Origin of the sequence: Streptomyces sp. NBC_00322, from assembly GCF_036147535.1 — a bacterium.
Lineage (GTDB): Bacteria > Actinomycetota > Actinomycetes > Streptomycetales > Streptomycetaceae > Streptomyces.
In genome coordinates this window covers 3,743,092-3,969,712 of record NZ_CP108019.1, presented here as the reverse complement: position 1 = coordinate 3,969,712, position 226,621 = coordinate 3,743,092, and the positions used below count along the sequence as shown (strand labels likewise).

219 protein-coding genes, 4 tRNA genes and 6 pseudogenes (2 of these 229 running past the window's edge) are annotated in these 226,621 nt (G+C 69.2%); 152 read left to right on the top strand and 77 right to left on the bottom strand.

What is annotated here, in order from left to right; all coding sequences use genetic code 11:
- From OG905_RS17910 to OG905_RS17895, 4 genes are all read right to left on the bottom strand, one after another.
- Nucleotides 1–67 carry the 5' end (the start) of a chitinase gene (locus OG905_RS17910; protein ID WP_328682423.1) on the bottom strand. Its footprint begins 830 nt before the window's first position, so 67 of the gene's 897 nt are visible here — the first part of the coding sequence; it begins with the start codon at nt 65–67; the stop codon falls past the left edge of the window.
- A 134-nt stretch (nt 68–201) separates the two neighbouring features.
- A complete protein-coding gene (locus OG905_RS17905) occupies nt 202–960 on the bottom strand; it encodes a DUF4253 domain-containing protein (protein ID WP_328671812.1) in 759 nt (252 codons plus the stop codon).
- A gap of 36 nt (nt 961–996) precedes the next feature.
- On the bottom strand, nt 997–1,233 hold the full coding sequence (locus OG905_RS17900) for a DUF397 domain-containing protein (RefSeq protein ID WP_328671811.1): 237 nt from the start codon (nt 1,231–1,233) through the stop codon (nt 997–999).
- Nucleotides 1,233–2,054 carry a helix-turn-helix domain-containing protein gene (locus tag OG905_RS17895; protein WP_328671809.1) on the bottom strand — a complete coding sequence of 274 codons (822 nt, stop codon included), beginning with the start codon at nt 2,052–2,054 and terminating at the stop codon, nt 1,233–1,235. Before OG905_RS17895 ends, OG905_RS17900 begins: the two co-directional genes overlap by 1 nt.
- 113 nt (nt 2,055–2,167) lie before the next feature.
- Here OG905_RS17895 and OG905_RS17890 point away from each other — a divergent pair, with 113 nt between their 5' ends.
- Nucleotides 2,168–2,575, top strand: a complete 408-nt coding sequence (locus OG905_RS17890) for an ATP-binding protein (RefSeq protein WP_328671807.1) — start codon at nt 2,168–2,170, stop codon at nt 2,573–2,575.
- 95 nt (nt 2,576–2,670) lie between these two features.
- Nucleotides 2,671–2,940: a DUF1876 domain-containing protein gene (locus OG905_RS17885; protein WP_328671805.1), complete on the top strand. Its 270-nt coding sequence runs from the start codon at nt 2,671–2,673 to the stop codon at nt 2,938–2,940.
- A gap of 75 nt (nt 2,941–3,015) precedes the next feature.
- On the opposite strand, the gene OG905_RS17880 is transcribed toward OG905_RS17885, so the two are convergent.
- Nucleotides 3,016–3,699 (bottom strand): DUF4232 domain-containing protein, encoded by a 684-nt coding sequence (locus tag OG905_RS17880; RefSeq protein ID WP_328671803.1) that lies wholly within the window; start codon nt 3,697–3,699, stop codon nt 3,016–3,018.
- Nucleotides 3,700–3,987: 288 nt separating this feature from the next.
- Here OG905_RS17880 and OG905_RS17875 point away from each other — a divergent pair, with 288 nt between their 5' ends.
- Entirely contained in the window at nt 3,988–5,238 is a 1,251-nt protein-coding gene (locus OG905_RS17875) for a helix-turn-helix domain-containing protein (protein WP_328671801.1), read from the top strand.
- A gap of 37 nt (nt 5,239–5,275) precedes the next feature.
- On the opposite strand, the gene argS is transcribed toward OG905_RS17875, so the two are convergent.
- Nucleotides 5,276–7,045, bottom strand: a complete 1,770-nt coding sequence (gene argS, locus OG905_RS17870) for an arginine--tRNA ligase (RefSeq protein WP_328671799.1) — start codon at nt 7,043–7,045, stop codon at nt 5,276–5,278.
- 198 nt (nt 7,046–7,243) lie between these two features.
- Between argS and lysS the strand changes: the two genes are divergently transcribed.
- Nucleotides 7,244–8,977, top strand: a complete 1,734-nt coding sequence (lysS, locus tag OG905_RS17865; RefSeq protein ID WP_328671796.1) for a lysine--tRNA ligase — start codon at nt 7,244–7,246, stop codon at nt 8,975–8,977.
- Nucleotides 8,978–9,299: 322 nt separating this feature from the next.
- Here lysS and OG905_RS17860 read toward each other — a convergent pair whose 3' ends face one another.
- The 3 genes from OG905_RS17860 to OG905_RS17850 all read right to left on the bottom strand — a co-directional run bounded on the left by OG905_RS17860 (nt 9,300) and on the right by OG905_RS17850 (nt 12,486).
- A complete protein-coding gene (locus OG905_RS17860; RefSeq protein ID WP_328671794.1) occupies nt 9,300–10,625 on the bottom strand; it encodes a DUF2637 domain-containing protein in 1,326 nt (441 codons plus the stop codon).
- Nucleotides 10,626–10,766: 141 nt separating this feature from the next.
- The gene (locus tag OG905_RS17855; RefSeq protein WP_328671793.1) at nt 10,767–11,495 is read right to left on the bottom strand and encodes a DUF3558 family protein; all 729 of its coding nucleotides are present in this window, start codon (nt 11,493–11,495) and stop codon (nt 10,767–10,769) included.
- A 142-nt stretch (nt 11,496–11,637) separates the two neighbouring features.
- On the bottom strand, nt 11,638–12,486 hold the full coding sequence (locus OG905_RS17850) for a DUF3558 domain-containing protein (protein ID WP_328671790.1): 849 nt from the start codon (nt 12,484–12,486) through the stop codon (nt 11,638–11,640).
- 172 nt (nt 12,487–12,658) lie between these two features.
- Here OG905_RS17850 and OG905_RS17845 point away from each other — a divergent pair, with 172 nt between their 5' ends.
- Complete coding sequence (locus OG905_RS17845; RefSeq protein ID WP_328671788.1) at nt 12,659–13,852, top strand: RtcB family protein; 1,194 nt, start codon at nt 12,659–12,661, stop codon at nt 13,850–13,852.
- Nucleotides 13,853–14,083: 231 nt separating this feature from the next.
- Here OG905_RS17845 and OG905_RS17840 read toward each other — a convergent pair whose 3' ends face one another.
- The 3 genes from OG905_RS17840 to OG905_RS17830 all read right to left on the bottom strand — a co-directional run bounded on the left by OG905_RS17840 (nt 14,084) and on the right by OG905_RS17830 (nt 15,352).
- A complete protein-coding gene (locus tag OG905_RS17840) occupies nt 14,084–14,743 on the bottom strand; it encodes a DUF6193 family natural product biosynthesis protein (protein ID WP_328671786.1) in 660 nt (219 codons plus the stop codon).
- A 27-nt stretch (nt 14,744–14,770) separates the two neighbouring features.
- Nucleotides 14,771–14,941 carry a hypothetical protein gene (locus OG905_RS17835; protein WP_328671784.1) on the bottom strand — a complete coding sequence of 57 codons (171 nt, stop codon included), beginning with the start codon at nt 14,939–14,941 and terminating at the stop codon, nt 14,771–14,773.
- A gap of 183 nt (nt 14,942–15,124) precedes the next feature.
- Nucleotides 15,125–15,352: a hypothetical protein gene (locus OG905_RS17830; RefSeq protein ID WP_328682853.1), complete on the bottom strand. Its 228-nt coding sequence runs from the start codon at nt 15,350–15,352 to the stop codon at nt 15,125–15,127.
- On the opposite strand from OG905_RS17830, the pseudogene OG905_RS17825 reads away from it, so the two are divergent.
- Nucleotides 15,279–15,439 (top strand): annotated as a pseudogene (locus OG905_RS17825) (L-serine ammonia-lyase, iron-sulfur-dependent, subunit alpha); the annotation flags it as partial. The gene OG905_RS17830 and the pseudogene OG905_RS17825 overlap by 74 nt on opposite strands.
- 99 nt (nt 15,440–15,538) lie before the next feature.
- Here OG905_RS17825 and OG905_RS17820 read toward each other — a convergent pair.
- Together OG905_RS17820 and OG905_RS17815 are read right to left on the bottom strand one after the other, a co-directional pair.
- Nucleotides 15,539–16,234: a hypothetical protein gene (locus OG905_RS17820; protein WP_328671781.1), complete on the bottom strand. Its 696-nt coding sequence runs from the start codon at nt 16,232–16,234 to the stop codon at nt 15,539–15,541.
- Between the two features lie 15 nt (nt 16,235–16,249).
- Complete coding sequence (locus OG905_RS17815) at nt 16,250–24,403, bottom strand: ricin-type beta-trefoil lectin domain protein (RefSeq protein WP_328671778.1); 8,154 nt, start codon at nt 24,401–24,403, stop codon at nt 16,250–16,252.
- A 372-nt stretch (nt 24,404–24,775) separates the two neighbouring features.
- On the opposite strand from OG905_RS17815, the gene OG905_RS17810 reads away from it, so the two are divergent.
- From OG905_RS17810 to OG905_RS17795, 4 genes and pseudogenes are all read left to right on the top strand, one after another.
- Nucleotides 24,776–29,200 carry a ricin-type beta-trefoil lectin domain protein gene (locus tag OG905_RS17810; protein ID WP_328671777.1) on the top strand — a complete coding sequence of 1,475 codons (4,425 nt, stop codon included), beginning with the start codon at nt 24,776–24,778 and terminating at the stop codon, nt 29,198–29,200.
- A gap of 230 nt (nt 29,201–29,430) precedes the next feature.
- Nucleotides 29,431–29,691: pseudogene (locus OG905_RS17805) on the top strand (RtcB family protein); the annotation flags it as partial.
- Nucleotides 29,692–29,758: 67 nt separating this feature from the next.
- Nucleotides 29,759–30,415 carry an IS3 family transposase gene (locus OG905_RS17800; protein ID WP_328671775.1) on the top strand — a complete coding sequence of 219 codons (657 nt, stop codon included), beginning with the start codon at nt 29,759–29,761 and terminating at the stop codon, nt 30,413–30,415.
- A gap of 58 nt (nt 30,416–30,473) precedes the next feature.
- Nucleotides 30,474–33,344 carry an ATP-binding protein gene (locus OG905_RS17795; protein ID WP_328671773.1) on the top strand — a complete coding sequence of 957 codons (2,871 nt, stop codon included), beginning with the start codon at nt 30,474–30,476 and terminating at the stop codon, nt 33,342–33,344.
- A 22-nt stretch (nt 33,345–33,366) separates the two neighbouring features.
- Here OG905_RS17795 and OG905_RS17790 read toward each other — a convergent pair whose 3' ends face one another.
- Nucleotides 33,367–34,650 carry a hypothetical protein gene (locus tag OG905_RS17790; RefSeq protein WP_328671772.1) on the bottom strand — a complete coding sequence of 428 codons (1,284 nt, stop codon included), beginning with the start codon at nt 34,648–34,650 and terminating at the stop codon, nt 33,367–33,369.
- A 185-nt stretch (nt 34,651–34,835) separates the two neighbouring features.
- On the opposite strand from OG905_RS17790, the pseudogene OG905_RS17785 reads away from it, so the two are divergent.
- The 4 genes and pseudogenes from OG905_RS17785 to OG905_RS17770 form a co-directional block, all read left to right on the top strand.
- Nucleotides 34,836–35,041, top strand: a pseudogene (locus OG905_RS17785) (hypothetical protein); the annotation flags it as partial.
- Nucleotides 35,042–35,168: 127 nt separating this feature from the next.
- Entirely contained in the window at nt 35,169–35,780 is a 612-nt protein-coding gene (locus tag OG905_RS17780) for a MepB family protein (RefSeq protein WP_328671770.1), read from the top strand.
- A gap of 117 nt (nt 35,781–35,897) precedes the next feature.
- Complete coding sequence (locus OG905_RS17775; protein ID WP_328671768.1) at nt 35,898–36,473, top strand: DUF421 domain-containing protein; 576 nt, start codon at nt 35,898–35,900, stop codon at nt 36,471–36,473.
- 147 nt (nt 36,474–36,620) lie between these two features.
- Nucleotides 36,621–38,234, top strand: a complete 1,614-nt coding sequence (locus tag OG905_RS17770; protein WP_328671766.1) for an MFS transporter — start codon at nt 36,621–36,623, stop codon at nt 38,232–38,234.
- A gap of 117 nt (nt 38,235–38,351) precedes the next feature.
- Here OG905_RS17770 and OG905_RS17765 read toward each other — a convergent pair whose 3' ends face one another.
- Both OG905_RS17765 and OG905_RS17760 read right to left on the bottom strand, forming a co-directional pair.
- A complete protein-coding gene (locus tag OG905_RS17765) occupies nt 38,352–38,621 on the bottom strand; it encodes an amphi-Trp domain-containing protein (RefSeq protein ID WP_328671763.1) in 270 nt (89 codons plus the stop codon).
- A gap of 69 nt (nt 38,622–38,690) precedes the next feature.
- A complete protein-coding gene (locus tag OG905_RS17760; RefSeq protein ID WP_328671761.1) occupies nt 38,691–39,206 on the bottom strand; it encodes a GNAT family N-acetyltransferase in 516 nt (171 codons plus the stop codon).
- A gap of 102 nt (nt 39,207–39,308) precedes the next feature.
- Here OG905_RS17760 and OG905_RS17755 point away from each other — a divergent pair, with 102 nt between their 5' ends.
- From OG905_RS17755 to OG905_RS17745, 3 genes are all read left to right on the top strand, one after another.
- On the top strand, nt 39,309–39,773 hold the full coding sequence (locus OG905_RS17755; RefSeq protein WP_328671759.1) for a helix-turn-helix transcriptional regulator: 465 nt from the start codon (nt 39,309–39,311) through the stop codon (nt 39,771–39,773).
- Nucleotides 39,770–40,180: a VOC family protein gene (locus tag OG905_RS17750; RefSeq protein ID WP_328671757.1), complete on the top strand. Its 411-nt coding sequence runs from the start codon at nt 39,770–39,772 to the stop codon at nt 40,178–40,180. The genes OG905_RS17755 and OG905_RS17750 overlap by 4 nt, the downstream gene beginning before the upstream one ends.
- Before the next feature lie 208 nt (nt 40,181–40,388).
- Nucleotides 40,389–40,622 carry a hypothetical protein gene (locus OG905_RS17745; RefSeq protein ID WP_328671754.1) on the top strand — a complete coding sequence of 78 codons (234 nt, stop codon included), beginning with the start codon at nt 40,389–40,391 and terminating at the stop codon, nt 40,620–40,622.
- A gap of 373 nt (nt 40,623–40,995) precedes the next feature.
- Here the strand turns inward: OG905_RS17745 and OG905_RS17740 are convergent, their stop codons facing one another.
- Nucleotides 40,996–41,493 carry a YbaK/EbsC family protein gene (locus tag OG905_RS17740; protein ID WP_328671753.1) on the bottom strand — a complete coding sequence of 166 codons (498 nt, stop codon included), beginning with the start codon at nt 41,491–41,493 and terminating at the stop codon, nt 40,996–40,998.
- Nucleotides 41,463–42,389 (bottom strand): DMT family transporter, encoded by a 927-nt coding sequence (locus tag OG905_RS17735; RefSeq protein ID WP_328682421.1) that lies wholly within the window; start codon nt 42,387–42,389, stop codon nt 41,463–41,465. Before OG905_RS17735 ends, OG905_RS17740 begins: the two co-directional genes overlap by 31 nt.
- An 80-nt stretch (nt 42,390–42,469) precedes the next feature.
- Between OG905_RS17735 and OG905_RS17730 the strand changes: the two genes are divergently transcribed.
- Nucleotides 42,470–43,414 carry a LysR family transcriptional regulator gene (locus OG905_RS17730; protein WP_328671752.1) on the top strand — a complete coding sequence of 315 codons (945 nt, stop codon included), beginning with the start codon at nt 42,470–42,472 and terminating at the stop codon, nt 43,412–43,414.
- A gap of 167 nt (nt 43,415–43,581) precedes the next feature.
- On the opposite strand, the gene OG905_RS17725 is transcribed toward OG905_RS17730, so the two are convergent.
- The 3 genes from OG905_RS17725 to OG905_RS17715 form a co-directional block, all read right to left on the bottom strand.
- Nucleotides 43,582–44,346 (bottom strand): SDR family oxidoreductase, encoded by a 765-nt coding sequence (locus tag OG905_RS17725; RefSeq protein WP_328671751.1) that lies wholly within the window; start codon nt 44,344–44,346, stop codon nt 43,582–43,584.
- Nucleotides 44,347–44,418: 72 nt separating this feature from the next.
- A complete protein-coding gene (locus OG905_RS17720) occupies nt 44,419–44,754 on the bottom strand; it encodes a YnfA family protein (RefSeq protein ID WP_266479462.1) in 336 nt (111 codons plus the stop codon).
- Nucleotides 44,755–44,849: 95 nt separating this feature from the next.
- Entirely contained in the window at nt 44,850–46,325 is a 1,476-nt protein-coding gene (locus tag OG905_RS17715) for an FAD-dependent monooxygenase (RefSeq protein ID WP_328671748.1), read from the bottom strand.
- A 103-nt stretch (nt 46,326–46,428) separates the two neighbouring features.
- On the opposite strand from OG905_RS17715, the gene OG905_RS17710 reads away from it, so the two are divergent.
- Both OG905_RS17710 and OG905_RS17705 read left to right on the top strand, forming a co-directional pair.
- A complete protein-coding gene (locus tag OG905_RS17710) occupies nt 46,429–47,004 on the top strand; it encodes a TetR/AcrR family transcriptional regulator (protein ID WP_328671746.1) in 576 nt (191 codons plus the stop codon).
- Nucleotides 47,005–47,062: 58 nt separating this feature from the next.
- Nucleotides 47,063–47,545: a MarR family winged helix-turn-helix transcriptional regulator gene (locus OG905_RS17705; RefSeq protein WP_328671744.1), complete on the top strand. Its 483-nt coding sequence runs from the start codon at nt 47,063–47,065 to the stop codon at nt 47,543–47,545.
- Between the two features lie 274 nt (nt 47,546–47,819).
- Here the strand turns inward: OG905_RS17705 and OG905_RS17700 are convergent, their stop codons facing one another.
- The 3 genes from OG905_RS17700 to OG905_RS17690 all read right to left on the bottom strand — a co-directional run bounded on the left by OG905_RS17700 (nt 47,820) and on the right by OG905_RS17690 (nt 50,094).
- Complete coding sequence (locus tag OG905_RS17700) at nt 47,820–48,554, bottom strand: Mut7-C RNAse domain-containing protein (RefSeq protein ID WP_328671743.1); 735 nt, start codon at nt 48,552–48,554, stop codon at nt 47,820–47,822.
- 12 nt (nt 48,555–48,566) lie between these two features.
- The gene (locus tag OG905_RS17695; RefSeq protein ID WP_328671741.1) at nt 48,567–49,430 is read right to left on the bottom strand and encodes an NmrA family NAD(P)-binding protein; all 864 of its coding nucleotides are present in this window, start codon (nt 49,428–49,430) and stop codon (nt 48,567–48,569) included.
- 127 nt (nt 49,431–49,557) lie between these two features.
- Nucleotides 49,558–50,094, bottom strand: a complete 537-nt coding sequence (locus tag OG905_RS17690; RefSeq protein ID WP_328671738.1) for a GNAT family N-acetyltransferase — start codon at nt 50,092–50,094, stop codon at nt 49,558–49,560.
- Nucleotides 50,095–50,139: 45 nt separating this feature from the next.
- Between OG905_RS17690 and OG905_RS17685 the strand changes: the two genes are divergently transcribed.
- The gene (locus OG905_RS17685; protein WP_328671737.1) at nt 50,140–50,760 is read left to right on the top strand and encodes a hypothetical protein; all 621 of its coding nucleotides are present in this window, start codon (nt 50,140–50,142) and stop codon (nt 50,758–50,760) included.
- Between the two features lie 6 nt (nt 50,761–50,766).
- Here the strand turns inward: OG905_RS17685 and OG905_RS17680 are convergent, their stop codons facing one another.
- Complete coding sequence (locus OG905_RS17680; protein ID WP_328671735.1) at nt 50,767–51,642, bottom strand: helix-turn-helix domain-containing protein; 876 nt, start codon at nt 51,640–51,642, stop codon at nt 50,767–50,769.
- Nucleotides 51,643–51,705: 63 nt separating this feature from the next.
- On the opposite strand from OG905_RS17680, the gene OG905_RS17675 reads away from it, so the two are divergent.
- On the top strand, nt 51,706–52,272 hold the full coding sequence (locus tag OG905_RS17675; RefSeq protein ID WP_328671732.1) for a TIGR03086 family metal-binding protein: 567 nt from the start codon (nt 51,706–51,708) through the stop codon (nt 52,270–52,272).
- A gap of 77 nt (nt 52,273–52,349) precedes the next feature.
- Here the strand turns inward: OG905_RS17675 and OG905_RS17670 are convergent, their stop codons facing one another.
- Both OG905_RS17670 and OG905_RS17665 read right to left on the bottom strand, forming a co-directional pair.
- Nucleotides 52,350–52,637, bottom strand: coding sequence for a hypothetical protein (locus OG905_RS17670; protein ID WP_328671730.1), 288 nt, complete (start codon nt 52,635–52,637; stop codon nt 52,350–52,352).
- Nucleotides 52,638–52,816: 179 nt separating this feature from the next.
- Nucleotides 52,817–53,398 carry a hypothetical protein gene (locus tag OG905_RS17665; protein WP_328682418.1) on the bottom strand — a complete coding sequence of 194 codons (582 nt, stop codon included), beginning with the start codon at nt 53,396–53,398 and terminating at the stop codon, nt 52,817–52,819.
- Between the two features lie 273 nt (nt 53,399–53,671).
- Here OG905_RS17665 and hemL point away from each other — a divergent pair, with 273 nt between their 5' ends.
- The 8 genes from hemL (at nt 53,672) to OG905_RS17625 (ending at nt 61,803) form a co-directional block, all read left to right on the top strand.
- A complete protein-coding gene (gene hemL / locus OG905_RS17660) occupies nt 53,672–54,988 on the top strand; it encodes a glutamate-1-semialdehyde 2,1-aminomutase (protein WP_328671729.1) in 1,317 nt (438 codons plus the stop codon).
- Nucleotides 54,985–55,668, top strand: a complete 684-nt coding sequence (locus tag OG905_RS17655; RefSeq protein ID WP_328671728.1) for a histidine phosphatase family protein — start codon at nt 54,985–54,987, stop codon at nt 55,666–55,668. The genes hemL and OG905_RS17655 overlap by 4 nt, the downstream gene beginning before the upstream one ends.
- Before the next feature lie 135 nt (nt 55,669–55,803).
- Complete coding sequence (locus tag OG905_RS17650; protein WP_328682416.1) at nt 55,804–57,033, top strand: hypothetical protein; 1,230 nt, start codon at nt 55,804–55,806, stop codon at nt 57,031–57,033.
- 68 nt (nt 57,034–57,101) lie between these two features.
- Complete coding sequence (locus tag OG905_RS17645; protein WP_328671727.1) at nt 57,102–57,707, top strand: TlpA disulfide reductase family protein; 606 nt, start codon at nt 57,102–57,104, stop codon at nt 57,705–57,707.
- 31 nt (nt 57,708–57,738) lie between these two features.
- Nucleotides 57,739–58,476 carry a cytochrome c biogenesis CcdA family protein gene (locus OG905_RS17640; RefSeq protein WP_266479438.1) on the top strand — a complete coding sequence of 246 codons (738 nt, stop codon included), beginning with the start codon at nt 57,739–57,741 and terminating at the stop codon, nt 58,474–58,476.
- A 5-nt stretch (nt 58,477–58,481) separates the two neighbouring features.
- Nucleotides 58,482–60,170: a cytochrome c biogenesis protein ResB gene (gene resB, locus OG905_RS17635; protein ID WP_328671726.1), complete on the top strand. Its 1,689-nt coding sequence runs from the start codon at nt 58,482–58,484 to the stop codon at nt 60,168–60,170.
- A complete protein-coding gene (gene ccsB / locus OG905_RS17630) occupies nt 60,167–61,249 on the top strand; it encodes a c-type cytochrome biogenesis protein CcsB (protein ID WP_328671725.1) in 1,083 nt (360 codons plus the stop codon). The genes resB and ccsB overlap by 4 nt, the downstream gene beginning before the upstream one ends.
- A 44-nt stretch (nt 61,250–61,293) precedes the next feature.
- A complete protein-coding gene (locus tag OG905_RS17625; protein WP_328671724.1) occupies nt 61,294–61,803 on the top strand; it encodes an SRPBCC domain-containing protein in 510 nt (169 codons plus the stop codon).
- Here the strand turns inward: OG905_RS17625 and OG905_RS17620 are convergent.
- Together OG905_RS17620 and OG905_RS17615 are read right to left on the bottom strand one after the other, a co-directional pair.
- Entirely contained in the window at nt 61,790–62,719 is a 930-nt protein-coding gene (locus OG905_RS17620) for an isopenicillin N synthase family dioxygenase (RefSeq protein ID WP_328671723.1), read from the bottom strand. The genes OG905_RS17625 and OG905_RS17620 overlap by 14 nt on opposite strands.
- Nucleotides 62,712–63,161 (bottom strand): nucleoside deaminase, encoded by a 450-nt coding sequence (locus OG905_RS17615; RefSeq protein ID WP_328682414.1) that lies wholly within the window; start codon nt 63,159–63,161, stop codon nt 62,712–62,714. Before OG905_RS17615 ends, OG905_RS17620 begins: the two co-directional genes overlap by 8 nt.
- Before the next feature lie 271 nt (nt 63,162–63,432).
- On the opposite strand from OG905_RS17615, the gene OG905_RS17610 reads away from it, so the two are divergent.
- The gene (locus OG905_RS17610; RefSeq protein ID WP_328671722.1) at nt 63,433–64,377 is read left to right on the top strand and encodes a DMT family transporter; all 945 of its coding nucleotides are present in this window, start codon (nt 63,433–63,435) and stop codon (nt 64,375–64,377) included.
- Here the strand turns inward: OG905_RS17610 and OG905_RS17605 are convergent.
- Together OG905_RS17605 and OG905_RS17600 are read right to left on the bottom strand one after the other, a co-directional pair.
- Complete coding sequence (locus OG905_RS17605; RefSeq protein WP_328671721.1) at nt 64,307–65,227, bottom strand: LysR family transcriptional regulator; 921 nt, start codon at nt 65,225–65,227, stop codon at nt 64,307–64,309. The two genes, OG905_RS17610 and OG905_RS17605, sit on opposite strands and share 71 nt — an antisense overlap.
- Nucleotide 65,228: 1 nt before the next feature.
- Nucleotides 65,229–65,624: a PLD nuclease N-terminal domain-containing protein gene (locus OG905_RS17600; RefSeq protein ID WP_328671720.1), complete on the bottom strand. Its 396-nt coding sequence runs from the start codon at nt 65,622–65,624 to the stop codon at nt 65,229–65,231.
- Nucleotides 65,625–65,791: 167 nt separating this feature from the next.
- Between OG905_RS17600 and OG905_RS17595 the strand changes: the two genes are divergently transcribed.
- The 8 genes from OG905_RS17595 to OG905_RS17560 all read left to right on the top strand — a co-directional run bounded on the left by OG905_RS17595 (nt 65,792) and on the right by OG905_RS17560 (nt 73,183).
- Nucleotides 65,792–67,243 carry a menaquinone biosynthesis decarboxylase gene (locus tag OG905_RS17595; RefSeq protein WP_328671719.1) on the top strand — a complete coding sequence of 484 codons (1,452 nt, stop codon included), beginning with the start codon at nt 65,792–65,794 and terminating at the stop codon, nt 67,241–67,243.
- Nucleotides 67,240–68,142 carry a menaquinone biosynthesis prenyltransferase MqnP gene (gene mqnP, locus OG905_RS17590; RefSeq protein ID WP_328671718.1) on the top strand — a complete coding sequence of 301 codons (903 nt, stop codon included), beginning with the start codon at nt 67,240–67,242 and terminating at the stop codon, nt 68,140–68,142. Before OG905_RS17595 ends, mqnP begins: the two co-directional genes overlap by 4 nt.
- 21 nt (nt 68,143–68,163) lie before the next feature.
- On the top strand, nt 68,164–68,829 hold the full coding sequence (locus OG905_RS17585; RefSeq protein WP_328671717.1) for a UbiX family flavin prenyltransferase: 666 nt from the start codon (nt 68,164–68,166) through the stop codon (nt 68,827–68,829).
- A 114-nt stretch (nt 68,830–68,943) separates the two neighbouring features.
- Nucleotides 68,944–69,393, top strand: coding sequence for an Lrp/AsnC family transcriptional regulator (locus OG905_RS17580; protein ID WP_142214307.1), 450 nt, complete (start codon nt 68,944–68,946; stop codon nt 69,391–69,393).
- Between the two features lie 56 nt (nt 69,394–69,449).
- Nucleotides 69,450–70,613 carry an aminofutalosine synthase MqnE gene (gene mqnE / locus OG905_RS17575; protein WP_328671716.1) on the top strand — a complete coding sequence of 388 codons (1,164 nt, stop codon included), beginning with the start codon at nt 69,450–69,452 and terminating at the stop codon, nt 70,611–70,613.
- 149 nt (nt 70,614–70,762) lie between these two features.
- Complete coding sequence (locus tag OG905_RS17570) at nt 70,763–72,292, top strand: DUF2079 domain-containing protein (protein WP_328671715.1); 1,530 nt, start codon at nt 70,763–70,765, stop codon at nt 72,290–72,292.
- 9 nt (nt 72,293–72,301) lie between these two features.
- The gene (locus OG905_RS17565) at nt 72,302–72,826 is read left to right on the top strand and encodes a GNAT family N-acetyltransferase (protein WP_328671714.1); all 525 of its coding nucleotides are present in this window, start codon (nt 72,302–72,304) and stop codon (nt 72,824–72,826) included.
- A 63-nt stretch (nt 72,827–72,889) separates the two neighbouring features.
- The gene (locus OG905_RS17560) at nt 72,890–73,183 is read left to right on the top strand and encodes a DUF4229 domain-containing protein (RefSeq protein ID WP_328671713.1); all 294 of its coding nucleotides are present in this window, start codon (nt 72,890–72,892) and stop codon (nt 73,181–73,183) included.
- A gap of 20 nt (nt 73,184–73,203) precedes the next feature.
- Here the strand turns inward: OG905_RS17560 and OG905_RS17555 are convergent, their stop codons facing one another.
- Nucleotides 73,204–74,328, bottom strand: coding sequence for a tetratricopeptide repeat-containing glycosyltransferase (locus OG905_RS17555; protein ID WP_328671712.1), 1,125 nt, complete (start codon nt 74,326–74,328; stop codon nt 73,204–73,206).
- A 251-nt stretch (nt 74,329–74,579) separates the two neighbouring features.
- On the opposite strand from OG905_RS17555, the gene OG905_RS17550 reads away from it, so the two are divergent.
- The 4 genes from OG905_RS17550 (at nt 74,580) to OG905_RS17535 (ending at nt 81,990) form a co-directional block, all read left to right on the top strand.
- On the top strand, nt 74,580–75,365 hold the full coding sequence (locus tag OG905_RS17550) for a hypothetical protein (protein WP_328671711.1): 786 nt from the start codon (nt 74,580–74,582) through the stop codon (nt 75,363–75,365).
- A 206-nt stretch (nt 75,366–75,571) separates the two neighbouring features.
- Nucleotides 75,572–76,222 (top strand): TetR/AcrR family transcriptional regulator, encoded by a 651-nt coding sequence (locus tag OG905_RS17545; RefSeq protein ID WP_328671710.1) that lies wholly within the window; start codon nt 75,572–75,574, stop codon nt 76,220–76,222.
- Between the two features lie 456 nt (nt 76,223–76,678).
- Nucleotides 76,679–80,620: a Pls/PosA family non-ribosomal peptide synthetase gene (locus tag OG905_RS17540; RefSeq protein ID WP_443043953.1), complete on the top strand. Its 3,942-nt coding sequence runs from the start codon at nt 76,679–76,681 to the stop codon at nt 80,618–80,620.
- Nucleotides 80,621–80,682: 62 nt separating this feature from the next.
- A complete protein-coding gene (locus OG905_RS17535) occupies nt 80,683–81,990 on the top strand; it encodes a M1 family metallopeptidase (protein WP_328671709.1) in 1,308 nt (435 codons plus the stop codon).
- A 241-nt stretch (nt 81,991–82,231) separates the two neighbouring features.
- Here the strand turns inward: OG905_RS17535 and OG905_RS17530 are convergent, their stop codons facing one another.
- From OG905_RS17530 to OG905_RS17515, 4 genes are all read right to left on the bottom strand, one after another.
- A complete protein-coding gene (locus OG905_RS17530; RefSeq protein WP_328671708.1) occupies nt 82,232–82,633 on the bottom strand; it encodes a J-domain-containing protein in 402 nt (133 codons plus the stop codon).
- A 56-nt stretch (nt 82,634–82,689) separates the two neighbouring features.
- Entirely contained in the window at nt 82,690–85,551 is a 2,862-nt protein-coding gene (locus OG905_RS17525; protein ID WP_328671707.1) for a poly(A) polymerase, read from the bottom strand.
- The gene (locus tag OG905_RS17520) at nt 85,551–87,245 is read right to left on the bottom strand and encodes an RNA ligase family protein (protein WP_328671706.1); all 1,695 of its coding nucleotides are present in this window, start codon (nt 87,243–87,245) and stop codon (nt 85,551–85,553) included. The genes OG905_RS17525 and OG905_RS17520 overlap by 1 nt, the downstream gene beginning before the upstream one ends.
- A gap of 148 nt (nt 87,246–87,393) precedes the next feature.
- Nucleotides 87,394–87,597 carry a cold-shock protein gene (locus tag OG905_RS17515; RefSeq protein WP_003967102.1) on the bottom strand — a complete coding sequence of 68 codons (204 nt, stop codon included), beginning with the start codon at nt 87,595–87,597 and terminating at the stop codon, nt 87,394–87,396.
- Between the two features lie 282 nt (nt 87,598–87,879).
- Here OG905_RS17515 and OG905_RS17510 point away from each other — a divergent pair, with 282 nt between their 5' ends.
- Entirely contained in the window at nt 87,880–88,755 is an 876-nt protein-coding gene (locus OG905_RS17510) for a menaquinone biosynthetic enzyme MqnA/MqnD family protein (protein ID WP_328671694.1), read from the top strand.
- Nucleotides 88,756–88,784: 29 nt separating this feature from the next.
- Here OG905_RS17510 and OG905_RS17505 read toward each other — a convergent pair whose 3' ends face one another.
- On the bottom strand, nt 88,785–89,849 hold the full coding sequence (locus tag OG905_RS17505) for an alpha/beta hydrolase (protein ID WP_328671693.1): 1,065 nt from the start codon (nt 89,847–89,849) through the stop codon (nt 88,785–88,787).
- A gap of 211 nt (nt 89,850–90,060) precedes the next feature.
- On the opposite strand from OG905_RS17505, the gene OG905_RS17500 reads away from it, so the two are divergent.
- The 7 genes and pseudogenes from OG905_RS17500 (at nt 90,061) to OG905_RS17475 (ending at nt 97,696) form a co-directional block, all read left to right on the top strand.
- On the top strand, nt 90,061–91,644 hold the full coding sequence (locus OG905_RS17500; protein WP_328671692.1) for a serine/threonine-protein kinase: 1,584 nt from the start codon (nt 90,061–90,063) through the stop codon (nt 91,642–91,644).
- 109 nt (nt 91,645–91,753) lie between these two features.
- Nucleotides 91,754–92,953: a cyclic dehypoxanthinyl futalosine synthase gene (gene mqnC, locus OG905_RS17495; RefSeq protein ID WP_328671691.1), complete on the top strand. Its 1,200-nt coding sequence runs from the start codon at nt 91,754–91,756 to the stop codon at nt 92,951–92,953.
- A gap of 7 nt (nt 92,954–92,960) precedes the next feature.
- Complete coding sequence (locus OG905_RS17490; protein ID WP_443043952.1) at nt 92,961–93,485, top strand: hypothetical protein; 525 nt, start codon at nt 92,961–92,963, stop codon at nt 93,483–93,485.
- A 55-nt stretch (nt 93,486–93,540) separates the two neighbouring features.
- Nucleotides 93,541–94,236 carry a demethylmenaquinone methyltransferase gene (locus tag OG905_RS17485; RefSeq protein WP_328671689.1) on the top strand — a complete coding sequence of 232 codons (696 nt, stop codon included), beginning with the start codon at nt 93,541–93,543 and terminating at the stop codon, nt 94,234–94,236.
- Between the two features lie 10 nt (nt 94,237–94,246).
- Nucleotides 94,247–95,158, top strand: coding sequence for a glutaminase (locus OG905_RS17480; RefSeq protein WP_328671688.1), 912 nt, complete (start codon nt 94,247–94,249; stop codon nt 95,156–95,158).
- Between the two features lie 141 nt (nt 95,159–95,299).
- Nucleotides 95,300–95,368, top strand: a pseudogene (locus OG905_RS39150) (zinc-ribbon domain-containing protein); the annotation flags it as partial.
- 108 nt (nt 95,369–95,476) lie between these two features.
- Entirely contained in the window at nt 95,477–97,696 is a 2,220-nt protein-coding gene (locus tag OG905_RS17475) for a hypothetical protein (RefSeq protein WP_328671687.1), read from the top strand.
- Here OG905_RS17475 and OG905_RS17470 read toward each other — a convergent pair.
- Nucleotides 97,683–98,201, bottom strand: a complete 519-nt coding sequence (locus OG905_RS17470; RefSeq protein ID WP_328671686.1) for a GNAT family N-acetyltransferase — start codon at nt 98,199–98,201, stop codon at nt 97,683–97,685. The genes OG905_RS17475 and OG905_RS17470 overlap by 14 nt on opposite strands.
- A gap of 98 nt (nt 98,202–98,299) precedes the next feature.
- Here OG905_RS17470 and OG905_RS17465 point away from each other — a divergent pair, with 98 nt between their 5' ends.
- Entirely contained in the window at nt 98,300–99,586 is a 1,287-nt protein-coding gene (locus tag OG905_RS17465) for a geranylgeranyl reductase family protein (RefSeq protein ID WP_328671685.1), read from the top strand.
- Nucleotides 99,587–99,683: 97 nt separating this feature from the next.
- Here the strand turns inward: OG905_RS17465 and OG905_RS17460 are convergent, their stop codons facing one another.
- Nucleotides 99,684–100,478, bottom strand: coding sequence for a C40 family peptidase (locus OG905_RS17460; RefSeq protein WP_328671684.1), 795 nt, complete (start codon nt 100,476–100,478; stop codon nt 99,684–99,686).
- 692 nt (nt 100,479–101,170) lie between these two features.
- Here OG905_RS17460 and OG905_RS17455 point away from each other — a divergent pair.
- From OG905_RS17455 to nuoN, 14 genes are read left to right on the top strand one after another with little or no spacing between them, the layout of a single operon-like run.
- Entirely contained in the window at nt 101,171–101,530 is a 360-nt protein-coding gene (locus OG905_RS17455) for an NADH-quinone oxidoreductase subunit A (protein WP_003992243.1), read from the top strand.
- Nucleotides 101,531–101,549: 19 nt separating this feature from the next.
- On the top strand, nt 101,550–102,104 hold the full coding sequence (locus OG905_RS17450; protein WP_108151339.1) for a NuoB/complex I 20 kDa subunit family protein: 555 nt from the start codon (nt 101,550–101,552) through the stop codon (nt 102,102–102,104).
- Entirely contained in the window at nt 102,101–102,817 is a 717-nt protein-coding gene (locus OG905_RS17445) for an NADH-quinone oxidoreductase subunit C (protein WP_328671659.1), read from the top strand. The genes OG905_RS17450 and OG905_RS17445 overlap by 4 nt, the downstream gene beginning before the upstream one ends.
- Nucleotides 102,814–104,136: an NADH-quinone oxidoreductase subunit D gene (locus OG905_RS17440; RefSeq protein ID WP_328671658.1), complete on the top strand. Its 1,323-nt coding sequence runs from the start codon at nt 102,814–102,816 to the stop codon at nt 104,134–104,136. Before OG905_RS17445 ends, OG905_RS17440 begins: the two co-directional genes overlap by 4 nt.
- Nucleotides 104,133–104,873: an NADH-quinone oxidoreductase subunit NuoE gene (gene nuoE / locus OG905_RS17435; RefSeq protein ID WP_328671657.1), complete on the top strand. Its 741-nt coding sequence runs from the start codon at nt 104,133–104,135 to the stop codon at nt 104,871–104,873. Before OG905_RS17440 ends, nuoE begins: the two co-directional genes overlap by 4 nt.
- Nucleotides 104,873–106,249, top strand: coding sequence for an NADH-quinone oxidoreductase subunit NuoF (gene nuoF, locus OG905_RS17430; RefSeq protein WP_328671656.1), 1,377 nt, complete (start codon nt 104,873–104,875; stop codon nt 106,247–106,249). The genes nuoE and nuoF overlap by 1 nt, the downstream gene beginning before the upstream one ends.
- Nucleotides 106,246–108,750, top strand: coding sequence for an NADH-quinone oxidoreductase subunit G (locus tag OG905_RS17425; RefSeq protein ID WP_328671654.1), 2,505 nt, complete (start codon nt 106,246–106,248; stop codon nt 108,748–108,750). The genes nuoF and OG905_RS17425 overlap by 4 nt, the downstream gene beginning before the upstream one ends.
- Before the next feature lie 32 nt (nt 108,751–108,782).
- Nucleotides 108,783–110,150 (top strand): NADH-quinone oxidoreductase subunit NuoH, encoded by a 1,368-nt coding sequence (gene nuoH / locus OG905_RS17420; protein ID WP_328682410.1) that lies wholly within the window; start codon nt 108,783–108,785, stop codon nt 110,148–110,150.
- Nucleotides 110,143–110,739: an NADH-quinone oxidoreductase subunit NuoI gene (nuoI, locus tag OG905_RS17415; protein ID WP_328671652.1), complete on the top strand. Its 597-nt coding sequence runs from the start codon at nt 110,143–110,145 to the stop codon at nt 110,737–110,739. The genes nuoH and nuoI overlap by 8 nt, the downstream gene beginning before the upstream one ends.
- The gene (locus tag OG905_RS17410) at nt 110,736–111,572 is read left to right on the top strand and encodes an NADH-quinone oxidoreductase subunit J (protein ID WP_328671651.1); all 837 of its coding nucleotides are present in this window, start codon (nt 110,736–110,738) and stop codon (nt 111,570–111,572) included. Before nuoI ends, OG905_RS17410 begins: the two co-directional genes overlap by 4 nt.
- Nucleotides 111,569–111,868, top strand: a complete 300-nt coding sequence (gene nuoK / locus OG905_RS17405; protein WP_069927518.1) for an NADH-quinone oxidoreductase subunit NuoK — start codon at nt 111,569–111,571, stop codon at nt 111,866–111,868. Before OG905_RS17410 ends, nuoK (OG905_RS17405) begins: the two co-directional genes overlap by 4 nt.
- Nucleotides 111,869–111,882: 14 nt before the next feature.
- Complete coding sequence (nuoL, locus tag OG905_RS17400; protein ID WP_328671646.1) at nt 111,883–113,778, top strand: NADH-quinone oxidoreductase subunit L; 1,896 nt, start codon at nt 111,883–111,885, stop codon at nt 113,776–113,778.
- Between the two features lies 1 nt (nt 113,779).
- On the top strand, nt 113,780–115,366 hold the full coding sequence (locus OG905_RS17395; RefSeq protein ID WP_328671644.1) for an NADH-quinone oxidoreductase subunit M: 1,587 nt from the start codon (nt 113,780–113,782) through the stop codon (nt 115,364–115,366).
- Entirely contained in the window at nt 115,363–117,012 is a 1,650-nt protein-coding gene (gene nuoN / locus OG905_RS17390; RefSeq protein WP_328671642.1) for an NADH-quinone oxidoreductase subunit NuoN, read from the top strand. The genes OG905_RS17395 and nuoN overlap by 4 nt, the downstream gene beginning before the upstream one ends.
- A gap of 69 nt (nt 117,013–117,081) precedes the next feature.
- On the opposite strand, the pseudogene OG905_RS17385 reads toward nuoN, so the two are convergent.
- A pseudogene (locus OG905_RS17385) lies at nt 117,082–117,298 on the bottom strand (Atu4866 domain-containing protein).
- 176 nt (nt 117,299–117,474) lie between these two features.
- On the opposite strand from OG905_RS17385, the gene OG905_RS17380 reads away from it, so the two are divergent.
- Nucleotides 117,475–118,317, top strand: coding sequence for a helix-turn-helix transcriptional regulator (locus OG905_RS17380; RefSeq protein WP_328671639.1), 843 nt, complete (start codon nt 117,475–117,477; stop codon nt 118,315–118,317).
- A 94-nt stretch (nt 118,318–118,411) separates the two neighbouring features.
- On the opposite strand, the gene OG905_RS17375 is transcribed toward OG905_RS17380, so the two are convergent.
- Nucleotides 118,412–119,806, bottom strand: coding sequence for an amidohydrolase family protein (locus OG905_RS17375; RefSeq protein WP_328671637.1), 1,395 nt, complete (start codon nt 119,804–119,806; stop codon nt 118,412–118,414).
- 175 nt (nt 119,807–119,981) lie between these two features.
- Entirely contained in the window at nt 119,982–120,395 is a 414-nt protein-coding gene (locus OG905_RS17370) for an ATP-binding protein (protein WP_328671635.1), read from the bottom strand.
- A 125-nt stretch (nt 120,396–120,520) separates the two neighbouring features.
- Between OG905_RS17370 and OG905_RS17365 the strand changes: the two genes are divergently transcribed.
- The gene (locus OG905_RS17365) at nt 120,521–121,396 is read left to right on the top strand and encodes a helix-turn-helix domain-containing protein (RefSeq protein WP_328671633.1); all 876 of its coding nucleotides are present in this window, start codon (nt 120,521–120,523) and stop codon (nt 121,394–121,396) included.
- The gene (locus OG905_RS17360; protein WP_328671632.1) at nt 121,393–121,602 is read left to right on the top strand and encodes a DUF397 domain-containing protein; all 210 of its coding nucleotides are present in this window, start codon (nt 121,393–121,395) and stop codon (nt 121,600–121,602) included. Before OG905_RS17365 ends, OG905_RS17360 begins: the two co-directional genes overlap by 4 nt.
- Nucleotides 121,603–121,640: 38 nt before the next feature.
- Here OG905_RS17360 and OG905_RS17355 read toward each other — a convergent pair whose 3' ends face one another.
- The 11 genes from OG905_RS17355 to OG905_RS17305 all read right to left on the bottom strand — a co-directional run bounded on the left by OG905_RS17355 (nt 121,641) and on the right by OG905_RS17305 (nt 134,468).
- The gene (locus tag OG905_RS17355) at nt 121,641–122,375 is read right to left on the bottom strand and encodes a DUF6461 domain-containing protein (protein WP_328671630.1); all 735 of its coding nucleotides are present in this window, start codon (nt 122,373–122,375) and stop codon (nt 121,641–121,643) included.
- A 145-nt stretch (nt 122,376–122,520) separates the two neighbouring features.
- Complete coding sequence (locus tag OG905_RS17350; protein ID WP_328671628.1) at nt 122,521–123,129, bottom strand: Uma2 family endonuclease; 609 nt, start codon at nt 123,127–123,129, stop codon at nt 122,521–122,523.
- 168 nt (nt 123,130–123,297) lie between these two features.
- Nucleotides 123,298–125,991 (bottom strand): fumarate reductase/succinate dehydrogenase flavoprotein subunit, encoded by a 2,694-nt coding sequence (locus tag OG905_RS17345; protein WP_328671626.1) that lies wholly within the window; start codon nt 125,989–125,991, stop codon nt 123,298–123,300.
- A gap of 11 nt (nt 125,992–126,002) precedes the next feature.
- Nucleotides 126,003–126,776 (bottom strand): ABC transporter ATP-binding protein, encoded by a 774-nt coding sequence (locus OG905_RS17340; RefSeq protein ID WP_328671624.1) that lies wholly within the window; start codon nt 126,774–126,776, stop codon nt 126,003–126,005.
- A 227-nt stretch (nt 126,777–127,003) separates the two neighbouring features.
- Nucleotides 127,004–127,912 (bottom strand): ABC transporter permease, encoded by a 909-nt coding sequence (locus OG905_RS17335; protein ID WP_328671622.1) that lies wholly within the window; start codon nt 127,910–127,912, stop codon nt 127,004–127,006.
- A complete protein-coding gene (locus tag OG905_RS17330; RefSeq protein ID WP_328671620.1) occupies nt 127,909–129,255 on the bottom strand; it encodes an ABC transporter substrate-binding protein in 1,347 nt (448 codons plus the stop codon). The genes OG905_RS17335 and OG905_RS17330 overlap by 4 nt, the downstream gene beginning before the upstream one ends.
- A 31-nt stretch (nt 129,256–129,286) precedes the next feature.
- On the bottom strand, nt 129,287–129,514 hold the full coding sequence (locus tag OG905_RS17325) for a 4Fe-4S dicluster domain-containing protein (protein WP_266479325.1): 228 nt from the start codon (nt 129,512–129,514) through the stop codon (nt 129,287–129,289).
- Nucleotides 129,515–129,546: 32 nt separating this feature from the next.
- Nucleotides 129,547–130,317 carry a GntR family transcriptional regulator gene (locus OG905_RS17320; protein WP_328671616.1) on the bottom strand — a complete coding sequence of 257 codons (771 nt, stop codon included), beginning with the start codon at nt 130,315–130,317 and terminating at the stop codon, nt 129,547–129,549.
- Nucleotides 130,318–130,446: 129 nt separating this feature from the next.
- Nucleotides 130,447–131,154 carry a GOLPH3/VPS74 family protein gene (locus OG905_RS17315; protein WP_328671614.1) on the bottom strand — a complete coding sequence of 236 codons (708 nt, stop codon included), beginning with the start codon at nt 131,152–131,154 and terminating at the stop codon, nt 130,447–130,449.
- Nucleotides 131,154–132,383: a fumarylacetoacetase gene (gene fahA / locus OG905_RS17310; RefSeq protein WP_328671612.1), complete on the bottom strand. Its 1,230-nt coding sequence runs from the start codon at nt 132,381–132,383 to the stop codon at nt 131,154–131,156. Before fahA ends, OG905_RS17315 begins: the two co-directional genes overlap by 1 nt.
- Nucleotides 132,384–132,467: 84 nt before the next feature.
- Nucleotides 132,468–134,468, bottom strand: coding sequence for a CocE/NonD family hydrolase (locus OG905_RS17305; protein ID WP_328671610.1), 2,001 nt, complete (start codon nt 134,466–134,468; stop codon nt 132,468–132,470).
- A 175-nt stretch (nt 134,469–134,643) separates the two neighbouring features.
- On the opposite strand from OG905_RS17305, the gene OG905_RS17300 reads away from it, so the two are divergent.
- From OG905_RS17300 to OG905_RS17280, 5 genes are all read left to right on the top strand, one after another.
- Nucleotides 134,644–135,654 carry a polyprenyl synthetase family protein gene (locus OG905_RS17300; RefSeq protein ID WP_328671608.1) on the top strand — a complete coding sequence of 337 codons (1,011 nt, stop codon included), beginning with the start codon at nt 134,644–134,646 and terminating at the stop codon, nt 135,652–135,654.
- A 175-nt stretch (nt 135,655–135,829) separates the two neighbouring features.
- A complete protein-coding gene (locus OG905_RS17295) occupies nt 135,830–136,834 on the top strand; it encodes a CHRD domain-containing protein (RefSeq protein WP_328671606.1) in 1,005 nt (334 codons plus the stop codon).
- Nucleotides 136,835–137,007: 173 nt separating this feature from the next.
- The gene (locus tag OG905_RS17290) at nt 137,008–138,273 is read left to right on the top strand and encodes a LolA family protein (protein WP_328671604.1); all 1,266 of its coding nucleotides are present in this window, start codon (nt 137,008–137,010) and stop codon (nt 138,271–138,273) included.
- Nucleotides 138,274–138,377: 104 nt separating this feature from the next.
- On the top strand, nt 138,378–139,310 hold the full coding sequence (locus tag OG905_RS17285) for an ABC transporter ATP-binding protein (protein ID WP_328671602.1): 933 nt from the start codon (nt 138,378–138,380) through the stop codon (nt 139,308–139,310).
- On the top strand, nt 139,297–140,184 hold the full coding sequence (locus OG905_RS17280) for an ABC transporter permease (protein ID WP_328671600.1): 888 nt from the start codon (nt 139,297–139,299) through the stop codon (nt 140,182–140,184). Before OG905_RS17285 ends, OG905_RS17280 begins: the two co-directional genes overlap by 14 nt.
- Before the next feature lie 18 nt (nt 140,185–140,202).
- Here OG905_RS17280 and OG905_RS17275 read toward each other — a convergent pair whose 3' ends face one another.
- Nucleotides 140,203–140,751, bottom strand: a complete 549-nt coding sequence (locus tag OG905_RS17275; RefSeq protein ID WP_328671599.1) for a flavodoxin family protein — start codon at nt 140,749–140,751, stop codon at nt 140,203–140,205.
- A gap of 113 nt (nt 140,752–140,864) precedes the next feature.
- Nucleotides 140,865–142,187, bottom strand: a complete 1,323-nt coding sequence (locus tag OG905_RS17270; protein WP_328671598.1) for a M28 family metallopeptidase — start codon at nt 142,185–142,187, stop codon at nt 140,865–140,867.
- Between the two features lie 286 nt (nt 142,188–142,473).
- Here OG905_RS17270 and OG905_RS17265 point away from each other — a divergent pair, with 286 nt between their 5' ends.
- Nucleotides 142,474–142,680: a hypothetical protein gene (locus tag OG905_RS17265; RefSeq protein ID WP_328671597.1), complete on the top strand. Its 207-nt coding sequence runs from the start codon at nt 142,474–142,476 to the stop codon at nt 142,678–142,680.
- Nucleotides 142,681–142,710: 30 nt separating this feature from the next.
- On the opposite strand, the gene OG905_RS17260 is transcribed toward OG905_RS17265, so the two are convergent.
- Nucleotides 142,711–143,160, bottom strand: coding sequence for a VOC family protein (locus OG905_RS17260; protein ID WP_328671596.1), 450 nt, complete (start codon nt 143,158–143,160; stop codon nt 142,711–142,713).
- Here OG905_RS17260 and OG905_RS17255 point away from each other — a divergent pair.
- Together OG905_RS17255 and OG905_RS17250 are read left to right on the top strand one after the other, a co-directional pair.
- Nucleotides 143,159–143,764: pseudogene (locus tag OG905_RS17255) on the top strand (CGNR zinc finger domain-containing protein); the annotation flags it as partial. The gene OG905_RS17260 and the pseudogene OG905_RS17255 overlap by 2 nt on opposite strands.
- Nucleotides 143,765–143,782: 18 nt before the next feature.
- Nucleotides 143,783–144,178, top strand: a complete 396-nt coding sequence (locus tag OG905_RS17250) for an SRPBCC family protein (protein WP_328682408.1) — start codon at nt 143,783–143,785, stop codon at nt 144,176–144,178.
- Between the two features lie 3 nt (nt 144,179–144,181).
- Here the strand turns inward: OG905_RS17250 and rarD are convergent, their stop codons facing one another.
- Nucleotides 144,182–145,171, bottom strand: coding sequence for an EamA family transporter RarD (gene rarD / locus OG905_RS17245; RefSeq protein ID WP_328671595.1), 990 nt, complete (start codon nt 145,169–145,171; stop codon nt 144,182–144,184).
- A gap of 102 nt (nt 145,172–145,273) precedes the next feature.
- Nucleotides 145,274–146,134: an SDR family oxidoreductase gene (locus OG905_RS17240; protein WP_328671593.1), complete on the bottom strand. Its 861-nt coding sequence runs from the start codon at nt 146,132–146,134 to the stop codon at nt 145,274–145,276.
- A gap of 93 nt (nt 146,135–146,227) precedes the next feature.
- On the opposite strand from OG905_RS17240, the gene OG905_RS17235 reads away from it, so the two are divergent.
- On the top strand, nt 146,228–146,602 hold the full coding sequence (locus tag OG905_RS17235; RefSeq protein ID WP_328671591.1) for a winged helix-turn-helix transcriptional regulator: 375 nt from the start codon (nt 146,228–146,230) through the stop codon (nt 146,600–146,602).
- 34 nt (nt 146,603–146,636) lie between these two features.
- On the opposite strand, the gene OG905_RS17230 is transcribed toward OG905_RS17235, so the two are convergent.
- From OG905_RS17230 to OG905_RS17210, 5 genes are all read right to left on the bottom strand, one after another.
- Nucleotides 146,637–147,686, bottom strand: a complete 1,050-nt coding sequence (locus OG905_RS17230; RefSeq protein ID WP_328671589.1) for a 2-oxoacid:ferredoxin oxidoreductase subunit beta — start codon at nt 147,684–147,686, stop codon at nt 146,637–146,639.
- Nucleotides 147,679–149,628: a 2-oxoacid:acceptor oxidoreductase subunit alpha gene (locus tag OG905_RS17225; protein ID WP_328671587.1), complete on the bottom strand. Its 1,950-nt coding sequence runs from the start codon at nt 149,626–149,628 to the stop codon at nt 147,679–147,681. The genes OG905_RS17230 and OG905_RS17225 overlap by 8 nt, the downstream gene beginning before the upstream one ends.
- 249 nt (nt 149,629–149,877) lie before the next feature.
- Nucleotides 149,878–150,537, bottom strand: a complete 660-nt coding sequence (locus tag OG905_RS17220; RefSeq protein ID WP_323136067.1) for a response regulator transcription factor — start codon at nt 150,535–150,537, stop codon at nt 149,878–149,880.
- A gap of 129 nt (nt 150,538–150,666) precedes the next feature.
- Complete coding sequence (locus OG905_RS17215; RefSeq protein WP_328682405.1) at nt 150,667–152,004, bottom strand: sensor histidine kinase; 1,338 nt, start codon at nt 152,002–152,004, stop codon at nt 150,667–150,669.
- Nucleotides 152,005–152,757: 753 nt separating this feature from the next.
- On the bottom strand, nt 152,758–153,933 hold the full coding sequence (locus OG905_RS17210; protein ID WP_328671584.1) for a sensor histidine kinase: 1,176 nt from the start codon (nt 153,931–153,933) through the stop codon (nt 152,758–152,760).
- Between the two features lie 194 nt (nt 153,934–154,127).
- On the opposite strand from OG905_RS17210, the gene OG905_RS17205 reads away from it, so the two are divergent.
- The 12 genes from OG905_RS17205 to OG905_RS17150 all read left to right on the top strand — a co-directional run bounded on the left by OG905_RS17205 (nt 154,128) and on the right by OG905_RS17150 (nt 165,449).
- Nucleotides 154,128–154,526, top strand: a complete 399-nt coding sequence (locus OG905_RS17205; RefSeq protein ID WP_328671582.1) for an NADH-quinone oxidoreductase subunit A — start codon at nt 154,128–154,130, stop codon at nt 154,524–154,526.
- Nucleotides 154,517–155,122: an NADH-quinone oxidoreductase subunit B gene (locus OG905_RS17200; RefSeq protein ID WP_328671580.1), complete on the top strand. Its 606-nt coding sequence runs from the start codon at nt 154,517–154,519 to the stop codon at nt 155,120–155,122. The genes OG905_RS17205 and OG905_RS17200 overlap by 10 nt, the downstream gene beginning before the upstream one ends.
- On the top strand, nt 155,119–156,381 hold the full coding sequence (locus OG905_RS17195) for an NADH-quinone oxidoreductase subunit C (RefSeq protein ID WP_328671578.1): 1,263 nt from the start codon (nt 155,119–155,121) through the stop codon (nt 156,379–156,381). Before OG905_RS17200 ends, OG905_RS17195 begins: the two co-directional genes overlap by 4 nt.
- Entirely contained in the window at nt 156,378–157,346 is a 969-nt protein-coding gene (locus OG905_RS17190) for a complex I subunit 1/NuoH family protein (protein WP_328671576.1), read from the top strand. Before OG905_RS17195 ends, OG905_RS17190 begins: the two co-directional genes overlap by 4 nt.
- On the top strand, nt 157,346–157,906 hold the full coding sequence (locus OG905_RS17185; protein WP_266479257.1) for a NuoI/complex I 23 kDa subunit family protein: 561 nt from the start codon (nt 157,346–157,348) through the stop codon (nt 157,904–157,906). The genes OG905_RS17190 and OG905_RS17185 overlap by 1 nt, the downstream gene beginning before the upstream one ends.
- Nucleotides 157,903–158,508 (top strand): NADH-quinone oxidoreductase subunit J family protein, encoded by a 606-nt coding sequence (locus OG905_RS17180; protein ID WP_328671573.1) that lies wholly within the window; start codon nt 157,903–157,905, stop codon nt 158,506–158,508. The genes OG905_RS17185 and OG905_RS17180 overlap by 4 nt, the downstream gene beginning before the upstream one ends.
- On the top strand, nt 158,508–158,885 hold the full coding sequence (gene nuoK, locus OG905_RS17175; RefSeq protein WP_324985404.1) for an NADH-quinone oxidoreductase subunit NuoK: 378 nt from the start codon (nt 158,508–158,510) through the stop codon (nt 158,883–158,885). Before OG905_RS17180 ends, nuoK (OG905_RS17175) begins: the two co-directional genes overlap by 1 nt.
- On the top strand, nt 158,882–160,894 hold the full coding sequence (locus OG905_RS17170) for an NADH-quinone oxidoreductase subunit 5 family protein (protein WP_328671571.1): 2,013 nt from the start codon (nt 158,882–158,884) through the stop codon (nt 160,892–160,894). The genes nuoK (OG905_RS17175) and OG905_RS17170 overlap by 4 nt, the downstream gene beginning before the upstream one ends.
- Before the next feature lie 27 nt (nt 160,895–160,921).
- Nucleotides 160,922–162,499, top strand: a complete 1,578-nt coding sequence (locus OG905_RS17165) for a complex I subunit 4 family protein (protein WP_328682403.1) — start codon at nt 160,922–160,924, stop codon at nt 162,497–162,499.
- Nucleotides 162,496–164,049 (top strand): NADH-quinone oxidoreductase subunit N, encoded by a 1,554-nt coding sequence (locus OG905_RS17160; protein WP_328671570.1) that lies wholly within the window; start codon nt 162,496–162,498, stop codon nt 164,047–164,049. The genes OG905_RS17165 and OG905_RS17160 overlap by 4 nt, the downstream gene beginning before the upstream one ends.
- Before the next feature lie 147 nt (nt 164,050–164,196).
- A complete protein-coding gene (gene htpX / locus OG905_RS17155; protein ID WP_328671569.1) occupies nt 164,197–165,060 on the top strand; it encodes a zinc metalloprotease HtpX in 864 nt (287 codons plus the stop codon).
- Nucleotides 165,057–165,449 (top strand): YccF domain-containing protein, encoded by a 393-nt coding sequence (locus tag OG905_RS17150; protein ID WP_328671568.1) that lies wholly within the window; start codon nt 165,057–165,059, stop codon nt 165,447–165,449. The genes htpX and OG905_RS17150 overlap by 4 nt, the downstream gene beginning before the upstream one ends.
- Nucleotides 165,450–165,461: 12 nt before the next feature.
- Here the strand turns inward: OG905_RS17150 and OG905_RS17145 are convergent, their stop codons facing one another.
- Nucleotides 165,462–166,730, bottom strand: a complete 1,269-nt coding sequence (locus tag OG905_RS17145) for an APC family permease (RefSeq protein WP_328671567.1) — start codon at nt 166,728–166,730, stop codon at nt 165,462–165,464.
- A 91-nt stretch (nt 166,731–166,821) separates the two neighbouring features.
- Between OG905_RS17145 and OG905_RS17140 the strand changes: the two genes are divergently transcribed.
- A complete protein-coding gene (locus OG905_RS17140) occupies nt 166,822–167,091 on the top strand; it encodes a GlsB/YeaQ/YmgE family stress response membrane protein (RefSeq protein WP_324985422.1) in 270 nt (89 codons plus the stop codon).
- Nucleotides 167,092–167,127: 36 nt separating this feature from the next.
- On the opposite strand, the gene OG905_RS17135 is transcribed toward OG905_RS17140, so the two are convergent.
- The 3 genes from OG905_RS17135 to OG905_RS17125 all read right to left on the bottom strand — a co-directional run bounded on the left by OG905_RS17135 (nt 167,128) and on the right by OG905_RS17125 (nt 168,986).
- Complete coding sequence (locus OG905_RS17135; RefSeq protein ID WP_328671566.1) at nt 167,128–167,757, bottom strand: alpha-ketoglutarate-dependent dioxygenase AlkB family protein; 630 nt, start codon at nt 167,755–167,757, stop codon at nt 167,128–167,130.
- A gap of 32 nt (nt 167,758–167,789) precedes the next feature.
- The gene (locus OG905_RS17130; RefSeq protein WP_328671565.1) at nt 167,790–168,314 is read right to left on the bottom strand and encodes a methylated-DNA--[protein]-cysteine S-methyltransferase; all 525 of its coding nucleotides are present in this window, start codon (nt 168,312–168,314) and stop codon (nt 167,790–167,792) included.
- A gap of 183 nt (nt 168,315–168,497) precedes the next feature.
- Nucleotides 168,498–168,986, bottom strand: coding sequence for a YajQ family cyclic di-GMP-binding protein (locus OG905_RS17125; protein WP_324985431.1), 489 nt, complete (start codon nt 168,984–168,986; stop codon nt 168,498–168,500).
- Between the two features lie 194 nt (nt 168,987–169,180).
- Between OG905_RS17125 and OG905_RS17120 the strand changes: the two genes are divergently transcribed.
- A tRNA-Tyr gene (locus tag OG905_RS17120) sits at nt 169,181–169,262 on the top strand.
- A gap of 174 nt (nt 169,263–169,436) precedes the next feature.
- On the opposite strand, the gene OG905_RS17115 is transcribed toward OG905_RS17120, so the two are convergent.
- From OG905_RS17115 to OG905_RS17105, 3 genes are all read right to left on the bottom strand, one after another.
- Entirely contained in the window at nt 169,437–169,853 is a 417-nt protein-coding gene (locus tag OG905_RS17115) for a GyrI-like domain-containing protein (protein WP_328671564.1), read from the bottom strand.
- A 51-nt stretch (nt 169,854–169,904) separates the two neighbouring features.
- Nucleotides 169,905–170,561 carry an NAD(P)H-binding protein gene (locus tag OG905_RS17110; protein ID WP_328671563.1) on the bottom strand — a complete coding sequence of 219 codons (657 nt, stop codon included), beginning with the start codon at nt 170,559–170,561 and terminating at the stop codon, nt 169,905–169,907.
- A gap of 83 nt (nt 170,562–170,644) precedes the next feature.
- On the bottom strand, nt 170,645–171,877 hold the full coding sequence (locus tag OG905_RS17105) for an amidohydrolase family protein (protein WP_328671562.1): 1,233 nt from the start codon (nt 171,875–171,877) through the stop codon (nt 170,645–170,647).
- Nucleotides 171,878–172,117: 240 nt separating this feature from the next.
- On the opposite strand from OG905_RS17105, the gene OG905_RS17100 reads away from it, so the two are divergent.
- The 10 genes from OG905_RS17100 (at nt 172,118) to OG905_RS17055 (ending at nt 178,431) form a co-directional block, all read left to right on the top strand.
- Nucleotides 172,118–172,190: transfer RNA gene (locus OG905_RS17100), tRNA-Thr, on the top strand.
- Nucleotides 172,191–172,236: 46 nt separating this feature from the next.
- Nucleotides 172,237–172,309, top strand: a tRNA-Met gene (locus OG905_RS17095).
- Between the two features lie 89 nt (nt 172,310–172,398).
- Nucleotides 172,399–172,563 (top strand): 50S ribosomal protein L33, encoded by a 165-nt coding sequence (rpmG, locus tag OG905_RS17090; protein ID WP_003956487.1) that lies wholly within the window; start codon nt 172,399–172,401, stop codon nt 172,561–172,563.
- Between the two features lie 85 nt (nt 172,564–172,648).
- Entirely contained in the window at nt 172,649–173,101 is a 453-nt protein-coding gene (locus OG905_RS17085) for a MaoC family dehydratase N-terminal domain-containing protein (protein ID WP_328671534.1), read from the top strand.
- Nucleotides 173,101–173,529 carry a MaoC family dehydratase gene (locus OG905_RS17080; protein WP_324990307.1) on the top strand — a complete coding sequence of 143 codons (429 nt, stop codon included), beginning with the start codon at nt 173,101–173,103 and terminating at the stop codon, nt 173,527–173,529. The genes OG905_RS17085 and OG905_RS17080 overlap by 1 nt, the downstream gene beginning before the upstream one ends.
- Nucleotides 173,530–173,671: 142 nt before the next feature.
- Complete coding sequence (locus tag OG905_RS17075) at nt 173,672–174,232, top strand: TetR/AcrR family transcriptional regulator (protein WP_328671528.1); 561 nt, start codon at nt 173,672–173,674, stop codon at nt 174,230–174,232.
- Nucleotides 174,233–174,309: 77 nt separating this feature from the next.
- Nucleotides 174,310–175,752 (top strand): MFS transporter, encoded by a 1,443-nt coding sequence (locus tag OG905_RS17070; RefSeq protein WP_328671526.1) that lies wholly within the window; start codon nt 174,310–174,312, stop codon nt 175,750–175,752.
- Between the two features lie 107 nt (nt 175,753–175,859).
- Nucleotides 175,860–176,915, top strand: coding sequence for a UDP-N-acetylmuramate dehydrogenase (locus OG905_RS17065; RefSeq protein ID WP_328671524.1), 1,056 nt, complete (start codon nt 175,860–175,862; stop codon nt 176,913–176,915).
- Between the two features lie 185 nt (nt 176,916–177,100).
- Nucleotides 177,101–177,580 carry a SigE family RNA polymerase sigma factor gene (locus OG905_RS17060; protein WP_328671522.1) on the top strand — a complete coding sequence of 160 codons (480 nt, stop codon included), beginning with the start codon at nt 177,101–177,103 and terminating at the stop codon, nt 177,578–177,580.
- Entirely contained in the window at nt 177,577–178,431 is an 855-nt protein-coding gene (locus OG905_RS17055) for a hypothetical protein (protein ID WP_328671520.1), read from the top strand. Before OG905_RS17060 ends, OG905_RS17055 begins: the two co-directional genes overlap by 4 nt.
- A gap of 30 nt (nt 178,432–178,461) precedes the next feature.
- Here OG905_RS17055 and OG905_RS17050 read toward each other — a convergent pair whose 3' ends face one another.
- Entirely contained in the window at nt 178,462–179,094 is a 633-nt protein-coding gene (locus OG905_RS17050; RefSeq protein ID WP_328671518.1) for an NAD(P)-dependent oxidoreductase, read from the bottom strand.
- 87 nt (nt 179,095–179,181) lie between these two features.
- On the opposite strand from OG905_RS17050, the gene OG905_RS17045 reads away from it, so the two are divergent.
- The gene (locus OG905_RS17045; RefSeq protein WP_328671516.1) at nt 179,182–179,778 is read left to right on the top strand and encodes a TetR/AcrR family transcriptional regulator; all 597 of its coding nucleotides are present in this window, start codon (nt 179,182–179,184) and stop codon (nt 179,776–179,778) included.
- On the opposite strand, the gene OG905_RS17040 is transcribed toward OG905_RS17045, so the two are convergent.
- Nucleotides 179,768–180,790 carry an adenosine deaminase gene (locus OG905_RS17040; protein ID WP_328671514.1) on the bottom strand — a complete coding sequence of 341 codons (1,023 nt, stop codon included), beginning with the start codon at nt 180,788–180,790 and terminating at the stop codon, nt 179,768–179,770. The two genes, OG905_RS17045 and OG905_RS17040, sit on opposite strands and share 11 nt — an antisense overlap.
- Before the next feature lie 123 nt (nt 180,791–180,913).
- Nucleotides 180,914–182,140: a pyridoxal phosphate-dependent aminotransferase gene (locus OG905_RS17035; RefSeq protein ID WP_328671512.1), complete on the bottom strand. Its 1,227-nt coding sequence runs from the start codon at nt 182,138–182,140 to the stop codon at nt 180,914–180,916.
- A 169-nt stretch (nt 182,141–182,309) separates the two neighbouring features.
- On the opposite strand from OG905_RS17035, the gene OG905_RS17030 reads away from it, so the two are divergent.
- From OG905_RS17030 to tuf, 14 genes are all read left to right on the top strand, one after another.
- Nucleotides 182,310–182,382 (top strand) — tRNA-Trp (locus OG905_RS17030).
- Between the two features lie 109 nt (nt 182,383–182,491).
- A complete protein-coding gene (gene secE, locus OG905_RS17025) occupies nt 182,492–182,779 on the top strand; it encodes a preprotein translocase subunit SecE (protein ID WP_328671510.1) in 288 nt (95 codons plus the stop codon).
- A gap of 74 nt (nt 182,780–182,853) precedes the next feature.
- Complete coding sequence (gene nusG / locus OG905_RS17020) at nt 182,854–183,768, top strand: transcription termination/antitermination protein NusG (protein ID WP_328671508.1); 915 nt, start codon at nt 182,854–182,856, stop codon at nt 183,766–183,768.
- 162 nt (nt 183,769–183,930) lie between these two features.
- Entirely contained in the window at nt 183,931–184,365 is a 435-nt protein-coding gene (gene rplK / locus OG905_RS17015) for a 50S ribosomal protein L11 (protein ID WP_142214219.1), read from the top strand.
- Nucleotides 184,366–184,445: 80 nt separating this feature from the next.
- Nucleotides 184,446–185,168 carry a 50S ribosomal protein L1 gene (rplA, locus tag OG905_RS17010; RefSeq protein ID WP_328671505.1) on the top strand — a complete coding sequence of 241 codons (723 nt, stop codon included), beginning with the start codon at nt 184,446–184,448 and terminating at the stop codon, nt 185,166–185,168.
- Nucleotides 185,169–185,328: 160 nt separating this feature from the next.
- Nucleotides 185,329–186,198, top strand: a complete 870-nt coding sequence (locus OG905_RS17005; protein ID WP_328671503.1) for a DUF1396 domain-containing protein — start codon at nt 185,329–185,331, stop codon at nt 186,196–186,198.
- Nucleotides 186,199–186,458: 260 nt separating this feature from the next.
- Complete coding sequence (gene rplJ / locus OG905_RS17000) at nt 186,459–186,989, top strand: 50S ribosomal protein L10 (RefSeq protein WP_142214216.1); 531 nt, start codon at nt 186,459–186,461, stop codon at nt 186,987–186,989.
- Nucleotides 186,990–187,102: 113 nt separating this feature from the next.
- Complete coding sequence (gene rplL / locus OG905_RS16995; protein WP_266479185.1) at nt 187,103–187,486, top strand: 50S ribosomal protein L7/L12; 384 nt, start codon at nt 187,103–187,105, stop codon at nt 187,484–187,486.
- Nucleotides 187,487–188,080: 594 nt separating this feature from the next.
- Entirely contained in the window at nt 188,081–191,566 is a 3,486-nt protein-coding gene (rpoB, locus tag OG905_RS16990; protein WP_328671498.1) for a DNA-directed RNA polymerase subunit beta, read from the top strand.
- A gap of 97 nt (nt 191,567–191,663) precedes the next feature.
- Nucleotides 191,664–195,575 carry a DNA-directed RNA polymerase subunit beta' gene (locus OG905_RS16985; RefSeq protein WP_328671495.1) on the top strand — a complete coding sequence of 1,304 codons (3,912 nt, stop codon included), beginning with the start codon at nt 191,664–191,666 and terminating at the stop codon, nt 195,573–195,575.
- 348 nt (nt 195,576–195,923) lie between these two features.
- Nucleotides 195,924–196,295 carry a 30S ribosomal protein S12 gene (rpsL, locus tag OG905_RS16980; protein ID WP_003948652.1) on the top strand — a complete coding sequence of 124 codons (372 nt, stop codon included), beginning with the start codon at nt 195,924–195,926 and terminating at the stop codon, nt 196,293–196,295.
- A 2-nt stretch (nt 196,296–196,297) separates the two neighbouring features.
- Nucleotides 196,298–196,768, top strand: a complete 471-nt coding sequence (gene rpsG / locus OG905_RS16975; protein ID WP_266479179.1) for a 30S ribosomal protein S7 — start codon at nt 196,298–196,300, stop codon at nt 196,766–196,768.
- A 38-nt stretch (nt 196,769–196,806) separates the two neighbouring features.
- Nucleotides 196,807–198,933, top strand: a complete 2,127-nt coding sequence (fusA, locus tag OG905_RS16970; RefSeq protein WP_328671400.1) for an elongation factor G — start codon at nt 196,807–196,809, stop codon at nt 198,931–198,933.
- A gap of 162 nt (nt 198,934–199,095) precedes the next feature.
- Nucleotides 199,096–200,289, top strand: a complete 1,194-nt coding sequence (gene tuf / locus OG905_RS16965) for an elongation factor Tu (RefSeq protein ID WP_266479175.1) — start codon at nt 199,096–199,098, stop codon at nt 200,287–200,289.
- A 101-nt stretch (nt 200,290–200,390) separates the two neighbouring features.
- Here tuf and OG905_RS16960 read toward each other — a convergent pair whose 3' ends face one another.
- Nucleotides 200,391–202,487, bottom strand: coding sequence for a PIG-L family deacetylase (locus OG905_RS16960; RefSeq protein WP_328671397.1), 2,097 nt, complete (start codon nt 202,485–202,487; stop codon nt 200,391–200,393).
- A 561-nt stretch (nt 202,488–203,048) separates the two neighbouring features.
- Here OG905_RS16960 and rpsJ point away from each other — a divergent pair.
- The 31 genes from rpsJ (at nt 203,049) to truA (ending at nt 220,127) form a co-directional block, all read left to right on the top strand.
- On the top strand, nt 203,049–203,357 hold the full coding sequence (gene rpsJ / locus OG905_RS16955) for a 30S ribosomal protein S10 (RefSeq protein ID WP_003948644.1): 309 nt from the start codon (nt 203,049–203,051) through the stop codon (nt 203,355–203,357).
- A gap of 14 nt (nt 203,358–203,371) precedes the next feature.
- Nucleotides 203,372–204,016, top strand: a complete 645-nt coding sequence (rplC, locus tag OG905_RS16950; protein WP_328671341.1) for a 50S ribosomal protein L3 — start codon at nt 203,372–203,374, stop codon at nt 204,014–204,016.
- A 5-nt stretch (nt 204,017–204,021) separates the two neighbouring features.
- A complete protein-coding gene (gene rplD, locus OG905_RS16945; protein WP_328671340.1) occupies nt 204,022–204,672 on the top strand; it encodes a 50S ribosomal protein L4 in 651 nt (216 codons plus the stop codon).
- Nucleotides 204,672–204,995: a 50S ribosomal protein L23 gene (rplW, locus tag OG905_RS16940; RefSeq protein WP_266479168.1), complete on the top strand. Its 324-nt coding sequence runs from the start codon at nt 204,672–204,674 to the stop codon at nt 204,993–204,995. Before rplD ends, rplW begins: the two co-directional genes overlap by 1 nt.
- Before the next feature lie 39 nt (nt 204,996–205,034).
- Complete coding sequence (gene rplB, locus OG905_RS16935) at nt 205,035–205,871, top strand: 50S ribosomal protein L2 (RefSeq protein ID WP_328671339.1); 837 nt, start codon at nt 205,035–205,037, stop codon at nt 205,869–205,871.
- 12 nt (nt 205,872–205,883) lie between these two features.
- Nucleotides 205,884–206,165 carry a 30S ribosomal protein S19 gene (gene rpsS / locus OG905_RS16930; protein ID WP_127356386.1) on the top strand — a complete coding sequence of 94 codons (282 nt, stop codon included), beginning with the start codon at nt 205,884–205,886 and terminating at the stop codon, nt 206,163–206,165.
- A gap of 40 nt (nt 206,166–206,205) precedes the next feature.
- Nucleotides 206,206–206,553: a 50S ribosomal protein L22 gene (rplV, locus tag OG905_RS16925; RefSeq protein ID WP_328682401.1), complete on the top strand. Its 348-nt coding sequence runs from the start codon at nt 206,206–206,208 to the stop codon at nt 206,551–206,553.
- Entirely contained in the window at nt 206,553–207,398 is an 846-nt protein-coding gene (gene rpsC, locus OG905_RS16920; protein ID WP_328671338.1) for a 30S ribosomal protein S3, read from the top strand. The genes rplV and rpsC overlap by 1 nt, the downstream gene beginning before the upstream one ends.
- Nucleotides 207,399–207,403: 5 nt before the next feature.
- The gene (gene rplP, locus OG905_RS16915) at nt 207,404–207,823 is read left to right on the top strand and encodes a 50S ribosomal protein L16 (RefSeq protein WP_014047785.1); all 420 of its coding nucleotides are present in this window, start codon (nt 207,404–207,406) and stop codon (nt 207,821–207,823) included.
- Nucleotides 207,823–208,047, top strand: a complete 225-nt coding sequence (gene rpmC, locus OG905_RS16910; RefSeq protein WP_142214203.1) for a 50S ribosomal protein L29 — start codon at nt 207,823–207,825, stop codon at nt 208,045–208,047. Before rplP ends, rpmC begins: the two co-directional genes overlap by 1 nt.
- The gene (gene rpsQ, locus OG905_RS16905; RefSeq protein WP_266479166.1) at nt 208,047–208,331 is read left to right on the top strand and encodes a 30S ribosomal protein S17; all 285 of its coding nucleotides are present in this window, start codon (nt 208,047–208,049) and stop codon (nt 208,329–208,331) included. Before rpmC ends, rpsQ begins: the two co-directional genes overlap by 1 nt.
- 100 nt (nt 208,332–208,431) lie before the next feature.
- The gene (gene rplN / locus OG905_RS16900) at nt 208,432–208,800 is read left to right on the top strand and encodes a 50S ribosomal protein L14 (protein WP_003956455.1); all 369 of its coding nucleotides are present in this window, start codon (nt 208,432–208,434) and stop codon (nt 208,798–208,800) included.
- Nucleotides 208,801–208,802: 2 nt separating this feature from the next.
- Nucleotides 208,803–209,126, top strand: coding sequence for a 50S ribosomal protein L24 (rplX, locus tag OG905_RS16895; RefSeq protein ID WP_142214201.1), 324 nt, complete (start codon nt 208,803–208,805; stop codon nt 209,124–209,126).
- Nucleotides 209,126–209,683 (top strand): 50S ribosomal protein L5, encoded by a 558-nt coding sequence (gene rplE / locus OG905_RS16890; RefSeq protein ID WP_142214200.1) that lies wholly within the window; start codon nt 209,126–209,128, stop codon nt 209,681–209,683. Before rplX ends, rplE begins: the two co-directional genes overlap by 1 nt.
- A 5-nt stretch (nt 209,684–209,688) precedes the next feature.
- Nucleotides 209,689–209,874: a type Z 30S ribosomal protein S14 gene (locus tag OG905_RS16885; protein ID WP_003956452.1), complete on the top strand. Its 186-nt coding sequence runs from the start codon at nt 209,689–209,691 to the stop codon at nt 209,872–209,874.
- Between the two features lie 210 nt (nt 209,875–210,084).
- The gene (gene rpsH, locus OG905_RS16880; protein ID WP_005313538.1) at nt 210,085–210,483 is read left to right on the top strand and encodes a 30S ribosomal protein S8; all 399 of its coding nucleotides are present in this window, start codon (nt 210,085–210,087) and stop codon (nt 210,481–210,483) included.
- Between the two features lie 21 nt (nt 210,484–210,504).
- Nucleotides 210,505–211,044 (top strand): 50S ribosomal protein L6, encoded by a 540-nt coding sequence (gene rplF / locus OG905_RS16875; protein ID WP_328671278.1) that lies wholly within the window; start codon nt 210,505–210,507, stop codon nt 211,042–211,044.
- Nucleotides 211,045–211,047: 3 nt separating this feature from the next.
- Nucleotides 211,048–211,431, top strand: a complete 384-nt coding sequence (rplR, locus tag OG905_RS16870) for a 50S ribosomal protein L18 (RefSeq protein WP_328671276.1) — start codon at nt 211,048–211,050, stop codon at nt 211,429–211,431.
- A 46-nt stretch (nt 211,432–211,477) separates the two neighbouring features.
- Nucleotides 211,478–212,083 (top strand): 30S ribosomal protein S5, encoded by a 606-nt coding sequence (gene rpsE / locus OG905_RS16865; protein WP_328671274.1) that lies wholly within the window; start codon nt 211,478–211,480, stop codon nt 212,081–212,083.
- Nucleotides 212,083–212,265: a 50S ribosomal protein L30 gene (rpmD, locus tag OG905_RS16860; RefSeq protein WP_005313525.1), complete on the top strand. Its 183-nt coding sequence runs from the start codon at nt 212,083–212,085 to the stop codon at nt 212,263–212,265. The genes rpsE and rpmD overlap by 1 nt, the downstream gene beginning before the upstream one ends.
- A gap of 1 nt (nt 212,266) precedes the next feature.
- Entirely contained in the window at nt 212,267–212,722 is a 456-nt protein-coding gene (gene rplO / locus OG905_RS16855) for a 50S ribosomal protein L15 (RefSeq protein WP_328671266.1), read from the top strand.
- 249 nt (nt 212,723–212,971) lie between these two features.
- Nucleotides 212,972–214,291, top strand: a complete 1,320-nt coding sequence (secY, locus tag OG905_RS16850) for a preprotein translocase subunit SecY (RefSeq protein WP_328671264.1) — start codon at nt 212,972–212,974, stop codon at nt 214,289–214,291.
- The gene (locus OG905_RS16845; RefSeq protein WP_328671261.1) at nt 214,291–214,950 is read left to right on the top strand and encodes an adenylate kinase; all 660 of its coding nucleotides are present in this window, start codon (nt 214,291–214,293) and stop codon (nt 214,948–214,950) included. Before secY ends, OG905_RS16845 begins: the two co-directional genes overlap by 1 nt.
- A gap of 98 nt (nt 214,951–215,048) precedes the next feature.
- Nucleotides 215,049–215,885 (top strand): type I methionyl aminopeptidase, encoded by an 837-nt coding sequence (map, locus tag OG905_RS16840; RefSeq protein ID WP_328671260.1) that lies wholly within the window; start codon nt 215,049–215,051, stop codon nt 215,883–215,885.
- A 141-nt stretch (nt 215,886–216,026) separates the two neighbouring features.
- Nucleotides 216,027–216,248 carry a translation initiation factor IF-1 gene (gene infA / locus OG905_RS16835; RefSeq protein WP_003956442.1) on the top strand — a complete coding sequence of 74 codons (222 nt, stop codon included), beginning with the start codon at nt 216,027–216,029 and terminating at the stop codon, nt 216,246–216,248.
- A gap of 61 nt (nt 216,249–216,309) precedes the next feature.
- On the top strand, nt 216,310–216,423 hold the full coding sequence (rpmJ, locus tag OG905_RS16830) for a 50S ribosomal protein L36 (RefSeq protein ID WP_003956441.1): 114 nt from the start codon (nt 216,310–216,312) through the stop codon (nt 216,421–216,423).
- 191 nt (nt 216,424–216,614) lie between these two features.
- Nucleotides 216,615–216,995: a 30S ribosomal protein S13 gene (rpsM, locus tag OG905_RS16825; protein ID WP_142214193.1), complete on the top strand. Its 381-nt coding sequence runs from the start codon at nt 216,615–216,617 to the stop codon at nt 216,993–216,995.
- 65 nt (nt 216,996–217,060) lie between these two features.
- Nucleotides 217,061–217,465, top strand: a complete 405-nt coding sequence (gene rpsK, locus OG905_RS16820) for a 30S ribosomal protein S11 (RefSeq protein ID WP_003956432.1) — start codon at nt 217,061–217,063, stop codon at nt 217,463–217,465.
- Nucleotides 217,466–217,572: 107 nt separating this feature from the next.
- A complete protein-coding gene (locus tag OG905_RS16815) occupies nt 217,573–218,595 on the top strand; it encodes a DNA-directed RNA polymerase subunit alpha (protein ID WP_003956430.1) in 1,023 nt (340 codons plus the stop codon).
- Nucleotides 218,596–218,691: 96 nt separating this feature from the next.
- A complete protein-coding gene (gene rplQ / locus OG905_RS16810) occupies nt 218,692–219,180 on the top strand; it encodes a 50S ribosomal protein L17 (protein ID WP_328670975.1) in 489 nt (162 codons plus the stop codon).
- A gap of 77 nt (nt 219,181–219,257) precedes the next feature.
- Nucleotides 219,258–220,127, top strand: a complete 870-nt coding sequence (gene truA, locus OG905_RS16805) for a tRNA pseudouridine(38-40) synthase TruA (RefSeq protein WP_328670974.1) — start codon at nt 219,258–219,260, stop codon at nt 220,125–220,127.
- On the opposite strand, the gene OG905_RS16800 is transcribed toward truA, so the two are convergent.
- Nucleotides 220,098–221,081: a hypothetical protein gene (locus OG905_RS16800; RefSeq protein ID WP_328670971.1), complete on the bottom strand. Its 984-nt coding sequence runs from the start codon at nt 221,079–221,081 to the stop codon at nt 220,098–220,100. The two genes, truA and OG905_RS16800, sit on opposite strands and share 30 nt — an antisense overlap.
- A gap of 55 nt (nt 221,082–221,136) precedes the next feature.
- Between OG905_RS16800 and OG905_RS16795 the strand changes: the two genes are divergently transcribed.
- The 4 genes from OG905_RS16795 (at nt 221,137) to glmM (ending at nt 225,868) form a co-directional block, all read left to right on the top strand.
- Entirely contained in the window at nt 221,137–222,759 is a 1,623-nt protein-coding gene (locus tag OG905_RS16795) for an ABC-F family ATP-binding cassette domain-containing protein (RefSeq protein WP_328670969.1), read from the top strand.
- Nucleotides 222,760–223,363: 604 nt separating this feature from the next.
- On the top strand, nt 223,364–223,807 hold the full coding sequence (rplM, locus tag OG905_RS16790) for a 50S ribosomal protein L13 (protein WP_100108616.1): 444 nt from the start codon (nt 223,364–223,366) through the stop codon (nt 223,805–223,807).
- 42 nt (nt 223,808–223,849) lie between these two features.
- The gene (gene rpsI, locus OG905_RS16785; protein WP_328670964.1) at nt 223,850–224,368 is read left to right on the top strand and encodes a 30S ribosomal protein S9; all 519 of its coding nucleotides are present in this window, start codon (nt 223,850–223,852) and stop codon (nt 224,366–224,368) included.
- A 141-nt stretch (nt 224,369–224,509) separates the two neighbouring features.
- A complete protein-coding gene (glmM, locus tag OG905_RS16780) occupies nt 224,510–225,868 on the top strand; it encodes a phosphoglucosamine mutase (protein ID WP_328670962.1) in 1,359 nt (452 codons plus the stop codon).
- A 34-nt stretch (nt 225,869–225,902) separates the two neighbouring features.
- On the opposite strand, the gene OG905_RS16775 is transcribed toward glmM, so the two are convergent.
- Nucleotides 225,903–226,621, bottom strand: partial view of a DUF389 domain-containing protein gene (locus OG905_RS16775; protein WP_328670959.1) — the 3' portion only. It continues 232 nt past the right edge of the window; only the last 719 of its 951 coding nucleotides appear in the window; its start codon lies beyond the right edge, outside the window; it ends in the stop codon at nt 225,903–225,905.

The following is a 226,621-nucleotide window of genomic DNA, read 5'->3' as shown; positions in this document are numbered from 1 at the left end:
AGACCGCCGCCAGGCCGCTTCCTACGAGGATGGCGATCAGCAACGCCATGATGCGGTGTCGTCTCAGCACGCGATCACTCCTTAGCACGCAACGGCCGTGCCGTGGTGGGGGGTTGTGCGCCACACTCAAGCGTGCTTGACGTGATCGAGTCAAGGTATAGACCAATGTGAATCAGGGTCAGCCGAAAACCGCTCCTGGGGTCAGTCCCACCAGAACGTCCAGTGCTGCTTCCCCAGCAGGCCCTCCCCCGCGTACTCGCGGATCGTGTCGTACCCCTGCCGGACGTTGTCCGGGCAGAACGCGTGGTGCTCGGCGGCGACGGCGAGCGCATCCGTCATCGTGCTGGGCGGCGCTGCGACGGACACGTCCAGGCGGTCGAAGTGGAGTGCGACGACGCGTAGTCCGAAGCGGTCCTCCCAGGAACGCAGGATGGTGGACAGCGGGCCTGTGTCGTAGTGGTTGCCCGCGGCGGTCCAGCCCAGCGCGCTGGGGATGTCCGCACTGCGGCGTACGGGAATCAGCCCGGCCCGGGCGCCGGGCAGCCGGCCGGCCTTCATCAGCTCGCCCGCGACCCGGGCGGCCGTGACGTCGGCGTCGGCCAACCGCTCGCCGGCGGGGGCGAGGCCCGGCCACTCGGATGTGAACGGGGCGATGGTGTCCGCGTCGTCCTCGGCCTCGTTCTCCGCCATGTCGTAGTCCCACAGGGACGTCAGGACCTCTTCGACGTCGTAGTCGTCCGGGTGCGACACACGGTCGAGATCGAGGTCCCGGTCCCAGGTGAGGGAGCGGTCCTCGTCGTTCACGAGCAGCACCGGGTGCATGCCGGACGCCTCCCGGGCGGGGAGCAGGCGCGCCCAAGTGTTCAGCTGTGCGGGCTCGTTCGCGTACCAGAGGGACGGCTGGACACGCATGGCACCGGGCGGCAGATCCAGGCCCAGTGCGTTCGGGTTGATCACCATGCAGGCGACTTTATGCGTCGCCACTGACAATTTGGCTCAGAGCAGGGTGGTGGTGAAGGCGGCCCAGGTGGCGGGGGTGAGGGTGAGCATGGGGCCGTCGGGGTTCTTGGAGTCCCGGATGTGGACGGCGGCGGGGTGGGTGGCGACCTCGACGCACTCGCCGCCTTCGTCGCCGCTGTACGTGGACTTGCGCCAGGCGTAGGCGACTTCGAGGCAGGCGCCGCCTTGCTCGCTGCTGTAGCTGGACTTGAACCACTCAAGTGCGGTGCTCATTACTCTCCTAGCAGCCGGTCCAACAGGCCCTTCGTTTCCTCGGGGTTGAGAGCCTGCGTTCGCAGCATCGCATATTTGCGTGCCAGGATGCTCACCTCGTCCGGGTCGGAGATGAGTTGGCTGCCTCGCTGCGTCTCGGCGTAGGCAAGATGCTGGTGGTCCGGTGTTTCCAGCAGGATGAAGGGGCCAGAGAGCCCGGCGTGGGTCTGACGGCCGAGCGGCATGACCTGGAGGGCGATGCCTGGCAGGTCGGCGCAGGCCCGGAGGTGGCGTAACGCCGCCCTGCGTACCCCGTCTCCGCCGAGACGGTCTCGCAGGATTGCTTCGGAGATGATGAAGCTCGCGGTCGGCGGCAGTGTGCGGTGCAAGATCTCCTGGCGTTGGATGCGGGCTGCTACGCGTCGCTCGATCTCGTCCTCGCTCAGGACGGGGACGTCGGTTCGGAACACCGCGCGCGCGTAAGCCTCCGTCTGGAGCAGGCCTTGCAGTACCTGGTTCTCGAACCAGGACAGCGCGATCGCCTCGCGCTCCAGGTCCATGAACTCCTCCGCCCACGCCGGGATCAGATCGATCTCCGGCATGTTGTCCACCGCAGTCTCCAGTGCCCCCTTCGTATCCAGGATCCTGTCCAGCGCCCTCGCCAGGTCAGGCTTCAGCGGGCGGCGGCCCTGCTCCAACGACGCGATCGTCTCCTCGTGCAGGCAGACCCGCTCGGCCAGTTCGCGCTGTGTGAGCCCTGCGAAGACCCGGAACCGGCCCACCAGCGCGCCCACGAGCTTCATCGCCGACGCGTTCTTCCGCTGCCGCTTTCTGGGGTGCATACACGTCCAACTCCCCACCCATGTCCGTACGTCACGCACTTCGGGCCCGTACGAAATTCCCGTACGGGCTCGCGTACTGCACCACCGTAGTCACAGTCAGTGACGCTCGTCTCATGGACGACGTGATTCAACAGCCCTGTCTGCGGGAGCAGTTCTACCGGCGCGAGCGGCGATCCGTTCCCGCGGCCAGGGAGTTCGTACGCACGGCCGTGACCGACTGGGGGCTCGGCGCGCGTATGGACGACGTACTGCTCTGTGTGAGCGAGCTGGCCACCAACGCCCTCGTGCACGGTGTGCCGCCCGGGCGCGGGTACCGGCTGAAGCTGTGGCTCTACGGGGACGGGGACGGAGCATTGCGCATCGAGGTGCACGACAGCGGCGGCGGGCTGCCGGCGGTACGGGAGCCGGACGAGGAGTCGGGGCGAGGGCTTTTACTCGTGGCCGCGCTCGCCGACAAGTGGGGGGTCGGCGAGCGCGATCCCGGGAAGATCGTGTGGTGCGAGTTCGCCGTCAGCGCTTGAGCGTAATAAGTCGGGTACGCGCCATTCGGTCAGTGATGTGGTGATCACGGGCCCGGCGGCGCACTCTGGAGAGGTACCGCTGGAGGTGATCCGCCATGCAGACACTCGTCGGATGGCACGTTGAGATGGAATTCCAGGAAGAAGGCGACCGGACCAGGGCGGCCGCCATGGTGAGACTGAGCGACGGCACGGAAATCCGCGGCCACGGTAATGCCCAGCGTCACCACTCCGACCCGGAACAGCTCCGGGTCGGCGAGGAGATCTCGGGCGCGCGGGCGCTCATGGACATCGCCTCGCAACTGCTGCAGAAGGCTCATGTGGAGATCGACGAAGCCTCGGGCAGAATGTCGCACCCCCTGAGGTGACCGGAATGCGGTGACAGCCCCCGCCGGGGAACCGGTGGGGGCTGTCGCGTGGCGTGCCTCAATACGCGGTGCGGGTCAGTACGTGAGCGCGTCGGACATGCTGCTCTGCCAGTAACTGACGGCCACGGTGTCGTCCGCGTACGTGTTCGCGGGGAGGGTGAGCACGTGGGGGTTGCCGATGGAGCCGGAGCCGTCGCGCGGGGCGAAGAAGACTCCGAGGGTCTTTGCCGTACGCCCGTTCTCGCCGCTGCCGTCGGCGGAGGACAGGAGAATCGACGCGTACCCGGACTGCCTGGGGGAGAGTGTGACGACCGCCTGCGGCCGGCTCTCGTCCATGATCCGGGTGACGGCCTGGCCCTCGTCGACGCGGAGCAACGGAGCGTGGTAGGCGTTGCACGCCTTGGAGCCGGTGTTGGTGACGGTGAGCAGCAGATGGTTGATGGGGCGGCTCACCTTGGTGACGGTGACCTTGGTGTTCGCGTCGGTGCAGGCGGTGGTGACGGGGCCGGTGTCAGTGCCGGTGCCACCGCCGGTCCTTCCCTTGCCCGCGGAGGTGGGCTTGGTGCCCGTCGTGGGCTGCTTGGCCGTGTCCGCGGCGGGCGTCTTGGCGTCGGTCGTGGGCCCGGTCTTGTCGGCCGCGGGGGCGCTCGTGGTCGGGGCCGACGCGCTGGGCTTCTTTGCGTCGTCGTCGGCGGACTGGCACGCGGTCAGTGAGAGGGCGGCCAGCAGAGCGGTGGCGGCTACGGCGGTGTTGCGCATGGTGTTCGGTTCTCCCCGTGGTCGGTCTGTGGGTCAGTGGCGGCAGATGAGGGCCGTGACGATCGCGATCGCCGCGATCAGTACGAGTGCCGCCACGGCATCAATGAGGCTGTCGCGGCTATGGCTTCGCATTGATCACAGGCTGGGCCGCGGCGGATTCCGGCCGCAACAGGCCCTGAACCATTGGGGATGCTGGAATGCTTCCCCGTACTCTGACCTGGGCGGATTTCACGTCCCTGGAACGGCGTTCCGGGACAGTCGGCAGGGCTCACGAGGGGGAACACAGCAGTGGCGACGCCAGAGGCCGAGGAGTTCGCGGCCCTGCTCAGGGAACTCAAGGACCGCTCCGGACGCAGCTACGGCGTGCTGGCGGGCAAGCTCCACGTCAGTACGTCCACGCTGCACCGGTATTGCAACGGCGACGCCGTCCCGACCGACTACGCCCCCGTGGAGCGGCTCGCGCGGCTGTGCGCGGCGACGCCGGACGAGCTGGTGGACTTGCACCGGCGCTGGATTCTGGCGGACGGCGCGCGGAAGCGGGCACGGGCAGAGGTTCCACAGGCCCTGGAGGCCGAAGTTCCGGTCGATGCCACGGAGCCCGAGGTCGCCGACGAGGCCGACGTCGCGCCGCGCGGCCGCGACCGCAACCGGATGCGAATCGCCCTTGCCGCGGGGGCCGTTGTCGCCCTCGCCGTGCCCGCAGCTTTCGTCGCCGTTCACGCCGCCGACGGGGACGAGGGCGGGAAGAGGTCGGGCGCCGTCTCCGGAGCCCGTGCCCCGTCACGCACCACCGCACCACGCACCGCACCCCCCAGCGCCTCGCCGAGCGGGAGCCCTTCCCCGAGCACGTCGCCGAGCGGGAGCCCGTCGGCCTCGTCTGCTCCGAGCCGCCGGGCCACGCCCGCGGCGACGGGTGGCGTACCGCTCCGGGTGGGCGTCAGCTCGTACAACTGGGAAGAGCCCTGCGGGCAGTACTACTTGCTGGACCAGGCCCCCGACGCGGTCCCGCCGCCGCCCGCGCCGCAGGACAACCGGAGCTGGGCACGTGCGCTGGGCGGGGTGGACGGCGGCCACATGTTGCTTCAGCTGACCGCGACGGGCAAGACGGCGGACTCGGTGGTGCTGAACGCCGTGCATGTACGGGTCGTTGCGCGCAGCGCACCCCTCGACTGGAAGGCGTACTCGATGTCCTACGGCTGCGGTGGGGGCATCACCCCGCAGACCTTCGACATCGACCTGGATGCCGGGCATCCGCCGGTGAAGCCCGTGGCGGGGCAGGACGGCGACACCGTCGTGCCCGCCAAGGACTTCCCGTACAAGGTCGCGTCCGACGATCCGCAGGTGCTCAATCTGGACGTCCACACCGAGGGACACGACGTCAGCTGGTACCTGGAGCTCGACTGGAGCAGCGGGGACCGGCGCGGGACGGTGCGTGTCGACGACGGCGGGAAGCCGTTCCGCACGAGCGCGATGAACGGACGGACCGAGTACGCGTACTGGCCGGACAAGAGCGCGTGGGTCGAGCAGCCCGCGCCCTGAGGGTCTCTGTCGTACGAGACCCTCAGGGGACTGAGGGTCAGAGACGCTCGGGGGTGCGGATGCCGAGGAGCGCCATGCCCTGGTGAAGCGTGCGGGCTGTCATGTCGCAGAGCAACAGGCGGTTCTCGGCGACCTCGCGCGCAGGCGCGGGCTTGATGACCGGGCACTTGTCGTAGAACGTCGTGAACAGCGACGCCAGCTGGTACAGGTACGCCGCCAGCTTGTGCGGCTCGTACGAGCCCGCCACCTCCGTCAGCGTCTCGCCGAACTGGTCCAGATGCAGACCCAACGCCCGCTCCGCCGCGGCCAGTTCGAGCTCCGGGTGCGCGGCTGGCCTGACCTCGCCCGCCTTCCGGAGGATCGACTGGATACGGGCGTACGCGTACTGGAGGTACACGGACGTGTCGCCGTTCAGCGACACCATCTGGTCCAGGTCGAACTTGTAGTCCCGCGCCGCCGACGTGGACAGGTCGGCGTACTTGATCGCGCCGATGCCCACCTGCGTGCCGCGCTCCGCGATCTCCTCCTCGGTGAGCTGCTTCTGGACATCCTTCTCGCGCACGACCGTTGTCGCCCGCTCGATCGCCTCGTCCAGCAGGTCCACCAGCCGCACCGTCTCGCCCTCACGGGTCTTGAACGGCTTGCCGTCCTTGCCGAGCACCGTGCCGAACGCCAGCTGGACGGCCTTGACCTCGTCGTTCAGCCAGCCCGCCCGGCGGGCGGTCTCGAAGACCATCTTGAAGTGCAGGGACTGCCGGGCGTCCACGACGTAGATGAGCGTGTTCGCCTTGAGGTTCTGCACCCGGTCGCGGATGGCGGACAGATCGGTGGCCGCGTAGCCGTAACCGCCGTTGCTCTTCCGGACGATGAGCGGGGTCGGGTTGCCGTCCGGTCCCTTCACATCGTCGAAGAACACGCACAGCGCACCCTCGGAGCGGACCGCCACGCCCGACTCCTCCAGGAGGCGGCAGGTCTCGTCGAGCATGTCGTTGTAGCCGGACTCGCCGATGATGTCGGCGTCGTGGATCTCCATGTCGAGCTTGTTGAAGACCGAGTAGAAGTAGATCTTCGACTCGTCGACGAACCGCTGCCAGTGGGCACGCGTCTCGGGGTCCCCGGCCTGCAGGTCCACCACCCGGTTACGGGCGCGGTCCTTGAACGCCTCGTCGGAGTCGAAGAGCGCGCGCGAAGCCTTGTAGATGCGGTTCAGGGAGGACATGGCCTCCTCGCCGGTGACCTCCTCGGCGCTCTCGTGGTCCAGCTCGTGCGGGTGCTCGATCAGGTACTGGATGAGCATGCCGTACTGGGTGCCCCAGTCGCCGATGTGGTGGCGCCTGATCACCTTCTCGCCCGCGAACTCCAGGATCTGGACCATCGCGTCGCCGATCACCGCGGAGCGCAGGTGGCCGACGTGCATCTCCTTGGCCACGTTCGGCTGGGCGTAGTCGATGACCGTGGTGCCCGGGTTCTGCGCGTACGGGACACCGAGCCGGTCGTCGGCGGCGCGCGCCGCGAGGGTCTTCACGATCGCCTCGTCGGTGAGCGTGATGTTGAGGAAGCCGGGGCCCGAGACCTCGATCTCCTTCAGCAGGTCACCGTGGGGCAGGCCCTCGACGACCTTGGCCGCCAGCTCGCGCGGGTTGCCCTTCAGCTTCTTGGCGAGCGCCAGGATGCCGTTGGCCTGGAAGTCGGCCCGGTCGCTACGTCGCAGCAGGGGATCGGCGGAACCGGCCTCCGGCAGAGCTGCCGAGAGGGCGTCCGCGAGGCGCTGCTGCACGGTCGAAGCGAGGGAAGGGACCGAGGCCATGAGCTTCCGTTCTTGTCGAGTCTCGTCGGGAGGGTTATTTCGGTTGTCAAGTGTCCCATGGGGCAGCAACCTCTTTCTCCTCGGATTTATCCCCGGAATCAGCACGGTGATGAGCAACCTCAGAGGGAGCCGTTCCGTCTGGGACAATGGCGTACGACGCCTGTCGAGAACCCAAGAGAACCCCAAGCATTCAAGGACGTGCCGATCGTGGCTCAGAGCAGCACCGAGACCGACTGGGTCTCCCGTTTCGCGGACGAGGTCATCGCCGAGTCGGAGCGACGTGCGCCTGGCAAACCGGTCGTCGTCGCGTCCGGCCTCTCGCCCTCAGGCCCGATCCACCTGGGCAATCTGCGCGAGGTGATGACCCCGCACCTGGTCGCCGACGAGGTCCGGCGGCGTGGGTACGAGGTCCGGCACCTGATCTCCTGGGACGACTACGACCGGTACCGCAAGGTTCCGGCCGGGGTGCCCGGTGTGGACGACTCGTGGGGCGAGCACATCGGCAAGCCGCTGACCTCGGTGCCCGCGCCGGAAGGCTCTCCGTACGCGAACTGGGCCGAGCACTTCAAGGCCGCGATGACCGCGTCCCTGGCCGAGCTGGGCGTCGAGTACGACGGCATCAGCCAGACCGAGCAGTACACGTCCGGTGTGTACCGCGAGCAGGTCCTGCACGCGATGAAGAACCGGGCGAAGATCGACGCGATCCTCGACCAGTACCGCACGAAGAAGGCGCCCGCGAAGAAGTCGCAGAAGCCCCTCGACGAGGCGGAGCTGGAGGCGGCGGAGGGATCCGGCGCGGCCGCGGAGGACGACGGCAGCAGTGGCGCCGCGGGCTACTTCCCGTACAAGCCCTACTGCGGGCAGTGCCAGAAGGACCTCACGACCGTCACCTCGTACAACGACGAGACCACCGAGCTGACCTACGTCTGCACGGCGTGCGGCTTCGGCGAGACGGTGCGGCTGAGCGAGTTCAACCGCGGCAAGCTGGTCTGGAAGGTCGACTGGCCCATGCGCTGGGCGTACGAAGGCGTGATCTTCGAGCCGAGCGGTGTCGACCACTCCTCGCCCGGGTCGTCGTTCGTCGTCGGCGGGCAGATCGTGCGCGACATCTTCGACGGAGTGCAGCCGATCGGTCCCATGTACGCGTTCGTGGGGATCTCCGGGATGGCGAAGATGTCGTCCTCGCGCGGAGGCGTGCCGACGCCTGCGGACGCGCTGAAGATCATGGAGCCGCAGCTGCTGCGCTGGCTGTACGCGCGCCGCAAGCCGAACCAGTCCTTCAAGATCGCCTTCGACCAGGAGATCCAGCGGCTCTACGACGAGTGGGACAAGCTGGAGAGCAAGGTCGCGGACGGGACCGCGCTGGCGGCGGACGCCGCGGCGTACTCGCGCGCCGCTCGCACGGCGGCGGGAGAGCTGCCGCGGACGCCGCGGCCGCTGCCTTACCGCACGCTCGCGTCGGTCGTCGACATCACGGCCGGGCACGACGAGCAGACGATCCGCATCCTGAGCGACCTCGACCCGTCGAACCCGCTGTCCTCACTGGACGAGGCCCGGCCCCGGCTGGACCGCGCAGAGAACTGGATCACGTCGCAGGTCCCGGCGGAGGCGCGCACGGTCGTGCGCTCCGAGCCCGATACGGAGCTGCTGTCGTCGCTCGACGAGCAGGGCCGCGAGTCGCTGCGGCTGCTCATGGAAGGCCTGGACACGCACTGGTCCCTGGACGGCCTGACGACGCTCGTCTACGGCGTACCGAAGGTGATGGCGGGCCTGGAGCCGGACGCGAAGCCGACGCCGGAGCTGAAGGTGGCGCAGCGGACGTTCTTCGCGCTGCTGTACCACCTGCTGGTGGGCAAGGACACGGGGCCGAGGCTGCCGACGCTGTTGCTGGCGGTGGGGGCGGAGCGGGTGCGGAAGCTGCTGGGGGCGTAGGGGGACGTAGGGGGCGCCTGCGGCGGGCCTGTTCCCCACCCCGCCCCTTCCCGGAACCGGGGCTCGCCCCTGGACCCCTTGCGGGGGCTCCGCCCCCGGACCCCCGCGCCTCAGACGCCGGCGGGGCTGAATTTCGTGCCCGGGACCGCGCCTCAAGCGCCGGCGGGGCTGGATGTGCGGCTCGGCCGCACATTTCAGCCCGTCCGGCGTTTGAGGACACGCCCGAAGGGCGTATGGGGGTCTGGGGGCGGAGCCCCCGGTTAACGGGGTCTGGGGCCGAGCCCCGGTTCCGGGAAGGGGCGGGGTGGGGGAAACTCCCCGCTCAAGCGATGTGCTCCGCCTCAAGCTCCGCCTGGAACCGGTTCTTGAACTCCGGCATCAGCCGCCGCAGCAGCGCCGCGCTCCGCGGGTGCCGCACCCCGTGGCCGTCCGTCAGGTGTATGTCCAGCTGCTCCGCACTCGGGAACGCGCCGTGCTGGTTCACGTACGCCTGGAAGACCGGATAGGCCAGCTCCCTGAACTCCTCCGTGTCGGCGGGCGGCTCCGGGAACTCCTCCTGGACGGGCTCCGGCGCGGGGGCCTCGACGCGCTGGCCGGGGACCATGCCGCCGAGGGGGCGGGTGCGGCCCGGGCCCGCGGGGACGCGGACGGCGGTGGGCTCCAGGCCCTCCACGTACGTCGGGTCGAAGGCCTTCTCGTACGCCTCCTGGTACGCCTCCTGCGGGACCTGCGGCGCGGCGAACCACGGGCTCTCGTGGTTGGCGGGGCCCTGCTCGTACGGCTGCTCCTGCTGCTCCTGCTCGTACGGCTGCTCGTACGGCTGCTCGTACTGCTCGGGCCCGTACTGTTCAGGCTCGTACTGCTCGCGCTCGGGCTCCTGTGCCCACTCCTGGCCCCGCGGCAGCTCCGGCTGCGGTTGCTGCTGTTGCGACTGCCGCGGCGCCGGCGGAATCAGCGCGGGCTCAACGCCCGCCGCGGCCAGCCCCGCCGGAGCCGTCTCGGCAAGCGGCACGCCGTACTTCGCCAGGCGCAGCGGCATGAGCGACTCGACAGGCGCCTTGCGTTTCCAGCTCCGCCCGAAGCGGGCCTGCAGGCGCGCCTGGTAGATCAGCCGGTCCTGCTCCAGCTTGATGACCTGCTCGTAACTGCGCAGCTCCCACAGCTTCATCCGGCGCCACAGCATGAACGTGGGGATCGGGGACAGCAGCCAGCGGGTGAGGCGGACGCCCTCCATGTGCTTGTCGGCCGTGATGTCCGCGATCCGGCCCACCGCGTGCCGGGCTGCCTCGACCGAGACGACGAACAGCACCGGGATGACCGCGTGCATGCCGACGCCGAGCGGATCCGGCCACGAGGCCGCGCCGTTGAAGGCGATCGTCGCGACGGTCAGCAGCCAGGCCGTCTGGCGCAGCAGCGGGAAGGGGATGCGCAGCCAGGTCAGCAGCAGGTCGAGGGCGAGCAGAACACAGATGCCCGCGTCGATTCCGATGGGGAAGACGAGGGAGAAGCGGCCGAAGCCCTTGCTCTCGGCGAGCTCGCGCACGGCGGCGTACGAGCCCGCGAATCCGATCGCGGCGATGATGACCGCGCCCGTGACGACGAGCCCGATGAGTATGCGGTGCGTGCGTGTCAGCTGCATCGCGGCCACCCGCGATCCCCTCCCGTATTCGATTCCAGCGGGCACAGCCTGGCACATGCTTACGGAGCCCGCCCCTCCGGGCGACCCTCGTCGGGTGCTACCGGGGGTACGTCGGGGTGGCCGGATCCGTCAACAGGCTCTGGCCGGAACCTACTTGTTGGCGGTGCCCACCGAGGCCACGGCCTCCTTGGCCGCCGCCACAGCGCCTTCCGTCAGGTCGGAGGCGGACGGGGACTTGGCGCCCGCGTAGCCCGTGCCGTTGTAGGTGAGCGTGATCACGACGTTGTCGACACGGGTCACGATCGTGGCGTAGGTGAAGTCCTCGCCGGTCTTGGTCAGTTCGTAGCCAATGGCCGTGGCCGCCTCGCCGACGCCGCTCGCGGGCGAGGTCCGGACCTTCTTCGCGCCCTCGGTCGCCTGTGTGTTCGCGACTTCCTTGGCGTAGTTGTCCTCGGCGCGCTTCTTGCCGCTGACGCCGAGCGACTGCTCGGACTCGTAGCGGAGGAAGGAGACGTCGAGCCAGCGGTACTGGGAGCCCTTGACGCCGTTGTCGTCCAGGCCGTTCCAGGAGCAGCTGCCGCGGCTGGTGGTGTCCGAGGACTTTCCGGCCGTGCCCGCCTTGGTCTTCGTCTTCGGGACCAGCTTCGCGATCGTCTTCGCGGAGATCGACTTGCACGGCTCGGGGAGCTTGGCGTACTTCGCCGGGTCGACGGCCGCGGGCTTCTGCCCGCCCTGCGAGGTGGCGGAGGAGGACGAGTCCGAGCCCGAGTCCTTCTTGCTGTCGGAGTCCGAGAACGACGAGCAACCGGCGACGACGAGCATCACCGGGACGGCGGCACAGGCGAGAATGCGGGTGAGTCGCGGGGCTGAACGGTGCATGGTTCCTTCAGTCGATGTCGGTCGATGTCGGTCGACAGTCTGCGGTCGGTCCGGTCGGCCAGGCCACGGTACGCGGACCCGGCCCTTCCGTGGGACTGTCTCCCGATACGTACGCCACATCGCAACCCGTCCGCACAGCGGGTCAGCCGCTGAACTCCTCGGCGAGCTTGCGGGCCAGACTCCGGGCCTTGTCCTGCAGTTCCTTGCTGTCCGGGACCTCTGTCGTACGGGCGGCCTGCTCGCCGTAGACGATGGTCACGATCACGTTCGATGTGCGGAAGACCACGCTGACGGTGCGGCGCTGGGCGGTGGATCCGGCCCCGGCTCCGGTGAGGACGTCATCGAGGAAGGCGGCGTCGCCGAGGTCGTCGAGGACACGGGGCTGCAGGCCGTCGGCGGTGCCGGTGGGGGTGCCGCTGGGGGTTCCGCCCGGGGTTCCCGAGGGCGTGCCGGCCGGAGTGCCCGTCGCGGGCTTCGAGGTCGAGGGGGTGGGGGGCGGGGACACCAGGCTCTGCTTGCCGTCGGCGTCGGTGGCGGCGCTGTTCGCGGGGATCGGCAGGTTGGCCGCGTCCTGCTTCGTGGCGAAGACCTCTTGCGCCCGGTCGTCGTCGCTCACCGCCCCGTCGTACGAGACGACCCGTTCGAAGTCGACGCTGAGGTGGTGGGAGGCGTCCGGGGAGTCGGCCTTCCAGCTGCAGCCGACCCGGCGGTCCGTGTCGTAGGTGACGGCGGACGTGCCGCGGAAGATCTTCTGCCGCTGCTCCTCGGGCAGCTCGGCGGCGCCGGGCAGCAGGTCCTTGAGCGTGGAGCCCGGGACGGAGCCGCAGGGCTCACGCAGGGTGCGGTATCTGCCGGGCTGCGCGACGGAGGACGTGGTTTTCCCGGCCTTGGAGTCGATGGCGGAGCCGTCGGTGCCGCTGTCGGCGGTGCAGCCGGCGAGGAGCGCCACGAGGAGCACCGCGAGGCCGGGTACGTACGCCTTTCGTTGCACGGTCCCAGGCTCCCTTCGAGAGGAAAAACGGTTGCCGCGCGAGAGCGGCCGATGAACACAATGTCTATCGCACGCACGGCCGTGGATGCCGGTCCGTTGAGTCATATGCGGGCTTGGGCTCCGGCTTTTGCGCTTTAGACTTTTCATGGTGTTTCGGGGGAATTGAGGAAGTATGTCGTACGTAGAGGTGCCGGGTGCGAAGGTCCCCATCCGGATGTGGGCGGACCCTTCGACGGTCGAGAGCGGCGCGATGCAGCAGCTCCGGAACGTCGCGACGCTGCCCTGGATCAAGGGCCTCGCGGTGATGCCGGACGTCCACTACGGCAAGGGCGCGACGGTCGGCTCGGTGATCGCGATGCACGGAGCGGTCTGCCCGGCGGCGGTGGGTGTCGACATCGGCTGCGGTATGTCGGCCGTGAAGACCTCGCTGACCGCGAACGACCTGCCCGGAGATCTTTCCCGGCTGCGCTCCAAGATCGAGCAGGCGATCCCGGTCGGCCGGGGGATGCACGACGACCCGGTCGACCCGGGACAGCTGCACGGCTTCCCAGCGGCGGGGTGGGACAACTTCTGGGCGCGGTTCGACGGGGTGGCCGACGCGGTCAAGTTCCGTCAGGAGCGTGCGACGAAGCAGATGGGAACGCTCGGTTCCGGAAACCACTTCGTCGAGTTCTGCCTGGACGAGTCCGGCGCGGTCTGGCTGATGCTGCACTCCGGATCCCGGAACATCGGCAAGGAGCTCGCGGACTTCCACATCGGCGAGGCCCAGAAGCTGCCGCACAACCAGGGCCTGATCGACCGCGACCTGGCGGTGTTCATCGCGGACACCCCGCAGATGGCCGCGTACCGGAACGACCTCTTCTGGGCGCAGGAGTACGCGAAGTACAACCGCGCGATCATGATGTCGCTCTTCCAGGACGTGGTCCGCAAGGAGTTCAAGAAGGCGAAGGTGACCTTCGAGCCGGTGATCTCCTGCCATCACAACTACGTGGCGGAGGAGCGGTACGAGGGTATGGACCTGCTGGTCACGCGTAAGGGCGCGATCCGGGCGGGCAGCGGCGACTTCGGGATCATCCCGGGCTCGATGGGCACGGGCTCGTACATCGTGAGGGGTCTCGGAAACCCGGCGTCCTTCAACTCGGCTTCGCACGGGGCGGGTCGGAAGATGAGCCGGAACGCGGCGAAGCGGCGCTTTTCGACGAAGGACCTGGAGGAGCAGACGCGGGGTGTGGAGTGTCGTAAGGACTCCGGCGTCGTGGATGAGATTCCGGGTGCGTACAAGCCGATCGAGAAGGTGATGGAGCAGCAGCGGGACCTGGTGCAGGTGGTCGCGAAGCTCAAGCAGGTCATCTGCGTCAAGGGCTGAGGCGCAGCACTCCACCTGCGGTGCGCACCGCCTGGCGTACCGTCAGAAAGGCTGCCCGCGGTGAGCAGCAGCCCGGCGAGAACCAGGATGAAGGAGTCCAGGACTCACTGGGCGTCTTCACCGAAGTCGGCAGCCCAGTCATCGAGTGCTGACGACCCCGCTCTGCTGAGCATGCCGAAGGGGCGGTGACCAGTTTCCCGGTCACCGCCCCTTCGTGTTGTCTGGGCCCCGCTACGCCGGGTGGTCGGCCAGCCAGCGGAGGTAGGCGTCGACCATCTGGTCGGCGTCCCCCTCGGCCAGCACCGGGCCCGTGTACTGGAGTACGAAACCCTCGCTGCCGCGGCACAGGAACGGGACGTCGTAGCTCGTGAAGCGCGAGCTGCGCAGCATCCGGAACATGCCGTGGCTGAAGATCGGGAACATCGCGGCCAGTTCGGGGCGGGCGTACGCCGCCTCGACGACCTCGCTCCAGTTCTCGGAGGCCTCCTGGCGCACCAGGCGCCAGGCGACCTCGACCTCGTTGCCCTCCTCGTAGGCCAGCAGCAACTCGTCCACTGCGACGAACGGCCACCGCGCGGCCAGTTCCCGAGGACCGAGCCCCGCCAGCCAGCCCTCCGCCGCCAGAGCGGCCCCGGCCAGGTCGGGGGTCCTCGCCCTGGCGTAGGTGGTGCCCGCCCTGGTGAAGGTGAGCCCGAAGCCGCGTTCCCGGACCGCAACACCGACCGCAACCTTGCGGTCGCCCCGCACGGCAACCGCCCTCACCGGACCCGCGGACGAGTCCTGGTCGGCGAACTCGGGGCCCGCCCCGGCGCCGGCCGCGCCGAGCGCAGCACCGAGGCTTGCACCGCCTGCCAGTTCCGGGTACATCACCGGGTCGTAGCTGTACGTCACGACGATCTCCTCCCGTCCGGCACTGGTCTACTGTCCCGCACTGGAGCGCAGGGCCCCCCAGTCGGGCTCGGGCATGTCGGCCTTGGCGATCGGCTTCCCATTGAAGAACCAGGAGATCTCGGACCATTTCAGATAGCCCACGTGGGAGTGGTGGCCGACCCGCGGCATCTCCCACTGAGTTCCGGGCCTCGTTCCCATCCCTGCGCGACGCCCCGGATGTATGCCTCAGCGAAGATCTCTGCCGACGCCTCGAACCCCACCTGGCCGCCGTGCAGCACTCCGGGGAGGTCGACGGCGATGTTGATCCGGTCGTCGTTCAGGGCGGAGTTGACCTCTTCGGCCCACTGGGGCCCGTGTTTCCTTGGACGTTGTGGCTGAGCGTCATCCCGCCACGCCCTCGTCTTCCATCGAGGGATGGAAGGCACCCGCCGCATCGCAGTCCATGGCCGTGCAGTCATGGCGGACGGCACATGTGACGATGCCGGCTGCCTCACCCAGTGCGAGCACAAAGGCGGGAGCGAGGATGGGCGTCCCGGTCAGGGCCGTCACGGCGGCGAGGATGGCGACGTGCGGCGACGGCAGCCACCAGGTCTCCCTGGACAAGGTCATCAAGACCATGAAGGAGACCGGCGCGGACATGCCAGGTACAAGGAGACCGCCGGCGGCGGCCTCGCGTTGAACGTCACCGAGTACTGACGACCCCGCTCTGCTGAGGATGCGAAGGGGCGGTTACCGGAGATCCGGTCACCGCCCCTCCGGCATGCTCAGCTCTACGAGGCCTCGCCGCGGGTGCCGTCAGCGCAGCCGGCGGGCGGCGAGTGCCCGGGCTGCGTCGTGCGCCTCGGCCGGGAGGTCCACCAGGTAGTGGATGACCACGCAGTCCTTGCACTTCTTGTACGGGCCGAGGGTGACCCGGTCCCGCCACGAGTCCCGCATCCGCCCGATGGTGACGAGCGCGGAGTCCACGACCACGGGGTCATACCTCTCGGCCGGGACGCCGAGGGCGGCCATCAGGTCGCCCAGCGGCAGGATCCCGTCGGCCACGGCGGGGATCCGCTCCGCCACCGCCTCCCAGGCCTCGCTGTCGGTCGAGGCGAACAGGGTGCGCAGCCGTGCGCGCCGTACGCCCGGCCGCTCCTCGGCGGTGTCCAGCTCACCCGGCTGGAGCGTGGTCTGCCGGCCGTCGGACCAGACGAACCGGTACTGGTCCGCTCCGGGGATCCAGGCGACCTCGCCCCCGGCGAACGGCGCATGGCCCTCCGGCACTGTCCCGGCGGTGCCCCACCGGGTCAGTACCGACGCCCAGTCCGGCCCGGTGGCCGAGCGCACCAGGCACTGCTGGTGCGCGGCCCCGGTCCAGCCGCCGGCGTCGATGCGCCGACTGGCCTCGTCGTCCCCCAGACAGTAGGCGGGCAGCTGGCAGTCCTGAGCTTCCAGCCCGATGATCCGGTCGCCGCAGAAGCAGCAGCGCGGAAGCTCATCCGGGTGCATCGCTCGCACTCCTCCTCAGCCCCTGGGACGGCCGACGAAGTATCCGAGGCTGTTCACGAAGGACACCCCCGGATTCTCGATCACCCCGCCGCCGTCGTAGTAGAGCAGGTTACCGCTCCAGTCGATCACGGATTCGAGGTACTTGGCGTGGTTGATGTCGCCCTCCACCTCACGCGCGTCCGCCGCCCACGAGGGGTGTACGTGCGAGACGATCACCTCGTTCCGCTTCAGCCGGAACACGGTGGCGGTCGGGGATGTGCCCAGGATCGCGGACAGCTTGCCCGTCTTCATGTTCTGGACGACGCCGATCTCCATGTAGAGCGCCTGCGAGGCGTCGGCGAGCGACTGGACGGGCACACCGCTGCCTATTCCGATCCGGCCCTTGGGTCCCTTTCGGTCCAGGGCCGTCGCGATCCGGCGCGCGGAGCCGCTGAGTTGCTTGGTGTCGGTGATCTCCCGCGAGGCGGGATCCGCCCGCACCGAGCGCGTCTGCGTGGTTCCGGTGGACGGTGCGTCCGGGGCCGCCGAGGAGGCCGAGGAGGATTCCGCCGCGTCCTGGCTGGAGGACTTCTTCGGAGCCGCCGCGTTGCCGCCGGCCGCGTCCTTCGAGGCCTCCTTCGCCGCACCCGCCTCGGTGGCCGCGCCCTTGGGGCCTGCGGGCCCGGCCTCGGCCGAGGCCTTTCCGCCGGCTGCCCCCTTCGTCCCTGCCGATGAGTCCTCGCGGGCCGTTTCCGACAGTCCTTCGCCGCCGGGGCCCGGGCCGCAGTCGCCCAGCATCGCGCCGCAGGTGGCGGCGAAGGCCATGCCTGCGCCCTCGATGCAGGCCGGGCCGAGTAGTCCGCCGGACTCAGCGGTGCAGGCCGTGGCCGCGACCACGACCACCACGACGACGAGCACCACCACGATGACCGGTGCGACCTTCTCGATGAAGTCGCCGGCGCAGTCCCAGAATCCGTCGCAGTCGTCATCGTCGCCGCCGCCCCCGGAGGAGGTGGTGGTGGTCGTCGTGACGGTGGTGGTCGTGGTGGTCGTGGTGTCCTGCGGACCGCAGTCGATCACGCACTTGTTCATGGTCGGGTCGTTGTACCAGTCGTCCAGGCCGCTGGGGTCGCTGGAGCTGGCCGGGTTGTCGGCCGCGTACGTGTACCCGCCCATCTGGTTGGGATCGCCGGCCTGGAAGACCGGGTCCGCGCTGAGGAACCGTCCCGTCACGGCGTCGTAGTCGCGCGCGCCCAGCAGGTTCAACCCGGCTGCGGCGTCGAGCGGTTGCCCAACAAACCCGCGGTTCTCGTCCGGTGACACCCACGATCCAGGCTTGGGTCCGCGCGCGTTGCCGTACGGGTCGAAGTACCGCCGCGTGGCGATCAGGCTGACCGCGTCGACCGAGGTCGTGGTGGTGCCGTGCATGGCCGGGAGCTGGTAGCTGACGGCGCCCGCGCTGGTGCGCGTGACGACGGTGCCGTCGGGTCCCTGGTAGTGGCGCAGACCCGTCCAGGTCTTCGCGGCCACGTTCAGCGTGATCTGCTCGGCGCCGCCGAACACGTACAGCACCCGGGTCTTGTCCGTGCCGCCCACCGCTGCGGTGCGCAGGAGCAGCCCGCCGTCGGCGTCGTACAGGTACTTGCTGGTGCCGCTGGTGGTGCCATTCCCGGTGGTGACGGTGGCCGTGCGGCCCTCGCTGTCGTACGTGAGGGTCTGGGTTTGGCCCGCCGGGACTGCGCCCGTCTCGGCCGTGTCCCACGCTTGGCCGGCGCTGCCGCAGGCGGCCAGCGTCAGCTGGGTGCCCTTGGTGGCGCTGGCGCCCGGGTCGGTCAGGCACATGGCGCTGTTTGCAGCGTTGACCAGTGCGCCGGTGGTGGTGGCCTTCCACTTCTGGGTGGCGTCGGCACTGCACGTGTCGATCACCACGAGGGCGCCGGCCGTGGTGCCGTTGGAGACGGTGTCCAGGCACATGCCGAGCACCTTGACGGTGCCGTCCGTGCCGATGGTCCACTTCTGCGCGGTGCTGGTGCCCGTGCAGGTGTTGACCTGGACCTTGGTGCCCGGAGCGGTGGCGCCGCCGGTGTCATCCACGCACAGCTTGCCGCCGCCGGCCAGGGTGAAGCCGGTGGACAGCGGGCCGGTGGTGCTCACCTTGCGGGTGATGGTGTTGCCGCTGTTCTTGTTGGCGTACGCCGGGTCGGTGTACGTGTTCGTCCAGGTCGCCGAGCCGTCGCCTGGGTGGCTGCTGACCGTGCTGCCCGCCTGGTTGGGCTGGGCGGCCGCGACCGTGCCGTTGCTGCCCGTATAGGCGATGGACTGGGTGGTGTTCGCGAGCGCGTTGCCACCCGCGTCGTGGTTCACCATGCCGGTGCGATCACCGAGCAAGTCGTAGGTGTACGTCTGCCAGTACGCAGCCGGGCCGCCGACCGTGGTGGTCTTGATCTGCCCGGTGCTGGTGGTCTGCACCCGGCCGCTGGTGCAGCCGCCGACCGCGCCCACCGGCGCCGCCGAGGGCGAGGTGATGCCTGCGGTGTCCGTCCAGGCCTGGGTGAGGCGCTGGAAGGAGTCGTAGGTGAAGCACTGGGTGTCGTGGGTGGTGTTGTTCTGCAGGTCGTCGATCGCGGTGACTTCGCCGACCTGGTTGTAGCGGTAGTTGACCACGTCCAGCGCGGTGGCCGATGTTTGCACCATGCTGCTGGTCTGCGTCAGCCGCCCGGTGGTCACGTCGTACTGGCCGAAGGTGGCCGTCTGCTTGCCGCTGGGGCCGTAGTTCGCCTGCTGGACCCGTCCGAAGACGTCGTGGACGGTGGCGGACAGGTAGGCCGGGGTGTTGGCCGCGTTGATGTAGCCGCCGAAGGTGTCCAGCGTGCCCTGCTGGGTGTAGCCGTAGTCCACGTCCTCGGCCGGCAGATTGCCGTCGGCCTGGTAGTGAGTGGTGGACAGCAGGCCGACGGTGGGCGTGTGGTCCGCGGTCATCGTGTACGTGACGGTGCCGCTGGCGGGCGCAGTGCTCTGGCCCGCTGCAGCGAAGCCGTCCGTGGCGGGGATGGTCAGGGTGCTGCCGTTGGCCTGGTAGGCCGTGTTGTAGCCGCTGACGGCCTTGGTGTAGGTCTTGCCCGTCGCGCCGCCGACATAGCGGGTGGACGAGGTGGGGTATCCCTTGGCGAGGGTGTCGTACAGCCAGCTCGCCTGGAGTTTGGCCGGGTCCGGGGTGGTCTGCCAGGGGCCGGTGTACTCGCCGGTGCGGCGGTTGTTCCAGTCGTAGGTGAAGGAGAGCACCTGGCCGCGGGGGTCCGTGGTCTGGAGCAGGTTCCCCGCGACGTCGTACTTGTCGAAGCTCGTGCTACCGGAGTTGGGGTCGGACTGGGTGAGCTTCTGGCCAAGCAGGTTGTATGTGTATGACCAGGTGTTGCCCGCGTTGTCCTTGACCGTGGCGACCTGGCCGGCCGGGTCGAAGGTGTAGTCGGTGGTGGCGTCGGCCGCCGGCACCGCGCCCGCGGTGCCCTGCTTCCAGAGCACGGTGGAGCCGTCGCCGGCGACCACGACCGCGGTGGAGTCGGCCTGCACCCGGAAGGTGGAGCCGGTGGTGGCGGCCAGTCCGCTGGTCCACTTCACGGCGCCGGCCGTGGTGAGCACGGAGAGGTTGCCGTCGGTGCCGAACCTGGCGAACGCGGCCGGGTTTCCGGCGGTGCCGCTGGACCAGATGGTCTTGCCAGTGGCCAGCGCGCTCAACACCAGGTTGCCGTCCGCCTGCATGGTCAGGCGCACGCTGTTGGAGGCGAGCGAGGTGCCGGAGGGAATCACGTCCCCGCCGTGCAGGATCACGGTGGCGTCGGTGTTCTTGGCCACTGTGCGCACGGTCTGGCCGAGCGCGTTGCTGTAGCTGGTGGTCCGGCGCCCGCCGGCCGGGGGTGTGCTGTCGGTCTGGTCGGCTCCCGGGTAGGCGGTGGAGGCGTGCCACTGCTCGACGGCTTGGTGCCACAGGGTGGTGGTGAGGGCCCGGCCCTGGCCGTCGTAGGCCGTGGTGGTCTCGGCGGGGATCTGGTTCTCGTTGGCCGCAAAGAGCGTGCCGGTGGGCGCGGTGGCCGGGTCGTAGTAAGGGGAGTACGTCGTGACCGGCCAGCCGTGCGAGTCGTAGAAGGTGTCGGAGACGATCCGACCGGTGTCACTGTCGCCCTGCGGGGTGCTCTGCGTCTGGCGCGGCTGGAGCATGCCGTCGTAGATGGCGACGCCGACCGAGTATGTGCCGTCCTCGCGCAGGGTTTTGGTCGTCACCGAGGTCGGCGCGCCGGGCTGGGTGACGGTGTCGCCGGGGGCCGCGACGGCGCCCGGGTTGACGGAGTAGCTGAAGGTGCGGTCGGCACTCTGGCCGGCTCCCTTGTCACGGCCGGGCAGCCACACCGCGGTGCGGCGGCCGAGCGCGTCGTACGTGATCTCGGTCTTGCGGCCGTTCGCGTCGACGTGCTGCGTCTCCAGCCCGCGCAGCGGGGAGTGCGTGGAGGTGACCGTCCAGCTCTTGCTGTTGGTGGTCTTGACCGTGGTGGGGTTGGTGTTGTTGCCGCCGGAGTTCCACACCGGGGTGAAGTCGGTGTGGGTGTTCTGGCCGGTGGCGTCCAGGGCGTCGGTGACCCGGCCGATGCCGTCGTACTTCATCGCGGCCGAGGTCTGCCAGTTCTCGGTGGTGCCGGTGAAACCGGTGGCGATCTGCACGCCGGTGGCCGCCGCGTCGGCCGAGAGCTGGCCGAAGGTGCCGAGGCCGGTGAGCGTGCCGTCGCCCTTGTAGTAGATCTTCTTGTCGGACAGCAGGGTCGAGGCGCTCACGGCCGTGCCGCAGGGCCCGTGGACCTGGGTGATCCGGTCCGGGAACGAGATCATCGCCGGGTTGGTGGCCGGGGCGCTCGCGTACTGGGTGGTGCTGCACCTCTCCTGGCTCGCGTCACTCACGTCACCGTGCGCGTCGACCGTGGAGACCCGGCCCTGGGCGTCGTACGTCGTGTCGGTGCGGGTGTGCCGCCAGGTGCCGTCGGCGAGCTTCGCGTAGCCGTGGCTCTGGGTGCTCTGCATCCGCTGGGCGACCAGCGGGGGCAGGGTGTTCAGGGCCGGCTTGGTCTCGCCCGGGTGGTCGGTCTGCTCCCAGCCGCTCCATGCGGTCTGGGGCACCGTCGCGGTGTCGGTCGAGGTAATGGGGCCGCTGACGCTCGTGGACGTGATCGTGCCGCCCGCGGCCGTGTAGACGTCCTTCTGGAGCTCGGTGCCCGACAACTGGTCGGCGTCGGTGACGCTCTGTACCACCGAGCCGCCGACCTTGGCGTCCACGGTGACCGAGCGGCGGCTGCCGTCGGCCTTGTAGTCGCCGTCCATACCCTGGAGGTACGTGGACACCGTCTGCGTGACCGGCTCGGGGGCGCGGCCGGTCTGGACCGTCACGGTGCGGAAGCCGCGGAACTGGCCCCAGGTGCGGTACTGGTCGTCGCTGAAGGGCGAGTCGTCGCGGTGCCAGGCGGCGCCCGCGTAGCTGTACGTGGCCACGCGCGCGGCGGAGCCGGCCGGGGCCGCCTGTCCGTCGGGCCGGTAGGTGGAGGCGATCGTCAGGTCGGAGGTGGTGACCTGACGGACCGTGATCTTGTTGAACCAGTCCTCGATGGGCTTCGAGGCCCCCGGCACGTTCCAGTACACCGGGTAGCAGGAGTTGGTGTTGGAATCGGCCGTGGCGAAGGCCAGGGTCTTGCCCGCGCACGGGTCGAGGTTGTAGTCGACGGCGATGGACTCGCCGGTCTCCGTCTGGATCGTCGACATACGGGGGTGGTAGAGCGGCGGGGCCGACGGCATCACGTCGTTGACGCGGTTGTCGATCTCCGTGCCGGTGAACGCCACCTTGTTCAAGGTGATGTCACTGTTGCCGTTCCCGTACGTGTCCTTGCCCGTGTGCTGGATGGTCTGCAGCCACATCACGGCCTGGAGGAAGCCGGAGTGTTCGGGGTCGACGGAAGTGCCGGTGACCGGGTCGACGGAGCCGCCCGCGTCGGAGAAGACATGGCCGAGCTGGTAGGAGTCGACCGCCACCAGCTTGTCGTTGTCCGCGTCCTTGACGTGCACCTTGGTGGTGATGGAGTCCAGGCGCGTGGTGGACCAGAAGGTCGGGCCCGCGATGACGCAGACGTCCTTGGGGACCGTGGTGGACCCGTCCGGGATGGTGGTGCTGTCCGTGGAGTCGCAGTGCAGGTCCCACGGGGTGTCCGGCCAGTGCGGGGAGGTCTCGTCCTTCAGGTTGCCGGCCGAGCAGTCCGTGAAGGTGGCGTCGGTCTGGCAGCGCTGCTTGGTGGTGAAGACCACCTGCGCCGAGGGGGTGCGCTTGGCCAGCGCGTCGGCGAGCGTGTAGCCGTACGAGATCGACGCGAGGGCGCCGCCGCGGGTGTACGAGGTGAGCGTGCCGAAGTCGCCGTCGGGCGCCTGGCCGCCGCCGAGGCTGTAGTAGTTCGATTCGGTGGAGTAGTCGTACCTCTGGACCAAGCCGTTGGGTGAGACGACGAAGTCCAGGTTCCAGCGCCAGCCCTCGGGCTTGGCGCAGCGCGAGGCCTTGCCCTTGGCCGAGTCGTAGCAGGGGTCGCCGGACTGGGGGTGGAAGACTGGCACGCCCCAGGCGGAGTCGGTGCTGTCGTCGGTGGGGGTGCCGGACTGCGGGACGGCGGTGGTGCCGACGCCCGCGGGCGCGTGGTCCGAGCCGAAGTAGGCGGCCGAGCCGTCCGTGGTCAACACGCGGAAGTACGTGCCGTCCTGGAGGCCGTTGGCCGCGCCGGAGAGCTCCTGGACGGTCGTGCCGTCGTCGCCGCGCAGCTTCCACTGGCGCAGCAGGCCGGGCACGCCCGGGTCCTTGGTGTCGGGCACCAGGACGCCGGAGTGCGGTCCGAAGGAGATCTGGGCGTTTGCGCCGGTCCAGCAGTTGTCGCCGGAGCCCTTGAGAATCTTGTCGCCATTGGCGTCGCGGAGGGTGTTGCAGCCGCGGTATGTGCGCTCGACGAAACCGGGGTCGTAGTTCCAGCCGTCGCCGATCCAGGAGGACTGGGAATTGCGGGCCGAGGTCTCACCGTCCACGGCCTGGGAGTCGTACGACAGGCCCACCGAGGGCGCGTTGCCGCCGAGGCCGGCCGGGACGTCGATCGGGTACGAGTACGTGAACGAGCCGGTGCCGCTGGCCTGCCAACTGCCCGAGGGGTTCAGGGAGGTGGCCGCGTAGTCGCCCTGGGAGCCGCCGCTGCCGGAGGTCACGGCGAGGGTGGTGCCCTCGGCCGCCGATTGCGTGGACATCGCCGACATGGTGGTCCTGGCCTGCTTGCCGCCCGTGCCGGGGGCGGGGGCGGGGGCGTCGAGGGAGACGGTGGCGGTCAGCTGGTCCGCGGTGGCCCGGTTGGTGAAGGGGATCGCGGTGCGGGTCCGGCACCGGGCCAGCTGCGGCGTCGTCAGTGCGCAGTCGGGCATGCGGACGAGCTGGAGGCGGGAGCCGTAGCCGCCGCCGTACGCCTTGGCGAGGGAGCCGTAGTCGATGACCACCTGCACCTGGCCGGAGTTGGTGGCCGGGCCGGCCGGCACGACGGAGATCAGCATGCCGTTGGCGCCGGCCCGCAGGGCCTGGGCGTGGGAGCTGACCTTGACGCGGACCCCGCCGGGGGCGGCGTCGGGGGTGGCGGACGCGCCGTCGGCGCCCTTGGCGGAGCCCTTGCCGTCGGCCGGCTTGGCCGGGGTCACCGGAGCCACCCAGACGGGAAGCGGGCCCGCCTTTACGGGCGCGTGGGCGCCCTTGGAGCGCTGAGTACCGCCGGCCAGGTTCACCGTGGCGGACCCGGCCTTCGGCCAGGCGGCCCGCTGGGGCTCGTAGCGCTTCAGCGGCCGGTAGCCGGACGGGTGGCCCTGCTTCGGGCCGGGCGACAGCGTGTGGCCGCCGACTCCGGCGACCTCGGACACCTTCTTCGGCTTCCAGACCTCGCCGTGGAAGCGGTAGTGGCCGGCCTGGCCGCCCCGGCCCTCCCAGTCGTCGCCCTTGCCGAGGCCGGGCAGGCGCAGGTCGAGACCCTGGGTGAAGGCCAGGGGCAGGAGCAGCGCCAGGCCCGCCAGAAGGGCCACACCCAGGAGGCTCTTGCCGCGCCAGATCCGGAATCTCTTGCTCGCGAACCAGCGATGTCGAGCTGCCACGTGCCATCCCCCCGCCCACCGGTGGCCGGGCCACCGCAGTTCTCCGTCACACAACTGCGTGACCGGCGGAGGCTATTGATGTTCTTGAGGTTTGATCAATACGGTGACTCGTCAGCCAGTTCGAACGGAATTAGCCATCGCGAAGGGCTAGTTGCCCCTTTTATGCGGGATAAAGAACCAGCCATTCAGACAAACCGTGAGGCCTGCTTTGCCGCGCCGCCGCAACGCCGCTGCCGGTGCATGGGGGAATCGATGATTCCAACTCACATGATCTTGCGAGGACCTTGACGCATGCTTTGCCATTCTGACCCGAGTCCAAGAGGGCTGAGACGCCTGACGCTGTCTCAAAAACTCGTGATAGCAATTTCGGCCATGATACTGGCCGCGCCCGCTTTGCCCGCAAACGCCCAGGATCAAGAACCGGCCACCGGCGGGGCCCTGTTCACCGCCCAGCAGGAGGCGGTCGCCGAGGGCAAGACGGTCCAAGTGGACACCCTCACCACGCAGACCACGACGGTGGCGGCCAACCCGGACGGCACCTTCACCAGCACCACCAGCCTGATGCCCGTGCGCGTGCAGAAGGACGGCGAGTGGGTCGCGGTCGACGCCACCCTCGGCCGCAACGGGGACGGCACCTGGTCTCCCAAGGCCAGCCCGCATGCGGTCGCCCTCTCGGGCGGCGGCAGCGGCCCTGTGGTCAGGCTGACCCACGAGGACGGCAGCGAGTTCGCGCTGACCATGCCCTTCCCGTTGCCCGCCCCGCAGGTCTCCGGCGACACCGCCCTCTACCCCGCGGTCCTGCCCGGCGTGGACCTCTCGGTCTCCGTCACCGACCAGGGCGGCTTCAGCGACATCCTGATCGTGCACGACGCGGCCGCGGCCGCCGACCCGCGCGTCAGGGAGCTGAAGCTCACCGCCGCCACCGACGGCCTGACCCTCCACGCGACGCCCTCCGGCGGCATGGAGGCCAAGACCGCCGACGGCACCCTCGATTACGTCTCCGCGCGCCCGGTGATGTGGGACTCCGCCACCCCGGACGCCGCCGCCACCGCCCCTGCCACGAACACCAGGACCACCGCGGCCTCCCGCCTCGCGCCCGCCACCGGTTCCGTGGCCCTGGCCGCCCCCGCCGTCGCCGTACCCGTGGCGTCCCTGGCGGACACCCCCGCCGACGAGGCCACCGCCTCCTCGGTCGACGGTCCGGGCCCCGGCGCCATCGTCGACCAGGTCCCGATGACCACCACCCAGGACGCGGTCACCCTGCGCCCGGACACCTCCGTGCTCACGGACCCCGACACCGTCTACCCGGTCTACATCGACCCGTACACGAACCCGGTATCGAGCAAGTCCGGCCACTTCACCGAGGTGTACTCCAGCTCCGCCTGTTCGGACAGCCCGCAGTACGACAAGCCGCAGTCCAACGGCGAGGGCGTGGGCTACCAGCGCTGGGGCGGGGCCTGCGGCACCGGCCTGGAGCGCTCGTACTACGCCATCAACAGCAGCGGCCTCAACCCCGCGATGGTGGTCTCCAAGGCGATCATCACGGTGGCCTCCACCTACGCCGCCAGCTGGGACTGTTCCAAGGACCAGCCGATCACCCTGCACAGCACGGGGCCGATCAATTCCGGCACCGACTGGAACAGCAAGCCGGCCACATACGACAGCACCTACGCGGCTGTGAAGACCACGATCCCCAGCGCCGCGAACTCCGGCAGCAGCTGCAGCAACCACACCGCTAGCTTCACGGTGACCGGCCAGGCGCAAAAGATCGCCGACTCGGGCACCGACTGGTGGACCGTCGGGCTCTTCGGTGACGAGTCCATATCCAGCGGCAACGACAACTACCTGCGCATGTCCACGGTCCTCACCCTGACCACGACCTTCGACATCCCGCCGAACACCCCGGGCAGCCTGCACACCACCCCGGCCGCGACCGGCGCCTCGGGCGCCTGCGTCACCAGCGGGGTCGGCTGGATCGGCGCCACGTCGTACAGTGCCGCGGGCAGCAACCTCCAGCTGCACGCGACGGTCACCACCAACGTCTCCGGGGAACTGGCCAGCGCCGTCTACGACTTCTGGGACCGCACGGTCCTCAGCGGCGGCAACCCCACCACCGTCGCCACCCCGTCGAGCCCGTACGTCGCCTCCGGCACGGACGCCGACGTCCCAGTGGGCGTCACCCTCAAGGACGGCCACGAGTACGGCTGGGACGTCTACGCCAAGGACAACGCCGCCGCGCACCTGACCTCGCCGGTCTCGCCGCACTGCTGGTTCCGTACGGACTTCAGCCCGCCGGAGACCCCGGACATCGCCGCCAACCCGTCCTTCCCGCAGGTCGGCGGCGGCGCGGGCGACCCGCTCGTGTACGCGGGCCCCGGCCACACCACCGAGTTCGACGTCTCCGCGGGCGACCGCGCCCCCGCCGCCACCTGCACCCCGGGCCCCTGCCTGATGAGCGGTGTCGACCACTTCGTGTGGCGGCTCGACGCCCAGCCCACGGCCCAGGCCGGCACCTCGGTCCCCGTCGGCGGTACCAACGGCTCCGGCGACGCCACCGCGAAGCTGACCGTCCCGGTGACGGCCTGGGGTGTCCACACCCTGTACGTCGCCGCCGTGGACAAGGCCGGCAACCTCTCGCAGTCCCCGGTCGGCTACACGTACACCGTGCCGTGGAACCCGGCCACCAAGATCACCCCCGGTGACATAAGCGGCGACGGAGTCCCCGACCTCCTGGCCACCACCCGCACCGGCGACCTGGTCCTCCTCCCCGGCAACACCGACGCCGCGCAGCCGGTGGCCCCGGCGCAGACCGCCCCGCAGACCGAGCCCACCGCCCCGGCCGCCGGCCCGGCGACGGTCTCGACCGCGGCGCAGTCCCCGGACGGGACGGGCTGGAACAACTACCTCATCGCCCACCGCGGCAACCTGCACGGCTCCGACGTGGACGACCTGTTCGCATACAACAAGCAGACCCACCAGCTCTACATCGTCAAGAACGACCTCGACCCGGCCGCCGACGACGCCTTCCCGCGCCAGCCGTACTCCACGTACGCGGGCTTCATGGGCAAGCGCTTCGACGTTGTACCGAAGGACGCCTGCGAGCCCGTCGAGCGGGTCGCGGACGACGCCCGCTGCCGCACCGCCGGGTACAACAGCACCTCCTGGAACCTCGAGCAGCTCGTGACGCCCGGCAACCCGTACGGCAACACCACCAACTATCCGGCGGTGATCACCGTCGAGGGCAAGAAACTGTGGATCTACCAGACCGACGGCGGCGGCCACTTCAAGCACCCGCTGCTGCTCGGCGACGGCGACTGGTCCGGCTTCACCCTCCTCGGCCCGGGTACCGTCGGCGGCACCCTCACCACGGGTGACGACGGCAAGGGCAGCGTCACCGGCGGCTCGCCCGTCCTGTGGGCCCGGGACGACAGCAGCGGCTCGGTGCTCAGCTTCCCGATCACCGTCGACCCCGACACCCTGGTGCCGGCGCTGCTGCACGCCCCGGTGGACACGGCCCTCACCTCCGCCGTGGCGGCGGCCGGCGGCGGCAAGCTCTGCCTCGACGTCTATCAGGCGCACACCGCCAACGGCACCAAGGTCCAGACGTGGGCCTGCAACGGCACCCGCGCCCAGACCTGGACGCTGATGTCCGACGGCTCGCTCCGCGCGCTGGGCAGCTGCCTCGACGTCAACGGCGGCGGCACCGCCAACGGCACCCTGGTGCAGCTGTGGTCCTGCAACGGCGGCGGGTCCCAGAAGTGGACCCTCGGTGCCTCGGGCAGCCTGGTGAACCCCCAGTCCGGCAAGTGCCTGGACGACCCGAACGGCAGCAACACCCCGGGCGCCCAGCCGCAGATCTACACCTGCAACGGCACCGCCGCCCAGAACTGGACTACAGGGGCGGCCGCCGGCTGGCAGACCAACTCGCCCACCGCGCTGTCCCCGGTCCTCTGGTCGGGCCAGTACCCCTCGGTGATGTCCCCGGGCGACCTCAACAGCCCGGCGGGCGGACCCGACGGCCACCCCGAGCTGTACGCGGTCGACAGTGCCGGCCAGCTCATCGAGTACGCGGGCGCCGCCCCCACGGGCACCATGGCCGCGTTCACCGCCCCCGCCTCCCTGGGCGCGGTCGGCAACACCGCCACCCACGAGTGGCGCCTCGACGAGGGCGCCGGCTCCACCGTGGCCGACGACCCCGGGGCCCTCGACGCCGCGCTCACAGGCGCGTACGCCTGGAACACGGACGCCGGCCGCGGGAAGGTGCTGAACCTGTCCGGAACCACCGGGTACGCGGCCACGACCGGACCGGCCGTGGACACCTCGGGCAGCTTCACCGTCTCGGCCTGGGTCAAACTCGGCTCGGCGACCGGCAACTCGACATTCGTCTCCCAGTCGGACGGCGCGGGCAACGCCAACGGCTTCCAGCTCTACTACTCATCCGGGGCCAAGGTCTGGGCCTTCGGCCGACACCACGACGACACCGCCAGCCCGGCCTTCTCCGCGGCGTACGGCGCCCCGGCCGTGGTCGGCAAGTGGACCCACCTCGTCGGCGTATACGACGCGGCCGCGGACCAGCTGCTGTTGTACGTCGACGGCAAGCTCTCGGCGACCAAGGCGTACGCGGGTACGACGTGGAACGCCGACGGCGGGGTGCAGATCGGCCGCCGGCTGTACCAGAGCGCGTACGGCGAGTACGCCAATGGCTCGGTGAGCGATGTGCGCGTCTTCCCGACCGCCCTGCCCGCGGCGAACGCGGCGGCGACGGGCTCGCTGCCAGGGATCACACAGCTGGACTGACCGCCGGAGGGGCGGGCCGCCGAGCACACCCCGCCCCTCCGACGCGTACACGGGTGCCGGCGGGACGGCCAAGGATCGCAACCTCCACGGCGCCGTCCCGCGGGTCCCCTCCACGATGGCGGCTGTCCCTCCCCGACGCTCAGGGGGCGAAAGGTCAAAGCACCCTCGCGGCAGGGATCACGTACCTCTTCGGCCGCGCGGAGTGCGGGGGCTGTGGCAGCGTCTTCAACGTCGCGACCCTGGGTAACCCGGCGTCGTTCAACTCGGCTTCGCACGGGGCGGGTCGGAAGATGAGCCGGAATGCGGCGAAGCGGCGGTTCTCGACGAAGGATCTGGAGGAGCAGACGCGGGGTGTGGAGTGCCGTAAGGACTCTGGCGTGGTGGATGAGATTCCGGGTGCGTACAAGCCGATCGAGAAGGTGATGGAGCAGCAGCGGGACCTGGTGCAGGTGGTCGCGAAGGTCAAGCAGGTCATCTGTGTGAAGGGCTGAGGAACAGCACACCACCTGATCGACAAGCCCCGGACTGATAGCAGTCCGGGGCCTTCCGCTCGTTGGGGTGTCTGTAAGCCGCCACCTGACCACGCAGGACATCAAGGCCGCCCCGGCTCCGGAGCTGGTCGGGCGGGACTTCACCGCCGCACGGCCCGGCACGAAGCTGGTCGGGGACATCACGTATCTGGCGACGGTCGAGCGCTGGTGGTTCCTGGCCACGGTGATCGACCTGGCGACCCGCGAAGTCATCGGGTACGCGATGGCCGAGCACCACCGCGCCGAGCTGGTCACCGACGCCCTGCGCATGGCCGCCGGCCGGGGCGCGCTCCAGGCCGGCTGCATCATGCACACCGACCGCGGCAGCGAGTATACGAGCGGTGAATTCCGTGCTCTGGTAAGGGAGTTGGATCTGAGGCAGAGCATGGGAAGAACTGGCATACGCTACGATAACGCCGCAGCGGAGAGCTTCTTCGGACTGCTGAAAGCGGAGATCGGCACCACCCTCTGGGAGAGCCGCGACGCGGCCCGCGCCGACGTCTTCCGCTTCATCGAGGTCGAGTACAACCGCACCACGCTCCGCAGACACCCCGAGTTCGGGTACCTCACCCCCCTCGAAACCCGGACCAGGCTGCACACGACTTCACCCCCCCGCAGCGTAAGAACACGCTGTCCAAGGTCAGGGGGGAACTTCACGGTCTGTGATCGGGTGGGCCCCTGCTGAGGGCGCGTGAGTGTCGAGACCATGGCCTGGTCGAGACGGAAAGTGAGTCGACGCCAGCATGACAGCCGAAGTGAGAGGGGAACCCGTCGGCGGATTTCCCGGCCGGGCGCGAGAAGTCGCGATCCTGCGCGCGGTGCTGGCGGGCGAAGGCGGCACCGGGTGCGTCGCGGTCACCGGTGAACCGGGGATCGGCAAGAGCCGGCTGCTGATGGAGCTGGGGAAGCTCGCGAACACAGCAGGATGGACGGTCCGCAGCGCACGCGCGGCGGAGTTCGAGTCCCACATCCCGTTCGGTGTGTTCGTCAACGCGCTCGACGACCAGCTCGCCGAGCTGGGCCCGGAGCGTCTCGCCGCCCTCGGGCAACAGCAGCTTGCACTTCTCGCGTCCGTGTTCCCGGCGATTCCCGCCGCCGGCCCCGCCGACCTGGTCGACGCGGAGCGGTACCGGCTGCACCGGGCGGTTCGGGCGTTGCTGGAGCTGGTCGCCGAGCCGTCCGGGCTGGTGCTCGTCTTCGACGATCTGCACTGGGCGGACGAGGGTTCGGTCGAGCTGCTCGACCACCTTTTGCGCCACCCGCCCCAGGCGCGGCTGGTCTTGGCATTGGCGGGCAGGCCCCGGCAGACGTCGCTGCGGCTGTGGCACGCGCTGTCCCGCGCCGCGACCGACGGAGGGGCCGAGCTGCTGGAACTCGCGCCGCTGAGCCAAGCCGATGCCGGCCACCTCATGCCGGAAGGTCTGGGCCGTTCGCGGCGGGAAGAGCTTTACCAGGCCAGTGGCGGAAACCCGTTCTACCTGGAAGCCCTGGTGCGGGCCAGTGAGCGGGGTATCGCCGTCGGTGATACGGCGCTCCACCCCGACGGGGCGATCCCCGTGGCGGTCCACGCGGTGCTCGCCGCCGAGTTGGCCGCGCTGACCCCGCAAGAGCGCGTCGTCGCGCACGCCGCCGCGGTCGTGGGTGACGACTTCGAGGCTGATTCGCTCGCCGAAACGGCGGCAATGGACGCCGGGTCCGTGCTCGCCGCGCTCGATCGGCTCGCCGAGCGTGACCTGGTGCGGCTGGACGGCGCGACCGGCCGGTTCCGGTACCGGCATCCGCTGGTGCGCAGCGTCGCCTACCAGGACGCCGGTCCGGGCTGGCGGCTTCAGGCACACGGCCGGGCCGCGTCGGCACTCCGGAGCCGGGGCGCGCCGCCGGCCGAGTTCGCCCGGCACGTGGAGCGATCCGCCGTCCGCGGTGACCTCGAGGCGGTCGCGGCGCTCACCGAGGCGGCCGAGGCGACGATGCACACCACGCCGGCGACCGCCGGGCACTTCCTGCGGGCGGCCATCCGGTTGCTCCCCGACTCGGAGTCGGCCACGCCGCAGCGCCTCATCCTGCTCGGCCGGCTGGCGCACGCACTCGGTGCCACGGGCGACCTGCGGCAGGCCAGGGAAACCATGCACGAGGTGCTGCGGCTCCTGCCTGCCGAACTCACCCAGATCCGGGCACAGACAGCGCGGGCCTGTGCGACGGTGGAGCAGATCCTCGGGCGCTACACCGAGGCCAGGGCGATGCTGCACAGCGAGTGGAAACGCGTCGAAGGTGTTGACGCCCACTCGGCGGCCTTCCTGCTCGTCGCGCTCGTTGCCGGTGAAAGTGTCGAGCGCGAGCACGGACAGGACCGCGTGGCCGAGGCGATCGCCGCCGCGCGGGAAGTCGGGGATCCGATGCTGCTGGCGACGGCGTTGTCGGCCGCAACGCTCATCGACCGGCGGGCGGACCGGCTGGACGAGGCGGCCGCACTCCTGGACGCGCTGCCCGACAGCGACCTGGTCCGCGACATCGATGCGGCGTTCTGGCTGAGCTGGTCGGAAGTCTCCGCCGACCGGCTCATGGCTGCGAGCCGGCACATGAGCCGTGGCCTGCAACTGGCTCGCGCGAGCAGGCAGTCCCACAAGATCGCGCTGCTGACCGCGATCCGCGGCATGGTGCATGCCTACCTCGGCGAGCTGGCGGCGGCGACGACCTGCTTCGACGACAGCCTGGAGTCGGCGGAACTGACCGGCAGCGAGGAGCTGCGCGTCATGGCGTTGACTTTCGGGTGCTGGATCACCACCTGGCGCGGCGACCTGGCCGAGGCCATCCGCCTGGGTAAGGAGGCCATCATCGTCGACGACCAGGCGACGGCCATGAGTTCCTGGCGCAGTGGCCAGGCCGAGGCAATGCTGGCGCAGGCGATGTTGCACTCGGGTGATCCGCACGCTTGCATCGAGCTGCTGCTCACCAGTGGCGGTGGGACCGAGCTGCCCGCGGTGGGCCTGCGCACCAGGCCATTGGTGTACCTGATGCTCACGGAGGCGGAGGTCGCAGCCGGCCGGGTTGCCGCGGCCGTGGCATGGGCCGACCGAGCGGAGGACGCGGCCGGCCAGCTCGAGCTTCCGCTGCGCACCGCCATGGCACAGCAGGCCCGCGCGATCGCCACGCTGCCAACGGATCCGGCGGCAGCCGCACCGCTCGCTGTCGCCGCTGCCGGCACGTTCGGCCGGATCGGAGCGGCCGTGGAGGCCGGGCGGGCGCACTTGCTCGCCGCGACGGCGTTCGGCGGCAGCGGGGCGATCGACCAGGCCCGTGCGCACCTCGTGTCCGCCCGTGCGTTGTTCACCCGGTGTGACGCACAACTGTTCCTGCCTCAGGTCGCGCGCGAGGAGCGGCGCCTGAACGCGCGCGGCCCCCGGCCCGAAAGCGGCGCCGAGCGGTTCGACTTGACCGCCCGTGAGGTCGAGATCGTCAACCTGGTCTCGGACGGCCTGACCAACCGGGACATCGGCCTCCGGCTGCATCTGAGTCCCAAGACCGTCGAAGTCCACCTGGGCCGGGCCTACGCGAAGGTCGGCGTCTCCGGTCGTGCTGCTCTGGCCGGCGTGTGGGCCGCCGTGGCGCGTGATTGAGGACGCCACGGCAGCCAACAACTCAGTTGCCGAGGCCGCGTACGTACAGGTTGAACTTCCGGCTGGTGCCGTCACCGCCCAGGTTCGTCGCGCTGGTTGTGAAAGCGACGTGGTGGCCGTCGGCCGAAATCGAGGGGCTGTAGCTGTACCCATCGCTCTGCGAGCCGTCATTGGCGACGCTGACCCTGGTCGTGGTGGCGGTCACCCGGTCTCGCACGTACACGTCCCAGCTTGAGTTGGTGTCGCCGGTGACCAGCTTGTCCTCGCCGGACACGAACGCGATGTAGCGGCCGTCGGCGGAGAGCGTCGTCCGCTCCTGGCCGGGGGTTTTGCTGTCGCTCAGGCCATTGGGGCCAAGGTTCACCTGCGTCGTCGTCCGGGTAACCCGGTCGTACAGGAAGATGTCGGTGTCGATCGGACCGCCGGTGTCGCCCGCCACCAGATTCGACGCCGTGGATTCGAACGCGACGAAGCGGCCGTCGGCCGAGATGGTCGCCGTGCGACTGGCGGAATTGCCTTCGTTGCCGTCGGGACCGACGCTGATCCGGTCGGTGTACCCGGTCAGCCGATCGTGCACGAACACGTCGTCCGCGTGGTTGTTGTCGGGGAACAGGGACAGTGTCTTCGCCCCGGAGGAGAAAGCGACGTAGCGCCCGTCTGCCGAAATCGACGGCAGTTGGCTGATGTCGTCGCCCTGGCGACCGTTCGAATCGACGCTGACCCTGGTGGTCTCACCGGTCTGCCGGTCCCGCACGAAGACGTCGTGGATGTCGTTGGTGTCGCCGAACACCAGGTTCGACGCGGGAGAGTCGAACGCGACGAACCGGCCGTCGGCGGAGATCGACGGATGGAAACCCTCACTGTCGCTCTGCTCGCCGTGGCTTCCGACGCTGACCCTGGTCGTCTCACCGGACTGCAGGTCGTGCACGAAAATGTCGCGGTAGCGGTTGGTGTCACCGGCTACCAGGTTCGTCGCGAAGGACTCGAACGCGACGTAGCGGCCGTCGGCGGAGATCGACGGATTCCGGCTCACGTTGTTGGCCTGGTTGCCCGCGGAGTCGACGCTGACCCTGGTGATGACGCCGGTCTGCCGGTCGCGCACGAACACGTCGTCCGCTCGGTTGGTATCGCCGGGCACCAGGTCCCTTGCCAGCGAAGCGAAAGCCACGTAGCGGCCGTCGGCGGAGATCGACGGCCCGCTGGCGGAGTTGCTGATCGGTGCCGTGCCTGCCGGTTTCGGTTCGGCATCCGTGGCATGCGCGACGCCGCCCGATAGCAGCGCCGCGACGATTCCCGACGCGAGCACTGCGCGCCCTGCGTTGCGGATTACGGAGAGACGTCTCATGGGTGTCCTTCTGTTCGGTTCGCCGCCACGGCAGCCAGTTGCCTTGATCAGCGTTCCGTGTCGGACCGGCCGAAGCATGAGGGAACCCCCTACACCTCCGGCGTCGCGTTCTGCGCGGCGCGCGGCCGCCGCGAACTCGCCTGGAGGAGCCGGTCAGTTGTAGTCACCACAACTACGTGGCGGAGGAGCGGTACGAGGGCATGGACCTGCTGGTCACGGGTAACGGCGCGATCCGGGCGGGCAGCGGTGCCTTCGGGGTGCGTAAAGGCCGATCGAGAAGGTGATGGAGCAGCAGCGGGATCTGGTCGAGGTGGTCGCGAAGCTGAAGCAGGTCGTGTGCGTGAAGGGTTGAGGAACAGCACACCAAGTGATCGACAGAGCCCCGGATTGGGTCCGGGGCTCTCTGCTGTCCGCCCCCGGGGCTTTGGCAGGCTAGCCTCGTTAATTTGTTCGATGGCCAGCGGCGACAGGATGTGGGAATGGCGTTGGAACGTGATGTCCCTTCGGAGATTTGCGCCCGTGACCCTGGGGCTTGGCCGTGCGGGGTCGGGATCCCGAGTGATCTGTTGGCGGCGAGGGAGCTGGCGTATGACCCGAGCGGGTTCACGTGCTCGCGGCCGGTGCCTGAAGAGGAGAGCGCTGAGTACGGGGCGTGCGAGTTCACCCTGGACGGCTTCTCGGTCAGGTTCCGTGTGGCCAAGACAACCCCGACGAAGGTCGGTCAGTTCGTCACGGTGTGGAAGAGGTCGGCGAGCGGGCCGATCCAGCCGTTCGACGCCGAGGATGCCGTTGATCTGTTCGTCATCAGCACTCGCGATGGTCGACGGTTCGGGCAGTTCGTGTTCCCGCGAGACGTCCTCTGCGAACGGGGCATCGTGTCAAAGAACGGTTCCTCCGGGAAACGGGCATTCCGTGTCTATCCGCCATGGGTGACGACCAGCAACCGCCAGGCCCGCAAATCACAGATATGGCAGCTGAACCACTTCCTGCAGCTGCCTGAGGACGAGCCCATCGACAGGGCCCGGGCCCGCGCCCTCTTTCACCCCGGTGCCGTCTCTGACACAGACGGGGGTCGTCGTCTGCCTCATTGAGCCGCGGGCGACAGTCGAGCCGTCCGCCTGATGGCCGGTCAAGAGGGTTGGGGCAAGCCGCCGATGAGCAAGTGGGCGGACCGAAGAGACGCGGGAGACGCGATGTGGCATGACCTGATGAGCGTGGGCATCTCGTACGGCGAGAAGGCGGTGCGCACCGTGCTGGTCTATCTGGTGGTCCTGGTGCTGCTCCGGTGGGGCGGGAGACGGGAGCTGGCTCAGCTCAACACCTTTGACCTGGTGGTCATGCTGTTGCTGGCCAACGTGGTGCAGAACGCCATCATCGGACCCGACAATTCCGTGGCCGGAGCCGCCTTCGCCGCTGCCGTGCTGCTCGCGGTGAACGCACTCGTGGTCCGGGCTGCCTCGCTGTCCAGCCGGCTCGGCCGCCTGCTCGAGGGATCGCCTGTCATTCTCGCGCGCGACGGGCAGTGGCTGCCCTCCGAGGTAAAGCGCAGCGGACTGAACCGCGCGGACTTGGATGTCGCGGTCAAACGGCAGGGCGGCGACGATGTCTCCGAGACCACCTCGGTCAGCCTGGAGCCGAGCGGTTCGCTGCTGGTCAGCCTGCGCGAGGGCGACCAGGCGGCCGACAAGAACGACGTCGCCGCTCTGCAAGCCGAGATCGCCGCGTTGCGGCAGCAGCTCACACACCCCGGGCCCGGATCCGGTTCCGGCGCGGGGCCACGCTGACCTGCCCCCTCTTCCGCCCCGCCTCTGGAGGTCCGCGGACAGGACCGGGCCCGGCGGCGGGGAATCGGCGCGAAAGTGTCCGCCAACCGGTTGACCTCCGAGGCGGGCCGAGGATCCGCTGCCGGGCGCGCTGGGACGATGCGCCCCATGACATCCAAAGCGGGCACGGGGAGTTCGACGAAGGCAGGACTCGTCCTGCTGACTCTCGCGGCCGGGCAGTTCCTGATGGCGCTCGACAGCTCCGTCATGAACGTCTCGATCGCGACGGTGGCTGACGACGTCGGCACAACGGTGACCGGGATCCAGGGTGCGATCACGGCCTACACCCTCGTGATGGCGATGTTCATGATCCCTGGCGGCAAGGTCGGCGTGATCATCGGCCGTAAGCGCGCGTTCATGATCGGCTGCTGCATCTACGGCTGCGGATCCCTGACGACGGCGCTCGCCCCGAACCTGCCGGTTCTCCTGCTCGGCTGGTCGTTCCTCGAAGGCGTCGGGGCGGCGCTCATCCTGCCCGCGATCGTGGCGCTCGTCGCCGGCAACTTCGGCGCGGAACGCCGCCCCGCCGCCTATGGACTCGTCGCGGCCGCAGGAGCTGTGGCGATCGCGGTCGGGCCGATCATCGGGGGTGTCGCAACGACGTACTTCTCCTGGCGCTGGGTCTTCGCCGGTGAGGTTGTCATCGTGCTCGGCATCCTGGTGCTCGCCCGCCGTATCGCCGACGCGCCAACCGGCCAACGCCACCCCCTCGATCTCGTCGGCGCCGCGCTCTCCGCGCTCGGGCTCGGGATCTTCGTCTACGGCGTACTCCGCTCGGACGAATGGGGCTGGTTCCGGCCGAAGCCCGACGCGCCCTCCTGGCTGGGGATCTCGCTGGTCGTGTGGTTGATGCTTGCAGGTCTGCTGCTGATCTGGCTCTTCCTGCGCTGGGAGGCCCGCCTGGTGGAGCAGCGCAGGGAACCCCTCGTGGACCCGGCGCTCCTGCGGAACAGACAGCTCACCGGCGGCCTGACCATGTTCTTCTTCCAGTACCTCGTGCAGATGGGCGTTTTCTTCGTCGTACCGCTCTACCTCTCGGTCGCGCTCGGCCTGTCCGCGCTCCAGACCGGGGCACGCATCCTGCCGCTCTCGCTGACACTGCTCGCCGCCGCGATCCTGATCCCGCGTCTCCTTCCGAACGTCTCACCGCGACGCGTGGTCCGGCTCGGGGTCCTTGCGTTGCTCGCGGGTGCTGTGGTCCTGATGGCCGCGCTCGACGCAGACGCCGGTGCGGAAATCGTCACCATCCCCCTCCTGTTGATCGGGCTCGGTATGGGCGCGCTGGCGTCCCAGCTCGGGTCGGTCACGGTGTCCGCAGTTCCCGACAAGCAGAGCGCGGAGGTCGGCGGTATCCAGAACGCCGTCACCAACCTCGGCGCCTCGATCGGTACGGCACTCGCCGGGTCGATCCTGATCGCCGCGCTGACGGCTTCGTTCCTGACCAGCGTCGAGCAGAACGAGGCGATCCCGGCCGACGTCAAGAGCCGGGCGACCGTCGAACTTCAAAGCGGCGTGCCCTTCCTGTCGGACGCCCAGCTCAAGGACGCCCTCGACGAGGCGGGCACGAGCAAGGAAGTGACGCAGGCTGCGCTCGACGCGAACGAGGCAGCCAGGCTCGACGGCCTGCGCGCCGCACTCGCCATCCTCGCTCTCGCCGCCCTCCTCGCCATGTTCTTCACCCAGCGGATCCCGACCACCCAGCCCCGTTCCACGGAACCGTAGAGCCAGGGCGCGATCCGGGCGGGCAGCGGCGACTTGGGGATCATGCGGGCTCGACGACGACCTGACCGCGCTGCTCGCCCCGCACCGTCACACACATGCCGACGCGCGGCGGCGCGTCTACTCTGCGCCTGCCGCCGCCTGCGATGGCGCTGCCCGGGTCTGTGCGGTCGGCCACTTGAACTCGATCTCCAGCTCGATCTCCCCGTTACCGACCTCGACCTCTATCTCACTGCGAAGGTCGTCGGGGATCCGCAGGCTCAGCCTCCCGGGGCCGAGTTCCAGATCGGCATCACCACCGTGCCTCAGTGCGGCCGCGAGCGCCGTGAGCTGATCAGCCGCCTCAAGGCGTGACAGCGAGCGCTTCTGCTCAAACTTGAGGTCCTTCATGGATGTCTCCGATCCGGCAGAAACAGCAGATATCGCCAATTCTGACGCCATGCGACGAATCGGACATCCTCAAGGCCGGGTGGAAGCCTCGATCCGGTAGAGGAGACTGCGCTGTCCACTCCCGTCGAGCCGTGCGCCCGCTCCTACGCCACCGATCTTCTCCACAGCACGCTGGGAACGCACGTTGCCGGGCGCGACGAGGAAGATGACGCTGCTGACGTACCGGAATGCATGGTTCAGCATGAGCTGTTTCAGCTCACGGTTGTAGACGCCGCCCCAGTGTGACCGGGCCAGGAACGACCAGCCGATTTCGACCTCGTCGCGCTCCTCGTCGTAGCCGTGGTAGCGCGAGGACCCGATGAGACGGCCGTCTTCGTTGTCGATGACGGCCAACGCCCCTCCGGATTCCAGGGCGTCGCGAAAGAAGCCGCTGAACGCCGATTCCTGGTATCGCTCCGGGTCGGGATGCTGCTCCCAGACGAGCGGGTCCGCCGCGACGGCAAAGAGGTCTGCGTAGTCTTCCGCGCGGAGCGGCCTGAGTTCGACCAATTCGCCCTTGAGGCACGGCTGAACGTCAAACGGCATGGAGGAACTCCGTGGACTCGGTCGCGCGGGCATAACCCCCGCCAAGTCTCATCCGTGCAGGTCAGCAGGGCTGCTGTCAGAGTGGAACGGTAGCCTCGTCTCATGGATCAGCAACACCTTGCCAACCTTGCGCGCCTGCGCCGAGCGCGGGATCTGGTCGACCGGGAGTACGCGCGTCCGCTCGACGTACCGACCATGGCTCGCCACGCGCTGATGTCGCCGGGGCACTTCTCCCGGGCGTTTCGGGCGGCTTACGGCGAGACGCCGTACAGCTACCTGATGACCAGGCGCATCGAGCGGGCGATGGCGCTGCTGCGCGGGGGCATGAGTGTGACCGAGGCGTGTATGGCGGTGGGCTGCACCTCCCTCGGCTCGTTCAGCTCGCGCTTCACCGAGCTCGTGGGGGTGACGCCGAGCGCGTACCGGGCCCGTGAGCACCGCGCCGTAACGGCGATGCCCGCGTGCGTGGCCAAGATGCGCACCCGGCCGACCAGGGAGCAACCGAGCGGGATCGCAGAAGCGGCCCGCGCAGCCGGGGCCGGAGGGGACCTAGCCTTGGCACCATGACCATTTCACTCCAGTACTGCCATGTCACCGTCAACGACCCGGACGAGTCGCTCGCCTTCTACCGCGACGCGCTCGGCCTTGAGGTGCGGAATGACGTCGCCTCGGGCGGGTTCCACTGGATCACCCTCGGCAGCGCGTCCCAGCCGGACCTGGAGATCGTGCTCTCCGAGCCGCACGCCGGCCGATCCCAGGCCGATGGCGACGCTCTGCAGGAGCTGCTGACCAAGGGAGTCCTGCCGATGATCGTGTTCCGCGCCGAGGATCTCGACGCGACCTTCGAGAAGGTGCGGGCCTCCGGTGCCGAGGTGCTGCAGGAGCCCATCGACCAGCCTTGGGGCCCGCGCGACTGCGCGTTCCGGGACCCCTCGGGCAACATGGTGCGCATCTCGCAGGCGCCCAAGGCGTAGGCACCGCGAGCTATCGGCTTCCGCACTGCCGGCGCCGGGGTAGGGCGACCCCGGGATCAACTGCCATCGCCCACGCGCGAGCCGCTCGGCCGCCCTCAGCGGCGCGCGCCGGAACTCCATGTCTGACCCAGGGGCAACGTAGCGGCGTCCCCACACCCGCTGGTCCGCTCGACATGTGCGCGTCGCGTCCCTGCCACACGCTGTAAGCATGACCAGCGATGCTCAAGAGGAGTTCCACCCCGCCCCCGTCGTCGTGCTCGGCGTGGTGCCGAGCGACCCGTCGTACCGCCTGGTGGAGATCAACGGGGAGGTGGCCGGGCCCGCCTACACCATGCTGGATGTGATCAGGCTGGCGCACAGGGCGGGGCTGACCCATCTCGACGTCGACGATCCCGCGGTCGTGCGATGGGTCGGCGGAGGCAAGTACAAGTGGGTCCCCTGAGCGGGCGGGTTTCCGGCGTATAGGGGTTCATGACACGGATAGCGCCCGCTTCCGCGACAAACAACCCCGGACCGCGCCAAAGGTCCCGGACTCCTGCATCTGGCGGGTGAGCCGGGCGGGGAGTCGTACGCGGAGGCACTGTGCGAGCTGTTTGATCCGGCCCCGGCTGCGGTCCGGACGAGCGCGGCGGTGGCGGATCGCCCGAGAGCGCCCCGCCCACGGTCCGGGTTGCCCGAGATCAGGGGCGGGAGGCAGGTGCCGTGACGTTGTCGGCCGGGCGGCGCGTCAGCGACCGGTCAACGCAGGCCGGCGGAGCTCGGCGGAGGGACAGCCGCCGTCGGGATGGGGCCGGATCAGCGGGCCGTGGGGTGCGTCAGTTCGAGCCCGGACTGGTGATGCGCTCGACGCGCGGCTCGGCGAGCCTTGCGTAGTCCGCGCCGGAGATGGACAGCGAGCGATCAAGGCGGGCGGCGTTGAAGTAAAGGCGCGGCTGCGCAATGACGTCCGGGTCTGCGACGAGTTCAAGTTCAGGGTCGAAACTGAAGGGCAGGACGGTGCCGGGGACGGCATGGGCCAGTCGCTCGGCAGTGGCTGCGTCGCAGAATCCGGCGTAGCGGGCGGCGAAGAGCGTGCGGATGGCGTTGAGGTCCACACGCCGGTCCCCGGGGACGACCGCCAGCACATAGCGAGTGACTCGCCGGTCGATCTTGACGATCAGGATGAGGCATTTGGCTGCTTCCGACACTGGGTGTCCGCGCAGTGCGCTGACGGTCTCGGTCGTGCCTTCCGGTTCATGGTCAATGAGTTTGTACGCGGTTGTGGTGTTGTCGAGCAGGCTGATCAGACGCTCGTAGGTGCTGTTGTCCGGCATGGGGTCTCCTCGTTGCTGGTGGTGCGGTGGGCGCGTTCGATGTTCTGCCCCCAGTACGTTCCGGTGACCATGAGCGCCGCCCCGAGGCCGGCGAGGGTGGTGAACTCTTCACCGGCGAGGCCGATGCCGACCGCGACGGCCCAGACCGGTTCAGTGCCCAGCAGCAGACTGGCCCGGCTGGCGGAGCTGTTCTGCACCGCCCACGTCTGGGCGAGGAAGGCGAACACGCTGCAGAACAGGGCGAGATAGACGAGCCGGCCCCAGACCACGGCATCGACCTGAGTGAGCGCCGACATGCCGCTCGCGGCCGGCATGACGAACAGCGCCGAGCCGACAACCGTCTGGACGGCCGTGAGCTGCAACGGCCGCACGACGCGGCCCTTCGTGAGTCGCCCCACGAGCGCGACGTGCGCTGCGCGCACCACTGCGGCGGCGAGCATCAGCAGGTCGCCGATCCGGGGAGTGTGGAAGCCGCTGCCGGACATGAGCAGTGCGACGGCCAGCAGGCACACGCCCGTGGCGGCGAAGAAGCGCGGGGGCAGCCGCCCGTTGCCTGCCGTGCGGTCCAGCAGTGGGGTCAGCACGATGGTGAGGCTGATGATCAGGCCGGCGTTGGCCGCGCTGGTGTGCGCGACGCCATAGGTCTCAAGAACCAGGACAGCAGCCTGTGTGATCCCCAGCAATGCCCCGACACGAACCTCATCTCGCGTGTAGCGCCCCTTCCGGCTGCGGGCGGCGACGAGGGCGAGGCAGGCGATCGCGGAGATCGCGTACCGCGCGAACAGCACCATCAGGACCGGCAGGGCATAGGTGGCCGTCTTCGCGGCCAGGTAGCTGGAGCCCCAGACGATGGCGACAAGGAGAAGCACTGCGTCAGTGCGGCGGGCGTGGAACACCCCCCTACGCTGCAATGCTTCCACCCTGAAGCCAAGGACGAGGTTCTTCAGCAATCCTGAAGCATCACTACATTGAGAGGATGAATGAACGGCAGTTGCAGATCTTGCGGGAACTCGGCGAGCTGGGAAGCGTCACCGCGACCGCCGAGGCGCTGTTGATGACTCCCTCGGCAGTCTCCCAACAGCTACGGCTGCTGCAGCGCTCGATCCCGGTCCCACTCACCGAACGTGACGGACGGCGGTTGGTGCTCACCGATGCCGGACAAGCCCTGGCCGGTGCGGCGATCGAGGTGGAGACCGCACTGGCCAGGGCACGGCACGCCATCGAGGAATTCGTCGACCAGCCGGACGCAGATGTGTCGGTAGCGGCTTTCCACAGCGCGGCCGCCGCATTCTTCCCACTGCTGCTTGGCCAGGACGGCCCTGGACGCCCGCAGCTCTCGCTCGCCGACGAGGACGTAGCGCAAGACCATTTCCCGCGACTGACCCGGGACTACGACCTCGTACTCGCCCACCGTCTCGACCACGCGCCACCGTGGCCGGCTACGGTCACCGCCGGCACGCTGTTGCGTGAACCGCTCGACATCGCCCTGCCGGCCGACCACCCCCTGGCCGCCGAACGACGCCTCACGCCGCGAGACGTCGCGGATCAACCCTGGATCACCGTTCACGACGGCTTTCCTCTGATGGCCACCATCGACGCCATCTCGACTGCCGCGAACCGGCGGCTCAACATCGTCCATCGCATCAACGAATTCGCGGTGGTCGCCGAAGTCGTGGCCGCCGGAGGCGGCCTGGCCCTGATGCCCCGCTGGACTACACGTCCGCACCCCGCACTGATCCTCAGACCTCTCAGCGGCGTGCACACCCGACGCCACATCGATGTGCTCCACCGCCCCGAACGTGCCGCACGGCGAGCCGTACGGCTGGTGCTCACCGAACTGCACCGTGCAGCCGAAACGATCCAGAGCCGAGACGTCAGCGCGGGTTCCGACGTGAATGAGACACCCGCTGACGAAGCCTGAACCGGCGCGGTGTGCGCCATGCCTGCAGCCCGGAGAGCGCTGACACTGTGTCGATGGACCGGGACATCAGTTCCGCGGACACGGTGGTGGGAATTATCGCGCTCTGCTGAGCATCGTCGAGGGTCCGGAGCCCACCTATCCAGGCCTCGGAGACAGTACGGATGGGCCTACAGCTCGCGGTGGACCTTGGAGTTGGAGGCCTGGGCGCGGGGGCGGACCACCAGGAGGTCGATGTTGACGTGCGAGGGGCGGGTGACCGCCCAGGTGATGGTGTCCGCCACGTCGTCGGCGGTGAGCGGCTGGGCCACGCCCGCGTAGACCTTGGCTGCCCTCTCCTCGTCGCCGCGGAAGCGTGTCGTGGCGAACTCCTCGGTCTTGACCATGCCGGGCGCGATCTCGATCACCCGGACCGGGGTGCCGACGATCTCCAGGCGGAGGGTCTCGGCGAGGATGTGAGCGCCGTGCTTGGCGGCGACATAGCCGCCGCCGCCCTCGTAGGTCGCGAGGCCCGCGGTGGAGGAGAGGATCACTACGGTGCCGTCGCCGCCGGAGGTGAGGGCCGGGAGCAGCGCCTGGGTGGTGTTGAGGGCGCCGATGACGTTGACCTCGAACATCTGGCGCCAGTCGGCGGGGTCCCCGGTGGCGACGGGGTCCGCGCCGAGTGCGCCGCCCGCGTTGTTGACGAGGACGTCGCAGCGGTCAAGAGATGAGGCGAACTCGTCGACGGCCGGGCGGTCGGTGACATCGAGGGCGTACGCGGTGGCACGGTGGCCCGCGGCGGCGAGCTCGGCGGCGAGCCCTTCGATACGGTCCTTGCGGCGGGCGGTGAGGACGACGTGGTACCCGGCGGCGGCGAGCCCGCGTGCGGTGGCGGCGCCGATGCCGCTGCTGGCTCCGGTGATGACGGCGACGGGGGTCCCAGCGGCGGTCATGTCCTACTCCTCGCGCATGTGATCGATACGGGCCCAGGATAGGCGGCGGGTCTCGCGGGCGACGGCCCGGCGTCAGCGGCTCCGTGGCGCGTACATGATCAATGCCATGCCCGCCAGGCAGACCAGCGCCCCGATCACGTCCCAGCGGTCCGGGCGGTAGCCGTCGGCGACCATGCCCCAGGCGAGGGAACCCGCGACGAAGACTCCGCCGTACGCGGCGAGGATCCGCCCGAACTCGCCCTCCGGCTGGAGCGTCGCGACAAAGCCGTACGCACCGAGGGCGATGACGCCCGCGCCGATCCAGATCCAGCCCCGGTGCTCCCTGAGTCCCTGCCAGACGAGCCAGGCTCCGCCGATCTCGAAGACGGCGGCGACGAGGAAGAGGGCTGCGGAACGGACGACGAGCATGGGGGCAGCCTGCCACGCGAGGCGCCCGCCACCGGGGACCAGTACGTCTTCTGACGGGCGGACAGGTCGCCTGTGCCACGCATCCGGCCGCCGATTCAGCGGCCCTGTGCCCAGGCGATGTAGCCGTCGGGGCGGATCAGCAGTTCACCGCGGCGGTCCGATGCCCAGGTCGCCCGTATGACGCTGCCGGGGGCGGCCGGTGCCGCGGGGGTCTCGCCCTCCGGGGCCACCGACACGAACCGGCCCTCTCGCAGCAGTTCGTAGAGCCTGCCCTGCGTGAGCTCCAGGTCGGGCGCGCGCCTGCCCGTGAGGCGGTGGGCGCCGCGCGGCGCGGCGTAGGAGATGCCGATGCCGGAGATCATGCCCATCGCCCGGGCGGACGCGGGCCGCAGTGCGTTCAGGAAGCGGGACGCGAGGGAGCGGGTGGCGCGCTGGAGCGGGGTGTGGGCCATCGCGAGCCGGACGATCGTGCCGCTGCTGCGCAGCACCCTCGCCCCGACGGGGTGCCGCTCCGACTCGTAGCTGTCGAGCAGGGCTTCCGGGTCGGGGGCCTGGCCCCTGACGACGGAGGCGAGCTTCCAGGAGAGGTTCGCCGCGTCCTGCAGGCCGGTGTTCATGCCCTGGCCGCCCGCGGGGGAGTGGACGTGCGCCGCGTCGCCCGCCAGGAAGACGCGGCCGCTCCGGTAGGAGGGGGCCTGGCGCTCGTCGCTGTGGAAGCGGGAGATCCAGCGAGCGTCATGCATGCCGTGGTCGGTGCCGAGGGCTTGGCGGGCGATCTCGCGGACCTCGTCGAGCTCGACGGGCTCGCTGTCGGGGACCTGACGCTTGCGGTTCCAGCCCATGACGCGGTACCAGCCGTCGCCGAAGGGGGCGATGAACGCGAAGGCGTCGCCCGTGCCGTTGACGGTGAGGAGGCCCTCGGGCTCCTCCGTGAGCCGGACGTCCGCGAGGACGATCGAGCGGATCACCGAGACACCGGGGAACGGCAGGTCGAGAGCCTTGCGCACGGCGCTGCGCACCCCGTCCGTGCCGACCAGATAGCGGGCCCGCAGCGTGCTCCGGGTCCCGTCGGCGTCCCGGACCTCAGCGGTGACCTCGCCGGAGTCGCGGGAGTCGCCGGAGTTGGGGGACTGGCTCAGGCCGAGCAGTTCCGTGCCGTATCGGAAGGTCACGCCCGCGGCGAGCGCCCGGCGCTCCAGCAGACGCTCCACCTCGTACTGCGGGGTGATGAGCAGGAACGGGAAGCGGGAGTGGAGCCGGGAGAGGTCGAGGGAGAGCCGGCTGAAGAGCCGCAGGCCGGTGATGGACGTGCCTGTCTTCACCAGCTCGTCGGCCAGGCCCCGGGCGTCCAGCAGCTCCAGCGTGCGGGCGTGCACGCCGAAGGCGCGCGTCATGTTGCTGGTCTCGTGCGGGCGGCGCTCGATGATGGTGACCCGGACGCCCGCGGCGGCGAGGTCGCCCGCGAGCAGCATGCCGGTGGGGCCCGCGCCCACGACGAGGACGTCGGTGCCGTCCCCGCGGGTCGTGCCGGTCGTGCGGGTGGTCGCTTCGGTTCCGGGCTTGCCGGTCATGGCTGCCTCCTCAGGATGCCAACGCTTGTTGGTCAACGCTTGTTGGCAAATGTAGAGCGGCCCGGTCTGGCATGTCAACACCTGTTGGCCTACAGTTGTTGGCATGACGACGGAAGCCCCCGGCGGTCCCCGCCGCTCCGATGCCACCAGGGCCGCGATCCTCGAAGCCGCGCGCGAGCGCTTCGCGGCCGACGGGTACGAGCGCGCCACCATCCGCGCCATCGCCCGCGACGCGGGCATCGACCCGTCGATGGTCATGCGCTACTACGGCAACAAGGAGGGGCTGTTCGCCGCGGCCTCCGAATTCGACCTGCGCCTGCCCGCGCTGGGAGCCGTGCCCGGCAAGCACATGGGCGCGGTCCTCGTGTCCCACTTCCTCGACCGGTGGGAGCAGGACGAGGTGCTGACCGCGCTGCTGCGGGCCAGCGTCACCAATGCGGCCGCCGCCGAGCGCGCGCAGGAGATCTTCAAGGGGCAGCTCGGGCCGGTCGCCACCGCGGTCTGCCCCGATCCGGCCGAGGCTCCCCGCCGCGCCGCGCTCGTCGCTTCGCAGATCCTCGGGATGGCGCTCGTGCGCTATGTGCTGCGCTTCCCGCCGGCCGTCGACATGTCCCGGGAGGAGGTGATCGCCTGGCTGGCGCCGACGGTTCAGCGGTATCTGACGGCGGAGGCGCTGTAGGGGTGCCGTGGCCGGTGCCGTCGCGGGGGAGTGTGCGTTTGGTTCGTACAATCTCTGCATGACGCAGAAGAGTGCGGCCGGTAGGGGCAGGCTGATGGACGAGCTGTCCACCGCCTCGCGGCGCTACATGGCCGCGTACGCCCTGTTCAACCAGGCCCTCGCCGACCATCTGCGGCTGCATCCCACCGACTTGCAGTGCCTCAACCTGCTGGCGCTCGAGCCCGGCCCGGTGACCACCGGACGTGTCGCCGAGCTGACCGGGCTGACCACCGGGTCCGCGACGCGGCTCGTCGACCGGCTGGAGCGGGCCGGATATGTCCGGCGTGAGCGCGACATCGAGGACCGGCGGCGGGTGCTGGTGACGCTGGTGCCCGAGCGCATGGCGGAGTTCGGCGAGGTGTGGCAGAAGCTGAACGGCTCGTGGTTCGCCATGTTCGATGCGTACAGCGATGAGGAGATCGCGCTCCTCACCGCGCATATGAGGCGGACGGTGGAGCTCAGTGCGGCGCAGGTGGAGCGGTTGCGGGGCGGCGAGCTCTGACGCGGGGGCGCGGGCCCGCCGGGTGCGGTGCGGGTGCGGGTGCGGGGCGCCTGCGGCGGGCTTTCCCCTACCCGCCCTCCCCCTACGGCCTGGCGGCCGTGGGAGGTACCCCCATCCCGCGTCTGGGGGCAAGCCCCCAGACCCCCGCGCCGGCTTCGCGGCGCGAACCGGTGGCTCCGCCCCCGATCCCCCATACGCCCTGCGGGCGTGTCCTCAAACGCCAGACGGGCTGGATATGCGGCCGCCCCCCGCCTGAGCGCCGGACGGGCCGAAATTACGCCGCGGCGTCGCCGAATTCCCTCAGTGCCTCTTCGACGATCGCCTCCAGGCGGGCATGGTGCGCGCCCCGCCAGTACACGCGCTCGCAGGCCGTGCACTGCGCGAACACGTCGTACGTCCGCTGCGTGCCCTGCTGCAACTGGTCCTGGACCGAGTCCTTGTCGGCATCCGTCAGCCGCCCGTTGCACGCCGTGCAGCGGGTCCAGGGTGCGAGCCTCGGCGCGAACCGCTCCAGTACGTCCCGCAGTTGGTCGTCCGGGCGGTCGCTGTAGATGTACGCCCCCGCCCAGATCTCCCGCCGCCTCAGCAGTCCGCGGTCCCGGGAGAGCAGGACCCGCTGCTCCTTCGCCGAGAGGGCGGCCAGTGCCGGGTCGCCGATGTCCTCGTTCTCGTACGCGGCGTCGAGGCCGAGGAGCCGCAGCCGTCGCGCCAGCGTGCCGAGGTGGACGTCGAGGAGGAAGCGCAGCGGGGCTCCGGGGACCTCCTGGGGCCGTTCGACGCCGAGCACCTCGACGGTCTCGCCGGTGCGCGGGATGTGGGAGACGGGCACCTCGCGGCCGTCCACGAGTACCCGGCCCGCCTCGGTGAGCGGGACGCCGAGCGACTCGATGACATGGCCGAGGGTCGCCGATCCGTCGGTGACCAAGGCCGTACGTCCCTGGCGGCGCTCCGAAGGGACGAAGAGGCGCAGCTCAGGGGCGACGCTGAGATGGATTTGCGGTCCGTTCACGCCGCCAGCATGTCACCGGGCGGCCCGCGTCAGCCAGGCCGTTTTGAAGGCGTCGGCGTTCTCCGCCGCCCACTCGGCGAAGCTGCGGGCCGGGTGGCCGGTCAGTTCCTCGACGGCGTGGGTCAGCGGCGTGGGCGAGCCGTCGGTCGAGGCCCAGTAGTCGAGCAGTCCGTCGGCGAAGGCGCCGGGCATGTATCCGGCCATGGCCGCCTTCCACGCCTCGCGGGTCACGGTGGCGTAGGGGAAGGGGCTGCCGACCGCGCGTTCCAGGATGCCGAGTTGCTCGGTGAAGGTGAGGGATTCCGGGCCGGTCAGGTGGTACGTCCTGCCGCGCGGCTCCGGCCGGGTGAGCAGCGCGAACGCCGCCTCGGCGACGTCGCGTTCGTGGATGGGGTCGCCGTAACTGCCGGGGTACGGCAGGTCGATCGAGCCCGCGGACTCCAGCGCCAAGCGCCACTGGAACGCGTTGGCCGCGAAGGCGCCCGGCTGAAGCACGCTTGCCTCGACGGGCGAGGCGGCGAGCGCCTGCTCGACGGCGAGATGCGACGCGGCGATCGGGTTGTCGGCGGCGCCGGGATCGAGGACGGAGCTGGAGGAGAGAAGCACGATGTGTTCGACACCCGCCGCCGCGGCCTCGTCGAGGAACGCGCCGGTCTGCGACGGCTCGGCGTACAGAAAGACAGAGGTCACGGAGTCGAGGGCGGCCGGGAAGGTCGCGGGGTCGTCGAGCGCGCAGTGCACGGCTTCGACGCCCGTCGGGAGGCTGAGCTCGTCGGGGGCGGCGGAGGCGGCGCGGACGTCGGCTCCGGCCTCGTGGAGGAGCGCGATGAGGGCGGAGCCGACTTTGCCGCGGCTTCCGGTGACGAGGACGGTCATGGGTGGGGTTCCTTAAGGGAGTTGCGCATTGCTCGGCGTTGCGCAGTATCTGCGTGACACAGATAAATATCCGCGAAAGTGGCCCTCTCGTCAAGCAGACCCGCACCAGCTGCGCGTCAGCCGCGCATCAGCTGGTGAGCGGAGTCCCCCACAGGTCCAGTCGCCAGTCGTTGGACACCGCCACATGGCCCGGCGGGTACTCGAAGTCGCACTCGCCCAGCAGCTCGAAGCCCACTTTCCTGCACACAGCGTTCGACGGGCCGTTGTCAGGGGGCGGGAACGCGTGCAGATAGCGGTGCTTGTGCTCGGAGCCTGCCGCCTCGACCACCGCGCGCGTGCCCGATGTCGCGATCCCGCGCCCCTGGAAGCCGAGCAGGACGCCCCACCCCGTCTCGTACACCTCCTCGCCCTGCCAGGTCCTCTCCCAGAAGCCGACCGAGCCCACCGACTCCCCGGTCTCCTCCAGGACGATGCGGTACATCCGGCCCCTGCCCGTACGGTCCGAGCTCAGCTCCACATAGCGCGCGTGCCGTTTGACCAGCTGCTCTTCCGTCTCCGGGCCTCCCAGGTGTTCCATCAACTCGGGTGCGTTCGCAGCCCGGAGAAGGTCGAAGTCGTCCTCGGACCATGGCTCGATCCGTACCGCCGATGCTTTGATCTCCATGTCACGCACTGTAAGACGGGGGTCTGACAACCGGGGGTCCTGAGGATGAGCTTCACCGGTGTGTGGGCGATCGGCGCTGTCCCCGATGCCGAAGTCGCCGCCTTGCCCGGGCGTTTCGCGCACCTGGAGGGGGAGTGGAGCACGCCCCCGGGCTACGCCGAGGATCTGGCGTGGTGGCTCGGCGGCGGTGACCGCGAACCGTACTTCACGCCCGGGCCCACGCCCGCAGCCCTCCGCTTCGCCGCCTTCGCGCGCAGTGGCGGGCCCAGCGCGCCGGCCGTCGCCGCGATGAAGGAGGCGGGCATGGACCTGTTGCGGGACGCGGAAGGGGAGGCCGCCTTCGCAGCCGCGGCCCGCAAGGGCGATCCGGTCGTCGCCCTCTGTTACGGCCTGGGGGTCAAGGCCGCGGCCCGGCTCCCCGGCTGGTTCGGCGACTTCCTGCTGACCGCCGCCGAGGTACGGGCCGTCCTGCCGCACGCCGAGTCCGTGCTCGCCGTCACCGGGCCCCGCCGTACCGAGATCATCGGCCGTGTCGACGCCTGGATGTCGGCCATGAGCGACGAGCCCGGCTTCGACGCGCGCACGCTGCTGGACGGGCCGCTTCGGGTGCTGCGGTACGCGGCCGTCCATGGCACGGGCGCGGTCGGCGTCACCGAGAGTTACTGACGGGATCTAGGGGGTTTGCCGCGCGTACGCGGTCGGCGGTACGCCCACCGTGGCCGTGAAGTCCCGTACGAGATGGGCCTGATCGCTGTAGCCGAGCTCGGCGGCCAGCGCCGCCCAGTCCAGCGCGTCGGCGTCCGTGCCCCCGCCGCCACCTTCGGTGGCGGCGTCCTCCGCTGCCTCGGCCCGCTCCAGCGCCTCATGGATGCGGTAGCGCAGGATGACCCACTTGGGGCCGACCCCGACGTACGCCGCGAAGAGCCGCTGCAGCGAACGCGCCGACACCCCTTCCGCCTCCGCCAGCTCGGCGACCCGCCGAATCGTACGGTCCCTGCGCACGAGATCGACCAGCTCCATCGCGCGCAGCGCCTGCGGGTCCGCCGCGGGCTCCAGCCCCAGCAGGAAGGCGTCGAGCGCGGCGACCCGCTCGTCCTCCGCCTCCGGCCCGAGGATCGCGCCCGCCGTGTCCGGGCCCGTGCCCATCGCGGCCGGGCCCGCGCCCGCGAGAACGTCCGCGACCGGCAGGCGCTGCCCCGTCCAGTCGGACACGGGCCGCCCGGGGGCGAACGGCCGGAAGCCGCCGGGGCGGAACTGCACCCCGCACACCCGCCCCCGCCCCTCCAGCTTCTGCGTGAACAGCCCCAGGCCGATGCCCGCGACCTCGCCCCACGGCGGCTTGTCGCCGTACCGCTGGAAGACCACGTTCACGGACGGATGCGGCACGACATGGGAGGCGTACGGCTCCGGCAGGTCCCAGTCGATGAGCCAGTAGTGCTCAAGATACGGACGCAGCTCGGGCGCGGGCTCGCGGCGGCGGAAGTCGACCCGTGCGAAGAGCTCGCGGGCTTCGACGATTCCCCTGGTGTCGCGGCGCGGACCTGCCATGACGCGGATCCTATGTCGCGTTTGTTCAATACGCAGGGGCTCTGCCGCGCCTACCGTCGAGGCATGACGAAACCCATCAGTGAGCTGCTCGACGCGGCGGCGAAGTGTGCCGTGCCGGTGGTGCGCGGCATCACCGACGACCGGCTGTCCGACCCGACGCCCTGTACCGAGTACGACGTACGCGATCTGACCGATCACCTCATCCAGGTTCTGATCAACTTCCAGAAGCTGGCCGCGAAGCAGGACTCCGACTTCGGCGCCGAACCGCACTACATGGAGGGCGACTGGCGGTCCCGGTTCGCCGACGAGGCCGGCGCACTCGTCGCGGCGTGGGCGGCACCCGGCGCCGAGGAGGGCACCACCGGGAGCATGGGCTTCCCGGCCAGGACCGTCGCCAACATGGCGCTGGGCGATCTGACCCTGCACGCCTGGGACCTGGCCCGCGCCACCGGACAGGACTTCACGCCGGACCCGGCGGTCGTCGAGGAGATTGGGCCCGCGCTCGCCGAGATGGCGCCGATGGCCCGCAAGGGCGGCGTGTTCGGCGAGCCCGTCGAGGTGGGGGAGGACGCGTCCGCCTTCGAGCGGGTGCTGGGGCAGACGGGCCGCGATCCGCACTGGCGGCGGTAGGCGACCTGGTCAACCCGTTCAGCCCGTCGTACCCGGCTGACCCGTCCAGCCCGTCGTCCCCGGCTGACCCGTCCTGCCTAGCGGGCCGGGCGGCCGTCGTGCTTGCCCGGCTGCCTGCCCTGACGGCGGGCCTGGCGCTCCAGGCGGCCCCGGTTCTCCCGCTGGTAGCGCCGCTCCATACGGGCCTGACGGTCCCGCCGCTCGCGGTACTCGCGGTACTCCGTGTCGCTCCCGCCGGGGCGGGCGCCGCCACGGCGGTAGCGGACATGGCCGAAGACCAGCACGGCCGCGGCCAGCCACAGCACGGGCTCCATGAATCCGAAGCCGATCAGGGCAACGACGACGAGCAGTAAGAGAGGGTTCACGGTGGACCTCCGTGCGCGGGCTGGCGTTCACGCTGCCAGGGGCTCGGGGGGCTCGGGCCGCGCGGTCCAACCTAGACCCGGCCGCGAGCCCGGAGAAGACACGCGACAGAACCCGCGACAACACACGAACGCACGCGCCGCGATGTCACACGGCGGTCCGATCGGCCGGACAAGACCCGCTAGGGCCACACCAGGCAGTACGGCTGGTGCCCCGCCTCATGCAGACGTACCGAGAAGTCCTGCCACTCGTGCAGCAGTTGGTACACGTTGAACGCGTCCCGCGGACCGCCCCGGTCCGGGACCGTCGACCATATGAAGGCCGCCGCGCCCACCGACTCCTCGCCGATGCCGCGCAGGGGGTCGACCACCGTCATCGGAAGCTTGACCACCGCATAGTCGGGGTGGAGCACCACCAGCTCCAGCGGCGGCACCTTGTTCAGCGGCATGCCCTGGATGCCCGTCAGCACCATCGCGGCTATGGTCTCCGGCTTGATCTTGGCGAACATTCCGCCCATGCCGAGCTCGTCGCCGCCCAGTTCCTCGGGGCGCATCGAGATCGGCACGCGTGCCGCCGTGGCGCCGTCGGGTGCGCCGAAGTACTTGTAGGTCACCCCCACTCGGCCGCTCCTGCTTTCCATGGGTTCGCCCGCGCTTTCCATGGGTTCGCCCGCGCCCGATTCGCCTCGCCGGTGCTTTCCCCGCCGGGCAGGCTCAGGACCCAGACCGTCGGTCCCCTCGCCCAGTCCGCCACCGCGATGCATATCTCCACCCGACCACTCGCAGCCCCCGCCGCGCAACCCGATCATCGTGACAGTGACCTCCCCCACGAACGTGCTGTGAAACACCAGTCCGCAAGAACGTCGAAGGCTCTGACACCATGGATTCCGTGAGCTTTCCCTGTGTCGCCCCAGTTTCGCAGACGCGAGCGTGGTGACGCCCTTTCGTAATACGAGGAGACCGCGCTCCCTGCTCACCGGTGGCCGAGATCCTCCGTCCCGGCCCCCCGAACACCCGCATAGCAGATCAGGACCAAAGTGGCGTATTCATACGAAGCCCCCGTTTCGCAGACGCTTTTCGACCGCGCGTCCCTCGTGACGCCCGGCGGCGTGAACTCTCCTGTCCGAGCCTTCCGAGCCGTGGGCGGTACGCCCCGGTTCATGGTGTCCGGTACGGGTCCGTACCTCACCGATGCCGACGGGCGCGAGTATGTCGACCTCGTCTGCTCGTGGGGACCGATGATCCTCGGGCACTCCCACCCGGCCGTCATCGAGGCCGTGCAGTCCGCCGTGGCCCGCGGAACCTCCTTCGGCACGCCCGGCGAGGGTGAGGTGGCCCTCGCCGAGGAGATCGTGGCCCGCGTCGAGCCCGTCGAGCAGGTACGGCTGGTTTCCAGCGGTACGGAAGCGACGATGTCCGCGATCCGACTGGCCCGCGGCTTCACCGGCCGGGCCAAGGTCGTGAAGTTCGCGGGCTGCTACCACGGCCATGTGGACGCGCTGCTCGCCGCCGCCGGCTCGGGCGTCGCGACCTTCGGGCTGCCCGACACCCCCGGCGTCACGGGCGCGCAGGCGGGCGACACCATCGTGCTGCCGTACAACGACCTTCAGGCCGTGCACGAGGCCTTCCGGGCGCACCCCGGCGAGATCGCCTGTGTGATCACCGAGGCGTCGCCGGGCAACATGGGCGTGGTCCCGCCGCAGCCGGGCTTCAACGAGGGCCTGAAGGCGGCCTGCGCCGCGAGCGGCGCGCTGTACATCTCCGACGAGGTCATGACCGGCTTCCGTACGTCCAGGGCCGGCTGGTACGGCGTGGACGGCGTCGCGCCCGACCTGATGACGTTCGGCAAGGTCATGGGTGGCGGCTTCCCCGCCGCTGCCTTCGGCGGCCGCCAGGACGTCATGGCCCATCTCGCCCCGGCCGGCCCGGTCTACCAGGCGGGCACCCTCTCCGGTAACCCGGTGGCCACCGCCGCCGGGCTCGCGCAGCTCCGGCTGCTCGACGACGCCGCGTACGAGAAGATCAACGCCGTCTCGGCGCAGATCCAGTCGCTGGTGACCGATGCGCTCACCAAGGAGGGCGTGGCCCACCGGCTGCAGACGGCGAGCAACATGTTCTCCGTCTTCTTCACCGGCTCGGACGTCACGAACTACGAGGACGCCAAGAAGCAGGAGTCCTTCCGCTTCACCGGCTTCTTCCACTCGATGCTCTCCCAGGGCGTCTATCTGCCGCCGTCCGCCTTCGAGTCCTGGTTCGTCTCCACGGCCCACGACGAGCGGGCCATCGAGCGGATCGCCGCGGCGCTGCCCGCCGCCGCCCGTGCCGCGGCCGAGGCGACGGAGGTGTCCGCATGAGCGAGGAGAAGGACATCACCGTCGTCCATCTGGTGCGCCACGGCGAGGTCGAGAACCCCGACGGTGTGCTCTACGGCCGCCGCGCCGGGTACCACCTCTCCGAGCTCGGCCGCCAGATGGCCGACCGGGTCGCCGAGCATCTCGCGGACCGCGACATCACCCATGTCGTCTCCTCCCCGCTGGAGCGCGCCCAGGAGACCGCGGCTCCCGTGGCCAAGAGCCACAGCCTCACTCTCGACACCGACGAGCGGCTGATCGAGGCGGCCAACGTCTTCGAGGGCAAGACCTTCGGCGTCGGCGACGGCGCGCTGCGCAAGCCGTCCAACTGGAAGCATCTGACCAACCCGTTCCGCCCCTCGTGGGGCGAGCCGTACGTCGATCAGGTCGTACGGATGATGGGCGCGCTCGACGCGGCGCGGGACGCGGCCCGCGGGCACGAGGCCGTGTGCGTGAGCCATCAGCTGCCGATCTGGATCGTGCGCAGCTTCGTGGAGCGGCGCCGGCTGTGGCACGACCCGCGCCGCCGGCAGTGCACGCTCGCGTCCCTGACCACGTTCACGTATCAGGGCGACCGTATGGTCTCCGTCGGTTACAGCGAGCCCGCCCGTGATCTTGTTCCGGCTCATCTTCTGGCCGGTGCAAAACCTGTGAAGGGCAAGAGCAAAGCATTCGGCGCGTAGATCGAAAACAGTTCGTCACGAACCTTCACGAAAATGGGCGCCAGTCCCCGGAACCCCACTCTCCGGAAGTCCATCTAGACCATTGCCGGTTTGGATGTGCTCTCTCCGACCGGGAGAGCGTGGATGGGGGACGAGATGCGCGACATCAGTCGAAGGGGCTTGCTCGGGGCGGGACTTGGAGCCGCAGCCGCAATCGGAATCGCGGGCTGCGGCTCCTTGGGTCAGGACAAAGGGGGACAGGCCGGACCCGGCGGGGACGGCAAACCCTCCCCGTCCAAGAGTCAGGGCCGGCTCATCGGTGACGGCTCCACGTCCGACACCGGCAAGCAGCCGAACCAGCCGCCCAAGCCCGTTCGGCTCGAACCGGGCCAGACGCCGCCGCAATTCGTGATCTTTTCCTGGGACGGCGCGGGCGAGGTCGGCAACGGCCTCTTCCCGCGCTTCCTCGAACTCGCGAAGAACCACGACACGGCGATGACGTTCTTCCTCTCCGGGCTCTATCTGCTCCCCGAGTCGAAGAAGACGCTCTACCGCCCGCCGAACAACGGCATCGGCGCATCCGACATCGGTTATCTCACCGACGGTCACATCAAGGAGACGCTGAAGTACGTACGCCAGGCATGGCTCGACGGTCATGAGATAGGCACGCACTTCAACGGGCATTTCTGCGGCGGTTCGGGATCGGTCGGCAACTGGTCGCCCGCCGACTGGCAGAACGAGATAGACCAAGCTGTGAAGTTCGTCACCGAGTGGCGTACGAACACGGGCTGGAAGGACATCGATCCGCTGCCCTTCGACTACCGCAAGGAACTCGTCGGCGCCCGCACCCCCTGCCTGCTCGGCCAGGACAAGCTGCTGCCCACCGCGAAGAAGCTGGGCTGGCGCTACGACGCGAGCTCGCCCGGCGGCCGCCAGATGTGGCCCGAGAAGCGCCAGGGCCTGTGGGATCTGCCGCTCCAGCAGATTCCGTTCCCCGGGCACTCCTTCGAAGTGCTCTCGATGGACTACAACATCCTCGCCAACCAGTCGACCAATTCGACCAAGGGCATGCCCGAGCGCTATCCCGGCTGGAAGAAGCAGGCCACCGAGGCGTACCTCGCCGGATTCAACCGGGCCTACGAGAGCAATCGCGCGCCCTTCTACATAGGCAACCACTTCGAGCAGTGGAACGGCGGCATCTACATGGACGCCGTCGAAGAGGCGCTCAAGGGCATGGCCGGCAAGAAGGACGTACGGCTGGTCTCCTTCCGGCAGTTCTGCGACTGGCTCGATGTCCAGGACCCGCAGGTGCTCGCCAAGCTGCGTACGCTCGAGGTCGGCCAGTCCCCGGCCGCCGGCTGGAACACATTCTTCAAGGCAGCCTGACAAGGGGCTTTACGGGCACCCAGGGGGGCGCGGAATGATCCCTGGCACCGCCATGCGAAACTTTTCACATGAGCCTTAGCCGTGCCCCCCGCGCCGCCCTGCTGACCGCCGTGGTCGCTGTTGGCGCACTCACCCTGTCGGCCTGCAGCGGTGACTCCAACGGCAAGTCCGGCGGTGGCGGCGACACCAACTTCGTCACCGACACCGGCGGCATCTCCACCGTCGCCAAGAGCAAGCGCACCACCCCGCACACGCTCTCCGGCGAGACCCTCGACGGCAAGCAGCTCGACGTCGCCGACCTCAAGGGCAAGGTCGTCGTGATGAACGTCTGGGGCTCCTGGTGCCCGCCCTGCCGCGCCGAGGCACCGCATTTCGCGAAGGTCGCCAAGGAGACCAAGGCCAAGGGTGTCGAGTTCGTCGGGATCAATACCCGCGACTCCAACAAGGGTCCGGCTCTCGCCTTCGAGAAGGATTACGAGATCGGCTATCCGAGCCTGTACGACCCGGTGGGCAAGCTGATCGTCAACGGCTTCCCCAAGGGCAGCCTCAATCCGCAGGCCATTCCCTCCACGATCGTTCTCGACCGCGAGGGAAAGATCGCGGCACGCTCGCTCATGGCTCTCGACAGCGAGGGGCTCCACAAGATCATCGATCCGCTGGTCGCGGAGAAGTGATCGTGGAACGGTCCTCGCGAGGTGAGTCGCGGTGAATGAGACGGTCTTCAGCGGTGCGCTGCTGCTCGCGCTGCCCATCGCCGTACTCGGCGGTCTCGTCTCCTTCTTCTCGCCGTGCGTGCTGCCTCTCGTACCCGGCTACCTCTCCTACGTCACCGGAGTCAGCGGCACCGACCTGGCCGAGGCCAAGCGCGGCCGGATGGTCGCGGGAGCCTCCCTCTTCGTCCTCGGATTCACCGCCGTCTTCGTCTCCGGCGGCGCCCTCTTCGGCTACTTCGGCGCGAGCCTGCAGGCGGAGAAGGAGACGCTCTCCAAGGTCCTCGGCGTGCTGATGATCCTGCTGGGCGTGTTCTTCATGGGGCTGATGCCGTGGCTCACCCAGCGCGAATTCCGTATCCACAAGCGGCCGGTGACCGGGCTCGTCGGCGCACCGCTGCTCGGCGCGCTCTTCGGGGTCGGCTGGACGCCGTGCATCGGCCCGACGCTCGCGTCCGTGAACGCGCTGGCCGCCGAGCAGGCGAGCGCCGGCCGGGGGGCCATACTGACGGTCGCGTACTGCATCGGCCTCGGACTGCCCTTCGTCCTCGCGGCGGTGGCCTTCCGCAAGGCGCTCGGCGCCTTCGGATGGGTCAAGCGCCACTACGCCTGGGTGATGCGGATCGGCGGCATCATGATGATCGCGACCGGTCTGCTGCTGCTGACCGGCGTCTGGGACAGCCTGGTGCAGGACATGCAGGGCTGGACCAATGGCTTCACGGTGGGGATCTGAGTTCCATGAGCACGACGGAGACCGAAGAGCAGCGCGACGGCGGGGACGGCAAGGACCTCGGCGCGGCCGGCGCCCAGCTGTCCACCGCCCCCCGCGAGGAGCTCATTGGCGGGCCCTCCCTCTCGGCCGTCGGCTGGGTCCGCTGGTTCTGGCGGCAGCTGACGTCGATGCGGGTCGCGCTGATCCTGCTCTTCCTGCTCTCGCTCGGCGCGATCCCCGGCTCGCTGATCCCGCAGAACAGCGTGGACGAGCTGAAGGTGCAGACCTTCAAGGAGGCCCACAAGACGGTCTCGCCGATCTACGAGAAGCTGCAGTTCTTCGACGTCTACAGCTCGGTGTGGTTCTCGGCGATCTATATCCTGCTGTTCGTCTCGCTCATCGGCTGCATCGTGCCGCGCTCCTGGCAGTTCGTCGGGCAGCTGCGCGGACGCCCGCCGGGCGCGCCCGGACGGCTGACCCGGCTGCCCGCGTACACGACCTGGCGTACGCGGGCCGAGCCCGAGCAGGTGCGTGAGGTCGCGCTCGCGATGCTGAAGAAGCGCCGCTTCCGCGCCCACACCGTCGGCGACGCGGTCGCCGCCGAGAAGGGCTATCTGCGCGAGGCCGGCAACCTGATCTTCCACATCGCGCTGATCGTGATGCTGGTGGCCTTCGCCGCGGGCCAGCTCTTCAAGTCCGAGGGCGGCAAGTTGATCGTCGAGGGCGACGGCTTCTCCAACACCCTCACCCAGTACGACGACTTCAAGTCCGGCTCGCTGTTCAGCACGGACAACCTCGCGCCGTTCACCTTCAAGCTGGACCGGTTCACGGGTACGTACGAGAAGAGCGGGCCGCAGCGTGGCACACCGCGCACATTCGAGGCCGGGGTCACCTACTCCCAGGGCGGCGGCCCGGACAAGAAGTCCGTCATCCAGGTCAACAAGCCCCTGGTCATCGACGGCACCAAGGTCTATCTGCTCTCGCACGGGTACGCGCCCGTCGTCACCGTCCGGGACGGACGGGGCAAGGTCGTCTTCAACGGCGCCGTCCCGCTGCTGCCGATCGACAACAACATCACGTCGACCGGCGCGATCAAGGTGATGGACGGCTACCGGGACAAGAACGGCAAGAAGGACCAGCTGGGCTTCCAGGCCTTCTTCGTGCCGACATTCGGCGGCGCGGGCAAGGGCACCATGTTCTCGCAGTTCCCCGGCCTCGAGTTCCCCGTGATCGCGCTGACCGGCTACCACGGCAGCCTCGGCGTCAACGCGGGCCTGCCGCAGAACGTGTACCAGCTCGACACCGCCAAGATGACCCAGTTCAAGGACGCCAAGGGCCAGATCCTCAAGGCGCGCCTGCTGCCCGGCGAGAAGATGACCCTCCCGGGCGGCGCGGGCTCCATCACCTTCGAGAAGGAAGTGAAGGAGTGGGCGAGCTTCCAGATCTCGCAGCAGCCCGGCAACGGCTGGGCGCTGACGGGTGCCATCGCCGCCATCGCGGGCCTCGTCGGCTCGCTGTTCATCCAGCGCCGCCGGATCTGGGTACGAGCCGTGACCGGTGAGGACGGCGTGACCGTCGTCGAAATGGCGGGACTCGGCCGCAGCGAGTCCCCGAAGCTTCCCGAGGAGCTGGGCGATCTGGCCCTGACCCTCAACGCCGAGGCGCCGACGGCGCCCGATTCCTCAGACGTACCTGCCGAAGGGGCTGAGAAGTGACTCTCGCCGCCGCAACCAACGAGAATCTCGCGCACATCAGCAATGTGCTGATCTATTCGTCGATGGCCGTCTACACGCTGGCCTTCTTCGCGCACATCGCGGAATGGGTCTTCGGCAGCCGCAGCAAGGTCGGCCGCACGGCCGCCGCGCTGACCGGCGCCGGGTCGGCCGCGGCCCCCTCGGTCACGGTCCGGGTCAAGCAGGCCGGCGGCACCGCCGTACTGGACAAGCCCAAGGTCATCACCCGCTCCGCGGCCGGAACCCGCGACGTCCCGGACGGTCCCGGCGCGGCCGGCGGCACCGAGAAGGGCGACCTGTACGGCCGGATCGCCGTCTCGCTGACGGTCCTGGCCTTCCTGGTCGAGGCGGGCGGCGTCGTCGCCCGCGCGATGTCGGTGCAGCGGGCCCCCTGGGGCAACATGTACGAGTTCTCCATCACCTTCTCCACCGTGGCGGTCGGCGCGTACCTCGGCTTCCTGCTGGCGAAGAAGAACGTCCGCTGGATGGGCCTGCTGCTGGTCACCACGGTCCTCCTCGACCTCGGCATCGCCACCACCTGGCTCTACACCGACAGCGACCAACTGGTCCCGGCTCTGCACTCGTACTGGCTGTGGATCCACGTCTCCACCGCGATCTTCTGCGGCGCGGTCTTCTACCTGGGCGCGGTCGGCACGCTGCTCTACCTGTTCCGCGACAGCTACGAGAACAAGCTGGCCCGCGGCGTGCAGCCCGGCTCCTTCGCCACCTCGGTCCTGGAGCGCCTGCCCGCCGCGGCCACGCTCGACAAGTTCTCGTACCGCATCAACGCCGCGGTCTTCCCGCTGTGGACCTTCACGATCATCGCGGGCGCGATCTGGGCGGGCGACGCCTGGGGCCGCTACTGGGGCTGGGACCCCAAGGAGGTCTGGTCCTTCATCACCTGGGTCGCGTACGCCTGCTACCTGCACGCACGCGCCACCGCGGGCTGGAAGGGCCGCAAGGCGGCCACCCTGGCGCTCATCGCCTTCGGCTGCTGGCTCTTCAACTACTACGGCGTGAACATCTTCGTCACCGGCAAGCACTCCTACGCCGGGGTCTGACCCCAGGGCGTGCACAACTCCTGAGCCCGGGCGAGGCTGGTGCCATGGATGCGATCCGCCATGGCACCAGCGAGACCCGGGACGGCAGCATTCAGCTGCTGCACTTCGAGCTCCGGCTGCCGCATCCTGTGGTGCGGGTCTGGGCCGCCGTCGCCACGCCAGAGGGGCTGCCGACCTGGCTCGCCGCCGCGGATGTCCTCGAACCGAGGATCGGCGGGGCCGTCAGGCTGCGCCGGCTCACCACCGAGGACACCCTTGCGGCCGAGGGCCGGGTCACCGCCTGGGACATGGAGCGGGTCGCCGAGTACACCATGGACCCCTTCCGCGGCCGGATCCGCTTTCATCTTCAGGCGGCGGGGGAGAGCGTCACCGTGCTCCGGTTCACCCATGAGTTCCGGGGTACGGACGAGCAGCGGCTCGACCAGTTGGCGGGCTGGCACCACCACTTCGAGCTGCTCGCAAACGCCCTGGACGGGCGGCCGGTGACGGACTGGTCGACCTGGACGCCCGAGCGGTGGCAGGAGTTGCGCGAGGAGTACGTCAGCCGGCCGTGATCGCGTCGAGCTGGGCCCGCAGATAGGTGTGCGAGTCGATGCCCAGGACGTCCGTGCCCGGGTCGCACTCGTAGAAGTAGACCAGCGAGATCAGCTCCTCCGCGGGCGCGTCCGCGGGCGGTGGCAGCACCCGGTGGCGGCCCGAGCGCCAGCGGTCGCCCGTCCAGCGGGCCATCAGATCGCCGATGTTGACGGTGAAGGCCTCGGGGTCGTACGGCGCGTCCTCCCAGCCGCCCTCGTCGGTGAAGACCTGGAGCCCGCCCTTGCCCGCCTGCCGGTCCAGGACCGTGACCGTGCCGAAGTCGGTGTGCGGGCCGATGCGGAACTGGCCGGGCTGCGGGTCGCCGAGCCGGTCCCGGCCCGGGTACCAGTTGATGTTGAAGCCCCAGGTGGGGTGCCCGGTGTGCCGGGTGAAGAAGGTCTCCTGCCGGCCCAGCGCGACGCCGAGGAGTCCGAGGAGCCGGTCCGACAGCTCCCGCATCTGCGCGAGATACGTCTCGACCAGGGCCTTGAGACCCGGCACCTCGTCCGGCCAGGTGTTGGGCAGGAACCACTCGGCGTCCACCGCAGCGTCGCCGGTCGGCTCGTCCGCCGCGAAGGACAGCGACTCCTTGAGATCCGGGGGACTCTCGGTGCCTTCCGCATAGGCGTTGGCCTCCGCGCCCGGGCCCAGCCAGCCGCGTCCGCCGACCCGCACGGCGTACCGCTCCTTCGAAGACTCGGGCAGCCGGAAGAACTCTCCCGCCGCCTCCCGGATCCGTCCGCGCAGTCCCGGATCGACCCCATGGCCTGTGACCAGGAGGAATCCGGCGCTCTGCAGGGCCTTGTCGACCATCGCCGCGACGGTGGCACGGGCGGCCGGGTCCCCGGGGGACCAGAGGCGCAGATCGATGGTGGGAATCCTGGGTTCAGTCACCGATGTCCTCGCTCCACAGTTCGGGACGTTCCCTGATGAAGTCCTCCATCAGGGTCCTGCACTCGGCGTCGTCCAACAGCACGATCTCCACGCCGTGTTCGGCCAGCCAGTCGTGCCCGCCGTGAAAGGTCGCCGCCTCGCCGATCACCACCCGGGAGATCCCGAACTGCCGGACCAGTCCGCTGCAGTACCAGCACGGCGAGAGGGTCGTCACCATGGTCGTGCCCCGGTACGAGCGCTGCCGCCCGGCCGCCCGGAAGGCCGCCGTTTCCGCGTGCATCGACGGATCGCCGTCCTGCACCCGCCGGTTGTGGCCGCGCCCCAGCTGGCTTCCGTCCGCGCCGTACAGCGCGGCCCCGATCGGGATCCCGCCCTCCGCGAGGCCGGTCCTGGCCTCCTCGACGGCCGCCCGCAGCCACGCCCCGTACCGCGCGTTCTCCATGACGCTCACGTCCCAAGGCTAGGTCCTGTCCGGTCGATCAGGCCGGATCAGGGAGCGGGGTCTGGTGCGTGCAGCTGCACGGCGGAGGATGGAGCCCACGCGGAGCGTAGGCGACTGACGACAACGCAGCGGATGGGCGTGCCAGGGCACGCGAGCCCGGCAAGATCGGCCGGACAGGACCTTAAGTCATCGGCGGCACCGATCGGCCCATCGGCAGGACGCCCCACTGGCTCGTGGACCGGCTCCCGCCTCCACTCGTAGCGTCATGGTCATGAACACAGAGAGCAAGGGCACCCTGCAACTGACCGCGGCCATGGTCCTGTCCGGCACGCTCGGAATCTTCGTCGTCGAGTCCGGCGCCTCCGCCTTCAACGTCGTCTTCTTCCGCGTCCTCTTCGGCGCCCTGGCCCTGGGGGGCTACGCACTGGCCCGCGGCTACTTCCGCGACCACGGCCTCACCCCGAAGAAGCTCGGACTGGCCGCGCTCGGCGGCCTGTTCATCGTCTTCAACTGGGTGCTGCTCTTCGAGTCGTACGAGAACACCTCGATCTCCGTCGCGACCGTCGTCTACCACACGCAGCCCTTCTACGTGGTGCTGCTGGGCGCCCTGCTCTTCCGTGAGCGCCTCACCGCGGCGAAGGTCGGCTGGATCGCGCTCGCGTTCGCCGGGCTGATCCTCGTCTCCGGCGTCACGCCCGGCGACTTCACCGGCGGCAACAGCACCTATCTGCTCGGCATCGGCCAGGCGCTCGCCGCCGCGCTGCTCTACGGCCTCTCCACGCTTGTCACCAAGCGCATCACGGGTGTACGCCCGCACCTGATCGCACTCGTCCAGGTCCTCGTCGGCATCCCGCTGCTGCTGCCCCTCGCCGACTTCGGCGCCATGAGCGGGACCGGCGCCGACTGGGGCTGGCTGATCGGCCTCGGACTCATCCACACCGGCCTGATGTACGTCCTGATGTACGCCGCGTACCAGAAGCTGCCCACCGCGAAGATCGCCGTGCTCGCCTTCACCTACCCGGCCGTCGCGATGGTCGCCGACTGGGCGGTGTACGGGCACCACATCGGCCTCGTCCAGGCGCTCGGCGTCCCGCTGATCGTGTTCGCCAGCCTGAAGGTCAACCTCGCCAAGTCGCCCCGTACGGTTACCGGTTCGGCTCCTCGGACCGGCTCGCCGACTCCTGCTCCCGTACCAGCCGCATCGTCTCGTCGATGAACAGCCGCACATGGCGCGGCAGCCGCTTCCCCTCCCGCCACGCAACCTGCGTGTACAGCTGGAACGGCGGCTCCCACGGCAGCGCGAGGAGCGTCCCCGACGCGAGCTCCTCGCGCACCGCCATGCGTGGCAGCAGCGCGACCCCGAGGCCGCCGGCCACACCCCGCTTGGTCGCCTCGATCGTGCCGAACTCCATGAAGGGCGGGGGAGCGCCGTTGCGTTCGCGCAGTTCCTCCTCGAAGAGGTCGCGGTACGGGCAGCCCGGCTCCGTGCCCACCAGCTGGATGTCCGCCAGATCGACGGTCGCGAGCTTCGCCGCGTCGGCGAGCGGATGGGTGGGCGCGCAGACCAGGACGAGTGGTTCGGCGGTCAGCACCTCGGTCTGAAGGCCCGCGTGCTCGGTCTCCCGTTCCATCAGGAAGCCGATGTCGTACACGCCCTGACGCAGCGCCTGACGGGTCTCGTCCCCGAGTGTGGGGCGCAGCGAAAGCTTCACCTGCGGATAGCGGTGGTGGAACAGTTCGAGCAGCGCGGGCAGCCGGTAGGAGGTCAGCGACTCCATGGTGCCGACGTTGATCGCCCCGGCGGGCTCGTCGGCGCCGGTGACGGCGACCCTGGCCTCCTCGGAGAGCTCGATGATCCGGCGGGCGTACGGCAGCAGCCGCTCGCCCGCCTCGGTGAGCCGGATGCGGCTGCCGAGCCGGTCGAAGAGCTCCGTACCGAGAGAGGTCTCCAGCGAGCGGATCTGGCTGGTGACGCTGGACTGGGCGTACTTCAGCTCGGCCGCCGCCTGAGTGAAGCTGAGGACGGTGGCGACCTTCTCGAAGGTGACCAGCAGACGCAGTTCCATGTCAGGGCTGCTGGGGGTCGTCGCCGTTCTCGCGGCGCTTGAGCTCCTCCTCGCGGCGGCGCAGATCCGCCTCCCAGTCCTTGAGGAGCGCCTCGTCTTTCTTGTTCTCGTCCTTGAGGGACTTCAGGAAGTCCGGGTTGTCGTCGGGCGCGACAAACTCGGTGCGGTGGTTGCGGTGCCATTCGGACGGTGTGCTGCCGCCGGCGGTGGCCTTGCGGTCCCTGCCCGCGACGAGCCACGCGATCGGGCCGATCAGGACCTCGCCGAAGAGCAGCACGATGATGACCCAGACCACCTTGGGGAGGTGCTTGACCTCCTGCTCGGGGGTGTTGAGGCAGTCGATGAAGGCGTAGATCCACAGCGCCAGGACCAGCAGGAAGGGCAGATACCGGAGCATGGTGGTGCGTTCCCCCCGGGGAGCGATGGCGGGGCTGCGTACGGCCCCGGTGACGGGTCCAGGGTAGTGCGTGCCGGCTGTGCTATCCCGGGGGCCAACCCCCGGACCCCCGGCAGAGGGGCGGGCCGCGCGCGGGATCACCGTAGGCCTCAGCGATACTTGACCGCATGGCTTACGACGATCTTCGCTCCCTGCTCCGGGCGCTGGAGCGCGAGGGCGACCTCAAGCGCATCAAGGCCGAGGTCGACCCGTATCTGGAGGTCGGGGAGATCGTCGACCGGGTGAACAAGGCGGGCGGCCCGGCGCTCCTCTTCGAGAACGTCCGCGGGTCGGCGATGCCGCTCGCGATGAACGTCTTCGGCACCGACCGCCGGCTGCTCAAGGCCCTCGGCCTGAAGTCCTACTCCGAGATCAGCGACAAGATCGGCGGGCTGCTGAGGCCCGAGCTGCCGCACGGCTTCGTCGGGGTCCGCGAAGCCTTCGGCAAGCTCGGCACGATGGTCCACGTACCGCCGAAGAAGGTGAAGGACGCGCCGGTGCAGGAGGTCGTCCTGCGCGGTGACGACGTCGATCTCGACCAGCTGCCCGCGCTGTTCACCTGGCCCCAGGACGGCGGCTCCTTCTTCAACCTGGGTCTGACGCACACCAAGCACCCGGAGACGGGCGTGCGCAACCTCGGTCTGTACCGCCTTCAGCGGCACGACCGGAACACCATCGGCATGCACTGGCAGATCCACAAGGACAGCCGCAACCACTACCAGGTGGCGGCCAAGCGCGGTGAACGGCTGCCGGTCGCGATCGCCTTCGGCTGCCCGCCCGCGGTGACCTACGCGTCGACCGCGCCGCTGCCCGGTGACATCGACGAGTACCTCTTCGCGGGCTTCGTGGCGGGCAAGCGGATCGAGATGGTCGACTGCAAGACGGTGCCGCTCCAGGTCCCGGCGAACGCCGAAGTCGTCCTGGAGGGCTGGCTGGAGCCGGGCGAGATGCTCCCGGAGGGTCCCTTCGGCGACCACACCGGCTTCTACACGCCACAGGAGCCTTTCCCCGCGCTGACCATCGACTGCGTGACCATGCGCGGGCGGCCGCTGCTCCAGTCGATCGTGGTGGGCCGCCCGCCGACGGAGGACGGACCGCTCGGCCGTGCCACGGAGCGGTTCTTCCTCCCCCTGCTCAAGATCATCGTGCCGGACATCGTGGACTACCACCTGCCCGAGTCGGGCGGCTTCCACAACTGCGCGATCGTCTCGATCGACAAGAAGTACCCGAAGCACGCGCAGAAGGTCATGCACGCGATCTGGGGCGCGCACATGATGTCCCTGACGAAGCTGATCGTCGTCGTCGACGCGGACTGTGACGTGCACGATCTGCACGAGGTCTCCTGGCGCGCACTCGGCAACACCGACTACGCCCGTGATCTGACCGTCGTCGAGGGCCCGGTCGACCATCTCGACCACGCCTCGTACCAGCAGTTCTGGGGCGGCAAGGCGGGCATCGACGCGACGAAGAAGCTCCCCGAGGAGGGGTACGTCCGGGATGGTGGCTGGCCGGACATGGTCGAGTCCGACCCGGATACGGCGGCGAAGGTCGACCGCCGGTGGAAGGAGTACGGCCTGTGAGCAGCGCTGCCGCAGCAGTCCCGCAACCCGGCAGGACCAAGTCGTTTCTGCGGCTCGTGATGATCGAACACTCGGTCTTCGCGCTGCCCTTCGCGTACATCGCCTCGCTGACCGCGATGTTCCAGTTCGACAGGAACATCCACTGGGGGCGGCTGCTGCTGGTCACCCTCGCCATGGTCGGGCTGCGGACCTTCGCGATGGCCTGCAACCGGATCATCGACCGCGAGATCGACGCCCGCAATCCGCGCACCGAGAACCGTGAACTGGTGACCGGCGCGGTGTCGGTGCGGTCCGCCTGGACCGGCGCGCTGATCGCCGTAGTCGTCTTTCTGGGTGCGGCGGCCGCGCTCAATCCGCTGTGCCTCGCGCTCGCGCCGATCGCCGTGATCCCGATGGTGGTCTACCCGTACGGCAAGAGGTTCACGAACTTCCCGCATGTCATCCTCGGCCTCGCCCAGGCCATGGGCCCGGTCGGCGCGTGGATCGCGATCACCGGCGCGTGGTCCTGGGACTCGGTGATCCTGGGTCTTGCCGTCGGCGTCTGGATCGGCGGCTTCGACCTGATCTTCGCCTGCCAGGACGTCCAGGCGGACCGCGCGCACGGCGTGATGTCGGTCCCGGCCCGCTTCGGCGTCCCGGCCGCGCTGTACGGGGCCCGGGCCGCGCATCTCGCGACGACCGTCCTGCTGGTCTGGTACGCGCTGGCCACCGAGGCGGGCGGATTCTTCTGGACCGGGCTGCTGATCGTCGCCGCCGCGTTCCTCTACGAGCACACGATCGTGACGCCGCACGACCTGTCCCGTCTCAACCGCGCCTTCTTCACCGTCAACGGCTTCATCGGCATCGCCCTGTTCGGGTGCGCGCTGCTCGATCTGCTGGTGCGCGGCCTGACCCTGTGACCGGCGGATAGGCTCAGCAGCATGAACGAGGCCAAGCGCACCCCCTGGTTGGTGGGCGTCTCCGGTGCGTCCGGGACGCCGTACGCCGCCGCCGTGCTGCGCGGGCTGCTCGCCGCCGGCGAGAGCGTGGACCTGGTGGTCAGCCGCGCCTCACGGCTCACGCTGCTCGACGAGACGGGGATCGCCTTCCGTGACGCGCACTGGCGCGAGGATCTGCGGGAGTGGCTGGCGCGCGGGGCGGACGGAAAGCCGGACACCTTCCGGGTGGACGTCGAGGACGTACGGCACTGGGCGGCCGGGGATCTGGCCGCCGGGCCCTCGTCGGGTTCGTATCCCGTGAAGGGGATGCTCATCGTCCCGGCGTCCACGGCGTGCGTGGCCGGAGTCGCGCTCGGGCTCTCGAAGGATCTGCTGCAGCGGGCCGCGAGCGTGACACTCAAGGAGCGGCGGAAGCTGGTGGTCGCGGTGCGCGAGACCCCGCTGAACGGGCAGACCCTCAAGCATCTGGTGACACTGGACGAGGCGGGTGCGGTGGTGCTCCCGGCCTCTCCCGCGTTCTACGCGGGGGCGACGCACATCCAGGATCTGGTGGACTTCGTGGCGGGACGGGTGCTCGACGCGGCGGGGGTGCCGCATCGGCTGTACCGCCGGTGGGAGGGTGAGCTGGGTGGCCCCCGTACGGACTGACCCGGGCCGGCATCTCACGCTTGATTTGCATAATTCGTAGGAATTTTGCGCTGCGCACCTTAGATTCTCATGGTAAACTTGCGGAATCGCTGAATAATGGAAGGGTCCAGGCATATGGACGCGGTGGACAGGCAGCTCATCCAGGCCCTCAGGGAGAACGGCAGGGCCTCGTACGCGGAGCTCGGCCGGCTCGTCGGGCTCTCGGGGCCCTCCGTCACCGATCGCATCAACCGCCTCGAGGCGGCGGGCGTCATCACCGGCTATCGCGCCACGGTCGACGCCCGGTCGCTCGGCCTCGGCGTCACGGCTCTCATCGGTCTCTCGCTCTCGGACGCGGCCGACCACGAGGACGTGGCGCGCCGGCTCAAGGACCTGGCCGAGATCGAGGACCTCTGGTTCATCGCGGGCGACGACTCGTACATGCTCAAGGTGCGGGCGAACGACGTGGACGGTCTGGAGAAGACGATCCGCAGGCTGTCCGGCACGAGGGGTGTGTCGCGTACGCGTACGACGATCGTGCTCTCCACGAAGTGGGAGAACCGGGTCGGAGATCTGCCCGAGTAGGCAGGGGCGTACCTTTGGTGGGGCCTGTTGACGAATCGTATGGGAGGCGGCCGTACATGGACGTGGGGCTCAAGCGCGAGCTGGAGGAGAAGGTCCGTTCCGGGGAGCGGCTGACCCGCGAGGACGGCATCGCCCTCTACGAGTCGGACGACCTGGCGTGGCTCGGCGGCCTCGCGCACGAGGTGCGGACGCGCAAGAACGGTGACGTCGTCCACTTCAACGTCAACCGGCACCTCAACATGACCAACGTGTGCACCGCGTCGTGCGCGTACTGCTCCTTCCAGCGCAAGCCGGGCGAGAAGGACGCGTACACGATGCGCATCGAGGAGGCCGTCCGCCTCGCCAAGGCGATGGAGGGCGACAACCTCACCGAGCTGCACATCGTCAACGGGCTCCACCCCAACCTGCCGTGGCGCTACTACCCGCGGTCGCTCAGCGAGCTCAAGAAGGCCCTCCCGAACGTCTCGCTGAAGGCCTTCACGGCGACCGAGATCCACCACTTCGAGACGATCTCCGGGCTGTCCGCCTCCGACATCCTCGACGAGCTCATCGAGGCCGGTCTGGAGTCGCTGACCGGCGGCGGCGCCGAGATCTTCGACTGGGAGGTCCGGCAGCACATCGTCGACCACCGCACCCACTGGGAGGACTGGTCGCGCATCCACCGGCTCGCGCACGAGAAGGGTCTCAAGACCCCGTGCACGATGCTGTACGGCCACATCGAGGAGCCCAGGCACCGGGTCGACCACGTCCTGCGCCTGCGTGAACTCCAGGACGAGACCGGCGGCTTCCAGGTCTTCATCCCCCTGCGCTACCAGCACGACTTCGTGGACATGCAGGACGGCAAGGTGCGCAACCGCCTTCAGGCGCGCACCACCATGGCGACCGGCGCCGAGGCGCTGAAGACCTTCGCGGTCTCGCGGCTGCTGTTCGACAACGTCCAGCACGTGAAGGTCTTCTGGGTGATGCACGGTGTGCAGACCGCCCAGCTGGCACTGCAGCACGGCGCCGACGACATGGACGGCTCGGTCGTCGAGTACAAGATCACCCACGACGCGGACAACTACGGCACGCCGAACAAGCTGACGCGTGACGACCTGCTCGACCTGATCCGCGACGCGGGCTTCCGCCCGGTGGAGCGGAACACGCGGTACGAGGTCATCCGGGAGTACCCGGGGCCGGACGCGGACCGCCGCGAGTCGCCGCAGCCGATGCGGGTCTGATGCCGGCCTGAGGCTGCGCCCGGGACGTTTCCGAATTCGCCCGGCGCGCGGCCATTCGGGGGATTCTGACCACACGGCAGTTTGCTCAGAGTCAAGTCTTCCCGGTTGCTGGCATCTTGATGGCCATTCAGCCTCGGTTTCTGGAAGGCATGGCCATGCAAGCATTCCCCACCAGCGGCACCACTCTGCCATCGCAGCAATCAGAATTCGACAAACAGTCGTCGGCGGAGACGGTCCACGAAAGGCGCTCAGGCGTCGCATGGTGGATGTGGGTGCTGGCGGGAGCGCTGTTCTTCCTTTACACGGCGCTGTCCCTGCGTATCCATCAGCGGATGCTCTCCAACAGCTACGACCTGGGAATCTTCGAGCAGGTCGTCCAGTCCTACGCGCACGGTCGCCTGCCCGTCGCCGAACTGAAGGGCCCGGACTTTCCCGTCCTGGGGGACCACTTCTCACCCATTCTGGCCCTGGTGGCACCGCTCTACTGGCTGTGGCCGTCGCCGAGCACCCTGCTTGTGACGCAGGCGGCGCTGATCGCCGTGAGCGTTCTGCCCCTGACCGTCTGGGCAAAGCGAACCCTGGGCTCCCTGGCCGCCGGGGTCATCGGTGTCTGCTACGGCCTTTCCTGGGGTGTCGCGACTGCGGTCGGCTTCGACTTCCATGAAGTGGCCTTCGCCGTCCCCCTCCTCGCCTTTTCACTGACGGCTCTCGCGAACGACCGGCTGCGCGCCGCGGCGTACTGGGCTCTTCCCCTGCTGCTGGTGAAGGAAGACCTCGGGCTCACAGTGGCCGTGATCGGTCTCGTCATCGCCCGGCGCGGCAACCGCAGGCTCGGGATCATCACCGCGTCGGCCGGTCTGGCCGGCACCGTGCTGGCGCTGCTGGTGATTCTGCCGGCTGTCAACCCGACTGGGTCCTTTGCCTATTGGTTCTACCTGGACAGCCCGGAAGGCAGTGCAAGCGGACCGGGAGAACTTCTCTACAAGTACACGGTCGGTCTCATCACCCCCGAGGCCAAGATGTCGACTCTTGTGCTCGTACTGGCTCCGACTCTGTTCCTGGCTCTGCGATCCCCGCTGCTGTGGATCGCGCTGCCGACTCTGCTCTGGCGCGGCGCCTCAAGCAACGCGGTTCACTGGGGCACCGAGTTCCACTATTCGCTGGTGCTGATGCCGATCGTCTTCGCGGCATTCATCGACGCTCTGGTCCGACGGCGCTCCAGTGCGAGCAGTCTGCGCCGATATCTCGCGGGCTCTGCCGCGATCACCATCCTGTTGCTTCCGCAGTTTCCGCTGTGGCAGCTGGTCCAGCCGGCCACCTGGCGGACCGATCCCCGTATCGCTGTCGCCCACCGTCTGATGGATCAGATCCCTGACGGCGCCACGGTCCAGGCGTCCAGCCATCTGGTGCCCCAGCTCACCAGCCGCACGAGCGTCAGCCTGTACGGCTGGCTCGACAGCCGCCCCTTTCCTCAGTGGATCATGGTGGACACCCGGGTGCCGGCGGAGCGGCGATGGCCTCTGACTGCCGGACAGGAGAAATTCAAACTGGACGGCGCGCTGCGCAAGGGGTACCGCACCGTGGCTTACGAGGATGGCTTCGTCCTGCTCAAGAGCCCGGACGGACCCGGCGTCTCGGGGAGCGAGCCCGGTTTGAACGGCCTTCCGCGTAATGGATAACCTCCATGCATGTCCCTTACGTTCGAGCTGGATCCGCCGATAGACCGCGCGCTGCGGGACGGGGTCGTCGCGCTCTGGGCCGGCGTGTCCAATGCCGGGGGCGCCGTCGGATTCGTGCCACCCGTGAACGAAGAGACCGTACGGCCCGAGTTCGTGAAGCATCTGGCCTCGATGGCCGAGGGCCGCACCCGGCTGCTGGTGGGGTACGACGAGGAAGGCGCCGTTGCGGCCTCCGCCTTCCTCACGTACAACACCCACCGGCTGATGCGCCACTGGTTGTGGCTGTACACGGTCATGGTCCATCCCCGCCACCAGGGAGCGGGCTACGGCCGCGAGCTGATGGCGGCGGTGGCGGAAGCGGCCCGCGGCTTCGAGGGCATAGAGGCGATACGGCTCACCTGCCGCGGCGGGACCGGCGTCGACCGCTTCTACGCCGCCTGCGGTTACAAGGAGGTCGGCCGGGTGCCCGGTGCGATCCGGGTCGCCGAGGGCGACGACCGCGACGACATCATGATGCTGCTCCCGCTGAATTGATCCCATAGCGGACGTGCTTCACTGGACGGGCACTACCTGTCGTACGAAGAGAGAAGGCCCGCCGTGCCCGCCAAGTCGACCGCCGCGATCCGGTACACCACCCTGCGCCTGGCGATCTTCATCGGCTGCTTCGTCGCCGTCGGCGGCCTGGTCCAGGTCGGCGCCCTGCCCAAGGGGCTCGGCGACTCGAACTTCGTCTGGGTCGTCCTTCTCGCGCTCGTGCTGTCCGCGCCGTTGAGCTTCGTACTGCTGCGCAAGCAGCGTGACGCGATGTCCGAGCAGATCGCCGGCACGGTCGACAGGACCAAGGCCCGTCTCGAGGCGAACCGCTCGCAGGAGGACGGCGCCGTTCAGTAGGGCCCCTAGGTCCTGTGTCGTCACACGCGCCGGCGGGAGCCTTTCGCCCGGCCGGGGCGCTGCCGTCCCACCGCCGCTTCCGGCTTGAGGCGCCGCTGCGCGAATCCCCGGTTCGTGAGGGTCTGCTCCCGATAGAGCTCGGGCAGGTCGGGCATCGCCAGGAGACGGTTGCAGGCCTGCAGCGAGGCGGTCATGTCGCCCACCCAGTAGGCCGTGATCGAGTACTCGAACAGCAGTCCCCAGCGGTACACCCACGGATGGATGAAGAGGATGTCGTCCGGCTGCTTCTTGCCGAGCCCGGCACGGACGATCGCGTGCGCGGTGTGATGGCGGCCCTGTCTGCGCAGCCGTGAGGACAGTTCGTAACACGCTTCGAGCCGCTGCGGGCGCGACTCCCAGGCGCGGGAGAGGGTGTCCATCGCAGAGGGCCAGTCGTCGGCATCTGCCCGGAGGATCCCGGCCTGCAACAGGGAGTAGTACACCTCCTCGCCCCAGCCCCCCATCTCCGCGCGGCGCTCGTACAGGGTGATCGCCTCGTCGGCCTTGCCCATGTCGCGCATGGTCTGCGCCAGATAGAAGACCGTGCGGCCATTGGCGGGGTCGCGCTCCATCTCGGCACTCAGCAGACGCGCGTCGCGCTCGAACTTGTCGTGCCGTGAGCCGCCGTCGGCGTAATCCTCGATGACGAGGGCGTCGAGGTTCTCCTGGGCGTGGCGCCGGTCTGCGGTGAGGTACTCGTGGGTGACGCCCTCGTAGCGCCAGGGCAAGTCGCCGCGGACGAGGCGCTTGATGCGGTACTCGGTCGCGCTCTCGTGGCGCAGCATGTACGACTCGGCGGTGAGGCGAGGCAGCGGGCCGTCCTGGCGGATCACGTGGTCCGCGTCGAGGAGGAGCAGATAGTCGGCCTTGCCGCGGGCGTGCCGGATGTTCAGGCTCCGGTTGTGGCCGAAGTTGACCCAGGGCTCCTCGTGGAGCTCGCCCGGGATGCCCTGCAGCGTTGTGCGGATCAACTTCTGGGTTCCGTCGGTCGAGCCGGTGTCGGAGATCACCCAGGTGTCCACCAGATCTCGCACGGAGGCGAGGCATCGTTCGATGACTTTCGCCTCGTTCTTGACGATCATGCACAGGCACACGGTCGGCTTCACGGCATCACCATTTCCGGCGGGTCTCTCCGGCGGCGACATTAGGCACCGGACCCGGCGGCGCGGTCACGGCACGCCGACGACTGTGCCGTTCCCTGCCGCGTACACAGCCATTGGTGTGCTACTCGTACGCCATTGCGTTGATAGCTCCGCGAGGCTCTCAAGGGCGTTGCGTACGCGAACCGATGATGTCGAAGGAGGCTCGAACTGGCTTCCAGGGTCTCACTCGAACTGGTTCAAGAAGGAGCACCTGTATGAGTCCTGAGAACAGGACCAAGTCCACTCTGGGTCCGCTTCCGAAGCGGCGTGCCTGGCTGGTCGGCGGCACGATGGCGTCGCTCGCCCTCGTGGTTTCGGGTATCGCGACTCCCGGGATCGCTATGGCGCAGAGCGCCAAGGCGCCCACGTCCGTGTCCGGCCCGTCGGGCGGGGGCTGTGACGTCACGGAGAAGTCGGTCGTGGCCGACCGCAACTGCGGGCCCACCGGGCCCAGCGGTCGGCGCGGCCCCACCGGCCCCACTGGTCCGACCGGTCCCACGGGTCCGGCCGGTCTTGACGGTCTGGACGGTGCGACCGGTCCCACGGGTCCGACCGGTGACACGGGTCCGTGCAGCGACATCGACACCTACAACCCCCTCGTGGTCGCGCCGGTCGGCACCCACCAGGTGAGCGCCGCGCTCGTCGACGGGGTCGCCTTCGCCGGCATCCGGACGGTTCCCGGGGGTGTCTACGACTGGGAGAACATCAGCAACACCCCGCTCGGCGGCTTCCCGGTGGACGCCTGCGCCATCTCGGTGGCCAGCAACGGAGCGGTGAACACCGCCTCGGTCCAGGTGCTCACCGAGGGCGGGGATGTGTACGAGACCACCTGCACCTTGACCTTCGGGCTCGTTGTGGCTCCGTTTACGCCCCCGAGCCTTGCGTGCACCGAGGTGTGGACCCCGCAGGTGACGCCGGAACTCGCCCCGGCGGCCAGTGGTTCGAGCAACGCCGGCCTGATGGGCGTCGTTCCGAGCGAAAAGGGCAGGAAGCATTCCTGACCTCGGGTAGTGGCCTTGGCCCGGTGGCAGTCCTGACCCGGCCGAGATCGTGACGACGCGTGCTGTGCCCGTTCTCCGGGTGCAGCACGCGTCCCCTTGTGCGGCGAGCGCGGTGTACGCCGGCTGTGCGGGGGCCGGGCGCTCGAACTCCGCGGTGGCCGTAGGCTTACCGCCGAGTTGGGGTGTGGGGCGGGAGGATGTTTGACATGGGTGCTGTGAAAGGCGCGAAGGCCAAACGCATGCCGCGTGCCGTCCGCGAGCGGCAGATGATGGACGCGGCCGTGCAGACCTTCGGGCGGCGCGGCTACCGCGCGGCCTCCATGGATGAGATCGCGGAGCTCGCCGGGGTCTCCAAGCCGCTCGTCTATCTGTACCTGAACTCCAAGGAAGAGCTCTTCACGGCGTGCATCAGGCGTGAGGCGGATGCGCTGATCGCCGCGGTACAGGCGGCCGTCGAGCCGGGGCTCGCGGCGGACCGGCAACTGTGGGCGGGGCTCGCGGCGTTCTTCACGCACACCGCCGAGAATCCCTACGGCTGGGCGGTGCTGCACCGTCAGGCGCGTACGCACGGGGAGCCGTTCGCCGCCGACGTGGCGGTGATGCGGGACGCGATCGTGGCGGTGGTGACCGGGCTGATCGGGGCCGCGGCCCGTGAGGCGCACCGGGATCAGGAGCTCGCGGACCGGGATGTGGCCGGGCTCGCTCAGGCGCTGGTGGGGGCGGCCGAGTCGCTCGCCGGGTGGGCGAACGAAGCGGGGGACGTCTCGGCCAAGGAAGCGGCCGGGACGCTGATGAACTTCGCCTGGATGGGGCTGGGGAATCTGATGCGCGGGGAGAGCTGGTCGCATTCCCGCTGAGCCGTGTCGAGATCAGGCCGCGCGGTGCGATCGTCAGGCAGGTTACTCAAAAGTAGGGGGTGCCGTTCGAGAGTGGTGCCCCGGCCCGCGGCGGGGCGGTCAGAGCCGTCTCTGACGGTGAACAAACGGTGACTGACAAGTGCCCTTCGCCACAGTCGGGCGGCCGGGGGTGCTCCGGATACCCGTCGGTAGAGCGGTGGCCGCCACCAGCGTGAGCAGGTGCTATGCCGTTTTGGCGGCTCTCCGGCCGGTCGGCGGGACCCGGGCGCCTCTCGCTCATACAACAGGCGAGTCGGGTGAACGGGGGATAAACTCCTCGTTTGCCGTGCGCGGAATGGGGATTCGCAGCGCACTCGACACGACCTACGGAGAGTGAGAGATGCGTACGAACCTGTGTGACATCCACCGGATCGGACCCGCTCCGAGCGACCTGTCGGCCGGCGATCGGTGCGCTGCATGACTATGGCCCCGGAGTCGCCGACTCTTCTCGATCCGCTGCTCGACGCCGCGCCCGCGACCGCGCTGTTCACCGCTGGCGCCGCCGCCCGTGAGCGCACCCTCCTCGACATTCTCGACGAGAGCGCACGCCGTCACCCAGATGCACTCGCCGTCGACGACGGCGAAGCGCCCCTCAGCTACAGCGCGCTCCTCGACGAGGTCGAGGCGCTGCGAGCCCGCCTCCGCGACGCCGGCATAGGACTCGGCGACCGTGTCGGCGTACGTGTGCCGTCCGGCACCGCCGACCTGTACGTCTCGATCCTCGCCGTCCTCGCAGCGGGCGCGGCCTATGTCCCGGTCGACGCCGAGGACCCCGACGAGCGAGCCGAGCTCGTCTTCACCGAGGCCGCCGTGAGCGCCGTCATCGGCGCGGGCCGCGAGATCACGCCCCTCGGAGGCTGCGGCGGCGACACCGGACGCCGGCCGGGGCCCGACGACGACGCGTGGATCATCTTCACCTCCGGCTCCACCGGCAAGCCCAAGGGCGTGGCCGTCACCCACCGGAGCGCCGCCGCGTTCGTCGACGCCGAGGCCCGCCTCTTCCTTGCCCAGGAGCCGCTTACCCCTGGCGACCGCGTGCTCGCGGGGCTCTCCGTCGCCTTCGACGCCTCCTGCGAGGAGATGTGGCTCGCGTGGCGGCACGGCGCCTGCCTGGTGCCCGCCCCCCGCTCCCTCGTACGCACCGGCCTCGACCTCGGCCCCTGGCTGGTCGAGCAGGGCATCACCGTCGTGTCGACCGTGCCCACGCTCGCGGCGCTCTGGCCCGCCGAGGCGCTCGACGACGTACGGCTGCTGATCTTCGGCGGCGAGGCATGCCCGCCCGAGCTGGCCGAGCGGATGGCCGTCCCGGGCCGTGAGGTCTGGAACACCTACGGCCCGACCGAGGCCACAGTCGTCGCCTGCGCGGCACTGCTGACCGGCGAAGGGCCGGTACGGATCGGGCTGCCGCTCGACGGCTGGGAGCTCGCCGTCGTGGACGCCCGAGGCGAGGTCGTGCCCATGGGTGCGACCGGCGAACTGGTCATCGGCGGCGTGGGCCTCGCCCGCTACCTGGACGCCGAGAAGGACGCCGAGAAGTACGCGCCCCTGCCCGCCCTCGGCTGGAACCGCGCCTACCGCAGCGGCGACCTGGTCAAGGCGGAGGCCGAGGGCCTGCTCTTCATGGGCCGCGCGGACGAGCAGATCAAGCTCGGCGGCCGCCGTATCGAACTCGGCGAGATCGACTCCGCGCTGCAGTCGCTCCCGGGCATCGCGGGCGCGGCGGCGGCGGTCCGTACGACGGGCGCGGGGCATCAGCTGCTGGTGGGGTACGTGGTCCCGAGCGCCCTTGCGGAGGACGCCGCCCCTGACGCCGACGACGTGGTTGCGGGCGCGCTGCCCTTCGACACCGTGGCCTTCGACCCCACCGACGCCGTCGCGCGGCTCCGTAAGGAGCTGCCCGCCGCGCTCGTGCCGCTGCTCGCCGTCGTGGACACCCTTCCGACCCGGACCTCGGGCAAGGTCGACCGGGCCGCGCTGCCCTGGCCGTTGCCCGCCGTGGAGAGGGCGGACGCGGAAGCGGCCGAGTTCACCGAGACCGAGGCGTGGCTGGCCGAGCAGTGGACCGAGCTGCTCGGAGCGCCGGTGAGCGGGCCCGACGCCGACTTCTTCGCGAGCGGTGGCGGCTCTCTCGCCGCCGCCCAGCTCGTGTCGCGCATTCGTGAGCGGTTCGCCGCCGGATCGGTCGGCGACATCTACCAGAACCCGACCCTCGGCGCGCTCGCCCGGACGCTGGAGGCATCCTCCGCGGGCGCGGCCGACGCACGTGACGTCAAGCCGGTGCCGCGCCGCGCCGGAATCGCGCAGACACTGCTCATGCTGCCGCTGTTCGGTGTGGCCGGGCTGCGCTGGGGCGTGGTCGCCGCCGCCGTCGGCAATGTGATCGGCGGGCCCTGGGCCCCGACCGTGTCCTGGTGGTGGGTGGCGCTCGGCTGGCTGCTCTTCGTCAGCCCGGTCGGCCGGATCGTGATCGCCGCGGGCGGTGCGCGGCTGCTGCTGCGCGGCCTGCGCCCGGGTACGTATCCGCGTGGCGGCCGTGTCCATCTGCGCCTGTGGACCGCGGAACGCCTCGCCGAGATGAGTGGCGCGACCAGCCTCGCGGGCGCCTGGCTCACCTACTACGCACGCGCTCTCGGCGTCCGGATCGGAGAGGAAGTCGACCTGCACGCCCTGCCGCCGGTGACCGGCATGCTGCGGCTCGGCAAGGGCTGCGCCGTCGAGCCCGAGGTCGATCTGTCCGGGCACTGGCTCGACGGTGACCGGCTGCACATCGGCTCCATCCGGATCGGCGCGGGAGCCACGGTCGGCGCCCGCAGCACGCTCTTCCCCGGCACGCGCGTCGGCAAGCGCGCCGAGATCGCGCCCGGATCGGGCGTGACGGGCACGGTTCCTGCGGGCGAGCGCTGGTCGGGCGTCCCCGCCACCCGCAAGGGCAAGGCCAACCGTCATCTCCCCGACGGCCGCCCGCCCCGCAGGCGCCGCTGGATCGGCCTCTACTCGCTGACCTCGTTGCTGCTCGGGCTGCTGCCCGCGATCGCGGCGCTTCCGGGTCTGCTCGTGATCGGCCTGTTCGTACGGGGCAGCGCGGACCTCGGCGAGGCGCTGACCGCCGCCCTGATCGCCGTGCCGCTCGCGACCGTCGTCGCCATGGTCACGTACGCACTGATCGTCCTGGCCGGTGTGCGGCTGCTCAGCATCGGCCTGCGCGAGGGCTACTACCCCGTCCACGGCCGGGTCGCCTGGCAGGCGTGGGCGACGGAACGGCTGATGGACATGGCCCGGGTGCATCTCTTCCCGCTGTACGCGAGCCTGTTCACACCGGTGTGGCTGCGGGCGCTGGGCATGAAGGTGGGCCGCCGCGTCGAGGCGTCGACCGTGCTGGCGCTGCCCGCGATGACGACGGTCGGCGACGGGGCGTTCCTCGCCGACGACACGATGGTCGCCTCGTACGAACTCGGCGGCGGCTGGCTGCGGATCGCCGAGGCGCGGATCGGCAAGAAGGCCTTCCTCGGCAACTCCGGGATGACGGCCGCCGGCCGCTCCGTGCCCAAGCGGGGCCTGGTCGGCGTGCTGTCGTCGACCCCGAAGCGCGCCAAGGCGGGCAGTTCCTGGCTCGGCATGCCGCCGATGAAGCTGCCCCGGGCGGCCGAAGCGGGCGACCAGAGCCGCACCTTCGACCCGCCGAAGCGGCTGATGTGGGCGCGGGCGGCCGTCGAGGTCTGCCGGATCGTGCCGGTCATGTGCAGCGCGGCGCTCGCCGTACTCGCGCTCGCGGCCTTCGCGCTGCTGGCCTCCCACGTCGGTGTCGGCCTCGCGGTGCTGTCCACCGGCGGGCTGCTGCTCGCCGGCGGCCTGGTGGCCTGCCTCGTCGCCATCGCGGCGAAGTGGCTGCTGGTGGGCCGTTTCAAGGCGGTCGAGCACCCGCTGTGGTCGTCGTTCGTGTGGCGCAACGAGCTCGCGGACACCTTTGTCGAGGTGCTCGCGGTGCCGTGGCTCATCGGCGCGACCGGCGGCACACCGCTGATGAATCTGTGGCTGCGCTCGCTCGGCGCCCGTATCGGCCGCGGCGCCTGGTGCGAGACGTACTGGCTGCCGGAGGCCGACCTGGTCACCGTCGGCGGCGGTGCCAGCGTGAATCGTGGCTGTGTTGTTCAGACGCACCTCTTCCATGACCGGATCATGCGTATGGACAATGTCGTCCTCGGAGCCGGCGCGACGCTGGGCCCGCACGGCATCGCGCTGCCCGGCGCGGTGATCGGCGACCGCGCCGCGGTCGGTCCGGCGTCGCTGGTGATGCGTGGGGAGCGGGTGCCCGCGGGCACCCGCTGGCTGGGCAATCCGATCGCGGCCTGGAAGCCGTAGTCCAGACTCAGCCACACGCACACGCACACGCACGACAGCAAGAAACGCGAGGACGCACCACGGTGAGGGATTCGTACCTGCCGCAGCACGGTGACAGCGGCTACCGCACCACGGAGTACGACCTGGAGGTGGACTACCGCCCGCACACCGGTCGCCTGTCCGGCCGGGCCAGGATCAGCGCCGTCGCCGAGCGCGACCTGGCCGAGGTCGCCCTGGACCTCGGCCAGTTCCGCATCAACCGCGTCCTCGTCAACGGCGGCCGCCCGGCGCGGTACACCCACCGCGCCGACAAGCTGCGCATCCGGCCCGCCAAGCCGCTGCGCACCGGGTCCCCGTTCACGGTCGAGGTGCGCTACACCGGCGTCCCCCATCCCGTCCGCACCCGGGACTGGGGGGACCTCGGCTGGGAACAGCTGGAGGAGGGCGCGCTCGTGGCCTCCCAGCCCAGCGGCGCGCGCTCCTGGTTCCCGTGCAACGACCGGCCCAGAGACAAGGCGGTCTACCGGATCGCGGTGACCGCCCCTTCGCCGTACACCGTGGTCGCCAACGGGACCCTCACCTCCCGTACGATCAGCGCCTCCACGACGACCTGGGTGTACGAGCAGGCCGCGCCGATGGCGACGTATCTGGCGACCGTCCAGATCGGCCCGTACGAACTGGTCGACATCGCGCACGCCGGACGCGTGCCGCAGCCCGCAGCCGTGCCGCGCGAGCTGCTCGGCCGCTTCGAGCACGACTTCGCCCGGCAGCCGCAGATGATGACCGCCTTCACGGACCTCTTCGGTCCGTACCCCTTCGACGATTACGCCGTCGTCGTGGTCGACGAGGAACTGGACGTGCCCTGCGAGGCGCAGGGCCTGTCGATCTTCGGGTCCAACCATGTCGACGGGCGGCGCGGCAGCGAGCGGCTGATCGCGCACGAACTGGCCCACCAGTGGTTCGGCAACAGCCTGACCGTCGCGGACTGGCGGCACATCTGGCTCAACGAGGGCTTCGCGAAATACGCGGAATGGCTGTGGTCCGAAGTGTCCGGCGGGCCCTCGGCCGCGGCGCTCGCGGCCAAGTCCCGGGCCAAGCTCGCCCTGTTGCGGCAGGACATCAAGATCGGCGATCCCGGGCTGCGGCGGCTGTTCGACGACCGGCTCTACGAGCGGGGCGGGCTCACGTTGCACGCCCTGCGGACGGTGATCGGGCATGCGGCGTTCGTGGCGGTGCTGCGGGAGTGGACGACGACGCGGCGGCACGGGGTGGTGACGACGCAGGAGTTCATCGCGCTGGCGCAGAGGTACTCGGAGCATCCGCTGGACGGGCTGTTCCGGATGTGGCTGTACGACGAGAAACTCCCGGCGTTGCCGCAGGCGCGGCGCTGAGGGGTTGGCGGTGCGGGTCGGCGGGGGTGCGGGGTGCGTCTGCGGCGGGCCTGTTCCCCGACCCGCCCTCCCCCAGACTCCGTCCGGGGGGACCCCCAACCTCCCCGCGCCTCAAACGCCGGCGGAAATCCAGCCCGTCCGGCGTTTGAGGACACGCGCGAAGCGCGTACGGGGGTCTGGGGGCTTGCCCCCAGTTCGGGAAGGGGCGGGTAGGGGAAAGGCCCCGCAGGGCACCGGCCGCCTAACCCGCCCCGCCCGCCCGCCACTCGCGGACGACCGCGTCGATGTCGAACGGCCCAAGACCCAGCGGCGGCCCCGCCGGCGGCCTCCGGATCGCCGCCTCGATCTTCTCGTTGACCTCGGAGAGAAGCCGCCGCACCTGGGACTCCGTCGCCGCCCGCCCCGCCGCCTCCCGCGCGTCCTCCGCCTCCTTGCGCAGGGCCAGCGTCGGCGGCAGGACGGAGACGCCCTCGCGGTGCATCTTGCCCTTGACCCACCACAGTTCGTCGTATGGAGCCGTGTCGTCGGGGAGCGGCTTTCCGAAGCCGGGCAGATCCTTGAAGTCCCCGCGTTCCGAAGCGTCCCGGATCTGCTTGTCGACCCACGATTCGAAGCTGACACCTGGGGGTTTGCGTTCGGTCACGGCCGCTCCTCCCGTCTCGTGAGTCCATGGTAGGCGGGGTCGGTTCGCCGCCGGGCTCAGCGCAGGGTCGGCACCGCGCCGCACTCCGCCCGCTCCATGTCGACCCCGCGCAGGCCCCGGCCCCACCCTTCGGCGATCCGGGCGAGCCGGGCCGCGTCCGGAGGCGTGCGGCCGAGGCCGATCGCGTACCGCGCGAGCGCCGGGCCGGTCTCGTACGGGCGGGGCCAGGCGTGCGCGTCCACCGCCCCCGCGTCCTCCAGGGCGGTGAGCAGCGCGCGCAGGCGGCCCCGGACGCGGCCCAGGGTTTCCTCGAACTCCCCGTCCGGGCCCGGGCGTACGGTCACAGTCGCCCAGGCGGCGTGCCGCCGGTGCAGCGGCGGCGGTGACAGCAGCTCGGGCCAGGGGTCCGCGCCGGTATCCGCGGCCGTCTCCAGGATGGTCCACGCCCGGTAGAGCTCGTCGGTGAGCAGGTTCCGGAAGCCTGCGGTGACCTGCCCGGTGCAGGTACGGACGGGCGCGGTCGGGGTCATGACGGTCAGGGCACCCTGTGGTCCCGTAACGGCATCCGCGAGGCCGACCGGTTCACGCCAGTCCCAGGCGGCCCAGGTGCCGAAGAAGTCACGCAGCCGGTCCGCGTCGGCGGAGCCCGCCGACTCGCGTGTCGTACGGGCAGCGAGCACCGACCAGGCCAGCCCCGGCAGTCCGCCGAAGGGGGCCGAGTCGAGGCCGCGTGCCTTTGCCCACGCCTTCACCTGCCTGGCCAGCCGGGCGAACGCGGCATGGTCGGCGCCGACTTCGGCCCGTACCGCGTCCGCGTCGCTCACCGCGCTCAGCGCGATCGCGGCCGCCTCGCCCAACTCGGCGCGCCGTGCCACCGCTTCGGCCGGACCGAGCGCCCCGGTGGCGACGACCACCAGGTCCACATCGATGTCATGGACGCGCAGCCGCAGGCCGGGCACCCGGGCGCCGGTCACCTCCCGTAGCCGGGTGGCGTCCGGCAGTGCGGCCGTCACGCGCGCCCGGACGTCCGCCATGTCGACGGAGCCCGGCAGTGCGGCCACCAGGTCCAGGTCGGCTCCGGCCAGGGCGCAGCCCATGCGCCGCGATCCGACGACGTGGACGACTCCCTCGCCCAGCGCTTCGGAGAGGTGCTGCGCGGTCCTGTCGTCCGCGACCGGCTCGACTGCGACGGCTTCACGGGACGCGGGGGATTCGGGGGCGTCCGGCAGCCAGCGCACCTCGCCCGTTCCCAGAGCGATCGTGGCCCGCGGCCGCATCGGCCCGTCGCCCCGCCGCGAGAGCAGCACCAGCTCGCTCACCCGCGCCGACATGCCGTCGAGCAGGTCGGCGCAGTGAGTGGCGAGCGTGTGCGGATCCCGGGTCCGGCCCAGGGAGAGGTGTGGGGTGAAGCTCGGGGCCCGGCCCCCGCAGCGGGGAAATCGCTGCTCCAGGGCGCGGTGCAGTTCTGCCCAGGGCGCGGCGTCGGCCGCCGCCGGGTCGAGCCAGACGGTGGAGTCCTCCCGGTGCCGGAAGGAGCGCACTCCCTCAAGACGGGCGGTGAACGCCGCCGTCCCGGCCGTCGCCGCGGCGAGCAGCGGAGCCGCCCGTTCGAAGTCGGACTCCGGTACGAAACCGAACAGCAGGTTCACGTGGGGCGGCCAGCGGTGGATCTGCCGGTCGTGCTCCTGGCGGATGTGCTGGATCGAGGGCCAGAGCTCCTGGGGCGGAAGCCAGGCCACGGCGGTGCGCGGCGTCGGCGCGACGGCGAGGACGTCGGCGAGGTCGTCGGCGAGGTCGTCGGCGGGTTCGGTCCCGCCGACGGTCAGGTCCGCTTCCACACCGTAATGATCCGATATGTACAGCCCTTCCGTGTTGGGCACGTCGCCCCGGAGGGCCGCCCGGGTCGCCCGCAGCCGCCCCGCGCGCAGGAAGATCCGGTCAAGACGGGAGGCCCGGCCGGACAGCGAGGACACCGCGGCCAGCGGATTGACGCCGGGGTCGAAGGTGGAGGTCCGGTCGTCCGGCCCATGTACCTGCGTCCAGGCGTCCCGCAGCCCGAGCGCTTCAGCCGGTCCTTCGCCGCCGTCGTTGAAGTCACCGAGCAGGATCAGCCGCCCGTCGATCCCGCCGAGTCCTTCGGCGAGGCTGCCCAGTTCGGCCTCCCGCCTGGCCGGGCCGTCGTCGGAGTGGTCGCTGCTCAGATGGGTCGCCGCCACCACGAGCGGGCCCGAGCCGGTCTCCACGGTGATGGCGGTGACGGCTTTGTGCGGTCCGAACTCGTGCCGTCCCGCCTCCCGCACGGGCAGCCGGCTGAGCAGCAGCAGCCCGCAGTCGTCGACCTCCTTGCCGTCCGGGTCGGTGCCCAGGGTGTAGCCCGCGCGGACCCAAGGCGCCCGCAGGAGCAGGGCGAGCAGCGCGGGTTCGACCTCCTGGAGTGCGATGACGTCCGCGTCCGCTTCTTCCAGGGCAGCGAGCAGCAGGGGCCTGCGCCGGGCGGTGTCGATGCGCTCGCTGTCGTACCGGTCCCACAGGGTGTTCCACGTCAGTACGCGCAGACTCCTCCCGGCCGGCGCGGCCCGGGACGTGTCGTCCGCAGCCCGCCACCTCTCCGTCGCCCGGTCCCACGCGTGCGGCGTCCCGGCCGTGAAGAACGGCGCGCGCAGGAGGCGCGGATCCCGTGCCCGGCCGGCGTCCGAGGTGTCGATCCGGTCCACCCCGGTGGCGCGGTCCCAGACCACCTCGCCGTCCGCCTCGAAGAACAGCACCCGGTGCCACGGGATGTCGCCTCCGGGTACGAAGGCGGGCAGCGGGATCCGCTTGGGGGCGGCCCCGCGCTGGTTGATCCCGATCACGAACCTGGCCGGGTCGAAGCGCGCGTCCCAGCGGACGCGGTGATAGATCTCGTCGCTCGTACGCACTAGACCGCCTCCTCGACGGTTCCGCCCGGCCCGATGTACCAGGTGCGATGCGCCTGGCCGGGGTAGGGCGGCACGAACCGGTGCAACTGCGCGGTGAGCACGTCGGGCGGCACCGGATGCGGCCGCACCGCGTTGCGCCGGACCAGTTCATCCTCGTCGACCAGCACCACCGCGTGCGTGGTCAGCGCATCGCGACGGTGCGCGACCGAGTGCACCAGGGAACGCTGGTGCGGGTTGAGCGAGGTGGCGTCCCACACCACGGTCCCGCCCGAGGCCAGCGCGGTGTCGAGCCGGCCGAGGCCCGCGCGCAGCACGTCCCCGTTGGCGCGCTGGTCCGCGCGCGAGCCGCGCGCCTCGCGCAGTTCGTCGAGGGACACGTACGCGTCGACTCCCCGCAGGCCGCGCGCGAAGGTGCTCTTCCCGCTGCCCGAAGGGCCGACCAGGTGGATCAGCCGGGGGAAGTCCCCGTTCCGCCACCGCCAGGTCGCCGCGACGGCCTCCTCGACGGTCTGGATCCGCCCCTGTGCATACGCTTCCCGCGCCTCGGCCCGGCAGCGTTCGGCGGGCTCCTTGTCCAGGTCGGCGAACGCCTCCCGCAGTCCCGTCGGCACCTTCGCCCCGCCCAGCAGTCCGGCGTCCTCGGCGTGCAGCGCGGACCAGTCGACCTGCTCGCGCCCCGCGTTGTCCGCCGCCACCGCTCCCGCAACGGCGTGCAGCACCCCCAGGTCGGCCGCGAACGACATCCGTACAAGACCGGCCCGGCGGTCCTCGTCCGGATACGGCCGGTGCAGATTCGGGTGCAGCCCGACCAGGTCGGCGACCTGCCGCGCGAGCGGCATGCCCAGCGGAGCCACCAGCCGGCCGGCGAGTGAGCCCCGGCGTGTGGCGCCCAGCAGCGCGGCCAGCACGCCCGCCAGCCGGGCGTCCCCGGACCGGCCCAGCGCATCGAGCCTCGCCGACACATCGGCGACGGCGGCCCGGGCGGCGGCCGGGTCCCGCGGAGCGACGCCGACCGCGGCCGACAGGGACTCCACATCGGCGGTTGCCCCCGAACGCACTGCCCAGAGGGCGGCCTTCGGGCTCAGCCCGTTCTCCACGACCGCCGCGTGCATCCAATGCGTATCGGTCTGCACGTGCCCGCCGCGCACCCACTTGGCCACCCGCTGCCCGAACTCGTCCTGGCCGAAGCCCTCCACGGTCCGTACGACGTAGCCTTCCTGCCGCGCGGTGTCCAGCCGCAGCGCGCGCAGAGCCCGCTCGTCGAAGACACCCCGCCACAGCACCCGCGGTACGGGAACCCCCAGCCGCCGCAGAAAGCGGACGGTCCGGTCCCAGTCCAGGCAACGGCCGTCGCCGTCCCAGACGGAGAAGCCGTAGAACCAGCTCTCCAGGCCCTCGTACGCGATCGAGTGCCGCGCGTAGAGGTTCTCGCCGCACACCCTCCACCCCCGCGGGATCTGTGTCCCGATCCGGCCCTGCAGAGCTTTGACCCAGGCCCGCGAGGGATGGTGCGCGGAGTCCAGTGACCGGGCGTGGAGCCCGTCGGTGTAGAGGGTGGTGTTCTCCCCGTCGAGCTTCTCGGTGACCACGACGTCTCGGCCGTGCAGAGGCGAGAGATCACCGGCTCGTACGTCGTCCGACGCGGCCCCCGGCGACCACGGGAGATGTGGCGTGCGGGGGTAGTGAACTCGCATGACCGCTCTCCGTGACGACATCGGGTCCGGTCACTGTAGGAGGCGGGAGGAGGGCGTCTCCATCGAAATAAAGGCAGGAGCCCCGGTCCACAGGGAACGGGGCTCCTTGGTACTGCTAAGTCGTGCGCGATCGCCGACCCGTGGCTGACTAGGCCGGGGTGACGTTCTCCGCCTGCGGGCCCTTCGGGCCCTGAGTGACGTCGAAGTTCACGACCTGGTTCTCCTCGAGGGAGCGGAAACCAGACGCGTTGATCGCGGAGTAGTGGACGAAGACATCCGGGCCGCCGCCGTCCTGGGCGATGAAGCCGAAGCCCTTTTCAGCGTTGAACCACTTGACGGTTCCGGTAGCCATAAGCCCTCCTTGGGCCAAAGGGTTGCCCTGCTCCAGAACCTGCAAGAAGTCTGAAAACTACAAAAGCCTGCGGGTTACATGCTCCGCAGGCTCTGTACTGCAAGGGAAACCAAACTGCAACTTGCGTCGAGCCTAGCACGCAGCGTGTGCGCAGCGGTAGAGGGAAAGATCACGTCACCCGGACGTTTGAAAGGATCATGATCGGCTGACGAATTGCAGCTCGGGAGGGGCGCGCCCTGCCCCGGCGGGGCCGCCCGCGCGTCACAGGTCTAGCCTCGCGATGTGGACAGTCTTGGAGAAAGCACAGCAACCGACCACCGCCGTAGCCGGCCCCGCGTCGGCCACATCCAGTTCCTCAACTGTCTCCCCCTGTACTGGGGGCTGGCCCGTACCGGAACTCTCCTCGATCTCGAGCTGACGAAGGACACTCCGGAGAAGCTCAGCGAGCAGCTGGTGTGCGGCGAACTCGACATTGCGCCGATCACGCTCGTCGAATTCCTGCGCAATGCCGATCAGCTCGTCGCTTTCCCCGATCTCGCGGTCGGCTGCGACGGCCCGGTCATGTCCTGCGTGATCGTGTCCCAGGTCCCGCTGGACCGGCTGGACGGCGCGAGGGTGGCGCTCGGGTCCACCTCGCGTACGTCGGTGCGGCTGGCTCAACTGCTGCTGGCCGAGCAGTACAAGGTGGCGCCCGACTACTACACCTGCCCGCCCGATCTCGGCCTGATGATGCAGGAGGCGGAGGCGGCCGTACTGATCGGCGACGCCGCGCTGCGCGCCTCGCTGCACGACGCCCCACGGCTCGGCCTTCAGGTCCACGACCTGGGGCTGATGTGGAAGGACTGGACCGGGCTGCCCTTCGTCTTCGCCGTGTGGGCGGCGCGCAAGGACTATCTGGCGCGCGAGCCCCTGGTCGTACGGCAGGTGCACGAGGCTTTCCTCGCCTCGCGGGACGTCTCGCTGGAGGAGGTTTCCAAGGTCGCCGAGCAGGCGGCGCGCTGGGAGACCTTCGACAAGGCGCTCCTGGAGCGGTACTTCAGGACGCTGGACTTCCGCTTCGGTGCCGAGCAGCTGGCCGGTGTACGGGAGTTCGCGCGCCGGACCGGGCCGACGACCGGGTTCCCGGCGGACGTACGCGTGGAGCTGCTCGGCCCCTGACAGTTGCTCGGCTCCTGTGAGCTGCTGGGCTAGGACGCGGGTATGGGGGCCTGCATGTGCTCGCTGATCCACTGGATGGATCCGTCGCCCATGCCCTTCACATACGTCTTGGCGTTGTGCTCGCCGTCCTGGATGACCTGCAGGCGGCTCTTGACCGGGCCCTTGCAGTAGTCCCGGATGAAGTGCTTGAGGCTGTTTACGCCGCGCTCCTTGGTGCCTATCTGGAAGGCCAGATAGACGTCGTTGGCCTTGGTGTCGGGCTTGGCGGCCAAGGCCTTGGCGAGCTTCTCCGGGTTGTTGGCCTGCCGCTTGGTCTCGTGGCCCGCCCACAGCGGCGAGTCCGGGACGGTGTCGGGGCCGGAGGCGATAACGGCCTTGAACTTGTCCGGGCGCTGGAGTACCGACTTCAGGCCGACGAACGCGCCGGACGAGGAGCCCATGAAGGCCCAGCCGTCACGGGACTTGAAGGTGCGGAAGTTGGCCTTCACGAAGTCGGGGACGTCCTCGGTCATCCAGGTGCCCATCTTCGGCTGCCCCGGTATGTCACTGCCGTCGTAGTAGTACTTCGCGTCCGGGTTGAGCACCGGCATGACCACGATGAAGGGCAGGCTCTTGCCCTCCTGCGACCACTTGCTGATGCTGCTCTGCAGCTTGAGGTCGGTGCCCATCCAGTAGTTCTTGGGGTAGCCGTTGCCACCGGGCAGCGCGATCAGCACGGGGAAACCGCTGTTGGCGTACTTGGGGTCGAAGTACTCCTTGGGGGCCCAGACCCACACCTTGCCCTGGAAGCCGGACTTCTTGCCCTCCAGTGTGGTGACGCCGATCTTGGTGCCGTCGTCCAGGCTGTTCTGGGTGGTGAACGAGGCCTTCGGGCCGGTCGGCATCAGCGTCTTGGCGGCGGCCTCGTCGGCCGCCGTGTCGCCCGTGCCGCTGTCCTGGGCGCCGCCCGACTGCCGGCCGGGGGCCGCTGCGGTGGGGCCGTCGAAGGTGAGCGGCTCGCCCTCCTCCCACCAGCCTGCGCCGAGCGCATAAGAGCCGAGCGACACAGAGCCGAGGACGACGGCGGCTATGAGGGCTTTGGGCAGGCGTTTCATGGACGGACTCCGAGGGATTCTGGCCGAGGCGTTGCGGCACAGGCGGCTTTCGGACAAGCGGTGTGATTTACGAACTGGGAGATGGCGTCAGGCACGGTTCGGTTGGCTGCTGGGCGGCGGGAATCCTCGTGATGCCCAACCCGGCGCCCCCTACGCTGAGGAGCCACAGCAGGCAAGGGCCGTCAGTGCAAGGGCAATCGGGGGAGTACAGATGCAGCCGCTGGATCCGGGCGAGCCGCAGAGCATCGGGGCGTACCGGCTGCTCGGACGGCTGGGGGCGGGCGGAATGGGCCGCGTCTATCTCGGGCGCAGCGCCGGCGGCCGCACGGTCGCGGTGAAGGTGGTCCATCCGCACTTCGCGCTCGACGAGGAGTTCCGGGCGCGGTTCCGGCGCGAGGTGGAGGCGGCCCGCCGCGTCGGCGGCCAGTGGACGGCGCCGGTCCTCGACGCCGACCCGGAGGCGACCGTGCCCTGGGTGGCCACGGGTTACGTGGCCGGTCCCGCGCTGTCGCAGGCGGTCACCGAGCACGGCCCGCTGCCCGCGCACTCGGTACGGGTGCTGGGCGCGGGGCTCGCCGAGGCGCTGGTGGCCGTACACGGCCTCGAACTGGTGCACCGGGACGTGAAGCCGTCCAATGTGCTGCTCACGCTGGACGGACCGCGGCTGATCGACTTCGGGATCGCCCGTGCCACGGACGGCACCGCCTCGCTCACCTCCACCGGGGTCTCGGTCGGCTCGCCCGGCTACATGTCGCCGGAGCAGATCCTCGGCAGGGGCGTCACGGGCGCGGCCGACGTGTTCTCGCTGGGCGCGGTGCTGGCCTACGCGGCGACGGGTGCTGCGCCCTTCCCGGGCGACTCGTCGGCCGCGCTGCTCTACAAGGTGGTGCACGAGGAGCCCGAACTGGGCTTCCTGGAAGGCGACTTGCGGGAGCTGGTCGCCGACTGCCTGGCCAAGGACCCGGCCGCGCGGCCCGCGCCCGCGCAGATCGCGAACAGGCTGGCCCCGGGCGGGGCGGCCTCGCTGGTCGGCGCGGGCTGGCTGCCCGGCCCGCTGGTGGAGCAGGTCAGCCGGTCGGCGGTGAGCCTGCTGAACCTGGACGCGGCACCGGCGGACCCGGGTGCGTCGGGGCCGGTGGCGTTCAGCAGCGCGGCGATCGGGACGTTCGGGCCGCCGGTCGAGCCGGTGACGCCGCTCCCTTCGGCGGTGGCTCCCCAGGACGCGCCGCCGCACACCCAGGGAAGTCCACTGGAGAGCCCGCCGCCGGGGCGCGGCCGCCGGAAGGTGAGCTGCACGGTGACGCTGACGGTGGCCGCGGCACTGGCCGCGGTCACGGTGGGCGGCGGATTCCTCTTCGACATGTGGCCGGGCACGGGCACCGACAAGACCAGCGACTCGGCGGGCCACCCCCCGTCGGCGAGCGAGAAGGTGAAGAAGGTGCCGAAGGCCTTCATCGGCAGCTGGGAGGGCCCCTTCAAGGTCAGCTTCGCGGGCAGCGAGCTGGAGGCCGGGACCTTCTCGGTCGCCATCCGCGCGGGGAGGACGGGCGCGAAGTTCGCCACGGTCAGCCAGTTCGACGCGCTGGGCAACCTCTCCTGCGAGGACAATCTCGTGCTGCGCGGCGTGACCCCGAAGGAGCTGGTCGCCGACGGCAGGTCGAGCGGCAAACCGGGCACCAAGTGCACCCCCGGCACGCACACGGTCAAGCTGCGACTGGACGGAGCCCGCGTCCAGTACACCTCCAAGGAACCACGGGCGGGCGACCCGCGCGCCACGCTGGAGCGCAGGCAATGACCTGGCGCAAGCAGGGACCTGCCGACCGCGCCCGCGAGCGAGCGAGGCGGCTGGCGTAGGCTGGATCGGCCCGCTGATGCTCTGAAACACCGCCGAAAGGTGACGCCCGGTGACCGAGAAGGCCGACCTTCAGTCCGTGCTGGACCGTGCTGCCGAGGGTGGGCGGATCACGCCCGAAGAGGCGCTCGACCTCTACCGCTCCGCACCGCTGCACGCGCTCGGCGTGGCCGCGGACGCCGTACGCAAGCGGCGATACGCCGGTACGGAGCACATCGCGACGTACATCATCGAGCGCAACATCAACTACACCAACGTGTGCGTCACCGCCTGCAAGTTCTGCGCCTTCTACGCCCCGCCCAAGGACACCGCCAAGGGCTGGACGCGCGACCTCGACGACATCCTGCGGCGCTGCGCCGAGACCGTCGAGCTCGGCGGCACCCAGATCATGTTCCAGGGCGGTCACCACCCGGACTTCGGCGTCGAGTACTACGAGCAGCACTTCGCCGCGATCAAGAAGGAGTTCCCGCAGCTGGTCATCCACTCGCTGGGAGCCTCCGAGGTCGAGCACATGGCTCGGATCTCCGGCGTCCCGGTGGAGGAGGCCATCTCCCGTATCCACGCGGCCGGTCTCGACTCCTTCGCGGGCGCGGGCGCCGAACTGCTGCCCGAGCGCCCGCGCAAGGCGATCGCCCCGCTCAAGGAGAGCGGCGAGCGGTGGCTGGAGATCATGGAGATCGCACACGGTCTGGGCGTCGAGTCGACGTCGACGATGCTCATGGGCACCGGCGAGACCAACGCCGAGCGGATCGAGCACCTGCGGATGATCCGCGACGTGCAGGACCGGACGGGCGGCTTCCGGGCCTTCATCCCGTACACGTACCAGCCCGAGAACAACCACCTCAAGGGCCAGACGCAGGCGACGCTCTTCGAGTACCTGCGGATGATCGCGATCGCGCGGCTCTTCCTCGACAACGTCTCCCACATCCAGGGCTCGTGGCTGACCACCGGCAAGGAGGTCGGCCAGCTGTCGCTGCACTACGGCGCGGACGACCTGGGCTCGATCATGCTGGAGGAGAACGTGGTCTCCTCGGCGGGCGCCAAGCACCGCTCGAACCGGCTGGAGATCATCGACCTGATCCGCAAGGCGGGCCGGGTCCCGGCGCAGCGGACGACGACGTACGAGCACATCGTCGTCCACGACGACCCGGCGAACGACCCGGTCGACGAGCGGGTGGCCTCGCACATCTCGTCGACGGCGATCGAGGGCGGCACGGCGCACCCCGAGCTGAAGCTGCTCAGCGCCAACTGAGCGTGCTGTGCTGACACTTCACCGGGTGCCCGACTCAGACTCGCTCGTCGTCGAGGGCGCGCGGATCGCCGCGATCGGCCCGTACGAGGAGCTGTACGCCGCGTACGGGGAGCGGGCCCGGGTGCGCGAGTGGGACGGAGTCCTCGGCCCGGGCCGCCACGAGCCGGACGCCGTCGCCCTGCTGGAGCACGCGTACTGGCCCGACCCGCGTGAGGCCGGCGAGCTGGGCACCGGACCGCTCACCGGCGACGCACTGGCCGCGCTCGGGATGACCGACACCCGGTGGGGCGCGAGCGCCCGGCGGGGGGTGCAGCGGCTCCTGGCGTCCGGCACGACCACCCTGGCCGGGCCCATCGGGCGCCCATCCGTGCGGCTCGCCGTCGAGCGCTCCGGCCTGAAGTACGCCGCCGGGCCGCGCGCCCTCACCCCCGGCGGGCCCGCCGACTTCGCCGTCTTCGCCGACGACGGCACCTGCCTGGTCACCGTCCTCGACGGGCGCCTGGTCCACCGCCGACGCCGACCGGGCGCCTGAGACAATGACGTCCACCACGTCACCCGCACCACGACACGAGCGAGGCCGAACGCCAGTGACCCGCGCAACCCTGGACAAGCAGCCGCACGAAGTCGCCTCGATGTTCGACGACGTGGCGGCGAACTACGACCTCACCAATGACGTGCTCTCGCTCGGCCAGGACCGGCGGTGGCGCAAGGAGGTCGCCAAGGCGGTGGACGCCCGCCCGGCACAGAAGGTCCTGGACCTGGCCGCGGGCACCGGCACGTCCTCGCTCCCCTTCACCGCCACCGGCGCGTATGTCGTGCCCTGCGACTTCTCCCTCGGCATGCTGCGCGAGGGCAAGAAGCGCCACCCGTGGCTGCCGCTCACCGCGGGCGACGCGACGAAGCTGCCCTTCCGCGACGATGTCTTCGACGCCGTGACGATCTCCTTCGGGCTGCGCAACGTCCAGGACACGGACGCGGCGCTGCGCGAGCTGTACCGGGTCACCAAGCCGGGCGGGCGGGTCGTGATCTGCGAGTTCTCGCAGCCGACCTGGGCGCCGTTCCGTACGGTCTACACCGAGTACCTGATGCGGGCCCTGCCGCCGGTGGCGCGCACGGTCTCCTCCAACCCCGACGCGTACGTCTATCTCGCCGAGTCCATCCGGGCCTGGCCCGACCAGGCCGGTCTCGCGAAGCGGCTTCAGGGGGCGGGCTGGTCCCAGGTCGCCTGGCGCAATCTGAGCGGCGGGATCGTGGCTCTGCACCGCGGCACCAAGCCCCGCTGAGCCACCCGCCATGGACTACCAGGCGGTCCTCGAACGGATCGCGCAGGACATCGCCCCCCAGGTCGGCAGCGGCACCCCCGCCGAGTACATCCCGGCGCTCGCCGCCGTCGACCCGCACCGCTTCGGCATGGCCATCGCCGACGTGGACGGCAAGGTGTACGGAGTGGGGGACTGGCAGCAGCCCTTCTCCACGCAGTCGATCACCAAGGTCTTCACGCTCGCCCTGGCACTCGCCCAGGGCGGCGACAGCCTCTGGGAGCGGGTCGGGCGTGAGCCGTCCGGCAACCCCTTCAACTCGCTGGTGCAGCTGGAGTACGAGAACGGCATCCCGCGCAATCCGTTCATCAACGCGGGCGCGCTCGTCGTCACCGACCGGCTGCTGACCCTGACCGGCGACGCGAGCAGCGAAGTCCTCGAATTCCTGCGGCAGGAGAGCGGGAACGCGGAGCTGGCCTTCGACCCGGACGTCGCCGAGTCGGAGTCCGCGTTCGGCGACCGCAATGCCGCGCTGGCCCACTTCATGGCCTCGTACGGCAATATCGCCAACCCCGTCCCCACCCTCCTCGACCACTACTTCTGGCAGTGCTCGATCGAGATGAGCTGCGCCGACCTGACCCTCGCGGCGCTCTTCCTGGCCCGGCACGGGCTGCGCGCCGACGACTCGCGGCTGCTGACCCGCAGCGAGGCCAAGCAGGTCAACGCGGTGATGATGACCTGCGGTACGTACGACGCGGCCGGCGAGTTCGCCTACCGGGTCGGGCTGCCCGGCAAGAGCGGCGTGGGCGGCGGGATCGTGGCGGTCGTGCCGGGACGTTGCACGCTGGGCGTCTGGAGCCCCGGGCTCGACGCACGGGGCAACTCGGTGGCGGGAGTTGCGGCGCTGGACCGCTTCACGACGCTGACGGGGCTTTCCGTTTTCTGACGCGGACCTCTGAACGAGCCGTTCCGGGCGGCGAGTTGACGGGAACCGGCGGCCGGGGAAGATGTGTCCGTTGTTTACGACGTTTGCTTACGACGTTCTTATCTCCCCGCCCGTCCCCGTGTCTCACCTCGGAGTCTCCCCATGGCGTCGTTCTGCCCGCACTGCGGCAACCCATCCCCGGATGAGGCTCGCTTCTGCATGACATGCGGGCGGGAGAGGTTGCCCGTTGCCGCTGCGGCGCCGCCCGCGCCACCGCCGCCCGCGTACGGTCCGGGTTCCGTCCCCGGTCCCGTCCCCGGTCCCGTTCAGCCCTCGCCCGTGGGGGCTTTCTTCGGGCGGGTGTTCCGCGGCGACTGGCTGTCCTCGGCGAAGGCCGCTGCCTGGCCCGCCGGGCTGCTGCTGGTGATGGCGGTGGCGCTCGCCATCCCCTCGTACGGCCAGGACGACGAGGTCGTCGTCGGCTGGAGCGACCGGCTGCGGATCGCGCTTGCGATGCTGCTGCAGGGCTTCGGCGGCGGCTTCGAGATGAAGGCGAGCGGTGGTTCCTCGCCCTTCGGCTCGGACTCGGACTCCGGTTCCGGCTCCGGTTCCTCGGGCGGGATGTTCGGCGACTCGGGCACGGACGCCATGGGCGCGGCCTCCCTCTCCCTCGTGCCGCTGACGGTGACCCTGCTGTGGATCGGCGCGCTCTACCTGGGTGCGCGGATGCTGCGTACGCGCGGTGCCGGACTGGAAGCCGCCGTACGGCTCTCGCTGCTGGTCACCGGACTGGTGCTGGTCCTCGGGCTGTTCGCGCAGCCCGAGATCCAGGGGGTCGAGATCTCCTCGTCCCCGCTCCTCGCCGCGCTCGGCGCGCTGGTGATCTCGCTCGCGGTGACGTGCGGGGTGCTGCAGCGCGACGATCTCGCGGCCTGGCTGGCGCGGCGGCCCGGGGCCCGGTCGGCGGTGCGGGCCTTCGGGACCGCGGTGCGCGCGCTGGGCGCTGTCGTGGCGCTCTGCTCGCTGGTCGGCTTCGTCGCGTACGCCAATTCGGACGACGTGGACGGCACGGCCCTGCTGATCGCGCTGCCGATTCTGCCCAACATCGGCTTCGCGGTCCTGGGGCTGAGCTGGGGCGCGCCGGTGAAGTTCGACGTCCAGGGGCAGTTCAGCATGGTCGGCTCCAGCGCGGAGAGCGGCAGCTTCGGGCTGTCCGAGATCGGCGACGTATGGGGCAACGGTGCGGTCGCGGGGGCGCTGAGCCTCGGCGTCGTCTGCGCGCTCACGCTCGGTGTCTGGGCGGCGCGCCGCTCGGCGGACCGTCGTGAGCAACTGCTGGCCGCGGGCTTCTCGTTGGGGCTCGTCCTGTTGTTCACGGGCGTCAGCGGGGTCTCGGCGAAGCTCGCGGGCGGCCTGGCGGACTGGGGCAGCCAGGGCACGTCGGAGTTCGCACCGAGCGTTCCCGACGCGCTGCTGTTCGGTCTGCTGTGGGTGGGGGCGGCGACGTTCCTGGGCCCGTATGTGCTGCGGCTGGTGGGGCAGCAGGCACTGGTCCCGCCGGCTCCGACCGCGCCGCCGATGCCTCCGGCGTACGGCCCGGGGGCGGGGTACGCGCCGGGCGCTCCGGCTCCGGCTCCGGCCGACCCGGCGCTGCCCGGCGCCCCGCAGGCCAACCCGGCCGCGCCCCTGAACCCCGACGTACCGGATCACCCCGCCACCGTCGCCGCCGCGCCGTCCGCTCCGTACGCCGTCGACCCCCACACCATGCACCTCGGCGCCACCCCGGGGCCCGTGGCGCCCGTGGTGCCCGGCGCACCCCCGGTACCTGGCGCGGACCCCGCGGCCGAGCGGAAGCGGAAGGTCCTCATCTGGACCGCCACCCTCACCGCCGCGTTCGTGATCGGCGGCGGCGCGACCGCCGGTGCCCTGCTCCTGAAGAAGAACAACGACGAGTCCGACCAGGCACAGAACAAGCCGCCTGCCGCCTCGCAGTCACCCACCCCGCAACAGGACCAGCAGGACCAGCAGAACCAGCAGCCCTCCGCGACCCCGTCCACCAGCCCCTCGGCGTCCCCGTCCCCGTCCGCCTCGCAGGGCGGCGCGACCCTCCCCACGGGCTTCGTGCTCAAGCAGGACCCCGCCGGATTCACCGTCGGCGTGATGGACGGCTGGAAGCGCCGGCAGACGGGCAGCCAGATCTACTACGAGGCCCCGACGGGCGGGGCGTACCTCCAGATCGGCATCATCAAGAACACGCCGACGACCTCGTACGAGAACTTCCTCGGCCTGGAGAGGAAGGCCCTGGAGACCCCGGAAAGGAACTACAGGCGCGGCCAGTTGATCCAGAACACCTATCAGGGACGGCCTGGCGCGCTCTGGGAGTTCACCCACGTCCCCGAACCCGACGAGAGCAGCCTGCGGCGCCACGTCATCGACCAGGCCTTCGTCGCCGCCGACGGCACGGAGTACGCGATCCTCGCGGCCGGCCGTGCCGATCTGTGGGACGCGAGCAAGGACGTGGTCTTCTCGACGGCGACGAGCACGTTCACGGTGAACTGAGCTCCAGCCGGAAGCAGTACCCCTTCTGCTCGGACACCGGCGTGGTGAAGGTCTCCGCCAGCTCCATCCCGAGCCGCCGGATCACCGCGATCGAGCGCTCGTTGCGGGCGTTCACCATCGCCACCACCCGCTCGACGCCTGCCGCCCGTACCCGCTCCAGCGTGGTGCGGGCGGCGGCCGTCGCGTACCCCTTGCCCCACGCGTCGCGCGCCAGCCGCCAGCCGATCTCGATCTCGCCCACCGGGCCGAAGGTCTCGTGCGGCCACGGCTGCGCCCCGGTGAAGCCGATGACCCTGCCCTCCTCGTCGAGCATGGTCCAGAAGCAGAAGCCGTGCTCGGCGTCGTGTCTGCGCTGCCGGGCGGTCAACTCCTCGTAGAGCGACAGCTCCGCCGACTTTCCGCCGTGAAATTCCATGACCTCGGGGTCGTCGAAGATCCGGTGCCAGGCCACGGCGTCCTCGTCGGTGGGCACACGCAGCTGTACGGCGGGGAGCGGCCTGCTCATAGGGGGTGCCCTTCAGTTTGTGGATCAGTACGCCCCCATAGACTGCACACGTCCTGTGCCATTCGGTACGCAATATCGAGTCTTCGGGAGAACCCGCCGTGACCGAGCCCCTCTCCGAACACACCGCCGATGTGATCGTCGTCGGGGCAGGCCCGGCCGGCTCCACGACCGCGTACTACCTGGCCAAGGCCGGACTGGATGTCCTGCTCCTGGAGAAGACCGCCTTCCCGCGCGAGAAGGTGTGCGGCGACGGCCTGACCCCGCGCGCCACCAAGCAGCTGGTCGCCATGGGCATCGACATCTCCGAGGAGGCCGGCTGGCTGCGCAACAAGGGCCTGCGGATCATCGGCGGTGGCGTGCGGCTGCAGCTCGACTGGCCGGATCTCGCCTCCTACCCGGACTACGGACTCGTCCGTAAGCGCGACGACTTCGACGAGCAGCTGGCCCGGCAGGCGCAGAAGGCGGGCGCGCGGCTGTACGAGCGGTGCAATGTCGGCGCCCCGATCATCGACGACCGTACGGGCCGTATCACCGGCGTGAACGCCAAGCTGGGCGAGGAGAAGACCCCGGTCACCTTCCACGCCCCGCTCGTGGTCGCCGCCGACGGCAACTCCTCCCGGATCTCCCTCGCCATGGGGCTCCACCGGCGCGAGGACCGCCCGATGGGCGTGGCCGTGCGGACGTACTTCACCTCGCCCCGTCACGACGACGACTACCTGGAGTCCTGGCTGGAGCTGTGGGACCGGCGCGGCCCGGGCGAGGACCGGCTGCTGCCCGGCTACGGCTGGATCTTCGGCATGGGCGACGGCACCTCCAACGTCGGCCTCGGCGTGCTCAACACCTCCGCCTCCTTCAAGGAGCTGGACTGGCGCGAGGTGCTGAAGGCCTGGTGCGCCTCGATGCCGGAGGACTGGGGGTACACCGAGGAGAACATGACGATGCCGATCCGCGGCGCCGCGCTCCCGATGGCCTTCAACCGCCAGCCGCACTACACGCGCGGTCTCCTGCTGGTGGGCGACGCGGGCGGCCTGGTCAACCCGTTCAACGGCGAGGGCATCGCCTACGCCATGGAGTCCGGGCAGCTCGTCGCCGACGTGATCGTCCAGGCGCACGCCCGGCAGACCCCGGCGCAGCGCGAGCTGGCGCTGCACCGCTACCCGAAGGTCCTCAAGGACACCTACGGCGGTTACTACACGCTGGGCCGCGCGTTCGTGAAGCTCATCGGCAACCCGAAGGTCATGAAGATCGCGACGCAGCGCGGACTGACCCACCCGCTGCTGATGAAGTTCACGCTGAAGATGCTGGCCAACCTCACCGACCCGACGGGCGGCGACGCGATGGACCGGATCATCAACGGTCTGAGCAAGGTGGCCCCGAAGGCCTGACCCTCGCGGCTCCCGCCCCTGAACGACCGAAGGGCCGCGGCTCCACCCCGAGCGGGGGAGCCGCGGCCCTTCCGGGTACGCAGGGCGATGCAGGCGGTCAGAGAACGCGGACCGCGCCGCTCGCCGGGTAGCCCGACAGGTCCTGGATCACGACGCCCTTGCTGGGGTTGGCTGCGTCGAGGTACTGGCCGTCGCCGATGTAGACGCCGACGTGGTACGCGCTGCCGGCGCCGCCCCAGTAGAGGATGTCGCCGATCTGGAGGTTGCTGGTGCCCACCTGGGTGCCGGCCACCGACTGGTCCTCCGAGACACGCGGCAGGTCGACGCCGACCGTTTTGAACGCGGCCTGGACGAGGCCGGAGCAGTCCCACGAGTTGGGTCCGGTGCCGCCCATGATGTAGGCGTCGCCGAGCTGCGCCTTGAGGAAGGCGACAACGGTCGCTGCGGAGCCCGTCGCGCTGGAGGAGCTGCTGCTGGGCGCGGAGAGCGTGGTGCGCTCGGAGGAGCGGGAGGCGCGCTCCTGCGCCTCGGCCTCCGCGCGCTTCTTCGCTTCGGCCTTCTCCTTGGCCTCGGCCTTGCGCTCGGCCTCCGCCTTGGCCTTCTTGGCGGTCTGCGCGGCCTTGGCGGCGGCGGCGTCCTCCTGGGCCTGCAGCTCGAGGTCGAGGGCGGCCTGCGAAGTGGCCTCGGCGGACTGCGCGACGGCGGCGGAGAGGCCGGAGGTGAGCGTGGGCATCTCAATGGTCTCGGTCACCGGCTCGGCGGTCGCCGGCCCGGCTCCTGAAGCCACTGCGATGGTGCTGAGGACGCCACCGGCAACTCCGGCCCGCAGCGCGAGCTTCGAGCTGCTGCGGCGGGGCTTCCGGTGGCTGGGTATGTGAGCGGTGTGGGACATGAGTACAACCGCTATCAGGGGCACCCGGTTCCCTTCAAGAAACGTGTGTTGCGCCACAGTTACGTTCGGAACGTCTGAATCCGCTTATGTTGCGCCCTTATTGACGCCGTAACGGGCAAACCGGGCACCCGTGATCCGGGCTGTGATCACGGCCTTTCCGTGAAAGGTCCGAATTGCCTGGCGCCTACCATCGCTTCACACCCATGGCCAAGCCCGCTTTTGTTGCGCCCCGGAACGAGTGGTGCAGGTCACAGAAAGGTCACCGCCCGGAGACGGTGAGGGCTCGTGAACGCGTGCACGCGTCCACCTCAATCCGCCCTGTTGCCCGGACGGGTGAGGGTGCGTCCACTATCACCCGATGCGGTCCATCGCCAATTTGCCTGTACGGGCCACCCCTTGATAGAGCGCCACGTCCCCGACCAGCGGTAACACGGCCAGATGTCACGTCTGGTGATCACTCGGGCGCTTCGCGTATGAAGATCACCGCTCATCCGACTTCATGATCGTTCGCCTGGTGGTGGAGATCACAAAGACGTTGGGGTACCCCGTGTCGCAGATCACAGACCGGCAGGCATAGGATGCGGAGCAGTCGGGCTTGTGAACTGCCTCACATGTGCACGATCTTCGCGAGGCGGCGATGCGGATGCCCGGTGCGGTCCAACGGTCAAGGACGACTGGAAGGAGCGGGGAGGGTGAATGCTTACGCGCCCATCCTTGTGCTCGGCGCCCTCGGGGCAGGGTTTGCGATCTTCTCCGTGGTCATGGCCACGCTTATCGGCCCAAAGCGGTACAACCGCGCAAAACTGGAAGCGTATGAGTGCGGCATCGAGCCCACTCCCACGCCGGCCGGAGGCGGCCGCTTTCCCATCAAGTACTACCTGACGGCGATGCTCTTCATCGTCTTCGACATCGAGATCGTCTTCCTCTACCCCTGGGCGGTCACCTTCGACGCCCTGGGGATTTTCGGGCTCGTGGAGATGCTGCTCTTCGTGCTCACCGTCTTCGTCGCCTACGCCTATGTATGGCGGCGCGGCGGCCTGGAATGGGACTGAGGGGCTGAGGGGCACACCAATGGGAATCGAAGAGAAGCTGCCGAGCGGTTTCCTGCTGACCACGGTCGAACAGGCCTCGGGCTGGGTGCGCAAGTCATCCGTCTTCCCGGCCACCTTCGGTCTGGCCTGCTGCGCCATCGAAATGATGACCACGGGCGCCGGACGGTACGACCTGGCCCGCTTCGGCATGGAGGTCTTCCGCGGCTCGCCGCGCCAGGCCGACCTGATGATCGTCGCCGGACGCGTCAGCCAGAAGATGGCGCCCGTCCTGCGGCAGGTCTACGACCAGATGCCCAACCCCAAGTGGGTCATCTCCATGGGTGTTTGTGCGTCATCGGGCGGAATGTTCAACAATTATGCGATTGTGCAGGGCGTTGACCACGTTGTTCCCGTTGACATCTATTTGCCAGGCTGCCCGCCGCGTCCGGAGATGCTGATGGACGCGATTCTCAAGCTCCACCAGAAGATCCAGAGCTCCAAGCTCGGTGTGAACGCGGAGGAAGCGGCCCGCGAGGCGGAGGAAGCGGCCCTCAAGGCGCTCCCCACCATCGAGATGAAGGGGCTGCTCCGGTGAGTGACGGCGAACACACCAACGGTAACAACGTCCCCGCCCCGCGCGACGAGTCCCCGGAGGTCATCGGCGTACGCAGGGGCATGTTCGGCGCCGGCGACGGCGGGGACACGAGCGGCTACGGCGGGCTCGTCAGGACGGTGACCCTGCCGGGCGCCTCGCACCGCCCCTACGGTGGCTACTTCGACGAGGTGGCCGACGAGCTCGAAGGCGCGCTGGAAGAACAGGGGCTCGTCCCCGAGAACGCCATCGAGAAGACGGTCGTCGACCGCGGCGAGCTCACCTTCCACATCGCCCGCGAGCACCTGCTCCAGGTGGCCCGCACCCTGCGTGACGACCCGGCGCTGCGCTTCGAGCTCTGTACGGGCGTCAGTGGTGTCCACTACCTCCAGGACAAGGGCCGCGAGCTGCACGCCGTGTACCACCTGCGCTCGATCACCCATGGCCGGCTGATCCGCCTCGAAGTCTCCGCCCCGGACAGCGATCCGCACGTCCCGTCCCTGGTCGAGGTCTATCCGACCAACGACTGGCACGAGCGCGAGACGTACGACTTCTTCGGGATCGTCTTCGACGGCCACCCCGCCCTCACCCGGATCATGATGCCGGACGACTGGCAGGGCTTCCCGCAGCGCAAGGACTATCCGCTCGGCGGCATCGCCGTCGAGTACAAGGGCGCCCAGATCCCGGCTCCGGACCAGCGGAGGTCGTACTCGTGACTACTCCATCCGCAAGCGCGCGCGAGACCACCGAGGGGACTGTATATACAGTCACCGGCGGCGACTGGGACGAGGTCGTCCAGTCCGCGGCCAAGGCCGACGACGAGCGCATCGTCGTCAACATGGGCCCGCAGCACCCCTCCACGCACGGCGTGCTCCGCCTCATCCTGGAGATCGACGGCGAGACGGTCACCGAGGCCCGCTGCGGCATCGGCTACCTCCACACCGGCATCGAGAAGAACCTCGAGTACCGGACCTGGACGCAGGGCACCACGTTCGTCACGCGCATGGACTACCTCACCTCGTTCTACAACGAGACGGCGTACTGCCTGGGCGTGGAGAAGCTGCTCGGCATCACCGACCAGATCCCGGACCGGGCGAGCATCATCCGCGTCCTGCTGATGGAGCTCAACCGGCTCTCGTCCCATCTGGTCTGCATCGCCACCGGCGGCATGGAGCTCGGCGCCACCACGATCATGATCTACGGCTTCCGGGACCGCGAGATGATCCTGGACCTGTACGAGCTGATCACCGGCCTGCGGATGAACCACGCGTTCATCCGGCCCGGGGGACTCGCCCAGGACCTGCCGCCCGGCGCGGTCGACGCGGTGCGTGAGTTCGTCAAGAAGATGAACAAGAACATGCCGGAGTACGACAAGCTCGCCACCGGCAACCCCATCTTCAAGGGCCGTATGCAGGACATCGGCTATCTCGATCTGACCGGCTGCATGGCGCTCGGCGCGACCGGCCCGATCCTGCGCTCCGCGGGCCTCGCCCACGATCTGCGCAAGACCGACCCCTACTGCGGCTACGAGACCTACGACTTCGATGTCCCGACCGCCGACAGCTGCGACGCGTACGGCCGCTTCCTCGTCCGCCTCGAAGAGATGCGGCAGTCGCTGCGCATCGTCGAGCAATGCCTGGACCGTCTTGAGCCGGGACCGGTCATGGTCGCCGACAAGAAGATCGCCTGGCCCGCGCAGCTCGCGCTCGGGCCCGACGGACTCGGCAACTCCCTCGACCACATCAAGAAGATCATGGGCACCTCCATGGAGGCCCTGATCCACCACTTCAAGCTGGTGACCGAGGGCTTCCGGGTGCCGGCCGGACAGGCTTACGCGGCCGTCGAGTCGCCGAAGGGCGAGCTCGGCGTCCATGTCGTCTCCGACGGCGGCACCCGCCCCTACCGGGTCCACTTCCGCGACCCGTCCTTCACCAATCTTCAGGCCATGGCGGCGATGTGCGAAGGCGGCCAGGTGGCCGACGTCATCGTCGCCGTCGCGTCCATCGACCCCGTGATGGGAGGCGTCGACCGATGACGGCCCAGTCGCCCAAGCAAGAGGTTCAACTGGGGATGCCGCAGCTCCCCGCCCCCGACTACCCGGCCGACGTGCGCGCCCGGCTCGAAGCGGACGCCAAGGAGATCATCGCCCGCTACCCCGACAGCAGGTCGGCCCTGCTGCCGCTGCTGCACCTGGTGCAGGCCGAAGAGGGACATGTGACCCGCACCGGCGTCCGGTTCTGCGCCGAGATGCTGAGCCTGACCACGGCCGAGGTCACCGCGGTCTCCACCTTCTACTCCATGTACCGCCGCAAGCCGAGCGGCGACTACCAGGTGGGCGTCTGCACCAACACCCTGTGCGCGGTGATGGGCGGGGACGCCATCTTCGAAGGGCTCAAGGAGCACCTCGGCGTCGGCAACAACGAGACGACCGAGGACGGCAAGGTCACCCTCGAACACATCGAGTGCAACGCGGCCTGCGACTTCGCCCCGGTGGTGATGGTCAACTGGGAGTTCTTCGACAACCAGACCGTCGAGTCCGCCAAGCAGCTGGTGGACGACCTCCGGGCCGGGGAGCAGGTGACTCCCACCCGCGGAGCGCCGCTGTGCACGTACCAGGAGACCGCGCGGATCCTGGCCGGCTTCCCCGACGAGCGCCCGGGCGCGGTCGAGGCGGGCGGCGGCGCGGGTCCCGCCTCGCTGGTGGGCCTGCGGCTCGCCAGGGGCGAGGCCCCGCGAGTGGTGCACCCGCGTGACGCCGAGGAGGGGGAGTGATGACCATGTCCACCGAATACGGGGGCTCCTCAGGGCCGGAGGCCGGGGGAGAGACCAGTCCCGAGAAACTGCTCACGCCCGTCCTGTCGGCCTTCTGGGACGCGCCGGAGAGCTGGACGCTGGAGACCTACAAGCGGCACGAGGGATACGCGGGGCTCCGCAAGGCGCTGGCCATGTCCCCGGACGACCTCATCGCCTACGTCAAGGACTCGGGTCTGCGCGGCCGCGGCGGCGCCGGCTTCCCCACCGGAATGAAGTGGCAGTTCATTCCGCAGGGCGACGGCAAGCCTCACTATCTTGTTGTCAACGCCGACGAGTCGGAGCCCGGGACCTGCAAGGACATCCCGCTCCTCTTCGCCAACCCGCATTCGCTCATCGAAGGCATCGTGATCGCCTGCTATGCGATCCGTTCGTCTCACGCGTTCATCTATCTGCGCGGTGAAGTCGTCCCCGTACTGCGGCGGCTGCACGAAGCCGTACGCGAGGCGTACGAGGCGGGCTACCTCGGCAAGAACATTCTCGGCAGCGGACTCGACCTCGAACTCACCGTGCACGCGGGCGCGGGCGCGTACATCTGCGGTGAGGAGACCGCGCTGCTGGACTCACTGGAGGGCCGTCGCGGTCAGCCCCGGCTGCGTCCCCCCTTCCCTGCGGTCGCCGGTCTGTACGCGTGCCCCACTGTGGTGAACAACGTCGAGTCCATCGCGTCCGTTCCCGCGATCCTCCATCGGGGCAAGGACTGGTTCAAGTCGATGGGCAGCGAGAAGTCCCCGGGCTTCACGCTCTACTCGCTCAGCGGCCATGTCGCCGGCCCCGGCCAGTACGAGGCACCGCTCGGCATCACCCTGCGCCAGCTGCTCGACATGAGCGGCGGCATGCGCCCCGGCCACCGGCTCAAGTTCTGGACGCCGGGCGGCTCTTCGACCCCGATGTTCACCGACGAGCACCTCGATGTCCCGCTGGACTACGAGGGTGTGGGCGCCGCCGGTTCGATGCTCGGCACCAAGGCGCTGCAGTGCTTCGACGAGACGACCTGCGTGGTGCGGGCCGTCACCCGGTGGACCGAGTTCTACGCCCACGAGTCCTGCGGCAAGTGCACACCCTGCCGCGAAGGCACCTACTGGCTGGTGCAGTTGCTGCGCGACATCGAGGCGGGCAAGGGCGTCATGTCCGACCTCGACAAGCTGAACGACATCGCCGACAACATCAACGGCAAGTCCTTCTGCGCGCTCGGCGACGGCGCCGCGTCCCCGATCTTCTCCTCGCTCAAGTACTTCCGCGAGGAGTACGAGCAGCACATCACCGGCAAGGGCTGCCCCTTCGACCCCGCCAAGTCGACCGCCTGGGCCGACAAACACCTGGAGGTGAACGCATGACGGTCACGACAAACAGCGCTCCCTCCGGGGGCGGGGAGGCGGCTCTTCCGCCGGAAGACCTCGTCACGCTGACGATCGACGGGATCGAGATCAGCGTGCCCAAGGGCACCCTGGTCATCCGGGCCGCCGAACTGCTCGGCATCGAGATCCCCCGGTTCTGCGACCACCCCCTCCTCGACCCGGCCGGCGCCTGCCGCCAGTGCATCGTCGAGGTCGAGGGCCAGCGCAAGCCGATGGCGTCCTGCACCATCACCTGCACCGACGGCATGGTCGTCAAGTCGCAGCTCACCTCGCCGGTCGCCGAGAAGGCCCAGCGCGGTGTGATGGAGCTGCTGCTGATCAACCACCCGCTGGACTGTCCGGTCTGCGACAAGGGCGGCGAGTGCCCCCTGCAGAACCAGGCCATGCAGGTCGGCGACCCGGACAGCCGCTTCGAGGGCAAGAAGCGCACGTACGAGAAGCCCGTGCCGATCTCCACACAGGTGCTGCTCGACCGTGAACGGTGCGTGCTCTGCGCCCGCTGCACCCGCTTCTCCAACCAGGTCGCGGGCGACCCCATGATCGAGCTGCTCGAGCGCGGCGCACTGCAGCAGGTCGGCACCGGCGAGGGCGACCCCTTCGAGTCGTACTTCTCGGGGAACACCATCCAGATCTGCCCGGTGGGCGCGCTCACCTCGGCCGCGTACCGCTTCCGCTCCCGCCCCTTCGACCTGGTGTCCTCGCCCTCGGTGTGCGAGCACTGCGCGGGCGGCTGCGCGACGCGTACCGACCACCGGCGCGGCAAGGTCATGCGACGCCTGGCGGCCGAGGACCCCGAGGTCAACGAGGAGTGGCTCTGCGACAAGGGGCGCTTCGGCTTCCGCTACGCGCAGAAGCCGGACCGGCTCACGACTCCGCTCGTACGCAATGACGCGGGCGTCCTGGAACCGGCGAGCTGGCCCGAGGCGCTGGAGGCGGCGGCCCGCGGGCTGAGCGCCGCCCGCGGCCGCGCCGGTGTCCTGGTGGGCGGCCGGCTCACCGTCGAGGACTCCTACGCGTACGCCAAGTTCGCCCGGGTCGCACTCGACACCAACGACGTCGACTTCCGGGCGCGCGTGCACAGCAGCGAGGAGGCCGACTTCCTGGCCGCACGCGTCGCGGGCCGCGGCCGGGACCGGGACGGCGAGGGCGTCACGTACACCTCGCTGGAGAAGGCACCGGCGGTCCTGCTCGTCGGGTTCGAGTCGGAGGAGGAGGCCCCCGGAGTCTTCCTGCGGCTGCGCAAGGCGAACCGCAAGCACGGCCAGCGCACCTTCGCCGTGGCCACCCACGCGACCCCGGGCCTGACGAAGGCGGGCGGCACGCTGCTGCCCGCGGCGCCCGGGACCGAACCCGAGTGGCTGGACGCGCTGGCTTCCGGGACCGGTCTGGAGGGCGACGCCGCGAAGGCGGCGAAGGCGCTGCGCACCGAAGGTGCGGTGATCGTGGTCGGCGAGCGGCTGGCGGGCGTGCCCGGCGGGCTGACCGCGGCCGCTCTGGCCGCGACCGCGACAGGTGCGCATCTGGTGTGGATCCCGCGCAGGGCGGGCGAACGCGGCGCGATCGAGGCGGGCGCGATCCCCTCGCTGCTGCCCGGCGGACGTCCGGCCACCGACCCGCGGGCCCGCGAGGAGACTGCGGCGGCCTGGCGGGTACGCGAACTCCCGCACCGCTACGGCCGCGACACCGGCCAGATCGTCGAGGCCGCGGCGACCGGCGAGCTGGGCGCGCTGCTGGTGGCGGGCGTCGAGCTCGCTGACCTTCCCGATCCCGCACGCGCGCGTGCGGCCCTCGACGCGGTCGGCTTCCTGGTCTCCCTGGAGCTGCGGCCGAGCGAGGTCACCGAGCGGGCGGACGTGATCTTCCCGGTCGCCGCCGTCGCCGAGAAGCCCGGCACCTTCCTCAACTGGGAGGGCAGGGCAAGGCTGTTCGAGGCCGCGCTCAAGCCCGAGCACATGACCCGGCGCCTCGCGCCGACCGATGCCCGGGTGCTGCACATGCTCGCGGACGCGCTCGACGTCAGCTTCGGGCTGCCGGACCTCAAGTCCGTACGCAGGGAGCTGGACCGGCTCGGCACCTGGGACGGCCCCCGGGCCACCCAGCCGCTGGAGTCCGCCCAGACCCTGCCCCGCCCGGGCGAGGGCGAGGCGGTTCTCGCGGGCCACCGGCTGCTGCTCGACCAGGGCCTGCTCCAGCAGGGCGACGAGGCACTGGCGGGAACTCGCCATGCCGCGGTCGCCAGGCTCTCCGCGGCCACGGCGGCCGAGACGGGCGTGAAGGACGGCGACGTCCTGGCCGTCAGCGGGCCCGCCGGCGAGGTGCGGCTGCCGCTCCAGGTGAGCGAGATGCCCGACAAGGTGGTGTGGCTGCCGCTGAACTCCGTGGGCGGCGGCGTCACTTCGGACACCGGAGCAGTCCCCGGGCAGCTGGTCCGCATCGGCCCCGCGGCCGCCGCCACTGACGAACCGGAGGTGCGAGCGTGAACCCGACCGTCCTCGCGGCTGAGGATCTCTCGATGTTCGGGACCGACCCCTGGTGGCTCGTCGCCATCAAGGCGGTGTTCTGCTTCGCCTTCCTGATGATCACCGTGCTCTTCTCCATCGTGTGGGAGCGCAAGGTCGTCGCCTGGATGCAGCTGCGCATCGGCCCCAACCGGCACGGTCCCTGGGGCATGCTCCAGTCGCTCGCCGACGGCATCAAGCTGATGCTCAAGGAAGACCTGATCGTCAAGCGCGCGGACAAGGTCGTCTATGTCCTCGCGCCGATCGTCGCCGCGATCCCGGCCTTCATGGCGATCGCCGTGATCCCCTTCGGGCCCTCCGACAACGAGGTCTCGATCTTCGGGCAGCGCACCGCGATGCAGCTCACCGACCTGCCGATCGCGATGCTCTACATCCTCGCGGTCGCCTCCGTCGGCATCTACGGCATCGTGCTGGCGGGCTGGTCGTCCGGCTCGACCTACCCGCTGCTCGGGGGACTCCGCTCCTGCGCGCAGATGATCTCGTACGAGATCGCCATGGGCGCGGCCTTCGCCTCCGTCTTCCTCTACTCCGGGTCGATGTCGACCTCGGCGATCGTCGAGGCGCAGGCGGACCGCTGGTACATCATCCTGCTGCCGGTCTCCTTCATCATCTACGTCGTCACGATGGTGGGCGAGACCAACCGCGCCCCCTTCGACATGCCGGAGTCCGAGGGCGACCTCGTCGGCGGCTTCAACACCGAGTACAGCTCGATCAAGTTCGCGATGTTCATGCTGGCCGAGTACGTCAACATGGTCACCGTCTCCGCGGTCTCGGTGACGCTCTTCCTCGGCGGCTGGCGGGCTCCGTATCCCATCTCCACCTTCTGGGAGGGCGCGAACCACGGCTGGTGGCCGATGCTCTGGTTCGTCATCAAGGTCCAGCTGCTGCTCTTCTTCTTCATCTGGCTGCGCGGCACGCTGCCGCGCGTCCGCTACGACCAGCTGATGAAGCTCGGCTGGAAGGTCCTCATCCCGGTGTCGGTGGTCTGGCTGATGCTGGTCGCGACCGTACGGGCGCTGCGGAACGAGAATTACGACTTCCAGCAGATCGTGCTGTACGTCGGGGGCGCGGTCATCGCGGTGCTGCTGCTCTCCTTCGTCGCCGACATGTTCCGCGGCAAGAAGGAGAAGGAGGCCGAAGCCGCCCAGGGCGAGCCCCCGGCCTTCGATCCGATGGCGGGCGGATTCCCCGTACCGCCGCTGCCGGGACAGGAGTTGCCGCCGGTGCCGCGCAGGCGTCCCCGCCGTGAGCGCGAGTTGATTGTCAGTGGTGGCCCGGGCAGCGACATTTCGGGGGGCGACCCCCGAACCCCCGGGGCGAGTGACGGTTCCAGTGACGGAAAGGAGGCTGACGATGTCTGAGGGATCCGAGGACAAGTTCCAGAATCCGGTTGCCGGCTTCGGCGTGACCTTCAAGGCCATGTTCAAGAAGCGGCTGACCGAGCAGTATCCGGAGCAGCAGAAGGTCACGGCGCCGCGCTTCCACGGCCGGCACCAGCTGAACCGTCATCCGGACGGGCTCGAGAAGTGCGTCGGCTGCGAGCTGTGCGCCTGGGCCTGCCCCGCGGACGCGATCTATGTGGAGGGCGCGGACAACACCGACGAGGAGCGCTACTCCCCGGGTGAGAGGTACGGCCGGGTCTACCAGATCAACTACGCACGCTGCATTCTGTGCGGGCTGTGCATCGAGGCCTGTCCGACGCGGGCACTGACCATGACCAATGAGTTCGAACTGGCCGACAGCTCCCGCGAGAACCTCATCTATACGAAGGAGCAACTGCTCGCCGGTCTCGAGGAGGGCATGGTCGACTCCCCGCACTCGATCTTCCCGGGCATGGACGAGCAGGACTATTACCGGGGCCTTGTCACCGAGGCCGCTCCCGGCACGGTCCAGCAGGCCGCCGTCTCCAAGGACGAGAAGGCCCAGAAGGCCGAGGAGGTGGACGTATGAACACCCTCGCGGCCACTGTCACTTCGACGGGTGAGGCCATCCAGTTCTGGGTGCTCGGCACCATCGCCGTGCTCGGCGCGCTCGGCACGATCTTGATGAAGCGGGCCGTCCACAGCGCGCTCAGCCTCGCCGGGACCATGATCATCCTGGCGGTCTTCTATCTCGCGAACGGGGCGTACTTCCTCGGAGTCGTCCAGATCATCGTCTACACCGGCGCGATCATGATGCTGTTCCTCTTCGTCGTCATGCTGGTCGGCGTCACCGCCGCCGACTCGCTCAAGGAGACGCTGAAGGGCCAGCGCTGGCTCGCCGCGGCCTGCGGTCTCGGCTTCGGTGTGCTGCTGATCGCCGGTATCGCCAATGCCTCGCTGAAGAACTTCAACGGACTGGGCGCGGCCAACAGCGCGTACGGCGGCAATGTCGAAGGCATCGCGGCCCTCCTGTTCACCAAGTACGTCTTCGCCTTCGAAATCACCGGCGCGCTGCTGATCACCGCGGCCGTCGGCGCGATGGTGCTCACCCACCGCGAGCGCACCGAGCGGGCCAGGACCCAGCGGGAGCTGGCCGAGCAGCGCGTACGGGAAGGCAGGCAACTGCCCCCGCTGCCCGCACCCGGTGTCTACGCCCGGCACAACGCCGTGGACATCCCCGGCCTGCTGCCGGACGGCACCACCTCCCAGCTCACCGTCAGCAAGACGCTGCGGGAGCGCGGCCAGATCCGCGATGTGTCGAGCGATGCGCTCAACGACCTCAAGGCGCTGGAGCAGCGCGCGGAGGAGCGGCTCGGCCGTGACCACGATTCGCAGGAACAGGAAGAGGGGGTCGCGAAGTGAATCCCGTCAACTATCTGTATCTCGCGGCGCTGCTGTTCACCATCGGCGCCGCCGGGGTGCTGATCCGGCGGAACGCGATCGTCGTCTTCATGTGCGTCGAGCTGATGCTCAACGCCTGCAACCTCGCGTTCGTCGCCTTCTCCCGGATGCACGGCAATCTCGACGGCCAGATCATCGCCTTCTTCACGATGGTCGTCGCCGCCGCGGAGGTCGTGGTCGGGCTCGCGATCATCGTGTCGCTGTTCCGCTCACGCCACTCGGCCTCGGTCGACGACGCCAGCCTGATGAAGCTGTAAGGGGTCGCTGAATCGTGGAGAACTTGATTGCGCTGCTCATCGCGGCGCCTTTGCTCGGAGCGGCGGTCCTGCTGTGCGGCGGGCGGCGTCTCGACCGCAGCGGCCAACTGATCGGCACGCTGTTCGCGGCCGCGTCCTTCGTGATGGGCGCGGTGCTCTTCGTCAACATGCTCGGCAAGGACGCGGACGACCGCGCCCTGCACGTGAAGCTGTACACCTGGATCCCCGTCGAGAGCTTCCAGGCGGACGTCGCCTTCCAGCTGGACCAGCTGTCGATGACGTTCGTCCTGCTGATCACCGGGGTTGGCTCGCTGATCCACATGTATTCCATCGGATACATGGAGCACGACGAGCGGCGCCGCCGCTTCTTCGGCTATCTGAACCTCTTCCTCGCGGCGATGCTCCTGCTGGTCCTCGCGGACAACTACCTGCTGCTGTACGTCGGGTGGGAGGGCGTCGGCCTCGCCTCGTACCTCCTGATCGGCTTCTGGCAGCACAAGCCCAGCGCGGCGACGGCGGCGAAGAAGGCCTTCCTGGTCAACCGCGTCGGCGACATGGGCCTGTCCATCGCGATCATGCTGATGTTCACCACCTTCGGGACCTTCGCCTTCGGGCCGGTCCTGGCGTCGACCGGTGAGACGAGCGAGGGCAAGCTGACGGCCATCGGGCTGATGCTGCTGCTGGCCGCCTGCGGCAAGTCCGCCCAGGTACCGCTGCAGTCCTGGCTCGGGGACGCGATGGAAGGCCCGACTCCGGTCTCGGCCCTCATCCACGCGGCGACCATGGTGACCGCCGGCGTCTATCTCATCGTCCGGTCCGGAGCGATCTTCAATGGCGCACCCGACGCCCAGTTGGTGGTCGTGGTCGTCGGCGCGGTCACGCTCCTCTTCGGTGCGATCGTCGGTTGCGCGAAGGACGACATCAAGAAGGCGCTGGCCGGTTCGACGATGTCCCAGATCGGCTACATGATCCTGGCGGCCGGCCTCGGCCCGATCGGCTACGTCTGGGCGATCATGCACCTGGTGACGCACGGCTTCTTCAAGGCCGGGCTCTTCCTCGGCGCCGGATCGGTCATGCACGGCATGAACGACGAGGTCGACATGCGCAAGTACGGCGGCCTGCGGAAGTACATGCCGATCACCTTCGTCACCTTCGGCCTCGGCTATCTGGCCATCATCGGCTTCCCTGGTCTGTCCGGATTCTTCTCCAAGGACAAGATCATCGAGGCGGCCTTCGCCAAGGGCGGCACGGAGGGCTGGATCCTCGGCGGCGTGGCACTGCTGGGCGCGGCCATCACCGCGTTCTACATGACCCGCGTGATGCTGATGACCTTCTTCGGCGAGAAGCGCTGGCAGCCGGACGCGGAGGGCCATGAGCCGCATCCGCACGAGTCTCCGAAGTCGATGACGATCCCCATGATCGTCCTGGCCTTCGGATCGGTCTTCGCCGGCGCGTTCTTCACCATCGGCGACCGGTTCCTGAACTGGCTGGAGCCCGTCACCGGGGACTCCCACGGAGACTCCCCGCTCAGCGCGGCCACTGTCACCTCAGCCACCATGGTGGTCCTGGTCATCGGCGCCGGCATCGCCTGGGGGATGTACGGACGCAGGCCGGTGCCGGTCCTCGCGCCGCGCGGTTCGCTGCTCACCCGGGCCGCCCGCCGGGATCTCCTCCAGGACGACTTCAACCACATCGTCCTGGTGCGCGGCGGCGAGCACCTCACCCGCTCCCTGGTCTACGTCGACCACACCCTGGTCGACGGCGTGGTCAACGGCACGGCTGCCTCCTTCGGCGGGCTCTCCGGCCGGCTGCGCAAGCTGCAGAACGGCTACGCCCGCACGTACGCGGTCTCGATGTTCGGCGGTACGGCGATCCTGATCGCCGCGACCCTGCTGATGAGGGCGGTCTGAGATGTCCTTTCCACTCCTGACGGCGACGGCGGCGCTTCCGGCGGTCGGCGCCATCGCCACCGCCGCCGTCCCTGCCGCGAGGCGGACCGCCGCCAAGTGGCTGGCGCTGCTCGTCTCGCTCGCCACACTGGTGCTTGCCGCGATCGTGCTCGTACGCTTCGAGCCCGGCGGCGACCGGTATCAACTGACCGAATCCCACGCCTGGATCAAGGACTTCGGCGTCCGGTACGAACTGGGCGTGGACGGCATCGGGGTCGCCCTGCTGGCGCTGACCGCGCTGCTGATCCCCTTTGTGATCCTCGCGGGCTGGCACGACGCCGACCCACTGGAGACCAAGTCCTCGCGCTGGCGGCCGACTCAGGGCTTCTTCGCCCTGATCCTCGCGGTCGAGGCGATGGTGATCCTCTCCTTCGAGGCCACCGACGTCTTCCTCTTCTACATCCTCTTCGAAGCCATGCTCATCCCGATGTACTTCCTCATCGGCGGCTTCGGAGACCGCGCCCACTCGGGCAGCGACGAGAACGCCGCAACCCAACGCTCCTACGCGGCCGTGAAGTTCCTGCTCTACAACCTGGTCGGCGGTCTGATCATGCTGGCCGCGGTCATCGGGCTCTATGTCGTCGCGGGAAGCTTCTCCCTGACGGAGATCGCCGACGCCCGGACCAGCGGGCAGCTCGACATGGCGACCAGCACCGAACGGCTGCTGTTCCTCGGCTTCTTCTTCGCCTTCGCGATCAAGGCGCCGCTGTGGCCGCTGCACACATGGCTGCCCAACGCCATGGGTGAGGCGACCGCCCCGGTCGCCGTGCTGATCACCGCGGTTGTCGACAAGGTCGGCACCTTCGCGATGCTCCGCTTCTGCCTCCAGCTCTTCCCGGAGGCATCCAAGTGGGCCACGCCCGTGATCCTCGTACTGGCGCTGATCAGCATCGTCTACGGCGCACTGCTCGCGGTCGGCCAGCGCGACATCAAGCGCCTGGTCGCCTACGCCTCGATCTCGCACTTCGGCTTCATCATCCTGGGAATCTTCGCGATGACCTCCCAGGGCCAGTCGGGCGCGACGCTCTACATGGTCAACCACGGAATCTCGACCGCCGCGCTGATGCTGGTGGCCGGATTCCTGATCTCCCGGCGCGGCTCGCGGCTCATCGCGGACTACGGCGGAGTGCAGAAGGTCGCCCCGGTGCTCGCCGGCACCTTCCTCATCGGCGGCCTGGCCACACTCTCACTGCCCGGCCTCGCGCCCTTCGTCAGTGAGTTCCTGGTCCTGGTCGGCACATACAGCCGCTACCCGGTGGCCGGAATCATCGCGACCTTCGGCATTGTGCTCGCCGCGCTCTACACCCTCGTCCTCTACCAGCGGACGATGACGGGCCCGGTAAAGGCGGAAGTGTCGAAGCTGCCCGACCTCAGGGCACGTGAACTCGCGGTGGTCGCACCGCTGATCGCGCTGCTGCTCTTCCTCGGCGTCTTCCCGAAGCCGCTGACGGACATCATCAACCCGGCGGTGGAGCAAACGATGTCCGACGTACAGCAGAAGGACCCCCAGCCCACTGTGCCTATTCAAAACGCGGAGGCGGCCAAGTGAGCGCTATGGCTGTCCACAGCCTGTGGACGACGGCCGCCGGGCCGATCGACAAGATCCCTTCCCCGACCATCGAGTACGCCCAGCTGGCACCCGCGCTGATCGTGGTCGGCGCCGCCGTCGTGGGTGTGCTGGTCGAGGCCCTCGTTCCGCGCAGGGCGCGCTACTACACCCAGGTGTTCCTGACCGTCGTCGCGCTCACGGCCGCCTTCGCGGCGGTCGTGGCACTCGCGGCCGGCGGATACGGCACCACCAAGGCGCACATCGCGGCGATGGGCGCCATCGCGGTCGACGGCCCGGCGCTCTTCCTGCAGGGCACGATCCTGCTGGCCTCGCTGGTCGCCGTCTTCACCTTCGCCGAACGCCGGCTCGACCCCGCGGCGCACGGCAACCGCATCGACTCGTTCGCCGCGCAGGCCGCGTCCGTGCCCGGCAGCGACAGCGAAAAGGCCGCGGTCAAGGCGGGGTTCACCACCACTGAGGTCTTCCCACTGGTGCTCTTCGCGATCACCGGCATGCTGATCTTCCCGGCCGCCAACGATCTGCTGATGCTGTTCATCGCGCTGGAAGTCTTCTCACTCCCGCTCTACCTCCTGTGCGCCGTCGCCCGCCGCAAGCGGCTGATGTCCCAGGAGGCGGCGGTGAAGTACTTCCTGCTCGGTGCCTTCTCCTCCGCCTTCCTGCTCTTCGGCATCGCGCTGCTCTACGGCTACGCGGGCTCGGTCTCGTACGCCAGGATCGCGGACGTCGTCGACGGCAGCGTCCGCACGATCGACCCGGCGCTCGCCGACACCATGGGCAACGACGCGCTGCTGCTGATCGGCGGCGCGATGATCCTGGTGGGCCTGCTCTTCAAGGTCGGCGCGGTGCCGTTCCACATGTGGACGCCGGACGTCTACCAGGGCGCGCCGACCCCGGTGACGGGCTTCATGGCGGCTGCCACCAAGGTCGCCGCGTTCGGCGCCCTGCTGCGCCTGCTGTACGTCGTCCTGCCCGGGCTGCGCTGGGACTGGCGGCCGGTCATGTGGGCCATCGCCATCGTCACGATGCTGGGCGGCGCGATCGTCGCGATCACGCAGACCGACATCAAGCGGCTGCTGGCGTACTCCTCGATCGCGCACGCGGGCTTCATCCTGGCCGGTGTCATCGCGGCGACGCCCGCCGGCATCTCGTCCGTCCTCTTCTACCTGGCGGCCTACTCCTTCGTGACGATCGGCGCGTTCGCGGTGGTCACCCTGGTCCGGGACGCGGGCGGCGAGGCGACACACCTGTCCAAGTGGGCGGGCCTGGGCCGCCGTTCACCCCTGGTGGCAGCGGTCTTCGCGGTCTTCCTGCTGGCCTTCGCGGGCATCCCGCTGACCTCGGGCTTCACCGGGAAGTTCGCGGTCTTCTCGGCGGCGGCACAGAGCGGCGCGGGCGCGCTGGTCGTGGTGGGTGTGATCTCCTCGGCGATCGCGGCGTTCTTCTACATCCGGGTGATCGTCCTGATGTTCTTCAGCGAACCGAAGGAGGGCGGCCCGACGGTCGCCGTGCCGTCGCCGCTGACGATGACGACGATCGGCGTGGGCGTGGCGGTGACGCTGGTCCTGGGTGTGGCGCCGCAGTACTTCCTGGACCTGGCGAGCCAGGCGGGAGTGTTCGTGCGGTAGCCCGGCCCGGGCTCTTGAGCGCTCGCCGTGGTGTCTTCGACGACGCCGCGGCGAGCGCTCTTTGTGCGGCTATTCCTCCTTGTAGAGGACGAGGTGCTCGTGGGAAGAGCACACCGTCGCGAATGTCGCCGGTGGCGGTGAAGCCGGCGTCGTCGACGTAGTCGATGTGGCTGCCGGTCACGGTGTAGCGGCCGGTGTAGGCGCTGCGGCGGGTGCCGCGTGCCTCGTCGTAGCGGCCGTCGGCGCGCAGCTCCTGCCTGATGTGTCCGTCAGCGGACACCCACATCCCGACCACGTCCGCATGTTCACCGGCCCTTTGGACTTGTTGGTCTCTCACCACGTCCTCTTTCGTTCAGGTGTCCGCGTCAAGCCTGGTCAAGGGCACGGGAGACAGCCAGGACCGGCTCTGCCCGGGTATGGCGCACCCAGGTACGCGCAGTGGGGGCGGCATAGCCTGAGGGGGTGACCAGCAACGATCTCGGAGATTTCCTGCGCGCCCACCGCGCCCGCCTGCGACCTGACGACGTCGGGCTCGCCTCCTACGGCGCCCGCCGGGTGGCGGGGCTGCGACGGGAGGAGGTCGCCGTCCTGGCCGGGATGAACAGCGACTACTACGCCCGCCTCGAACAGGGCCGCGAACGCAGCCCCTCCCCGCAGATCCTCGAGTGCATCAGCAGGGCCCTGCTGATGGATGACGAAGCGCGGGAGCACATGTTCCGGCTGGCGGGCACCGCACCGGAAGGAGAGGGGCCGCAGCCGAGGGAAACGGTCAGTCCCGCGCTGCGGCAGCTGCTGGACGGATACCCGAACGCCGCGGCGTTCGTCCTGAACCCGGCCACCGATTTCCTGGCTTCGAACGCCCTGGCCGACGCACTGTTCTCACCGTTCGAGAACGTGGACAACATGGCCCGCATGATCTTTCTCGACCCGGCCGCCCGGGAATTCTTCACCCAGTGGGGGCGGGCAGCCGAGGCGGTCGTTGCCGGGCTGCGCCACGCCACGGGCCTCGACCCGCACTATCGGCGCCTGCACGACCTTGTCGGCTCCCTGACCGAGGAGAGCGAGGAGTTCGCCGCACTGTGGTCCTCGCACACTGTCCACGGGAAGAGCCGTGACGGCAAGGACCTCGTCCACCACGATGTCGGACCCCTCTCGCTCACCTTCCAGACCTTCGACGTCCGCGGGGCGCCGGGCCAGCAATTGGTGGTCTACCACGCCGAACCGGGAAGCCCCAGCGCCCAGGCACTCGCCTTGCTCGGCAGCCTGCACGCCACGCGCCATCAGGAGGCCGCCCCGGAGCAGTGACACCTCTCGGCTTTCCCACTGGAGCCCGTCACGGTCAGCAGCGCGATCGTCGGCGCGGGTGGGACCCAGCCAGGGGGTGTGCCCGGCGTCGGGGTCAGGCGGCCGGAGTGTTGAGCACGTACTCCCGCGAGGTGTGGACCTCGTCGCGCAGGGCGGGCAGGTCGACATCGAGGACCCGGCCGTTCCACTTGCGGGGCTGCCCGTTGATGAGGACGGCGCTGATGTTGCGGGCATCGGAACCGAGCACGACGGTGCCGACGGCGTCGTTGAGCGGCATGTTGTTGAGGTCCTCGGCCTGGATGACCAGGAGGTCGGCCTTCTTGCCCGGCGTGAGCGAGCCGGTGACGTTCTGCAGGCCGTTGGTGCGGGCGCCCTGGAGGGTGGCGAAGTCCAGGACGTCGTGGGTGGTGATGCGTGTCGGCTGCTGCTCGGTGCCGTAGACCGCGTTGACCGCACGCATCCGCTGGATGGCGTGCAGGGCACGCATCTGCGTGAACATGTCGCTGACCAGCGCCACCTCGACGTCGATGCTCAGACCGGGACGGACCCCCACGGCCAGGGCCTCGTCGATCGCGGGGATCGCGGTCTCCAGCCCGATCTGCGCGTCCGAGGTCGGGGCCAGGGCGATCGTGGTGCCGCTCTCCCCGATCGCCTTCCACGCCTCCGAGGTCAGGCCGGTGGCGTGGATGAGGGTGAGGTCCGCGCCGAGGATGCCATCCTTCGCCCATCCCAGGATTGCCTGGGAGGAGGAGGCACCGAAGACGGCGTCCACACTCACGCCGATCCCCAGTTCCTCGGCCGTATGGGCCAGTTCAGTGCCGTAAGCAAGGGCGGGCCCGGCGATCTCGTCCGTGGCCAGGGCGGCCAGGCGCAGGGTCAGCAACTGGTCGCCATCGGCGAAGTAGGTCTCCTTGAGGCGGGAGAGGTCGCCGGGCCACTGCTTGTCCCAGTTTCCGAAGTGCGGGCCCATGGAAGCGTGCACGCCCCGGATGCCGGTGTCGACAAGAGCCTGAATGGCGGCGTCGGAGTGCTCGGGGGTGCGGGAGTTGTGGGAGAAGTCGAGCATGGTCGTGATGCCGCTGTCGATCGCTGTCAGGGCGGCCAGCTTGGTGCCGACGTGCATGTCGTGGGGCCGGTAGACGGTGGCGTAGCCGGCGAGGGTGGACATCACGTAGGCGCCGAGGTCGTCGACGTCCGGCATGATCCGGCGCAGCTGGGTCTCCCACGCGTGCCGGTGTGTGTCGACGAAGCCCGGCGTGAGGATGGTGCCGGTGGCGTCGACGACCACCGCGCCATCCCGGTTGAGGTCAGAACCGATCGCGGTGATGGTCTCGCCCTCGACGAGCAGATCGGCGCTGTGAAGGACACCGAGGTCGGGGTCCATGGTGACGATGGTCGCGCCGGTGAACAGGATGCGCCGCTTCGGGTCGGCGGATCGGCGCTGAAGCTGTGCCAGTACGGCAGGGCTGGTGGTGTCGGAGGGAGTCAAGGGAGGTCCTGTTCGTCATGCCAGGGTGGTGGCCTGTGCGGAGTGGGCGATGACCCCAGCCTCGGCCCATTCCGACAGCGGCAACCAGGCAGCCTTTTGCCCAGGTACAGCGCACCCAGGCTCACCGCTCGATCCGTAGCCCGTAGGTTGACGCGAACCCGCGCGTTTCGGACGGTCAGGGCAGAAGATCAATCTCGGCCCATACGGTCTTGCGCGGCGCCGGGCCGGGGCTGACGCCCCACCGGTCGGCGAGCGCGTCGACGAGGATGAGTCCGCGTCCGGACTCGTCCTCTCCGGGCTGCCGGTTGACCGGCAGACGGTCACCGCGGATGTCGGTCACCTCGATACGCAGAGTGCGCTCGGTGGCCGCGAGGGCGAGGCGGAAATCGCGGCCAGCCACACGCCCGTGCAGCGCGGCGTTCGAAGCCAGCTCTGCGACCACCTGAGCCACCGTCTCGAACGGGAGCCCCCAGGAGCGGAGTTGCTCGGTCGCGAGCAGACGGGCGAGACGGGCACCTCTGCGGGTGGCGGAGAGCTGCACGCTGAAGTGGCGGACGGTGGTGCCGGCTTGGGTGATTTCTGGATTCACGTAACTCAGCGTGGCCGGGCGTGCGTAGCCTGAACAGTGATGAAGTCGATACGTACGGTGACTGTCTGACGGCTGTCCAGGCCTGTACAGGCTGTCCACCATGACAATTTCGGAGGTGGGCGCGGATGAGCGTGGACGGGCAACGCGCGGAGCACGCGGCGGAGGGGGCGGATGAGCCCGGCTGGGAGGTCGATCCGGAGAACGACTCGGCGGCCGTGGTCGCCGCACTCGGCCACCAGCTCAAACTCTGGCGCGAGGCGGCGGGGCTGCGGCCGGCTGAGTTCGGGGCGGCGATCGGGTACGGCGAGAACCTGGTCTACAAGGTGGAGGGCGGAAAGCGCATCCCCAGGCCGGAGTTCCTGGACAAGGCCGATCAAGTGCTGGGCGCGGGCGGCAAGATCGCCGCGATGAAGAAGGACATCGCGGAGGCGCGGTACCCGAAGAAGGTCCGCGACCTGGCGAAGCTGGAGGCGCAGGCGGTCGAGGTCGGGGTGTACGGCAATCACAACGTACACGGGCTGTTGCAGACGGAGGAGTACGCGCGCAGGCTGTTCGAGATGCGGCAACCTGCCTACTCACAGGACGAGGTGGAGCGAGCCGTGGCCGCGCGCATGGCACGGAACGTGGTCTTCGGACGGTCTCCTGCCCCGGCCCTCACATTCGTTCAGGAGGAGGTGACCCTGCGGCGCCCGCTCGGCGGCAGAATGGTGCTGCGCCGACAACTGGAACGCCTTCTGGAGGTCGGCCAGTTACGGCACGTCGCGATCCAGGTGATGCCGACCGACCGCGACGACCACGCCGGGATGGGAGGTGGGATCGAGGTGTTGAAGTTCGGGGACGGTTCGGCGGTGGGCCGTGACGAAGGACAGTCCGGCGGCCGGCCGTTCTCTGAGCCAAAACAGCTCCGGATCCTTGATCTGCGGTACGGCATGATCCGCGCCCAAGCTCTCACGCCACGGGAGTCGCTGGCCTTCATCGAGCAAATGCTGGGAGAGACATGATCCGCAAGCCCTCTGCCGGGGACGTTTCCGAGCTGGAGTGGTTCAAGAGCACCTACAGCGACAGCAGCAGCAGTAGCGAATGCGTGGAGATAGCGGCGGCGCCTGGTGCGGTACTCGTCCGCGACTCCAAGAACCCCGAGGGCCCGCGGCTCGCCTTCACAGAAGCCCAGTGGGCAACCTTCGTGACGTACACAGCCAAGCACTGACCCCCCACCACCTCGTGAGGCGACGTGAGGCGTACCCACTACGTCTCGTCGCGCGTCAGCTGATCCCGTTCAACCTGGACGTACGTCCTGTCGCCATGCGCATCCGTGATGTCGATGGTGATGCTCTCCCACTCCTCGGCGGGCTCCTCCGGGACCTCCCCCGTCCGGTACTCGGCCTCCGCCAATAGGTCCTCAGTCACCTGGACGCCGGTAAGACGCTCCGCCAGCGCGAAGACCGCCGCCTTGCGATCGACGTCTGGAGCTTCGTCACCTGTGGGGTTAAGACCGACCTCTCTCATCACGGCGTTCAGCTCGTCGGGAGTACTGCCGGTCCTGTGGGCCGGCCACTCGAAGGTGGTCCGCAACTCCCCATTCTCGTACCAGTGGAAGAAGTGCATGGGCTTCCCCCCGTTACTCGAATGCGAGACAACACGCGTCCCAGCGGACAAGGCCTCCAAGAAGCGCGGCCGGGTCCCCAGATCGCCACCGAAATCCAAGGCGAGGGTCCAGTCCCCTTCCTCGCCCGGCACGGTAAACGCTCCCGCAAGGAAGGACTCGGGCCAGTCGGACTCGTACAAGAGCGCCGCGTGCTGCTCGATCAGTGCGTTGGAGCCCACACACACACCACGCGGCTTGGCCCCCACCACCCTGAGCAACTCGGCAGGCGAGACACCCTGCACCAGCGTCAGGGTGTACCCGATCTGCAGCCCATATGCGAACGGCGAGGACGAGGAACGTATCCAGCCGTAGTCGGCCGCGGTGGCTGAGGTCATGCAACGCATCCTGCCGGCGAGCACTGACAACGCCGCACATCGTCAACAGCAGCGTCGGCACGACATGGTCCGGTTACAAGGCCATCGGATGACGGTCGGCCCGGCACCTCGGTGAGGTGCCGGGCCTTCGCGCGAGACCGACCGGCTATCCGTCGGCGGCCCTGTTTCGGCGGGGCTTGATCTGGGTGAGGTCGAGGTCGACGGGGAAGGGGACGGAGACCTTCATCCGGTCATGGAAGATGCCGGTGCTGGTGTACGCGCCCGTGGTCGGCTCCAGCTCGAAGACGTAGACCACGGCCTGACCCTCGTTATCTTCCACTCGCCAGTAGTGCGGGATCTTGGCCCGCGCGTACTTCACCGGCTTGGTCTCGCGATCCCGGGTCACGGAGTCGGTGGAGACGACCTCGATGGCCAGGACCACGGACTCGGCAGGGAACCGGGTCTGATCCGATTCCTCGACGGCCTCTCCGCGCACGACGAACACATCGGGCTCCGGCCTGTTCTGCCGGTCGATGTCGATCGTGAATTCCCGGCAGACCTCAAGATCCTCGGGAACGGCCGACTGCAGCTGCCACTCGAAGAAGCTGACCGCACGCATGTGGAAGACGGTTTGCGGACTCACGAAGACAAGGCTCCCGTCGATCAGCTCCGTGTGCGGAGGCAGGTTCGGAAGCCGGTCCAGGTCATTGGCCGTCCAGCCGCCCACGGGCGGGACGGGCCAGCTGGGTTTCGAGGCCTGGGGTTCGACGCTCATCAGTGCTCCCATGGGACGGAGTCTCGCGGGTCTGATCAGCGTATCCGGAGGGAACGGGACAAGGCTCCCACGCACGTGTGAACGAATCACGTGCCGTTGACGCGCCCTCCGTCACCGTGGGCGTCCGCGACCGGAATGATCACGCACGCCCGCCTGATCTGCCGCCGCTCAGGCCGGAGTAGCCGCCCGGGCGGCATAGGCGCGGACGTCCGCGTCGGTGTCATGGACTGCCGTGGACAGGGCCGTGCGGGCGTCCGGGGTGGCGGTGTGGCGGAGCAGGGAGAGGACCGCCGCCTTGCGGACGTCGGCGTTCGGGTCGGCGAGGGTCTTGGTCAGGGCGGGGACGGCGGGTTCAGGGTCGGCTGCGCCCAGGGCCGAGGCCGCGCCTGCGCGGACCTGCCAGGCGGGGGCAGTGAGCGCGGTGACGGCCGTGGTGTCGTACGGGGCGGGGCATCCGGTGGTGGACAGGGCGGCGAGTGCGGCCGCGCGGACCAGGATGTCCGGGTCCTGGAGCAGGGGGGCGAGGGCTCCCGGGTCGGTCAGGCTGTGGGCCACCGTGACGCGGACCTCGCGGGCCGGGTCGGCGGTCGCGCGGGCGACGGCGTCGAGCGCGTCGACCGAGACCAGGGCGCGTACGGAAGCGATGCGGACCTCGATGTCCGGGTCGTCGAGCGTACGGGTGTAGGCGGTGGCTTCGCCCAGGCGCAGGGCGCGCAGGACGTCGAGCGCGGTGGAGCGGACCCTGGGGTCGTCGCAGCCGAGTGCCGCCAGCAGCAGAGTGCTCAACTCGCCCGTCGGCGGCAGGACTTCCACCAGCTCCTGGAGACAGGCCGCTGCCCCTGCCCGTACCGCCGCGTCCTCGTCCACCAAGGCGGCGGCGAGTGCCGGGCCTGTGCCGTCCGGGGTGGTCTCGGTGAGCGCGGCGACGGCGGCGGCCCGGACGGTCGGGTCGGCGTCCGAGAGGTAGGGGCTCAACTCCGCCAGCGAGGGCTCCTCTTCGGCCAGGGCGAGGAGTTCGAGGATGCGGGGGGAGTGGGCTGAAGCATGCGTCTCGATGCGTATGGGAGCGGCGATGCGGGAGCCGGTCGGCGCGATATCGCGCTGTCCGGCCGTGGAGACCTGCTCCGGGTGGACCTCCCCGAGGTGGCGGGGCAGCCCGCCGGTGGGACTGAACTCCTCGACCGGCACCAGATAGGGCGAGACGGGGCGAGCCGTGAACTCCATTGCCCCGGACGGGGATTTGCGCAGGTCCAGGTGGTGCAGCCAATCTTCGTCGTCGCGCTGCGGGTGGTCCGTACGCTCGTGGTAGAGGCCCCAGCGGGATTCCGTACGGGCGAGTGAGGAGCGCGCCGCCATCTCCGCGCAGTCGCGGATGAAGCTGAGCTCCGCGCAGCGCATCAGCTCGTGCGGGGTCTCGGCGCCCATCTCGGCGATCTCGCCGCGCATCCGCTCGAAGTGCTCAACGGCGAGGGAGAGGCGGGCGCCGGACTTCGGCGGCGCGACGTAGTCGTTCACGAAGCGGCGGAGCTTGTACTCGACCTGGGGCTGCGGCGGGCCGTCCGGGTTGCGCAGGGGGCGATAGATCAGCTCGTGGGCGTCCCGGATCTGGTCGGCGGGCAATTCGCCTTCGTACGCGGAGAATTGCGAGGCGTCCGCCCCGGCCAGGTCGCCGAAGACGAACGCGCCGATCATGTAGTTGTGCGGGACGCAGGCCAGGTCCCCGGCCGCGTACAGACCGGGCACGGTGGTGCGGGCGTGGTCGTCGACGCGGACGCCGGAGGCCGAGTGGCCGCCGCACAGGCCGATCTCCGAGATGTGCATCTCGACGTCGTGGGTGCGGTAGTCGTGGCCGCGGTTCGCGTGGAAGGTACCGCGGGTGGGGCGTTCGGTGGAGTGCAGGATGCCCTCCAGCGCGCTGATGGACTCCTCCGGGAGATGGCTGAGCTTGAGATAGACCGGGCCGCGGTCGGAGGCGAGTTCGGCGGCGAACTCCGACATCATCTGGCCGGACCAGTAGTCGGAGTCGACGAAGCGCTCGCCGTGGCGGTTGACCTGGTAGCCGCCGAAGGGGTTGGCGACGTACGCGCAGGCGGGGCCGTTGTAGTCCTTGATCAGCGGGTTGATCTGGAAGCACTCGATGCCGGTGAGTTCGGCGCCCGCGTGGTAGGCCATGGCGTAGCCGTCACCGGCGTTGGTGGGGTTCTCGTACGTGCCGTAGAGATAGCCGGAGGCCGGCAGACCGAGGCGGCCGCAGGCGCCGGTGGCGAGGATGACCGCGCCCGCGCGGACCGTGACGAACCCGCCGGTGCGGGTGTTGAGCCCGGCCGCGCCCACGGCCCGGCCGTCCGCCGTGAGGACCCGGACCGGCATGACGCGGTTCTCGATCCGGATGCGTTCGCGCATCTCGCGGCGGCGCAGCTGACGGTAGAGGACCTTCTTGACGTCCTTGCCCTCGGGCATCGGCAGGACGTACGAGCCGGAGCGGTGCACCTGGCGGACCGCGTACTCGCCGTGTTCGTCCTTCTCGAACTTCACGCCGTACGACTCCAGCCGCTGCACCATGGCGAAGCCGCGGGTCGCGGTCTGGCGGACCGTGGACTGGTCGACGATGCCGTCGTTGGCGCGGGTGATCTCGGCGACGTAGTCGTCGGGCTCGGCGCGGCCGGGGATGACGGCGTTGTTGACTCCGTCCATGCCCATGGCGAGGGCGCCCGAGTGGCGGACGTGTGCCTTTTCGAGGAGCAGTACGTTCGCGCCGCGCTCGGCGGCGGTGAGTGCGGCCATCGTCCCGGCCGTGCCGCCGCCGATGACGAGGACGTCGCAGGTCAGTTCCTCGGCGTCGGTGAGGGCGGGGATCTGCACGGTCGTGCCTTTCACTTGGTACCGAGAGATTCGAGTACGTCGCGGCGCAGGGCGACGGTCACGGGATCGTTGTGGGCCTCCCGGTCACGCGGGCGCGGTACGTCCAGGACGCGGCCGGTACCGAGGAGGGCGACCCGGTCGCCGAGGAAGATCGCCTCGTCCACGTCGTGCGTGACGAAGACGACGGTCGCGCCGGTGCCGCGCAGCACGTCGACGAGCAGTTGCTGCATACCGGCCCTCGTCTGCGCGTCGAGCGCGCCGAAGGGCTCGTCCATGAGGACGGCGCGGGGCTCGGCGGCGAGGGCGCGGGCGAGCTGCACGCGTTGGCGCTGGCCGCCGGAGATGCGGTACGGGAGGTGGGCGGCGCGGTCGGCGAGGCCGACGCGCTCCAGCCATTGCTCGGCCTTGCGGCGGCGGTCGGTCCGGCTCAATCCGCGGATGGCGAGGGGCAGTTCGACGTTGGCGCGGACGGTGCGCCAGGGGAGCAGGGCGTCGTCCTGGAAGACCAGGGCGCGCTCGGCGCGGGGGGCGGTGATGGGGGCGCCGTCCTGCTCGACGGCTCCGTGGAGTGCGGGGAGCAGTCCGGCGAGGGTGCGCAGGAGGGTGGACTTGCCGCAGCCCGACGGTCCGACGACGGTCAGGATCTCGCCGGGGGCGATGTCGAGATCGAGGCTGTCGAGGACGGGGGTGCCGGGGCGGCCGAGGGTTACGCGGGAGAGGGTGAGGTGGGCGCCGCGGGGTGGGGTTGTGGTGGTGGGAGAGAGGGTCTCGGAAGGGGTGGTCACGGTTTGCGCCTCCTTGGGGTGTGGGTGTGGGTGTGGGTGTGGGTGCGGACGGGGGTGCGGTGGCGGGCGGGGCCGCTGCGCGGGGCTGTTCCCCACCCCGCCCTCCCCCAGACTTCGTCCGGGGGGACCCCCAACCTCCCCGCGCCTCAAACTCCCCCAGACTTCGTCCGGGGGGACCCCCACGGGGCTGAATTTCGCGTCCCTGGATGTGCGGCTGGGCCGCACATTCAGCCCGTCCGGCGATTGAGGACACGGCCGAAGGCCGTACGGGGGGCTGGGGGCTTGCCCCCGGTTACGGGAAGGGGCGGGGTGGGGGAAAGCCCCGCAGGGCGCACCCGTACCCGCACCCGCGCCGCGCCCACCGACCCCCCGTGCTCCGTCCGCGGGAGCCACCGCGTCACCCGGCGCCCCGCCAGCTCCACCGCCGTCGACGTCAGCCAGCCCAGGACCCCGATCGTCGCCATCCCCACGAACACGCCGGGGTAGTCGACCACCGTGTAGTCCTGCCAGGTGCGGTAACCCACCCCGTACTCCCCGGAGATCATCTCCGCAGAGATCACGCAGATCCACGAGACGCCGATCCCGACCGACAGTCCGCCGAGGATCCCCGGCAGCGCGCCCGGCAGGACCACCGAACCGAGCACCCGCCACCGTCCTCCGCCCATCGTGAGGACTGCCTCCTCCCAGACCGGGGTCAGGGCGCGCACCGCGTGGCGGGTGGAGACCATGACCGGGAAGAAGGCCGCGGTGAAGGTGATGAAGACGATTCCCTGTTCGTTGCTGGGGAAGAGCAGGATCGCCACCGGCACCAGTGCGATCGCAGGGATGGGGCGCAGGACTTCGAGGACCGGGCCGAGCAGATCCGCCACAAGGCGCGAGCGGGCGATCGCCGTGCCGACGGCCACGCCCGCGACCGCCGCCAGGGCGAAGCCGGTGACGATGCGGGTGAGGCTGTCGGTGAGGTCCTGCCAGTACGGGCCGCTGCCGATCCGTTCCCCGAACTCCCGCGCCACGTCGACAACTGTCGGGAACTGCTCGAAACGCAGCCACAGATTGATGTCGAGCGCGGTCAGCAGCTGCCACAGCCCGAGCGCGCCCGCGAGCGAGAGGACCCGCAGGAAGCGCCGCGTGGTCATGACGCCCGCTTCAGGGCTTCGGTGTACGGGACGGTACGAGCACCCGCGTGCCCCGAGACGTACGCGGCCGCAGCCGAACGGGTCACGAAGGGCAGCAGGTTCACGCCGTCCGCCACCCATACCGCCTTGTCGGCGAACCAGAGGGTCCCGGTCGTGGCGTCGGGGACGTACGCGGCCCGTACCTGGTCCTGTTGCGCGGCGAGGTGGCGCAGAAGCTCGGCCGGAGTGGCGAAGGACCGCGTCGAGCCGGTCTTGAGCCATACCTCGCTCTTCACAGCCTTCGGGGCCGCCGCGAGCGCCTTCGCATAGCCGTTGCCCAACGCCCGCTTCACATACTGCTCGTCGACGAAGGCGTCCACCTTCACGTCGCCCACCAGCTTGGCCGACTTCAGCACCGGCACGTCCTTCTTCAGCGCGTCCACCAGCTCCGCCCGCAGGGCAGGGCCGAAGGTGGCGATGCCGTTGGAGCCGTTGTAGAGGTAGACGACCTCGGGCGGCAGTCCGGTCGCCTCGGCCACCGACTCCGCCGCCGCGACCGGCTGCTTGTTCAGGTAGTCCGTCGCCTCGGCCTGGGCGCGCAGGAAGTCCTCCAGCACGGCGGGCCGCTTCTTCGCGAAGTCCTCACGGACAGTGACTCCGTGGAAGGTCGGAAGGTTCAGCTCCGCCCCGTCGTACAGCGCCTGCGCCCGGCCCTGGAAGGCGAGCAGCCCCGGCCAGGCCACGAACTGCGAGAGCGCGTCCGTACTGCCCGCCTGGAGCGCCGAAGCTCCCACCGCGGGCTGCTGGTTGAGCTTGCGGATGTCCTTCTCCGGGTCGATGTCAGCCCGTTGGAGCGCCCGTACGAGCGTGCCGTCGGCGGCCGATCCGACGCTCGTGGAGACCTTCTTGCCGCGCAGGTCCTTGAGCGAGGCGAGCCCCGAACCGGGCGCGGTGACAATGGTGTTGAGGCCGCCGCGCAGGTTGTAGCCGGTCACGGAGACGAGCTTCGTCGGCCGGCTCAGCTGCTTGCCGCGCGCGGCGTTGATGAGCAGCGGGAAGTCGCCCATCGAGCCGATGTCGACCTTCCCGGCGGTCATCTGCGCGGTGATCGGCGCGCCCGTGGCGTAGTCCTGCCACTTCACCTTGTACGTGACGCCCTCGCGCTTGCCGCGGGCGGCGAGCTCCCGTTCGAAGTAGCCGAGCGAGCGCAGCAGCGTCCCGGCCGTGACGGTGTTGATGGTCTTGGACTGGTAACCGACGGTGATGGTGACCGTGCCGGAGTCGCCCGCGCTCGCGTCGCCGCCACAGCCGGTGAGGGGCAGCAGCAGAGCGGCGGCGAGGAGCGTGACTGGCTTGCGTGTCATGGGAGTTCGGACCTCTCGACCTTCGCCGGGTTCACCGGAGCAGATAGGGCATGTTGACCGTGACGGCGTCCGTGGGACACCGGGCCGCGCACGGGCCGCAGTACCAGCACTCGTCGACGTGCATATAGGCCTTGCCGCTGTCCGGGTTGATCGCGAGGGAGTCGAGCGGGCACATGTCGACGCAGAGGGTGCAGCCGTCGATGCACTTCGACTCGTCGATGGTCACGGGCACGTCGGCGCGCTGGGGTGCCAGAGGCATGGCTGTCTCCCGGAAAGAGGTGCGGGTGAGGGTCAGGCAGAGCGGTGGAGCAGCCCGCTCATCGTGATGCGGTCGCCGCGGAAGCGGATGAACTCCAGGTCCACGGGGCGTCCGTCGGACAGATGCGTGAGCCGTTCGAGCATGAGGACGGCGGCGCCACGCGGGGCTTCGAGCACGGTGGCGGAGTGCGCGTCGGCGTTGACGGCCTCCAGGGTGATCTCGGCCCGGCCCAACTGCTGTCCGGTGAGGCTTTCGAGCAGCCGGAACACATCGGTGTGCTCCAGGTCGCAGCCGAGCAGCCGGGAGCCGAGGTCCATGGGGATGTAGGTGAGGTCGAGGGAGAGGGGCAGGCCGTTCAGCCTGCGCAGCCGCTCGATGTAGAGCACGTCGGTGTGCTCCGTGATGCCGAGTCGCCGGGCCACGGGTGCGGGCGCGGGGACGGGACCGACAGTACGGACTTCGTTGGTGACGTCGCCGTGTTCGCGCAGGGTCTCGGCGAGGCCCTGCAGCCGGTCCAGGCCGTGCGGGTACTTCTCGGACACCACGACGGTGCCGACACCGGGCTGCCGCTCGATGAGCCCCTCCGTACGGAGGAGATCCAGCGCCTGCCGGACGGTGTTGCGGGAGACGCGGTAGTCGTCGCCGATGGTGCCTTCCAGTGGCAGTACGCCGCCGGGGAAGCCGCCCGTACGCATCTGGTGGCGCAACAGGTCGGCGAGCTGCCGCGCCTGGTCCGCGCGCAGCCGCCGCCGGCGCGCTGCGGCGACCGGCCCGGTGTGCTCACGGATTCGTTCGGCTGGCATGCCGTGGACCATACCGAGGCTTTCCCACCCGTGGTGTTGCCAGAGTGTTGCGCCACCGGCGACCGCCGAAAAATCTCGCTGACCTGCGGTGATGCCGATCAGCGGGGAAGATCTGCCACCCCGGGCACGTCAGTCGCCGCCTCCCCCACCGTCGCCTCCCCCACAGTCGCCTCCGCCATCGGACCCGCCCCCGTCCCCGATGCTGATGCTGCTCGACCGCTTGTCCTGCTGTACGGCGCGGTGCACCGCGTACGGCGCCCACTGCTCCCTTACGAGAATGCGCAGCGTGCCGCTCTCCCGCCAGGTCCGGCCCGGGTGCAGCACCCGGGCGAGGCCGATCGCCGTGGTGAAGGCGGCCAGCAGCCGGCTGCGGCGGTCCGGGAAGCCGGCCGTCATCGACTGGGCGTAGCGCCCCCGGGCCGGTGCCGACCAGTCCGCGGCCGCCGCGGGGTAGCGGTGGTACGGGAAGAGACCGAGGAAGCGTCGGGTCTCCACCCTCAGCGCACCGCGCCCCACCAGGTGGTGCAGGCACAGCTCCTCGACCTGACGCCCGGTGCGCCTGACCCAGCGCCGGGCATGGACGCCGTCGCCGAACCGGCTCCCGCGCGGGGCCGGAAGGCTCGCCAGGATCTGCGCCGAGAGCGGGTCCTGAGGCGGCAGCGGATTGACCACCGTCACCCGGCCGCGGGCCTCGGCGACCCTGCCCTGGAGCTCCAGTTCGGCGAGGGCCGCGCCGGCCAGCCCGTACTGGAGGTAGCTCCTGTTGCAGTGCCGGCGGCCCGTCGCCGGGTCGAGGGCAAGCAGCAACAGCTCCTCGGGCAGGGTCAGTTCGCTCATCAGCCGGCGCTCGGGACGATCCGGCCGGTCACTTCGCCGAGGCCCACCCGGGTGCCGTCCGGGCCGGGCGCCCACGCGGTCATCGTCACCACGTCGCCGTCCTCCAGGAACGTCCGCTTGCCCTCGGGGAGTTCGAGGATGTCCCGGCCGTTCCAGGTGAGTTCGAGGAGCGAGCCGCGCATATGGACCTCGGGGCCGCTGACCGTGCCGGAGCCGAAGAGGTCGCCCGTACGCAGGGACGCGCCGTTGACCGTCATGTGGGCCAGTTGCTGGGCTGCCGTCCAGTACATCGTGGCGAACGGCGGCTCGGAGATCACATGGCCGTTGATCGCCACCGTGATGCGCACATCGAAGCCGCCCGGCTCGTCCTCGCCGGAGTCGTCGAGATAGGGCAGCAGATCGAAGTCGCGGGCGGGCGGGGCGGTCCGCGCCGTGTCCAGGGCCTCCAGGGGGGTCACCCAGGCGGAGACGGATGTCGCGAAGGACTTGCCGAGGAAGGGGCCGAGCGGGACGTACTCCCAGGCCTGGATGTCGCGCGCCGACCAGTCGTTGAGGAGCGAGAGTCCGAAGACATGCTCGCGGAAGTCCCCGAGCGGCACGGGAGTGCCCAGCTCGGAGGGGGTGCCGACGAGGAAGCCGACCTCCGCCTCGATGTCGAGCTTCACCGAGGGGCCGAAGACGGGGGAGGCGTCCGCGGGCGTCTTGCGCTGGCCGGAGGGGCGCACCACATCCGTGCCGGAGACGACGACGGTGCCGGACCGGCCGTGGTAACCGATCGGCAGGTGCTTCCAGTTGGGGGTCAGCGCGTCCCCGTCCGGCCGGAAGATCTTGCCGACGTTGGTGGCGTGGTGCTCGCTCGCGTAGAAGTCGACATAGTCGGCGACCTCGTACGGAAGATGCAGCGTGACCGAGTCGAGCGGGTGCAGCAGCGGTTCAATGTCCGCGCGGTGGGCGGGCACCGTGACCCAGGCGGTGAGCGCGCGGCGCACATCGCGCCAGGCGGTGCGGCCCGCGGCGAGCAGCGGATTGAGGCTCGGCTGTGCCAGCAGCGCGGCATAGGGGGAGCCGAGGGTGTGGGCCGCGGCCCCGGCGTCGAGCACATGGCTGCCGATGCGGACGCCGAGCCGTCGGCGGCCGGGCTCGTCGGCCGTGCTGAAAACGCCGTACGGCAGGTTGTGCGGGCCGAAGGGATCGCCCTCGGCCAGATCGAGCGGGCTCTGCTCGGGCATCGGTGCTTGCCTCGCTTTCCACGGGTGTGGGTCCCACGTTACGTGGATGTTCCCCCGCCGCGGCAGGCCGCCCGGCCTGCGCTCTCACCCGGCCATACGGGGGATCCGCCGCTCCCAGGTGCGGTGGAAGACGATCTCGGGGCCGTCCCGGCAGACCACCTCGTCCCGGGTGATGAAGTCGGCCGCGTCGCAGCCGACTTCGGAGCGGGTCTCGATCCGCACGTCCCAGGCCAGCTCGGGCCGGTGCAGCCGGATCGTCCAGGTGGAGCGGGTGTGCGCGGAGTGCGGGTCGCGCTCGCGGATCGTGTAGGTCTCCAGCGCGTCCTCCGTGTACTCGAGGCCGTCCGGATGAACGAGCGTGGCGCCGTGGCGCGGGTCGATCTCGACGCGCCATTCGCCCTTGGCGACGTCCCGGGTCACCAGCCGCCCGGGTCGCGGCTCGTCGAGCGTCACGGGGGAGCTGACGCCGAGCGGCTCGGACTGTTCAGGCTCCTCGAAGGCGATCTTGTACTCGGCGCCCGCGCCCAGGTCCCGTACGGGGAGCTCCAGACGGGAGCCCGCCGGGTCGAGGGTGAAGCCCGCGGAGCCGCTGTGGGGCCAGATCCAGGGCCAGTACGCGGAGGAGACGGCGAGCCGGATGCGGTGGCCCGCGGGGAAGGTGTGGCCGATGGCGTTCAGCTCGAAGGCCACGTCCTCGGACGTGCCGGGCGGCCAGGCGTTGGCGCGTTCGCGGCCGTGGCGGGCGGAGAGGCTCAGCACGCCGCGGGTGACGAGGGTGGAGGAGCCGTCAGGGGCGACGTCGCAGAGGCGGGCGATCGCCTGGCCGTAGGGCACGTCCGGGCGCAGCCGCAGGGTGACCCGGGGGCGGCCCAGGATCTCGACCGGCTCGTCGGTGACCGGGAATTCGAAACAGGCCGAGCGGGCGTCCTCGTCGCGCTGGTCGGGCGGCAGATCGGCGTCGTTGCCGGTGGGGAGGAAGCGTCCGGCGTCCAGGCCGGTGTGCTGGGGCGAGTCGACGATCACCGGCTCGCCCGTCAGCGCGTACGGCACGGAGGTGATGTGCGGCGACGGCCAGGCGGGGTCGCCGACCCAGCGGCCGGGCAGTTCCGAGTAGACGGTCGCGGGCCGGTGCGACTCGCTGATCCAGGAGCGCAGCAGGGGCTCGGCCATGACGCCCGTGTCCCTGCCCTTCAGCCAGTGGTCCCACCAGCGCAGCGTCTCCTGGAGAAAGCCGATCGCGGGTCCCGGCGGGCGGCCGCGGTCGGGGTACTCGTGCGGCCACGGGCCGATCAGCCCCCGTACCCGGTCGGGGTGCAGCTGCTCGACCAGGCGCAGCACGGTGTCCCGGTACGGATCGTGCCAGCCGCCGACCGCCAGGACCGCCGCGTCGACGGCGGCGTAGTTCTCGCGGATGCTGCTCCGTTTCCAGTAATCGTCGCGGATCTGGTGGGCGAGCCAGGTGTGGATGAAGGGGGAAAGGGCCTCCAGCCGGTTCAGCCACTGCTCGCGCCAGGCGTCGCCGACGTGGAGCGGATCGGGCGGCCGGGCGGTGAAGGCGAGCAGGGTCGCGGCCCAGGCGGGCATCCCGCCGGCCAGGACCGAACCGCCCATGTAGTGCGCGTCGTTGTCGTAGCGGTCGTCCGTGGAACAGACGGTGACGATCGCCTTCAGCGGCTCGGGTGCGAGGGCGGCGATCCGCAGGGCGTCGGTGCCGCCCCAGGAGATCCCGAACATCCCGACCCGGCCCGTGCACCAGGGCTGTCCGGCCAGCCAGTTGATTACCTCGACCCCGTCTGCGGCCTCGGTAGTGTCGTACGCGTCGCCGGGCAGGCCCTCGCTGTTGCCGTGTCCGCGCACATCGACCCGTACGGAGGCGTAGCCGTGGCCCGCGTACCAGGGGTGGCGCTGATAGTCGCGCGGCGCGGTCCAGTCGGTCAGCCGGTAGGGCACATATTCGAGCAGGGCGGGAACGGGTTCGCCGGTCACCGGCCGCCAGACGCGCGCGTACAGCCGTGTGCCGTCCTTGAGGGCGATACGGACGTCCTCATGGGCGGTCTCGTTCGGAAAATCGGTGCGGATGCGCATGGCAGGAGCTTCCTGGCGAAAGGGTCACTCAATGTCGTACCAGCTGATCACGAACATACCGGCGGTGACGGGAAGGCGCCCATGGTGATCGAAACGCGACCGGATACGCTGACTTGAGTGAATCCAGCGACACATCGACAATCCGTGTGACCGTCAGCAGACAGGAGATCCCCTCGTGACCGTCGTCGGGCCGTTCGGGCTGAGCGTGCGGGACCAGGCTCTTGAGGCCGATGTCCAGACCGGATTGGCGGCTGTCGAGGCGGGTCTGCTCGATGCCACCAAGAGCGAGGTGCCCTTCATCACGGAGGCCGCACAGCATCTCGTACGGGCGGGGGGCAAGCGCTTCCGGCCGCTGCTGGTGATGCTCGCGGCCCAGTTCGGTGATCCGTACGCGCCGGGTGTCGTGCCCTCGGCCGTGGTCGTCGAGCTCACCCATCTCGCGACGCTGTACCACGACGACGTGATGGACGTGGCCGACGTACGGCGCGGCGTGGACAGCGCCAACGCCCGCTGGGGCAACTCCGTGGCCGTGCTGACCGGCGACTTCCTGTTCGCGAGGGCCTCGCACATCCTGGCCGACCTGGGCCCCGAGGCCGTACGCATCCAGGCCGAGGCCTTCGAGCGGCTGGTCACCGGCCAGATCCTGGAGACGGCGGGGCCGCGCGACGGCCGCGACCCGATCGACCACTACCTCGATGTCATCGGCGGCAAGACGGGCTCGCTGATCGCGGTCTCCGGCCGGTTCGGCGCGATGATGTCCGGTGCCGACGAGGGTGTCGTGGACATCCTCACCCAGTACGGAGAGCGGCTCGGTGTGGCCTTCCAGCTCGCCGACGACGTACTCGACATCGCGAGCGACTCGCACGAGTCGGGCAAGACGCCCGGCACGGATCTGCGCGAGGGCATCCCGACGCTGCCGGTGCTGCGTCTGCGCGCGCAGGCCGAGGCGCACGGACGGCCCGAGGACCTGGAGCTCGTCGCCCTGCTGGACGGGGATCTGACGGACGACGCCCGGCACGGCGAGGCGCTGCGGCGGCTGCGTGCGCACCCCGCGCTGGAGCAGGCCAGGCGGGACACCGTGCGGTACGCGGAGGAGGCGAGGGCGATGCTCGCCCCGCTGCCCGAGTGCTTTGCGAAGGCTGCCCTGGAGGAGCTCTGCGACGCGGTGGTCCACCGCGCGGGCTGAGGTCCATGACCGTCGGCGGGCGGACCGTTACCACGGCTGCGACCTGCTTGGGGATCAACCCGAAGTGTGTGACGCAGGTCTCATAGTTGGATTGAGTCCAATCTCGGATCCACTCCGTACTCATGCCCGGAAGCCGACGCACCGGGCGTTGGCATCGGTACGGGGAGATTTCAGAATGAAGCGCAACAGGGCACTTCTTGTCGGTACGACCGCCGTCGCCGCCGCCGCGGGCGTCACGCTCGCCGTTCTGCCGGCCTTCGCCGACAGCCAGAGCTCCGGTCGCGCGGGCCACGGGGACAGCGGCGCGAGCATCTCGGTCCAGAGCGGCGGCAGCGGCCCGGACAGTGGTGCCTCCCTCTTCGTGTCCAGCCTGAACGGCGCGAACGAGGTGCCGGTGCAGGGCGGACCCGCCGTCGGTGACCGCGACGGCGTCGCGCTGGAGTTTGTGAAGGTCAAGGGGGACAAGGTGTCCGTCGCCGTGAAGTTCCGCGGCACGGACAAGCCGACCGCCCTCCACATCCACCAGGGCGCGAAGGGCACCAACGGCGGAATCAAGATCGACTTCACCGAGCTGGTCGGCAAGGGCAGGACCAAGGCCAAGGGCTGGACCGGCGCCGTCGCCGGCACGGTCAAGGTCAAGGACAAGGCCGTGCTCGACGCCTTCAAGGCCGACCCGAACGGCTTCTACGCCAACCTGCACACCGCACAGTTCCCGGGCGGCGCCGTCCGCGGCCAGTTCCACAAGGTGACCGGCTCCTTCGACTTCTCTGACGCCCTCGACAACTTCCAGGCCTCCGTGGTCAAGGGCAAGCAGATCTACGAGTGCAAGAAGGGCGAGGACGGCACGCTCTCCTTCCAGCAGCGCGATGTGCGCGCCGTCCTCGCCGGGAACATCGCCCACTCCTTCGTCGCCCCCAACTCCGGTACGCCGCAGTGGGTCGCGCCGGACCACAGCGCCGTCACCGGAAAGCTGATCAGCAAGACCCCGAACGGTGACAAGAACATCGCCGAGCTGGACCTGAAGGCGACCCAGTCGGGCAAGAAGCGGGGCCTGTTGGCGGGCGCCCAGGAGATCTTCCGGCTGAACACCGTGGGCGGCGTCGCCCCGGCCGGCAGCTGCGAGCAGGGAGCCGTCGTCGGCGTCCCCTACGGGGCCGACTACGTCTTCATCCAGAAGTAACCCCTCCTCAACTGGGCCTGCGGCGCTTCCCCTACTGGTTGGGGGAGGCGCCGCGTCCTACTGTCATCCCATAGCAGTACGCCAAGTTGCTCCCGCGGACTGACGCTTCCGTTCGCCCGATTTGGTCAGATGGAGTCAGTGGAACCTGACCAACCACGGAGGTAGGGCACACCATGGCACCGAACGACAGCGCACAGACCACCGAAGAGGCCGAGGACCTCGCAGCGGGCCGCCGCAGGGCAGCGCGCTACTTCGTCCCGGTCGCGGTGGCCGGGGTGGCGGCGGCGACCATCGGGCTCGTCCCGGCGCTCGCTGCCTCCGGTGACCCCGATCTGCCGAAGATCAGCGCGCAGGAACTCATCGAGAAGATGGCCGCGTCGGAGACTCAGCAGCTGTCCGGCAGCGTGAAGATCAACACGGACCTCGGCCTCCCGCTGGGCGGCCTCGCGGGGCTGGGCGGCGGTTCCTTCGGCCCCAAGGGCGAGGACGGCGGGGGCGAAGGCTCGTCCGCCGCTCCCCAGGGCAAGCTGATGGAACTGGCCTCCGGCTCGCACACCCTGCGCGTCGCGGCCGACGGCCCGGACAAGGCGAAGGTATCCATCCTGGAGGACGCCGCCGAGTACAGCCTGATCCACAACGGCGACGAGGTCTGGGCGTACGACAGCGCCTCGAACGAGGCCTTCCACGCCAAGGACGACGGCTCCGGTGAGAAGGGCAAGAAGCACGAGGCCCTGCCGAAGGACCTCCCGACCACGCCGAAGCAGTTCGCCGACGAGGCGCTGAAGGCCGCGGACGACACCACGTCGGTGACCGTCGGTGGTACGGCGCAGGTGGCAGGCCGCGATGCGTACCAGCTGGTCATCAAGCCCAAGCAGAGCGGTTCGACGATCGGCTCGATCAAGATCGCGGTGGACGCGGAGAACGGCGTGCCGCTGAAGTTCACGCTCACGCCGACCAGCGGCGGCAAGGCCGTGATCGACGCGGGCTTCACCAAGGTCGACTTCTCCAAGCCGGCCGCCTCCACCTTCGACTTCACCCCGCCCAAGGGCGCGAAGGTCACCGAGGCCGACGAGCTGGAGAAGGGCAAGGGCGCCAGGAACCACGAGGACTTCAAGGGCCCGAAGGACTTCAAGGGTCACGAGGACTTCGAGGGTTCCGAGGCCTTCAAGGGCCTAAATGTCATCGGTGAGGGCTGGACGTCCATCGCGAAGATCGAGATGCCGGGCGGCAAGGGCTCCGGCGCGCCGAAGGACGGCGACGTGCCGCCGGAGGCGAGCAAGTTCCTGGACGCGCTCGGCGACAAGGTCGAGGGGAAGTTCGGCTCGGGCACGGTCTTCAAGACCCGCCTGGTCAATGCCCTGATGACGGACGACGGCACGGTCTATGTCGGCGCCGTGACCAAGGACGCGCTCGTGAAGGCCGCCAACGAGGGCAAGTAGCCCCACGCGGCACCCATCGGGTAGCACGACACGCGTTGACCGTCCGCCCCGCCGTACGCTCCATACGGCGGGGCGGACCGCTGACCGAGTGAACGGGGACCGGAATGACAGCCGTCATCGAGACGCGCGGGCTCACCAAGCGGTACCGGGGCGGCCAGTTGGCCGTCGACGGACTGGATCTGAGCGTGCCCGACGGCAGCGTCTTCGGGTTCCTCGGCCCCAACGGCTCCGGCAAGACCACCACCATCCGGATGCTGATGGGGCTCATCGAGCCGACCGCGGGCAGCGCCACGGTCCTCGGCAAACCCATGCCGCGCGCCGTGCGCACCGTACTTCCGCAGGTGGGCGCGCTGATCGAAGGGCCCGCGCTGTACGGGTTCCTGAGCGGCCGGGACAATCTGCTGCGCTACGACTCCGCCGACCCCAGCGCCGATCCGCGCACCCGGCGCAGCCGCGTCGCCGGCGCGCTGGACCGGGTCGGGCTCACCTCGGCCGCGGGCAAGAAGGCCAAGGCGTACTCCCTCGGCATGAAGCAGCGGCTGGGACTCGCGGCCGCGCTGCTGCAGCCGCGGAAACTGCTGGTGCTCGACGAGCCGACCAACGGCCTCGACCCGCAGGGCATGCGGGAGATCCGGTCGCTGGTACGGGAGTTGGCGGCCGACGGTACCACCGTCTTTCTCTCCTCCCACCTCCTCGACGAGATCGAACAGGTCTGTACGCATGCGGCGGTGATGGCCCAGGGGCGGCTGCTCATTCAGGGGCCGGTCGCCGATCTCGCGGCGGGCGCGCTCGGACGGCTGGTGGTCACCACCCCCGACCCGGCCGATGCCGCGCGCATTCTCAAGGAGCAGGGTGTGACCGATCTGGCCGTCACCGAGGAGAGGGTGACCGGGGAACCGCCCGCCAAGGACCTCGCGGAGCTCAACGCGGCGCTGGTCCGGGCAGGCGTACGGGTACGGGGCTTCGGGGTCGAGCGGGCATCGCTCGAGGACGCCTTCGTCGCGCTGACCGGGGAGGGCTTCGATGTCGCAGGCTGACACGCTCGCAGCGGCCGCGGGCGAAAGGACGAGCAGCCCGCTGTGGACGCTCGGCCTCTTCCGCTCCGAGCTGACCACCACACTGCGGCGCTGGCGCACACTCGCCCTGCTGGGCGTGCTGGCCGCCGTTCCCGTACTGATCGGCATCGCCGTCAAGATCGAGACGAGCGACGGCGGGCAGGCCGGCGGCGGCAGCGGCCAGGGGCCCGCGTTCATCGCGCAGATCACCAACAACGGCCTGTTCCTGGTCTTCGCCGCGCTCGCCGCGACCCTGCCCGTCTTCCTCCCGATGGCGATCGGCGTCGTCGCGGGCGATGCGATCGCGGGCGAGGCGAACGCCGGAACACTGCGCTATCTGCTCGTCGCCCCTGCCGGGCGGACCCGGCTGCTGCTCGCCAAGTACGCCACGGCCTGCGCCTTCTGCCTCGTTGCGACTCTGGTCGTGGCGGCGTCCGCGCTCGCCGTCGGGGCGCTGCTCTTCCCGCTCGGCGATGTCACGACGATCTCCGGCACCCGGATCTCGTTCGGGGACGGGCTGCTGCGGGCCGGGCTGATCGCCGTCGTCGTCGCCGCGTCGCTGACCGGGATCGCGGCACTGGGCCTGTTCGTCTCGACCCTGACGGGCAGCGGCATCGCGGCTATGGCGACGACGGTCGGACTGGTGATCACGGTGCAGATCCTGGACTCGATCCCGCAGCTGAACGGGATCCATCCGTATCTCTTCCCGCACTACTGGCTGTCGTTCGCGGACCTGCTGCGAGAGCCGGTGTACTGGGACGAGGTGCTGAAGAACCTCGGTCTGCAGGGGGTCTACGCGGCCGTCTTCGGATCGGCGGCGTGGGCGCGCTTCACGACGAAGGACGTCACGGCCTGAAAGGCATCGGCGCCCGCGTCATCGCGTGAAGAACTCCTTGGCCCGGGCGGTCGCGTCCGCGTCGGTCTCCACCTGACCCGGCCGGGTGCCGTTGCCGAGCAGGACGCCGCCGAAGCGCATGCCCATGAAGTCGGCGGTGTTGCGCAGGGTGCCGATCAGCGGCTCGGCCTTGTCGGCGGTGCTCGCGTACGAGGTGACGCCCCACAGTGTCCGCCCGGCCATCCGCGCCCTGAAGTCCGCGCCGGGCACCCGCAGCCAGCCCGACCAGTGGTCCAGATAGCGCTTGACCGAGGTCGAGACGCTGTACCAGTACAGCGGGGACGCGATGACGAGGTCGGTCGCCTCCAGGGTGGCGTCCAGCAGGGTCGCGGCATGCCCGGTGGGCGCGGGGTAGGTGCCGTCGCCCTCGTGGCGCAGGTCCTCGAACTCCGCGAGCGGGAGCTCGGAGAGCCGCAGCCAGCACTGCTCGGCTCCGGCCGGGAGCTGTTCGGCGGCCAGGCGGGCCAGCGTCTCGGTGTTGCCGCCGGCGCGGCTGCTGCCCAGCAGGAACAGGAACGTCCGGGTCATGGCATTTCCCCTTGCGCGCATTCCGATTGCGCGTCCTCCGAAGATGACTGCATGCGTGCGCAAGTATATGCACACGCATGCAGTCTGTGGGGGGTGGTGGTTGTGGGGACCTCTCAGAAGGTGAGCTTGAAGCTGTTGATGTAGCCGGTGTCGTAGGCGGCCTTGTCCTGGACGCGGAGCTTCCAGGTGCCGTTGGCCACCTCGGACGAGGCGTTGACGGTGTACGTCGCCTGGACGTTGTCTGCCGAGTCGGAGGAGCTGAACGGCTTGAGGTTGTAGACCGTTCCGTCCGGGGCGAGCAGATCGACGACGAGGTCGCCGCGCCAGGTGTGGATGATGTCCACGCCGACCTTGAGGGTGCCCGGCGCGTTGCCGGTGCGGCCGGTGACGGTGACCGAGGACGTGACCGCGGCGCCGTTGTCCGGGATGGAGACGTCCGCCGTGGACTCGTACACATCACCCGGCGGTGTGGTCGTCCCGGCGGACAGCGTCCAGATCGCGTGCGCGATCGCATCGCTGTTGCGGTCCAGCGCGGTGTCGTTGATGTTCGAGCTCGTGTCGCACGAGGAGTGGTAACAGCGGTCGAAGGCCTGACCGGCCGTGCCGCCCCACTTCTGGGCCTGGGCCGCCGTCTTGGTGTAGTCGGCGCCTGTGAACAGGCCGCCGACCGGGACGCCCGCGTTCTTGAACGGCGCGTGGTCGGAGCGGCCGTCGCCCTCGGTCTCGATCTCGGTGGGGATGCTCAGTCCGGCGAAGTAGTCCTTGAAGGTCTTCTCGATCGCCGGGTCGTCGTCGTAGACGAAGTAGCCGGGGTTCGGCGAGCCGATCATGTCGAAGTTGAGATAGCCCGAGATCTTCGAACGCTCGGCGGCGGGAAGGTTGTTGACGTAGTACTTCGACCCGACCAGGCCCAGTTCCTCGGCGCCCCACCAGCCGAAGCGCAGATGCTTCTGCGGGGTGAACTGTGCGCGGGAGACGGCGAGCGCGGTCTCGAGGACGGCCGCCGAGCCGGAGCCGTTGTCGTTGATGCCGGGCCCGGAGGAGACGGAGTCGAGGTGGGAGCCCGCCATCAGGACCTGATTGGGATCGCCGCCGGGCCAGTCGGCTATCAGGTTGTAGCCGGTGGCGCCGCTGGAGGTGAACTGCTGGAGGGACGTGGTGAATCCGGCCGCGTCCAGCTTGGCCTTCACGTAGTCGATGGATGCCTTGTAGCCGGTACGGCCGTGGGCACGGTTGCCGCCGTTGGCGGTGGCGATCGACTGGAGCTGGGTGAGGTGCGCCTTGACGTTGGCGAGGGGTATGTCGGGGGCGGCGAGCACCGGCGCCGGGGCCGCGGTGGCCGCGGGCGCGGCGGATGCGAGCAGCCCGGCGAGGGCGAGCGCGGCGGCCGCGGCCGTGCGTATGGGTATGGACCGTCTGGACAAGGACAGGGGCATGTGTGGGGGCTCCGAATTCCGAACGGGGACAGGACGGAACGTGCGAGACGCCCTGGGATGGCGGGTCCCAGGGCGTTGGAGCTGTTGGTGCGCAGTACGTGCTGAGAGTTCAGCGAGAGTTTGACTCACCGTCAAGGGCGGAAACCGGTCAGTGGTGTTCGCATGCCGGACGATCCGGCGCTGACGGGGTTGATACGGGTCACGGAATGGGCAATGCCGCGGCGCTGTTCAAGTACGGGGTCGCAGGCCGGGAGCGGAAGAAGCCGCCGAGCCGCAAGCTGACGGCATGAACCTGGACCCGTTCGTCATCCTGACGTTCTTCGGTGAGATGTTCCTGCGCGCCGGTGTGGTGGCCGTGTTCATCACCGTGGGTGTGATGGGTCTGCTGGTCGGCCTCGTCGCGCTGGGCACACGGCGCGCCCGGCGCCGGTGGACGGACGCCGAGGAGGAGTGCGAGGGGCTGGAGTCCTTCACCTGGACCAAGCAGGTGTAGCGGGATCCGCCACCGCGCCCCGTTACTTCACTACTCCACGCAGAACTCATTGCCTTCCGGGTCGGCCATCGTCGTCCACACGCCCTCCGGCTGGTCCGCGTGGTAGAGGACCCGCGCCCCCAGGCCCTCCAGCCGTGCCACCTCCGCCTCGCGCTGCTCCGCGCCGACGTGCAGGTCGAGATGGAGCCGGTTCTTGGTCGCCTTCGGCTCCGGTACGCGCTGGAAGAGCAGCCGGCGCCCGAGTCCCATCCCGCTGTCCTTGTCGAACGGATCGTCCGGATGCCGGACTGCGACGTAATCGCGAAAGGCGTCCCGGCCGTGCGACTGGACCGTCGATCCTTCCGGCAACTGCCCGTGCCCGCGCAGCCGCTCGATGAGTGCGCTGTTGTCCTCGACCTCGTAACCGAGGGCTTCGGCCCAGAAGTCCGCCTGGGCGTGCGGGTCGGACGTATCGACGACCAGTTTCCAGTGCAGGGTCATGCTAACCACTTATAGTGGTTACGTGAGCGAAGCTGCAAGAGGACTGACCCTGCATACGCCGGACGGACGTCGCTTTCGTTTCGACCCCGGAGCGCTCTGCCTTGAACTGCTGACGACCGGCGGACCCGGCGACTTCGCGCGGTACGAGGTGCTGCACGAGCCCGCCGACCTGGTGCGCTGGGCGGGCGAGAGCCGACTGCCGGACGGTCTTGAGCCGGTCGTCGCGCCGGACGAGGTGTGGGCCGCGCGGGTACTCCGGGACGCGCTGTGGCGGCTGACCTCGGCCCGGGTGCAGGGCCGCGCCCTGAGCCCCGCCGACCTGGCCGTGGTCAACGAGGCCGCGGCGCAGACCCCGCTCGCGCCCCGGATCACCGACCGGGGCGGCCGCGACTGGGCGCCGGGGGCCACCGGAACGCAGCTGCTGTCCGCCGTGGCGCGCGATGCGGTGGACCTCTTCACCGGTCCGTACGCACACCGCATCCGCGAATGCGGCTCGCACAACTGCTATCTGCTCTTCGTCGACACCTCACGCCCGGGCCGACGGCGCTGGTGCGCCATGGAACGGTGCGGCAACCGCAACAAGGTCCGGGCGCACCGCGTCCGCCACGAAGGAGGCCGAACCATGCCAGGAGGACTGACTCAGGTCGCCGGCTGGGAGATCGGCGTGTCCAGGACCCTGCCCCTCCCGGTGGCCGCCGTATGGGAGTTCATCGCGAGCCCCGAAGGCGTCGCCCTCTGGCTCGGCGAGGGTGTCCGGCTGCCCACCGGGAAGGGGGAGTCGTACGTGACGGGGGACGGGATCGCGGGTGAGGTGCGCAGCTACCGGCCCGGTGACCGGGTCCGTCTGACGTACGGCACGAGCATCGTCCAGGTCGCGGTCTCGGCGTCCGGGGAGGGCAAGGCCGTGCTCCGCTTCCACCAGGAGCGTCTCGGAGACGCGGAGGAGCGCGAGCGGCAGCGGGCGCACTGGAAAGCCGTGATGGGCGAGGTCACCGACGCCCTGGGCGGCGTGGCCTGAGGGTCAGGCCGTAGGTTCCGCCTGCGGTGCCGGGGACTGCGGCTCCGGGAGGACCTGCGCCGCCCGGGACGGGGCTGCCGCCGCGGCCAGCCGCAGCGCCTCCGCCCTCGTACGCCGTGCCGTCCGCAGCGCGTCCCAGGTCAGGCACGTCAGCGCCAGCCACACCAGCGCGAAACCCGCCCACCGCTCGGCAGGCATCGCCTCGTGGAAGTACAGGATCCCCAGCAGGAACTGGAAGACCGGCGCCAGATACTGCAGCAGCCCCAGCGTGGAGAGCGGCACGCGGATCGCCGCCGCGCCGAAGCAGACCAGCGGCGCCGCCGTCACGACACCCGTCGCGGCGAGCAGCGCCGCATGGCCCACGCCGTGCGAGCCGAAGGAGGCGGAGCCGTCCGCCCCCAGCCAGAGCAGAAAGCCGAGCGCGGGGAGGAACTGGATCGCGGTCTCGGCGGCGAGCGATTCCAGACCGCCGATGTTGACCTTCTTCTTGACCAGGCCGTACGTCGCGAAGGAGAAGGCCAGCGTCAGGGAGATCCACGGCGGCTGCCCGTAGCCGATCGCCAGGACGAGTACCGCCGCGAAGCCGGTGCCGACCGCCACCCACTGTGCCGGACGCAGCCGCTCCTTGAGCAGCAGGACGCCCATGGCGATGGTGACCAGCGGGTTGATGAAGTAGCCGAGCGAGGCCTCGACGACATGGCCGGAGTTCACGGCCCAGATGTAGATGCCCCAGTTGACGGTGATCACCGACGCGGCGACCGAGATGAGGGCCAGCTTGCGGGGCTGACGTATCAGCTCCCGTATCCAGCCCCACCGCTTCAGCGCCACCAGCGCGATGCCGACGACGGCCAGCGACCAGACCATCCGGTGGGCGAGGATCTCCAGCGCTCCGGCCGGCTTCAGCAGTGGCCAGAAGAGCGGGACCAGGCCCCACATTCCGTAGGCCCCGATCCCGTACAGCAGTCCTGCCCGCTGTTCAGCGTCCGACTTCACTGGCCCCTCCGCCCCGCGCGCGCAATATCTCGACGAAGGTACGCCGCGCAAGGCCGGGCTGTCATGTCCGTATCGCCATACGGTCATGACGGATCACGCTGGCTACGACGCGGCGAGTGCCGCCGCGACCGAGTCGGCGAGCGGAGTCGTGGGGCGCCCGGCCAGCCGCGCCAGGTCGCCCGACGTGCCCGCCAGCAGCCCGCGCCCGACCGCCGCGTCCACGTCGACGAAGATCTCGGCGAGCGGCCCGGGCAGCCCGGCGCCCGTCAGGATCTCCAGGTGCGCCTCGGCGGGGACATTGTTGTACGTGATCGTCCGGCCGGTCTGCCGGGAGAGCTCGGCGGCGTACTCCGCGAAGGACCAGGCGACGTCGCCGCTCAGTTCGTACGCCGCGCCCAGGTGGCCCTCGCCGGTCAGCGCCGCCGCCGCGGCCGCCGCGTAGTCGGCACGGGAGGCGGAGGCGATCCGGCCCTCGCCGGCGCTGGCGACGACGGCGCCGTGCTCCAGGACGGGGGCGAGGTGCTCGGTGTAGTTCTCGGTGTACCAGCCGTTGCGCAGGAAGGTGTACGGCAGCCCGGAGTCGACGATCGCCTGCTCGGTGACCTGGTGCTCGGCTGCCAGCCGGAAGTCGGCCACGGGCCCGCCCAGCACGCTCGTGTACGCGAGCTGAGCGACGCCCGCCGCCTTCGCCGCCTCGATCACGGCGGCGTGCTGCGGCACCCGCCGGCCGACCTCGCTGCCGGATATCAGCAGCACGCGGTCACCGGCGCGGAAGGCCCCGGCCAGCGTCTCGGGCTCGCTGTAGTCGGCGATACGCAGCTCGATGCCGCGCGCCGCGAGATCCGCGGCCTTCTCCTTGCTGCGGGCGACGGCGGCCAGCTGCTCCGCGGGGACGGTGGCGAGCAGCTGGTCGATGAGGAGACGGCCAAGGGCTCCGGTGGCTCCGGTGACGACGATGCGCATGGGGGATTTCTCCTTGTTCGGCGGGGTTCCAGAGCTCACCCTAGGGCGTGCACTAACTATTGGAAAGTACCCACTTTGAAGTAAGGTACTGGCATGGCCGTAAGGAGAGACCCCGACGTCAATCACGCGATGTGCCCCTCGCGTCTGATCCTTGAGCACGTCACCAGCCGCTGGGGCGTGCTCGTTCTCGCCGCACTGCTGGAGCGCTCGTACCGCTTCAGCGAGCTGCGCCGCGAGGTCGGCGGCGTCAGCGAGAAGATGCTCGCCCAGACCCTCCAGACGCTGGAGCGCGACGGCTTTGTGCACCGCGACGCCAAGCCGGTGATCCCGCCGCGCGTCGACTATTCGCTGACCGAGCTCGGCAAGGAGGCCGCCGAGCAGGTGTGGGGCCTGGCCCGCTGGACGGAGAAGCGGACGGACGACGTCCTTGCCGCGCGTACCGCGTACGACGAGGCCCGGACCTCCTGAGGGGAGATCCGGGCCTCGGTGGCTCAGCGGTACGTCAGCCGACGACCGTCCAGGTGTCGTTGCCGGCGAGGAGGGCGGCGAGGTCCCCCTTGCCGTTCTGCTCGATGGCGGTGTCGAGCTGGTCGGACATCTGGGTGTCGTAGACGGGCCGTTCGACGCTGCGCAGCACGCCGATCGGCGTGTGGTGCAGGGTGTCGGGGTCGGCGAGGCGGGACAGCGCGAAGGCGGCGGTGGGGCTGGGGTTGTGCGCGTCGTGGACGAGGATCTGCGACTCGTTCTCGGGTGTGATGTGGACGGCCTTCAAGTCGCCGGTGGCCGGGTCGCGGATGACGCCCTTGTCGTTCTCGGTGCCGAAGCGGATCGGCTGTCCGTGTTCGAGGCGGATGACGGCCTCTTCGGCCTGCTGCTTGTCCTTGAGGGCCTCGAAGGCGCCGTCGTTGAAGATGTTGCAGTTCTGGTAGATCTCGATGAGGGCGGTGCCCTGGTGGCCGGCGGCCTGGCGCAGTACCTCGGTGAGGTGTTTGCGGTCGGAGTCGATGGTGCGGGCGACGAAGGAGGCCTCGGCGCCGATCGCCAGCGACACCGGGTTGAAGGGGGCGTCCAGGGAGCCCATCGGCGTCGACTTGGTGATCTTGCCGACCTCGGAGGTCGGGGAGTACTGGCCCTTGGTGAGGCCGTAGATCCGGTTGTTGAACAGCAGGATCTTCAGGTTCACGTTGCGGCGCAGCGCGTGGATGAGGTGGTTGCCGCCGATGGACAGCGCGTCGCCGTCGCCGGTGACCACCCACACCGACAGGTCCCGCCGCGAGGAGGCCAGGCCCGTGGCGATGGCGGGGGCGCGGCCGTGGATGGAGTGCATCCCGTAGGTGTTCATGTAGTACGGGAAGCGGGAGGAGCAGCCGATCCCGGAGACGAAGACGATGTTCTCCTTCGCCAGGCCGAGCTCGGGCATGAAGCCCTGAACGGCGGCGAGGATCGCGTAGTCACCGCAGCCCGGGCACCATCGCACCTCCTGGTCGGACTTGAAGTCCTTCATGGACTGCTTGGCCTCGGCCTTGGGCACCAGTGAGAGCGCCTCAGTCATTGATGGCCTCCTTGAGAGCCGTGGCCAGCTGCTCGGCCTTGAACGGCATGCCGTTGACCTGGTTGTAGCTGTGCGCGTCCACCAGATACCTCGCCCGGATCAGGGTGGCGAGCTGGCCGAGGTTCATCTCCGGTACCACTACCTTCTGGTAACGCCCCAGAACCTCTCCGAGATTCCTCGGGAAGGGGTTGAGGTGGCGCAGATGGGCCTGGGCGATGGGCAGGCCGGCGGCGCGCAGGCGGCGGACGGCGGCGGTGATGGGGCCGTAGGTGGAGCCCCAGCCGAGCACCAGGGTGCGGGCCGTGTCCGGGTCGTCCACGGTCAGGTCCGGGACTTCGATGCCGTCGATCTTGGCCTGGCGGATACGGACCATGAAGTCGTGGTTGGCCGGGTCGTAGGAGATGTTGCCGCTGCCGTCGTGCTTCTCGATCCCGCCGATCCGGTGCTCCAGCCCCGGCGTGCCGGGCACCGCCCACGGCCGCGCCAGCGTCTTGGGGTCGCGCTTGTAGGGCCAGAAGACTTCGCTGCCGTCGGGCAGGGTGTGGTTGGGGCCGGTGGCGAACTGCACCCGCAGATCGGGCAGCTCGTCCACGTCGGGGATCCGCCACGGCTCGGAGCCGTTGGCCAGATAGCCGTCCGACAACAGCATCACCGGGGTCCGGTAGGTGACGGCGATCCGGGCGGCCTCCAGGGCGGCGTCGAAACAGTCCGCCGGGGTCCGCGGCGCCACGATCGGTACCGGCGCCTCACCGTTGCGGCCGAACATCGCCTGCAGCAGATCGGCCTGCTCGGTCTTGGTCGGCAGCCCGGTCGACGGCCCGCCGCGCTGAATGTCCACCACCAGCAGCGGCAGCTCCAGCGAGACCGCAAGCCCGATCGTCTCCGACTTCAGCGCCACACCCGGCCCGGAGGTGGTGGTCACCCCCAGCGCCCCGCCGAACGCCGCGCCCAGCGCCGCACCGATCCCGGCGATCTCGTCCTCGGCCTGGAAGGTGCGTACCCCGAAATTCTTGTGCTTGGACAGCTCGTGCAGGATGTCGGAGGCAGGCGTGATCGGATACGAGCCCAGATACAGCGGAAGATCGGCCTGCTTGCTCGCGGCGATCAGCCCGTAGGACAGGGCCAGGTTCCCGGAAATATTGCGGTACGTGCCGGTCGGGAAGGCGGTACTGGCCGGGGCGACCTCGTAGGACACGGCGAAGTCCTCGGTCGTCTCGCCGAAGTTCCAGCCCGCCCGGAACGCGGCGATGTTCGCCTCCGCGATGGTCGGCTTCTTGGCGAACTTGGTCCGCAGGAACGTCTCGGTGCCCTCGGTGGGGCGGTGATACATCCACGACAACAAACCCAGCGCGAACATGTTCTTGCTGCGCTCGGCCTCCTTGCGGGACAGCCCGAAGTCCTTGAGCGCCTCGATCGTCATCGTCGTCAGCGGCACGGGGTGGACGTGGTAGGCGTCCAGCGAGCCGTCCTCCAGCGGGGAGGTGTCGTAGCCGACCTTGGCCATCGCCCGCTTGGCGAATTCGTCCGTGTTGACAATGATCTCGCCGCCGCGCGGCACGTCGCCGATGTTGGCTTTCAGGGCGGCCGGGTTCATCGCCACCAGCACGTTCGGCGCGTCGCCGGGGGTGAGGATGTCGTGGTCGGCGAAGTGCAGCTGGAAGCTGGAAACCCCGGGCAGGGTGCCGGCCGGGGCCCGGATCTCGGCGGGGAAGTTCGGCAGCGTCGACAGGTCGTTCCCGAACGACGCCGTCTCCGAGGTGAACCGGTCACCCGTGAGCTGCATACCGTCACCTGAGTCACCCGCGAAGCGGATGATCACCCGGTCAAGTCGGCGGATCTCCTTGTTGCCGGCGGGCTTGCGCTGTTCCCCGACAAGAGCCTCATTGGCCTCGTCATCGGCCTCATCGGCCTGCTCGGCTGGGCTACTGACCTGGCTGGTCACTGAACTGGACCTCCCTCGAGGCGGCTGCTCGGGCCCGGTCGGCCCACCGGCCGTCCCATTAGCCACCCTACGTCCGTAAGGGTGGCCTTCCCTGGACCGCTCATATGCCGGACATCCATGTGAGACACCCCGGCGCCCTGGTTTGCCATGTTTTGTTCGCCCCCCGGGTCCTTCCTGTAAGACGCTCCCCATTCATACTTTGGTTCTGGGACTAACGACCCGCTCGATACCTGACAGAGTGTCAGCCAATTACGAGTTCAGGTAGGTCAACACCGCCAGTACACGCCGGTGATCCCCATCGCTGGGGGACAGCCCGAGCTTCAGAAAGATGTTGCTGACATGCTTCTCCACCGCGCCGTCGCTCACCACCAGCTGCTTGGCGATGGCTGAATTCGTACGCCCCTCGGCCATCAGGCCCAGGACCTCACGCTCGCGCGGGGTGAGATTGGCCAGCACATCCTGCTTACGGCTGCGGCCCAGCAGCTGCGCCACGACCTCGGGGTCCAGCGCGGTCCCGCCCCGGGCCACCCGCACCACGGCATCCACGAACTCGCGTACCTCGGCCACCCGGTCCTTGAGCAGATAGCCCACGCCGCGGCTGCTGCCCGCCAGCAGCTCGGTGGCGTACTGCTCCTCGACGTACTGCGAAAGGACCAGTACCCCGATCCCCGGATGCTCCCGGCGCAGCTGCACCGCCGCCCGTACACCCTCATCCGTGTGAGTGGGCGGCATCCGCACGTCGGCGACCACCACATCGGGCAACGACTCCTGCGCGGCGAGGTCACCGATCGTCTTGATCAGCGCCTCGGCGTCCCCCACGCCGGCCACCACATCGTGCCCGCGGTCGGTCAGCAGCCGGGTCAGGCCCTCCCGAAGCAGCACTGAGTCCTCGGCGATGACCACCCGCACCCTGTCCTCCACAACCCTGAATCCCCCATGTCGATCCGCGTCCCACCCCTGCACCTACCAGCATCCCAGTATGGGACCCGACTGTGCCCTGGCCGGGAGAATCGACGGGATCGGGCGATTGGGGGCAGATCAGCCACGCCAGGGAAGCTCGGCGGTCACCGTCGTCGGACCGCCGGCCGGGGAGTCCAGGGCCAGGATCCCGTCCACCGCGTCCAGCCGCTCCGCCAGGCCCGCGAGACCGCTGCCCGCGGTGCCCGCGGCGAAGCCGCTGATCGGCAACGTGGCGCCGCCCCGGCCGTTGTCGGTGACCTGCAGCATCAGGCGGTCCTGGGAGCGCCAGACGTCGACCGTGGCGCGGCTCGCCTGCGCGTGCTTGCTGACGTTCTGAAGCAGCTCGGAGACGATGAAGTAGGCGATCCCCTCGATGGCGGGGGCGGGCCTGGAGGGCAGGTCCACCTCGACCGTCACCGGGACCGTGCAGCGCGACGCGACGGCGGAAAGGGCGGCGTCCAGCCCGCGGTCGGTCAGTACGGCGGGATGGATCCCGCGCGCCAGATCGCGCAGCTCCTGCAACGCCACCTTCACCTCGCCGTGCGCCTCGTCCACCATGCGCGCGGCCGCGTCCGGATCCTCGGCCAGCTTCTCCTTGGCGAGCCCCAGATCCATGGCCAGGGCGACGAGGCGGGCCTGGGCACCGTCGTGCAGATCGCGCTCGATACGCCGCAGATCGGCGGCCGCCGTGTCGACGACCACGCCGCGGTCCGACTCCAGCTCGACGACGCGGGTGGCCAGCGTGGAGGGGCCGAGCAGCCCGGTGACCATCACCCGGTCGAAGGAGACGAGAGCGCGGATCAGCCAAGGAGTCACGAGGACGAGCACCAGGCCGACGGCGGCAGTGGAGCCGATCTCGAAGGGGGTGTCGACATAGAACTGGTTGCCGTCGCTGTCGCCGTAGAGCGCGATGCCCGACTGGTCGAGATAGCGCGGGAAGGTCCAGTGCCACAGCGGATACGTGAGCATGGCCCAGGCGTTCACCCAGAAGGTGACCGAGACGACGAAGGCGAAGATCGCCCACGGGAAGTGCAGCAGCGCGTAGAGCAGGTGCCGCCAGGACGCCCCGCTCTTGAGGACGGCGCCGACCCAGGACATCAGCCCGCCCTTCCGGGCCCGTATCGGATCCGGATCCCCGACCTCGAGCCCCAACAGCCCCCGCGCCCGCGCCCGCTCCATCGCCCCGAGCCCCCGGCACCCGGCCAGCCCGGCGGCCAGGACCGGAATCCCGAGGAAGGTGATGAGCAGGCCCGCGCCGAGCGAGACACAGGCGACGGCGAAGGTGAAGAACACGATGCTGATCGGCAGACTCAGCAACAGATAGCCGAACTCCCGCCATGTCCGCCCCTCGATCGGCGCGCGCAGAGCGGCGGGAAGGAAGTGCTCCCGGCGCTCGGATCCGTATTCGGTGGCCATCGGGGTCGTCCGTTCTGCGATGCGGGCTGTCATGGGTCCAGCGTGGGCCCGGGGGAGCGGGGGGCGCCATGTGGTGGGGCACCGTGTTGGGTGGGGGGTTTTCCCCACCATGGGGGTTTGGGGGGCGGGCTTGGGGGGTCGGGGTTCGGGGTGCGGGCCTGGCGGTCCGGGCCGCCCGGTGCCGCGGGGTGCGGCTCTGGGCGGTCCGGGGTGTCCGGTGCCGTGTGGTGCGGGCACCGGGTCGCCTACGGGCTCGACTCCTCGGCGTCGGCGGCGATGAGGGGTTCGTATCGGTCACCCGGTGTTGGCCGCCAATCGGGGGTTCGCCCGACCCTTCACCGCCCCTCCCCACGGGGAGGTGTCGCGGTGCGCGGGGGTTCGCCCGCGAAGCCACCCACTGACGCCCCTGGTCCACGGCACCCACGGACCGTCTCGGCGGCGGAGCCGCCGGAGCCCGGGGGTGTGGGGGCGTCAGCCGCCACGTACCGCTGGCCCGCGTAGCGCCCGACCCGCGCCGGGCACGCTCGCGGCTCCCGCAGGCGTGGGGTGCGGGCGTCAGCCCTGCGGCCATCTCGGGGTCAACCCCGCGTGGTGTCCCGCTCCGCGGCGAAGCCGTCGGAGCAGCAGGGGTGCGGGGGCGCCAGCCCCCGCCACACCCCAGGGGTCTGGGGCGGAGCCCAGTTTCGGGATGGGGGTACCTCCCACGGCCGCCAGGCCGTAGGGGGAGGGCGGGGTGGGGGAACAACCCCCGCCTCACCCCTCCGCCCGCCTCCTCCACGGCAGCTCCGCCGTCACCACCGTCGGCCCCCCCACCGGCGAGTCCAGCACGAACAGCCCGTCCACCGCCCCCAGCCTCTCCGCCAGGCCGGACATGCCCGTGCCCCCGTCCAGCCGCGCGCCCCCGCGCCCGTCGTCGGTGACCTGGATCAGCAGCCGGTCGTTCGCCCGCCACACGTCCACGGCGACGCTCTTCGCCTGGGCGTGCTTGCTGACGTTCTGAAGCAGCTCGGAGACGGTGAAGTAGGCGATGCCCTCGATCGCCGCGGCGGGCCTCTCCGTCAGGTCGACGGTCACCTTGACCGGCGCCGTGCAGCGGGAGGCGACGGACGAGAGCGCCGCGTCGAGCCCGCGGTCGGTCAGTACGGCGGGATGGATCCCGCGCGCCAGATCGCGCAGCTCCTGCAGCGCGAGCTTCACCTCGCCGTGCGCCTCGTCCACCATCGCCGCCGCCGTGTCGGGGTCCTCCAGCAGCTTCTCCTTCGCGAGGCCGAGCCCCATCGCGAGGGCGACGAGCCGCGCCTGCGCCCCGTCGTGCAGGTCGCGCTCGATGCGCCGCAGATCCGCGGCGGCCGTGTCGACGACGACTCCCCGGTCCGACTCCAGTTCCGCGATGCGCCGCTCCAGTTCGTCGGAGGGCGAGAGCAGTCCACGGACCATCGCCCGGTCCGCGTTGGACAGACCGCGCGCGATGAACGGGAGTACGGGCCAGAGCACGAACAGGCTCACCAGCGTCACGCTGAAGGTCAGTACGCCCCACGGCAGCCGTATGAAGGAGTACAGCACCGACCGCCAGGCCACCGGATCCTTGAGGCTTGCCCACAGCCAGGGGAACAGCCCGTCCCGGCGGTGCGGGCCGTGCAAGGGGCTCGGCTCGTCGATCCGTACGCCGAGCAGCGCCCGCGCCCGGCCCCGTTCCGACCGGCCGAGCAGGCGCGCACCCGCGAGCCCGAGGGCGAGGAGCGGCAGACCGATCACGGTCACCGACAGCCCCGCGCCGGTGAAGACCATGACTGCCACGTACACAAAGCCGATCAGCGCGGCCGGCAGATTGGCGAGGAGATGGGCGATCTCCTTCCAGGTGCGGCGGTCGAAGGCGAAGCGCGCGGCCGGCGGCCGGTCGTCGTCGGGTGCGGTGATGCTCGCGGTCATGGCGCCCAGCCTGCCGGGCCGGGTCGCCGCACGCCATGGGGTTCATGGGTGGGATGTAGTAGGGATAACCCCACCTGATGTGCGACTCGACTGCTTACGGTCCCTTTAGCAGGGCCTAGACTCCCGTGCGTAGAGATAGATCGTCGAACAGATCGAACAGATCGCCAACGAGGTTCAGGGAGCGAGGGGCAGACGTGCCGGAACCGACCGTGGCCGTGCTCGCGGCGGACTACTTCGAGACCTATTCGGTCGTCGGACTGCTCGCGTTGATCGGTGTGCTGTTCGTGGCCGTGGCCTTCGGGGCGGGCCGGCTGCTTCGGCCCGTGGTGCCCACGCGGGAGAAGATGCTGACGTACGAGTGCGGCGTCGACCCCGTCGGCGAGGGCTGGGCGCACACCCAGGTCCGCTACTACGTGTACGCCTTTCTGTACGTGATCTTCGCCGTCGACTCGATCTTCCTCTTCCCGTGGGCCACGGTCTTCGCCGCGGCCGGATACGGCGCGACGACGCTCGTGGAGATGTTCATCTTCCTCGGCTTCCTGGCCGTGGGACTGCTCTACGCATGGAAGAAGGGCGTCCTGGCATGGACGTGACCCGGCCCGAGGCCCAGCCCGTGCTCCTGCCGGAGCCGAAACGCCTGGGCGTGCTGTCACGCCTGGCCCCTGAGCCCATGAAGGTGGTCCTCAACTGGGGTCGCCGCTACAGCCTCTGGGTCTTCAACTTCGGGCTCGCCTGCTGCGCGATCGAGTTCATCGCGGCCTCGATGGCGCGCCACGACTTCATCCGGCTCGGCGTGATCCCCTTCGCGCCCGGCCCGCGCCAGGCCGACCTGATGGTCGTCTCGGGCACGGTGACGGACAAGATGGCCCCGGCGGTCAAGCGCCTGTACGAGCAGATGCCCGAGCCCAAGTACGTGATCTCCTTCGGGGCGTGCTCCAACTGCGGCGGCCCGTACTGGGACTCGTACTCCGTGACCAAGGGCGTCGACCAGATCATCCCCGTCGATGTGTACGTGCCCGGCTGCCCGCCCCGGCCCGAGGCGCTGCTCCAGGGCATTCTGAAGCTGCAGGAGAAGATCGCGCGCGAATCGCTCGGCGAGCGGTACGGAAACGGTGGCGCGCGGGCGTCGGCCGATCAGCTGCGCAGCGGTCTGGTCACCCCGCCGCCGGCGCCGGGAGGTGACCGGTGAGCGCCTACGACCGACTCCCCGACGCCGTTACGGAGATCTTCGGCGAGGAAGCCACTGCCGAGCGGGCCTACGACCTGCTCACGGTCGACGTCCCCGTCGGCTCCTGGATCGCCGCGCTGGAGATCGCCCGCGACGGGCTGGGCTGCACGTATTTCGACTGGCTGAGCGCGGTCGACGAACCGGGCGCGGGCTTCCAGGTCTGCGCCCATGTCGTCGCGCTGGGCGGCGGTACGGTCCGCCGCCTGCTGCTCCGTACGACCGTTCCGCACGCCGCTCCCTCCCTCCCGTCCGCTGTCGAGGTCTACGCGGGCGCCGCCTGGCACGAGCGTGAGACGTACGAGATGTTCGGCGTCACCTTCACCGATCACCCGCACCTCGTCCCGCTGCTCCTCCCGGAGGGCTTCGAGGGGCACCCGCTGCGCAAGGACTTCGTGCTGGCGGCCCGCGTCGCGAAGGCCTGGCCGGGCGCGAAGGAGCCGGGGGAGTCGGAACACGGCGGCCCCAAGCGCCGCCAGATGCTCCCGCCGGGCGTCCCGGACCCGAACGAATGGGGCCCGCTCAAGGGCCAGCTCCCCCCTGCCCCGGCCCGCCCCGGGAGGGCAGCCCGTACGGCAGGCGCTCCCGCAGCACCCGGCGAACGCCCGCCCCGCCGCACCCGCAGCGTCGCCGAGGGCTCGGCGTCGCAGGAGACCGCGCCGGTGGAACGCCCGCCTCGCCGTGCCCGCAGCGCTTCGGAGGGCTCGGCGTCGCAGGCCGCGGCGGTGCCCGAGGCGACGGCCGGTGCGGAGACCCCCGAGGCTCCGGCCACCCGGCCCCGCCGCGCACGCACCGCTTCCGAGGGCTCGGCCTCCCAGCAGCCCGCCGCCGGGGCCCGCCCCGGCACCCCGGACGCCCCCTGGCACCACGCCCGCCCGGCCTTCGACGAGTCGGCCACGGCTGAGCCCGCTCCGACGGCGGGCCGCCCGACGCCCGCGCCGGAGGCTGAGCCGAAGCAGCCCGCCCCGGCCCCGGCGGCCGGGACCGAGGCGCCGCCGGCGCCCACGGCACCCGAGCCGCCCGCCGCCGAGGAGCCGGCGACCCCCGCGCCGCAGGCAGCCCCCGCCGCCGAGGAGCCGGCGACCCCCGCGCCGCAGGCAGCCCCCGCCGCCGAGGAGCCGGCCCCGTCCGAACCCACCCCCGACGAACCCGAGCGGCCCGCGGCCGACGAAGCCCCGACCGACTCGGCCGACTCGGCCGAACGCCCCGGAGGAGACGCGTGAACGACGCTCTCGACATCGCCCTCCGGCTGGTCGTCATCCTCGCCGTTTTCCTTGTCCTGCCCCTCGTCATCGGGCAGACCGAGCACAAGGTGATGGCCCATATGCAGGGCCGCCTCGGCCCCATGTACGCGGGCGGCTTCCACGGCTGGGCCCAGCTCGTCGCGGACGGCGTGAAGTTCGCGCAGAAGGAGGACGTGGTCCCGGCCGGTGCCGATCGCCGCATCTTCCAGCTCGCGCCCGCCGTCGCCCTTCTCCCGTACCTCCTCGTACTGGTCGCGATCCCGATCGGCCCGAGCGAGGGCGCGGTCGGTCAGGTCGTCGACGCGGGCATCTTCTTCGTACTCGCCGTGATGGGCGTCGGGGTGCTCGGCTCGCTCATGGCGGGCTGGGCATCGGCCAATAAGTTCTCCCTCCTGGGTGGACTGCGCACCGCCGCGCAGCTGCTGGCGTACGAACTGCCGATGTTGCTGGCCGCCGCCTCCGTCGCCATGGCGGCGGGTACGGTCTCGCTGCCGGGCATCCTGAACGCCTTCGAATGGTGGTGGCTGCCCTGGCAGATCGTGGGCGCCCTGGTCTTCTTCACCGCGGGCCTCGCCGAACTCCAGCGTCCGCCCTTCGACATGCCGATCGCCGACTCCGAGATCATCTTCGGCGCGTACACCGAGTACACCGGCCTGCGTTTCGCGCTGTTCCTCCTGGCCGAGTACGCGGGGATCGTCGTCCTGTGCGCTCTGACCACCGTCCTCTTCCTGGGCGGCTGGCACGGCCCGTTCGGGGCGGACGGTCTCGGCTGGGTCTGGACCCTGCTCAAGACGGCCGTACTCGCCTTTGTCGTCATCTGGCTGCGCGTGAGCTATCCGCGGATGCGCGAGGACCAGCTGCAGAAACTCGCCTGGACCACGCTCATCCCGCTCGCCCTCGCCCAGATCGCCCTCACCGGCATCGTGAAGGTGGTGATGCAGTAATGCCTCCGATCCCCGGATCCGGCCTCGCGAAGGGCCTCGCCGTCACCCTGCGGACGATGACGAAGAAGACCGTCACTCAGCAGTACCCGGATGCCCAGCCCGAACTCCCGCCCCGCAGCCGTGGCGTGATCGGCCTGTTCGAGGAGAACTGCACGGTCTGCATGCTCTGCGCCCGTGAGTGCCCCGACTGGTGCATCTACATCGACTCCCACAAGGAGACGATTCCGGCTGCCGCCCCCGGCGGCCGCGAGCGCAGCCGCAACGTCCTCGACCGGTTCGCCATCGACTTCTCGCTCTGTATGTACTGCGGTATCTGCATCGAGGTCTGTCCTTTCGACGCGCTGTTCTGGTCACCGGAGTTCGAGTACGCGGAGACGGACATCCGCGAACTCACCCATGAGCGGGACAAGCTCCGCGAGTGGATGTGGACGGTGCCCGCGCCGCCCGCGCTCGACCCGGGCGCCGAGGAGCCGAAGGAGATCGCGGCGGCCCGCAAGGCAGTCGAAAAGCTGGCGGCCGCCCAGGCCGAACCGCCCGCGGACGAGGGGGGCCCCGCATGATGCTCGCCGCAGCCGAAACGCACGGCTTCCTCTCCCCGACCGGCGTCGAGATCGCTTTTCTCCTCGTCGGCCTCGCCACGCTCGGCGCGGCCGCCATCACGGTCACGACCAAGCAGCTGGTGCACGCCGCCCTCTGGCTGGTCGTTGCCCTCGGCGGCCTCGCCGTCGAATATCTGCTGCTGACGGCCGAGTTCATCGCCTGGGTGCAGGTCCTGATCTACGTCGGTTCCGTGGTCGTCCTCCTTCTCTTCGGGCTGATGCTCACCAGGGCCCCCATCGGCCGCTCCCCGGACGCCGACTCGCGCAACGGCTGGGTCGCCCTCGCGGTCGCACTCGCCGCCGCGGGCGCCCTGGTCTGGGTGGTCGTGGACGCGTTCCGCACGACCTGGATCGATCTGGACGGACCCTCCCAGGGCTCCACCCAGGTATCCGGCGAGTTCCTCTTCCGGCACTGGGTGCTGCCGTTCGAGGCGCTCTCCGTACTGCTGCTCGCCGCCCTCGTGGGGGCGATCGTCCTGTCCCGCAAGGACACCAAGGCATCCCAAGACGCCAAGGGCCCCAAAGACACCAAGGACGTCAAGGCTCCCGAGGGGAAGAGCTGATGCACCTCGCCTATCCCGCTGTGCTTGCTGTCCTCCTTTTCTCCGTCGGGCTGTACGGAGTGCTCGCGCGCCGCAACGCGATCCTGGTCCTCATGTCCGTCGAGCTGATGCTCAACGCGGTCAACCTCAACCTCGTCGCCTTCGACGTCTGGATGCGCGACACCCTGCACGCCGGCCAGGCGCTCACCCTCTTCACCATCGCCATCGCCGCCGCGGAGATCGGCATCGGCCTGGCGATCGTCCTGATGGTCTACCGCAACCGCGGAACCTCGGACGTCGACAAGCTTCGCGACACCGCCGAGCGCCCCGACGACGAGCCCCACGACCCTGACGCCGACGCAGCCGCCCGGGCGCAGAAGGCCGAGGCCACCGCGTGACCACCACGACCCTCGCCGTCCTCGTCCCCCTCCTTCCGTTCCTGGGCGCCGCGGCCGGACTGCTCCTCGGCCGCACCGCCCCCGGTTTCGTACGGCCCCTTGCCGTCCTGCCGACCCTCGCCGCGGCGGCCATCGCCGTCCTCGTCGCCGTCCGTCAGGGCGGGGGCAAGCCGATCGTCGCCTCGACCGAGCTGACCCCCACCGGGTCGGTCCCCATCGACCTCGCCCTGTACCTCGACGGCTTCGCGGTCCTCGTCGCCGTCCTGGTCGGCGTCGTCGCTTCGTGCGTGCAGATCTACTCGACGGGCTATCTGCGCGACGACCCGCGCTACCCCTCGTACGCGGCTCTCGTCTCCCTCTTCACCTCCGCGATGCTGCTCGTCGTCTACTCCGGCGACCTGATGGTGCTCATGGTCGGCTGGGAGATCATGGGCATCTGCTCGTACTTCCTCGTCGGCCACTACTGGGAGACGCCCGAGGCGCGAGCCGCCTCCCTCAAGGCCTTCCTGGTCACCAAGCTCGGCGATGTCCCCTTCCTCTTCGGTCTGTTCGCGCTCGCCACTGACGCCGGAACCTTCCAGATCACCGGAATCCTCGGCTCCGTCGCGGCCGGTGGAATCGATCACCCGACGCTGATCGCCCTGCTGCTCCTCGCGGGTGTGGCGGGCAAGTCGGCGCAGTTCCCGCTGCACACCTGGCTCCCCGACGCGATGGCGGGCCCCACCCCCGTCTCCGCGCTGATCCACGCCGCGACGATGGTCGCCGCCGGTGTCTACTTCGTGGCCCGGCTCCTTCCCGTCTTCGCCGCATCCGCGGCAGCACTCATCGTTCTCGCCGTGATGGCCGCCGTCACCATGGTCGGCTCGGGCCTCGCCGCCCTCGCCCAGGACGACGTCAAGCGGGTCCTCGCCTACTCGACCATCGGCCAACTCGGCTATATGACGGGCGCGCTGGCCGTCGGTAACCGTGGCGCCGCCGTCTTCCACCTCCTTGCGCACGGCGCGTTCAAGGCGCTCCTCTTCCTCGCCGCGGGCGTGATCATCCATGCCGCGGGCACCAACTCGCTGGCCGCCATGTCCCGGATGAGCGGTCTCGCCAAGCGCATCCCCGACGCGTACTGGACGATGACCGTCGCCCTGCTCGCGCTCGCCGCCATCCCTCCCTTCGCGGGCTTCTTCTCCAAGGAAGCGATCCTCGTAGCCGCCGAGCACGCAGCGCTCGGCGAATCCGACATCGCGCCCGGCGCCGCCGGCTGGACGGTGCTGGTCTCCGGCCTGATCGCCGCCCTTCTCACCGCCGCGTACGCAATGCGGCTGTGGCTGCTCGCCTTCCGCGGCCGCGGAGCCGAAGCCCCGGACCACGGCCGCGAGCCCGTCGCCATGAACGCCGTGCTCTGGGTGCTCGCCATCCCCTCCCTCGGCTTCGGCCTGACCATCGGTTATCTCGACGACTGGTTCGACGGCCAAAGCCTCACCCCGACCGTCACCACCGCCGTCCTCGGCACGGGTGTCGCGCTCGTCGGTGGACTGATCACCTACGGCACCTGGCGCGCCCTGCAGTTCCGCGCGGGAGCAGCCCTCGCCAGGGGGCCCATGGGCGCCGTCGCCGCCCACCCGGAGGCGGCGCCGTCGGTCACCGAGGCCGAGGCCATCGCGACCCACATCCCCGCGTACGACGACATCGCGGCAGCCCCCGACCAGTCGGACCCCGGCCGACTTCTGCTTGGCCCGCTCCACCGCCACGCCGCCGTCGGTTTCCACGTCGACGCGGTCTACTCCGCCCTGTTCGTACGCCCCGTCCGGGCCGCCGCCCAGCTGGTCAGCTTCCTGGACCGCGAGGTCGTCGAGACGTACGTACGCGGATCGGGCACGGGAGCCCGCTGGCTCGGCGCGGCCGTCCGCCGCGCCCAGACCGGCAATGTGCAGACCTACCTGAGCGCGCTGCTGGCAGGCTCCGTCGTCCTGGCGATCGCCGCCGTCGTCCTTTCCAACGTCAACGCGGGATCGTGAGCCGTGATCGATATCAGCGAGTCCGTGATGCAGTTCCTTCTCGCGTTCATCGTCGTCGGCCCGCTCATCGGGGCCGGGGCCGCGCTCCTGCCCGCCCCGCCCGGGCTGCGCGGCAAGAGCCCGGACCAGGCGGTCCTGCGCCACGGCGTGACCTTCACCGGCGCGATCCTCGCCGCGGCGATCGTGCTCGCCATCGGCTTCGACCACGACCACCCGTCGAAGATGCAGGCCACGACGGACATCAGCTGGATCCCGGCACTCGATGTGCGGATCCACTTCGGCGTCGACGGCATTTCCCTCCCCCTTCTGGTCCTTACGGCGCTACTGACCTTCCTGTGCGCGCTGTACAGCTACTACAAGATGCCTTCGGGCCCGTCCCCGAAGGGCTTCGTCGCGCTGCTGCTCGTCCTGGAATCCGGGACTCTCGCGACCTTCGCCGTCCTCGACCTGCTGCTCTTCTTCCTGGCCTTCGAGATGGTGCTCATCCCGATGTACTTCCTCATCGCCCGCTGGGGCGGCGAGGAGCGGCAGTCCGCCGCCTGGAGGTTTATCCTCTACACGCTGCTCGGCTCTGTGGTCATGCTGCTCGGCCTGCTGCTGATCGGGCTGAAGACCGGCACATTCGACATGGTGGCACTCGCCACTGACAACGGCCGTGGGCTGACCGCATCCACGCAGGTCATCGCCGTTTTGGCGATCGGGCTCGGGCTGGCCGTGAAGACCCCGATGTGGCCGTTGCACAGCTGGTTGCCGGACGCGCACACCGCCGCACCGACCGTCGGCTCCGTCCTCCTCGCCGGCGTACTGCTGAAGATGGGTACGTACGGGTTTGTCCGCATCGTGTTGCCCATCGCGCCCGACGGCATGCAGACCTTCGCGCCGTATCTCGCCGCCTTCGCCGTCGCCGGCATCATCTACGGATCCCTGGCCTGCCTCGCCCTCGCCAAGCAGGGCGCGGGCGGCGACCTCAAGCGCCTGATCGCGTACTCCTCCGTCGGGCACATGGGCTTCGTGCTCCTCGGCATCGCGACGATGACCCCCACCGGCGTCAACGGCGCGCTCTTCGCCAACATCGCGCACGGCCTGATCACCGGTCTGCTCTTCTTCCTGGTCGGCGCCCTGAAAGACCGCTACGGCACCGCGGACCTCGACACCCTCTCCGGGGCCACCGGGGCGGCCCTCTACGGCCGGGCCCCGCGCCTCGGCGGCCTCCTCGCCTTCGCCGCCGTCGCATCGCTCGGCCTGCCCGGCCTCGCAGGATTCTGGGGCGAAATGCTGGCGCTGTTCGGCGCGTTCGATCCCGCCGAGGGGCTGAGCCGCCCCGCCTTCCTCACGTTCATGGCGATCGCCGGCTTCGGCACCCTGCTCACCGCGGCGTACCTCCTCGTCGTCGTACGCCGCGTCTGCATGGGCGCGCTGCGACCGAAGGGGCAGACGGGGCAGGAGGAGCAGTTCGTGAAGCCGCTCGCCGATGTCCAGAGCTATGAATTCGCGGCCTGGTCCCCGCTCGTCGCCCTCACCGTCCTCGCCGGACTGTGGCCCGCCGTCCTCCTCGGCCTCACCGACCCGGCCGTGCAGAAGCTCCTCGCAGGAGGCAAGTCGTGACCGTGGCAGCCGACAGCGTCACCAGCCTCGTCCAGTCCGTCGACTGGCTCACGATCGCGCCGCCCACCATCACCGCGACGGTGGCCCTGATCGTCCTGGTCGCCGACCTGTTCGTGTCCGAGAAGCGCAAGCCGCTGCTCGGGGCCGTCTCGATCGCCGGTCTCGTCGCCGCGCTGATCACCCTCGTGCCGCTGCGCGAGGGCAACCGCGCGACGTTCTGCCTCACGACCGACGCGGACGCGTGCAGCTACACCGCCGACCGCTTCACGATCGTGATCCAGCTCCTCGTGCTCGGAGGCGCCCTGCTCACCGCCCTGCTCTCGCTCCACGACACCCGCAAGAAGCTCCCCGCAGGGGAGTTCTGGTTCCTGCTGCTCTCCTCGGCGGCCGGTGCGGCACTGCTGCCCGCCTCGCGCGACCTGGCCACCCTGGTCGTCGCCCTCGAGGTCGCATCCCTGCCGGCCTTCGCGCTCGTCGGCCTCAGGCGTGGCGACCGGCTCTCCAGCGAAGCGGCCCTGAAGTTCTTCCTGTCCTCGGTCACCGCGACCGCCGTGATGCTGCTGGGCGTCAGCTTTGTGTATGCCACGACGGGGACCCTGCACCTCACCCAGATCGCGACCGAGCTCGACAAGGTCCCCGGCCAGCTGGACAGTCTCGCCAAGGTGGGCATCACGCTGACTCTCGTCGGCTTCGCCTTCAAGACGGCCGCGGTTCCTTTCCACTTCTGGGTTCCCGACACTTATGTCGGCGCCCCGCTGCCCGTCGCCGCGTATCTCTCCGTTGTCGGAAAGGCCGTTGGCTTCTCGGGCCTCATCCTCGTGACGGTCATCGCTTTCCCCGGATACGCGGATGTTTGGGGCCCGGCCATGGCTGTCCTCGCGGGTCTCACCATGACCGCGGGCAATGTCGCGGCGCTGCGGCAGTCGGCCACGCGCGCGTGGAGCGCGGTACGCCTGCTGGCCTGGTCCTCCGTGGCACAGGCCGGGTACCTCCTGGTGCCGATCGCGGCCGCCGCGTACTCCAGCGACGACCAGATCGGCGCGACCGTCGCGTACGCCCTGATGTACGGAATCGTGAACCTCGGAGCCTTCGCGGTGGCGGCGGTCGTCGCCCGTACCCGGCCGCTCAACCGGATCTCCGACTACCGCGGCCTCTACGCCACCCGCCCGCTGACCGCCCTCGCCATGGGCTTCTTCCTGCTCTGCCTGGCAGGCCTGCCGCCCGGCATCGTCGGCCTGTTCGCGAAGGTGACCGTCTTCTCCTCGGCCGTCGACGCGGGCCTGGGCTGGCTGGCCGTCGTCATGGCCATCAATGTCGTGATCGCCCTGTACTACTACCTGCAGTGGACCGCGATCCTCTTCCGCGCCCCCGAAGGAGCCGCGGAGGCAGTCACGGAGAGCGCCGAGGCGGGCGGCGAGGCAGCAGCTGCGGCCAGAAGGCGCGCCCCGGCCCCGGTGACCGTGGCCATCGTCCTGACCGCCGTCGTCGGCGTCGTCCTCTCCGGCTATCCCCAACTGGTGCTTCGCTTCGCGGCGACCAACCTGTTCTGAGCGACACCCGAACGGCCCACTCCAAGGGCCGGCGCACAAGGGAACTAGCGTCCCTCGCCTCGCGTTGACCTGTACAGAAGGGTCCACTGGTGAGTGGAGCACCATCACGCGAAGGGTTCCCCTGCGGCACCACTTGGAGGGCGTACCGTGCACCGCCGGCACAACGGGCTGAAGACCGCCGTACTCCTCGGGGGACTGTCCGCTCTCATCCTCGTCATCGGCAGTTTCTTCGGCCGTACTGGCCTGATCGTCGCGCTCTTCGTGGCGCTCGGCACCAACGCGTACGCCTACTGGAACAGCGACAAGCTGGCACTGCGGGCCATGCGCGCCCGTCCCGTCAGCGAATTCGAGGCGCCCGCGCTGTACCGCCTGGTCCGTGAGCTCTCCACCGCCGCCCGTCAGCCCATGCCCCGCCTGTACATCTCGCCGACCCAGGCACCCAACGCCTTCGCCACCGGGCGGAACCCGCGCAATGCCGCGGTGTGCTGCACCGAGGGAATCCTGCAGATTCTCGACGAGCGCGAGCTGCGCGGCGTCATCGGCCACGAGCTGAGCCACGTCTACAACCGCGACATCCTGATCTCCTCCGTCGCGGGCGCGCTCGCCTCGGTGGTGATGTTCCTGGTGAACTTCGCCTGGCTGATCCCCATAGGCCGCTCCGACGACGACGAGGGCCCCGGCCTCATCGGCATGCTGCTGGTCATGATCCTCGGTCCGCTGGCCGCCTCAGTGATCCAGTTGGCCGTCAGCCGTTCGCGGGAATACGAGGCGGACGCCTCAGGCGCCCAGCTCACCGGTGATCCGCTCGCCCTTGCGAGCGCCCTGCGCAAACTCGATGCCGGTACGAAGCAGTTGCCGCTGCCGCCCGAGCCGCGCCTCGAGACCGCGAGTCATATGATGATCGCGAATCCGTTTCGCCCGGGACCGGGCCTCTCCAGGATGTTCTCGACACACCCGCCCATGGCGGAGCGCATTGCCCGACTCGAGCAAATGGCAGGTCGTCGCCCGTGAAAACTATCCTGAACGTCATCTGGCTCGTGCTGTGCGGCTTCTGGATGTTCCTGAGCTACATGGTTGCGGGACTCGTGCTGTGCATCACGATCATCGGCATCCCCTTCGGCCTGGCCGCGTTCCGCATCGGCGTGTATGCCCTCTGGCCCTTCGGCTACACCGTCGTCGAACGCCGTGATGCCGGAGCGCCGTCCTGCGTCGGCAATGTGCTGTGGCTGGTCCTCGCCGGCTGGTGGCTGGCGCTCGGTCATATCGTTACCGGTATCGCCCTGTGCCTCACGATCATCGGCATCCCGCTGGGCATCGCCAACTTCAAGCTGATCCCGGTCTCGCTGCTGCCCTTCGGCAAAGAGATCGTCCGCACGGACCAGCCGTTCGCAGTGCGGTAGGGGACGACGCCCCTATCCCCGTCGGCGTACCGCGTACACCACGACGCCCACGGCCAGAACCGCCGCGCCTGCCGCCACCGAGAGTGCCGGGAGAGCGAAGGCCAGCACGAGGCACCCGGCGAGCCCGAGGCCCGCGGTCACCCGTACCGTCGTCGCTCGTGCCTGCGTCACTCGAACGGGCGTATCCCGATCCGATTCGGAACTCAGCGTCCATGCCGAGGCGTTAGCAATGGCGTAGTACACCAGCACTCCGAACGACGAGAAGCCGATCGCCCCGCGCACATCCGCCGTCGCCGCCACCACGGCGACGACAGCGCCCACCGCGAGCTCCGCCCGGTGCGGCACATGGAAACGGGGGTGCACGGCGGCCAGCGCGCCCGGCAGATGACCGTCCCGGGCCATCGCCAGCGTCGTCCGTGAGACGCCGAGAATCAGCGCGAGCAAAGACCCGAGCGCCGCCACCGCGGCCCCCACCCGCACCACGGGCGTCAGCCACTGGGCGCCCGCAGCTCGCACGGCGTCGGCGAGCGGAGCCGTCGCCCTGCCCAACTCCCCGGCCCCCAGCACAGAAAGGACCGATACCGCCACGCACACATAGACCACCAGCGCGATGCCCAGCGCCAGCGGCACGGCACGCGGGATCGTACGCGCGGGATCTCTCACCTCCTCGCCGAGCGTGGCGATCCTGGCGTACCCCGCGAACGCGAAGAAGAGCAGCCCCGCCGCCTGGAGCACGCCGCCCGCCCATGCGTCCGCGCCCACATCCAGCCGCTCGAAGTCCGCCGAGTCCGACCCGAGGGAGACCACCACGACCGCAGCCAGAACCGCCAGCACCACCGCCACGATCGCCCGCGTCAGCCACGCCGACTTCTGAACGCCCCCATAGTTCACGGCAGTCAGCGCCACCACCGAGGCAACCGCCACCGCGTGCGCCTGGTCCGGCCAGGCATACGCCCCGACCGTCAACGCCATCGCCGCGCACGAAGCGGTCTTCCCGACGACGAACGCCCAGCCCGCCAGATAGCCCCAGAACTCGCCGAGCCGCTCACGCCCGTACACATACGTCCCGCCGGAAGCGGGATAGCGGGCGGCGAGCCGTGCCGACGACATGGCATTGCAGTACGCGATCACGGCCGCCAGAGCCAGCCCCAGCAGCAGTCCCGACCCGGCGGCACGGGCGGCCGGACCGAGTGCCACGAAGATGCCCGCGCCGATCATCGACCCCAGCCCGATCACGACCGCGTCGAAGACTCCCAGGGACCGCCGCAGTTCCGGTGTCATGTGACGACCCTACTGATCTCCGCAACCGCGCTCAGTCCCCCCGACGTCCTTGAGAGCACGAGCACCACCGTACGAAAGGCAGGTTCACGGCATGGGCATCATCAGCTGGATCATTCTCGGGCTGCTCGCCGGCGCCATAGCCAAGATCCTGCTCCCGGGCCGCGACCCGGGGGGCCTGATCGGCACCACACTCATAGGTGTGGCAGGCGCGTTCATCGGCGGCTGGATATCGGCCCGGTACCTGGATCGGCCCATCACCAACGAGTTCTACGACGGGGCCACTTGGGCCGCGGCCATCGGCGGCGCGCTCGTGCTGCTGATCGTCTACCGGATCCTGTTCGGCCACTCGCGCTCGCGCTGACGCCCGCAGTGCTCGCCCAGCACCCGCCGCTCCCGCTCAGCCCGGCAGGCCGGTCTCGCGCAGGGTGATGTTCAGCCGTCCCCTGCTCATGCCCGTCGCGGGGTCGGCCGTGCCCGGGTACACCTTCGGCACCCCGTGGTATGCGAAGCGTGTGGGTCCCCCGAAGACGAACAGGTCCCCGGACGCCAGCTCCACATCCGTGTACGGCCGCCCCCGCGTCTCGGTGTTCCCGAACCGGAAGACGCAGGTGTCGCCGATGCTCAGCGACACCACCGGAGCACCGGAGCGCTCTTCCTTGTCCTGGTGCATCCCCATCCGCGCCGCACCGTCATAGAAGTTGATCAGGGCGGTGTCGGGGGCGTACGCCTGATCCGCCTCGTCCTCCCCGTACGCAGCGACAAGAGCCGACCGCCCCAACTCCGCAAGCCAGCGAGGGAATTCGGCGACCCGGGCGCCGTTCACATCGTCCGCCGTGCGGCTGTACCGGTACGGCTGCCAGTGCCAGCCCACGCACACGGTCTGCACGGACATCACGCCGCCACCCGGGAGCAAGGTGTGGCGGATCGGGACCGGGCCGAGGGCCCAGGAGCGGCATGCCTCCGCCAGTTCCCGCTGTCGCTCCACCGCCAGCCACCCCGGCACATGCACCGCCCCAGGGGCGATCACCGCCCGCTCCCTGGGGAACAGTGCCTCACCCCTCACGGCGTCGGCACGCCCTCAAGCACGCCCTCGAGCCCGAGCAGACGCTGCTTGCGCTCCAGCCCGCCCGCGTATCCGCGAAGGGTGCCGTCCGCTCCGATCACCCGGTGACACGGCCGCACCACGAGCAGGGGATTACGCCCGATCGCGGTCCCCACCGCGCGTACCCCCGCGGCCGAGGTGCCGACCTGCTGGGCGATCTGTCCGTAGGTTGCCGTCGCCCCGTACGGAATCTCTTCCAGCGCCTGCCACACCCGGCGCTGGAACTCCGTCCCGCCGTCCACGTACTCGATCTCGAAGTGGGTCAGCCGGCCCTCGAAGTACGCGCCGAGCTGCCTGCCGATCTCCTCGAAGGCCGCAGGGTCGCGCCGCCAGCCGTCCCGTACGACGGCCGCGCCCTTCTGGCCGGGCAGCGAGAGCGAGGCGAGCGCGGTGCCGCCCTTCGCCGTGGGGGACTCCTCGCCGACCAGCAGCAGTTCGCCCAGCGGGCTGTCGATGGTCGTGTAGACCGTCCTGGCGGTCATGGCCCGTTCCTTTCCTCGCAGCGTGTCCTGCGCCGTACGCCTACGAGTCTGCGACCCCCGCTCCGCCGAAGCTGGCGGTATTCGGACATCACGCCCGGCCGAAGCGCCCCGCCCCCGCCACACGAGGCGAGGGCGGGCGGCCGAGCCGCTCCGCCCCCGGTCGCCAGTCACGCGCCGCCGGAATCAGCGGTAGTTCACGAACTGCAGCGCGAAGTCGAAGTCCTGCCCCTTCAGCAGCGCCTGTACGGCCTGCAGGTCGTCCCGGCTCTTCGAGCTGACCCGCAGCTCGTCGCCCTGGACCTGCGCCTTGACGCCCTTCGGGCCCTCGTCGCGGATGATCTTCGCGACCTTCTTGGCGTTCTCCTGGGAGATGCCTTCCTCGATCGAGGCGAAGATCTTGTACTCCTTGCCGGACAGCTGGGGCTCGCCCGCGTCCAGCGCCTTCAGCGAGATCCCGCGCTTGACCAGCTTGGTCTGGAAGACATCGAGGATGGCGGCGACGCGCTCCTCGGAGTTGGCCTGCATAAGGATCTTCTCGCCGGACCAGGCGATCGAAGCCCCGACGTTCTTGAAGTCGTAGCGCTGGGAGATCTCCTTCGCCGCCTGGTTGAGGGCGTTGTCGACCTCCTGCCGCTCGACCTTCGAGACGATGTCGAAACTGGAGTCGGCCATGTCCTGTGGCTCCTTGTATCGGGTGCGTGGAGGCGCGGCCGGAGTCCCGGACCGCACCCGCAAGCCTAGCCACCCGCACCCGTCCCGAGGGCTGATCAATCCGGTGGTGGAGCACCCCCGGGCATCAGGTATCGTTTACGTCGTTGCCACGGAGCACCACCCCACAGCGGGTGACTTTCACGGCGACATCCCATGGCGGTGTGCCCGAGTGGCCAATGGGAACGGACTGTAAATCCGTCGGCTCTGCCTACCCAGGTTCGAATCCTGGCGCCGCCACGTGATGACAATGGCCCCCGATCTGCGGAAACGCGGACCGGGGGCCATCGTCGTATACACCTGTCCCAGGGCCGGCACTGGGAGACTGCAGGCACCCCGTCCGAACTCCAGGCACCCCCGTCCGGACGGCCGACACCCCCTGCCTGCCCTCGTCGAGCGTGATCACCGCCGCCCTCAGTCGGCCAGCCGGAACGCGAGCTCGATCTCCCACTTGGACGGGTCCGGCTCGACGCGGGGGTCGGTCAGATACGACTCCAGGCGGCAGGCCCAGCGCTCAGCGCCGTCGACCACCGTCATGTCCCACTCCAGACCCTCCCGTTCCGCCCATTCCCGTACCGCCGATATCTCCCTCGGGCTCCGGCATGGACACGACGGGGATGCCCGCCTCGACCTCCGACTCCCCTTCCATGTCGATGCTGTTGAAGCGGAAGAAGGGGGCGCCGCGAGCTCCGCGCCGCGGCTGGTCAGCCAGCCGAACAGTTCCGGCAGCCGGTCCGCGATCGGGGCGAAGGCGTCCATCCGCACGGTTCCGCGGACGAACGCGTAGAGCTGTTCTCCGCGCTCCACGACCGGTGGGTGAATATCAGGCATGTGTTCCCTCATCAATTCAGAACAGAAACGTGGACCACATCGCCCGCGGGCTCAGTTTCCGGCGACGTCCTTCACCGCGACCGTCACCGGCACCGAGCCGCTGATCAGCTCCAGCGTCAGCCCCGCCGTCGCCGGCGTCTCCACCAACTCCGCGAGCACCGCTGCCACATCGTCACGCGGCACCATCCCGCGCCCTGTGGACGCCTTCAGCTGTACGAGACCGGTGCCCGCGTCGTTCGTCAGTGAGCCCGGCCGCAGAATCGTCCAGGCGAGGCCTCGCCTGGACCGTACGTCGTCGTCCGCCGCGCCCTTCGCCCGCAGGTACACGTCGAACTCGCTGTCGCCCGCGTGCTGTGCGTTCGCGCCCATCGAGGAGACCACGATGTACCGCCGTACGCCTGCCCGTTCCGCCGCGTCCGCGAACAGCACCGCCGCGCCCCGGTCCACCGTGTCCTTGCGCGCCTTGCCGCTGCCCGGACCCGCGCCCGCCGCGAAGACGGCGGCGCCGGCGCCCTGAAGCGCGGCGGCGACCTCCTCGGCCGAGGCCGACTCCAGGTCGAGAAGGACCGGTTCGGCACCGGCTTCACGCAGGTCGTCGCCTTGCTCAGGTCTGCGGATGATGCCCGCGACCTCGTGTCCGCCCGCCGACAGCAGCCGTTCGAGACGGAGTGCGATCTGACCGTGTCCTCCAGCGATGACAATGCGCATGCCTACGACGGTACGTCCGAAGCGCCCGGCTCGCTCAGGGACTCACCTTCTGCGACGTCAAGCGCAGACGTCAGGGGCAGACGTCAGGGGCAGGTGTCCGGCCGCCCCTGCCGGGGCAGTTCGAGCGCGACCGCGGCCGCCGAGTCGCAGTACTCCCGTACCGCGCTGGTCCGGGCCACCACCCGGCCGCGGTGAATCACGATCCGGCTGTACGCGAGCGACAGGACCCCCGAGATCCGCTCGCCGCGCACCGCAAGCAGCTCGGCCGGGAAGCCTGCCTCCACCCGTACCTCCGGCAGTCCCATCGCCTGCCGCGCGACGCCCGCCACCGTCCCGTACGCCTCACGCGCCGCCATCCCGCCCTGAGAAGCCAGCAGATACGCGGCCTCCAAAGGATCGCCGCGGCCCACCGGATTCGAAACGTCGCGCAGCGCCCCGCTGCCCGCCGCGACCCGCACCCCGGCGGCTCGCAACAGGCGCACCGGCGCGTTGCCCCGCAGCTCGACGGCCCCGCAGCCGCCCTGGGGCATACAGACCACCGTGACCCCGGCCGCGGCCAGCTGGTCGGCCGCCCTCGACGCCACGTCGCGCGGCAGCCGGGCGAGCCCCGCGCACGGCCCGATCGCGACGCCGGGCCGCAGGCCGCCCGCCATCGCCGCGAGCCGGGCGAGACGGGCCGGATCGTCGCCGTGGGTGTGCAGATCGACGGGGCAGCCGTGTTCGGCGGCGACTTCGAGCACGGCTTCCGCGTACCCGGTCGGATCGGGGTCGGTGTCCGGGCAGCCGCCCACCACCCCGGCGCCCATCTTCACCGCATCCCGCAGCATCGCCAGGCCGTCGGCTCCTGCGACGCCCGTGAGCAGCCGCGGCACGGCCACGGCCGTCAGATCCGCGAGCCCGCGCAGCGAGCGCCGCGCCTGGAGCACCGCCTCCAGCGGGCCGAGCGCGTGCACGTCCCCGATCCGTACGTGCGAGCGCAGCGCGGTCGCCCCGTGTCCGAGCTGCAGCAGGGCGGCCTCGGTGGCACGCCGCTGGACGTCTTCGGTGTCGTACGAAACGGGTCCCAGGGAGTCGGCGGTCAGTGCCGTGTCCCCATGGGTGTGCGGATCTGCCGGGGCGGGCAGCAGCAGATAGCCACTCAGGTCGACGCGGGTGGCGTGCGGGGTGAGGCTGCCCGCGGTGCCGACGGCCTCGATGCGTCCGCCGCTGAGCCGTACGTCCACAGTGCGGCCGTCGGTGAGCCGGGCGTCGCAGAGCAGCAGCGCGGTGGTGTCCGCCGTGGCGCCGTCGGGTGGCTGCGGCTGGCTGTCGGGCATCGCGCTCCTGGGTGGGGCGGTGGGGCTCGGGCGGCGTGACGGAAAACAAGATCACAAAGACAAGATCACGCAGCGTGAGTCGAGCCTAGGGGCGCGCCGAGCGCGCTTCGAGGAGGAGCGCAATAGTCGTACCGGTGTGGCCACGAGTGGCGTACGAGACGGGCGGGGCTCAGGCCGTGCGGAGGGCGCCGAAACGGATTTGGGCGATCGGCGACCGACCGTGTAATGTCTTCATCGCTCGCCCCAATAGCTCAGTCGGTAGAGCGTCTCCATGGTAAGGAGAAGGTCTACGGTTCGATTCCGTATTGGGGCTCTGATGTCGGGGATCCTCACCTCCGGGTGAGGAGATCCGGTATCGCAGCGGTGTAGCTCAGTCGGTAGAGCAAGCGGCTCATAATCGCTGTGTCACCGGTTCAAGTCCGGTCACCGCTACACACAGTAGCCGATTGTGGGGTCGGTCCTCCGATCGGCTACTCTTTTATGCGTTCATCCGTTCATCCGTCCGTCCAAGGAGCACTCACGTGGCTGCCACCGACGTCCGCCCGAAGATCACGCTGGCCTGCGTGGAGTGCAAGGAGCGGAACTACATCACCAAGAAGAACCGGCGTAACAACCCGGACCGTCTTGAGATGAAGAAGCACTGCCCGCGCTGCAACTCGCACACGGCGCACCGCGAAACGCGCTAATCAGGCTCGTACACGAGGCCGCCCCCGACTCGGGGGCGGCCTCGTGTCGTTTGTTGAGGTCCATCTGTCAGGAGGGAGCCAGTCCATGGCGCTCGACCAGTCCTTCGTGGGGCGGACTTATCCGCCCACCTCGCCTTATGAGGTAGGCCGGGAAAAGATCCGCGAGTTCGCCGAGGCGGTGGGCGACGCCAATCCCGCGTACACCGACCCGGATGCCGCCAGGGCGCTCGGCCACTCCGATGTGATCGCGCCGCCGACTTTCGCCTTCGCGATCACTTTCAAAGCTGCGGAACAGGTTATTCAGGACCCGCAGTTGGGGCTCGACTACGACCGCGTGGTGCATCGCGAGCAGAAGTTCGCGTACACCCGGCCGGTCGGCGCGGGGGACCGGCTCGCCGTCACCTCGACCATTGAGTCCATCAAGTCCCTTGCGGGCAACGATGTTGTGGACATCCGGGGAGAGGTGCGCGACGAGGCCGGCGCCCATGTCGTGACCGCGTGGACCAAGCTGGTGGCGCGCGCTGCCGAGGAGGCGTGATGGCTGCGAAGATCTCTTACGCGGACGTCGAGGTGGGCACCGAGCTTCCGGCGCAGAGTTTTCCCGTGACGCGGGCCACCCTGGTGCAGTACGCCGGCGCCTCGGGCGACTTCAACCCGATCCACTGGAATGAGAAGTTCGCCACGGAGGTGGGACTTCCCGATGTGATCGCGCACGGCATGTTCACCATGGCCGAAGCGGTCCGCGTCGTCACGGACTGGGCCGGCGACCCGGGCGCGGTCGTCGAGTACGGCGTCCGCTTCACCAAGCCCGTCGTCGTGCCGAACGACGAGAAGGGCGCGCTGATCGAGGTCAGCGGCAAGGTCGCGGCGAAGCTGGACGACAACCGCGTCCAGGTCGACGTGACGGTGATGAGCGAGGGGCAGAAGGTGCTGAGCATGTCCCGCGCCGTGGTGCAGCTCTCCTGAGGGGCCGCGCCCGAGCGGTACGGCGATGAGTAAGGGGTACCCCTCCATGGGGGGTGCCCCTTACCCCGCTTCCCCTTGCCCTGCCTCCATACCTTTCACTTACCTCTTGACTTGTTAGTGATTGGCCACTAACTTAGCTTTCATGGTCAGGATGAGCGCAGAAGAGCGACGCGAGAGCGTCATCCGCGCAGCGATCACCGAGTTCGCGCGAGGCGGCTACGACGGCACCTCCACCGAGGCGATCGCCAAGCGGGTCGGGGTGTCGCAGCCGTATCTCTTCCGGCTGTTCAAGAACAAGCAGGAGCTCTTCCTCGCGGCGGCGACCCGCTGTCTGACGCAGACCCGCGAGGCGATGGCGGATGCCGCGCGCGATGTGGCGCCGGAAGATGTGCACCTCGCGATGGGGACCGCGTACAAGCAGCTTCTGGCCGAAGACCCCGACAGGCTGCTCATGCAGATGCAGGTGTACGTCGCCGTGGCCTCGGCCGAGGCGGCCGGGGACCATGACTTCGGCGAAGCGATCCGGGCCGAGTGGGAGAAGCTCTGGGACTTCTCGCATCTTGCCCTCGGCGCCGATGTGAAGGAGACCACGTACTTCCTGTCCTACGGAATGCTGATCAACGTCCTTGCCTCGCTCGGCTTCCCGAAGAGGCATCGGGTCTGGTCGGCCTTCGACATGTCCAAGATTCCGGTGGCGGAGTAGGCGCTCGCGCGTTCATGGATGAGCGCGTTCTCTGCCCAGGAAAGTTAGTCATCGATAACTAACATCAGGGGAAAGTCATGGCACAGAGCACGGCCCGCCGCGGCAGCGCCGCCTGGGCACTCGTCATCACCAGCGTCGCCGGCTTCATGGCGGCCCTCGACAACCTCGTCGTCACCACCGCCCTCCCCTCCATCCGCAAGGACCTCGGAGGCGCGCTGGAGGACCTGGAATGGACGGTGAGCGCGTACACCCTCACCTTCGCCGTCCTGCTGATGTTCGGTGCCGCGCTCGGCGACCGCTTCGGCCGTCGCAGGCTCTTCATAGCGGGCCTGGCCGTCTTCACCGGCGCCTCCGCCGCGGCCGCCCTCGCACCCGGTATCGACGCCCTCATCGCGGCTCGCGCCGTCCAGGGTGTCGGTGCAGCGATCATGATGCCGCTCACCCTGACCCTGCTCACAGCAGCCGTTCCGGTCGCCCGGCGCGGTGCGGCTCTCGGCATCTTCAGCGCCGTCACCGGCCTCGCCGTCGCCAGCGGCCCACTCATCGGCGGCAGCCTGACCGAGCACATCTCCTGGCAGTGGATCTTCTGGCTGAACGTACCGATAGGCCTGGCGCTGCTGCCGCTGGCCCGGCTGCGCCTGGACGAGTCCTACGCACCCAACGCCCGGCTCGACATCCCCGGCACCCTGCTCGTCAGCGGCGGCCTCTTCGGGATCGTCTACGCCCTGGTCAACGGCCAGGCCGACGGCTGGAGCAGCACCCCGATCCTGGCCGGTCTGATCCTGGGCACGCTCCTCCTGGCCGCCTTCGTACGGCACGGTCTGACGGGCAAGAACCCCATGCTCCCCATGCGGCTCTTCCGCAACCGCGCTTTCTTCGGCATCAATGCCGCGAGCCTGCTGATGTTCCTGGGGATGTTCGGTTCGATCTTCCTGCTCAGCCAGTTCCTGCAGGGCGTCGCCGGGTACTCGCCCACCGAGGCGGGTCTGCGGATGCTCCCCTGGACCGGCATGCCGCTGATTGTCGCGCCCATCGCCGGATACCTCTCCGACAAGATCGGCGGCCGCCCGGTCGTCGCCACCGGCCTTGCCCTTCAGGCCGTGGGGCTGGCGCTCTTCGCGCTCGTTCTGGAGCCGGGTGTGTCGTACTCCGCGCAGCTGCCCGGGCTGATCCTCGGCGGCATCGGCATGGCGCTGTACTTCGCCCCCGCGGCCAGCGTCGTCATGTCCAGCGTCCGCCCGGCCGAGCAGGGCATCGCGTCCGGTGCGAACAACGCTCTGCGCGAGGTCGGCGGAGCGCTCGGTGTCGCGGTCCTCGGCGCGGTCTTCGCAGCCCAGGGCAGCTACGAGTCCCCCCAGGCCTTCACCGACGGCACCGTCCCGGCGCTGTGGATCGGCGCGGGCGCGGTGGCCGTCGCGGCCTTGGTCGCCCTGCTGATCCCCGGTCGCCGCCACCTGACACCGGCCGACGCTCCGGTGAGCTCCGAGGCCGTCGAGAAGTCCGTGCCCGTCGCCGTGTGATCGGACGCCGTGTGACCCGTCGCCGTGTGATCCGTACGACAGCGGCGTGCGCATCCGGTCCGTGGCCCCGCCCGAGCGGTGGAGCCACGGACCGTACCCTTGTCCCCGTGCAGGAACTCCACGACGCCCCCCTCGCCCCCCTGACCACCTTCCGGCTCGGCGGCCCCGCGACCCGCCTCGTCACGGCGACCACCGACGACGAGGTGGTCGCCGTCGTACGCGAGGCGGACGCCGCGGGTACCCCGCTGCTGATCATCGGCGGCGGCAGCAACCTGGTCATCGGCGACAAGGGATTCGACGGCACCGCGCTGCGCATCGCCACCCGCGGCTTCGAACTGTCCGGTACCACGCTGGAGTTGGCCGCGGGCGAGGTCTGGACGGACGCCGTCGCCCGCATCGTGGAAGCGGGCCTCGCGGGCATCGAGTGCCTGGCGGGCATCCCCGGCTCGGCCGGCGCCACGCCGATCCAGAACGTGGGCGCGTACGGCCAGGAAGTCTCCAGCACCATCACCGAGGTCGTGGCCTACGACCGCCGCAACGGCGAGACGGTCACCGTCCCGAACTCCGAGTGCGCCTTCTCGTACCGCCACAGCCGCTTCAAGCAGGACCCCGAGCGCTATGTCGTCCTGCGGGTCCGCTTCGAGCTGGAGGACGCGGGCGGTCTGTCGGCGCCGCTCAAGTACGCCGAGACGGCGCGCGCACTCGGCGTCGAGGCGGGCGACCGTGTCCCGGCGGCCGCCGCCCGCGAGACCGTGCTGAAACTGCGCGCGGGCAAGGGCATGGTGCTGGACCCCGAGGACCACGACACCTGGTCGGCGGGTTCCTTCTTCACCAACCCGATCCTCGATCAGGCCGCGTACGAGATCTTTCTCACCCGGGTCCACGACCGCCTCGGCCCCGACGTCGCGCCGCCCGCCTTCCCGGCGGGGGAGGGGCGCACCAAGACATCGGCGGCCTGGCTGATCGACAAGGCCGGCTTCACCAAGGGGTACGGCACCGGCCCGGCCCGGATCTCCACCAAGCACACGCTCGCCCTCACCAACCGCGGTGAAGCCACCACCGAGGACCTGCTCGCGCTCGCACGCGAGGTCGTGGCGGGCGTGCGCGAGGCCTTCGGTGTCACGCTCGTCAACGAGCCGGTGACGGTCGGCGTCAGCCTGTAATCCGGCCTATTCCCGGCCGGCAGCCCAGCCTGTACAAGGCAAGCATCGGTCCGCAAAAGCCGATGGAACCCGCCGTGCTCCCCAGGTTGTCGAGTGAGTGACAGGGTCTTTGGACCACACACCGCTCGGGGGGAGCGCCAGTGCGTCAGGGCGGCTCGGCTCGCGATTCGGAATTCGCGGATTTCGTGACGGCGTCACATGTGTCGCTGCTGCGGACCGCCCGTCTGCTGACGGGTGATCCGCACACGGCCGAGGATCTCGTGCAGACCGCGCTGATACGGGTCTATACGCACTGGGGCCGATCGGCAGGCTGGGACTCGCCTCAGGCGTACGCCCGAAAGGCCGTCGTCAATCTCTTCGCGACCTGGCGCAGGCGCCGCTGGCACAGCGAGGTCGCCCACACCGGGGCGGAGAGCGCGGCGGACGGCCACGACATGGCCGGGAGCGCGGAGGCGAGGCTCGAACTGGGCCGCGCGCTCGCGGCTCTGCCCCGTGCCCAGCGCGCCGTGGTGGTGCTCCGCTACTACGAGGACCTGTCGGTGGAACAGACGGCCGAGCTGCTCGGCTGTTCGCCCGGGACGGTCAAGAGCCGTACCAACAGGGCCTTGGAGCGGCTGCGTACTGCGGGTGCGTTGGCCGGCTATGCGGGAAGGGGCGCACGGTGAGCGACGAGGAAGAGGTGCTGAGGCGGGGCCTGAAGGATCTGGCCGAGGGGGGCGGTCAGGCGGGGGGCCTGACGGCGGTGGAGGCATTCCTGGCGAAGGCTCACCGGGCCCGGGCTCGCCGACGTGCGGCGGTCGCCGGCTGCGCGGTGGTGCTGTTCGCGGGCGGCACGGGGCTGGGAGTGCGGCTCTCTATCGGCGACCGAGCGCCGGACAGTGTCGTGAGCAAGGCGACCGAGAGCCCGTCGCCGCCGAAGGGGGGCCCGTTGGCGACCGGGCCCGCCAAGCCCGAGGAGCGGGTCAGGTACAGGTACGACATGTCCCAGGTCTGCAATCTGCGGCATGCCGTCTTCGGCGGCCGCACCTGGGAGGTCGGCGGCAAGGGGTCGCGGTACGTCCTCCGCTGGGCGCACGAGGCCGACCGCCACAGCGGGTATATGACGCTGATAGATACGGACACCGCCCTCTTCGAGACCGACGACCCCACACTGCCCGCACTGGAGCTCCACCCCGTCTCCGGAAAGGTGCCCTGCATCGGCCAGGAACCGCAGCGGGCGCTGTCCGACGAGCCCGCATACCCGATGGGCCCGAAGAACCCTCGGACAGGCGCCAGGTATCCGTACTCCATGACCAAGGAATGCGAGATGCAGTACGCGGCCTTCGGCGGCAAGTGGTGGAAGGCCGACGAGAAATCGTCGTCCGGCGTCCGCGTGGACTGGGTGAACGAAAGGCCTCTCGCCGGGTACATGACTCAGGTGGACAGCACCACCGCTCTCCTCGAGATCCCTCAGCCCAAGAAGACCTGGAAGATCCACTATCAACTGGTCGACCACAAGGGCGACGAGTGCGACTGAGCCGCGCAGTCGCACCCGGGCGGTTCCCGGCTAGTACGCCACGCCCACTCCCTGCCTGACCGTCGCGGGGTTCTCGATCATTCCCAGCATCGCGTGGGCCACATCCGCACGGCCGATCGTCCTGCCGCTGCGCGGAGTGCCGCCCACAACCGTCCGGTACGAGCCTGTCAGCGGCTTGTTCAGCAGCCGTGGCGGGCGTACCGAGGTCCAGTCCGTCGTGCTGCGCGCCAGTTCCTCCTCCATGGAACGGAGGTCGTCGTACACCGGCTTCAGCAAGGTGTCGATCACCGCGAGCATCGTGCGGTCCAGCATCGGCTGGCGCTCGGGGACCGGGCCGAGCGGGGCGGCGCTCACCACCAGCAGCCGGCGGGTGTCCTCCGCCTCCATCGCCCAGAGCACCGAGCGCGTCAGCGCGGCCGCGACCCCGGCGTCCCCGCGCCTGCGTGCCCCAAGACCCGAGAGGACCGCGTCACGCCCGGCGACCGCCTTGCGCAGCGACTCGCCCTCCTTCAGGTCCGCCTTGAACACCTGCAGGCCGGGACCCGTGACCGTGAACCGAGCCGGATCGCGCACCACCGCCGTCACCTCGTGCCCCGCCGCCAGCGCCTGCGTGACGATCTCCTGGCCGATTTGGCCGGTCGCACCGAAAATTGTGAGCTTCATGGCGCACCCTCCTCGGGTGGGTAAGTATTCACTCACCTCTAGAGTGGGTAAGTACTCACCCACTCGTCAAGTCCCGTCGGAGGATCCATGCAGAAACCGGCTCGCGCCCGCATCGTCGACGCCGCCCATGAGCTCATGCTCACCCTCGGCCTCGCCCGCACCACCACCAAGGAGATCGCCAAGGCGGCAGGCTGCTCCGAGGCCGCGCTCTACAAGAACTTCGCGAGCAAGGAGGAACTGTTCGTCGCCGTCCTGAACGAGCGGCTGCCCAAGCTGAGCCCGCTGCTCGCCGGCCTCACCGCCGAGCCGGGGGAGCATCCCGTCGAGGAGAACCTCACGGCGGTCGCCCGCGAGGCCGCACTCTTCTACGAGCAGACCTTCCCGATCGCCGCCTCGCTCTACGCCGAGCCGCAGCTCAAGCGACGCCACGAGGAGGCCATGCGTGAGATGGGCACGGGACCGCACAGGCCGATCCAGGGCCTGGACGCCTATCTGCGGGCCGAGCAGCAAGCGGGCCGTATCAGCGCCGAGGCGGACACCTACGCCGCCGCCTCGCTGCTTCTCGGCGCCTGCGCCCAGCGTGCCTTCGCCTACGAGATGACGGCGGGCGGCAAGCCCCCACAGCCCCTCGACGAGTTCGCCGCAGGCATCGCACGCACCCTGCTGCGCGGAATCAGCCGGTAGCCAGCCAGTTGTCGACCCCCGCCAGCAGCTTGTCCTTCACCTCGCCCGGAGCCGCCGACGCCCGCACCGACTGGCGTGCCAGTTCGGCCAGTTCGGCGTCCGTGAAGCCGTGGTGCCTGCGTGCCAGTTCGTACTGGGCGGCCAACCGCGAGCCGAAGAGGAGAGGGTCGTCCGCCCCCAGTGCCATCGGCACCCCTGCGTCGTACAGAGTGCGCAGTGGCACATCGGCGGGCTTCTCGTACACGCCGAGCGCCACATTCGACGAGGGGCACACCTCGCAGGTCACCCCGCGCTCCGCCAGCTTCCGCAGCAGCCGCGGGTCTTCGGCCGCCCGCACCCCGTGCCCGATCCGCGAGGCGTGCAGATCGTCCAGGCAGTCCCGTACGGACGCGGGACCCGTCAGCTCGCCGCCGTGCGGCGCCGCCAGCAGGCCGCCCTCCCGCGCGATGGAGAAGGCGCGGTCGAAGTCCCGTGCCATGCCCCGGCGTTCGTCGTTGGAGAGGCCGAAGCCGACAACCCCACGGTCCGCGTAGCGCACCGCGAGCCGCGCCAGTGTGCGTGCATCCAGGGGGTGCTTCATACGGTTCGCCGCGACCAGCACACGCATCCCGAGGCCGGTCTCCCGCGAGGCGCGCTCCACCGCGTCCAGAATGATCTCCAGAGCCGGGATCAGCCCGCCCAGCATGGGGGCGTACGAGGTCGGATCGACCTGAATTTCCAGCCAGCCGGAACCGTCCCGGACATCCTCCTCGGCCGCCTCGCGCACCAGCCGCTGGATGTCCTCGGGGGAGCGCAGACAGGACCGCGCCATGTCGTAGAGCCGCTGGAAACGGAACCAGCCGCGCTCGTCGGTCGCCCGCAGCTTGGGCGGTTCGCCGCTGGTCAGGGCATCGGGCAGATGGACGCCGTACTTGTCGGCGAGCTCCAGCAGGGTGGTGGGCCGCATCGACCCGGTGAAGTGCAGATGCAGATGAGCCTTGGGCAGCAGGGCTACGTCACGTACACGCTCCATCCCAGGATCTTGCCGCAACAGTCCGCCCAGGGACAGCCGCTTTCCCCGATCGGGTTCTTGCCCGAACGAAGAAACGGAACCCACCGACTCCGTCGAGTCGGTGGGCTCCGCCGTCGCAGGACGTCAGTCGCGCGCCTCGGCCAGCAGCTTCTGCAGCCGCGAGACACCCTCGACCAGGTCCTCGTCGCCCAGCGCGTACGAAAGACGCAGATAGCCGGGCGTGCCGAAGGCCTCGCCCGGTACGACCGCCACCTCGGCCTCGTCCAGGATCAGCGCCGCCAGCTCCACCGAGCTCTGCGGGCGCTTGCCGCGGATCTCCTTGCCCAGCAGCCCCTTCACCGAGGGGTACGCGTAGAAGGCGCCCTCCGGCTCCGGGCACAGCACGCCGTCGATCTCGTTGAGCATCCGCACGATCGTCTGCCGGCGGCGGTCGAAGGCCGTCCGCATCTCGGCGACCGCGTCCAGCGAACCGGAGACGGCGGCAAGCGCCGCGACCTGCGCCACATTGGACACGTTCGACGTGGCGTGCGACTGCAGGTTGGTCGCGGCCTTCACCACATCCTTGGGGCCGACGATCCACCCCACGCGCCAGCCGGTCATCGCATAGGTCTTGGCCACGCCGTTGACCACGATGCACTTGTCGCGCAGCTCGGGCACCAACGCGGGCAGCGAGGTGAACTTCGCGTCGCCGTAGACCAGGTGCTCGTAGATCTCGTCCGTCAGCACCCACAGGCCGTGCTCGAGCGCCCAGCGCCCGATCGCCTCGGCGTCGGCCTCGTTGTAGACCGCGCCGGTCGGGTTGGACGGGGAGACGAAGAGCACGACCTTCGTACGCTCCGTGCGCGCCGCCTCAAGCTGCTCGACGGAGACCCGGTAGCCGGTGGTCTCGTCGGCCACGACGTCGACCGGGACGCCGCCCGCGAGGCGGATCGACTCGGGGTAGGTGGTCCAGTACGGAGCCGGGACGATGACCTCGTCACCCGGGTCGAGGATCGCCGCGAACGCCTCGTAGATCGCCTGCTTGCCGCCGTTGGTGACCAGGATCTGCGAGGCCTCGACCTCGTAACCGGAGTCGCGCAGCGTCTTCGCGGCGATGGCGGCCTTGAGCTCGGGGAGCCCGCCCGCCGGCGTGTAGCGGTGGTACTTCGGGTTCTTGCAGGCCTCGATCGCGGCCTCGACGATGTAGTCGGGTGTCGGGAAGTCCGGCTCACCCGCGCCGAAGCCGATCACCGGACGTCCGGCGGCCTTGAGGGCTTTGGCCTTTGCGTCGACGGCGAGGGTCGCGGACTCGGAGATCGCGCCGATGCGGGCGGAGACCCGGCGCTCGGTGGGAGAGGTTGCAGCGCTCATACGGCCATCGTCCCAGACGGCCATCCCGCCCGGCACACGTGTTTCGAGTAGCGGACAGGAACCGGCTCGGAGCTATCTGTTCGACGCCGGGCCTGCAACCACGTACACTCACTCGTCGTTGGCCCACACCAACCACATCTTCGGATGGGGTAGGTTGGGGAAACCACAAAGGGTCGTAGCTCAATTGGTAGAGCACTGGTCTCCAAAACCAGCGGTTGGGGGTTCAAGTCCCTCCGGCCCTGCTACACACACCTTCGCCAGGATGTGTGCGCATGTACGTACATTCAATGAACCGGCCGTGCGGCTCCACCGGGCGCGGCGCGGCCACGACCCGGAATCAGGTGAAAGATCGTGACGGACGCCGTGGGCTCCATCGACATGCCTGATGCCGATGACGAGGCGCCTGAGTCGAAGAAGAAGTCCCGCAAGGGCGGCAAGCGCGGCAAGAAGGGCCCACTGGGCCGTCTCGCGCTCTTCTACCGACAGATCATCGCCGAACTGCGCAAGGTCGTCTGGCCCACTCGGAACCAGCTGTCGACGTACACCACAGTGGTGATTGTCTTCGTAGTCGTCATGATTGGTCTGGTGACCGTGATTGACTATGGGTTCCAGGAAGCCGTCAAGTACGTCTTCGGCTGATCCGCGGAGGGCGCCGGCAGCGGCGCCCCTTTCGCATGTTCCACCCCATCTGTATCCAGGAAGAAGCAGCCACCGTGTCTGACCCGAACCTGAACGACGCCATCGAGTCGGCGGAGTCCGTGGAGGACGAGCTCGACATCGTCGAGGCGGCGGACGCTGTGGAGCCGGACCAGGCCGAGGCTGCCGACTCCACCGCCGGTGAGCCGGCCGAGCAGGCCGCGGTGCACGTCGAGGAAGAGGCCACTGCCGTGGCCGAGGTCGACGAGGACGAGGCCGCCGCAGCCGCTGTCGAGGACGAGGCCGAAGAGGCCGCCGACGTCGAAGCCGCCGAAGAGGCGGCCGACGTCGTGGAGGAAGAGCCCGCCGCCATGGTCGACCCCGTCGAAGCGCTCCGCGACGAGCTGCGCGGTCTGCCGGGCGAGTGGTACGTCATCCACACGTACGCCGGGTACGAGAAGCGCGTGAAGGCCAACCTTGAGCAGCGCGCCGTCTCACTGAACGTCGAGGACTTCATCTACCAGGCCGAAGTGCCCGAGGAAGAGATCGTCCAGATCAAGAACGGCGAGCGCAAGAACGTCCGCCAGAACAAGCTTCCCGGATACGTCCTGGTCCGTATGGACTTGACGAACGAGTCCTGGGGCGTCGTCCGCAACACCCCCGGCGTCACCGGCTTCGTGGGCAACGCCTACGACCCGTACCCGCTGACCCTGGACGAGATCGTCAAGATGCTCGCCCCGGAGGCCGAGGAGAAGGCAGCCCGCGAGGCCGCCGAGGCCGAGGGCAAGCCGGCTCCGGCCCGCAAGGTCGAGGTCCAGGTGCTGGACTTCGAGGTCGGCGACTCGGTCACGGTCACCGACGGCCCGTTCGCGACGCTGCAGGCGACGATCAACGAGATCAACGCCGACTCGAAGAAGGTCAAGGGCCTCGTCGAGATCTTCGGCCGCGAGACCCCGGTCGAGCTGAGCTTCGACCAGATCCAGAAGAACTAGCTCCTTCGAGGAGTCTTCTGGAACATACGCCTCCGAACAGGTCAGATCGGCTCTCGCAGCCGCTCTGACCTGCTCGGTTTTTGGCCGCACAGCCGCAGCAGTTATCGTTGTGCGGTTGCCCCTTGGGCAGCAGGAAAGACATGAATAGGAAGAGGACCCGGAATGCCTCCCAAGAAGAAGAAGGTCACGGGGCTTATCAAGCTCCAGATCCAGGCCGGCGCGGCCAACCCGGCTCCGCCGGTCGGCCCCGCGCTGGGTCAGCACGGCGTCAACATCATGGAGTTCTGCAAGGCCTACAACGCCGCGACCGAGTCGCAGCGTGGCATGGTCGTGCCGGTGGAGATCACGGTCTATGAGGACCGTTCCTTCACCTTCATCACCAAGACTCCGCCGGCCGCCAAGCTGATCCTCAAGGCCGCGGGTGTGGACAAGGGCTCAGGCGAGCCGCACAAGACCAAGGTTGCCAAGCTCACCGGCGCCCAGGTCCGCGAGATCGCCTCGGTCAAGATGCCCGACCTGAACGCCAACGACCTGGACGCCGCGTCGAAGATCATCGCCGGCACCGCCCGTTCGATGGGCATCACGGTCGAGGGCTGACAGCCCCCGTTGACCTCAGTGGTAGGACCAAGCGCTGGTCCGCACCACGACTCCATACCTGAACCAACACAGGAGCAGAAGTGAAGCGCAGCAAGACTCTCCGCGCTGCGGACGCCAAGATCGACCGGGAGAAGCTGTACGCCCCGCTCGAGGCCGTCCGTCTCGCCAAGGACACCACCGCCACCAAGTTCGACGGCACCGTCGAGGTCGCCATGCGTCTGGGTGTTGACCCGCGCAAGGCCGACCAGATGGTCCGCGGCACCGTGAACCTTCCGCACGGCACCGGCAAGACCGCCCGGGTCCTGGTCTTCGCGACCGGTGACCGTGCTGCGGCCGCGGAAGCCGCTGGCGCCGACATTGTCGGCTCCGACGAACTGATCGACGAGGTTGCGAAGGGCCGTCTGGACTTCGACGCCGTCGTCGCCACCCCGGACCTCATGGGCAAGGTCGGCCGCCTCGGCCGTGTGCTCGGTCCGCGTGGTCTGATGCCGAACCCGAAGACCGGCACCGTCACCCCCGATGTCGTCAAGGCTGTGAACGACATCAAGGGCGGCAAGATCGAGTTCCGCGTCGACAAGCACTCGAACCTGCACTTCATCATCGGCAAGGTCTCCTTCGACGAGACGAAGCTGGTCGAGAACTACGCCGCGGCGCTGGAGGAGATCCTCCGTCTCAAGCCGTCCGCCGCGAAGGGCCGCTACATCAGGAAGGCGACCCTGACCACGACGATGGGCCCCGGCATTCCGCTGGACTCCAACCGCACCCGCAACCTCCTCGTCGAGGAGGACCCGGCCGCGGTCTGAGCCTGAAGGCTCACTCGATACGAGAACCGGCCCCCGCACCTCGACAGAGGTGCGGGGGCCGGTTTTTGCTCAGGCGCCGCTCTTCATCACTGGCGCTGTCGGAGTCGAACGGTAGTGTCACGAGGGTTTGCGGAGCATCACGTATACCTGTGGGGGGAACATGCATCCGTTGTACCGGAAGGCGGCCGGGGGTCTGCTCGCCGGAGCGCTGCTGTGCGGCACCGCGGCCTGTTCGGCGGGCACCACGCCGAAGCCGGACCGCCCGGCCGCGCAGAAGCCGCTCCGGGTCACTCTGGCCGCGGCGGTCAAACGCGCGGCCGACCAGAACGAGAAGCTGACCTCGCTCTCCTACCGCATGAAGGGCCAGGTGCCGGGGGGCGGCACGATCGAGGGCCAGGCCGCGATGGCGCTCAAGCCGCTCGCCATGCGGATGAAGATGAAGCAGAAGAGCGCCGGGGAGAACGCCGAGGTCGAGATCCGCCTCGTCGGCGGCGTGATGTACCTCAACGGAGGCGAGAAGGCCGCCGCCGAGCTGGGCGGCAAGACCTGGCTCAAGTTCGACCTGTCCGGGCTCCGCAAGGGCGGCCAGGACCCGCTGGCCGGGCTGGGCGGCCAGGCGGACCGGAACCCGACGGAGGACTCGTCCTCGCTGACCGCCGCCAAGGACCTCAAGAAGGTCGGCCAGGAGACGGTCGACGGCGTGTCCACCACCCACTACGCGGGCACCGTGCCGCTGGACGTGATGCGCGCGAGTCTCAAGGGCGAGGACGCGGCGACCAGGCAGCGCCGGGAGAAGAGCCTGGAGAAGTACGAGGAGATGGGCGTCAAGGCCCTCACGATGGACATGTGGATCGACGGGAACGACCACACCAAGCAGTTCCGCACCCGGGCCGCCGCCGAGAAGGGCCCGCTGGATCTCACCATCACGTTCCTCGACTACAACAAGCCGGTCGTCGTGAAGGCGCCGCCGGCCTCCGCGACGGCGGACCTGGCCGAGATGTTCAAGGGCATCGAGAGCGGCCAGGAGTGAGCCGTACGGCCCGATTTGCCTGACCGGGATCCGGTCCCGTAGTCTTCCACAGAAGCCAAAGACCGCTGGTCGTTGCCGTGCTCTCGTAGAGGGTGTGGCGGCCGAAGGATCCGCTAGCTGCGGACGTCCTGCGCAGGTGACTGTGGACAGCTCCCGGATTCCATTCGGTCGAGCTACGCCCCGTGCGCCTGCGCCGGGGCGTTTCGTTTTGTTCAGCCCCTTCTGAGCGGTCCTCATCACCCGGAAGGAGGCCGACGCTCATGGCAAGGCCCGACAAGGCTGCCGCGGTAGCCGAGCTCGCGGACCAGTTCCGCAGCTCGAACGCCGCCGTGCTGACCGAGTACCGGGGTCTCACCGTGGCTCAGCTCAAGGAGCTGCGCCGTTCGCTCGGTGAGAACGCCCAGTACGCCGTGGTGAAGAACACGCTGACCAAGATTGCGGCCAACGAGGCCGGGATCAACACGCTCGACGACCTGTTCAACGGTCCGACAGCGGTTGCCTTCGTCACCGGTGACCCGGTGGAGTCGGCGAAGGGTCTTCGTGACTTCGCCAAGGACAACCCCAACCTCATCATCAAGGGCGGTGTCCTTGACGGTAAGGCGCTGTCCGCCGATGAGATCAAGAAGCTTGCGGACCTCGAGTCCCGCGAGGTTCTGCTCGCCAAGCTGGCGGGCGCCATGAAGGGCAAGCAGTCCCAGGCTGCCGCGCTCTTCCAGGCGCTTCCCTCGAAGTTCGTCCGCACCGCGGAGGCGCTTCGTGCCAAGAAGGCCGAGCAGGGCGGTGCCGAGTAATTCGGCTCGCGCATTGATCAGCGCCGCCTGAAGGCGCGCTGGTCGCAGCGGGCCGAACGCCCGCCGACATATACATCCCGGCACCAGCCGATTTAGTGGAAGGATCGCCCATCATGGCGAAGCTCAGCCAGGACGACCTGCTTGCGCAGTTCGAGGAGATGACCCTCATCGAGCTCTCCGAGTTCGTGAAGGCCTTCGAGGAGAAGTTCGACGTCACCGCCGCCGCTCCGGTCGCCGCTGCCGCTGGTGGCGCCGCTGCCGCCCCGGCCGAGGCCGAGGCCGAGCAGGACGAGTTCGACGTCATCCTCACCGGCGCCGGCGAGAAGAAGATCCAGGTCATCAAGGTCGTGCGTGAGCTGACCTCCCTGGGTCTGAAGGAGGCCAAGGACCTCGTGGACGGCGCCCCGAAGCCCGTTCTCGAGAAGGTCGCCAAGGACGCCGCCGAGAAGGCCGCCGAGTCCCTCAAGGGCGCCGGCGCGTCCGTCGAGGTCAAGTAAGTCCCCACTTGCGCCCACCGGCGCGTGGATTGAGTCTCTGACTCGTGGTTCCGCATAGGAGCCGCAAGGGACACAGCGAAGGGCGATCACCCAGACGGGTGGTCGCCCTTCGACGTGTGCGAGGCCTGCGCTGTTCTTCCGGATCCGGTGGGTATCGTGATCTTCGCCGTGCGCCCCTGACGCTGGTCAGTGACGATCTCAGCAGCCAGTTTGGGTTGGGGGGCCTTGACGAACCGCACGTAGCGCGCAATTCTCAGGACGCGTCGTCACAAGGATCCGGATCCGAGGCATGGATCGACGACCGAACGGGCAGTATCGAGGTGCGCCTCCTGGCGCGAGGGCAAGCCGCGGAGTTGAGAACAACGAGGGTCTCGAAAACCCGCACTGGACATCAGTGTGCCAAGTGGCTACACTGACCCTTTGCGCTGCCTGTTAACTGCCCCCTGCCCGTCACCAGGGGCATCCCCACGTATGAGCATCGTTGACCGAAGCAACCCTGAGCTGGTCATTTGACCAATCAGGAGCGTCTGTCTCCGTGTCCATGGTGGGACCGGTACGCGCGTAGTGAGTCCGAGCCCTCGGAAGGACCCCCTCTTGGCCGCCTCGCGCAACGCCTCGACCGCGAATACGAACAACGGCGCCAGCACCGCCCCGCTGCGCATCTCCTTTGCAAAGATCAAGGAGCCCCTCGAGGTTCCGAACCTCCTCGCGTTGCAGACCGAGAGCTTTGACTGGCTGCTCGGCAATGCCGCATGGAAGGCTCGTGTCGAGGCGGCTCTGGACAGCGGACAGGACGTCCCCACCAAGTCCGGTCTGGAAGAGATCTTCGAGGAGATCTCTCCGATCGAGGACTTCTCCGGGTCGATGTCGCTGACCTTCCGCGACCACCGTTTCGAGCCTCCGAAGAACTCCATCGACGAGTGCAAGGAGCGCGACTTCACGTACGCGGCCCCGCTCTTCGTCACGGCCGAGTTCACCAACAACGAGACCGGCGAGATCAAGTCCCAGACGGTCTTCATGGGCGACTTCCCGCTCATGACCAACAAGGGCACCTTCGTCATCAACGGCACCGAGCGTGTCGTCGTGTCGCAGCTGGTCCGCTCGCCGGGTGTCTACTTCGACTCCAACATCGACAAGACGTCCGACAAGGACATCTTCACGGCCAAGATCATCCCGTCCCGGGGTGCCTGGCTGGAGATGGAGATCGACAAGCGCGACATGGTCGGCGTCCGCATCGACCGCAAGCGCAAGCAGTCCGTCACCGTCCTGCTCAAGGCTCTCGGTTGGACCACCGAGCAGATCCTCGAGGAGTTCGGCGAGTACGAGTCCATGCGCGCCACCCTGGAGAAGGACCACACCCAGGGCCAGGACGACGCGCTGCTCGACATCTACCGCAAGCTCCGCCCGGGCGAGCCGCCGACCCGTGAGGCCGCTCAGACGCTGCTCGAGAACCTCTACTTCAACCCGAAGCGTTACGACCTCGCCAAGGTCGGCCGCTACAAGGTGAACAAGAAGCTCGGCGCCGACGAGCCGCTGGACGCCGGCGTGCTCACCACCGACGACGTCATCGCGACCATCAAGTACCTGGTCAAGCTGCACGCCGGTGAGACCGAGACCGTGGGCGAGAGTGGCACCCAGATCGTCGTCGAGACCGACGACATCGACCACTTCGGCAACCGTCGTCTGCGCAACGTCGGCGAGCTCATCCAGAACCAGGTCCGCACGGGTCTGGCTCGTATGGAGCGCGTCGTGCGTGAGCGCATGACGACCCAGGACGTCGAGGCGATCACGCCGCAGACCCTGATCAACATCCGGCCGGTCGTCGCCTCCATCAAGGAGTTCTTCGGCACCAGCCAGCTGTCGCAGTTCATGGACCAGAACAACCCGCTGTCGGGTCTCACCCACAAGCGCCGTCTGTCGGCGCTTGGCCCGGGTGGTCTGTCCCGTGAGCGGGCCGGCTTCGAGGTCCGTGACGTGCACCCGTCGCACTACGGCCGCATGTGCCCGATCGAGACCCCTGAAGGCCCGAACATCGGTCTGATCGGCTCGCTCGCGTCCTACGGCCGGGTCAACGCGTTCGGCTTCGTCGAGACGCCGTACCGCAAGGTCGTCGACGACCAGGTGACCGACGAGGTCGACTACCTGACCGCAGACGAGGAAGACCGGTTCGTCATCGCGCAGGCCAACGCCGCGCTGACCGACGACATGCGCTTCGCCGAAGCCCGTGTCCTGGTCCGCCGTCGTGGCGGCGAGGTCGACTACGTCCCGGGCTCCGACGTGGACTACATGGACGTCTCGCCGCGCCAGATGGTGTCGGTCGCGACCGCCATGATCCCGTTCCTCGAGCACGACGACGCCAACCGTGCCCTCATGGGCGCGAACATGATGCGTCAGGCCGTTCCGCTGATCACGGCCGAGGCGCCGCTGGTCGGCACCGGCATGGAGTACCGCTGCGCGGTCGACGCCGGTGACGTCATCAAGGCGGAGAAGGAAGGTGTTGTCCAGGAGGTCTCCGCGGACTACATCACCGTCGCCAACGACGACGGCACGTACACCACGTACCGCATCGCCAAGTTCTCCCGGTCGAACCAGGGCACCTCGGTCAACCAGAAGGTTGTCGTGGACGAGGGCGCCCGGGTCGTCGAGGGCCAGGTCCTGGCCGACGGTCCGGCCACCGAGCAGGGCGAGATGGCGCTCGGCAAGAACCTGCTGGTCGCCTTCATGCCGTGGGAGGGCCACAACTACGAGGACGCGATCATCCTGTCGCAGCGCCTCGTGCAGGACGACGTCCTCTCCTCGATCCACATCGAGGAGCACGAGGTCGACGCCCGTGACACCAAGCTCGGCCCGGAGGAGATCACCCGGGACATCCCGAACGTCTCCGAGGAGGTCCTCGCCGACCTCGACGAGCGCGGCATCATCCGTATCGGTGCCGAGGTCGTCGCCGGCGACATCCTGGTCGGCAAGGTCACGCCCAAGGGTGAGACCGAGCTGACCCCGGAGGAGCGTCTGCTCCGCGCGATCTTCGGTGAGAAGGCGCGTGAGGTCCGTGACACCTCGCTGAAGGTGCCGCACGGCGAGACCGGCAAGGTCATCGGCGTCCGCGTCTTCGACCGCGAGGAGGGCGACGAGCTGCCGCCGGGCGTGAACCAGCTGGTTCGCGTGTACGTCGCGCAGAAGCGCAAGATCACCGATGGTGACAAGCTCGCCGGCCGTCACGGCAACAAGGGCGTCATCTCGAAGATCCTGCCGATCGAGGACATGCCGTTCCTGGAGGACGGCACCCCGGTCGACATCATCCTCAACCCCCTCGGTGTCCCGTCCCGAATGAACCCGGGACAGGTCCTCGAGATCCACCTCGGCTGGCTCGCCAGCCGCGGCTGGGACGTCTCCGGTCTGGCCGACGACTGGGCCCGGCGCCTGCAGGCCATCGGCGCCGACCAGGTCGACCCGGGCACCAACGTCGCGACCCCGGTCTTCGACGGTGCGCGCGAGGACGAGATCGCCGGTCTCTTCGAGGCGACGATCCCGAACCGCGACGGTGACCGGCTGGTCCAGCCGTCCGGCAAGGCCAACCTGTTCGACGGCCGCTCCGGCGAGCCGTTCCCGGACCCGGTCTCGATCGGGTACATGTACATCCTCAAGCTCCACCACCTGGTCGACGACAAGCTGCACGCCCGCTCGACCGGTCCGTACTCGATGATCACCCAGCAGCCGCTGGGTGGTAAGGCCCAGTTCGGTGGCCAGCGATTCGGAGAGATGGAGGTGTGGGCGCTGGAGGCTTACGGCGCCGCGTACGCCCTCCAGGAGCTGCTGACCATCAAGTCCGACGACGTCACCGGCCGCGTGAAGGTCTACGAGGCCATCGTCAAGGGCGAGAACATCCCCGAGCCCGGCATTCCCGAGTCCTTCAAGGTGCTCATCAAGGAAATGCAGTCGCTCTGCCTCAACGTGGAGGTGCTCTCCTCGGACGGTATGTCCATCGAGATGCGCGACACGGACGAGGACGTCTTCCGCGCTGCGGAGGAGCTCGGTATCGACCTGTCCCGGCGCGAGCCGAGCAGCGTCGAAGAGGTCTGACGGGTCTGGCCGGGACCTCCTCGTGACGTCCCGGCCCTGCCCCGGACCCGTACAGACCATGATTGAGACACGACCCCGAAAGAGGGATTGACGACAAGTGCTCGACGTCAACTTCTTCGACGAGCTGCGGATCGGCCTTGCCACCGCGGACGACATCCGACAGTGGTCGCACGGCGAGGTCAAGAAGCCGGAGACCATCAACTACCGCACGCTCAAGCCCGAAAAGGACGGACTCTTCTGCGAGAAGATCTTCGGCCCGACCCGGGACTGGGAGTGCTACTGCGGCAAGTACAAGCGTGTCCGCTTCAAGGGCATCATCTGTGAGCGCTGTGGCGTAGAGGTCACCCGCGCCAAGGTGCGCCGTGAGCGGATGGGCCACATTGAGCTGGCCGCTCCCGTCACACACATCTGGTACTTCAAGGGCGTCCCGTCGCGCCTGGGATACCTGCTCGACCTCGCGCCGAAGGACCTCGAGAAGGTCATCTACTTCGCCGCGTACATGATCACGTTCGTGGACGAGGAGCGCCGTACGCGCGACCTGCCCTCGCTGGAGGCTCACGTCTCCGTCGAGCGCCAGCAGGTCGAGAACCGTCGCGACTCCGACCTCGAGGCACGCGCCAAGAAGCTCGAGACCGACCTGGCGGAGCTCGAGGCCGAGGGCGCCAAGGCCGACGTGCGCCGCAAGGTGCGCGAAGGCGCCGAGCGTGAGATGAAGCAGCTGCGCGACCGTGCGCAGCGCGAGATCGACCGTCTCGACGAGGTATGGAACCGCTTCAAGAACCTCAAGGTCCAGGACCTGGAGGGTGACGAGCTGCTCTACCGCGAGCTGCGTGACCGCTTCGGCACGTACTTCGACGGCTCGATGGGTGCCGCGGCGCTGCAGAAGCGCCTGGAGTCCTTCGACCTCGAGGAGGAGGCCGAGCGCCTCCGCGAGATCATCCGTACCGGCAAGGGCCAGAAGAAGACCCGTGCGCTCAAGCGCCTCAAGGTCGTCTCCGCGTTCCTGCAGACCAGCAACAGCCCCAAGGGCATGGTGCTCGACTGCGTGCCGGTCATCCCGCCGGACCTGCGTCCGATGGTGCAGCTGGACGGTGGCCGCTTCGCGACCTCCGACCTGAACGACCTGTACCGCCGTGTGATCAACCGCAACAACCGCCTCAAGCGTCTCCTTGACCTCGGTGCCCCCGAGATCATCGTGAACAACGAGAAGCGGATGCTGCAGGAGGCCGTCGACGCGCTGTTCGACAACGGCCGCCGTGGTCGCCCGGTGACCGGTCCCGGTAACCGCCCGCTGAAGTCCCTGAGCGACATGCTCAAGGGCAAGCAGGGCCGTTTCCGTCAGAACCTGCTCGGTAAGCGTGTGGACTACTCCGCGCGTTCCGTCATCGTCGTCGGTCCGCAGCTGAAGCTGCACCAGTGCGGTCTGCCCAAGGCCATGGCGCTGGAGCTCTTCAAGCCGTTCGTGATGAAGCGCCTGGTCGACCTGAACCACGCGCAGAACATCAAGAGCGCCAAGCGGATGGTCGAGCGCGGCCGCACGGTCGTGTACGACGTCCTCGAAGAGGTCATCGCCGAGCACCCGGTTCTGCTGAACCGTGCGCCCACGCTGCACCGCCTTGGCATCCAGGCCTTCGAGCCGCAGCTGGTCGAGGGCAAGGCCATCCAGATCCACCCGCTCGTCTGCACCGCGTTCAACGCGGACTTCGACGGTGACCAGATGGCCGTGCACCTGCCGCTGTCCGCGGAGGCGCAGGCCGAGGCCCGCATCCTGATGCTGTCCTCGAACAACATCCTCAAGCCGGCCGACGGCCGTCCGGTCACCATGCCGACCCAGGACATGGTGCTGGGCCTCTTCTTCCTCACCACGGACGAGGAGGAGCGCGAGGTGCGCGGCGAGGGCCGTGCGTTCAACTCCACCGCCGAGGCGGTCATGGCCTTCGACGCCCGGGAGCTCTCGCTCCAGGCGAAGGTCGACATCCGCTTCCCGGTCGGCACGATCCCGCCGCGTGGCTGGACCCCGCCGGTCGCGGAGGAGGGCTCGGACATCGCCGCGGGCGAGTGGCAGCAGGGTGACACCTTCCGGCTGCGTACGACTCTGGGCCGCGCGCTCTTCAACGAGCTGCTGCCCGAGGACTACCCCTTCGTCGACTACACGGTGGGCAAGAAGCAGCTCTCCGAGATCGTCAACGACCTGGCCGAGCGATACCCCAAGGTCATCGTGGCGGCGACGCTCGACAACCTGAAGGCGGCGGGCTTCTTCTGGGCGACCCGCTCCGGTGTCACCGTGGCCATCTCCGACATCGTGGTCCCCGACGCCAAGAAGGCGATCGTCAAGGGCTACGAGGCGCAGGACGAGAAGGTCCAGAAGCAGTACGAGCGCGGTCTGATCACCAAGGAAGAGCGCACCCAGGAGCTCATCGCGATCTGGACCAAGGCGACCAACGAGGTTGCCGAGGCGATGAACGCGAACTTCCCGAAGACGAACCCGGTCTCCATGATGGTCAACTCGGGTGCTCGCGGAAACATGATGCAGATGCGTCAGATCGCGGGTATGCGTGGTCTGGTGTCCAACGCCAAGAACGAGACCATCCCGCGGCCGATCAAGGCGTCGTTCCGCGAGGGTCTGTCCGTGCTGGAGTACTTCATCTCCACGCACGGTGCCCGTAAGGGTCTGGCGGACACCGCCCTGCGTACCGCCGACTCGGGCTACCTGACCCGTCGTCTGGTGGACGTCTCGCAGGACGTCATCATCCGCGAAGAGGACTGTGGCACCGACCGCGGCCTCAAGCTGCGGATCGCCGAGCGCGGCGCCGACGGTGTGCTGCGCAAGGCGGAGGACGTCGAGACGTCCGTGTACGCCCGCATGCTCGCCGAAGACGTTGTCGTCGACGGCAAGGTCATCGCGCCGGCCAATGTCGACCTGGGCGATGTGCTCATCGACGCGGTCGTCGCCGCGGGCGTCGAGGAGGTCAAGACCCGCTCGGTCCTGACCTGTGAGTCGGCGGTCGGCACCTGTGCCTTCTGCTACGGCCGTTCGCTGGCCACCGGCAAGCTGGTCGACATCGGTGAGGCGGTCGGCATCATCGCCGCCCAGTCCATCGGTGAGCCCGGTACCCAGCTCACGATGCGTACCTTCCACACCGGTGGTGTGGCCGGTGACGACATCACCCAGGGTCTGCCCCGTGTCGTCGAGCTCTTCGAGGCTCGTACGCCCAAGGGTGTCGCCCCGATCTCGGAGGCGGCAGGCCGCATCCGTATCGAGGAGACCGAGAAGACCAAGAAGATCGTCGTCACCCCCGACGACGGCAGCGACGAGACGCCGTTCCCGATCTCGAAGCGTGCCCGTCTGCTGGTGGGCGAGGGCGACCACGTCGAGGTGGGCCAGAAGCTCACCGTGGGTGCCACCAACCCGCACGACGTGCTGCGGATCCTCGGTCAGCGCGCGGTCCAGGTCCACCTGGTCGGCGAGGTCCAGAAGGTCTACAACTCGCAGGGTGTGTCGATCCACGACAAGCACATCGAGATCATCATCCGGCAGATGCTGCGCCGTGTGACGATCATCGAGTCCGGCGACGCGGAACTGCTGCCGGGCGAGCTCGTCGAGCGCTCGAAGTTCGAGACCGAGAACCGTCGTGTGGTCACCGAGGGCGGTCACCCCGCCTCCGGCCGTCCGCAGCTGATGGGTATCACCAAGGCCTCGCTGGCGACCGAGTCGTGGCTGTCCGCGGCGTCCTTCCAGGAGACGACCAGGGTTCTGACCGACGCGGCGATCAACGCCAAGTCGGACTCCCTGATCGGGCTCAAGGAGAACGTCATCATCGGTAAGCTCATCCCGGCCGGTACGGGCCTGTCCCGTTACCGCAACATCCGGGTGGAGCCCACCGAGGAGGCCAAGGCCGCGATGTACTCGGCCGTCGGCTACGACGACATCGACTACTCGCCGTTCGGCACCGGCTCCGGCCAGGCCGTTCCGCTGGAGGACTACGACTACGGTCCGTACAACCAGTAAGAGCTGGGGGTTCCGGGGGCGTCCCCCGGAATGACGCAGCGTACGCCCACAGGGCGGTCATCCCTCGCGGATGGCCGCCCTGTGTCGTACATTGCAGGCTGGTGTGTCCTGCGCGTGTGCATTTGTTTTGACCGGAGCCGATGCGGTAGGTACGCTCTGACCTTGTGCCTGGGGTGTGCCTGGGCTCGTGTGCGTGTCCTCAACCGCATGGCGAGTCTGCGAAAGGCCACCGTAATCTGCGCTCTCTTCCCTTTTCGGGGGAGCCTGCAGCATTCGACACACCCGACCGCGTGGGTCGGCGACGTTCCAGGTTAGTTTCACATACGGCACACAGAAACCGGAGAAGTAGTGCCTACGATCCAGCAGCTGGTCCGGAAGGGCCGGCAGGACAAGGTCGAGAAGAACAAGACGCCCGCACTCGAGGGTTCTCCTCAGCGCCGCGGCGTCTGCACGCGTGTGTTCACGACCACCCCGAAGAAGCCGAACTCGGCCCTGCGGAAGGTCGCGCGTGTGCGTCTGACCTCCGGCATCGAGGTCACGGCCTACATTCCGGGTGAGGGACACAACCTGCAGGAGCACTCCATCGTGCTCGTGCGTGGTGGCCGTGTGAAGGACCTGCCGGGTGTTCGCTACAAGATCATCCGCGGTTCCCTGGACACCCAGGGTGTCAAGAACCGCAAGCAGGCCCGCAGCCGCTACGGCGCCAAGAAGGAGAAGTAAGAATGCCTCGTAAGGGCCCCGCCCCGAAGCGCCCGGTCATCATCGACCCGGTCTACGGTTCTCCTCTTGTCACGTCGCTGATCAACAAGATCCTGCTCAACGGCAAGCGTTCCACTGCCGAGCGGATCGTCTACGGCGCCATGGAAGGCCTCCGCGAGAAGACCGGCGCTGACCCGGTCATCACGCTGAAGCGCGCTCTCGAGAACGTCAAGCCGACTCTCGAGGTCAAGTCCCGCCGCGTCGGTGGCGCCACCTACCAGGTGCCGATCGAGGTCAAGCCCGGTCGCGCCGGCACCCTCGCGCTCCGCTGGGTCGTGGGTTACTCCCGCGCCCGTCGCGAGAAGACCATGACCGAGCGCCTCATGAACGAACTGCTCGACGCCTCCAACGGCCTCGGCGCTTCGGTCAAGAAGCGTGAGGACACGCACAAGATGGCCGAGTCCAACAAGGCCTTCGCGCACTACCGCTGGTAGTCGCTACCCACATCGAGACCGAGAGAAGATTGAGCCTTATGGCCACCACTTCGCTTGACCTGGCCAAGGTCCGCAACATTGGGATCATGGCCCACATCGACGCGGGCAAGACGACGACCACCGAGCGCATCCTGTTTTACACCGGTGTGAGCTACAAGATCGGTGAGGTCCACGACGGCGCTGCCACGATGGACTGGATGGAGCAGGAGCAGGAGCGCGGCATCACGATCACGTCCGCCGCGACGACCTGTCACTGGCCGCTCGAGGACGTCGATCACACCATCAACATCATCGACACCCCGGGTCACGTCGACTTCACGGTCGAGGTGGAGCGTTCGCTCCGCGTGCTCGACGGTGCCGTCACGGTGTTCGACGGTGTCGCCGGCGTTGAGCCGCAGTCCGAGACCGTCTGGCGTCAGGCGGACCGCTACGGCGTTCCGCGTATCTGCTTCGTCAACAAGCTCGACCGCACCGGCGCCGAGTTCCACCGCTGTGTCGACATGATCGTGGACCGCCTCGGCGCGACCCCGATCGTGATGCAGCTGCCGATCGGTGCCGAGGCAGACTTCAAGGGCATCGTCGACCTCGTTCGTATGAAGGCTCTTGTCTGGTCCGCCGAGGCCACCAAGGGCGAGATGTACGACGTCGTCGACATCCCGGCCACGCACACCGAGGCCGCCGAGGAGTGGCGCGGCAAGCTGGTCGAGACCGTCGCGGAGAACGACGAAGAGATCATGGAGCTGTACCTGGAGGGCGTCGAGCCCACCGAGGAGCAGCTGTATGCCGCGATCCGTCGTATCACCATCGCGTCCGGCAAGGGCGGCGGCACCACCGTCACCCCCGTCTTCTGCGGTACCGCGTTCAAGAACAAGGGTGTCCAGCCCCTGCTCGACGCGGTTGTGCGCTACCTCCCCTCCCCCCTGGACGTCGAAGGCATTGATGGCCACGACGTCAAGGACGCGGAGAAGGTCATCACGCGCAAGCCGTCCGAGGACGAGCCGCTGGCCGCCCTGGCCTTCAAGATCGCGAGCGACCCGCACCTGGGCAAGCTCACCTTCATCCGGGTCTACTCGGGTCGCCTGGAGTCCGGCACCGCTGTGCTGAACCCCACCAAGGGCAAGAAGGAGCGCATCGGCAAGATCTACCGTATGCACGCGAACAAGCGTGAGGAGATCGACGCGGTGGGCGCCGGCGACATCGTCGCCGTCATGGGCCTGAAGCAGACCACCACCGGTGAGACGCTGTGCGACGACAAGAACCCGGTGATCCTGGAGTCCATGGACTTCCCGGCGCCGGTCATCCAGGTCGCGATCGAGCCCAAGTCCAAGGGTGACCAGGAGAAGCTGGGTGTCGCCATCCAGCGTCTCGCGGAGGAGGACCCCTCCTTCCAGGTCCACTCGGACGAGGAGACCGGCCAGACCATCATCGGTGGTATGGGCGAGCTTCACCTCGAGGTGCTCGTCGACCGCATGCGGCGCGAGTTCCGCGTCGAGGCGAACGTCGGCAAGCCGCAGGTCGCGTACCGCGAGACGATCCGCAAGGCCGTCGAGCGTATCGACTACACGCACAAGAAGCAGACCGGTGGTACCGGTCAGTTCGCGAAGGTGCAGATCGCGCTGGAGCCCATCGAGGGCGGCGACGCGACCTACGAGTTCGTGAACAAGGTCACCGGTGGCCGCATCCCCCGTGAGTACATCCCCTCGGTGGACGCGGGTGCGCAGGAAGCCATGCAGTTCGGCATTCTGGCCGGCTACGAGATGGTGGGCGTCCGCGTCACTCTTCTCGACGGCGGCTACCACGAGGTCGACTCCTCCGAGCTCGCCTTCAAGATCGCCGGTTCGCAGGCGTTCAAGGAGGGTGCTCGCAAGGCGTCCCCGGTGCTTCTCGAGCCGATGATGGCCGTCGAGGTCACCACGCCCGAGGACTACATGGGCGATGTCATCGGCGACCTCAACTCCCGCCGTGGCCAGATTCAGGCCATGGACGAGCGCAGCGGCGCCCGCGTCGTCAAGGGCCTCGTGCCGCTCTCGGAGATGTTCGGCTACGTCGGAGACCTCCGCAGCAAGACCTCGGGTCGCGCAAGCTACTCGATGCAGTTCGACTCCTACGCCGAGGTTCCGCGGAACGTCGCCGAGGAGATCATCGCGAAGGCCAAGGGCGAGTAACTCTCCCGAGTACACGCTTTAGGCTTGTCACCGGAGCCTGCGGGGGCATTCCAGCCGCTACGCAAGTAATGCGGCCGGAATGCCCCGGGCCCCGGCATCCCAGCAAAGATCACCTGGCGCCGATGAAGCAAGGCGTACAGAACCACTCCACAGGAGGACCCAGTGGCGAAGGCGAAGTTCGAGCGGACTAAGCCGCACGTCAACATCGGCACCATCGGTCACATCGACCACGGTAAGACGACCCTCACGGCCGCCATTACCAAGGTGCTGCATGACGCGTACCCGGACCTGAACGAGGCCTCGGCCTTCGACCAGATCGACAAGGCTCCTGAGGAGCGCCAGCGCGGTATCACGATCTCGATCGCGCACGTCGAGTACCAGACGGAGTCGCGTCACTACGCGCACGTCGACTGCCCCGGTCACGCGGACTACATCAAGAACATGATCACGGGTGCGGCGCAGATGGACGGCGCCATCCTCGTCGTCGCCGCGACCGACGGCCCGATGCCGCAGACCAAGGAGCACGTGCTCCTGGCCCGCCAGGTCGGCGTTCCGTACATCGTTGTCGCCCTGAACAAGGCCGACATGGTGGACGACGAGGAGATCCTGGAGCTCGTCGAGCTCGAGGTCCGCGAGCTGCTCTCCGAGTACGAGTTCCCGGGCGACGACCTTCCGGTCGTCAAGGTCTCGGCGCTCAAGGCGCTCGAGGGCGACAAGGAGTGGGGCCAGACCGTCCTCGACCTGATGAAGGCCGTCGACGAGTCCATCCCGCAGCCCGAGCGTGACGTCGACAAGCCGTTCCTGATGCCGATCGAGGACGTCTTCACGATCACCGGTCGTGGCACCGTCGTCACCGGTCGTATCGAGCGTGGCGTCCTCAAGGTCAACGAGACCGTTGACATCGTGGGCATCAAGCAGGAGAAGACCACCACCACGGTCACCGGCATCGAGATGTTCCGCAAGCTGCTCGACGAGGGCCAGGCCGGTGAGAACGTCGGTCTGCTCCTCCGTGGCATCAAGCGCGAGGACGTCGAGCGCGGCCAGGTCATCATCAAGCCCGGTTCGGTCACGCCGCACACCGAGTTCGAGGCCCAGGCCTACATCCTGTCGAAGGACGAGGGTGGTCGTCACACCCCCTTCTTCAACAACTACCGCCCGCAGTTCTACTTCCGTACCACGGACGTGACCGGCGTTGTGACCCTCCCCGAGGGCACCGAGATGGTCATGCCGGGCGACAACACCACCATGACGGTCAACCTGATTCAGCCGGTCGCCATGGAGGAGGGCCTCAAGTTCGCCATCCGTGAGGGTGGCCGGACTGTGGGCGCCGGCCAGGTCATCAAGATCAACAAGTAATTGCTGATCTGACCTGGTTGCTCCTGGAGCAACAGCTGGGGCCCCGCACTTCGGTGCGGGGCCCCTTTGCTGCGTCTGTTTGCCTGTGCGCTGAAGCCGGATCAGCCGGCGGTTCCTGCCTCGGGCAGCCAGGTCCAGGGGTGCGCGTCTGCCCCCAGGCCCACCACGGTGGCGCCCGAGCGGCCTATGTGAAGGGCGGGCGCGTCCAGTGCCGCCATGCCCCGAGTGCGCGTCAGAAGCCTTCTGCCGGTGCGGAGTTGGAGTCGTCCGCGGGTGTCCTTGCCGAGCAGTACCGGGCCGCCGGGCGCCGCGGCCACGCTCACCGGGCCGTAGCCGCCGAAGCCCTCCTTGCGGGGCCGTGCGGGGGCGCCCCCGGCGCGTACGGCCATCACGGCCGGGGCTGTCGGCCCGCGGTAGTACAGCTCTATGCCGCCGTCATGGGTCAGCACCGGGGCGATCGGGTCCCCGGGCACCGGCAGGCCGCCGTCCGCGCGGTAAGTGAGCGGCAGGCCCATCGTGTCCTGCGTCCAGTGGTGGACGCCCTCGCGGCCGGCGGCGAAGACATGGACCCGGCCCGCGCGGTCCACGACCGTCGACAGGCCGTCCTGGATCTCCTCGCCGCCGAGGTCGCGCCAGCGGTCCCAGTCCCCTGAGGTGTCGCGGACCCGTGTGCTGATGCCCTTGTCGGCGTTGCGGACGAAGAGATGGACCCGGCCGTCGGGAGCCGCGACGGCGACCGGGACGCCGATGCGCCGGCCGCGGTCGTCGCCCCGCTCGGGGTTGCCGAGCCCCTTCCAGGCCAGGAACGCGCCGCCGGGGGAGCCCTGCTCCAGCAGGACGACCTCGCGCCGGTTGGGCCCGCCGCGGCCGCCGAGCTCGGCGAAGCGCAGCGCGAACAGCAACTGACGGCCGTCCTTCAGCGTTGCGCCGCCCAGCGCGGGCGCGAGCGGGCCGCCGCCGAGGTCGTCCGGGTTGCCCCACTGCCCACTGGCCGGACTGGTCTCGCGCCAGCGGACCGCACGCAGCCCGAGCACCCCGTAGGCGACCAGCCGGCCGGACGGCTCGGCGGCGACGACGGTGCGGGCGCCGGGGTGGCGGTAGTGGGTGGAGCGGACCCAGCCCTTCTTGTTCTTGAGCGGACGGATGCCGCCGACGCTGTAGTCGCCGCAGCCGGACGGGTTGCCGCACTCCCACTGCGGGTCGCCGCCGTACGGGACGAGGTTCCCGGCCTTCTCCTTGAGCACCGCGGCCGGGAGGTTCTTGGGCCAGTGGCGGTTGTAGTAGCCGCGGAACGCGGTGGCGACGAAGGCGGGCACATGGCCGCCGTCCTTCGTCGCACGGGCGACCCAGCGGACCATGGCGGCCCAGCTGAAGGAGGCGACCGCGGTGTGGTCGGCGTGATCCGAGTAGCCGCGCTGCTCGCTGTCCGTCGTGCGGGTCGCCTCGTCGCTGTGCTGGATGTCCGGGTCGGGGTCCAGGGTCTGGATGACGGTCGGCCGGTACTGCTCCATCAGCCCGACCAGTACGTCGACGAGCGCGTCGTAGTCGTACGAGACGGCCCTGCGCAGCGGGGAGTCGGCGGCGACGACGGTGGTCAGCCCCAGGGCGCGGTCCCGCCACAGGCTGGGCAGGGCCATGTACCGGCGCCTGGTGTGCATGGGGAGGTTGAGGAAGATCAGCTCGACCCTGCGGTAGCCGTTGACGAGGATGTTGATCTCGGCACCGTGGCCGCCCTGCAGCGAGGCGACGTCCTTGGTCCACTCGGTGAACCTGCCGAGCCCGAGCAGGGACGCGTAGGCCTGGCGCAGGCCCTGGTGACGGGCCGAGGAGTAGGCCGCCTTGTCCGCCGGGACGTCGGTGTTGCCCGGTATGTGGTTGATGCCCTCGTGCTCGCCCGCGGTGGCGTACACGCAGACCAGTGGAACCCCGGCGTCCAGCATCCGCTGGGTGTCGGGGTTCATGAAGTACAGATCGTCGTCGGGATGGGCGAGTATCTGCATCAGCTGCGCCCGCCGGGAGTTGGCGATGGGCATGCCGGGTGCGGGGTCCGCGGTGGGGTAGGAGCGCCGCTGGGCGGGTACGGAGCAGGAGCTGAGAGCGGCGGCCGCGGCGACGGCAGCTGTGGCGCTGACCACATTCCGTCTGCTCGGGCCGCTGAGGCGCGCGGCAGCCGCCCCCCGGGCATGCGCGATGTTCATCTGTCCCGCTCCGTCCGCTTCCCCCGCAGCGGGCAGACAGGCCCCCCTTGCTGCGTACTCTCACACTCAGATAAGGGCGGACTGGGCTGGTCACAGGCCGTCCGCGCTCAGCAAGACGGCCGATCGACACGCGAGGTTGCCTCGCGTCGCAAGGGCGTGGGTGAGAAGCGGATCAGTGGGGTACTCTCTCCGGCCACGATTGGCCAGGGGTCTGCCCCATATGGCACACTAGCCAGGTTGCTCGGTTGAGTGCCAATGCTGCGCGCCTCCCGCCGGGAGGACCGGAAGCGAGTCCCACAGTACTCGTCGCCCCATCTGTCGTAAGGCAGCGCTGGAGCGGACGTACGGGAATCTTCCGGGAAGTGTCAGCGGGGTACCGACCAGGCACTCGGTGGGTGTTCTTCCCCCGATGCGCGGCTACGGCCCGCACCCCCTTGGTTGGGAAATCCTTCGGGAGATCTTCGTAGAGGGAGTGCGACACGCCCGACCGCGTGGGTCGGAGAAGAATGCAGTACCCGCCGAGTTCCAGAGCGTTACGAGAGACAGGACTACTGAGTAGCCATGGCGGGACAGAAGATCCGCATCCGGCTCAAGGCCTACGACCACGAGGTCATCGACTCTTCGGCGAAGAAGATCGTCGAGACGGTGACCCGCACTGGTGCGTCGGTTGCAGGCCCGGTGCCGCTGCCCACTGAGAAGAACGTGTACTGCGTCATCAAGTCGCCGCACAAGTACAAGGACTCGCGCGAGCACTTCGAGATGCGCACGCACAAGCGCCTGATCGACATCCTCGACCCGACGCCCAAGACCGTTGACTCGTTGATGCGCCTGGACCTTCCGGCCGGCGTTGACATCGAGATCAAGCTCTGAGAGGCGCGGAAGAGATGGCTAAGCAGATCAAGGGCGTCCTGGGCGAGAAGCTCGGCATGACCCAGGTCTGGGACGAGAACAACCGTGTCGTCCCGGTCACTGTCGTCAAGGCCGGGCCCTGTGTCGTTACCCAGGTCCGTACGAATGACTCCGACGGCTACGAGTCGGTCCAGATCGCCTTCGGCGAGATCGACCCTCGCAAGGTGAACAAGCCCCTCAAGGGTCACTTCGCCAAGGCCGACGTAACCCCGCGCCGCCACCTGGTGGAGCTCCGTATCTCCGACGCCAGCGAGTACACGCTCGGCCAGGAGATCACTGCCGAGGTGTTCGAGTCCGGCGTCAAGGTTGACGTCACGGGCAAGAGCAAGGGCAAGGGCTTCGCCGGTGTCATGAAGCGTCACAACTTCAAGGGCCTCGGCGCCGGTCACGGTACCCAGCGCAAGCACCGCTCGCCCGGTTCCATCGGTGGCTGCGCCACCCCTGGGCGTGTCTTCAAGGGCATGCGCATGGCGGGCCGCATGGGCAACGAGCGGGTCACCACCCAGAACCTGACCATCCACGCGGTTGACGCGGAGAAGGGCCTGCTGCTCATCAAGGGCGCGGTTCCTGGTCCGAACGGCGGCCTCGTCCTCGTCCGCACTGCGGCCAAGGGGGTCTGAGGACTATGAGCACCATTGACATTCTGTCGCCCTCCGGCGACAAGTCCGGGACCGTCGAGCTCCCGGCCGAGATCTTCGACGCCAAGGTCAGCATCCCGCTGCTCCACCAGGTCGTCGTCGCGCAGCTGGCCGCCGCCCGTCAGGGCACGCACAAGGTCAAGCGCCGTGGCGAGGTCCGTGGTGGCGGTAGGAAGCCTTACCGTCAGAAGGGCACCGGCCGCGCCCGTCAGGGTTCGACCCGTGCGCCGCAGTTCGCCGGCGGTGGCGTCGTACACGGCCCCACGCCGCGTGACTACTCGCAGCGGACCCCGAAGAAGATGAAGGCTGCCGCCCTGCGCGGTGCCCTCTCGGACCGGGCCCGCAACAGCCGTATCCACGTCGTCACCGGCGTGGTCGACGGTGACGTGTCCACCAAGGCCGCGAAGACCCTGCTGGGCAAGATCAGCGAGCGCAAGCACGTGCTCCTGGTTGTCGAGCGGGCCGACGAGGCCGCGTGGCTCTCCGCCCGCAACCTGCCCCAGGTGCACCTCCTGGAGCCGGGCCAGCTGAACACGTACGACGTGCTCGTCTCCGACGACGTGGTCTTCACTCAGGCCGCTTTCGAGTCCTTCGTGTCTGGCCCCAAGGCCGCTGAGACCGAAGGGAGCGACGCCTGATGTCCGAGGCGACCGTAACCAGCAAGACCTTCACGGACCCGCGCGACGTTCTCGTCAAGCCGGTTGTGTCCGAGAAGAGCTACGCCCTGCTCGACGAGAACAAGTACACGTTCATCGTCGCGCCCGGCTCCAACAAGACCCAGATCAAGCAGGCCGTCGAGGCGGTCTTCTCGGTCAAGGTCACCGGGGTCAACACGATCAACCGTCAGGGTAAGCGCAAGCGCACCAAGACCGGTTTCGGCAAGCGCGCCAACACCAAGCGCGCCATCGTGACCCTCGCTGAGGGCGACCGTATCGACATCTTCGGCGGCCCGACCTCCTGACGGAGGTCGAGTCGTCCGGAATCGGACGAGGACTGAGAAATGGGTATCCGCAAGTACAAGCCGACGACCCCGGGCCGTCGTGGCTCCAGCGTCGCCGACTTTGTCGAGATCACGCGGTCCACGCCGGAGAAGTCGCTGGTCCGCCCCCTGCACAGCAAGGGCGGCCGTAACAACACCGGTCGTGTGACCGTCCGTCACCAGGGCGGTGGCCACAAGCGCGCCTACCGCGTGATCGACTTCCGTCGTCACGACAAGGACGGCGTGCCGGCCAAGGTCGCTCACATCGAGTACGACCCGAACCGCACCGCGCGCATCGCGCTTCTGCACTACGCAGACGGCGAGAAGCGCTACATCATCGCGCCCAAGGGCCTGACGCAGGGCGACCGTGTCGAGAACGGCCCGGCCGCCGACATCAAGCCCGGCAACAACCTGGCGCTGCGCAACATCCCGGTCGGTACGACCATCCACGCCATCGAGCTGCGGCCCGGCGGCGGCGCGAAGTTCGCCCGCTCCGCGGGTGCCTCCGTGCAGCTGCTGGCGAAGGAGGGCCAGATGGCCCACCTGCGTATGCCGTCCGGCGAGATTCGCCTGGTCGACGTCCGCTGCCGCGCCACCATCGGCGAGGTCGGCAACGCCGAGCAGTCGAACATCAACTGGGGCAAGGCCGGCCGTCTGCGCTGGAAGGGCGTCCGCCCGACCGTCCGCGGTGTCGCCATGAACCCGGTCGACCACCCGCACGGTGGTGGTGAGGGCAAGACCTCCGGTGGTCGCCACCCGGTCAGCCCGTGGGGTCAGAAGGAGGGTCGTACTCGTTCTCCCAAGAAGGCGAGCAACAAGTACATCGTCCGCCGCCGCAAGACGAACAAGAAGCGCTAGGAGCGGGTTTAGATGCCGCGCAGTCTCAAGAAGGGGCCCTTCGTCGACGACCACCTCATCAAGAAGGTGGACGTACAGAACGAAGCAGGCACCAAGAACGTCATCAAGACCTGGTCCCGTCGCTCGATGATCATCCCGGCCATGCTCGGCCACACGATCGCGGTGCACAACGGCAAGATCCACGTCCCGGTGTTCGTCACCGAGTCGATGGTCGGCCACAAGCTCGGCGAGTTCTCGCCGACTCGCACCTTCCGCGGCCACGTCAAGGACGACCGGAAGTCGAAGCGCCGCTAACGCGGGGTGACTGACTATGACTTACACCGAAGGGACAACCATGGAAGCCAGGGCCCAGGCGCGGTACATCCGCGTCACGCCCATGAAGGCCCGCCGCGTGGTGGACCTCATCCGTGGCATGGATGCCACGGAGGCTCAGGCGGTCCTGCGTTTCGCCCCGCAGGCCGCGAGCGTGCCGGTCAGCAAGGTGCTTGACAGCGCCATTGCCAACGCCGCGCACAACTACGACCACACCGACGCCTCTTCGCTGGTTATCAGCGAGGCGTACGTGGACGAGGGCCCGACCCTGAAGCGGTTCCGTCCGCGTGCTCAGGGCCGTGCCTACCGGATCCGTAAGCGGACCAGCCACATCACCGTGGTCGTCAGCAGCAAGGAAGGAACCCGGTAATGGGCCAGAAGGTTAACCCGCATGGGTTCCGGCTCGGCATCACCACGGACTTCAAGTCCCGTTGGTACGCCGACAAGCTGTACAAGGACTACGTCAAGGAAGACGTCGCCATTCGTCGCATGATGACGAAGGGCATGGAGCGAGCCGGTATCTCGAAGGTTGAGATCGAGCGCACCCGCGACCGCGTCCGCGTTGACATCCACACCGCCCGCCCGGGCATCGTCATCGGTCGCCGTGGCGCCGAGGCCGACCGCATCCGCGGCGAGCTGGAGAAGCTGACCGGCAAGCAGGTCCAGCTGAACATCCTCGAGGTCAAGAACCCCGAGGTGGACGCTCAGCTGGTGGCCCAGGCCGTCGCCGAGCAGCTCTCCTCCCGCGTCTCCTTCCGTCGCGCCATGCGTAAGAGCATGCAGGGCACGATGAAGGCCGGCGCCAAGGGCATCAAGATCCAGTGCGGTGGCCGTCTCGGCGGCGCCGAGATGTCCCGCTCGGAGTTCTACCGCGAGGGCCGCGTGCCCCTGCACACGCTCCGTGCGAACGTCGACTACGGCTTCTTCGAGGCCAAGACGACCTTCGGCCGTATCGGTGTGAAGGTCTGGATCTACAAGGGCGACGTCAAGAACATCGCCGAGGTCCGCGCCGAGAACGCCGCTGCCCGCGCCGGCAACCGTCCGGCCCGAGGCGGCACCGACCGCCCGGCCGGCCGCGGTGGCCGTGGTGGCGAGCGTGGTGGCGGTCGCGGCCGCAAGCCGCAGCAGTCCGCGCCGGCAGCCGAGGCCCCCAAGGCCGAGGCTCCCGCCGCTGCCGCTGCTCCGGCTGCTGAGAGCACCGGAACGGAGGCCTGACCGACATGCTGATCCCCCGTAGGGTCAAGCACCGCAAGCAGCACCACCCCAAGCGCAGCGGTATGTCCAAGGGTGGTACGCAGGTTGCGTTCGGCGAGTACGGCATTCAGGCCCTCACTCCGGCGTACGTGACCAACCGCCAGATCGAGGCGGCTCGTATCGCGATGACCCGCCACATCAAGCGTGGCGGCAAGGTCTGGATCAACATCTACCCGGACCGTCCGCTGACGAAGAAGCCTGCCGAGACCCGCATGGGTTCCGGTAAGGGTTCCCCGGAGTGGTGGATCGCGAACGTCAAGCCCGGTCGGGTGATGTTCGAGCTGTCCTACCCGAACGAGAAGATTGCGCGTGAGGCGCTTACCCGCGCTGCTCACAAGCTTCCGATGAAGTGCCGGATCGTTCGGCGCGAGGCAGGTGAGTCGTGATGTCTACCGGTACCAAGGCGTCCGAGCTGCGCGAACTGGGCAACGAGGAGCTTGTTGCCAAGCTCCGCGAGGCCAAGGAAGAGCTGTTCAACCTCCGCTTTCAGGCGGCGACCGGTCAGCTCGAGAACCACGGTCGGCTGAAGGCCGTCCGGAAGGACATCGCGCGGATCTACACCCTGATGCGTGAGCGCGAGCTGGGCATCGAGACGGTGGAGAGCGCCTGATGAGCGAGAGCAACGTGACTGAGAACAAGATCGACCGCGGTTTCCGCAAGACCCGTGAGGGTCTGGTCGTCAGCGACAAGATGGACAAGACCGTCGTCGTCGCTGTCGAGGACCGCGTGAAGCACGCGCTGTACGGCAAGGTCATCCGCCGTACGAACAAGCTCAAGGCGCACGACGAGCAGAACGCTGCCGGCGTCGGCGACCGCGTCCTCATCATGGAGACGCGTCCGCTGTCGGCGACCAAGCGCTGGCGCATCGTCGAGATCCTCGAGAAGGCCAAGTAATTACTTGAAGGGGTAACCCTTCGAGTCGGTTCCGCCAGGCTCGGCCGGGGCTGTCCAGTACAGCCCCGGCCGGGAACCGGCAGACAAACAGGAGATAGACGTGATCCAGCAGGAGTCGCGACTGCGTGTCGCCGACAACACTGGTGCCAAGGAGATCCTTTGCATCCGTGTTCTCGGTGGCTCCGGTCGCCGCTACGCGGGCATCGGTGACGTCATTGTCGCCACCGTCAAGGACGCGATCCCCGGTGGCAACGTGAAGAAGGGTGACGTCGTCAAGGCGGTCATCGTTCGCACCGTCAAGGAGCGCCGCCGCCAGGACGGCTCGTACATCCGCTTCGACGAGAACGCCGCTGTCATTCTGAAGAACGACGGCGACCCTCGCGGCACCCGTATCTTCGGCCCGGTGGGCCGTGAGCTGCGCGAGAAGAAGTTCATGAAGATCATCTCGCTCGCGCCGGAGGTGCTGTAAGCATGAAGATCAAGAAGGGCGACCTGGTTCAGGTCATCACCGGCAAGGACAAGGGCAAGCAGGGCAAGGTCATCGCGGCCTTCCCCCGTGAGGACCGCGTCCTGGTCGAGGGTGTCAACCGGGTCAAGAAGCACACCAAGGCCGGTCAGACCGCTCGCGGTTCGCAGACCGGTGGCATCGTCACGACCGAGGCCCCCGTCCACGTGAGCAACGTTCAGCTCGTCGTGGAGAAGGACGGCAACAAGGTCGTCACGCGTGTCGGTTACCGCTTCGACGACGAGGGCAACAAGATCCGCGTTGCCAAGCGGACGGGTGAGGACATCTGATGGCTACCACCACCACTCCGCGTCTGAAGACGAAGTACCGCGAGGAGATCGCGGGCAAGCTGCGTGAGGAGTTCTCGTTCGAGAACGTCATGCAGGTGCCCGGCCTCGTCAAGATCGTGGTCAACATGGGTGTGGGCGACGCCGCCCGCGACTCCAAGCTGATCGACGGCGCGATTCGCGACCTCACCACGATCACCGGCCAGAAGCCGGCCGTCACCAAGGCCCGTAAGTCCATCGCGCAGTTCAAGCTGCGTGAGGGCCAGCCGATCGGTGCCCACGTCACGCTTCGTGGCGACCGCATGTGGGAGTTCCTGGACCGCACCCTGTCGCTCGCGCTTCCGCGCATCCGCGACTTCCGTGGTCTGTCCCCCAAGCAGTTCGACGGCCGTGGCAACTACACCTTCGGTCTCACGGAGCAGGTCATGTTCCACGAGATCGACCAGGACAAGATCGACCGCGTCCGGGGTATGGACATCACCGTGGTCACCACGGCGACCAACGACGCTGAGGGCCGCGCGCTCCTTCGTCACCTCGGCTTCCCGTTCAAGGAGGCGTAAGCGAGATGGCGAAGAAGGCTCTTATTGCCAAGGCTGCTCGTAAGCCCAAGTTCGGTGTGCGTGCGTACACCCGCTGCCAGCGCTGCGGTCGTCCCCACTCCGTGTACCGCAAGTTCGGCCTGTGCCGCGTGTGCCTTCGTGAGATGGCTCACCGTGGCGAGCTGCCGGGCGTGACCAAGAGCTCCTGGTAATTCCCTACTTGGGAATTACCGGAGGCTCTCGGTAAGTATCTGGTCGGCGGGAGCCCTCCTTCACATGCCGTAGGCTTGTGGGGTTGGGCGCCCGCCGCCCTGACCGACTTACTACGCCGTAGGTCCCCGCACCGCACCCGTCCCGCCACTGAGTGGGGAGAGGGATGGCGCATACAGGAAACCCCGGCGAGAGAGGCCGAAGGCCAATTCATGACCATGACTGATCCCATCGCAGACATGCTCACGCGTCTGCGTAACGCGAACTCGGCATACCACGACTCCGTCGTGATGCCGCACAGCAAGATCAAGTCGCACATCGCGGAGATCCTCCAGCAGGAGGGCTTCATCACCGGCTGGAAGGTCGAGGACGCCGAGGTCGGCAAGAACCTCGTCCTGGAGCTGAAGTTCGGCCCGAACCGCGAGCGTTCGATCGCCGGCATCAAGCGCATTTCGAAGCCGGGTCTGCGCGTGTACGCGAAGTCCACCAACCTGCCGAAGGTTCTCGGTGGCCTGGGCGTGGCGATCATTTCCACGTCCCACGGTCTCCTGACCGGCCAGCAGGCGCAGAAGAAGGGCGTGGGTGGGGAAGTCCTCGCCTACGTCTGGTAGTCGGGAACGGAGGAATAGCTAATGTCGCGAATCGGCAAGCTCCCCATCCAGGTTCCCGCCGGTGTGGACGTCACCATCGATGGCCGCACGGTCGCGGTGAAGGGCCCCAAGGGTTCCCTCTCGCACACCGTCGCCGCGCCGATCGAGATTGTTAAGGGCGAGGAGGGCGTTCTCAACGTCACCCGTCCCAACGACGAGCGTCAGAACAAGGCCCTGCACGGCCTGTCCCGCACGCTGGTGGCGAACATGATCACCGGTGTGACCCAGGGATACACGAAGGCGCTCGAGATCAGCGGTGTCGGTTACCGCGTCGCCGCGAAGGGCTCCAACCTGGAGTTCCAGCTCGGTTACAGCCACTCGATCCTGGTGGAGGCGCCCGAGGGCATCTCCTTCAAGGTCGAGTCGCCGACCAAGTTCTCGGTCGAGGGCATCGACAAGCAGAAGGTCGGCGAGGTCGCCGCGAACATCCGCAAGCTGCGCAAGCCCGACCCGTACAAGGCCAAGGGCGTCAAGTACGCGGGCGAGGTCATCCGCCGCAAGGTCGGAAAGGCGGGTAAGTAAGCCATGGCATACGGTGTAAAGATCGCCAAGGGTGACGCGTACAAGCGCGCCGCCATCAAGCGTCGTCACATCCGCGTCCGCAAGCACGTCTCCGGCACGCCGGAGCGCCCGCGCCTGGTCGTGACGCGCTCCAACCGCAACATCGTGGCGCAGGTCATCGACGACATCGCGGGCCACACGCTCGCGTCGGCGTCGACCCTGGACTCCTCGATCCGCGGTGGCGAGGGCGACAAGAGCGCCCAGGCCAAGCAGGTCGGCGCGCTCGTGGCCGAGCGTGCGAAGGCTGCCGGTGTCGAGGCTGTCGTGTTCGACCGTGGTGGCAACAGGTACGCCGGGCGCATTGCCGCTCTGGCTGACGCCGCCCGCGAAGCCGGGCTGAAGTTCTGAGCCCCGGTTCCGGGACTAACGGACGTAACAGAGAGAGGTAAATCCAATGGCTGGACCCCAGCGCCGCGGAAGCGGTGCCGGTGGCGGCGAGCGGCGGGACCGGAAGGGTCGCGACGGTGGCGCTGCCGCCGAGAAGACCGCTTATGTTGAGCGCGTTGTCGCGATCAACCGCGTTGCCAAGGTTGTCAAGGGTGGTCGTCGCTTCAGCTTCACCGCGCTGGTCGTGGTGGGCGACGGTGACGGCACCGTAGGTGTCGGATACGGCAAGGCCAAGGAAGTTCCCGCGGCCATCGCCAAGGGCGTTGAAGAGGCCAAGAAGAACTTCTTCAAGGTTCCGCGTATCCAGGGCACCATCCCGCACCCGATCACGGGCGAGAAGGCCGCGGGCGTCGTCCTGCTCAAGCCTGCTTCCCCCGGTACCGGCGTTATCGCCGGTGGCCCGGTGCGCGCTGTGCTCGAGTGCGCCGGCGTTCACGACATCCTGTCGAAGTCGCTCGGCTCGTCCAACGCGATCAACATCGTGCACGCGACCGTGGCGGCCCTCAAGGGTCTGCAGCGTCCCGAGGAGATCGCGGCTCGCCGTGGTCTGCCCCTCGAGGACGTCGCCCCCGCGGCTCTGCTTCGTGCGCGTGCGGGAGCGGGTGCTGCGTAATGGCCCGCCTCAAGATCACGCAGACGAAGTCGTACATCGGAAGCAAGCAGAACCACCGCGACACCCTGCGTTCGCTCGGGCTCAAGCGCCTGAACGACGTGGTTGTCAAGGAGGACCGTCCCGAGTTCCGCGGCATGGTGCACACCGTCCGCCACCTCGTCACGGTTGAGGAGGTCGACTGACATGGCGGAGAACAACCCGCTGAAGGTCCACAACCTCCGGCCCGCCCCGGGCGCCAAGACCGCCAAGACCCGTGTGGGTCGTGGTGAGGCGTCCAAGGGTAAGACCGCTGGTCGTGGCACCAAGGGCACCAAGGCCCGCTACCAGGTTCCGGAGCGCTTCGAGGGTGGGCAGATGCCCCTCCACATGCGTCTCCCGAAGCTCAAGGGCTTCAAGAACCCGTTCCGCACCGAGTACCAGGTCGTGAACCTGGACAAGCTCGGCGCCCTCTACCCGGAGGGTGGCGAGGTCACCGTTGCCGACCTGGTCGCCAAGGGTGCGGTGCGCAAGAACAGCCTCGTCAAGGTCCTGGGCCAGGGCGAGATCTCCGTGGCGCTGCAGGTGACGGTTGACGCCGTCTCCGGCTCCGCCAAGGAGAAGGTTGCCGCTGCCGGCGGCACCGTCACCGAGCTCGTCTGAGACGAGTTCAGTGGCTGAAAGCTGAAAATCGACCGGGGATGCCTCTCAAATGGGGCATCCCCGGTTGGTCGTTCCTAGGGGGGCACTTCCGCCGGTAAGGTGGCGTGCACTGTTGCTGTAAACAAAGGGGGTTCTGCCCCCGAACCGCGTGGTCTGTGCACCTGGACCAAGCGGAATGCCTGATACGTATTCGTCGATCCTCAATACCGTCACCTCTGACGCAGTAGCGCGGGGGTCGCAGGAGGCACCGTGCTCACCGCGTTCGCCCGGGCGTTCAAGACGCCCGACCTGCGCAAGAAGCTGCTCTTCACGCTCGCCATCATCGTGCTGTACCGGCTGGGATCACACATCCCGGTCCCTGGCGTCGATTACCAGAACGTACAGACGTGTGTGGACCAGGCTTCGAAGGGCAACAACAGCCTGTTCGGCCTGGTCAACATGTTCAGTGGCGGAGCGCTGCTGCAGATCACGATCTTCGCGCTCGGCATCATGCCGTACATCACGGCGAGCATCATCCTGCAGCTGCTGACCGTGGTCATTCCGCGGCTGGAGGCCCTCAAGAAGGAGGGCCAGTCCGGTACCGCGAAGATCACGCAGTACACGCGCTATCTGACGGTCGCCCTCGCCGTGCTGCAGGGCACCGGCCTGGTCGCCACCGCCCGCTCCGGAGCGCTCTTCGGCAACTGCTCCGTCGGCAACCAGATCGTTCCCGACCGCTCGATCTTCACCACCATCGTCATGGTCGTCACCATGACCGCGGGCACCGCCGCCGTCATGTGGCTCGGTGAGCTCATCACCGACCGCGGCATCGGCAACGGCATGTCGATCCTGATGTTCATCTCGATCGCCGCCGGTTTCCCGGGTGCCCTGTGGGCCATCAAGTCGACCGGCAAGCTCGCCAAGGGCTGGATCGAGTTCGGGACCGTCATCCTGATCGGCTTCGTGATGGTCGCCCTGGTCGTCTTCGTCGAGCAGGCTCAGCGCCGTATCCCGGTTCAGTACGCGAAGCGGATGATCGGGCGGCGTTCGTACGGCGGGACGTCCACGTACATCCCGCTGAAGGTGAACCAGGCGGGTGTGATTCCCGTCATCTTCGCCTCGTCGCTGCTCTACATCCCGGCGCTGGTCGCGCAGTTCTCCAACTCCCAAGCGGGCTGGAAGACATGGATTCAACAGCACTTCGTCAAGGGTGACCACCCGTATTACATCGCGACGTACTTCCTCTTGATCGTGTTCTTCGCCTTCTTCTACGTGGCGATCTCGTTCAACCCCGAGGAAGTCGCGGACAACATGAAGAAGTATGGTGGCTTCATCCCGGGTATCCGGGCAGGTCGACCTACTGCCGAGTACCTGAGCTACGTGCTCAACAGGATCACTTGGCCGGGCTCGCTGTACCTGGGTCTGATTGCTCTTGTCCCGACGATGGCGTTGGCAGGCTTCGGAGGCGCGAACCAGAACTTCCCGTTCGGCGGGACGAGCATCCTCATCATCGTGGGTGTGGGTCTGGAGACCGTGAAGCAGATCGAGAGCCAGCTCCAGCAGCGCAATTACGAAGGGTTCCTCCGCTGATGCGAATCGTCCTCGTCGGGCCGCCCGGTGCCGGCAAGGGAACGCAGGCTGCGTACCTTGCCAAGAACCTGTCGATCCCGCACATCTCCACGGGCGACCTCTTCCGCGCCAACATCAGCCAGGGCACGGAGCTCGGTCTCCAGGCCAAGGCCTACATGGACGCGGGAGACCTGGTGCCCGACGAGGTCACCATCGGCATGGCCAAGGACCGGATGGAACAGCCGGACGCCGCGAACGGCTTTCTGCTGGACGGCTTCCCGCGCAATGTCTCGCAGGCCGAGGCGCTCGACGCGATGCTGAAGTCCGAGGGCATGACGCTGGACGCGGTGCTCGACCTGGAGGTCCCCGAGGACGAGGTCGTGAAGCGGATCGCGGGTCGCCGCATCTGCCGCAACGACTCCAGCCATGTCTTCCATGTCACGTACTCCCCGTCGAAGCACGAGGGTGTCTGCGACATCTGCGGGGGTGACCTCTACCAGCGCGACGACGACTCCGAGGAAACCGTTCGCCGGCGCCTGGAGGTCTACCACACGCAGACCGAGCCGATCATCGACTACTACCGGGCGCAGAGCCTGGTGGTCACGATCTCCGCGCTCGGCAAGGTCACGGACGTGACGCAGCGGGCGATGGACGCGCTGAAGAAGTCCGCGAAGAGCTGAGCAGTACCCAGTAGTAACTCCTGGTACGGCCGCGGTGTCCGACGGACGCCGCGGCCTTACTGTTGAGCAGAGACACGTCAGAGGTGGAAGGCAAGGCCATGGTGCAGATCAAGACCCCGGAGCAGATCGCCAAGATGCGCGAGGCGGGGCTGGTCGTCGCCGCGATCCACGCGGCGACACGCGAAGCGGCCGTGCCGGGCGCCACCACCAAGGATCTGGACGAGGTCGCCCGCAAGGTGATCGCCGACCACGGTGCGAAGTCGAACTTCCTCGGGTACGGCGGCTTCCCCGCGACCATCTGCACCTCGGTCAACGAGGTGGTCGTGCACGGCATCCCGGACGAGAAGACCGTCCTCAAGGACGGCGACATCATCTCGGTCGACGCCGGCGCGATCATCGACGGCTGGCACGGTGACGCGGCCTACACGGTCTTCGTCGGCAGCGGTCACGCTCCGGAGCTGATCGAGCTCTCCCGGGTCACCGAGGAGTCGATGTGGGCCGGTATCGCGGCGATGAAGAGCGGCAACCGGCTGGTGGACGTCTCCCGTGCGATCGAGACGTACATCCGCCGCCAGCCGAAGCCGGGCGGCGGACGGTACGGGATCATCGAGGAGTACGGCGGCCACGGCATCGGCACCGAGATGCACATGGACCCGCACCTGCTGAACTACGTCTCGCGCAAGCGCGGCAAGGGCCCGAAGCTGGTCCCCGGCTTCTGCCTGGCGATCGAGCCGATGGTCTCGCTGGGCACCCCGCACACCGAGGTGCTCCAGGACGACTGGACGGTCATCACGACGGACGGCACGTGGTCCTCGCACTGGGAACACTCGGTGGCTTTGACGGAGGAGGGCCCGCTGGTGCTGACGGCCCCCGATGGCGGCAGGGCGAAGCTGGCGGAGCTGGGCATCACGGTGGCGCCGGACCCGCTGGCTTAACGATCTCCGGGGGTGGGCAGACTTGCCGGATTCGTCATTTCGGATGCCCTGGCGTAGACTGATGCGTCGGCTCTCGTGTACTCGTGTGTCTGCATGCGGCGAGCGTGAGTTGATCAAGGTAGCCGATTCGAAGGGCGAAGCGTGGCCAAGAAGCAAGGTGCCATCGAAATTGAGGGCACCGTGATCGAGTCCCTCCCGAACGCCATGTTCAAGGTGGAACTCCAGAACGGTCACAAGGTCCTCGCGCACATCTCCGGCAAGATGCGGATGCACTACATCCGTATTCTCCCGGACGACCGGGTCGTCGTGGAGCTGTCTCCGTACGACCTGACGCGTGGGCGGATCGTCTACCGATACAAGTAGATCTTGCCCGCACCCCGCTCCGGCGTGGGTGGTGGCACTGACCCGGAGAACCTCACATCCCATGAAGGTCAAGCCGAGCGTCAAGAAGATCTGCGACAAGTGCAAGGTGATCCGCCGTCACGGTCGGGTCATGGTCATCTGCGACAACCTGCGCCACAAGCAGCGCCAGGGCTGAAGCACGACCTGCACCTCGCAGTTCTTCGCGCGACGCACGTAATACGTACATACGCAGAGCCCGTCCAAGCCACGGCTGACGACACCTCCGGCGGGGGCCGGGGACCCGGGCCGTACCACCTCTCTTGCGCGAGAGGTCGGCGGTCGGGAGCGGTTCTGCGGAAGACCCCCGAAAACAACTGGAGCCATTGAATGGCACGCGTTTCAGGTGTTGACATCCCGCGCGACAAGCGTGTGGAAGTTGCCCTCACCTACGTCTTCGGCATCGGGCGCACCCGGTCCAAGGAGATCCTCGCCACCACCGGCGTGAACCCGAACACCCGCGTTCGTGACCTGGCCGAAGAGGACCTCGTCAAGATCCGCGAGTACGTCGACGCCAACCTCCGCACCGAGGGTGACCTCCGCCGTGAGGTTCAGGCCGACATCCGCCGCAAGGTCGAGATCGGCTGCTACCAGGGTCTGCGGCACCGCCGTGGCCTGCCGGTCCACGGTCAGCGCACCAGCACGAACGCTCGTACCCGCAAGGGCCCGCGTCGCGCCATCGCCGGCAAGAAGAAGCCGGGCAAGAAGTAGTCCTCAGCGGACGCTCATCAGCGGTCTTCGCTGTAGGACCGACCACCTCCCTGTAGGAGATATAGATGCCCCCCAAGGGTCGTCAGGGCGCTGCCAAGAAGGTGCGCCGCAAGGAAAAGAAGAACGTCGCTCACGGGCACGCCCACATCAAGAGCACGTTCAACAACACGATCGTCTCGATCACGGACCCCTCGGGCAACGTGATCTCCTGGGCCTCCGCCGGCCACGTCGGCTTCAAGGGCTCGCGCAAGTCCACCCCCTTCGCCGCGCAGATGGCCGCCGAGTCGGCCGCCCGCCGCGCGCAGGAGCACGGCATGCGCAAGGTTGACGTCTTCGTCAAGGGTCCCGGCTCCGGCCGTGAGACCGCGATCCGCTCCCTCCAGGCCACCGGCCTCGAGGTCGGCTCGATCCAGGACGTCACCCCCACCCCGCACAACGGCTGCCGCCCCCCGAAGCGTCGCCGCGTCTGACCCCGTAGGGGCCTGACTTCGGGCGGTATGGCGCTTCGGTGCCGTACCGCCCGTACCCTTGTTCCGTTGGCATCAAATAGTGGGTGCCAAGACTGGAGGCATTTCTCATGCTTATCGCTCAGCGTCCTTCGCTGACCGAAGAGGTCGTCGACGAGTACCGCTCACGGTTCGTGATCGAGCCGCTGGAGCCGGGCTTCGGCTACACCCTCGGTAACTCGCTCCGCCGTACGCTCCTCTCCTCGATCCCCGGCGCTGCTGTCACCAGCATCCGGATCGACGGTGTCCTGCACGAGTTCACCACCGTGCCGGGCGTCAAGGAGGACGTCACCGACCTCATCCTCAACATCAAGCAGCTGGTCGTCTCCTCGGAGCACGACGAGCCGGTCGTGATGTACCTGCGCAAGCAGGGTCCCGGCCTGGTCACCGCTGCTGACATCGCCCCGCCGGCCGGTGTCGAGGTCCACAACCCGGACCTCGTTCTGGCGACGCTGAACGGCAAGGGCAAGCTGGAGATGGAGCTGACCGTCGAGCGCGGTCGCGGCTACGTCTCCGCCGTGCAGAACAAGCAGGTGGGCCAGGAGATCGGCCGTATCCCGGTCGACTCCATCTACTCGCCGGTGCTCAAGGTCACGTACAAGGTCGAGGCGACCCGTGTCGAGCAGCGCACCGACTTCGACAAGCTGATCGTCGATGTCGAGACCAAGCAGGCCATGCGTCCGCGTGACGCCATGGCGTCGGCCGGTAAGACCCTGGTCGAGCTGTTCGGTCTGGCGCGCGAGCTCAACATCGACGCCGAGGGCATCGACATGGGTCCGTCCCCGACGGACGCCGCGCTCGCTGCCGACCTGGCGCTGCCGATCGAGGAGCTCGAGCTCACCGTTCGTTCGTACAACTGCCTCAAGCGCGAGGGCATCCACTCCGTGGGTGAGCTCGTCGCCCGCTCCGAGGCCGACCTGCTCGACATCCGCAACTTCGGTGCGAAGTCGATCGACGAGGTCAAGGCGAAGCTGGCCGGCATGGGCCTGGCCCTGAAGGACAGCCCGCCCGGATTCGACCCGACCGCCGCCGCCGACGCCTTCGGTGCCGACGACGACGCGGACGCGGGCTTCGTGGAGACCGAGCAGTACTGAGCCCTGCGGCTCAGGGAAACTTCCGGCGGGCGGCCGCCCGCCGGTAACTGACACCGGTACCTGATACGGCCGGTGCAGATCACAAGGAGAAACACCATGCCGCGTCCCACCAAGGGAGCCCGTTTCGGCGGCAGCGCCGCGCACGAGCGTCTGCTTCTCGCGAACCTCGCGAAGTCGCTGTTCGAGCACGGCCGCATCACCACGACCGAGGCCAAGGCCCGCCGCCTGCGTCCGGTCGCCGAGCGCCTGATCACCAAGGCGAAGAAGGGCGACATCCACAACCGTCGTCTGGTGCTGCAGACGATCACGGACAAGGGCATCGTGCACACGCTCTTCACCGAGATCGCTCCTCGCTACGCCGAGCGCCCGGGTGGCTACACCCGCATCACCAAGATCGGCAACCGTCGTGGCGACAACGCCCCGATGGCTGTGATCGAGCTGGTCGAGGGTGAGATCGCCAAGAAGGCGACCGTCGCCGAGGCCGAGGCCGCCACCAAGCGTGCGGTCAAGGAGTCCGAGACCAAGGCCGCCGAGGCCGAGGTCGTCGAGGACGCCACGCCGGCCGACGAGGCCAAGGACGCCTGAGCGTTCTGACCTGGCTGTGCGAGCGGGCCCGTTCCCTCCGGGGAGCGGGCCCGTTCCGCTTTGAGAGGATCTGATACGTGAGTGACGAGGTGGAGCCCGGACACGTCCGGGTGCGGCTGGACCTGTCGTACGACGGCAGGGACTTCTCCGGCTGGGCCAAGCAGGCCCGTGGGCAGCGGACCGTCCAGGGGGACATCGAGGACGCGCTGCGTACGGTGACGCGCTCCTCGCAGACGTACGAACTGACCGTCGCCGGGCGGACGGACGCCGGCGTGCATGCCCGTGGGCAGGTCGCGCATGTGGATCTGCCGGTGGAGGTGTGGGCCGAGCACCGGGAGAAGCTGCTGAAGCGGCTGGCCGGAAGGCTCGCGCGCGATGTGCGGATCTGGCGCGTCGAGGAGGCTCCGGCCGGATTCAACGCGCGCTTCTCGGCGATCTGGCGGCGGTACGCCTACCGCGTGACCGACAACCCTGGTGGTGTCGATCCGCTGTTGCGCGGTCATGTGCTGTGGCACGACTGGCCGTTGGACGTCGACGCCATGAACGCCGCGGCCGAAAAGCTGGTCGGCGAACACGACTTCGCGGCGTACTGCAAGAAGCGCGAGGGCGCCACGACCATCCGTACGCTGCAGCGGCTCTCGTGGGAGCGGGATGCGGCCGGGGTCATCACGGCGACCGTGAAGGCCGATGCCTTCTGTCACAACATGGTGCGCTCGCTGGTCGGAGCGCTGCTGTTCGTGGGGGACGGGCACCGGCCGGTCCAGTGGCCGGGGAAGGTACTGGCCGCGGGTGTACGGGACTCGGCCGTCCACGTGGTGCGGCCGCACGGGCTCACGCTGGAGGAAGTCGGTTACCCCGCCGACGAGTTGCTGGCCGCCCGGAACCGGGAGGCCCGCAACAAGCGCTCGCTGCCCGGGTCAGGCGGCGGGTTGGGCGGCTGCTGCTGAGGCCTGGGCCTCGCCGCGCCTGCGGATCTGACGGAACGTGAACTCGCCCAGGTCGTCGCCGATCTGGAAGGCCTTGGTGTCTCCCTTGGTGACGGACTTGGCTTTGATGTAACCGGTGAACGTGATGTAGGCGTACCGGCCGTAGGAGTTGTACGTCGAGCGGCAGACCGGGCCGCCCTTGCAGAAGGCAGGGACGCCGTCGCCGGGCAGCGGCAGGATGTTGCCCGACGCCTGCTGCACGGCCTTCTTGGCCTTGGCCTCGTTCTCGAAGGTGGCCACGCCGACGGTGACCGCGATGCCGCCCGCGCTGTAGGTGACGCGGAAGACCTGTTCGCAGCCGTTGCTTTCGAGAGCCGCGCCGAGGGCACCCTTGGTGACGGACTTACAGTCACCGGTCCGCGCCGTGGCGCCCTTGTCGTAGACGCGCTCGCCCATCGTCAGCTTCCTGCCCGGGAAGAGGGACTCCGCGCTGAGCGGCGCCGTGTCCTTCTTCCGGTCGGAGATGAAGTCCTTGGGGTCCGGCGGGGGCAGCGGCGCGACCGACGAGAAGGACGGCTCGGGCTGGGTGGTGTCGCTGGGCAGCTCGGGGGCCGCGGGCAGTTGGCTCGCGTTCTTGTCCGAAGACTGGTTGCTGTCATCGCTGTTGGAAGAGACGATCGCGCTCGCCACGATGCCCGCGACCGCGGCGGTGGCGAGCGCGCCGCCGCCGATCAGCAGCCAGCGCCTGCGGCGGGTGCGGGCCGCGGAGGCGTCGGCGAGCGCGGCCCAGTCCGGGGTGTTGTCCGCCGCTGCCGCCCTGGCCCGCAGGCCGAACGGGTCCGGCGTGCCCTGGCCCGCGCCGTACGGGTCAGGTGCGCCGTACGAGTTCTGCCCCCGGTACGGGTCCTGCCCTCCGTACGGGTCCTGGTTCTGTCCACCGGACCCCCACTGGGGTCCCCCCTGCCCAAAGCTCATGCCGCGCATCCTAAACCTGTTGGGCCCAGGGGACGTCGGCGGTGAGAATCGGAGCATGGGACATCTCGAGGCGGCGCATCTGGAGTACTACCTACCGGACGGGCGGGTCCTCCTCGGCGACGCCTCGTTCCGAGTGGGCGAAGGCGCGGTGGTCGCCCTGGTCGGGGCGAACGGCGCGGGCAAGACGACCCTGCTGCGGCTGATGGCGGGTGAGCTGCAGCCGCACGGCGGGACGGTGTCGTCGAGCGGCGGGCTCGGCGTGATGCGGCAGTTCGTCGGATCCGTACGGGACGAGCGGACCGTACGCGACCTGCTGGTGTCGGTGGCCCAGCCGCGGATCAGGGAAGCGGCCGCGGCCGTGGATGCCGCGGAACACCTGATCATGACGGTCGACGACGAGGCCGCGCAGATGAAGTACGCGCAGGCGCTGAGCGACTGGGCGGAGGCGCGGGGGTACGAGGCCGAGACGGTCTGGGACATGTGCACGACGGCCGCGCTGGGTGTTCCGTACGAGAGCGCGCAGTGGCGGCTGGTGCGCACCCTCAGCGGCGGCGAGCAGAAGCGGCTGGTGCTGGAGGCGCTGCTGCGGGGGCCCGACGAGGTGCTGCTGCTTGACGAGCCGGACAACTATCTGGACGTGCCGGGGAAGCGGTGGCTGGAGGACCGGCTGAAGGAGACCCGTAAGACGGTCCTCTTCGTCTCCCACGACCGGGAGCTGCTGTCGCGGACGGCCGAGAAGATCGTGAGCGTGGAGCCGGGGCCAGCGGGGTCGGACGTGTGGGTGCACGGCGGAGGCTTCGGTACGTATCACGAGGCGCGGCGGGAGCGGTTCGCGCGCTTCGAGGAGCTGAAGCGGCGCTGGGACGAGGAGCACGCGCGGCTGCGCGCGCTCGTGCTGCGGCTGCGGCAGCAGGCGGCGATCAGCCCCGACATGGCGTCGCGGTACCGGGCGATGCAGACGCGCTTCAAGAAGTTCGAGGAGGCGGGCCCGCCGGCCGAGCCGCCGCGCGAGCAGGACATCACGATGCGGCTGCGGGGCGGGCGCACGGGGGTGCGGGCGGTGACCTGCGCCGGCCTTGAGCTCACCGGGCTGATGAAACCGTTCTCGCTGGAGATCTTCTACGGGGAGAGGGTCGCCGTGCTCGGCTCCAACGGGTCCGGGAAGTCGCACTTCCTGCGGCTGCTGGCGGGCGACGCGTCCGTGGCGCACAAGGGCGAGTGGAAGCTGGGGGCGCGGGTGGTGCCCGGGCACTTCGCGCAGACGCACGCGCATCCGGAACTGCTCGGGCGGACGCTGGTCGACATCCTGTGGACCGAGCACGCGAAGGACCGGGGCGGGGCGATGTCGGTGCTGCGGCGCTACGAACTGGAGCGGCAGGGCGACCAGCGCTTCGAGAAGCTGTCGGGCGGACAGCAGGCGCGGTTCCAGATCCTGCTCCTGGAGCTGGCGGGCACGACGGCGCTGCTGCTGGACGAGCCGACGGACAACCTGGACCTGGAGTCGGCGGAGGCGCTGCAGGAGGGGCTGGAGGCGTACGAGGGGACGGTGCTGGCGGTGACGCACGACAGGTGGTTCGCGAAGACGTTCGACCGGTATCTGGTGTTCGGGGCGGACGGGGTGGTGCGGGAGGCGGGGGAGCCGGTGTGGGACGAGGGGAGGGTGGCGCGGGCGCGGTGAGGTGTTGGCGGGGGGGCGCCTGCGGCGGGCTTTCCGCCACCCCGCCCCTTCCTGAATCCCGGGGCTCCGCCCCGGACCCCGGCAGTGTGGCAGCTTCGCGCCGCCGGGTGTGGGCGGGGGCTGCGCCCCTCGCCGGGTGGGGTGCAGGGCTCCGCCGCCTGGAGTGCTTCGCCCCCGCTCTGGGGGCGGCAGCTTCCCGCCGCCGGGTGCGGACGGGCCCCCAGAAGGCCCCTGGGCGCGGCAGCTGCCGGCCCCAGGGGCAACCCCGGTCCCGAGCCGCGACCGGGTGCCACGCAGCCCGTACAGGGGCACCCTGGGCGCAGGCGGGGGGCGGGAACCGGCCAAGGGGCCGCACGCATTTTGACCCAGGTGGGGGACCACGGGTATTCTTCTGGTTCGTTATGCGTATTGGCTTGCTCTATCTCACGTGAGGGGCCCTTACGCCGGTCCACCGGGCCGATGACCAGCGGCAGGCACTCGGGTTGCGTCCCCGTAGCGCCGCCAAGGCTGTCGTGATCGTCCGGGTGGCCTTGTCAGGACCCGTCCCCTCAGCCCTAGCGGGCTTGGGGAGACCCCATCACTGAAGAAGCGAAGGCATACGACCGTGCGTACGTACAGCCCCAAGCCCGGCGATGTGACGCGCCAGTGGCACATCATCGACGCGCAGGACATTGTCCTGGGCCGTCTGGCGACCACCGCCGCCACCCTTCTGCGGGGCAAGCACAAGCCGATCTACGCGCCGCACGTTGACGCTGGTGACTTCGTCATCATCATCAACGCCGAGAAGGTGCACCTCTCCGGCAACAAGCGGACCCAGAAGATGGCGTACCGCCACTCCGGCTACCCGGGTGGTCTGCGTTCCATCCGGTACGACGAGCTGCTCGCCAAGAGCCCCGAGAAGGCCATCGAGAAGGCCGTCAAGGGCATGCTCCCCAAGAACACCCTGGGCCGTCAGATGCTCTCGAAGCTGAAGGTCTACGCGGGCGAGAACCACCCGCACGCTGCTCAGCAGCCGGTCCCGTTCGAGATCACCCAGGTCGCGCAGTAGTTCCGGCCACCCCCTAAGACGAAAAGAAATCTGAGGAGAATCGTGGCCGAGACCACTGCAGAGACCCCGCTCGAGGGCGAAGAGACCTTCGCCGAGGTGACGACCTTCGAGTCGGAAGCCCCCGTCGAGGGCGAGTACACCTCCGAGTCCATGGCGTCCCGCTTCGGCGACCCGCAGCCGGCTGCCGGCCTGGGCCGTCGCAAGAACGCCATCGCCCGCGTCCGGATCGTCCCGGGCACCGGCAAGTGGAAGATCAACGGTCGCACCCTTGAGGAGTACTTCCCCAACAAGGTGCACCAGCAGGAAGTCAACGAGCCCTTCAAGGTGCTCGAGCTCGACAACCGCTACGACGTCATCGCCCGCATCTCGGGTGGCGGCGTCTCTGGCCAGGCCGGCGCCCTGCGCCTCGGTGTGGCCCGCGCCCTGAACGAGGCGGACGTGGACAACAACCGCGCCCCGCTGAAGAAGGCCGGCTTCCTCTCCCGCGACGACCGTGCGGTCGAGCGCAAGAAGGCCGGTCTGAAGAAGGCCCGCAAGGCCCCGCAGTACAGCAAGCGCTAAATCGCTCGCTGGCCTGTACGGCTTACGTTCGCCCCGGCGGCACTCCGTGCTGCCGGGGCGTTCGTTTATCAACTACCTCGGGCGTATAACGGGCCATGGCGCCCAGAGGCTTGCATTTTCGGAGCATTTCGGAGGACAGCTGTGGGACGACTCTTCGGCACGGACGGCGTGCGCGGTGTCGCCAATGCGGATCTGACGGCGGAGCTCGCGCTCGGCCTCTCAGTCGCTGCGGCGCATGTGCTCGCCGAAGCGGGGACCTTTGAAGGGCATCGGCCGACCGCCGTGGTCGGCCGTGATCCGCGAGCGTCGGGAGAGTTCCTGGAGGCCGCCGTCGTGGCGGGTCTCGCGAGCGCGGGCGTCGACGTCCTGCGCGTCGGTGTGCTGCCCACCCCCGCCGTGGCGTATCTCACCGGCGCCCTCGGTGCCGACCTCGGTGTGATGCTCTCCGCGAGCCACAACGCCATGCCGGACAACGGCATCAAGTTCTTCGCGCGCGGCGGCCACAAGCTCGCCGACGAGCTCGAGGACCGAATCGAGACGGTCTACGAGCAGCACCGCACCGGCGAGCCCTGGGAGCGGCCCACCGGCGCGGGCGTCGGCCGGGTCGCCGACTACGACGAGGGCTTCGACAAGTACGTCGCCCATCTGATCGCCGTGCTGCCGAACCGCCTCGACGGCCTCAAGGTCGTCCTCGACGAGGCGCACGGCGCGGCCGCCCGCGTCTCGCCCGAGGCCTTCGCACGGGCCGGGGCCGAGGTCGTCACCATCGGCGCCGACCCGGACGGGCTCAACATCAACGACGGCTGCGGGTCCACGCACCTGGGCCTGCTGAAGGCCGCCGTCGTCGAGCACGGCGCCGACTTCGGCATCGCGCACGACGGCGACGCGGACCGCTGCCTGGCCGTCGACGGCTCGGGTGAGGAAGTCGACGGGGACCAGATTCTGGCCGTGCTCGCCCTGGCGATGCGCGAGGCCGGGACGCTGCGCAAGGACACCGTCGTCGCCACCGTCATGTCCAACCTCGGCTTCAAGCTGGCGATGGAGCGCGAGGGCGTACAGCTGGTGCAGACCGCGGTCGGCGACCGGTACGTACTGGAGTCGATGAAGGCCGAGGGCTACGCCCTGGGCGGCGAGCAGTCCGGGCACGTCATCGTCCTCGACCACGCGACGACCGGCGACGGCACGCTCACCGGTCTGATGCTGGCGGCCCGGGTCGCTGCGACCGGCCGTTCGCTGGCCGACCTGGCCGCAGTCATGAACCGGCTGCCGCAGGTGCTCATCAACGTCCCGGACGTCGACAAGTCCCGGGTGAAGACCTCCGCCGAGCTGGCAGGCGCCGTGGCCGATGCGGAGCGCGAGCTGGGCGCCACCGGTCGCGTACTGCTGCGTCCTTCGGGCACCGAGCCGCTCGTACGGGTCATGGTCGAAGCCGCCGACATCGAGCAGGCCCGCGCGGTGGCGGGGCGGCTCGCGGACGCGGTCAAGTCCGCGCTCGGCTGATCTTCCCGGACCCACACAGCCGGAGGGGTCTGATTCAGGCCCCTCCGGAGCTCGCCGCCGTACGCTCCCGCTGCCTGGCCCACAGGAACTTCTGCACCAGCAGTGTCAGCGTGCCCGCCAGCACGATGCCCAGCAGATTCAGCAGCAGTTGCTCCGTCGAGCCCCACGCCTGCTTGTACTCCTGATAGCTGAAGGCCACCGCCGCGTTCGCCGCGGCCGGGACCGTCGTGACCGAGATCGCGACGCCCACCAGTGCCCCCGACTTCGCCGAGGTCAGCGAGAGCATGCCCGCCGAGCCCGCGAGCACCGCGACCACGAACGAGAATGCGTCGGGGCGGTAGATGAAGTTGGTGTTGGGGCGTTCGGCGCCCAGCTTTACCGCCTCGAAGAGCCCCACCGCGTCCATGAAGTAGCTGAACGCCACCGTCGCCAGCATGGCCGCGGCAAAGCCCACGATCAGTGCCTGGAACGAGCGCCACGCCAGGCGCGGGGCGCGCTGGACCAGGGCCGTGCAGATCCCCGCCAGCGGGCCGAACTCCGGGCCCACCGCCATCGCGCCCACGATCAGGATCGCGTTGTCGAGCACCACACCGCACGCCGCGATCATCGTCGCCAGCGTCAGGAAGGCGATGTAGGTGACCGAGAGCGTCGACTCCTCGTGGGTCGCGTCGGTCAGGTGCTCCCAGAGCACCGCGTCCGCGCCCTCGCCCGGCGCCTCCGCCTCCGCCTTGTCGGCGCGACTGGAGAGCGACA

Bases quoted from the DNA above. Each gene is read 5' to 3' on its own strand.
- OG905_RS17600 (WP_328671720.1), bottom strand. From the start codon at position 65,624: ATGCTCCGGTATCTGCCCTTCCTGCTGGTCCTGGCGCTGTGGATCTAC.
- OG905_RS17515 (WP_003967102.1), bottom strand. From the start codon at position 87,597: ATGGCTACCGGAACCGTCAAGTGGTTCAACGCTGAAAAGGGCTTCGGC.
- OG905_RS17040 (WP_328671514.1), bottom strand. From the start codon at position 180,790: ATGGAGCGTGTACGTGACGTAGCCCTGCTGCCCAAGGCTCATCTGCAT.
- rplO (WP_328671266.1), top strand. From the start codon at position 212,267: ATGGCGGAGAACAACCCGCTGAAGGTCCACAACCTCCGGCCCGCCCCG.
- OG905_RS17760 (WP_328671761.1), bottom strand. From the start codon at position 39,206: ATGCCGTTTGACGTTCAGCCGTGCCTCAAGGGCGAATTGGTCGAACTC.
- rpsK (WP_003956432.1), top strand. From the start codon at position 217,061: ATGCCCCCCAAGGGTCGTCAGGGCGCTGCCAAGAAGGTGCGCCGCAAG.
- OG905_RS17830 (WP_328682853.1), bottom strand. From the start codon at position 15,352: ATGACCTTGTCCAGGGAGACCTGGTGGCTGCCGTCGCCGCACGTCGCC.
- OG905_RS17645 (WP_328671727.1), top strand. From the start codon at position 57,102: ATGAGCCTTAGCCGTGCCCCCCGCGCCGCCCTGCTGACCGCCGTGGTC.
- OG905_RS17350 (WP_328671628.1), bottom strand. From the start codon at position 123,129: ATGAGCGTCGAACCCCAGGCCTCGAAACCCAGCTGGCCCGTCCCGCCC.
- rplR (WP_328671276.1), top strand. From the start codon at position 211,048: ATGGCATACGGTGTAAAGATCGCCAAGGGTGACGCGTACAAGCGCGCC.
- OG905_RS17050 (WP_328671518.1), bottom strand. From the start codon at position 179,094: ATGAAGCTCACAATTTTCGGTGCGACCGGCCAAATCGGCCAGGAGATC.
- OG905_RS17905 (WP_328671812.1), bottom strand. From the start codon at position 960: ATGGTGATCAACCCGAACGCACTGGGCCTGGATCTGCCGCCCGGTGCC.
- OG905_RS17130 (WP_328671565.1), bottom strand. From the start codon at position 168,314: ATGACCGCCAGGACGGTCTACACGACCATCGACAGCCCGCTGGGCGAA.
- OG905_RS17710 (WP_328671746.1), top strand. From the start codon at position 46,429: ATGACGACGGAAGCCCCCGGCGGTCCCCGCCGCTCCGATGCCACCAGG.
- OG905_RS17260 (WP_328671596.1), bottom strand. From the start codon at position 143,160: ATGACCCTGCACTGGAAACTGGTCGTCGATACGTCCGACCCGCACGCC.
- OG905_RS17900 (WP_328671811.1), bottom strand. From the start codon at position 1,233: ATGAGCACCGCACTTGAGTGGTTCAAGTCCAGCTACAGCAGCGAGCAA.
- OG905_RS17695 (WP_328671741.1), bottom strand. From the start codon at position 49,430: ATGACCGTCCTCGTCACCGGAAGCCGCGGCAAAGTCGGCTCCGCCCTC.
- nuoE (WP_328671657.1), top strand. From the start codon at position 104,133: ATGACGGCCCAGTCGCCCAAGCAAGAGGTTCAACTGGGGATGCCGCAG.
- OG905_RS17610 (WP_328671722.1), top strand. From the start codon at position 63,433: ATGAACACAGAGAGCAAGGGCACCCTGCAACTGACCGCGGCCATGGTC.
- OG905_RS17580 (WP_142214307.1), top strand. From the start codon at position 68,944: ATGGACGCGGTGGACAGGCAGCTCATCCAGGCCCTCAGGGAGAACGGC.
- OG905_RS17165 (WP_328682403.1), top strand. From the start codon at position 160,922: ATGCAGTTCCTTCTCGCGTTCATCGTCGTCGGCCCGCTCATCGGGGCC.
- rpsJ (WP_003948644.1), top strand. From the start codon at position 203,049: ATGGCGGGACAGAAGATCCGCATCCGGCTCAAGGCCTACGACCACGAG.
- OG905_RS17720 (WP_266479462.1), bottom strand. From the start codon at position 44,754: ATGCTCGTCGTCCGTTCCGCAGCCCTCTTCCTCGTCGCCGCCGTCTTC.
- OG905_RS17320 (WP_328671616.1), bottom strand. From the start codon at position 130,317: ATGCCAGCCGAACGAATCCGTGAGCACACCGGGCCGGTCGCCGCAGCG.
- OG905_RS17690 (WP_328671738.1), bottom strand. From the start codon at position 50,094: ATGGAGATCAAAGCATCGGCGGTACGGATCGAGCCATGGTCCGAGGAC.
- rplW (WP_266479168.1), top strand. From the start codon at position 204,672: ATGTCCGAGGCGACCGTAACCAGCAAGACCTTCACGGACCCGCGCGAC.
- OG905_RS16960 (WP_328671397.1), bottom strand. From the start codon at position 202,487: ATGAACATCGCGCATGCCCGGGGGGCGGCTGCCGCGCGCCTCAGCGGC.
- OG905_RS17885 (WP_328671805.1), top strand. From the start codon at position 2,671: ATGCAGACACTCGTCGGATGGCACGTTGAGATGGAATTCCAGGAAGAA.
- OG905_RS17140 (WP_324985422.1), top strand. From the start codon at position 166,822: ATGGGCATCATCAGCTGGATCATTCTCGGGCTGCTCGCCGGCGCCATA.
- rplJ (WP_142214216.1), top strand. From the start codon at position 186,459: ATGGCAAGGCCCGACAAGGCTGCCGCGGTAGCCGAGCTCGCGGACCAG.
- OG905_RS17275 (WP_328671599.1), bottom strand. From the start codon at position 140,751: ATGACCCGGACGTTCCTGTTCCTGCTGGGCAGCAGCCGCGCCGGCGGC.
- rplQ (WP_328670975.1), top strand. From the start codon at position 218,692: ATGCCGCGTCCCACCAAGGGAGCCCGTTTCGGCGGCAGCGCCGCGCAC.
- OG905_RS17540 (WP_443043953.1), top strand. From the start codon at position 76,679: ATGACTATGGCCCCGGAGTCGCCGACTCTTCTCGATCCGCTGCTCGAC.
- rplE (WP_142214200.1), top strand. From the start codon at position 209,126: ATGGCTACCACCACCACTCCGCGTCTGAAGACGAAGTACCGCGAGGAG.
- OG905_RS17075 (WP_328671528.1), top strand. From the start codon at position 173,672: ATGGTCAGGATGAGCGCAGAAGAGCGACGCGAGAGCGTCATCCGCGCA.
- OG905_RS17605 (WP_328671721.1), bottom strand. From the start codon at position 65,227: ATGGAACTGCGTCTGCTGGTCACCTTCGAGAAGGTCGCCACCGTCCTC.
- rpsS (WP_127356386.1), top strand. From the start codon at position 205,884: ATGCCGCGCAGTCTCAAGAAGGGGCCCTTCGTCGACGACCACCTCATC.
- rpmD (WP_005313525.1), top strand. From the start codon at position 212,083: ATGGCCCGCCTCAAGATCACGCAGACGAAGTCGTACATCGGAAGCAAG.
- OG905_RS17365 (WP_328671633.1), top strand. From the start codon at position 120,521: ATGAGCGTGGACGGGCAACGCGCGGAGCACGCGGCGGAGGGGGCGGAT.
- OG905_RS17565 (WP_328671714.1), top strand. From the start codon at position 72,302: ATGTCCCTTACGTTCGAGCTGGATCCGCCGATAGACCGCGCGCTGCGG.
- OG905_RS17550 (WP_328671711.1), top strand. From the start codon at position 74,580: ATGAGTCCTGAGAACAGGACCAAGTCCACTCTGGGTCCGCTTCCGAAG.
- OG905_RS17730 (WP_328671752.1), top strand. From the start codon at position 42,470: ATGAATGAACGGCAGTTGCAGATCTTGCGGGAACTCGGCGAGCTGGGA.
- OG905_RS17110 (WP_328671563.1), bottom strand. From the start codon at position 170,561: ATGCGCATTGTCATCGCTGGAGGACACGGTCAGATCGCACTCCGTCTC.
- OG905_RS16800 (WP_328670971.1), bottom strand. From the start codon at position 221,081: ATGAGCTTTGGGCAGGGGGGACCCCAGTGGGGGTCCGGTGGACAGAAC.
- OG905_RS17665 (WP_328682418.1), bottom strand. From the start codon at position 53,398: ATGCATCGCGGTGGCGGACTGGGCGAGGGGACCGACGGTCTGGGTCCT.
- OG905_RS17650 (WP_328682416.1), top strand. From the start codon at position 55,804: ATGCGCGACATCAGTCGAAGGGGCTTGCTCGGGGCGGGACTTGGAGCC.
- OG905_RS17615 (WP_328682414.1), bottom strand. From the start codon at position 63,161: ATGGAGAACGCGCGGTACGGGGCGTGGCTGCGGGCGGCCGTCGAGGAG.
- OG905_RS17240 (WP_328671593.1), bottom strand. From the start codon at position 146,134: ATGCGCATCGTCGTCACCGGAGCCACCGGAGCCCTTGGCCGTCTCCTC.
- OG905_RS17895 (WP_328671809.1), bottom strand. From the start codon at position 2,054: ATGCACCCCAGAAAGCGGCAGCGGAAGAACGCGTCGGCGATGAAGCTC.
- resB (WP_328671726.1), top strand. From the start codon at position 58,482: ATGAGCACGACGGAGACCGAAGAGCAGCGCGACGGCGGGGACGGCAAG.
- OG905_RS17305 (WP_328671610.1), bottom strand. From the start codon at position 134,468: ATGCGCATCCGCACCGATTTTCCGAACGAGACCGCCCATGAGGACGTC.
- OG905_RS17705 (WP_328671744.1), top strand. From the start codon at position 47,063: ATGACGCAGAAGAGTGCGGCCGGTAGGGGCAGGCTGATGGACGAGCTG.
- OG905_RS17105 (WP_328671562.1), bottom strand. From the start codon at position 171,877: ATGCCCGACAGCCAGCCGCAGCCACCCGACGGCGCCACGGCGGACACC.
- rpsQ (WP_266479166.1), top strand. From the start codon at position 208,047: ATGAGCGAGAGCAACGTGACTGAGAACAAGATCGACCGCGGTTTCCGC.
- OG905_RS17880 (WP_328671803.1), bottom strand. From the start codon at position 3,699: ATGCGCAACACCGCCGTAGCCGCCACCGCTCTGCTGGCCGCCCTCTCA.
- OG905_RS17835 (WP_328671784.1), bottom strand. From the start codon at position 14,941: ATGGGAACGAGGCCCGGAACTCAGTGGGAGATGCCGCGGGTCGGCCAC.
- OG905_RS16795 (WP_328670969.1), top strand. From the start codon at position 221,137: ATGGGACATCTCGAGGCGGCGCATCTGGAGTACTACCTACCGGACGGG.
- nuoK (WP_324985404.1), top strand. From the start codon at position 158,508: ATGCACCTCGCCTATCCCGCTGTGCTTGCTGTCCTCCTTTTCTCCGTC.
- OG905_RS17795 (WP_328671773.1), top strand. From the start codon at position 30,474: ATGACAGCCGAAGTGAGAGGGGAACCCGTCGGCGGATTTCCCGGCCGG.
- rpsM (WP_142214193.1), top strand. From the start codon at position 216,615: ATGGCACGCGTTTCAGGTGTTGACATCCCGCGCGACAAGCGTGTGGAA.
- OG905_RS17235 (WP_328671591.1), top strand. From the start codon at position 146,228: ATGGCCGTAAGGAGAGACCCCGACGTCAATCACGCGATGTGCCCCTCG.
- OG905_RS17005 (WP_328671503.1), top strand. From the start codon at position 185,329: ATGCATCCGTTGTACCGGAAGGCGGCCGGGGGTCTGCTCGCCGGAGCG.
- nuoF (WP_328671656.1), top strand. From the start codon at position 104,873: ATGACCATGTCCACCGAATACGGGGGCTCCTCAGGGCCGGAGGCCGGG.
- OG905_RS17425 (WP_328671654.1), top strand. From the start codon at position 106,246: ATGACGGTCACGACAAACAGCGCTCCCTCCGGGGGCGGGGAGGCGGCT.
- rplX (WP_142214201.1), top strand. From the start codon at position 208,803: ATGAAGATCAAGAAGGGCGACCTGGTTCAGGTCATCACCGGCAAGGAC.
- rplD (WP_328671340.1), top strand. From the start codon at position 204,022: ATGAGCACCATTGACATTCTGTCGCCCTCCGGCGACAAGTCCGGGACC.
- OG905_RS17330 (WP_328671620.1), bottom strand. From the start codon at position 129,255: ATGACACGCAAGCCAGTCACGCTCCTCGCCGCCGCTCTGCTGCTGCCC.
- OG905_RS17290 (WP_328671604.1), top strand. From the start codon at position 137,008: ATGGCACCGAACGACAGCGCACAGACCACCGAAGAGGCCGAGGACCTC.
- OG905_RS17270 (WP_328671598.1), bottom strand. From the start codon at position 142,187: ATGCCCCTGTCCTTGTCCAGACGGTCCATACCCATACGCACGGCCGCG.
- OG905_RS17820 (WP_328671781.1), bottom strand. From the start codon at position 16,234: ATGCACCCGGATGAGCTTCCGCGCTGCTGCTTCTGCGGCGACCGGATC.
- OG905_RS17210 (WP_328671584.1), bottom strand. From the start codon at position 153,933: ATGACCGCGAGCATCACCGCACCCGACGACGACCGGCCGCCGGCCGCG.
- OG905_RS17315 (WP_328671614.1), bottom strand. From the start codon at position 131,154: ATGAGCGAACTGACCCTGCCCGAGGAGCTGTTGCTGCTTGCCCTCGAC.
- OG905_RS17810 (WP_328671777.1), top strand. From the start codon at position 24,776: ATGATACTGGCCGCGCCCGCTTTGCCCGCAAACGCCCAGGATCAAGAA.
- OG905_RS17715 (WP_328671748.1), bottom strand. From the start codon at position 46,325: ATGACCGGCAAGCCCGGAACCGAAGCGACCACCCGCACGACCGGCACG.
- OG905_RS17360 (WP_328671632.1), top strand. From the start codon at position 121,393: ATGATCCGCAAGCCCTCTGCCGGGGACGTTTCCGAGCTGGAGTGGTTC.
- OG905_RS17855 (WP_328671793.1), bottom strand. From the start codon at position 11,495: ATGCACCGTTCAGCCCCGCGACTCACCCGCATTCTCGCCTGTGCCGCC.
- OG905_RS17545 (WP_328671710.1), top strand. From the start codon at position 75,572: ATGGGTGCTGTGAAAGGCGCGAAGGCCAAACGCATGCCGCGTGCCGTC.
- OG905_RS17280 (WP_328671600.1), top strand. From the start codon at position 139,297: ATGTCGCAGGCTGACACGCTCGCAGCGGCCGCGGGCGAAAGGACGAGC.
- rplK (WP_142214219.1), top strand. From the start codon at position 183,931: ATGCCTCCCAAGAAGAAGAAGGTCACGGGGCTTATCAAGCTCCAGATC.
- OG905_RS17395 (WP_328671644.1), top strand. From the start codon at position 113,780: ATGTCCTTTCCACTCCTGACGGCGACGGCGGCGCTTCCGGCGGTCGGC.
- OG905_RS17180 (WP_328671573.1), top strand. From the start codon at position 157,903: ATGATGCTCGCCGCAGCCGAAACGCACGGCTTCCTCTCCCCGACCGGC.
- OG905_RS17450 (WP_108151339.1), top strand. From the start codon at position 101,550: ATGGGAATCGAAGAGAAGCTGCCGAGCGGTTTCCTGCTGACCACGGTC.
- OG905_RS17185 (WP_266479257.1), top strand. From the start codon at position 157,346: ATGCCTCCGATCCCCGGATCCGGCCTCGCGAAGGGCCTCGCCGTCACC.
- nuoI (WP_328671652.1), top strand. From the start codon at position 110,143: ATGTCTGAGGGATCCGAGGACAAGTTCCAGAATCCGGTTGCCGGCTTC.
- OG905_RS17655 (WP_328671728.1), top strand. From the start codon at position 54,985: ATGAGCGAGGAGAAGGACATCACCGTCGTCCATCTGGTGCGCCACGGC.
- rpsE (WP_328671274.1), top strand. From the start codon at position 211,478: ATGGCTGGACCCCAGCGCCGCGGAAGCGGTGCCGGTGGCGGCGAGCGG.
- rpsC (WP_328671338.1), top strand. From the start codon at position 206,553: ATGGGCCAGAAGGTTAACCCGCATGGGTTCCGGCTCGGCATCACCACG.
- fahA (WP_328671612.1), bottom strand. From the start codon at position 132,383: ATGCCCGAGCAGAGCCCGCTCGATCTGGCCGAGGGCGATCCCTTCGGC.
- OG905_RS17595 (WP_328671719.1), top strand. From the start codon at position 65,792: ATGGCTTACGACGATCTTCGCTCCCTGCTCCGGGCGCTGGAGCGCGAG.
- OG905_RS17265 (WP_328671597.1), top strand. From the start codon at position 142,474: ATGAACCTGGACCCGTTCGTCATCCTGACGTTCTTCGGTGAGATGTTC.
- rplV (WP_328682401.1), top strand. From the start codon at position 206,206: ATGGAAGCCAGGGCCCAGGCGCGGTACATCCGCGTCACGCCCATGAAG.
- OG905_RS17775 (WP_328671768.1), top strand. From the start codon at position 35,898: ATGAGCGTGGGCATCTCGTACGGCGAGAAGGCGGTGCGCACCGTGCTG.
- rplC (WP_328671341.1), top strand. From the start codon at position 203,372: ATGGCTAAGCAGATCAAGGGCGTCCTGGGCGAGAAGCTCGGCATGACC.
- OG905_RS17070 (WP_328671526.1), top strand. From the start codon at position 174,310: ATGGCACAGAGCACGGCCCGCCGCGGCAGCGCCGCCTGGGCACTCGTC.
- rpmJ (WP_003956441.1), top strand. From the start codon at position 216,310: ATGAAGGTCAAGCCGAGCGTCAAGAAGATCTGCGACAAGTGCAAGGTG.
- OG905_RS17325 (WP_266479325.1), bottom strand. From the start codon at position 129,514: ATGCCTCTGGCACCCCAGCGCGCCGACGTGCCCGTGACCATCGACGAG.
- OG905_RS17480 (WP_328671688.1), top strand. From the start codon at position 94,247: ATGGACTACCAGGCGGTCCTCGAACGGATCGCGCAGGACATCGCCCCC.
- OG905_RS17215 (WP_328682405.1), bottom strand. From the start codon at position 152,004: ATGGCCACCGAATACGGATCCGAGCGCCGGGAGCACTTCCTTCCCGCC.
- rplF (WP_328671278.1), top strand. From the start codon at position 210,505: ATGTCGCGAATCGGCAAGCTCCCCATCCAGGTTCCCGCCGGTGTGGAC.
- OG905_RS17520 (WP_328671706.1), bottom strand. From the start codon at position 87,245: ATGCGAGTTCACTACCCCCGCACGCCACATCTCCCGTGGTCGCCGGGG.
- OG905_RS17335 (WP_328671622.1), bottom strand. From the start codon at position 127,912: ATGACCACGCGGCGCTTCCTGCGGGTCCTCTCGCTCGCGGGCGCGCTC.
- OG905_RS17755 (WP_328671759.1), top strand. From the start codon at position 39,309: ATGGATCAGCAACACCTTGCCAACCTTGCGCGCCTGCGCCGAGCGCGG.
- OG905_RS17035 (WP_328671512.1), bottom strand. From the start codon at position 182,140: ATGAGCGCTGCAACCTCTCCCACCGAGCGCCGGGTCTCCGCCCGCATC.
- map (WP_328671260.1), top strand. From the start codon at position 215,049: ATGGTGCAGATCAAGACCCCGGAGCAGATCGCCAAGATGCGCGAGGCG.
- OG905_RS17765 (WP_328671763.1), bottom strand. From the start codon at position 38,621: ATGAAGGACCTCAAGTTTGAGCAGAAGCGCTCGCTGTCACGCCTTGAG.
- OG905_RS17500 (WP_328671692.1), top strand. From the start codon at position 90,061: ATGCAGCCGCTGGATCCGGGCGAGCCGCAGAGCATCGGGGCGTACCGG.
- OG905_RS17125 (WP_324985431.1), bottom strand. From the start codon at position 168,986: ATGGCCGACTCCAGTTTCGACATCGTCTCGAAGGTCGAGCGGCAGGAG.
- OG905_RS17750 (WP_328671757.1), top strand. From the start codon at position 39,770: ATGACCATTTCACTCCAGTACTGCCATGTCACCGTCAACGACCCGGAC.
- OG905_RS17625 (WP_328671724.1), top strand. From the start codon at position 61,294: ATGGATGCGATCCGCCATGGCACCAGCGAGACCCGGGACGGCAGCATT.
- argS (WP_328671799.1), bottom strand. From the start codon at position 7,045: ATGGCCTCGGTCCCTTCCCTCGCTTCGACCGTGCAGCAGCGCCTCGCG.
- OG905_RS17470 (WP_328671686.1), bottom strand. From the start codon at position 98,201: ATGAGCAGGCCGCTCCCCGCCGTACAGCTGCGTGTGCCCACCGACGAG.
- OG905_RS17680 (WP_328671735.1), bottom strand. From the start codon at position 51,642: ATGGCAGGTCCGCGCCGCGACACCAGGGGAATCGTCGAAGCCCGCGAG.
- OG905_RS17890 (WP_328671807.1), top strand. From the start codon at position 2,168: ATGGACGACGTGATTCAACAGCCCTGTCTGCGGGAGCAGTTCTACCGG.
- OG905_RS17410 (WP_328671651.1), top strand. From the start codon at position 110,736: ATGAACACCCTCGCGGCCACTGTCACTTCGACGGGTGAGGCCATCCAG.
- OG905_RS17085 (WP_328671534.1), top strand. From the start codon at position 172,649: ATGGCGCTCGACCAGTCCTTCGTGGGGCGGACTTATCCGCCCACCTCG.
- mqnE (WP_328671716.1), top strand. From the start codon at position 69,450: ATGGACGTGGGGCTCAAGCGCGAGCTGGAGGAGAAGGTCCGTTCCGGG.
- rpmC (WP_142214203.1), top strand. From the start codon at position 207,823: ATGTCTACCGGTACCAAGGCGTCCGAGCTGCGCGAACTGGGCAACGAG.
- rpsG (WP_266479179.1), top strand. From the start codon at position 196,298: ATGCCTCGTAAGGGCCCCGCCCCGAAGCGCCCGGTCATCATCGACCCG.
- OG905_RS17725 (WP_328671751.1), bottom strand. From the start codon at position 44,346: ATGACCGCCGCTGGGACCCCCGTCGCCGTCATCACCGGAGCCAGCAGC.
- OG905_RS17355 (WP_328671630.1), bottom strand. From the start codon at position 122,375: ATGACCTCAGCCACCGCGGCCGACTACGGCTGGATACGTTCCTCGTCC.
- rplB (WP_328671339.1), top strand. From the start codon at position 205,035: ATGGGTATCCGCAAGTACAAGCCGACGACCCCGGGCCGTCGTGGCTCC.
- OG905_RS17740 (WP_328671753.1), bottom strand. From the start codon at position 41,493: ATGCCGGACAACAGCACCTACGAGCGTCTGATCAGCCTGCTCGACAAC.
- OG905_RS17045 (WP_328671516.1), top strand. From the start codon at position 179,182: ATGCAGAAACCGGCTCGCGCCCGCATCGTCGACGCCGCCCATGAGCTC.
- OG905_RS17230 (WP_328671589.1), bottom strand. From the start codon at position 147,686: ATGACTGAGGCGCTCTCACTGGTGCCCAAGGCCGAGGCCAAGCAGTCC.
- OG905_RS17080 (WP_324990307.1), top strand. From the start codon at position 173,101: ATGGCTGCGAAGATCTCTTACGCGGACGTCGAGGTGGGCACCGAGCTT.
- nuoH (WP_328682410.1), top strand. From the start codon at position 108,783: ATGTTCGGGACCGACCCCTGGTGGCTCGTCGCCATCAAGGCGGTGTTC.
- OG905_RS16815 (WP_003956430.1), top strand. From the start codon at position 217,573: ATGCTTATCGCTCAGCGTCCTTCGCTGACCGAAGAGGTCGTCGACGAG.
- OG905_RS17570 (WP_328671715.1), top strand. From the start codon at position 70,763: ATGGCCATGCAAGCATTCCCCACCAGCGGCACCACTCTGCCATCGCAG.
- rpsH (WP_005313538.1), top strand. From the start codon at position 210,085: ATGACCATGACTGATCCCATCGCAGACATGCTCACGCGTCTGCGTAAC.
- OG905_RS17250 (WP_328682408.1), top strand. From the start codon at position 143,783: ATGCCAGGAGGACTGACTCAGGTCGCCGGCTGGGAGATCGGCGTGTCC.
- OG905_RS17145 (WP_328671567.1), bottom strand. From the start codon at position 166,730: ATGACACCGGAACTGCGGCGGTCCCTGGGAGTCTTCGACGCGGTCGTG.
- OG905_RS17845 (WP_328671788.1), top strand. From the start codon at position 12,659: ATGTCGTACGTAGAGGTGCCGGGTGCGAAGGTCCCCATCCGGATGTGG.
- OG905_RS17745 (WP_328671754.1), top strand. From the start codon at position 40,389: ATGACCAGCGATGCTCAAGAGGAGTTCCACCCCGCCCCCGTCGTCGTG.
- OG905_RS17675 (WP_328671732.1), top strand. From the start codon at position 51,706: ATGACGAAACCCATCAGTGAGCTGCTCGACGCGGCGGCGAAGTGTGCC.
- OG905_RS17770 (WP_328671766.1), top strand. From the start codon at position 36,621: ATGACATCCAAAGCGGGCACGGGGAGTTCGACGAAGGCAGGACTCGTC.
- OG905_RS16845 (WP_328671261.1), top strand. From the start codon at position 214,291: ATGCGAATCGTCCTCGTCGGGCCGCCCGGTGCCGGCAAGGGAACGCAG.
- OG905_RS17295 (WP_328671606.1), top strand. From the start codon at position 135,830: ATGAAGCGCAACAGGGCACTTCTTGTCGGTACGACCGCCGTCGCCGCC.
- rplP (WP_014047785.1), top strand. From the start codon at position 207,404: ATGCTGATCCCCCGTAGGGTCAAGCACCGCAAGCAGCACCACCCCAAG.
- OG905_RS17780 (WP_328671770.1), top strand. From the start codon at position 35,169: ATGGCGTTGGAACGTGATGTCCCTTCGGAGATTTGCGCCCGTGACCCT.
- OG905_RS17115 (WP_328671564.1), bottom strand. From the start codon at position 169,853: ATGCCTGATATTCACCCACCGGTCGTGGAGCGCGGAGAACAGCTCTAC.
- OG905_RS17285 (WP_328671602.1), top strand. From the start codon at position 138,378: ATGACAGCCGTCATCGAGACGCGCGGGCTCACCAAGCGGTACCGGGGC.
- OG905_RS17585 (WP_328671717.1), top strand. From the start codon at position 68,164: ATGAACGAGGCCAAGCGCACCCCCTGGTTGGTGGGCGTCTCCGGTGCG.
- OG905_RS17460 (WP_328671684.1), bottom strand. From the start codon at position 100,478: ATGTCCCACACCGCTCACATACCCAGCCACCGGAAGCCCCGCCGCAGC.
- OG905_RS17685 (WP_328671737.1), top strand. From the start codon at position 50,140: ATGAGCTTCACCGGTGTGTGGGCGATCGGCGCTGTCCCCGATGCCGAA.
- OG905_RS17505 (WP_328671693.1), bottom strand. From the start codon at position 89,849: ATGAAACGCCTGCCCAAAGCCCTCATAGCCGCCGTCGTCCTCGGCTCT.
- fusA (WP_328671400.1), top strand. From the start codon at position 196,807: ATGGCCACCACTTCGCTTGACCTGGCCAAGGTCCGCAACATTGGGATC.
- OG905_RS16885 (WP_003956452.1), top strand. From the start codon at position 209,689: ATGGCGAAGAAGGCTCTTATTGCCAAGGCTGCTCGTAAGCCCAAGTTC.
- OG905_RS17200 (WP_328671580.1), top strand. From the start codon at position 154,517: ATGGACGTGACCCGGCCCGAGGCCCAGCCCGTGCTCCTGCCGGAGCCG.
- rplL (WP_266479185.1), top strand. From the start codon at position 187,103: ATGGCGAAGCTCAGCCAGGACGACCTGCTTGCGCAGTTCGAGGAGATG.